Genomic DNA, 224,736 nt, shown 5'->3' with positions numbered 1-224,736 from the left:
CGTCCAGCGGTTCGATGCGTTCCCGGTAACGCGATGCCAGCCGATCCGCGAACGGAATGAGACGGCTGATCAAATCGTCGCGCAACAAGCGTCGGTGATTCACATCGGAACACACCCAAGCAGTGGCGTACTCCGACGCCGCGTCGTCCAGGTCCTCTGTCTCGGAAAAGGGTTCTTCCTGGTGTCCTCCGTGCATCCGGGACTCCTCGCTGCGCCGCCGGATGACGCGGCTATTCGTGCGTGATGCCTAGGGCCGAAGGCCTCGCGATACGGTCCGCACCGACGCGATCCGCCTTCCATCACCCCGACCTTCCGACACTAGTACGGGCCGTGAAATCAATCAACGGCGCCAATCAAACGTTCATCTTCCGTGTTCGCCCTTGATCCAGGGCTGGGGCCGCGCGGTGGTCACCATCCATTGTCCTCAATGCCGTATCGGTTCGGACGCACGTTGCCGATCGGTGACGATGAAATTCAGCATTGTTCGGAACCAGCGTGATCATGTACGCGCAGCCCAAGAACGGAATTCCTGAGATCGGTCAAGAGGACGCGTGGACCTGCTACCCGGAGCGAGACCTCCAAGATCGCGGTGCAGACCCCGGCCGGTCGGCGGCCCGCCCCGTTTCGAGTGGGACGACGGGCACCCGGGGCCCGCCCTACTGGAACGCGCCCCGTGGCTCGCGCACTTCCGACGCTGCCCACTGACCACCTGGCCTTGCGTGAACCGCAGCACTCTCTGACCTGGGCAGTTCTGCCAATCGACGACGGGGGGCGGAGGCTGCTGGGATGGGGCGAGAGGAGGGAGCAAGATGTCACGACGCGTACGGGTCCGGAATGTGCCGGGGCGCCTTACGACCGGGGTGTTCCTCGTCAACTCAGGCCTGTCCAAGCGGCACACAGACGACGACACCGCGGCCGGTCTGCACGGCATGGCGACCGCGGCCTATCCGTTCCTTCACTCAATATCACCGCAGCGATTCGTCCGCTTGGTCTGCGCCGTTGAACTGGCGCTGGGGACCGCATTGCTCGTTCCCGTAGTACCCGCCGTCGCGGCCGGCGCCGCGCTGACGGGCTTCTCAGCCGGTCTGCTCGGCCTTTACCTTCGCACCCCTGGACTGCGGGAGGAGGGCAGCATCCGCCCGACCCAGCAGGGAATGACCATCGCCAAGGACGTCTGGATGTTCGGCATCGGTCTCACCCTGCTCATCGATGGGCTCGGCGACGATGAGTGCTCACCGCACGGGCTCCGACGATGATCCCGATCAGCGCCGACCGCTGGATGCGGCAATAAGTCCGTCGAGGGTTGGGGTGCGGGCCGGACGACGGAAGGCCCAGCGCATGCGACGGTTGTCAGCCTTGGTGCACCCCTCGGGGCAGGGGCGGGATGGGGTATCCGGTTGCGCTGGGCTGACCCTGACCGGGGCAAGGCACAGTGGGCCATAGCCACGGGGTGATTGCCCTGGGCGCCGCGGAGCTCACCAACCGACGAGTGGTGCCGCCGCGGCTGCCCGGCCGGCAGGCCCGGATCGCCCCGCCCAGGTCGGCGCACCCGAGCCTCCGCCGGTGCCGGGCGCTCCGGGAGCCGCTCGGTGCGGCCGCCGTGATGGTGGTTCGGCGGGAAGAGCGGTCAGCCCCGGTCGCCGGGGCTGATGATGCCTTCCTTGATCTTGGCGATGGCGAAGCCCCAGGCATCGGCGGCCGTGGTCTTCGGCGGCAGCGAGATCTCCTCGGGATTGGTGATCACATCGACCAGGACCGGTCCCGTCGCCTCGAAGGCCTCGGCCAGAGTGCCGGGCAGCGATTCGGGATCGGTGATGCGGAAGGCGGTCAGGCCCATCGCCCGGGCCACCGCGGCGAGGTCGGGGTTGGCCAGCTCGGTGCCGAATTCGGGCAGGCCGCCCTGCTCCTGCTCAAGTTTGACCATGCCGAGGCGGCCGTTGTCGAACACGATCAGCTTGACCGGCAGCTGATGACTGACCGCGGTGAGCAGATCGCCGAGCAGCATGGTCAGGCCGCCGTCGCCGCAGAAGGCGACGACCTGCCGCCGGCGGTCGAGGGCCTGGGCGCCGAGCGCCTGCGGCATGGCGTTGGCCATCGATCCCAGGTTGTACGAGCCGAGCAGCCGCCGGGTCCCGCGCATGGTCACGAACCGTGACAGCCAGACCGTGGACATGCCGGTGTCGGTGGTGAAGACGGCGTCGTCGGCGGCCAGCGCGTCGACGGCCGCGGCGAGGGCTTCCGGCCGGATCCGGTCGTCGGTGTTGTCGAACGTCGACCGCAGCTTGCCGAGCAGGCCGTGGTCGTGATCCGGATCGACGAGACGGTTCTGCCGCTGCCGCCACGCGGTGTATGCCTCGCGTGCCTTGTCCAGGTGGGCCCGGTCGGTCTTCGCCGACACCCGGGTGAGCAGGGCGGACACCGTCGCGTGGGCGTCGCCGACCAGGCCGGCGTCGACCGGGATGCGCCGGCCGATGTGTTCGCGACGCAGGTCGATCTGGACGGTGGGCGTGCCGGCGGGCAGCCATTGCGGGTAGGGGAAGTCGGTGCCGACCATCAGCAGCAGGTCGGCGGCGTCGAATGCCTGCTTGGAGGCGGGGTTGCCGATCAGGCCGCTCTGCCCGATCTCGAACGGGTTGTCATGCTCGAGGCGTTCCTTGGCCTTCAGCGTCAGCACCATCGGGGCGCTCAGCCGCTCCGCGAGGGCGAGGACCTGCTCGCGGGCCTCCCGGGCGCCGATGCCGACGAGCATGGTGACGTTGCCGGCTTGGTCGATGAGCTTCGCCGCCCGCTCGAGGTCGGCCTCGCCGGGCGCGGTGCCCGCCGGCCGGGTGATGAACCGCGGGCGCGGGGTGTGCTTCGGCAGTTCCATCGAGCCGACGTCGCCGGGCACCGTCAGAACGGCTACCCCCGGGGTTGCGTAGGCGGTTTGCACGGCCTGTTCCAGCAGGCGCGGCATCTGCTCGGCCGAGGTGACCGTGCGGCAGAAGCCGGCGACGTCGCGGAACAGGGCGTCGTTGTCGACCTCCTGGAAGAAGTCGCTGCCGAGTTCGGGCAGCGGCACCTGCCCGCAGATGGCCAGCACCGGGGCATGCGACTTCTTCGCGTCGTAGAGGCCGTTGAGCAGGTGAATCGAGCCCGGCCCGACCGTGCCCATGCACACCCCGAGCGTGCCGGTGAGCTGAGCCTGGGCGCCGGCTGCGAACGCGGCGACTTCCTCGTGGCGTACGCCGATCCATTCGAGGCGGTCCTCGCGGCGGATCGCGTCCGTGATCGGGTTGAGGGCGTCCCCGACCACGCCCCAGACGGTCGTGACGCCCAGGTCGGCCAGGGCCGTGACGAGTTGCTCGGCGATGGTGGTCACTTCCAGGCTCCCGTTCGGTTGGGTGCGGTGGTGAAGCGGTCCGGGTCGGCGGCCGCCCAGTCGGACGCCCAGTCCTTCGGCGCCTCGGCCAGCAGTTGCCCGGGTTCGAGCCAGTCGTAGAGCTCGTCGTAGGTCTTGGTGGTGGCGTGGTCGATGCGGCGGTGCAGCATGGCCGGGGTCAGCTCGTGCGGGCCGTGCAGCCCCATCGCGGCGATCAGTTCCTGCGCCTGGGCGACCGTGGCCTGCTGAAAGCGGTGCACCCGCTCGCTCTTGTCGGCCACGTCGACCGCCCGGGCGCGGCGCGGGTCCTGGGTGGCGACGCCGACCGGGCAGCGGTTGGTGTGGCACATCTGCGCCTGGATGCAGCCCACCGCCATCATCATCGCCCGGGCGGCGTTGGTGTAGTCGGCGCCTTGCGCGATCCTCTTCACCACGTCGATGCCGGTGGTGACCTTCCCGCTGGCGCCGATCCGGATCCGGTCCCGCAGGCCGGTGCCGGTCAACGCGTTGTGCACGCCGATCAGCCCGTCGGTCAGCGGGACGCCGACGTGGTCCTCGAACTCCAGCGGCGCCGCGCCGGTTCCGCCTTCCGAACCGTCGACCACGATGAAGTCGGGCGTGATGTTCTCGGCCAGCATCGCCTTGCAGATGGCCAGCAGTTCCCGGCGTGAACCGACGCAGAGCTTGAAACCGGTCGGCTTCCCGCCTGCCAGTTCCCGCATCCGGGCGATGAACAGCACCAGCTCACGGGGCGTGTGGAAGGTGTGGTGGGCGGCCGGGCTGACGCATTTCTCGCCCTCGGGCACGCCGCGCGCCTGGGCGATCTCCTTGGTCACCTTGGCCGCCGGAAGTACTCCGCCGATACCCGGCTTGGCGCCCTGGCTCAGCTTCAGCGACACACACTTCACGTTCGGGTGGGCGGCCTTGTCACCGAACATGCCGGGGTCGAAGGTGCCGTCCTTGGTCCGGGCCCCGAAGTAGCCGCTGCCCAGCTCCCAGATCAGGTCGCCGCCGCCTTCGAGGTGGTAGTCGGTCAGGCCGCCCTCGCCGGTGTCGTGGGCGAAACCGCCGGCCGCGGCGCCCCGGTTGAGAGCGCGCAGCGCGTTGGCACTCAGCGCGCCGAAGCTCATCGCCGAGACATTCAACAACGCCATGTCGTACGGCTGGGTGCAGTCCGGGCCGCCGACCCGTACGCGCGGTTGTTCCTCGGGCGCTTCCACCGGAGCGGTCGAGTGCACGACGTATTCGTAGCCGACCGCGTTGACGTCCCGCTCGGTGCCGAATGCCTGTTCCCCGTGGATGCCCTTGGCCCGCTCGTAGACCACCGAGCGCACATCGCGGTCGAACGGCCGGCCGTCGAAGTTGCGTTCGATGAAGTACTGCTGAATCTCCGGCCGGATCTTCTCCAGCCCGAACCGGGCATAGCCCAGCAGCGGGAAGTTCCGCAGCACCGAATGCCGGCGCTGCACCAGGTCGTAGACGCTCAGCAGCAGGAGCAAGCCCAACACGACGACCGCCACCAGCCACCACGCCGACACCGCGACCATCGCCCACCCGGCCAACCCCGTCAGAATCAACAGGCCGACCGGGACCAGCAGTCCGACCATGACAACCACCGCGTCCTCGCCGCTCAACCCCCGATTTCGTACGAGGGTGTGTTCGCGACAGCAGTTGCCCGGCCAGGTGACTCGCCAACCACTTTGTCAAAACTGTCGAATCAGCGGCCCGTCATGTTGTCCGAGCCCGAACGGGATCGAGCAGCCCGAGCCCGGCGGCGTCGGCTGCACGACCTCGAGGCGTGTGTCCCTCTCAGGCCAGCACCTCTCCACCGTCCACGACCAGGGTGGTGCCGGTGGTGAAACCGCTGGTCAGCGCATATATCACGGCCCGCGCGACGTCGTCGGGCGTACCTACGCGGCGGGCCGGGCTGGTGGCCGCGCGTGCCTCGAACAGTGCCGCCTTGCGCGCATCGCCCAGCGCGTCGTAAGCGCCGCTGTCGATCGTGCCGGGCGACACCGCGTTGACCCGGATCGGCGCCAGCTCGACGGCCAGCGCCCGGGTGAGCGCGTCGACACCACCGTTGGTCGCCGAGACCGCGAGCATGCCCGGAGACGGTTTGCGGGCGGTGGCGCCGGAGAAGAGGACGAAGCTGCCGTCGGCCGGCATCCGCGGCGCGAAGTGTCTGGCAAGCAGGATCGGACCCAGCACCTTGGTCGAGAGCGACCGCAGAACGGCGGCCGGTTGCAGGTCGGCGAGCGCGCCGCGGGCCCGGGCCGAGGCGGTCGACACGACGTGGTCGACCGCGCCGAGTCGTTCGGCGAGTGCGGCCACGCTCGCCTCGTCGGTGACGTCGACGGTTTCCCGGGTCGCGGTGATGACGGTTCCACCGGCCTCACGCACCGCGGCCACCACGGCCGCGGCGATCCCACCCTCGCGGCCGACCACCAGCACCGTACGGTCTTTCAGGCTTTCCATTGCCCTGTCCTCTCATGCATTTCGTCGATGCCGAGCCCGCGGTCGAGCCCGTGCGGGGTGACGGATTGGCCGGGTTCGAGATGCAGCCGGGCGCCGTCGAGAAACACCTCGACCCGGTCGGGCTCGAAGGAGAAGTGGCCGCCGATCCGGGTGACCTCCGGCAATGCCTGCGGATAGCACCAGACCGCCGGCGCCTTTGAGCCGATGTCCCAGTAGCTCGCCAGCCCCTTGTAGGGGCAGAAGGTCGGCGTCCTCCTCGAAGAAGGCGTCCATCGCCCGCCACGCGAACGCCACCCGGTCGCGCAGGTCGCCGCCGGGATGCTCCGAGGCGGCCCGTTCGGCACGCGTGTTTCCGGCGGCGACGGTGAACCACGCGGTGGCTCCGAGGTCGCGGTGCCGGGTGGTCCGGTCGGTCGGCACGAGCGCATCCGCACGGATCGACCCGCGCGGGAAGTAAGCCACCGGGTAGCGGCCCGGCTCGTGCAGCAGCACCACGTCTTCGCTGTCCGCGATCCAGTCCCCGCCGAAACGCACCCGCATCCGGCGACGCAGCCGCTCGGCGAACGGCAGGCGTCCGGGCAACGGCTCCGCAGTGAGGAAGCGGCCGACCGGCCCCGCGGACAATGGACCCTGCTGCCAGGCGAGTCCCATCCCTCTAACCTCCTCAACGTATTATGAGGGTTAGAGGAAAGCGGGATTTGTTATAACCTGTCAAGAAGCAAATGGAGGTTAGGCAGCGAGAGGACGACGGCGACCTGCCGCTCGCGCTGCTCGACAGCGCACCGGTGGTGAACGACACACCCACCAACCGGCCCGGCGACCATCGCGCCGCGCGAGCAGGTCGCCGGCGATGCTGCACCGACACGCTGCGGGACGCCCAGGGTAAGAAGGTTGCGGTGTGGCTGCTGCGCGGTCCCGGGGCGGCTGGGGTTGGGAAGCGACCGTCTCGCCCGGCGTCGACGAGTTGGACCCTGCCGCCGGGCTGGGTCCGCCGGCCGGGCGGGGGAGGGAAACCGTCGACAGCCGGTGGACGGCGAAATCGACCTGCACCCCGGCAGGCCGTCACCTCACGGCGGACAGCATGGCCGGCGCGTCGGCGTCTAGGCGATGCCGCGCAGGACCCGCTAAATAGCTCCGCGTCTCCGTTGGTCTCGGTGCTTGATCTCGCGCCCGCCGAGACAGCGTTGGGTGAATGGGGCCTGGGTGGTTTCGTCCGTCCAGGGAGAGGATCCCTTTCACCCCTGACGGGCTGCGCTGCTTGCGGCGAGGTAGCCGAATGTCAGGCCGGCGCCGATTTGGCAGCCGGCGCCGGGGTACTCGGCGGCCATGATCGAGCTGGCGTCGTTGCCGCAGGCGTACAGGCCGGGGATGGGCCGGCCGTTGGCGTTGAGTAAGCGGGCGTCCGGGTCGATGCGCAGGCCGAGCGCAGTGGCGAGCGGCGTCGGCACCACGGCGATTGCGTAGAACGGAGCGGTCTCGATCGGGCCGAGGTTCGGGTTGGGCTGGTGCTTCGGGTCGCCGTACTGGCGGCCGTATGGGCTGATGCCCTTGCCGAACTGGTCGTCGACGCCGGTGTGGGCGGCCCGGTTGGCGGCCACCAAGGTCTGTTCGAGACCCTCCGGGTCGACGCCGATGGCGGTGGCCAGTTCCCGGACGGTGTGGCCCCGCTGGAGGTACCCGTCGCGCAGATGAGGGCCGAGCGGCGCGTGCGGGCGGACCCGACCGAGTCCGTAGCGCCGGAGAGTGCGGGCGTCGAGGACGAGCCAGGCCGGGATGGTCGGGACGGTCTCGTGGGACTGGTACATCGCGCGGGTGAAGCGGTGATAGGACACCGACTCGTCGACGAAGCGCCGGCCGGCGGCGTTGACTGCCACGATGCCGGGCTTGGCGCGGTCCCAGATGTGCGGGAAGACGGCGGTCGAGCCGTCCGGGCGGCGTCCGATCGAGCTGGGGAACCATAGGGCGTTGTCGTCACGCGGCTCGACCAGGACGCCGCCGACCGAGTGGGCCAGCGCGATGGAGTCGCCGGTGCTTCCCTCGGCGGCCCTCGTGAACTGGGGCGTCGGGCGAGGCAGGTAAGCGGCGCGCAGCTCGGGGCTCGCGGCGAATCCGCCGGCCGCGAGGACCACGCCCCGCCGCGCCCGGACCTGGACCATCCGGCCCCGGTATGACACGACGGCGCCCACCACGCGGCCGCCTTCGGCGATGAGTTCGCTGGTCGCGGCGGTGAACCAGACGTTGCCGCGCCGGTCGAGCAGCCGTTGGTAGAGGTGGGCGACCAACGCGTTGCCCATGACCAGCCGAGTGCCCCGCCGGTAACGCATTCGGTCGCAGGCCCACCGCGTGCCCAGGCGTAGCGCCACGGCCACGCCGCGCGGCGTTCCGCCGAAGACCGCCAGAAGGTCGTTCACTTCGGCCCGGCGCACCATGAGGGTGCCGTCGAACAGCGCGAATTCCGGGACCGGCGGCCGGATCCGGTGGAATCGCTCCCGGCCGAGCCGTCGGCCGTCGTACGGCTCGGGCTCCAGCGCGCGCCCCACACCAAAGCCGGGGATCTCCGGGTGGTAGTCGACAACCGTGGCGGAGTGCAGAAAACGCACGCCGATCCGGCCCAGCCGGTCCAGCATTTGCGGCCCGGCGGCCAGGTAAGCCTCGCGCAGCTCCCGGGGTGCCTTGTCACCGACCAGAGCGTCCAGGTAACGGCTCGCCGCGGCGACGTCGCCGTCCTGGTCGGCCATCATGGCGTGCCCCGGGATCCAGCACGTCCCGGCCGAGTACGCGGTGGTGCCACCCAGCCATTCGGTTTTCTCCAGCACCAGCACCGACAGTCCTTCGTCGGCCGCGACGACCGCCGCGCCCAGGCCCGCCGCGCCGCTGCCGAGCACGAGCAGGTCGACCTCGTGGTCGGGGCTCACGACCGCTGGGGGATGACGTTCTGGGTGCGCAGTGTCTCGAAGAGGTCGAGGAACGACCGGGTCGAGTCCTGGAAGTCGAGGAAGCCGAGAGCGCGGCTCTTCGACATGTCGGCGAACGCCTCGACCGGCCGGCCGAGGTCGGCGTCGGTGTGCCACCAGGAGGCGAGGTCGGTGGCCCGGTACGGCGTGAGGCTGTGCTTGTCGGTCAGCGTCGCCCAGGTCTCGTCGGCGTGGGCGAGGCGGGCGTCGAGCGGGTCGGCGTGTCCGGCATACGGCGCTGCCTCGACGCCGAGCGCCTCGGCCAGCCTCGGCCACATCTGCCGCCAGCGGAAGACGTCGCCGTTGGTGGTGTTGAACGCCTGGTTGGCCGCGGCTGGTTCGGTGGCCGACCAGACCGCGTGCCGGCCGAGCAGGCGCGCGTCGGTGATGTCGGTGACCCCGCTCCACTGCTGGGGACTGCCGGGGAACACGAACTTTTCGCCGCGGGCATGGCAGATGCTGCCGTACACCGCGAGGGTGACGCCCATGTTCATGGCGTTGCCGAGCGCGTAGCCGATCATCGTGTGCGGGCGGTGTACCGACCAGGTGAAGCCTTGCTCGGCCGCCGCCCGGAACAGGATGTCCTCCTGCTCGTAATAGAAGTTCTGGTAGGGCAGGCGGTTCTGGGTCTCGCGGAACGGTGTGTCAGCTGGTGCCTCCGCATAGGCTTCGAACGGTCCGAGGTAGTGCTTGAGCCCGGTGATGAGCACGGCGTGCCGCAGCGACGCGGTGCGCGAGAGGGCTCGCAGCGTGGTGTCCAGCATCGCGCCGTTGACCGCGCAGTTCTCGGCTTCGGTGGGCTGGCGCGACCAGGTGCTGAAGAACAGGTGGGTGATGCCGCGGCCGGCCGTTGCCGACTCCACGGCGGCCTGGTCGAGGACGTCGGCGTACACGTGCTCGACGCCCGGAATCTCGTACCGTGGCGCTCGGGACAACCCGACGACTCGCCATCCGGCGCCGGTCAGCGCTTCCGCGATGTTGTATCCGGCGATCCCGGTGACTCCCACGACCAATGCGGTGCGGTCCATGGTGCTCGATGATGACCCGACACTGGACGCGCCGTCAACTGTTGCTTTACGGTTCAGCGGGGCAGGCGTTCGCTGTAGCCGCACAACTGAGCTCCCGACGCGGAGCGCGGACGGCGTCCCATAATGAGGGGACGCAATCGAGGGGATCACGTGACCGAGCTCAGTTCGTCCGCCACCAAGCCGCTGAGCAATCTGGGTACCCGGCTGAAGCGCGTGCGGGAGCGATCGGGCCGGTCGCTCCGTGAGGTCGCCCGCGAGCTCGGCGTTTCCCCCTCGTTCCTCTCGCAGATGGAGCGGGGCAAGTCCCAGCCGTCGGTGGCCACGCTCTACTCCCTGGCACAACTGCTCAGCGTCTCGATAGACGAGCTGTTCGCCGAGGAGGATGACCACGACGCTGCGGGAGCGCCGGCCGAGCCGGCCTCGCCCAAGACCGCGGCGACCTCGCCGGTCAACCGGTCCGACCTGGGCGATCTCGCCCATGCCTGGCCGCACGACGGGCGGCTGCCGATGCTGTCGGTGACCCGGCCGGGGGAACGGCACGTCCTCGAGATGGACAGCGGTGTGATCTGGGAGCGGCTGGTCGACAACACCGGCACCGGGCTGGACTTCCTTGAGATCATCTATCCGCCGCACTCCAGTTCGACAAACGACCAGCGGATGCTGCGGCACTCCGGGTTCGAGTTCGGCTGGCTGATCGAGGGCGAGCTCGAGGTGACGGTGGGATTCGAGGTTCTCACGCTCAGGGCAGGCGAAGCGATCGGCTTCGACTCCGCGGTGCCGCATCTGCTGGCCAATCGGACCGACGCGGCCGTACGCGGCATCTGGTGCGTCCGGCACGGCTACTAAGCCTCGTTTCGACCCGATGTCCACGAAGTAACGGTTGACACGCTCTCCGCTTGGCGTTCAGTATTTGTGAACACCTGGCACCGAGCGCTGGAGCAATCCATGAAGGCTCTTCAGTTTGTCGGAGACAATCGGGCGACCATCAATGAGCTGACCATTCCGGACATCGCCGACGACGAGGTGCTGCTGGCAAGCCGGCGGGTCGGCATCTGCCACAGCGACATCGAACTTCTCGCCGGGCGCTACATCATCCCGTTCAGCTTCCCAGTCATCCCCGGCCACGAGTGGTCGGCCGAGGTTGTCCGCGCCGGCCGGGCGGTCAAAGGCCTCGGCGTGGGCGACCGCGTGGTGGGGGAGTGCGTGATCGGCGCGGACCACTTCGGCTTCAGCATCAGCGGCGCCGCCGCCGAGTTCTTCGTCGCCAAGGAGAGCTGGCTGCATCACCTGCCGGACAATCTCTCCTGGACGCAGGGCGCCCTGGTCGAACCGTTCAGCTGCGGTTACTACGCCACCTTGCGGGCCGGTGACCTCGACGCGAGCGACACCGTGCTGGTGCTCGGGGCCGGACCGATCGGCCTGGGCATCGTGGCCGCCGCGGCGGGCCAGGGCGCGCGGGTCCTGGTGGCCGAGCCCAGCCGGGCGCGGGCCGAGGTGGCACTGACGCTCGGCGCCGACGCCGCGCTGGACCCGAGCGGACCGACCTTCCTCGAGGAGCTGGCCGCGGGGACCGGCGGCGTCGGCGCGTCCGTCGTCTTCGAAGCCAGCGGTCGTCCCCAGGCCATGGCCGTCGCGTTGGAGGCGGCCGCGTTCCGCGCGCGTCTGGTGTACGTCGGTATCGACGTCGGCTCCTCGGTCCCGGCCAAGCTCGGGCTCTTCCAGTCCAAGGAGCTGCAGGCCCGCGGGATCATCGGCTCGCCGGGGGTGTGGCCGCGCACGCTACGGTTCCTGGCGCGCAGTCGCGTCGACCTGACGCCGCTGGTCACGTCGACGTACCCGCTGGCGAAGGCCGACGATGCGGTGGCCGCCGTGCTGAGCGACAAGTCTCAGATCAAGGTCCATCTGACGTCCACCGCGACGTTGTGAGGGCGGAGGTTCCCATGCGCGCCGCCGTTCTGTACGCACCGGGGGACATGCGGATCGAGGAGTACCCGGAGCCGGTCGCCGGACCGGGCACGGTGGTGCTCTCGGTCGCCTGCAACGGGTTGTGCGGCACCGACGTCACCGAGTACACCAAGGGCCCGACGATGGTGCCGCTGACCACGCGGCATCCCGGCAGCGGTCACGTCGGTCCCACCATCCTCGGCCACGAGTTCGTCGGCGACGTGGTGGATGCCGGTCCGGGCGCTGAGCAGTGGCGTGGCCGGCGGGTGGCCAGTGGCGCCGGCGTCTCCTGCGGTGCCTGCCGGCGGTGCCGGCAGGGACGAACCAATCTGTGCGAGCGCTACTACACGCTCGGGCTGAGCACGCACGGCGGGCTCGCGGAGTACGTCGCCGTGCCGGCCGCCACGCTGCGGGAGATCCCGGACGGATGCGCCGACCGGGACGCCGCGCTGGCTCAGCCGCTCGCGGTCGGACTACACGCGGTCGACCGGTCCGGTGTCCTGCCGGGCGATACCGTGCTGGTGCTCGGAGCAGGCGCGATCGGCTCTTTCATCCTGGCCGGTTTGGCCCGGCACGACGGCCGGGTGGTCGCGGTCGATGTGGATGAGGGCCGGCTGGCCGCCGCCCAGCGGCTCGGGGCGACCGAAACCTTGCTGGTCACTCCCGACGATCCAGAGGTTCCGGTTCGCGACTTGGTGCCCGCAGGTGCCGACGTGGTCATCGAGAGCTCCGGTGTGCCCGGCGCCGCCCAGCGCGCCGCTCATCTGGTCGCCACCGGCGGGACGGTTTTGCTGGTCGGCCTGGTCAAGGCGGCGCAGAGTCTGGCCCTCGCCGATCTCGTCCTGCGTGAGGTGACGGTACGCACCACGGTCGCGCATGTCTGCGACGCCGATCTGCCTCGTGCGTTGGAGCTGCTGCGCGACCGGCCGCTCGCGAACGAATTGGTCGGCCGGGTGGTGCCGCTGGACCGGGTGGTGACCGACGGGTTCGAGCAGCTGGTCGCCGGCACACTGCCGGGCAAAGTGCTTGTTGTGAAGTAAGAGAGAACGTTCGGCCGACAGGCGGGACGATCCTGCCCCGCAGAGGCCGTATAGCGGACCTGTGTTTTACGAGTGTCAACCTATTGTGAACGCCGGAACCTCTTTGTAAAGTCAGGCACAACGCGGAGTGGGATCGAGGAGATCACATGACCAGTCCTTCCGGCGCCACGGCGAACACCCGCCGCTCCGTGTCCCGCGGCCTGATCACCGTCCTCATCGCCCTGATCGCCCTGGCCGTACTGGGCTGGGCGACCGCCCGCAGCAGCATGAGTCACGGCGCCCTGCTGGGCATGCTGCCGTTCGCGTCGGTGCTGGCCATCGCCGCGCTCGGGCAGACCCTGGTCGTGATGCAGGGCGGCATCGACCTCTCGATCGCCGGCACCATCTCGCTGACGGTCGTGATCATCACGCACGAGGCGTACGGGAACGACGGCAAGGTCGTCCCGGCGGCGGCACTTGCCCTGGCCGCCGCGATCGTGGCCGGGCTCCTCAACGGACTGCTGATCGGACGCCTCGGGCTCAATGCGATCGTCGCCACGCTGGGCACCAACGCGCTGCTGTACGCGGCCGTCCTCGCGGTCTCCGGCGGCACGCCGCGGCAGACCACGAACCTCATGGCCAAGGTGGCCGGCGGGAGCGCGCTCGGCGTTCCGAACGCCGTGTATTTCGCGGTCGTGGCCACCGTGATCACCACTGTGCTGGTCAAGAAGACCGTCGCCGGGCGCCGCTTCGAGGCCGTGGGAGCCAACGCGCTCGCCGGCTGGGCGGCCGGACTGAAGGTGGACCGTTTCCGTGGCGGCGCGTACGTGGGCGCGACGGTGCTCTACTGGCTGGCCGGCTTCCTGCTGGCCGGGATCGTCAACAAGCCCACCGCCTACGAGGGCGACAGTTATGTTCTCGCCTCGGTGGCGGCGGTGGTGCTCGGCGGCACCTCACTGCTCGGCGGTCGCGGCAGCCTGGCGGCGAGTGCGCTGGCCGGGCTGTTCCTGACTCAACTGCAGCAGTACGTGTTGGCGCTCGGCGAAACCTACGCGGTGCAGACCCTCGTCCAGGCCGTGGCGCTCGCGCTCGGCGTTGCGCTCTACACAGTCAACTGGAATCGCCTGCGATCGCCGCAGCGTACCCGGGCCCTTACGGCGTCGGCCTAGGCCGCGCTCCCGCTCTGACATCTCCATGTCGCCTGCAAGGAGGACGCTTCATCATGTCCACATTCCCCTCCGGGCTCGGGCTGGCCGCCGTCGCCGGTGCGCTCGTCCTGTTGGCTTCCGGATGCAGCAACGCCAATTCCGCCAAGAACTCGGCCGACGCCGCCGGCGCCCCCGTGCCCGGGGCGCCGAGCTGGTGCGGATCGAAGAAGATCAGCCTCGGACTCACGGACGGCTTCGGCGGCAACAGCTGGCGCCTGGTCACCACCGCGTCGGCCAAAGCCGAAGTGGCCAAATGCCCCAGCGTGACCAACTTCAGCTACGCCGACGGCCAGGGCAACGTCCAGAAGGCCATCTCCGACATCCAGGGCATGGTCGCCAAGGGTGTCAACGCTCTGGTGGTCTTCCCCGACGCCGGAAACGCCGTGCTGCCCGCGCTGCGCAGCGCTTACAAGGCCAACGCGGTCACCGTCCCGTACCGGGTGGACCCGGGCGGTAAACCTGGCGTCGACTACACCACCTGGATCGGCGCCGACTTCGCCAACGATGGCAAGAACTGGGGCAACTGGATCGCCAAGAACCTGCCCAGCGGCGGCAACGTGCTCTTCCTGTCCGGGCCGGCCGGCAACAGCCAGGGTCTCACCGAACTCAAAGCCTTGCACGAGGTCCTCGACCCGAGCGGCAAGTACAAGTTCATCGGGCAGCAGCCCTTCGAGGTCACCAACTGGGACCCCTCCCTGACCCAGCAGGTCCTGTCGGCCGCCATCGCCAAGTATCCGAAGATCGACGTGATCGTCTCCGACTTCGGGCCGTCGCTGGTCGGCGCGCTGCCCGAGTTCGAGAAAAGTGGTCGATCGATCCCTGCCCTGGTCACCTCCGACGGCAACGTCCTGTCCTGCTTCTGGGCGGACCACAAGGCCAAGAACCCGGACTTCAAGCTGTTCACCGTTGCCACCGGCAACGACAACGCCCGCCTGGCCGTCGACTGGGCCGTGGCCAAGGCAACCGGCGGCACCCCGCCGGCCGGCACGCAGTTCGAGGCGCCCGCCTTCGAGGACTCGGTCAGCAGTCAGCCGAACCCGGTCAAGTGCGATCGCAGCCTGCCCGGCGACGTCTACCTCTCCGCCGAGCTGCCCGGGGCGCAGCAGGCCGCGCTGTTCAACAAGTAAGGACCGACGGTGAACGAGCAGACCACAGTGACGGTGGCGCCGGCGACGATGGCCCTCACCGGAATCAACAAGAACTACGACGGGGTGGCGGCACTGACCGGTGTCGACCTGACCGTCCGATCCGGTGAGGTGCACGCCCTGCTCGGCGAGAACGGCGCCGGGAAATCCACCCTCATGGGCGTGGCGTCCGGCGCGGTCGTGCCGGACGCCGGCTCGATCACCATCGGCGACCACACCTACGACCACCTCACCCCGGCGCAGGCCGCGGAGTTGCGGATCGCCATCGTGCACCAGCACCCGGCGCTGATGCCGGACATGACGGTGGGGGAGAACATCCGGGTCGCGGTGCCCGCCGAGGTGCTGCGCCGCGACGGCGACTCCGAGGCCGCGATGAGAGCCATGCTGGCCGATGTCGGTTGCGCCGCGCACCTCGACGACCGGGTCGAGTCGCTCGGCATAGCCCAGAAACACCTGCTGGAACTCGCCAAGGCGCTCGTCGTCGAACCTACGCTGCTGATCCTCGACGAACCGACCGCGCCGCTCGGACCCGAATCGGTCGACCTGCTCTTCGACCGGGTCCGGGCGGCCGCCGCGGGCGGCACCGCGGTCGTCTACATCACCCACCGGCTGGCCGAGGTACGCGCGCTCGCCGACCGGGTCACCGTGCTGCGCGACGGCACGGTCCGCGGCGGCGGGGAGACGGCCCGCATCTCCGACGACGAGTTGCTCGCCCTGATCGTCGGCCGCAAGCTCGAATCCACCTTCCCGGCCAAGGCCGGTGCCGACGAGGCCGAACCGGTCCTGGTCGTCGACGGCCTGTCCGGCCGCGAGTTTCACGACGTCTCGTTCACCGCCCGGCGCGGGGAGATCATCGGGATCTCCGGCATCGTCGGCAACGGCCAGAGCGCGCTGCTACGGGCGCTGGCCGGGGTGCAGTCGTTTGCCGGGACGGTCCAGATCGGCGCCTCGGCGTACGGCCCGAAGCAGCTGCGGCACCGATGCGGGTACCTACCCGCCGACCGGCACCGCGAGGGCTTGATGATGTCCCTGTCGGTACGGGAGAACGCCGCCCTGTCGGCGCTGCCGCTGTTCACCCGAGGGCCATTGCTGAACGCACGGGCCGAGGCTGACGCAGTGGCCGGCCAGCTGCGCTCGCTGGCCGTGAAGACACCCTCGCAGCAGACCATGATCTCCGCGCTTTCCGGTGGCAATCAGCAGAAAGTGGTGCTGGCCCGGGCGTTGCTGTCGGCCCCGGCGATCCTGGTGGCCGACGAACCGACCCAGGGCGTCGACGTGGGCGCCCGCTCCGAGATCTATCGTATTTTGCGCGAGATCGCCGCGGAGGGCGTGCCGGTGGTCATCGCCTCCTCCGACGCGAAGGAGCTGGAAGGGCTCTGCGACCGAGTCGTCGTGATGTCTCGCGGCGCGATGGTCCAGACGGTCGAGGGTGACGCGATCACCGAGCAGGCGCTGATCAACGCGGCCGTCCGGGCCACCGGGCATCGCCGCGAGGAGGGCACCACCCGCGGTGGCTCGACGCGGCTGCGCCGATTCCTGCTCGGCGACTACGCGCCGGTCATCATCCTGGCCCTGGTCATGCTCGGCCTCGGCGCGTACGTCTACAGCACCAACGACCGTTACCTGTCCGCCTTCAACATCACCTCGGTGATGACCTCGTGCGCCGCGCTCGGCTTCATCGCGCTCGGCCAGACCGTCGCGCTGCTGGTCGGGGGTATCGACCTGTCGGTCGGGCCGCTCGCCGGCTTCATGGTCGTGGTCGGCTCGTTCTTCCTCAACGACGGCAAATCCGGGCCCGTGATGATCCTCGGGCTCCTGCTCATGCTGCTGACCGGAGTCGGCACCGGCGCCGTGAACGGCACCCTCATCCGATACGCGCGGTTCACTCCGGTCGCGGCCACCCTGGCCACGTACATCGCTCTGCAAGGACTCAGCTTCCTGCTGCGTGACTCACCCGGCGGCAACATCGGCGCCACCGTCACCGGCGTCGTCACCGAACAGGTCGGGCCCGTCCCGCTGAGCTTCGTGATTCTGGTGGTTGCCACCATCGCCCTCGAAGGGGTGCTGCGCCGCACTCCGGCCGGTATGCGGCTGCGCGCGGTCGGTTCCAACGAGGAATCGGCGCGGCGGGTGGCGGTCAAGGTCACCGCAACGGTCATCGGCGCGTACGTCTGCTGCTCGGTCCTGGTCTTCGTCGGTGCGCTCGTGCTGCTTGCCCAGCTTGGTATCGGCGATCCGGCGCAGGGCGTCGGATACACGCTCAGCAGCATCACCGCGGTAATTCTGGGCGGCACCAGCCTGCTCGGCGGGCGCGGCACGTTCATCGGCACCCTGCTCGGCGCCGGCCTGATCGTCCAGGTGCTCAACGCCACCGTGTTCCTCGAGTTGAGCCAGACCTGGCAGTACTTCTTCCAGGGCGCGCTGATCGTGGTGGCCGCCGTCGTCTACAGCCGCGTCCGCGGCGCCGATTCCCTATCGAAAGGCTGAAGACCGTGCTGGCAGCTCGCTTCCACGACAAGGGCGACATCCGTCTGGAGAACGTCGGCGTCCCGGCGCCCAAGGCGCCCGACGAGGTGCTGGTCGAGGTCGCCTGGTGCGGCATCTGCGGCACCGACCTGCACGAATATCTGGTCGGCCCGATCGTCACCCCGGTGAGCCCGCACCCGCTCACCGGTGCCACGCTGCCGCAGACGCTCGGCCACGAGTTCTCCGCCCGGATCGTCGAGGCCGGCCCCGAGGTGACCGGCGTCGCCGTCGGCGACCGGGTCGCGGTGATGCCGGCCATCGTCTGCGGCCGATGCGCGTACTGCCGGCGGGGGCTCGGCCATCTCTGTGTACGGTTCGCCTGCACCGGCTTGAGCGCCGAGACCGGCGGGCTCGCGCAATACGCCGTGCTCAAGGACTATCAGGTCGCCAAGCTGCCCGACGAAGTCTCCGACATCGAGGGCGCCGTCGTCGAGCCGGCCAGCGTGGCCGCGTACGGCGTCGACCGCGCCGGCGTGCAGGGCGGCGACGTCGTCCTGGTCACCGGGGCCGGCCCGATCGGCGTCCTGTCCGCCCTCTACGCCAACGCCGTCGGCGCGGGCACTGTGGTCATCGCCGAGCCCAACCCCAACCGGGCGGCGCTGGCCCGCGGCCTGGACGTCGGCCCCGTGCTCGACCCGTCCGACGAGAGTTTCGCCGACACCATCGCCGACCTGACCGACGGCCTCGGCGCCGACGTCGTGGCCGAATGCTCCGGCTCGACCCCCGGCCTGGCCACCGCCCTGACCAGCGTTCGCCGGCGCGGCGCGATCGTGCAGACCGGGCTGCACACCCGGCCGGCCACGTTCGACGCGATGACGCTGTCGGCGAAGGACGTCACCCTGGTCGGCAGCTGGTGCTACCTGATCACCGACTGGCCCCGCATCATCCGCCTGATCGCCTCCGGCAAGTACCCCGTCGCCAGGGCCGTCACCGCCCGCATCCCGCTGCCGGACGTGGTCACCAAAGGTTTCGACGTCCTCGTCGACCCGCGCGGCGACCAGCTCAAGGTCCTGGCCTCGCCGACTCTGACCGCCTGAGGGGAACCCCGCGCCATGCAACTCGCCGCCATCCACCACGCCGGCCTCGTCGTCCGCGACCTGGACCGTTCGATCTACTTCTATCACGACATCCTCGGCATGCCGTTCGCCAACGAACCCACGCCCTGGTTCGAGGGCCCCGACCTGTCCCGCGGGGTCGGCGTGCCGGACGCCAAGCTGCGCCAGGTGAGCCTATGGGTTGGCGAGCATTCCACGATGGAGCTCATCGAATACGCCAACCGGCCGGTCACCAGCACCGCGCCGGCGCCCAACAATCAACTCGGCGCCGCGCACGTCTGCTTCAAGGTGCACGACATCCGGGCCGCGAAGGCCGAACTGGAGGGCAAGGGCGTGACGTTCTACTCGGACGTCAACGTGGTCGACGACGGACCGCTCGCCGGTTGGCAGTGGTGCTATTTCAGCGATCCGGACGGTCTCGCGCTGGAACTCGTCGAGGTCGCCTACTACCGGAAGCAGGAGCGCGACGCCAACGCGGCCGAGTACCTGCGCACCCGCCCCGCCCTGAGCCTGCTGACCGAGGAGTGACGACGATGGTTTCCGCGACATACGGAACGACCGGGGTGGACTGGGAGAACCGGCTCGACCTCGGCCGGCTGCGCCAGGAGCGGCTGCAGAAGCTCAAGGCCGAGCTCGACCGGTCAGAGCTGGGCGCTCTGCTCACCTTCGACTTCCACAACATCCGGTACATGACCTCGACCCACATCGGCACCTGGGCGATGGACAAACTGATCCGCTTCGCGCTGCTACCCCGTGGCGGCGACCCGGTGCTCTGGGACTTCGGCTCGGCCGCCCGTCACCACCAGCTGTACAGCCCCTGGCTGGACGAGCCGCACGCGGCGGCCGGCCGCGGCGAGCACTACGGCGCCCGGGCCGGCATCTCCACCCTGCGCGGCGCGATCCCCGGCGGGGCGGGCCGGGCCGAGGACGTGGCCGCCAAGATCGCGCAGGTGATGGCCGATTTCGGCCTGGCCGGGCAGCCGATCGGCGTCGACATGATCGAGCCGCCGGTGCTGCAAGCGTTGCAGCGCCTCGGTTTCCCGGTGGTCGACGGGCAGCAGCAGTTCCTGGAGGCCCGGCGGGTCAAGACCCGCGACGAGGTCGGCCTGCTCACCCAGGCGGTGTCCATGGTGGACGCCGCGTACGAGGATCTGTACTCCTTCCTGCGCCCCGGCGTGCGCGAGAACGAATGCGTCGGGCTGGTCAGCAAGACCCTCTTCGACCTCGGGTCGGAGCACGTCGAGGGTGTCAACGCGATCTCCGGTGAACGCTGCTCGCCGCACCCGCACATGTTCTCCGACCGCATCATCCGCCCCGGCGACCCGGCGTTCTTCGACATCCTGCACAGCTACCAGGGCTACCGGACCTGCTACTACCGGACGTTCGCCGTCGGCAGCGCCTCGCCCGGCATGCGCGGCGCTTACAAAATCTGCCGGGAACTCATCGACAATGCCATCAGTCTGGTCAAACCGGGGGCGACGACCGCCGACATCGTGCAGGTGTGGCCGGACGCGACCGACTTCGGATTCGGTGACGAGGAGGCGGCCTTCGGGCTGCAGTACGGCCACGGCGTGGGGCTGAGCATCTGGGAACGGCCGATCTTCAGCCGGCTCACCTCGATCGACAACCCGGAGACGCTCGAACCGGGTCAGGTGTTCGCGCTGGAGACCTACTGGCCGGCGGCCGACGGGTGGGGCGCGGCCCGGATCGAGGAGGAGATCCTGGTGACCGAGTCCGGGTGCGAGGTGCTCACCAAATTCCCGGCCGAGGAGCTGCTGATCGCCGGACAGCGTTACTACACGACCGGCGGGGACCTTCCGCCCGTACGGGAAAGTCAGTCGCATTTGAATTCCCGCCCGAAACCCGGGGGCGCGGCATGAGGCATCCCCTCGCCGAGCACGGCTATGGCGCCCACGAGCCAGTGCTGCCCCCCGACGACCCGACGCGCCACGACCGGGACGCCGTGCCGTTACCGGTCCGGCTCGACCTCTATCGCAAGATGCAGCAGATGCGCCTGTTCGAGAAGCGAGCGTACGACCTGTTCATGCGCCAGCTCGTGAAGGGCACGAGCCATCTGTCGCTCGGGATGGAGGCGGTCGCTGCCGGCTTCGGCGCGGCGATGCGGCCGGACGATCTCACCTTCGCCACCTATCGCGGGCACGCTCACACGCTGGCCCGGGGTGTGCCGATGACGCCGGTGCTGGCCGAGTTGCTCGGCCGCGCCAACGGCCTGATGGGCGGCAAGGGCGGATCCATGCATCTGACCAGCGTCGAACACGGCGTGCTCGGTTCGTACGCCATCATCGGCGCCCACCTCACTATCGCCAACGGCGCCGCCTGGTCCGCCCAGTACCGCGGATCGGGGCAGGTCACCGTCTGCTTCTTCGGCGACGGCACCACCAACATCGGCGCGTTCCACGAGGCGCTCAACTACGCCGCCGTGTTCCAACTGCCGATCGTCTTCGTCTGCGAGAACAACTTGTACATGGAGTACACCGCGATCGCCGACATCACCGCCGTGCAGCGCCCGGCCGCGGACCGCGCGGCGGCGTACGGCCTGGACCCGATCGCCATCGACGGAAACGACGCCGACGCGGTCTACCTGGCCGCCACCACGGCGATCCAGCGCGCCCGGGCCGGCGGCGGGCCGTCCCTGATCGAAGCCCTGACCTACCGCCACGGCGGCCACTCGCGCGCCGACCCCGGCAAATACCGGCCGGCCGGCGAGATCGAGGCCTGGCTGAAGTACGACCCGATCACCGTGTACCGCGGCCGGCTGCGACGACTCGGCGTCGACCAGGCGTCGGTGGACCAGATCGACGAGGAAGCGGCCGCCGAGGTCGAGCGGGCCACCGAGCAAGCCATCGCCGGTGACCTGCCCTCGCCGGCCGTGGCAACGACCGACCTGTGGGCGGATGGAGGATCCTCATGGCGCAACTGACCTACCGCAGCGCGGTCGCCCGCGGAATCGCCCAGGAGATGCGGCGCGACGAGCGCGTCGTGCTGATCGGCGAGGACGTCGCCGGCGCGGGCGGCGTCTTCAAGACGACCGAGGGTCTGCTCGACGAGTTCGGTCCGCGCCGGGTGATCGACACACCCATCTCCGAGCAGGCCATCATCGGCGCGGCCATGGGCGCGGCGATGACCGGACTGCGCCCGGTCGCCGAGGTCATGTTCGCCGACTTCTTCGCGGTCTGCTGGGACATCGTGGCCAACCAGATCGCCAAGACCCGCTACATGACCAACGGGCAGGTCACCGTTCCCCTGGTCATCAAGAGCGGCAACGGTGGCAGCCTGCGCTTCGGCGCCCAGCACTCCCAGTCGGTCGAGAACTGGGCGATGGCCGTGCCCGGCCTCAAAGTCGTCACCCCGGCCACGCCCCGCGACGTCGTCGGGCTGATGGCGGCCGCGGTACGCAGCGACGACCCGGTGCTGCTCTTCGAGCACAAGGGCCTGTACGCGATGAAGGGCGAGGTGCCCGACGGCGAGATCGTGGACGAGCTGGGCACGGCCGTGGTCCGCCGAGCCGGCACGGACGCCACGATCCTGGCCCTCGGGCTGACCGTCGGCCGCGCGCTCGATGCCGCCGCGCAACTCGCGGCGACCGGAATCGACGCCGAGGTGATCGACGTACGCTCCCTGGTCCCGCTGGACACCCGGACCATCCTGACGTCGCTGAACAAGACCGGCCGGCTGTTCACCGTCGAGGAGAACCCCCGGCTGCTCGGCTGGGGCGCCGAGATCGCGTCGATCGTTGCCGAAGAAGGCTTCTGGGACCTCGACGGCCCCGTCCAGCGCATCACGACACCGCACATCCCGCTGCCGGCGTCCGACTCCCTCGAGGACCTCGTCATCCCCTCCACCGACCTCGTTGCCGCAACCGTGACCAAGGCCCTGCGAGCATGAGCGTCACCGTGCCCAGGCCACGGCACACGGTGTCGCCACGCGCCCGGCGGCGCGCCGCCGAGACCGGCCCCCCACCACCACCGGCGTCGTTCGCGGTCGCCGAGACGGAGGTTGATCTCACCGGTCTGAGCGGGGACATCCTCCCGTACGTCGCCAAGGCGGCGGTGGAGGCGATGCCAGCCGGCCCCGTGCACTTGGCGGCCGGCCGGGACGCCGCGGTGATCCGCCACGCGGAGGAACTCAGCCTCAAGGGCCTGCGCCGGCGACTGAACGAGCCCCGTACCGACACGCAGGCCGGGGGCGCAAACCTCACAGTCGCCGTGTCCGGCCTGATCGCCGAGACGCTGCCGCCGGAGCCCGCCCAGGCCGGCACCCTCGTGATCGGCGCGACCGTGGAACGCCCCGCGATCGTCCGCACCGGTGACGGGAATCCGGCCATCGCCGTGCGCTCGCTCGCGCGACTGACGTTCGCCTACCACAGCGAAACGCTTGGCCGCGCAGATGCCGCACGGTTCCTGACCACCGTCAAACAACGCCTGGAGGCGCCATGGACCTCGGCCGGCTAGGCCACCTCGCCTACTCCACACTCGTCCACGCCGGCGACACCTGGGACGAGATGCGCGCCAGCCTCGAGATGTACGCCCCTAAGGTGAAGCAACGCGTGGCGCTGACCGAACCCTACGGCGTCTCGCTCAGGCTGTCCGGCGCCTCGGCCCAGACTCTCACCGCCGACCCGGCGGAACGTACCCGGTTGCGGAACTGGCTGGCCGAGCACGACATGTACGTGTTCACCGTCAATGCTTTCCCCTACGGCCCGTTCAAGGCCGGAGAGTCATGGAGCAGGTGTACGAGCCGGACTGGTCCACCGAGGAACGCCTCATCTACACGAACCAGGTCGCGGACATTCTCGCCGACATCACACCCGTCTCGGTCGCGCCGTCAATCCAGACCGCGCCCCTGGCCTTCCGCGCCAACGTGCGCTCCGCGGACGACGTCGCTCGGATCACCGGCAACCTGCTGCGCGCCGTGGCCCACCTCATCGACCTCGAACGACGCACCGGCCGGCGGGTGAAGCTGGCACTCGAACCGGAGCCGTTCTGCCTGCTGGAAACGACGGAGGAGACGCTCGACTACTTCCGCCGGCATATCTGGTCACCCGAGGGCATCCGTACGCTGTGCGCACTCACCGGCCTCCCGGCCAGCGAAACCGCCGGCCTGGTGCGCCGGCACCTTGGCGTGGTCTTCGACATCGGCCACCAATCAGTGGAGTTCGAGGACATCGCGGCGTCGCTGCGAGCACTGCGCGACGCCGGGGTGCCGATCTTCAAGCTGCAGGCCGCGGCCGCGTTACGTGTGCCCGAGGTTACCGAGGAAGCCGTCGCCGCGCTGGCCGACTTCACCGGCACGATCTACCTGAGCCAGACCACCGAGGCACGCGATGGCCGGCTCACCAAGATGCTGACGCTGAGCGACGCGATCGACGCGTGGCGCCTGGACCCGACCGGCGCGCGCGAATGGCGCACTCATTTCCACGTGCCGATCTTCGTCGACGACCTGGGCGGCTTCCATACCACCAGATCCGGAATCGAGGCGGCGCTGGCCCTGCACGCCGAGGTGCCACTCTCCGATCATCTGGAGATCGAGACCTACACCTGGGACGTCCTGCCGACCCAGCTCAAGACCGGAGACGTTGTCGACAATGTCGTCCGCGAATGGACCTGGCTACGCGAGTGCCTGGATGCCGGGGCCTGAAGGAACTGCTCCATCGGCACGTACCGCCGACCACGCCGTGACCGCCGCGCAGGGCAGCGTCGCCCTCTCCGCGAAGTCCAGGTGCTCGGGCAGGGACACCAGCCGGCCTTGAACCGCGCCACGCCGGAAGGTGGTTCGGTACATGGCCCGGGTGCTGATGCGGGACGAATCCGACCAGGGCCAGGACTACGCTAGCGCGGAGCTGCTGGCGTTGGCGGTGCGGGGGAATCAGTCCGTAACCGAAGGCTGGTCATACGCGGCGCTTGTCGCCGGGATGGCGGAAGGCGGAGGGGCTGTAGTACCTCGTGACGGCGCCGTCCTTGGCTTCCTCGCGGCTGTAGTGCGCGAGGAAGTCCCACAGCAGGGGCGGTTCCTCGGCCGTGGTGTTGTGCGAGCGGTAGACGTTCCTGGTCAGCTTGAGGATCGGGACGCGGGTGCCCTGGTCGTACCACGTCCAGGTCTGGAAACGATCGTGGAACCCGCTGCGCCGTCCCTCGACGGCGTCGACGTCGGCCAGGGTCAGGCCGTCCACGCCGAGGTGGTACTGCGCCCAGGCGTCCGTCTGGTTCCGGGTCTCGTCCCAGAGGGTGCCAACGAACCCGGCGATGTCGCCGTACCCGTAGATCAGGTAGTTGGGGATCTTCTTTCCGCTGGCCGGATAGGCCACGCCGTCGAGCGAAACGGCGCCGGCGGCGTTCGGTGCCGCCGGGAAGGACGTGGACGCGACGGCGGCGAAGTACTCGGGGAAGGCGATGGCGAGGTTCTGCGTGACCTGGCTTCCGGCGGACTGGCCGGTGGAGTAGAAACGGGTGGGGTCGACGTCGTACCGGGCGGTGATGATTTCTCGCAGTTGCCGGTAGAAGGCCAGCGAGTCGCGGTGGCTGACCACCACCGACGTACGGCTGTAGTGCTCGCAGACGAAGACGAGCAGGAACCCCTCGCGCTCGGCGACCTTCCACCACTGGGTGGCGTCGACGAAGACCTTGTCGGTCTGGCTGTCGCCCGGCCAGACGAACACGACGGGCGCTCGGCGCCGGGCGGATCGGGGCTGGTAGACGAGGTACTCCCGGATGTAGCCGGCCACCTGCATGGTGTGCACCTCGATGCCGAGGCGCTGGTAGTCGGCGCGCTCGTAGAGCTGATTGCCGTACGCGAAGGAGTTCTCGTAGCGGGTGTACGCGGTGAGGAAGTCGACGATCTGCCGGGTGGTGGCCCGATGCGGCTGGACGGCCACCTTCGAGATCGGCCCGGCGTGCGAGGTCATCCATCGCCGGGAGCCGGGGCGCTGCCGGTACACCGTGCCGAGGGCGCCGTCGTGGACACCGGAGCCCACCGTGTCGTTGGACCGTCTCCAGTACGCCAGGCTGGCTGCGGCCGCGCGCTGATCCGGATGGATGTACCAGGTCGGCAGCACCGTCTCGTCGTACCGGATGAGGCGGAACCCGGCCGGGAAGTCGACCGGCGAGTACTGCGTCGTGCCGTCGTACTCCCGGGACGCGTACGAGGCCAGGTAGGCGGCGCTCAGGCCGGCCGAGTCGACGTACGCCTGGGCGATGACCTTCAGGGGATTCGCGACCGCCCACGCCTCCAGAGCGGGCGCGCCGCCGCCGTACCCGACCAGGTAGTTCTCCCCGAAGATCGAGAAGTAGTTGTTGCTCTGGTAGAACGCCAGCGCCACCGCGACATAGCCGGCCTCGTCCTCGGCGGCGCCCCAACCGGCCGGGCCGGGCTCGAGGACGAACAAGCCCTCCGCCCGCCGGTCGGCCACCTCCCGCCAGCCCGAGGTCTGGAGGAACTCGCCGGTGTCGCCGCCGCCCGGCACGGCGATCACCGTGTAGTAGGAGCGGATGGGCGTCTCGGCCGAGATGTACACCTTGGCGGTCCGGGTCACGCCCGCGACGTCGAACGACTTGGTCCAGTACCCGGTCATCTCCCGCGGCAGCTTGTCGGCGCGACTGTAGTCATAGGCCGGGAACGGGCGGCCGTCGAGGGACTGGGCCTCGCCGAGATCGCCCGGGCGGCCCACCGCGTACGCCGGACTGCCGAAGGTCTCGGTCGTGATCGCCGCGGCCACTGCGAGGGCGGCCGTGCCCTTGAGAAGCTGACGCCGGTCGATGTGAGTCATGGCGCCACGCTATCGGCGGTCCGTTGTGCGGTCCAGGTAGACCGACAGATGGCACGTCATAGATCGAAACGGGTCCTTGTGCCTGTCGTAACCTGCTCGATACATTGACCGTGGACCTATAGATGGGCCAGTGGGTCCACCAGGCGGTCCGCTTGTAGGTCGTTGCGGCGGGGTGGGTTGGCGCCCGCCCGGGCGCACGTGATCGACGCGACCCGGATGGCCTGGTCGATGACGGCTACGAGCTTGTCGTGGCCGAGGTCCCGGATCGTCGCCGGGGTGCCGTGTCCGGTTGCCCGCAGGGCGGACAGCAATCCGGCCGTGAAGGCGTCGCCGGCGCCGACGGTGTCGACGACATCGACCGGCGGCGAGGTGCGGCGTACCTCCCGGTCGGCGCTCATGGCGAAGGCGCCGTCGCCGCCGAGGGTGATGACCACCAGACTCGGGCCGAGGGTGGCCCAGTGGCGGGCGACGGCGGTGATCGGCCGGCCGGGGTGGAGAACCTGGAGGTCTTCGCTGCTGGCCTTGACGACATGCGCGGCGCCGATCAGCTGGATGGTCCGCTGCCGTGCCACGGCGATGTCTCCGACGACGCCGGGTCGGATGTTCGGGTCGAAGCTCAGCAGGACCTCTCCTTCTCGCCGCACGCGGTTCAGGAGGTCGCTGATCTCGTCGGCGCCGGGCGGCCGGTAACAGGCCAAGGATCCGGTGTGCAGGACGGTGGTGCCGGCCGGCACGGCCAGGTAAACGTGGCCTGGGGGCAGATCATGGCTTACGCCACCATGATCACGATACCGGTTCTGGCCCTGTTCCTGGCCTTCCAGCGATCCTTCATCAACAGCATCGCCGCCACCGGCGTGAAAGGCTGATGGTCGGGCGTTCCCCGGCACGGGGCGGCCGAAAGGCGCTCAGGCGGAGAATCGGGCGGCGGGAGCGGCCTGGTCGAGGCAATGCTCCAGCCGGCGGAGGTAGTCGTCGAAGGTCTCGTCGGCACGCCAGGTCTGATAGGCGGTCGCGGTCGCCGCGAGAGCCAGGTTGAGCTGCAGCAAGGCGGTCATCTCGTCGCCGCCGCGGGTGAGGGCCCAGTCGTGCAGGTCGGTGCGGAACTGATCGCCGAAGGCCTGCGTCTGCTGCGCAAGCGCGGGTGTCTGGGTCTTGAGCCGGCGCTGCAGCGGCATCCGGTCGCGCAGGGTCTCGTTGAAGCCCAGCATGACCGCGGTCAGCGACTCCCACAGCGGTTCCCCGTCGGGCCGGCCGGCCATGAGTTCCTGCCAGCTCTCGCGCTGCTCCGGGTCCTGGTCGAAGACGACCGCTTCCTTGCTGCCGAAGTAGTTGAAGAAGGTTGCGCGGGAGACGTCCGCCGCGGCGGCGATCTGCTCGACCGTCGTGGACTCGTAGCCGCGCTCGTCGAACAGCTCGAGTGCGGCAGCCCGGATGGCCCGCCAGGCAGCCAGCTTCTTGCGCTCCCGCAGTGTCGTCACGATCACCAGCATACTTTCTGCACTAATCTAAAATTAGACTAGTCCAGGAATCTCGTCACGTCGCTTCGGAAGAGGTCTTCATGAGCAAGATCTGGTTCATCACCGGCACATCCCGCGGCTTCGGCCGCAACTTCGCCGAGTCGGCTCTCGAACGCGGAGACAAGGTTGCCGCCACCGCGCGGAACGTCTCGACGCTCGATGACCTTGTCGCCAAGTACGGCGATGCCATCCTGCCGCTGGCTCTGGACGTCACCGACAAGAGTGCCGTCACCGCCGCCGTGAAGGCCGCGCACGACAAGTTCGGGCGCCTCGACGTCGTGGTCAACAACGCGGGCTACGGCTTGTTCGGCATGGTGGAGGAGATCACCGAGAAGCAGCTGCGCGACCAGTTGGAGACCAACCTGTTCGGCACGTTCTTCGTCACCCAGGCGGTCCTGCCGATCCTGCGCGAGCAGGGCAGCGGCCACATCATCCAGATCTCCACCATCGGTGGCGTCGGCGCGTTCCCGACGCTGGGCGGCTACCACGCCTCCAAGTGGGCGCTCGAAGGCCTTACCGAGTCGCTCGCGCAGGAGGTGGCCGGCTTCGGTATCAAGGTCATTCTGGTCGAGCCGGGCGGCTTCGCCACCGACTGGGCCGGCTCGTCGGCCGTGCACGCCGCGCCGAACCCCGCCTACCAGCCCATCCGCGATGCCATGGCCGCCCGCTCCGGTGGAGCGGAGTACGGCGACCCCACGGCCGCCGGCCCGGCTCTGCTGCAGATCGTCGACGCCGAGAACCCGCCGCTGCGCGTTCTCTTCGGCTCCCAGCCGACTCAGCTCGTCAAGCACCTGTACGCCCAGCGCCTGCAGACCTGGGCCGACTGGGAGCACGTCTCCCACGCCGCCCAGGGCTGATCTGCTCGAACGGGAAGTCTGCGGGTCGGCGTCGCCGCAGCTACCATTGGCCGGCCGCGCCGCCGACCGGATTGTCGACGGCGACCGAGGGCCGGGGTGTCAGCGCCGGGCGGGGGTGGGGCCGTCGGCCGGGCGAGGGGGAGATCTGGTCGATCGCCCGGGGCGCCGTCGATGGCGTCAGCCGCGACGGCGGCGGCCGTGAGCTCGTCTGGCAGGTCGAGGCTGTCGCGCAGCATGACCGGCCGCAGCGCGACGGCGGCGATGACACCGACGACCGCGATGATCGCGGAGATCAGGAAGATGTGGCCGGTGGCGTCGCCGTAGGCGGCGCGGACGATTGCTGCACGGCGGCCGGCAGCGCGCCGATGTTGAGGCTGCCGGAGTCACCACTTCCGGTCGCGGGATAGCCGGCGGCGGTGAGGCCGGCGGTGACCTGGCCGGTGACCCGGCGGTCGAGCACGGCGCCGAGCACCGAGACGCCGATGGTGCCGCCCATGGACCGGAAGAAGGCGACGGTCGACGAGGCGGCGCCGATGTCCTTCAGGGCGACGGTGTTCTGGACGGCGAGCACCAGGTTCTGCATGGACATGCCGACGCCCGCGCCGACCAGGAACATGCCGATGCCGACGTACCAGAGCGGTGTGTCGTGGTCGATGACGCTGAGCAAGGCGAATCTGGCGGCGAGCACGGCCGTACCGGCGATGATGTAGGGCTTGATCTCGCCGGTCTGGGTGATCAGGCGCCCGCTGACGATCGAGGTGACCAGCACGCCGACCATCAGGGGGATGGTGAGCGAGCCGGCCCCGGTGGGGGAGTAGCCGCGACCGATCTGGAAGTACTGGCCGAGGAAGACGGCGCCGCCGAACACGGCCATGCCGACCGCGAGGCTGGCCAGGATCGCGAGGGCGGTGTTGCGCTCACGCAGGATCGGCTGGGGCACGGTGGGCTCGCCGTTCCAGCCGGATCCTGCATCGCATCGCCGGATCGCTCGCCGTCAAGCTGGTCCGCTGCGGCCGCTGGCCGGTCACCGTCGTGCCGTGACCGGCGGCCAGGGCAGTCCTCGGTCAGCCCGCAGCGCTGCGGCGCCGGCGTAGGCGGCTTTGCCGCCGAGCTCCGTTTCGATCCGCAGCAGCCGGTTCCATTTGGCGGTGCGTTCCGAGCGCGTGGTGGAGCCGACCTTGATCTGGCCGGTTCGCCACCCCACCGCGAGGTCAGCGAGCCAGTCGTCCTCGGTCTCACCGCTGCGAGCGGACAGCACGGTGGCGTAGCCGGCGTCCTGGGCGATGCGGACGACGCTGCGGGCGGCGTCGAGGGTGCCGATCTGATTCGGCTTGACCAGGACGGCGTTGCCCACGCCGGCATCGATGCCGCGCCGCAGCCGATCGGGGTCGGTGACGAACAGGTCGTCGCCGAGGAGTTGCCGGCCGGCGAGGCGGCGGGTAGCGGCCGGCCAGTGGGCCCAGTCGTCCTCGGCGAGGCAGTCCTCGAGCGAGACGATCGGGTAGCGCCGGCACCAGTCGGCAAGCTCGTCGATCCACTCGCCGGCGGACAGGTCCCGGTGCTCGGTAGCCAGGACGTACCGGCCGTCGGCGCGCACGAACTGGGTGGCGGCGACGTCGATGGCGATGCCGACGTCGTCGCCGGGGCGCAGTCCGGCGCGGCCGACGCCGGCCACCAGGACGTCGAGGGCGGAGCGGTTGCTGGGCAGGGCCGGTCCGAGCCCTCCTTCGTCGGCGACGAGGGCGGTCGGCAGTCCGCGGGCGCTCAGCTCCTCGGCGGCTCCGGCGCGGACCCGGGCGGCCCACTCGATCGCTTCCGCGAACGAGCCCGCGGCCAGCGGGACCGCGAGAAAATCCTGGACGTCGATCGTACGTCCGGAGTGCGCGCCGCCGGAGATGATGTTGACCATCGGCAGCGGCAGCAGAGGCGCCTCCGCGTCGTCGGCGATCGCGGCGTGCAGCGGTAAGCCGCGGGCGTGCGCGGCGGCCACGGCGGCGGCCACCGAGACGGCCAGAACGGCGTTGGCGCCGAGGCGGCCCAGATCGGGCGTGCCGTCGAGGGTTCGCAACGTCGTGTCGAGCACCGCCTGGTCGGCCGCGTCGAGGCCGCGAACCGCATCGGCGATCTCGCCGGCGACGTGTGCGACCGCGGTACGGACACCGTGGCCGCCGTAGCGGGTGCCGCCGTCGCGCAGTTCGCGGGCCTCGTGCCGCCCGGTGGAGGCCCCGGACGGCACGGTGGCGCTGCCGGTTGTCCCGCCGTTGAGGCGGACCTCGCAACCTACGGTGGGTTTGCCCCGGGAATCGAGGGCCTCCCACGCGAGCAGGCCGGTGATCGTCGTGTCGCTCATGCCAGCCACTCCCAGGCGTCGGTGACGTTGATGGGCTGCTCGGCCAGCAGCCGCCGCCCCAGCCGGCGGGCGGCGCCGCGCTCGGCCGGGGTCAGGTAGTCGGCCGGGCTCTTGCCGTCGACCCGGGCGACGACCAGGCACCCGGTCTGACGCGCGAGCTGCCGCCGATCGACCGGCACGGCGTCGTTCAAGGCATCGCCGTGAGCTTCGAGGAAGGCATGCGCGGCATTGCGACAGTCCGCGGCCGAGGCCGGCCGGTGCAGCGATTTGAGGAGGAGATGCCCGACCGTCCAGGCGGGATCGAACGTCGGGTCGCCGACGTGGGCGACTTCCCAGTCGATCACCCACGGGGCGCGATCGCCCGGCGCGACGAGGATGTTCTTGGGCGTGTAGTCGCCGTGCACCAGGCAGAGCCGCGCGGCGGCCATCGTTTCGACGGTTTCGCCGACGACTCCGGCGAGGTCCTGGTGTCGCTCGGCGATGGTGCGGTGGAAGGGATTGGTGCGGAGCTGAGTGAACGCGGTGACGTCCCGGAACGCGGCGGTGACGTCCGGGTCGCCAGCCGTCGCACGTTGCCAGCGTCCGAGGACCTCGCCGAGCCGGCGGGCGACGCCCGCGTCCACGACGCCGGCGAGCAGGTCCTGCTTCCAGGGACGCCAGGCGGCCGGGGCGCGTTCGATCACCAGGTATCCGTCGGCCACGTCGTACACCCGCGGAACGGCGTCCGGGACGAGCCGGCCGGCGAGCCGGAGCGCGCGCCCCTCGGTGTCGAGCCGCGCGGGATCGGCGAGCCACTCCTCGGCCACCCGGAGCCGGCCGAGGGCCCGCTTGACCACGGCATCGAAGCCGGGCGCCGCGACCGCGACGACGTCGTTGGAGACGCCCCCGTCCAAGGGCTGGATCGTGACGTCCCGGGCCGAGGAGACCAGGCCCCGGCGTTCGAGGTGCGTGGCGAGGTCGGGTGTCGCCGCCGTCATCGTGGTTCCAGGTGGGCCCGCAGCGCCGGGCTGGTCAGCACGTCGGGGTTGACGACGGTGGCGGGGACGCGTTCCTGCAGCACGTCGACCACGTTGACGGCCGCGCGTCGGGCCAGTTCGGCCAGCGACCCGTCGGAGGAGAACGCCGTGTGCGGGGTGAGCACGACGTCGTCGCGGACCCGCAACGGGTGGTCGGCCGGGAGCGGCTCGGGATCGGTGACGTCCAGCACGGCCCCTCCGAGCCGCCCCTCTTGGAGGGCCGCGGTCAGCGCCGGTGTGTCGACGAGGGGACCTCGTGCCGTGTTGACCAGCCAGGCGGTCGGTTTCATCGCCTTGAGCTGGTCCGCGCCGATCAGCCGGTGGGTCTCGTCGGTGAGCGGCACGTGCAGGGACACGACGTCGGCGATACCGAGCAGCTCGTCCAGGGACGACGTGAGGCGGACACCGGAGGGCGCGACGCCGGACCGGGCCAGCGCGATCACGGTCATCCCGATCGCCTGCCCACGGTCGGCCAGCGCTCGGCCGATCGCCCCCAAGCCGACCAGTCCGAGCACCTTGCCGCGCAGCCGTACGCCGAGTCCGGGAACGTCGCGGCCCCAGTTCCCGGCCGCGACGTCGCCGGTCAGCGGGAGCAGGCGGCGCGACAGGGCGAGGATGCCGAGCAGCGCGGAATCCGCGACTTCGTCGGTGCAGTAGGCCGGCACGTTGCTGACCACCATGCCCAGCCGGGTGGCGTGCTCGACGTCGATGTTGTCGACGCCGACGCCGTAGCGGGCGACGGTCCGGCAGCGCACCGCGGCGTCGAGCACGTCAGCGGTCACCGGAGCGAAACAGGTGAGGATCGCGTCCGCGTCCCGGGCCAGCTCGATCAGCGCGCCGGGCCGGTCGGGGGGTGCGAGGATCAGCTCGGCGCCGGCCGCCGCCAGCACCGCGCGCTCCACCTCGGCGTCGGGCCACGCGATGTCCGTCGCCAGTACCCGCAGGTCGGTGTCCATACTGCTGTTGTCCTCCCGGACCGGTCAGTCGACGATGAGGGCGAGCTGCTTGTTGATCTCCGCCGGATTCGTGTCGCCGACCACCTTCTGCAGGAACGGGGTGTGGTCGAAGACGAAGTCGCGGACGGGCCGCAGTAGCCGCGGGGCGTGGTGGAACATCTGCCCGTTGCGGTAGGCCATCTTGACCTGGAACGCCGTGTGCGGTTTGCGCGGTTCCTCGTAACCCCGCAGCGCGCGTTCGACGGCGGCCCGGTCGGTGAGGTCGACGCCGCGCAGCGCCCGGCCGATGAAGTACCCGTCCTCGATCGCCATGCCGGCGCCGTACGCGGCGTACGGGGAAGTGGCGTGCGCGGCGTCGCCGGCCAGGGTGATCCGGCCCTGGGACCACTGGTCGAGGTAGCCGCGGTCGCGTAGCACCCAGCGCTGTACGTGCTGCGCGTCCGTTCGGTCGATGAGCTCCGGCAAGGGGCGGGGAAAGCCCCGGCCGAGCTGCCGGGCCCGGCCGAGCAGGTCGTCGGGCGCCGGGCCGTTCGGGTCGCAGGCCTCCAGCACCCACCATTGGTAGCCGTCGCGGCCCTTGTACTTGATCGAGGTCCAGCTGCCCTGCACCGCGCGCCCGTGCCCGATGACGCAGAAGCCGGTCTCGCCGCCGATGTCCTCGGCGAACGTGTAGCCGGCGATGGCGTGCAACCGGTGTTCCCGCTTGGGAGTGTCGCCCCACAGTTCGCGCCGGACGATCGAGTCGATGCCGTCGGCGCCGATCAGGACGTCGGCCTCGTGAGTGGTGCCGTCGGCGAGGTGCAGCGTGACGGTCCGGTCGTCCTGCTCGATCCGCTGGACAGTCTGGTTCGTTCGCAGCACGCCCGGCTGCAGGGCGGCCAGCATGCGCTCGTAGAGTTCGGGCCGGAGCAGGCCGATGAAGCCGCCGCCCCGGCCGTACTGTTGCTCGATGTCCGGATCGCTCTTGACGGTGGCCCGGACCTTTCCTTTGGCGTTGCGGAACTGCGACAGGCAGGGGGCGCCGAGGTCGGTGGTGTCCACCCCGATCAGCCGGAGGGCCTTCAGCGGCGGCGGCCAGAGGTTGAGGACGTTCCCCGCCGGCCGCGCCTGCGGGTATCGCTCGAAGATGACGACGTCGTGGCCGGCCTGAGAGACCGAGAGTGCGGCCGCCATGCCGGCGGGACCGCCGCCGATCACGGCGACACGCCCCGGTGGGGGAAGTTCCATCGCGGTTCTCCTTGGGGTTCGTGTGGAAAGTCAGGCCGGCTGGCTGACCGCGGCGGCGACCTGCCGGGTGGTGCCGGCGACATCGCCCTGGACGTGGTCGAGATTCCATTGGGCCATCCGCACGGACGCGTCCACGACGGTCTGGACCCGGTGGTAACGGCGGTTCATGAAGGACTGCCACAGGGCCTCGTCGACGCGGTCGGCGGAGGTCAGCAGCTCGGCGAGAACGGCGGCATCCTCGAGGCTGATGGCCGCGCCCTGCGCGATGGTGGGCGGACAGGTATGTGCCGCATCGCCGATGAGCACGACGCGCCCGCGGTGCCACGGGCGGTCGAGCAAGTGCGTCTCGAACCACGTGTAGTTCAGCAGGGCCGGGTCGATGAACGAGTCGCGGACCTCGTCCCAGGGCCCGTGATAGCCGCGCGAGAGGTCGACGAAGTCGGCCAGCCGCTCCCGCGGGCTCTGACCGGAGCGGTCCTGCGCCTTCTCGATCAGCGACCAGTACGCGGTCGTCGCCGAGGTGGGGCAGACCAGGGCCATGTACTGCGGACCGCCGAATATCGCGTTGAACGCGGTGATGTCGGCCGGTCGAGGACCGACCATGCGCCAGGCGCCCATCCCCACCGGCTGGGGTTCCCGCTCGATGCCGAGCATCCGCCGCGTCGGCGAGCGCAGGCCGTCCGCGCCGATGACGACGTCGTAGCGGGCGGTGGAGCCGTCGGTGAAGCGCACGTCGACGCCGTCGGGGTCCTGATCCAGTGAGGCGACGGTGGTGGAGAAGCGGACCTTGGCCCCGGCCTGCTCTGTCCGGGACATCAGAATGCGCGCCAGATCAGGGCGGTACATGCCCATCGTGGCCGGCAGATCCGGGCCGCCGAACGGAAGGTCGGCGATCTCGGCCACGACCGTGGCGGAGGGGTCCGGAGCCCGGACGACGAGCTTCGAGAAGGTGTAGCCCAGGCTGAGGCATTCCGGAAGCACTCCCAGCTGGCGCAGGACGCGAAGCGCGTTGCCTTGCAGGGTGATGCCGGAGCCGAGCGAGCTTACTCCGGGCTTGATCTCGACCAGGTCGACGTCGACTCCGGCCTCGGCGAGCAGGGTCGCGGCGGCGGCACCGGCCGCGCCACCGCCGACCACCAGGACGTTGTGCACGGCGGGCATACCGGTTCCTCCGGGGTTCGGTGCGTCAGGCCTGGTACGGGTGAACGGTTTCGTTGGGCTGGAAGGTGAACTTGTGGCCCCACATGTCCGACCGCTTGCCTTTGCGAAGGTTGATGTTGTGCGGGGAGCGGCGCGACATGTCGTCGATGGGCAGGCCGTCCCAGCCGTACTCGATGAAGAAGCCACCCGCGGTGCGGATGTAGTACGAGACCGTCTGGTCGCCGATGTGCCGCCCGAGGTTCATCAGCAGATCGGGGTTCGCGTCCCCGCCGAGCACGTCGAAGTAGGAGTAGCCGACGTCGTCGAGAGACGTGGACTCCAGGTAGACGTGGTGCAGGCCGACCGAGTTCGGCACCTCGAGGAAGGCGACGCTGTGGTGACGCGGGTTCGCCCGCAGGAACCACATCTCACCGAGCGGTTCCTGCATGGTGATGATGTCGCTGGTGAGGAAACCCATGGCGTCGATGTAGAAGTCGACGGCCTTGCGGATGTCGGGAACGGCGAAGACGACATGTCCCATGCCCTGGTCGCCGCTGATGAATCCGGCATGGGGGCGCGGCGGATTCCAGTACCGGTAGTCCGACTCGAGGTAGCAGAACAACTCGAGCGGCTGACCGAACGGGTCCTCGAACTGCACCAGGTGCTTGACGCCGCGGGCGGCGGTGGTGGCCTCGTCGGCGAAACGGGGTTTGGCGCCGGCGTCCTCGAGCCGTTTGACCGCGGCGTCCAGGTCGCGGTGCGACAGGACCTCGAAGCCGGCGTAGGCCAACCGGTACTCGTCGCCCGGGTGGAAGGACAGCCGGTAGTCGGCATCGTCGGTCTTGAGGCGTACGGCGCCGTCCGCACCGTCGGGACCCAGCATGCAGCCAAGGACCTGCGGCCCCCACGTGCGGAACTCCTCGTAGCGCGGGGTGGTGACGCCGACGTATCCGAGCTTGGCGATCGGATTGCTCATTGTTACTCCCAGGTGAGGTGGGCGATACGGACGACGCTAGGGATTCGCTGTGCCGTGCGGAAATGCGTGGTTGCTATCGCTCCGATTCGTCGCGGCTATGGCCCGGGTCACATTTCGCCCGCTACCGGCCGAGTCCGCTACCGGCCGAGTCCGCTACCGGCCGAGTCCCCTACAGGTCGAGGACGAGCCGGTCGCCGGCGGCCGTCGAGACGCAGGTGACGATCAGCCGGGACGCGTCCCGCTCGGGCGCCCGGAGAATCGCATCGCGATGCCGCACCTCGCCGTCGAGGACGTTGACGACGCACGCGCCACAGATCCCCGTGCCGCAGGAGGCCGGGACGGGCACCCCCGCCTGGTGCAGGACGGTCAGCACGGCCGTGCCCGGCTCGACACGCAAGGTCTCGCCGCGCCGCGCGAGCACCAAGGCGAACGGATGCCCGACGCCGTACGCCCTCGGGGGTGCGTCGAAGCGCTGGCGATGCACCACGACTCCGGTGGGCGCGGCTTCGCCGATCGCGTCCACGAACCGGCTGCTGCCGCAGGCGTAGACGGCCGATCCGGGCCGCGCCAGCGCCAGCGCGTCCATCGCGGTCGCCCGATCGGGACTCGACCGGCAATCCGGGCCGAGTCCGCGCACCTCGGCGCCGAGAGCGGTGGAGGCGTCTCCCGGGTTGACGTGAATCATCGACCACGGATAGATGCGGGCCGCCCGGATCCGCCGCGCCATCGGAAGGAGCGGGGCGATTCCGGCGCCGGAGGCGAGGAAGAGATAACGGGGCGCCGCGTTGAGGGGGAACAGGTTGCGCGGCCCACGGACCCGTACCGCATCGCCGACGCGAAGCGCGTTGTGGATGTAGGCCGACGCTCCGTCTGCGGCGTCGCCGGAACGAGCGATCAGCAGCCGCCACGACTGGGTGTCGTCCGGGTCGCCGGCCAGCGAGAAGGGGCGGACCTTTCCGTTCGGGAGCACCAGGTCCACGTGCGCGCCGGGCGCCCAGCGAGGAAGCCCGGCGCCGGCCAGAGCCAGTTCGATGATGCGCTCGGCGACCGGCCGGAGACCCGCCACGCGCATCACCCGGTCGTGGCCGGGAGGCGGGACGGTCACCCCGGCTCGCGTACGCATCGGTTGTGCTGCGCGCCCAGCCGTCCGATGGCGGCTTCCATCACGTCGCCGGGCCGCAGCCACCGCTTCCAGTGGCCGCCGTTGCCGGCCGGGCTCCCGGTGAGGAGGAGGTCGCCGGGCAACAGCGTGACGGCGGCGGAGATCGAGGCGATCAGGCGGGGAACGTCGAAGAGCATGTTGCCGGGCACGTCGTCCTGCATGCGCTCGCCGTTGAGGTCCAGCGTGATCCGCAGCGTCCGGTGGTCGTCGATCTGGTCGGCGGGGACGAGGAACGGCCCGGTCGGGAGGAAGGTCGGCCGGTTCTTCGCCCGCAGCCAATCGCCGCCCAGCGGCCGGTGTTCGGCGGGGAACTGCAGGTCACGCGCGCTGATGTCGTTGCACACGGTGTAGCCGGCGACGTATTCCATCGCCCGGTCACGAGGCACGTGGCGGGCCGTCGCGCCGATGACCACGGCCAGCTCGGCCTCCCAGTCGACCTGGGCCGCCTCGGACGGCAGCAGAACGTCGTCGTCCGGTCCGCAGATCGCGGTCGGCAGGCCGGCGAACACGAACGGACTGCCGGTTCGCGCCTTCTCATCCATCTGCTCGTCGGCCGCCCGGCGCACCTCCTCGTCGCTGCGGGCGTCGCCGGGCGCGCGACTGGAGACGAGGATCTGCGCGACGTGGGAGCGGTAGTTGGCGCCGGCCTGGAAGATCTGCCGGGGCTCCACCGGCGCGAGCGGATGCAGATCCGGCAGGGGCAGGCCGTCCGCGGGCCCGCTCACCGCCGCCAGCTCACCCAGACGGCGGCGTACGACTGCCCATTCCCGCAGCAGGCTCAGGTAGGTGGCCGGGCCCTTGACCAGTTGGTCGTCGAGGAGGCGGACGACGCGATCGCCGACGACCAGCCCGGTGAATGCGCCGGAACCGTCGTCGAAGATGCCGAGCGCGTGTCCGTCCACGTAGCGGGCCATCAATCCTCCTCGTCGCCATCGAAACATCGTCGTAACCTGCTACTGACGCTAGGCAGTACCGGCAGCGGCCGGAAATGCAGCGCATGGCTGGCAGCTATCCACGAGCGGGATGGCGGTGCGGCTCCGGGGCGAGTGAGGAGAGCGATGAAGCTCGGCCAGGTCGACTTGAATCTGCTGGTGGTGCTGGATGCCCTGCTGCGGGAGAAGAATGTGACGCGAGCGGCGGAAAGCCTGCACATGTCGCAGCCCGCCACCAGCTCGTCGCTGGCCCGGTTGCGGCGGATCCTCGGCGATGAGCTGCTCTACAAGAACGGCCGTCACCTGGAGCTGACGCCGCGCGCCGAATCGCTCATCGAGCCGGTCCGCGGGGTGCTCGCCACGATCCAGCAGAAGATCGTTCAGTCGCCGATCTTCGACCCGGCCGTGGACACCCGCCGCTTCAGCATCATGGCCAGCGACTACGTCGGCGCGATGCTGCTGCGGCCGTTGCTCGGCCGGCTGGCCGGACTGGCGGCGGGGCTACGGCTGGATGCCGCCCCGGTCGGCTCGCGCTATCTGACCGCGCTGCAGCGGGACGAGATCGACATCGCGATCCTGCCCGACCGCCTCGTGCCCGACGACGAGTTGCCGGACTGCTCGCGGCTCCCGGTCATCCAGGATCGGTTCGTCGGCGCGGTCTGGACCGGCCATCCGACCGCCGGCGGGCGTCTGGACGCCGCGCTGCTCAGCTCCTGCCCGTACCTCATGTACAGCATCGAGGGCGGGCGCTCGATCGTCGAGGAGGAGCTGGACGAGGTGGGGTGCGCCCGGCACGTCGTCGCGACGGCCGGCGGGTTCATGACGATGCCGTTCCTGCTGGCGGGCACCGAACTCGTCGCCGTCATTCCCGAACGGCTCGCCCGCCGCGTGGCGGCCGCGGCCGACATCAAGATCCTCGAACCGGCCGTGCCACTGCCGCCGCTGCAACAGTCGGCGTTCTGGCACTCGCGGCGCGACAACGATCCCGGGCATCGCTGGCTGCGCGAGCAGATCATCGCCGTTTCGAGCCACGAGAGCCGCCCGGCCTGATGCCCGCCGGTCCACCTTGACCGCGGCCATAACTCGCGTGGATGGCAAGGCATACGTATCACGCATTTCCCCACCGCCTTGCCGGCTGCCGATACTGACGTCCCACGACGGCGCCGTTGTTCCGATCCCGGAGACCAAGACATGATCTTCAGCGTGGCGCGGATCCTCGCGTACTGCTCGACCATCGCATGAGCACCGCCAATCCGGCGATCGACGTGCACGCTCACGTCGCCGTTCCGGCCGTCGACGCCCTGATCGCCGGCGAACCCGGCCTCGCCCGCCAGCGGCAGATCGACGCCGCCACGCTGGGCCCGGCATCGCTGACGGAGAACCAGCGGCAGATCGCCGAGATCGGCCCCCGGCTGCTCGACCTCGACCTGCGCCTGGCCGCGATGGACCGGGCCCGAGTGGACGTCCAGGCCGTCACGGTCGTACCGCTCCCGCACGCCTGGGCCGCGCCCGCGCTCGCCGAGCGAATCGTCGACACCAGCAACCAGGCGGTCGCCGACTACTGCCGGCGGCGGCCGGACCGGCTGCTGCCCGTCGGCACGGTCTCGCTGCAACATCCGCACCTGGCCGTCAGGCAGCTGCGCCACGCCGTCACCCAGCTCGGCATGCGCGGTGTGCAGATCTCCACCTCGGCCGGCCCGGAGATGGAGCTCGACGACACGCGCCTGGCCGAGTTCTGGGCCACCGCCGAGGAGCTCGAGGCGGCGGTGCTTCTCCACCCGTGGGGCTGCACCCTCGGCGAACGGTTGAACGCCTACTACCTGTTCAACAGCGTCGGCAACCCCACCGAGACGGCGCTCGCGCTGTCCCGGATCCTCTTCAGCGGACTGCTCGAACGCCACCCCCGGCTCAAGATCTGGTCAGCCCACGGCGGCGGCTACCTCGCCGGCTACGTCGTGCGCGCCGACCACGCCTGGTCGGTACGCGCCGACGCGCACACCACCGAGCTGCCGCCGAGCGAACTGCTGCGCCGCACCTACGTCGACTCGCTCGTCTACACCCCGCAGCAGCTGCGCCATCTGGTCGCCGTCATGGGCCCGGGCCAGGTCACCCTGGGCAGCGACTACCCCTTCGACATGGGTGTCGACGACCCGGTCGACCGGCTGCTCGCGGCCGGTTTCGACGACGGCACCGTCACCGCCATCCGCGGCGCCAACGCCGTCCGCCTGCTGGGCGCCTTGCCCGGCCGGCCGAACCCTACTGCGGACGGCGGTCGAGAAGGTAACGGCTGACCATCGCGGCCAGCGTTCGCAGGATGTCGTCGTCGGTGTCCGGTGGGGTGGCGAAGGCCGGGCCGTTCGCGGTGCGCAGCACGAGGGTGGAGAACACGGCGTTGAAAGCGGCGCGGACGACGCCGGCCGGATCCGGTTCGCTGGCGCCGCCGCCGGCGGCGAGCAGCCGTGCGGTGAACTGATCGCCGACGGCCTGGCTGTACTGCACGCCGCGGCGGTAGACCTCGGGATGCGCTCCGGAGATCAGGACGATGGAGCGCAGCAGAGCGGCGTGCCGGGCGACGATGCCAGCCACCACGGCGATGGCGTCGTCGATCACCTGCTCAGCGGGAGCACCAGACGCGGCCGCGTGGCGGTCATCGGCGCCGGGCCGGCCGGCCCGCCCGGCCGGCAACATCCTCAACCTGTGGCCACCGCCGATCAAGGCGCTCGGCCTGCTGCGTCCCAACCTGTACCAGCGGCTGCTGGCCGCGCTGCCCGCCGGCGTTCTGCGGGTCAACCGGGCCGTGGACAGCTTCGAGCAGGATGAGTCCGGTGTGCGGCTGCACACGGCCGACGGCGAGACCGTCGAGGTCGACGTGCTGGTCGGCGCCGACGGTCACTCATCGACGCCATCGGCCACCCCTTCGGCATGGCCATTCCCCTGGGCCGCGAAATCCACGTCCCCGCCCCCGAGGTGGCCGAAGCGGCCCATCACCGACCTGTTCCTCCTGCTCACCGGACGGACCGCGCGGATCGGGCGCCTGCACGGCCGCGGGGCAGACGACCTGCGCCGGGGCCGTCGCGCGGGAAAGCACTCCCCGGTCCCGTTCTGGGTCGTCGCCCGCTACGACTGGTCCGACCCTTCCACGGTTCGCCGGACCGTGGTCGAGAGCAGCTACGGGGAGTGGCCAAGGCTTCGTTCACATCGCCGCCCGGGACGCCGGAGGCAGCCGGGTGCACGCGGGATGGGACAACACCGAGCCGCAACCCGCGTTCCTCGGCGGCCCGCAGCACGCCGAACGCGGCGATGTCGGCCCCGGCGAAGATCGCGGTCGGTGGGCGGGCCCGATCGAAGGCCTGCCGGGCCGCCTGATGGCCGCCCTCCTCCGACAGCCAGGTCTCGATGACGTCCGGTCGCAGGCCGTGGCCGCGCATCGCCTGTTCGTACCCCTGGCGCCGGGCCGTGTGCGACAGCACGAACGTGTCCTCGAACGCGGCCCGCGGCATGCTGGTGTGCGCGATCTGCCGGTGCCCGGCCGCGACGAGATGGTCGACCATCAGCTGGGCGCCCAGCCGTTCGTCGTCGACGACGGTGTCGAAGTTGCGGGGAGTGCCGTGCAGGGCGACCGCCACCACCGGGACGGCTTGTGCGATCTTTTCGATCCACGGGACCTCGATCCAGGGCGCGATCAGCACCAGCCCGTCGACATGGCGGTCGAGCAGGGCCTCGATACGGCTCTTCTGGCGCGCGGGGGTGGCGCCGGCGGTGACGAGGATGTCTTGGTACGGCGTGTCTTCGAGCGCGTCGCTGATGCCCTTGGCCACCTCGGTCTGGAACGGCGAGGTGAGCTCGACGAGGACCACGCCGACGGTGTAGGTGCGGCCGCGCATGGCCCGGGCGCCGGTGTGCGGCCGGTAGCCGAGCTGGCCGATCGCCGCGGTCACCCGCCCCCGCATCTGCGGGCTGACTCCGTACGCCCCGCGCAGCACCTTCGAGACCGCGGAGACCGAAACGCCGGCCGCCGCCGCGACGTCCTGGATGGTGGTGCGCTCGGTTCCCGCGGGGTCTGCCACGTCGCGGAGAGTACCGACAATTCGGGGCCTTGTGCAACGTTCTACGAGATCTCGCCGTGAAAGTTGGCTCGTTTCAAAATAGTTACGGCCAGGTTGCCGTGCGGCTATTGACGGGCTGTGATGCGCGTCCCTACAGTGCCGCGTAGAACGTTGCACACAATTCCTCCCGTCGAAGCCTGAGTGTCCCCCGGTCGGCGGCACCCTCGAAGGAGTTCCTCATGCGACGCAATAAGTCAGCTCTCGTCTTGGCGGTGGCGCTCGCCGTGCTGCTGGCTGGGTGCACCGGAGAGGCAGCCCCCAGCGCCGGTGCATCCGGCGGCACCACCAAGGACACCCTCACGCTGGCCATGTCGGCCGACATTCAGGGCTGGGACCCGTCGAACCAGCCGGGCTACCAGGGCTGGGGACCCGAGGCCGTCTGGGACACCGTGATCAAGTGCGACGCCTTCGGGAAGCCGGAGGCCGACATCGCCGACAAGTGGACGGTCAGCACGGACAACAAGTCGTTCACCGCGCACATCCGCGAGGGCCAGAAGTTCTCCGACGGCACGCCGGTCGACTCGGCCGCCGTCGCGGCGTCGTTCCAGTACCTCACCTCGCACGGCGGGTCCCAGGGCGACTACAAGGGCCTCAAGACCGACGCTCCGGACGCGCAGAACATCACCCTCACCTGGCCCGAGCCGCAGCCGATGATCATCCAGCGGGTCTGCAACCCGAAGGTCACGACCAAGGCGCTGCTCGACTCCGGCAAGGTCAACGACAAGCCGATCGGCTCCGGTCCGTACGTCCTGGACGAAGCCGCCACCACTCGCGGCTCGGTCTACACGTTTACCAAGAATGACAGCCACTGGAACACGGCCGCGTACCCGTACAAGAAACTGGTCTTGAAGGTCATCGAGAGTGAGACCGCGGCCGTCAGCGCCCTGAAGACCAAGCAGGTCGACGGCTCGCTCATCACGGCGGCCAGCTACAACGAGGTCAAGGCCTCCGGACTGGACGTGCTGGCGATGCAGGGCACCACGACCCGCCTGCTGCTCACCGACCACCTCGGCAAGAAGATCCCGGCCCTGGGCAACCTCAAGGTGCGCCAGGCCATCAACATGGTCTTCGATCGCGACGCCATGGTGAAGAACCTCTACCAGGGCCACGGCAAACCGTCGTACCAGATCTTCCGGCCCGGCAGCGACGCGTACATCGACGGCATGGCCGACCCGTACCCCTTCGACGTCGCGAAGGCCAAGGCCCTGATGACCGAGGCCGGCTACGCGAACGGCTTCAACCTGGAACTGCCGACCATGACCGGGCAGAACCACGAGACCCTCATGCCGTACGTGACGCAGCAGCTCGGCCTGCTCGGCATCAAGGTCAAGCAGGTGCCGCTCTCCGGTGCGAACGCGATCGGTGACCTGCTCAGCGGCACCTACCCGGTGGTCCTGTGGCAGCTCGGCAACTTCGGCCAGTCGCTGCTCGACATCGACGTCGTGGTGCGCTCGACCGGTTACTGGAACCTCGAGCACCAGCCCGACGCCACGATCGACGGCCTCTGGAAGAAGATCCTCACCGGCGACGAGGCCACCCGCAAGACGGCGCAGCAGGACATCAACAAGTACGTCGTCGAGCAGGCCTGGTTCGCGCCGATGGTCAACCCCGACGGGTTCTACGCGCACAGCCCGGACGTGAAGATCGACCACGTCTCGGACGTCGAGGCGCTCACCCCGAAGCTGCGCGACTTCAAGTAGCCGGGAGACTCGCGATGACGCTCACGCTGCTGAAGAACCTCGCGCGCTCGCTGGCCGTGCTGCTGGTGGTCACGTTCGCCACGTTCACCCTGATGTTCGGTAACGGGGAGGGCATCGCCCGGGCGGTGCTGGGCCTGAACGCCCGGCCGGAGGACGTCCAGCGTGAGGTCGTCGCCCTCGGTCTCGACCAGCCGCTGCTGGTGCAGTACTGGCACTGGCTGCGCGACGCGGTCACCGGCAACCTCGGCGAGTCGTTCTACACCGGTCAGTCGGTGACCGACGCGCTCTCGTCGAGGGTGCCGGTCACCCTCGCCATCGTGATCATCACCCTTCTCCTGACGGTCCTGCTCAGCGTCCTGCTCGGCGTCACGGCCGCCGTCAAGGGCGGCTGGGTCGACCGTCTCCTGCAGTTCCTGACCGTGCTGGGCACCGCGATCCCGTCGTTCATCGTCGCCATCGTCCTGGTCTTCACGTTCGCCATCGCCTGGCGGGTGCTGCCGGCCACCGGCTACGTCACGCCCGAGATCAGCGTCTCGGGCTGGGCGAAGTCGGTGACCCTGCCGGTGCTGGCGCTGCTGGTCGGGGCGGTGGCCAGCGCCGCCGCGCAGTTCCGCACCGCGGTACTCGACACCCTGGGCCGCGACTACATCCGGACGTTGCGGGCCCGCGGAATCGGCGAACGGCACGTGATCTTCCGCCATGTGCTGCGCAACTCGGCCGGCCCGGGACTGACGGTGCTCAGCCTGACCACGCTCGGACTGCTGGGCGGGGCGGTGTTCATCGAGCAGGTGTTCGCCCTGCCCGGCATGGGCCAGCTGGCCAACCAGTCGGCCCAGGTGAACGACGTGCCGATGGTGATGGGCACCGTGCTCGTGACGATCGTGATCGTCCTGGTCGTGAACTTCCTCGGCGATCTGGCCACCACCGTGCTGAACCCGAAGGCGAGGATCCGATGACCGTCAGCCCCGCAACCGACGTGGCCCGGCGCCGCGTGCTCCGGCAACTCCTGCGCAACCCGCAGGGCGCCGTGTGCCTGGCCTTCCTCGCCCTGGTCGTGCTGGTCGCGGTGACCAGCCCGTGGCTGGCGCCGTACTCGCCGACTGAAACCGACCTGGACGCCACCAACGCGGCACCGTTCAGCGCCGGGCATCTGCTCGGCGGGGACAGCGCCGGCCGCGACATCCTGTCCCGGCTCATGTGGGGCTCGCGGCAGACCGTGCTCGCCTGCGCCATCATCCTGGTGGTCTCGCTGGCCGTCGGTGTCACCAGCGGCCTGGTGGCCGGCTTCCACCGCGGGCGGTTCGAGGCCGCGGCCGGCTTCGTCTCCGACGTGGTCATGTCGCTGCCCGGCATCGTTCTGCTGATCGCCCTGTACGCCCTGACCGGCCCGGACATCCCGGCCGCGATGGCGGTCTTCGGCCTGCTGATCGCGCCCACCTATTACCGTCTGGTCCGCAACGTCGTGCTGGGCGTGCGCAACGAGCTCTACGTCGACGCGGCCCGCGTGGCCGGCCTGTCCGACCTGCGGATCGTCGGCCGGCACGTGCTCTGGGCGGTCCGGGCGCCGGTCATCATCCAGAGCTCGTTCGTGCTGGCCGCGGGCATCGGCATCGAGGCCGGCGTGTCCTTCCTCGGCCTCGGAGACCCGGCCGGGGCGTCGTGGGGCATCGTGCTGCAGAACTCGTTCAACGGCATCTACAACAACCGGTGGGCCGTGGTCTGGCCGGCGCTGCTGATCAGCCTCACCATCCTGGCCCTGGTGCTGCTCGGCAACGCGCTCAGCGACGTCCTGCAATCCTCGGCCCGCAGCAAGACACTCGCGCCACGGGCCCGCCGCGCTGCGGTGACGGCGGCGCGGCGGGCGGAGCCAGAGGACGATTCCATCCTGGCCGGAAGCTCGGACGATGTCGTGCTGTCGGTTCGGGGCCTGCGGGTCGCCTATCCGATGGCCGGCGGCGAGATCCGCGAGGTCGTGCACGGCGCCGACCTGGACGTGCGGCGCGGCGAGATCCACGGCCTGGTGGGGGAGTCCGGCTCGGGCAAGTCCCAGATCGCCTTCGCCACCCTGGGCATCCTTCCGCGCGAGGCACTGGTGCTCGGCGGCAGCGTCCTGCTCGACGGAGAGGACCTGCTGGCCGACGACGCAAGGATGCGGGCAGCCCGCGGCCGGCGCATCGCGTACGTCCCGCAGGAGCCCATGTCCAACCTCGACCCCTCCTTCACCATCGGAAAACAGCTGGCGTACGGGCTCCGGGCGGTGACCACTCTGGACGCGAAACAGGCCCGGAAGCGGATCACCGAGCTGTTGATCCGGGTCGGCATCACCGATCCCGAGCGGGTGATGGGCCTGTACCCGCACGAGATCTCGGGTGGCATGGCCCAGCGGGTGCTGATCTGCGGCGCGGTCGCCGCCGACCCGGACGTCATCGTGGCCGACGAGCCCACCACCGCTCTCGATGTCACCGTCCAGGCCGAGGTCCTCGAACTGCTGCGGGAACTGAGCCAGGAGCGCGGTCTGGCGATGATCCTGGTGACCCACAACCTCGGCGTCGTCGCGGATCTGTGCGACACGGTGAGCGTGATGAAGGAAGGAAACGTCGTCGAGCGCGCCGACGTCGACGCCATCTTCGAGTCCCCGCAGCAGGCGTACACCCGGGAACTGCTCTCGTCCTCACGCAGCGTCGAGCTGATGGAGATCTGACATGACCGATCAACCGCTGCTGCGCGTCCGCGACCTGGTCGTCCGCTTCGCCGGTCGCCGGCGGACCTCGACCACCGTCATCCACGGCGTCTCCTTCGACCTCGCCGCCGGCGAGACCCTGAGCCTGGTCGGCGAGTCCGGCTCGGGCAAGACCACCATCGGACGGGCCATCCTCGGCCTGGCCCCGGTCAGCGAGGGCACCGTCGAGTTCCGCGGCGAGACCATCAGCAACGTCCCGCGGGCCCGTCGCCGCGAGCTCGCCCGCGACGTGCAGGTCGTCTTCCAGGACCCGTACTCCTCGCTCAACCCGTCCATGACGGTCGGCGACATCCTCGTCGAGCCGCTGGCCACGGCCGGCGTCGAGGGCGGCCGCGCCCGCGTGAAACAGCTGCTGGACGCGGTCGGCCTGCCCGCCGACGCCGCGAACCGGTACCCGCGGGAGTTCTCCGGCGGGCAGCGCCAGCGGGTGGCGATCGCCCGCGCCCTCGCGCTGGACCCGGCGGTGATCGTCTGCGACGAGCCGACCAGCGCGCTCGACGTGACCACCCAGGCCCGCGTGCTCCGCCTGTTCCGCGACATCCAGAAGGCGACCGGGGTGGCTTACCTGTTCATCAGCCACGACCTCGGCGTCGTCAACGAGATCAGCGACCGCATCGCCGTCCTGTACCGCGGCGAGATCGTCGAGCTCGGTCCGGCGAACCAGGTCGCGACCGCCCCGCGGCACGACTACACCCGCCGGTTGCAGATGGCCGCCCCGGTCGCCGACCCGCGCAAGCAGCGCGAGCGACGCCGGCTGCGCCTGGCTCTCTGACCCTCTCCCGTCTTCAGCATCAGGAGTCACCTCATGGTTCAGCCCAGCGCACCTCGTTTCGAGCACCGCACCGAGCCCGGCCCGGTGCTCGGCATCGGCACCCCGGCCCCGCGGCTCTCCTGGACCGTGACGCACGCGGCGGAGGGCTGGCGCCAGACGGCGTACGAGGTGCAGGTCGCGGGCGAGGTCTTCACCGTACGCAGCGCCGAGCAGGTGCTGGTCCCGTGGCCGGCCCGGCCGCTGCGCTCGCGCGAACGGGCCGAGGTCAAGGTCCGGGTGGCGTACGGCGATGACTGGAGCCCGTGGAGCGAGCCGGCCACGGTCGAGGCGGCCCTGCTGGACGTGACCGACTGGACGGCACGCTTCGTCAGCCCGCTCGACCCGGGCGAACGGGCGCCCGTCGTCGTGGGCCGCGTCGAGGTGCCCGGGCCGGTCCGCAGCGCCCGGCTGTACGCGACGGCCCACGGCGTCTACGTGCCGTCGGTCAACGGCCGCCGCGTCGACGACACCGTCCTGGCGCCGGGCTGGACGTCGTACGAGCATCGGCTGCGCTACCACGTCTACGACGTCACGACCCTGATCCGGCCGGGGGAGAACGTCGTGGAGTTCGTGCTCGGCAACGGCTGGTACCGCGGACGGCTCGGCTGGACCAACCTGCGCGCGATCTACGGCGACCGGCTCGCCCTCCTCGCCCAGCTGGAGATCACCACCTTCGACGGTGCCGTCCACGTGCTGGCCACCGACGGCACCTGGCACGCCCGGCCGAGCGAGGTCCTCGCCGACGACCTGTACGACGGACAGACGGCCGACCTCCGCCCGCAGGACACGACGGCGAAAGGCGTCGAAGTCGTCGACGCCGACCTGACCCGGCTCGTCGCCCCGGACGGCCCCCCGATCCGGCCGACCGGCGTGTTGCCCGCCCGCAAGGTGTGGACCTCCCCGGCCGGCCGGACGCTCGTCGACTTCGGCCAGAACGCCGTCGGATGGGTCCGCCTGCGGGTCCGCGGCCTGCCCGCGGGCACGACGGTCGTGGTCCGCCACGCCGAGGTGCTGGAAGACAAGGAACTGGGCACCCGCCCGCTGCGGTCGGCCCGGGCCACCGACACCTGGGTGCTGGCCGGCGGTGATGAGGTGCTCGAACCCTCGCTGACCTTGCACGGCTTCCGCTACGCCGAGGTCACTGGAGTGCCGGACCTGCGCGCGGAGGACATCGAGCTGGTCATCATCGGCTCGGACCTGCGCCGCACCGGCTGGTTCGACTCCTCGCACGAACAACTCAACCAGCTGCACGAAAACGTCGTCTGGAGCACCCGCGGCAACTTCGTCGACCTGCCCACCGACTGCCCGCAGCGCGACGAGCGCCTCGGCTGGACCGGCGACATCCAGATATTCGGGCCGACCGCGACCTTCCTGTACGACACCACCGGCCTGCTCCGCTCCTGGCTGGCCGATCTGGCCACCGAGCAGCGCCCGGACGGCTCGGTGCCGCACGTCGTCCCCGAGGTCGATCGCTCCCCGGAGTTCCGCACGCCCACCGCGGCCTGGGGCGACGCCGCCACCGTCGTGCCCTGGACGATCTACCAGCGCACCGGCGACCTCCAGGTGCTCGAACGGCAACTGACGAGCATGAGCGCCTGGGTCGACAAGGTCGCCGCCCTGGCCGGCCCGGACCGGCTCTGGCGCGGCGGCTTCCAGTTCGGTGACTGGCTCGACCCGACCGCTCCGCCGGAAAACCCCGGCCAGGCCAAGGCCGACCCCGACGTGGTGGCCACCGCCCACTTCGCCCGCTCGTCGTGGATCGTGGCCGAGGCGGCCCGCCTGCTCGGCCGGGCCGCCGACGCGGAGAAATACCGCCTGCTGACCGAAGAGGTACGGGCCGCCTTCGCCGAGGCCTTCGTGACGCCGCAGGGCCGGATCCACTCCGACGCGCAGACCGTCTATGCGCTGGCTGTCGAGTGGGATCTGCTGCCGCAGGCGGAGCAGCGGGTGGCGGCCGGTCGCCGGCTGGCCGAGCTCGTGCGCGACGGCGGGTACCGGATCGCCACCGGCTTCGTCGGCACGCCGCTGGTCTGCGACGCGCTCACTAGCACGGGTCACCTCGACGTCGCGTACCGCCTGCTCCTGCAGACCGAGTGCCCGTCCTGGCTCTACCCGGTCACCATGGGCGCCACCACGGTGTGGGAGCGCTGGGACAGCATGCGCCCGGACGGCACCATCAACCCGGGGGAGATGACCTCCTTCAACCACTACGCCCTGGGCGCGGTGGCCGACTGGCTGCACCGCACGGTGGCCGGGCTCGCGCCCGCCGCGCCCGGATACCGCCGCCTGCTCGTGCACCCCCGGCCCACGCCGGAGCTCACCAGCGCGGCGGCAACTCATCTGACCCCGTACGGGAAGGCCTCGGTCTCCTGGCATCGCTCCGCCGGCCACCTGCGGCTCGACGTGCACGTGCCGGTCGGGGCGTCGGCCGAGGTCCACGTGCCGGGCGCGGATCAGGCCGTGACAGTCGGCCACGGCGACCACCGCTGGCTCGTGGCCGATGTCTGAGCCGATCATTCCGGGCTTCTACCCCGACCCGACGGTCTGCCGGGTCGGTGACGACTACTACCTGGCCCACTCCAGCTTCGAGTACTTCCCCGGCGCGCCGATCTGGCACAGCCGTGACCTGCTCCGCTGGACGCAGATCGGCCACATCCTGACCCGCCGCAGTCAGTTCGCCCGCGGGGACGGCCGCCCGTCCTCGGGGATGTACGCCGGGACGCTGCGGCATCACGACGGGCGATTTTTCTACGTCACCACGAACGTCAGCGACTACGACGGCGGCCAGCTGATCGTCACGGCCGACGACCCGGCCGGGCCGTGGAGCGAGCCGGTGCGGGTGCCCGAGGCGATCGGCATCGACCCCGACCTGGCTTGGGGCGACGACGGCACGTGCTACCTGAGCTGGAAGGCGATGAGCTTCGACGAGGGCGAGGTCGGCATCCGCCAGGCTCCGCTCGACATCTGGTCGGGCAGGTTCCTGGCCCCGGCGTACCCGATCTGGCAGGGCACTGGACTCGCCGCGGCCGAAGGACCGCATCTGTACACCATCGACGGCCTCTGGTATCTGCTGCTCGCCGAGGGCGGCACCGAACGCGGGCACGCCGTCACCGTCGCCCGCGGCCCGCACCCGTCCGGACCCTTCGAAGGGTGCCCGGACAACCCGATCCTCAGCCACCGCAGCACCGTCCACCCGGTCCAGAACACCGGCCACGCCGACCTGGTCCGCGCACCCGGCGGCGGCTGGGCCGCCGTCTATCTGGGCACCCGGCCTCGGGGCTGGACGCCGGGCTTCCACGTCCTGGGCCGAGAGACGTTCCTGGCCGGCATCGACTGGGTGGGCGGCTGGCCGGTGTTCGACGAGGACCGCTACCAGGTGCCGCCGGTCGACACCGGGTTCACGGAGGTGTTCGGCGACTGCGCGCCGCACCTGCGCTGGGTCGCCGACGGCAACGGCCTGCGGTGCACCCGGGTCCGCGATCTGCGCTGGTGCGCCGAGGCGACCCTGGACGGGCCGGGGCGCTTCGAGGTGCGCATCGACGACCGGCACGCGTACGGCCTGACCCGCCACCACGACCGAGTCGAGGCGTCGGCTCGCGTCGGCGACCTCGGCGCCGTCCTCGCCACCCTCCCCGTCGCGGACGGTCACACGGACCTGCGGATCGAGGCGGTGCCACCGCCGTCACGCGAGACCGGGCCCGACGAGATCGTCCTCTCCGCCGGCTCGCGCGAGCTCGCCCGCCTCGACGGGCGCTACCTCTCCACCGAAGTCGCGTCCGGGTTCACCGGCCGCATGCTCGCCACCGCCGGGGCGCACGTCCGGTCGGTGACCTACCGCCCCCAGGAGCAGTCATGAAAGCTGTCCTGAACTCTCTCCTTCTCGCCTCCGGCCTCATCCTCGTCCCGGCTTCCGCCGCCTCCGCCGCACCACCCGACTGCGCCCCCGCCACGCCCGGCGGGCCGGTCCAGGTCACGCCTGGCTGCGTCGACCCGCTGTACGCCCACCCCGTCATCGACAGCGCGCAGGACTTGACCACTCCGGTCACGCATCACCGGGTGTCCGGGCACTTCGACGGTACGGACGTCAAGTTCACGATCTACCTGCCGCCGGCCAGGCAATGGCAGGGCCGCTTCTTCCAGTACACGTACCCGACGTCGACCGAGAACGCCAACGACCGGGCGGTCGCCTTCGGAGCCGCCAGCGGCGCGTACACCGTCCAGACCAGCGGCACGGGCGGTTACCGCCACGACGCCGCGGCCGCGAAGTTCGCCGAGACCGTGGCGGCCGCCCACTACCGATCCGGGCACCGGCGGATCTACGGCTACCTGTACGGCCCGTCCGGCGGCTCCTTCCAGACCGTCGGCGCCATCGAGAACACCACCGGAGTGTGGGAGGGCGCCGTCCCGGTCGTGCTCGGCGTGCCCACCTCCATCCCCATCAACTTCTTCGTGCGCGCGCAGGCCCGGATGGTCCTGCGGGACGTGGCCGACCGAATCGCCGATGCCGTACGCCCCGGCGGGTCCGGTGACCCGTACGCCGGGCTCACACCGGTGCAGGCGGCGATGCTGCAGGAGGCCACGAGCCTGGGCGTTCCGCTCAAGGCGTGGGCCGACCCCGACTACGTGCTCGGCCTGTCGGCGCCGGACGGCCTGCTCGGCTTCGGCGCCGTGATTCAGCAGCTCGATCCCACGTACGCCGACGATTTCTGGTCCAAGCCCGGCTACCTCGGCACCGAGCAGTCGGCGCTCGGCGACATCGTCCGGGCCGAGCTGGCCCGGACCGGTGACCGCTGGGCCGTCGCGCTGCCCTCCTACTACCGCCACCAGATACCGCCGGCCGGCGAGGGCTACGACGTCTTCGACTCGTTGCGCGGCCGCTATCCGCAACGTCCGTTCCTGGTCGGCCCGGCGATCGCGAACAGCGTCACCGGCGGCGGCGCCTACACCGGCCGGATCAACGGCAAGGTCATCCTGGTCGACAACCTGGTCGACACCGACGCGTACCCGTGGCACGCCGACTGGTACGCCCGCCGGGTCCAGTCCCCGAGCGACTTCCGCCTGTATTACAACGACAACGCCGACCACCTTGAAGGACCGGTCACCGGGGCCAAGGCCAGCCGGATCGTCTCGTACGACCCGATCGTGGAGCAGGCGCTGCGCGACGTTGCCGACTGGGCCGAGCGCGGCGTGCGCCCACCGCAGTCGACGCGTTACACGGTCACCGACGGCCAGGTGCGCGTCCCGCCGACGGCCGCCCGGCGGCGCGGCATCCAGCCCGTCGTCGACCTCACCGTCCGCGGCCGCGACCGCGTCGACGTCAAAGCCGGCCAGATGGTCGACTTCCGGGCCCGAGTCGCGACACCGCCCGGAACCGGAAGGATCGTCTCCGCCGGCTGGGACTTCACCGGATCCGGCGCCTTCACCCCGGCCACCACGGGCTTCACCGCCAGCCACCGGTTCGCCGAACCCGGCACCTACTACGTGTCTTTCACAGTGGCCTCGTCCCGGTCCGGCCATGCGGAGTCGTTCGCCATGGTCGAGAACCTGGACCGGGTCCGCGTCGTCGTCCACCCCCGCTGAGGAGTTTCCGTGCTGAGCCATTTCATCACCGTCGGGCAGGTGCTCGACGCGCCGGGCGGACGAGCCGTACTGGAACGATTCCTGCCGCAGACCGTCGACCGCGCCGACGTCCGCGAGCTTCTCGTGCTGTTCTTCCTGCGGGTCACGCCGGGACTGCGCGACGACGAGCGGGCCCGGGCGGCGTTCTGGGCCGAGATCGACCCACTGATGTCGCCGATCATCCTCCGTGAGCACGCCGCCGCGATCACGCCGTCCCCGGTTGACGTGGATGCGACGCGCTCCTCGGCGCCCTGGTCCGTCGTGGGCTCGCCGACTCGATGGGGACTGCTGGAGATCGCCCTGCGCGGGCCGGCCGACGGTAACCCGTTCATCGACGTCGAGCTGACCGCCGAGTTCCGGTGCGGCGAGCGATCCTGGACGGTCGGCGGCTTCTACGACGGCGACGGCACGTACCGGCTGCGCGCGCTCGCGGAGGAGGAAGGAACCTGGCAGTTCGTCACCTCCGCCACGACCCCTTCGCTCGACGGGATTATCGGCGAGGTGACCGTCGGCCCGGCGGCCGACGGGGCGCATGGGCCAGTCCGGGTGGACGGGTTCCACTTCACCTACGCGGACGGAACCCGCTACCGGCCATGGGGGACCACCGCCTACGCGTGGAACTACCAGGACGACAAGACTCAGGCGCAGACGCTGGAGACGCTGGCCGCGTCGCCCTTCACCAAGCTGCGGATGTGCTTGTTCCCCAAGCATTTCGTCTTCAACAACGAGGAGCCCGCCCGGTTCCCGTTCCCCAGTTCGTCCGACCACACGCGGTTCGACACCGAGTTCTTCGCCCGTCTCGACGAGCAGGTGCGCCGTCTGGGTGAACTCGGCATCGAGGCCGACATCATCCTGTTCCATCCGTACGACAAGTGGGGTTTCTCGGATCTGGGGCCGGCCGTCGACGAGCGGGTGGTCCGCTACGTCGTACGCCGCCTGGCCGGGTATGCCAACGTCTGGTTCTCGCTGGCCAACGAGTACGACGCGATGCCCGGCAAGACGATCGCGGACTGGGACCGGATCGGTGCGACCGTCACCGCCGAGGACCCGCACGGGCACCTGGTGTCCATCCACAACTTCATCGAGCACTTCGACCACTCGCGGCCGTGGATCACCCACGCCAGCATCCAGCACGGCCGGGTCGAGGAGGTCACCGGCTGGCGCGAGCGCTGGGGCAAGCCGGTGGTCATCGACGAGGCCGGCTACGAAGGTGACATCGAGTACGACTGGGGCAACCTGACCGGCGAGGAGATGCTGCGCCGCTTCTGGGATGGGGCGGTGCGCGGCGGCTACGTCGGGCACGGCGAGACCTATTGGAACGCCGAGGAGAGGATCTGGTGGGCGAAGGGCGGTCAGCTGACCGGCATGAGCCCGCGGCGGATCGGCTTCCTGGCCGAGATCGTCGCCGCCGCACCGACCGGGATGCTCGAGCCCCTGCCGTCCGACTACGACCTGCCGTGGGCCGGCGTCCAGGACGAGTACCTCGTCACCTATTACGGCCTTGGCCGGCCGGGGGAGCGGCATATTCTGCTGCCCCCGGGCCGCTGGCACGTCGATGTTCTGGACACGTGGGAGTGCACCGCCGAACGGCGGCCCGGCACGTACGAGACCCTCGTGGTCGTGCCGCTGCCGGCCAAGCCCTATCAAGGTGTACGGCTGGTGAAGGCCTGATGCGGACGTCGTTCACGCCCGGCCAGGTCTGGCTCGACACCGACGGCAGGCGGATCCACGCCCACGGCGGTTCGCTCATCGAGGTCGACGGCACGTTCTACTGGTACGGCGAGAACAAGGAGCGCTCGACGCCGGGCAGCGGCATCTGGCACTGGGGAGTTCGCTGCTACTCGTCGACCGACCTCTACAACTGGACCGACCGCGGCCTGATCGTCCCGCCCGAGGTGGACGACCCGGCCTCACCGCTGCACCCGGCCATGTCGTTGGACCGGCCGCACATCCTCCGGCACTCCGGCTCGGGGCAGTACGTGTGCTGGATCAAGGTGATGTCCCCGGCCGGGCAACGCTCGACGGTCCTCGTGGCGGACGACATCCTGGGCCCGTACCGGATGGTCGGGAAAGATCTGAAGCCCCTGGGCATGAACGCCGGGGACTTCGACCTGGTCGTCGATCCGACCGACGGCAAGGGCTACTACTACTTCGAGCGGGTCCACAGCGAGCTGATCTGTGCCGACCTGACCGACGACCACACCGGCGTGACCGGGTATTACTCCACCCACTTCCCGCTGGTGCAACCGCCGTACGTCCGGGAAGCGCCCGCCTATTTCGCCCGGCGCGGCCGGCACTATCTCGTCACCTCGGGCACGACCGGCTACTACCCGAACCCGTCCGAGGTCGCCGTCGCCCCCAGCTATCACGGCCCGTGGACGGTCCTCAACGACCCGCATCCGGACGACCCGAGCCGCAGCTCGTACCAGTCGCAGGTCAGCTCGGTCTTCCGGCACCCGCACAAGCGAGACCTGTACATCGCGCTGGCCGACCGCTGGCTGCCGCGCTACACCGCCTCCAGCGCGGCGGCGATCGCCCTGCACGCCGAGCGGTTCGCCCCGTTCGGCGGCCATCACGACGGCCCGTGGTCCGACCTCACGGAGGTCGACACGTCGATCGCGGACTACGTCTGGCTGCCCTTCCGGTTCGACGGGGAACGCGCCCTCCTCGACTGGCACGACGAATGGCGCGTGGAGGACTACGCATGAGCCCCACCTGGCGCGACGAGCACCTGGAGGCCGGTCACCGGGCCGAGCTGCTGCTGGCCGAGATGACCACCGCCGAGAAATGTCACCAGCTCACCGCCCGGATGGCGTGGTCACTGGTGAAGGCCGACGGCACCGACGCCGACGGCGCCGAGGACGTGCTCCGCAATCCGCCGGGGCACGTGGCGCAGCTGATCCTCGCCGACCCGGCGCAGTTGGCCGCGATGGTCGGCACGATCCAGAGACAGGTGCTGTCCCGCAGCCGGCTCGCCATTCCGGTGCTCTTTCACGCCGAGGCGCTCAGCGGCTTCCTCAACGGCGGGCACATGGTGTTCCCGTCCGGCACCGGGCTCGCCGCCGGCTGGAGCCCCGACCTCGTCGAGGAGATGGCCGGCCTGATCCGGCGGCAGATGCGCCGTACCGGCCTGATGCACGCGCTGTCGCCGGTGCTCGACGTGGCCCTCGACCCGCGGTGGGGGCGCGTGCACGAGACCTTCGGCGAGGACCCGTACCTCTGTGCGGCCCTGGGGGTGGCCTACGTGCGCGGCCTGCAAGGGAATGACCTTTCGCAAGGTGTGATGGCCACCGGCAAGCACTTCCTGGGATACGCGGCGCCAGCCGGCGGCCTGAACCTGTCGGCCTTCGAGTCCGGCGCCCGGCGCACGCGTGACCTGTTCGCCTATCCGTTCGAGGCGGCGATTCGCCTGGCCGGGCTGCGGTCGGTGATGAACTCGTACGCCGACGTCGACGGTGTGCCCGCCGGTGCCTCGCCGGAGGTGCTCCAGGACCTGTTGCGCGACACGCTCGGCTTCGACGGCTTCGTCTCCTCCGACTACACCACCCTTGAGCAGCTCGTCGACCGGCAGCGGGTCGCGAAGGACGCAGCGGAGGCCGGGCGCCTGGCCATCGGGGCCGGGCTCGACGTCGAGATGCCCAATCCGTACGGCTACGGCGACGTGCTCGCCGCCGAGGTCGAGCGGGGGGCGGTCGACGTCCGGCACGTCGACGACTGCGTCCGCCGGGTGCTGAAGGCGAAGTTCGAGGTCGGGCTCTTCGAGCATCCATATCCGGTGGAGAGCATCGACGTGGCCGCCGTGGCCCGCGAGGGCGGCGACCTGTCGCTCGAGCTGGCCCGGCGCTCGGTCGTGCTCGCCCTGAACGACGGCATCCTGCCGCTGGCCACCGGCGGGCTCGACGTCGCCGTCATCGGGCCACACGCCGACGCCCCGACGTTCCAGTTCCCGACCTACACGTACGCGTCGTGGCGCGAGGCCAACGAGGCCGTGATGCGCGGCGAGCTCGGCACCATGAACGGGGCCGAGGACACCGTATCCGCCTGGTACTCGGCCCTTTTCGGCGCGTGGGACGGCGACAGCTTGACTCCCTCGCTGGCGGCCGAGATCGGCGACCGCGCCGGCACGGTCCGGGTCGAGGGCGGCTGCACCCTGACCGAGGATCTGGGCTCACTCGACGTGGCGGTCGAGGCGGCGCGGGCGGCCGACGTCGTCGTGCTGGCGCTGGGCGGGGCCAGCCTGTGGTTCACCGGTGAGCGGACCGAGGGCGAGGCCAGCGACACCGCGGACATCACCCTGCCGGCCGCGCAGGTGCGGCTGGCCGAGGCGGTGGCGGCCACCGGCACCCCGCTGGTGGTCGTGCTCGTGCAGGGCCGGGCCTACGCGCTGCCGAAGGTCATCCAGGACGCCGCGGCCATCGTCGTCGCCCCGTACGCCGGACCGTTCGGCACCCGGGCGATCGCCGACGTGCTCTTCGGCGTGGTGAACCCGTCCGGCAAGATGCCGTACAGCCTGCCCAGGCACAGCGGCCAGATCCCGGTCCACCACCACCAGAAGGCCGGCTCGGGCTACCGCAACCCCTTGCCGCCCGGCGTCTCCCGGCACTACCTCGACCTGGAGGCCACGCCGCTGTGGCCGTTCGCCCACGGGCTGAGTTACACCACGTTCGCGCTCGGCGACCTGGACTGCGGCCCCGACATCGACGCGTACGGCACGGCCCAGATCAGCGCCACCGTGGCCAACACCGGTGATCGGGCCGGGGCCACGGTGGTGCAGCTCTACCTGCGGGTCAACACTTCACCGGTCACCCGGCCCGCCCAGCAGCTCGCCGGCTTCGCCCGGGTCGAGGTGGCCGCCGGCGAGAGCTGCCGCGTCACGTTCGAGGTCGACGCCTCGCACCTGGCGTACACCAACCTGGCCCGCCAGGTGGCGGTCGAGCCGGCGCCGGTGGACGTCTTCGTCGGCCTCGACTCCGACGACCGGTCGCTGGCGGGCTCGTTCGCCGTGGCGGGGCCCGCGCGGATGGTCGAGGGCGCCGAGCGGTCGTTCCTCTCGCGAGCACGCCTGCACCCTTAGGATCGGCGGGTGGTCTCGACACCGGACAGCCAGGACGCGCGCCGCGTCACCATCCAGGACGTGGCGCGCGAGGCCGGCGTGTCGGTCTCGGCCGTCTCCAAGGTCGTCCGGGACGCGTACGGGGTCAGCGACGGTATGCGGGAGAAGGTCACCGCCGCCATCGACGCGCTCGGCTATCGCCCGCACACCGGCGCCCGGGCGATGCGCGGCCGCTCGTACACGGTCGGAGTGATGCTCATCGAGCTGTCGTCGCCGTTCCAGCCGCAGATCATCGACGGCATCACGGCCGAGCTCGAGCCCACGCCTTTCCAGGAGATTCTGATCGCCGGCGGCCCGTCGCCCGAGCGGCAGAAGCGCAGCATCGAGGCCCTGGTCGACCGGCAGGTCGACGGGCTGATCGTCATCGCGCCCTGGATGGAGCAGGCTTGGCTGGAGAAGCTGGGCGCGAGCCTGCCGACGGTCGTGCTGGCCCGGCACGGCGGCGCCGACACCTTCGACACGATCGTCGACGACGACTTCGAGGGCGCCCGCCTCATGGTCGACCACCTGGTGGCCCTCGGGCACCGGCGCATCGTGCACACCAGCCAGCCCTCAGGCGGGCTGGAACGCCCGTACGTCCTGTCGCACACGCCGCGGCTCGACGGCTACCAGGAGACGATGCGACGGCACGGGCTGGAGCCGGACGTCATCGTCACCAGCTACTCGGAAGAGGGCGGATACGAGGCCGCCCGGGAGGCGCTGGCCCGTCCGGTCCCGCCGACCGCGATCTTCGCCGGGGCCGACATCGCCGCGCTGGGCGTGCTGCGCGCGGCCGAGGAGCTCGGCCTGCGGGTTCCGGAAGACCTCAGCGTCGCCGGGTACGACAACATCTATATGTCGACGATCGGCCGCATCTCCCTGACCACGATCGATCAGTCGGCTCAGCTCACCGGTTCTCGCAGCGCCCGGTTGCTGCTGGAGCGCATCGATGGTCGTACCCGCCCGGTGCACTACCTCATCGCGCCGCGCCTGATGGCTCGCGGCACGACCGCCTGACGTCTCCTTGACTGCGGCCGGCCGTGCCGCCTACGCTATTTGTAGAACGTTGCACGGGTTGGCCGGCGACGACCCTACGGGGGCAGTGCGCAGCCGTTGAGCGGCTGCCCGATCGCAAAGGCCCCCGGTGAACTCCGCCCGCCGTACCCTGCTTGTGCTCGGCCTCCTCGTCGCGCTCGGCCCGTTCACTGTCGACCTTTACATTCCGGCGTTCCCGCTCGTCCAGGCCGACTTCGGCACGGGCGCGGCCGCCGTGCAGTTCACGTTGACGGCCACCACCATCGGCTTCGCGCTGGGCCAGCTGGCCATCGGGCCGTGGAGCGACAGCATCGGGCGTCGCCGGCCCCTGCTGGTGGCCACCGCCTTGCACGTCGCCGGCAGCCTGGGCGTCGCCGCGGCGCCCACCGTCGAAGTCATGCTCGTCTTCCGGCTGCTGCAGGGCGCCGGAGCCGCGGGCAGCGGCGTCGTGGCCCTGGCCATGGTGCGCGACCTCTTCGACGGCGCCCGGTTCGTCGGGATGGCCGCCCGGCTCGCCGTGGTGACGGGGCTCGCGCCGGTCGTCGCACCCTTCGCCGGCTCGCTGATGCTGAGTCACATGCCCTGGCGGGGTCTGTTCGTCTGCATCGCGCTCTACGGCTTGGCGGTGCTCGCCGTCGCAGCGTTCCTGATCCGGGAGACGGCCCCACCGGTGCGGCGAACGGGGGCGCCGCTCGGGCGCTACCACGTGCTGGTGACGGATCGAGGCTTCGTCGGCGCCGCCCTCGCCGGTGGTCTGCTGGTCTCCAGCGTCTTCACCTACATGACCTCGTCGTCGTTCCTCTTCCAGGAGACGTACAGCCTCTCCGCCCAGCGGTACAGCCTGGTCTTCGCGGCGAACGCGGTGGGTTTCGTGATCGGGGCGCAGACATCCGCGCGGCTGGTCGCCCGGATCGGGCCGCGGCGGCTGCTTCAATACGTGCTGCCCGCGCTCGCCGGCCTCGGCTCCACCCTCTTGTTCGTTGCCTTCGCCGGCGAGAACGTGGTGGCGGTGACTTTCGTGACGGTGCTCTACTTCCTCCTGGCGGGCTCCGTCGGGCCCTGCCTGCAGGTGATCGGCATGGCCCCGCACGGCGAGAGGGCCGGGACCGCCGCGGGGTTGATGGGTGCCGCGAACTTCGGCCTGGCCGGCGCGACCGCGCCGGTGGCCGGCCTGCTGGGCGTCGGCTCGATCGGCCCGATCGGCCTGGTCATGGGGCTGACCATGGCGGTCGCGGCGGTTGTTTTCCGGGTGTTGGTCGGCGATCGGCGCGAAGCACGGGCCGAGGCCCACGACTGATGTTGCTCTCGTGATCACTCGGCTGTCGTCAGGACGCACGCCCGGGTGGCCGACGCCTGGCGGGACTGGCAGCACAAGCTGTCCACGACGTCGATCCTCGACAACCAGGCGGTGTCGGTCGAGGACCGGTCACCACGCCGCGTGGCGACGGGACGCTGCACCCGGGGTCCGGCCAACGGCTGGTACGCGCATGCCCTGCGCAGCGGCACCGGCCGTATCCGGGCCGGCGGCCCGGCACGTGACCTGAACAACGGCGTCGGCGTCTTCCCGATCCCGCCGGAGGGGACCCGCGCCGATGGGTCACCGGGATGCGGGGGTGGTGTGACCCGCTTCGGAGTGGTTCTGGCCGCGGTCATGGATGCCGGTCGACTGGTTGGCGTGCGCAGATCGGCCAGGTGGGCCAGCCCCGCGGAGGCGTCGACCGTCCGTGGGCCTTCCTCGCGCCACGGGCGGCGATCAATCGTCGGCGCCGCCCCCGTCCGGTTCGGTGCCGGGCCGGTCATGGTGCAGTCGACCGGCGAAGTCGGCCTTCGACACCTCGACCTGCAGCTGCGCCACGTCGGCGCGAACGGCCTTCACCTCCCAGTAGAAGGCTTGTGACGGCGCGGCGCCGTCCGCCGAGCGGACGGAGAAGCCTCCGTCGCGGACGGCGGACGCCGCCAGGGCCGCGACCGGCGCCGCGGTTTCCGCCCTGGTCGATGAGGAAGGACTTCGTGGTGCCGTAGGCGCCGCCGAAGCAGAACAGGTCGGCCGCCGCCTCGCCGCCGACGTGCACCGGCTGACCGGTGCTCCAGTTGAGGAAGAGCGGATCGTCGGCGTCCTGGGCGTGGTGCTTGCCGTCGACGTGCCGGGTGGCGAGATGCCCGTGACGCCGGCGGTCACCCCGTTGGCGATTCCACCGCCGGCCACGTGCAGGGCGGCCAGCGGTTGCGCGGTGCCGACGCCGAGGTTGCCGGGGACATGGACGGCTCCGGTGGCGCCGTCGATCGCGAGGCGCAGATTCCATGCGGTGGGGGCGGCCGGCGTGGTGGTCCACACTTCCAGCCGAGGGGCCGCATCCGCATCGTCGATCTCGACGGTGACGGCGGGCCGGGCCGGGTCGGGGAACACCCAGGCGTCGTTGTGGTGCGCGTTGTACGCGAGGCTGCTCCAGCCCGGTGCTCCGCTGAGGTACAGAGCGTTCTGGAGGGTGACGCGGCCGGCGGCGATCGACAGCTCGGCGAACGTACCCGCGTCGGCGGACAGGTCGATGCCGTCGGTCGCGTCGGGGACCTGCAGCTGGAGGCCGCCGCCGGGGCGAGGACCGAGACGCCCGGCGGGTATGTCGGTGACGCTGAGCCGGCCGGAGGTGGTCTGCGACGCACCGGTTCGCAGCTCCACGGATTCCGCGGCGGGGGTGAGGCCGTGCCGCCCGGCGGGACTGAGGCCGTCGGCTACCACCGCGCCGCCGGCGTCGAGGGTGATGACGGCCTGCCCGCCCGCCGCCAGCGCGATCTGGCGGCCGCGTCTGTCCATCGCCACCCCGGGTCCCCCGGCACGTGGTATTCGGTACGGATGATTCGCTCGCTCGCCATGGTTTCCCCTCCCGGCGCCGCGACCGGGTTCAGGCTCCGGCAGTGCCGGGATCGGCCAGCACCTCTTCCAGGACCTGCATGGCGCCGCTGATGCGCAGCACGGTCTGCCGCAGCAGGGTCTGCTCCCGGTCCAGTTCACGAAGCCTGTTCTCGCCGAGCTGAAGTTCCTGGCGCAGCACCGTCAGCCGATCCTCGGTGCGTTGCCGCAACGCGGCTTCGGTGTTCTCTGCTGTGATGGTCATGCCGGATCCCCTTACCAGTTGCGGATGTCGCGGGAGTCCTCGGCGGTCAGCCCAGGAACTGGAACATGTTCTGGTCCTCGCCGCCGTCCTGGTCGGCCTGCACGATGCGCCGGGTGACGCTCCGGTGGCGTTCGACCAGATCCTGGTGGCGGGCCCAGTGGACGCTCCGGGTCAGGCCACCGCCGAACAGCCTCGGGTGCCGGTAGAGTCCCCGCTCGTCTTCGGGCTTGTCCTCTTCCACCAGAAGGGGGTGCGCCCGGGCCCACGCGTCGTCGCGGACTCCGGTCACCTGCCAGGACACCTTCGTCCCGGGGCGGCCGCCGGCGATGGTGAACTCGCCGTCCTGGAGTTCCGTCTTGACGTACACGCCGGCCTGTTCGCGGATGGCGGTGAGCTGGTAACGGAGATCGGTGTTGAGGACGTCGAACCATGCCGGCAGGCGAACGACGGCCTCCCCGGCCGCGTCCAGAGTGACGTTGCCGGTGTAGACGTTGGTCCGCTCGGAGGACTCGACGGCGGTGTGCCGCAGGTACTTGCCCTCCGGATCCAGCGGATGGTCGATGAGGAACTGCTTGTCGTTGGCGGTCAGGGTGCCGTTCACATTGACGTTGCCCAGCAGGTTCGACACCCCCAGCGCCATCAACGCGACATTGTTGCTGGCGCCCATCAGGGCGGTGCCGTCCGGCGACGAGGCGCCGAGCGCCGTTCCGCTGGTGGACTGGGCGCAGATCGCGGTGCCGAGACCGTTCGTCACGGTTAGGGCGGTCTGGTTGCGGTCGTCGTGTTGCATGCTCACGATGCCGTTGACGTCGCTTCTGCCGCCCAGCCGCAGACCGGCCGGAACGTCGACGACGCCGGTGTTGCCGTCGATGCCCAGGCGCAGGTTCCAACCGGTCGGGTTGGCGGAGGTGGTGGTCCAGACCTGGAGCCGCGGGATGTTGTTGGCGTCGTCCATCTCGACGGTGACGGCGGGCCGCGCCGGATCGGGGAAGACCCAGTCGGTGTTCGCGTCGTTGTGGTGGGCGTTGTAGGACAGGCTGCTCCAGCCGGTGGAACCGCCCAGGAACAAGGCGTTCTGGCGCAGGCCCGGGTTGGCGGTCACGTGCAGCGCGTGGCTCGGTGTGTCCGTGCCGACGCCGAGCCGCGCGGTGGTGGGGTCCAGCACGATGGGCTCGGCCCCGTCGGCGCGGCGCAGCGCGAACCGGTCGGTGGCCACCGACATCTTCGCGAAGGTGCCCCCTTCCGCGGCGAAGTCGACCAGCCCGGCCGGGTCGTCGACCTGAAGCCGGACGCCGCCACCGGGACGGGCCCCGAGATGTCCGGCCGTCAGCTCCGAGACGCTGAGTCCGTCCGCGCCGGCGGCGGCGACCGGCGTGCGCAGCCGTACCTCGGTCACCGCCGGTGCGGGACCGGTGCGACCGTCGGGAGTGAGCCCGCCGGGCCGTACCACGCCGGCGTCGTCGAGGTCGGCCGTCGCCAGCACCACGCGCTCGTCCGGCGGGGTGCCGGCCGACGTCAGCCGCAGCCAGGGGGTGTGGTTGTCCTGGAAGATCTTCTGCCCGGAGCTGGCGAACAGGTCCTGGTCGAAGGTCTCCCGCCAGGTCACGCTGACTTCGCAGCTGCCGCTGCTGCCGCCGGTGGGCAGCTCCACGCCCGTGGCGTCGACCGGAACCAGCTGGCTGGTCTGGTCCGGATCGGCGGAGATCTCCGCGAAGCCGCCGGCGGCCAGCGAAATGTGCCGGCCGGCACCGTCGAGGGCCACACCCGGGGAGATCCGGATCGTGGACCCGCCGGCGGTGGCGGTGACGGTGAGCCCTTCGACCACCCCGGAACCGTGTGCGCCGGCGTGCACCTGCTCGAGGGACCGCACATACTCCTCGAGGTCGACGCCGCTCTCGGCGTGAGTCGTGGATCCCAGCCGCGGCAGGCCGCTGCCGGGCACCCGGTATTCGGTGCGGCTGATTCTCCGGCTTGTCATGCTGTGACCTCCTCTGGCCGGCGGCCTAGCTGTGCGGGATGAGGGCGTTGAGCTCGTCGAGCCGGTCGCTGATCTGCTTGATGACTTGCGAGATCCGCGTGAATTCCTGCTCCAGCGCCTGGAAGCGGACGTTGAAGCCGTCGTCGCCGGCGGCTCGCACCAGGTCCTGACCGTCGACGTACGGCCGGAATGTCACGCTGGGGGTGTAGCTGATGGCCATCGCGTTGCCTCATCTCTCGGTTGTGGCCGCGGCGGTTGTGGCCGCCGCGACCGGAAGTCGGGGTAGGTGTATCCGGGGAAGAGATCGAGCGTGCCGGCCAGTTCCGCGACGTGGGTCCGCAGCTCGGCGGTGCCGACCTCGACGCCGACCGGGTGCAGCGCGTTGAGCACGTTCATCACCAGGTCGTAGTCGTCCTTGCGGACCCGCACCGGCGTTCCGGAGGCCTCCTTGGCCCGGACGGCCGCGGAGAACCTGAGCTGGAAGGTGCGCGGTGGGGAATGGTCCGGCCACAGGTAGGAGGCGCGCAGCACCGCGGCGCCGGCGCCGGCCGGACGCAGATCGATCTCCGCCTTGGTGGTGCCGGACAGGCTCGCCCGGACCGGCGTGCCGGACTGCAGCGACCAGGACAGCCGCTCGCCGTGGCCGGTCCCCAACGGCCACGCGGCCAGCACCCGGCCGGGTGGGTCGGCCGACAGCGTGGTCACGTCGTCCGCGCTGCGCCCGTCACCGGTGTCCTGCCGTACGACGTACGCCACCGCCGGGGTCAGCTCGACGTGGACGGGCGCGCCACTGAGCGGTACGAATCCGCCCGCGCTCGCACCGGTCGCGGCGGTCCCGTCGGCGTTGCGCAGATACAGGCCGCCGTCGGCGACGTCGGCGACGTACACGGTCTGGCCGTCGGCGGACACGGCGACGGCTCCGGGGCTGGTGCCGAGGCCGGTGACGGTGGTGATGACCGCCCGGTTCGCGACGTTGACGACGGCCAGCTTGCGGGCGACCGACATGGTCACATAGGCGCGGGTCGGCCCGACCGCCACTCTGGTCGGGGTGTCGCCCAGATTGATCGTCCCGAGCGTGGTCATGGTCGTGGTGTCCACCACGGCGATCCGGCGGCTCTGACTCAGCACCACCCAGGCCTGGCCGCCATCGCCGGTGAGCGCGACGTCGACGGGCAGCGGTCCGAGGGCCAGCGAACGGGTGACCGTGGGGGTGCCGGTGGTGTCGAGCTCGATGAGCCGGCCCAGGTCCGGGACGGCGACGTACAGGCGGGGACGGACCGGATGGTGGCGCAGGGCGTGCGGACTGCCGCCCAGCGCGACGGGGTCGCCGACCACGCCGGACGCGATGTCGACCACCGACAGGGACGCGCTGGCCGAGTCGGCGGTGTAGAGCCGGGAGCCGTCCGGGGCGACCGCCACCGCGGCCGGCGCCGCGCCGACCTTGAACGCCCGGCGTACGGTCCCGTCGGCGGTGTCGATCTCGCTGACCGTGTCGGTTCCGGTGTTGGCGACGTACAGGTGGCCGCGGGCGGGCGGCCCGGTGGCGTCCGCCGCGGCCGCCGCGCCGGCCCGGGCCCGGGGGGTGACGCTGTAGAGCACCGGCTCGTCCTCGTTGACCTCGGCCGGGCCGGTGATCTCGAGCATGTCGCCGGCGGGGTGCAGCAGACGCACGAGTCCGGCGTCGTGGTGCACGTAGCCGAACCCGACCTTGTGGGCCAGGCCGGCGAGCCGCTGCGCGTCGAGGCTGAGCCCGGCGGGGTCGAGCGTCAATGCCCGGCCCACCCCGGCCAGGCCCGGGTCGCCGGGCACCCAGGCGCTCGTCAGTCGCAGCGATCCGCTGCCTCCGCCGTCGCTGATCCGTTGCAGCAGCACGCGGAGCCGGTCGGCCATCGTGGGCTGCATGCGACGGTCGTTGACCGCGTCCGCTTCGATCGCACCGCTGGGGTCGTCGAAGGTGGTCAGGTAGGCCGGGTCGAAGAAGCCGTCGTCCGGAGTGCCGGCGACCGCCGGGTCAGGGTTGCGGCTGCCGTCGGCGGCGATGGCTTCGCCGGGGGCCAGCCGGTCGATGCCGATGCGCAGCCGGCGAGTGGCCGTGTACACCTTGGGCTCGCGCTGCACCTCGACCCGGACGAAGAGCTGGCCCGGGGCGGTGGCGCGCAACTGAACCCCGGCCGAACCCGGTTCGGTGGTCAACTCGGCATCGCCGGATCCACAGAGGATGGTGGACCACCGGTAGATGGTGCCGACGGGCAGCGGCGGATCCACCGACAGCGCCAGGGTCTGGCCGTCGAGCAGGTCGACGCCGTCCGGATCGGCCGTCCCGCCGATGATGGCGACGGTGTCGCCGGGCGCGACCGAGGCGTAGACGGACTGGGCGTCCGGGAGCAGCTGCACCCAGGAGAAGCCGGCCAGGTGGGCCAGGGCGGCGACCGCGCCGAGCGAGAGGACCGACGGTCCGGGGCGGCTGAGCAGCAGCGCGCGCCCCACGGCCCGCAGGTCGCCGGCCGCCGGGTCGTATGCGCCGTCCACGCGCAGCCGTCCGGAGTCGCCGAGTTCGCTCAACCGGTCGAGCAGCGCGTCCAGGGCCACGCGGGTGGGCAGCTGCATCAGATGGGGGTCGGGTGGCGGGCCTGGCGCGGCGTAGTCGGCGCGCGGATCGTCGGACCGGACCAGCAGGAGGGGATCGAAGCCGGCGCGGTCGGCGGCGCCGCTGCTGAGGATCTCCGGGGTCCGCCGGTTGCCGCCGGCATCCATGGATTCACCGGGCAGCAACGCGGCCGTGGAGATGGTCAGCCCGCGCACGGTGGAGACGAGCGTGGCGTCCCGCTCGTCGATGACGAACGGCTCGGCCTCGCCGGCCACGTCCGAGACAACGTCGTTGAGGGCGTCCTGCAGCACTTGCGGGGTCGGCAGCGTCCACCGCTGGAAGATGCGCAGCCGCCGGCGGTACCCCTCGTCGCTCTCCCCGAGCACGGGGTGGAATCCGGCGCGGGCCGCCCGGGAGAGGCGAACCTCGTCGACTACGCCGGTGAAAGTGTCCGCCGCGGCCGGGGCGGCGTGGCCGATCCGCAACGGCGCGGAGTTCGTCAGCGCCCCCAGGCCGGTGATCGGCGCGGTGGCGCGGGTCTCCCCGTTGATGTGCAGCCGCATCAGCGACGATCCGCGGTCGACGACGAGGGCCACGTGATGGAAGCGGCCGGCCGCCAGCGTCGTGTCGGCATGGACGACCACCTCCCGGCCGCCGTCGGACACGGTGGCGCGCACGTTGCGTACCAACCCCCGGCCGAAGTCGCCGACCGCCAGCGACCATCCGGGCAAGCCGGTGTCGCCGGGATCGCCCTTGGACAGCACCGCACCGGACCAGGCGCCCGGATCCGGCTGGAGGAAGCATTCGGCGGTCAGCCCGTCGCCGGGGCCGACCGCGAAGTCCGGGTGGTCGTCGACGAGCACCTGCGCGCCGGCGTCCCGGAACGCGAACCCGCCGCCGAAGCGTCCCACCGCGCCGGGCGCCGCCGTCACGCTGCTGCTCGGGTGCCCGGTTCCCCCGTAGACCACCTGGGCGTCGCGGGCCAGCGTGGCGCCCGCCGGCTCGTCGAGGTGGTACAGCGCCACCGTGCCATCCTCGAACGCGTACGGCAGCGGCGGGAACCGGGGTACGCCCAGATCGAAGCCCACCAGGTCGAGCGTCTGCCCGGCCGCGCGGTCCAGCCGGCGCTGGTCACGCACCTGGGCCAGCTGCCCGCGCAGGGCGTCGCGCTCCCAACCGACCACCCAGAGCAGCTTTCCGAGGTTGCCCAGCAGCGCCGTGACCTCCCATCGCTGATCCGCGGCCGGGTCGGCGTCCCCCGGCGGCGGCGCCATGGTGAGGGCCCGCAATCGCACCGCCGGACCCTCATCCGGGCCCAGCGGCACCAGCGTCGACATGCCGGACGGCGAACCGGCCGGTATCCGGCAGGTCGCGGTTCCGGTACGCACGGAGCCGTCCGGCGCCGCAACGTCATAGCCGAACGTCAGCGTCGTCTCGATGGACACGTCCTGCCGCGCGGCGACCACATACCGCGGGTCGGGCTCGGCGTCGAACCGCGCCCGGTGCTCGCGGAAGTCGTACTGCCGCACCCGGGCACCGGCCGTGGAGTCACCGGGGGCGAGCGTGAGCGCCAGCCTGGCCGCGCCCCGCGCGAACGGAGCCGTGAGGCGGCCGGTCATCCGATCCACGCCGATCATCGCGCCGTCACCTCCAGGTCGAGCAACGCGCTGTCCACCCGGAAGACCGCGATCTCGGTCGGTCCCATCACCAGGTTCTCGCCGGCGCCGGCCTCGACCACCTCGGATTGGAACCGCACCGAGCCGAACGCGATCCGTCCCAGGGCCGGCGGGCAGCGGCGCAACCGCAGGCTCTGCACGTCGACGACACCCGGCTGGTCGACGAAGGCGCGCATCACCTGGGAGTAGAGGACGTCACCGCCGAGCTTGAGGGCGCTGGTGTCGGCCAGCCGCTGGGTGATCGCGGCCCCGAGCGCCTGGGTGTCGTAGCCGGGTTGGGTGAACACCTGAGCCCGCGCTCCCACCTCGACGTGGTCGGCCTCGATCACCCGGGGGTGCACGCCCACCGGCCGGACCCGGTCCAGCGCGGCGGTGACCTGCTCGAAGACCCCGGCCACCGGGCCCGTGGTCCGCCAGGGCCGGACGAAATCATGCGCGATCACGACATCGAAGAAGTACGGGTCGCCCACCCGGCGGTCGGCGCTGAACGGCCGCCGGCCGAAGGCGAAGATGCCGAAGTAGCTCTGCGACACGTCGACGCCGCCAAGCGGATCGGACAGCTGCACGTCCAGCACGCCGGGCACGTCCAGGACCGCGGCGCGTACGCTCTCCAGCGTCCACATGCTGCGCGGCCAGCCGATCAGCCGGGCCCGGTAGGTGTCGTCCGGTTCGCGCTCGGATCCCCCGGTGAGCGGCTCCGCGTTGACCACGGCCAGCGCGGTGGGCGGCGTGATCGACAGGTACAGCTGCTGGTAGACCGGATCGACGGCGACGATCGCATTGGCCGGCACGTCGCCCTGCGGCCCGGCTTCGAACGCCGCCACCGGGACCGCGGCCACGGGCGTGGCGCCGGTGAGCGTGACGGCGACGGTGGTGCGGAAGGTGACCGGGACCGGGTCCGCGGTGATCAGCACGGTTCCGTCCGGCACCAGATAGGCACGGTCGGGCTGGGGGCTGGTCAGGGTGATCGTCACCGCGCCCTGCGCGTACCGGAACCGCCGCGGCACCGCCAGGTCCTCGCCGAGCAGATCGAGGTCGGCGCCGACCGCCGCCGAGACGAACCGCGAGTAGTACAGGTCCTCGAGGTGCCGCCAGAGTTCGGCGTCCTCGCCCGCCGTCACCTCCAGGATCTTGCGGATCGGGCTGGTCGGGGACAGATCCAGGTCCGCGCCGAAGACGTCCCGCGCCCGCTGCATGGCATCGCCGAGGATGACGTCGAATCCCTTGGGCACGAACCCGTCCGCCGTGACTCCGAAGCCGGCCATCTCAGTTCCCCAGGGCGATGGTGAGGCTGTGCTGACCGTCGTCCACGGTGACGATCGTGACGACCACCTGCCAGTTCCGGCGGCTCCGGGGGGATGGCTCGACGAAGCTGACGTCCCGGATCTCACGCACCCGCGGGTCGGTGCCGAGGGCCCGGACCAGGTTGAGCTGAACGAGGTCGCGGGCGGTGCGGACGGTGGCATCGCGGGTGAACACATCACCCGCGTCGAAGCCGTACGCGGTGTTGAACATGTCGGTGCCGAACGGCGTGAGCACCCGCAGAGTGAGCGCCTGGGCCAGGTTCGGCACGCCACTGATCTCCTCCAGGGTGCGAACCGTGCTCGCGCCGCCGTCCGTGCCGACCACCCGTCCGGCCATGACTAGATCGCCGTCGGCGAGCCTCAGGCTGCGCCCGAGGGCACTGGGACCGACCATGTCTTCACCCCGATCATCAACTCGCCATCAACGTCGTCTGGCCCGGCGACCGGACCTTCCACGGCGCCCCCGTGTCGGTCGTGCCCGTCACGGTCTCCAGCAGCACCGGCTTTCCGCCGACCCGCAACGAGGCCGCGCCTCCGCCGGTCGTCTGCTGCACGGTCTGGCAGGCGGGACCCGACGGGGGTACGCATTTCAGGATCGATTTGTGGTCGAGGTCGCCCTCGACCAGCACGGGGCTACCCGCGACGAGGAGCTTCCGCTGGCTCGCCACGATCTGCACGACGCCGCCGTGCGGACACTTCACCTCGGCCGCGGCCGTGAGCACGGCGTCGCTCATGTCACCTCCACGGTCGTTCCGTGCAGCGTGATGGTGCCGCCGCTCAAGGTGATCGACGCGTCCCCGCTCTTGAGGGTGATGTCCTTGCCCGCGGTGTCCACGGTCACCGCGCCGTCGTCGCCCACCGTGATCGCGGCGCCGCTCTCGTGCTCGATGACGAGGCGAGCGGCCAGGTCGCCGGGGACCTGCGGTCGTTCGCCGACCTCCGGCAGCGTGCCCGCACCGATGGTGATCCGCAGGCCCTTCGCCTGGATGACCCGTGACCCGGTGGCGTCGGTCAGATCGTTGACCCCTTTGCCGGTCGGCAGACCCTGGCCGTCCAGTTCGGTGGGCAGGCAGAGCCACCAGTCGCCGGCCACGTTCTTGGGCGGCTGCATCTTCGGCTGCTCGGCCCAGAGGAAGCCGGCCACCACCGCGTCGTTGACCAGCCCCCGGTTGTGGGCGAGCACCGCCCGCATGCCGGGCAGCACCGGCACGACGAGCCCGCACTTGTGGAACGCGAACGGCGCGACCAGCGGCTTGGCATGCAGCAACGGTTCCCGGTCGACGGGCACCTCGACGCTGGGCGCCACCGCGTCGGGCGGCGGTGACTGGCCGTACCGCAACGTCGCCAGGTGCCGGCCGCCACCCCCGTCGTCGTAACCGGCTATCTCACCGACATCGAACGCCGGCCGCTGGTCGTGCACGGTTTCCGCCAGATCGCGCAAACGGTCCACCACGCCGGACACCCCGGTCGGCCGCCGGGCCCGTTCGCCCGGACCGGCCGCCACCACGGTGACCTCGCACGTGTACCCCCGGCGCGTGCTGAACACGTGCCGGGCGTGCTCCACCCGCAGCGGTCCGGGCAGAGCGTCGCCCGGATCGTCGGTCTCCAGCACCGCGACGTGGCCCACCCGGACGTCGGGATCGCCGAGCGTCACCAGGTCGAGGCTGGTGCGTGCGCGTAGCGCGGGGGTGAGGCCAGGAGGACCGGCCGGCGGGGACGGCACCGCCTCGTCCGGCTCGTCCTGCCGGCGGTCGAGGCTGACGATGTTGTCGGCCGACCGGAACGCCACCGTGCCGTTCGCGCCGACGGCCTGACCGATGAATACCGTCCCGTCCCGGATGACCAGCGGGGCCTGCCCGGCCTCGGCCACGGCGCGGAGTGCCTCGAGGCCGTTGCTGTTGCGCACCGTGAAGTTGGTGACGTCGCGCAGCCGTCCGGCGATCACCTGCACGGCGGCCGCCCCGGCGATCGCGGCGACGAACTGGTCCAGCGAGCGGGTGCCGGGCTGACCGGCCGGCACCGACGTCTTGAGCAGCCGGTATCCGGCCGACTCGCAGCCGCGCAGCTCGGTGGCCAGCAGTCCGTCCGGGGTGATCGACGTTCGTACGGAGGTGATCACCCCGCGGAGCACCGGGTTGACGTGGCTGCCGGGGTCGTCGAAGTACCCCAGCGCGATCGTTGCCTCCAGCGGGGCCGTGGTGCCGGCCAGAGCCTCCCGATGCCGGTCCTTGAGCGTGTCGGCGACCTCCGCCGGCAGGTTCGCCAGCACCGCGGAGAAGGTACTCGCGGCCGCCCCGGACACCAGGTCGACGCGAATGTCGGCGTCGACTATGTAGTCACCGCTGAACACATCGTTGGAGACCCGCAGCGGCAGCAGCCCGCCCGGTCCGGCGCCGGCGACCTCGAGCTGGAACCAGATCACAAAGCCCATCGCGTCGCCACCCCCGCCGTGACTCGTGAGCCGAAGGCGCCGCCGGCATTCAGATTTCGCGGATGAACCGTGACCTCGGTGAACAGGAATGCGAGTTCCGCGGCCCCGTACTCCAGCCCGCAGGCGATCTTGCGGCGGAACACCACCTCGGGCTCGCCCGGCCGGTCGCGGGTCACCGCCATGACGAGAAACGCGCCGGGCGCCGGCAGCCGCAGCGGCTCGTCCGTCGCGAGCAGCCGCTCGTCGGTCACGTTCACCGAGAACACGACCAGGTACCCCCCATTTCCGACGGTCATGCGAAACGACTGCGGGAACCCTTCATCGGCGTTCACCGGCAGTTGCAGGTAGGCGTAGCGAAAGCTGGTCACAGCGGTAACGGAACCCTCGGTATGCGGGGGACCGAACTGAGCACCCGCGGCGCGGCCGACAGGGGGATGCCCGCCGCGAGCGCAAGGTCCGCGACCTCGCCCAGCACCGCGGTCCGGGTGGAGCGCGGCACATGCCGCAAGGTGAGACTCACCTCCACGGTCTCCCGCTTCTGTGCGCTCTGGTTGAACCGCAGGTCGGTGATCTGCATGTCGAGGCTGACGGTGAGCCCGGACACCACCGGTATGCCGGTGACGCCCAGCGCCGCGGCGGTGGCGGCCACCAGCACCCGCGACACGAGGGCCAGCGCCTCGAGCTCCTTCTTCAGCCGCAGCCGGTCCGGGCCGATCAGCATCGCGTCGATCGCGATCGTCTTAACCGTCGGCGCGAGGGCCTGGGAGAACCGGCTTCCCGCGATCCGCTCGATCTGGTAGCCCTCCGTCACGCTCAGGCTCTGCACGTACAGCAGCGGCACCGGGCCGATCAGCACCGGCTGGTTCGGCTGCCGGGCCGGTGCCAGGTCGCCGGCCACGGCTAGTCGATCCTCGGGCGAAGCGACATGCAGTTGAAGCTGGCGGTGGGCGCGCCGTCGATGACGACATTGCTCGGGTTGGCCGAGGTGATCATGCAGCGGCCGAACTTGAGCGCCTTGAACGTCCAGTCGGTGCCCTGCTTCTCCGCGACGGTGATCTCGAACTCCTTGCCCTGGATGGCGAGTTCGGTGAGGTCGGCCACCGCCGTGCCGATGGCCTGGACGGTCATCGTGAAGGTGAACGTCTGCGGCTGCCGGACGTACCCGACGTTGTCCGCCTCGATGGAGTGGATGACCGTGTGCGGGACGTTGAAGGTCGGCGTGAACTGAGAGATCGGCGCGATCACCGTCGATCCGAGGCGGATCTCCAGGCGCGTGTTCCAGTCGGGCATCGCGGCCCCCTCTACTCGAACTTCATGGTGATGGCAATGCGCTGGATGGCGCCGGCGTAGTCGATCGCGACCAGCACCTCGGCGACCCGATCGGTCTGCGCGTCCTGGATGACCTGCAGCTGCGCGGCGGTCAACGACGACGGATCGGCGTCCAGCAGGTCGAGCACGGGGATGGTCACCTCGTAGTCCTCGATGACCCCGTCGGAGACCAGCGGGTCGAGGACCGCGTCCATCTGCACGATCAGTGACCGCAGACCGGAACGGCTGATCCGCAGGTCGCCGATCGAGCGGATCAGGCGGGCCTTGAGCTTGAACGAGCAGTCGTCGATGGTCCGTTGCACGTCGATGTACTTCTTGGCCCCCGGGTTGCCGGTGTAACCCTCGCCGAGGTGGATCCCGCCGCCGGCGATGAGGGCCGGGTCCACCAGCCAGTTGATGCCGTTGCCGGCCGGGCCGCTGTCGAAGGTCTCCGAGCCGTTGATGGCGTCGATCTCCGCCGAGGTGAACGGGTCGCTGTTGATCGACACCGGTTTGAGCACCATCGAGACGTGTGGGGGATAGCCGGCCACGGTGCCGGCGACGGCCGCCCCGGCATCCTGGTCGCTCTTGTGCGCGACGTAGATCATCCGGTCGCTGACCAGTGCCGCCTTGCCCGTCACGACGGTGGCGTCGGCGACCCCGCCGGCCAGCATCGCGACGCCCATCCGCTCCTTGCCGTCGCCGCCGGCGTTGGAGACGCTGACGACGTGCGCGGCAAGCTTGCCGATGGCGCCGTCGGCAGCCCCGCTGGCGCCGTCCAGCCTCGTGTTGGCGACCACGACGAACTGCACGTCCAGGCCCTCGACCGCGGCGAGCGCCGCGGTCGGATCGGCGACCGCGCCGGTGGCCTGGCCGGCTGCCTTGACCCCCCAGACCTGGGCCGGTCCGGGGGTCTGCTCGAACAGCAGGCGCAGCGCGGCGGTCAGCGCCGAGTTCGGTTTGGTCGCTCCCGGTACGGCCGGGTCCGGCACGGTCGCCGGGCCGAACTTGTCGGCCGCATCGGACGGACTGGTGACCTGCACCGGTAGGTTGTCCACCCCCTGCGCCGCGGCGCCGATGACGGCGACGTTGCCGGTGGCTCGGATCACCGGGGAAAACAGGTCGGTGACGGGATTGACGCGTACATATCTGACGGCCACGGGGGTTCTCCTTCCTGCGTCAGTGGAACTTCTCGCGTAGCTTGCGGCGCAGCCGCTCCTGTTCGCGGTGGCTGAGCGGCGGCCGGGCCGCGCCGGCGGCCGGCTGCTCACCCGAGGCGGCTTCCGGCTGTCCGGTCTGCGCACCCGGGCCGGCGTCCTCCGCCGGTTGCTGCTCGCCGCCGGAACGCCGTGACCTTGTCGGCATCGCTGGGTCTCCTTCGCGGGTCATGGATGGTCGGGGGTCACGAACACCGCCAGGACGTCCTGGCGGGCAAAGAACGCGGCCAGGTCGTCCTCGGTGAATCCGGTGGCGGCGACCGCCTCGGCGGGCAGGATCAGCAGCGGTGCGTACGGCATGCGGACGTCCGCGTGGTCGACACTCCGCCGGTACGCGAGACCGCGCTCGGCGACCTCGCGAGCCAGCCGGGCAGCGCGCAGGCAGGCCGTGACATCGATGCCGTCACGGATCAGCACGGCCACGTTGAGCTCGAACCGGTGCTGGTGGGCCGGATCGCCGGGGTCGAAGGCGCCCGGCTCTTTCATCCGGATCCGGCTGAGCAGGTAGCGGTAGGCGCGCCGCAGCTCGTCGACGCTGGTGATGTGGTGCTCGGCCATGAAGGCGGCGAGGTCGAAGTAGCGGAACTGCGCCTCGAACTCGGCCAGGGTGGTGAAGTCGCCGATGTCGGCGACCTGAATGGATTCGATCTCCCCGGTGTCGACTTCGAGGACGACGGTCACCGCCAGCTGGGCCGCGACATCCAGCCACTCCGGCGTGGTGGGATCCGAGCTCTCGTACAGGACATCGGTGCGTACCGGGCTCGGCGTCGTCTGGGTCCAGGTGCCGGCCAGGCGGCGGGGTGGGAACAGCGGTCTCTGGAAGTCGCTGGTCACCACGTCGACCTGGGTGACCTCGTGCAGGACCGCGGACGGCAGGGCGTACACCGCGCCGAAGAGTTGCCTGATCCGCTGATGCGAGGTGTCGGTCGGCGGCGACACCAGGTCCCGCAGCCGCGCCGGATCGCTGAGGCTGAGCATCACCGTGTCGACGAACGCGCTCATGGGGGGTCCTCGCGGGGTTCACCGGAACGCGGCGAGGCCGTGGCGTTGTTCCGGATCGCGTCGAGCAGCCGCTGCGGCCACGCCGACCCGGCGTCGTCGCCGAGTCGCCGGATCTCCAGGAACCAGTCACGGCCGTCGACGTCGACGGCGATCAGCCGGAGCCAGGGGCATCGGTGCAGGATCGCCGCCGAGGTGCCCAGCGACGCGACGAGCGCGACATCGGCCGCGGGGACCTCGCCCACCAGCGTCATGTCGTCCTGCGCCTCGACGATGCGCGTGATGACATCGACCGCCAGCGCGGGAAGATCGGCGATGGCTACTTTCGTACGGCTCATGGATGCCCCCTGCGTTGCAGCATCCGGCCTGCCGGCCGCCGGCGGAATGGATCGCGCGGGGCCAGGTTCGGTTCAGGCGAGGGCTAGACGAGAGGTTCAGGCCCGGAGCGTCAACGCGGCGTCGGCGCGCCGGCGTACCCCGGCCTTGTCCAGGATGTTGTGCACGTGGTTCTTCACCGTGGCCAGCTGGATGCCCAGCCGCCGGGCGATCTCCTTGTTCGACAACCCGAGACCGATGAGCCGGACGACTTCCTGTTCACGGCCGGTCAGATGGGGCTGGTCGACCGGAGGTGCCGTCTCCCCGCCGAGCGTGCCCAACCGCCGGAGCAAGCCGCCCGCGATGTGCGGCGGGCAGGCGAACTCACCACACGCGGCGGCACACACGGTGGCGACCAGATGCGCGAGGGAGTCGTCGCGAGTGACGTATCCCGCGATGCCGGCCTCGGCGCAGGACAGGATCTGCTCCACGTCGCCGGAGAGACCGAGGACCACGACCTTCTGGCCGTCGCGATGAGCCAGCCGCCGTACGTCCGCCAAGCCTGCTCCGCCGGTCAGGTCGAACAGCGTGACGTCCGGCCGCGTCGTCACCAACTGTGCCGCCGCCTCGTCCACGTCGGAGGCGGTGCCGACCACCTCGACGGCCGGATCCGAGGTGAGGACGTGGGAGAGTCCCTCCCGGTAGATCCGCGTGGTCGAGATGATGAAGACCTGGGTCCGGGGAGCGCCGTCGCCTGTCATGCCGGTCACTCCTCTCGGGTCGCTGCTGGTCACCCCATTCTGCGGCGGGCCGGCGGCCCGGTGGTCGGCAAAGTCCCCCACCTGACATGGCCGCCTGGATCCCTCCCGGTCACCGCCGGGGCCCTCCGCATGGACCGAATCTGGATCCGCGGATCTATTCCGGCCGCGCCGGCGCCCGGCGCACACTGCGGGACACGCGACGTGAGGGGGCGGGGATGACGGACGCGTTCGACGACTTCGACCAGCCGGGCGGCGGCGACGAGACCACGGACGAGATCGGCGGCCTGGCCGTCGTGCCCGGCTTCCGGTTCGGGGGCCGGGTCGACCGCACCGGGATCGCGCTCGTCCACGAGGGCGAGCACATCGTGCCGGCCCCCGGCAGCCGGGCCGTCGTCTCCCCGTTCGCCGCGGGCGGTGCCGACCAGCCGGTCAGCTGGTCGTTCCCGGTCGAGGTGGAGATCGTCGGCGAGTTGTCCGAGGAGCACCTCCAGGCCGTCGCCAAGCACGTGTTCGACGAGCTGAACACCGCGTTGCGCGGCGCGGGCTGAGCATGGCGAGCAGGCCCGGCATCGTCCGGTGGACCGGTCCCGAGGACGCGGACCTCCGGCGGCGGGTGGAGCTCGCGGTGGAAGCCGGGGTGCGGCGGGCGCTCGCGGCGGCCGCATCGCCGCCGCCGTCACCGGCCGAGCGGGCGGGAACGGCGTTCACCGGGTGGGGATCCGACCCCCAGGGGGGCGTCTGGGTGCTGCCGAGCTTCGACGAGGGCGGTGACCCGGTCGCGGTCCCGGTCACCGCGAACATCGGCACGGAGGCGTTCACGTCGAGCGAGGAACTTCGCAACGCGATCCGGTACGCGTTTCCCGCCACCGGCGGGACTCCACGCCCCGGCATCTTCTACGGGATGTACGGGCTGTTCGCCGGCGCGAGCCGGCCGAACGTGTACTACGTCCGCAGCGACGGCGCGCGAGAGGTGTTCGACTCGATCTACCTGTACAAGTTGCCGAAGACGCTGCGCCGCGGGGTCACGGAGGACGAGCAGCGCGTGCCCCTGGGACTCGACCCGGGTTTCTACACGGTGATCTTCTCGCCGGACGGCGAAGGCGTGCTCATGCGCCACGACCGGCCCGGGCGGATCCCGCTCGCGAACCCGAGCCACCTCGACCTCACCGTCGCCTTCGCGGTGGATCCCCTGCACGTCCCCCATTCCCAGCCGGTGCCGTGGCGGTACCGGCTGCTCGCCCGGATCCACGCGGCGAACACCGCGTCGCCGCTCGCGACCGGCGCTGAGAGTGTGTACACCGCATTCACCAGCCTGTGGCAGGTCGACGAATACGGGCGGCCGCTGTCGGTGGACGATTTCGCCTCCTTCGGCATCGCGCCCTGGTTCCACTGGGAGATCAGCCGGCAGGGCAAAGGGCCACGGGCCGAGCCGGAAGTCGTGTACGAGGCCGGTGGCCAGGACCGGCGAAGCATCCGGTACACCTGGAAGCGGCCCGGAACCTATCGGGTCAGCTGCACCGTCACCGCGCCACGGGCGGACATCTCCGGCCGTCCGGGCACCGACTCCCGGCCGGAGAAAGTCTTCCAGCGCGGGCAGTTGATGTCGTTGCAGCTCGAAGCCATGGAGCGCCGGCAGAAGAAGATCGGGCCGGATCCGCAGGGCCGCCGCGACCAGGCGTGGGCGAGCTCCGGCGCCGCGCTGGTGACGCAGTTCGAGGACGAGTTGCGGGCGGAGCGGGCGAGATCGCCGAAGAACGAGGCGAAGATCAGTTACCTCGAGAAGGTGATCGAGAAGCTCCGCCGCCAGCTGTACCCGGCGGACCGGTCGCCGATCGACGCCTTCCCCATCCACGCGATCTTCATGGAGCGCCGGACGTCGCAGACCCGGCCGGTATCGCTGTTCCTCGCGTTCGAGCTGCGATCGGCGATGGTGTGGGAGCCGGTGGAGGACGGCTCGGGGATGGAGGGGGAGTGGGTCGACAAGCCCTATCACTGGTCGGTCATCGACCTCACCTACCCGGCCTCGTACCGGACGTACCGCGGTCAGGGGAGGACCCTGCTGGAGGGGCTCGAGGCGGCGTTCCACGACTCCGAGACCAGCGTCCGGCGGACCTATCCACCGGGACAGATCCTGGCCCGGGTCACCCGGGACGACCTGACCCGGCGCGGGATTCCGGTGCCGGCCAACCTGCCCGGCACGAAGGACTTCGTCATCGAGACGGACAGCTGGCAGAAGGACGCCTGGGAGTGGTTCACGCTCGGCGTCCAGGTGGTGGGCCTGCTCGCGCTGCCGGGGGCGATCGTGTTCCCCGTACTGGCTCCGGTGCTTGTCGTCGTCGGCGTGGCCGGCGCCGCCATCTCGGCGGGCAACATCGCCGATCGGGTGGCGCACAACGACTTCGAGTGGGACACCGAGACGTTCGCCGACCTCGCCGCCATCGCCGGCGCGCTCGTCCAGGTCGGCGCGCTGACCGCGGGCACCCGCACCTCGGCACTCGCGCGCGCGCTCAACTCGGCCGAGGAACTACTCCCGGAGACCGTCGCGGGGCTCGGCAAGCTGCTGCGCGTCCAACGGGCGCTGCTGATCACCCAGCTCGGCACCGACGCGGCCAACGCCCTGATCCTGGGGTACAGCACCTGGCAGGAGATGCAGACGGTCGACGCCGAGTTCGATCAGGAGTCGCTCGAGAACTATCAGCGTGTCTACGGGGCGGCGGAGGGTCACCAGCGGTGGCTGCGCGAGCGCGAGGCGAGGGTCAACGGCATCTTCGCCAAGGCCGTCTTCGGCGGGACGATGGTCGCCGTCTCGGTCGGCGGCGGCATCAAGGGGCTCGGTGAACTCGGGCGGCTGAACGAGATGCTCGGGCGGTGGGGCGAGCCGCTGGCGCGTACCGGCGACGCAAGCCCGCCGCGCTGGCGCACCCTCAAAGAACTCCAGCAGGCGGCGCGTACGGACAAAGAGGCCGCCGACGTTCTCAACGGTTACCAGAATCTGAGCGATGACCGGTTGCTCGCCTGGGAGGCCCAGGGTGACCCGGTGGCGACCGGCATGCTGAACCGGCGGTTCGGCGGCGCCCGGCGCCCGTACGCGCCCGCCCGGCCCATCGATCCGGCGATTCAGCAGCGACTCCGGACCGAACTCGCCCGCCGCCGCGACCGCGTCGAGGCGCAGCGGTCGCGGCGCCGGGCCGAGCAGGAGCGGCTCCGGGCGCAGGGGCTGCTGGAGGAACCCGATCCGCGACTCGAGCCGGCCGACCCGGCGCAACCGGAGACCGTCCGGACCCGGGCCGGGGAGTTCGTCCTCGTTCCGACGAGCAAGGAACTACGCCGTCACCCGGGCACGATCGCGGTGGCCGTCTCCGACATCCCGGCGTTCCACGGGGACGTGTTCGAAGGGGCGTCCCCGTACGCGTTCGGTACGTACGAACCCGGGCACCCGGTCCGCCCGCCGGAGTCCATCCAGATCCAGAAGGCACACGGCCATGCCGAGCAGGCGATCGGCCAGCAGATCCACGACCGGCTCGGCGCGCTGTCGCCCGAGGACCGCTCCGCGGCCAGTGGCGGAACCGTGTGGATGCACGTGGACCAGGAGGTCTGCTCGGCCTGCGCGGCCGGGCTCGGCGAAAGCGAACGCGCCGGGGTGCTGGTGCGGCTGAGCGAGCTCAACCCCGACATTCTCTTCGTGATCACCGCCGAGGACACCTCCAAGGTGATCCGGTTGCGGGCCGGTCAGGAAGTCCCGTGATCCCCGATCGCCGGCCCGACTGCGTGATCCCGATCCGGATCCGCGTGGTGGGCCGGCCGACGGACGAGGACTTGTCGCGTCTGGAGGACGCCGTCGCCCGGCGGGTCGGCGCGCAGCTCGACGCGGCGCACCGCACGCTCCACTCGGGCACCGGCGGGCCGAGCGGCGGGCCCGGCGGCGGGCCCGGCGGCGGGCCGACCGCGGTTCCCCGGTACGCCGGCGGCAATGTGACGACCCAGTCGATCAGGCCGGACTATGCGCGAAACCTCACCGACGCCGAGCTCGAGCGGGACATCACCCTCCTGGAGCTACGCCGCGCGGAACTCAAGGCCGACAGCATCGAGTACCAGGTTGCGGGCACCAACTTGCGGATGCTCGCCGCCGACGCGGATCGCCGCGGCTACCGGAGCCCGGCCCTGATCCGCAGGAGCCTCGTCGAACTGGTCAAGTCGGCCTCGTCCGAGATCAAGCACGTCGTCGATGTCCTTCCTCATCTGAAGGCCGAATTCACCAGTGTGACCTGGGTGAACCCGTGGCAACCCCAGCCGCGGGCGTGGCGGCAGGATCCGCTGAAGTTCGTCGACGACCAGTTGGCCTGGATGCTCGACGCCTTGTCCGCCGCCATGGCGATGATCCAGCTCTCGCGCGAGACGGAACACGACGTCGCGATCGAGCTGCTTCGCCAGGCGGGGGTGCGCATCTCGTCGGTGATGCTGGGGTTCTCGGCGCTGCGCCCGTTCCTGTACTTCCTGCAGACCGCGATCGGCATTCGCTACGGCGCGCCGTTGATGGATCCCGCCGTCCTGGCCCAGCCGGTGGAGAGTGCGCGGGCGAGGATCGAACCCGATCTGGCGTCGTTGGCCAAGCTCGACATCGAGTACCTCGAAGCGGTTGCGGAATCGTCGGCCGCGGCCACGCAGGCCCTGTTCGGCGACCTCCAGGCCTACATCAAGCGGTTCACCCCGACCTTCAAGATCCCGCAGCTGCCGTGGCAGCTCGAGGCCGCGCTGATCCTCCTCTCGGCGCTCCTGAGCGCTCCGGAGATGGGGCTCGCGGGGGAGCAGGCCGCCGGGTGGACACTGTCCTTCCGGGGCGGCGGCATGCTGCCGGCGTTCGTCGGCGGCGGGTCGGGGGCGGCGGCGATCACGATCAGCGCGGAGCAGATCGCCGCGCTGCGCCGGCTGGTCGCGATCGGTGCGATCAGCACCGAGACCGTGTCGGCCGCGTTCGGGACATCGCTGGCGGTCGGGGTGGATGTCCCGCAGGCGCTCACGGACCTGATCGGTGAAGGGCCGGAGGCGGGCGGCATGCATGTGACCGGCACGACCGGCGCCGGAATGGCGAATCGGCCCCGGCATCACGTGATGCCCCAGGAAGAACGCCGGTTCTTCGAGGAGCGGGGCATGCGCGGCGATCTGGATATCGACGAGTTCACCGTCGAGCTGGACGTGGGCGAGCACCAGGCGATCCACGGCGGCGGGGACTGGCGCCTCGGCCGGACCTGGACCGGGGAGTGGAACAGCATGATCATGAGAGAGTTGCGAGCCGCCGAAGCCGCCGCCGGCCGTCGCCTTCGACCCAACGAGATCCTCAACATCGTGGCGAGGCGGATGCGCGACTACCACATCTCCCCACACTTCGTTCCCTATCGCTGACGTCACGGACCCCTTGCCGGCCTGACGAATCAGCCGACCACCTCGGCATAGCCGACCGCGCTCGCGATCGGCACCCGGATGATCAGATCGTCGAACTCGGCGTAGCGGCGGCCCACTTCCTCCGCCGCGTCGTCGCCCGCGTAGCGGCGGGCCACCCGGGTGGTCCACTCCAGCAGATCATCCGGATTCGGATGCAGCGTCGCGGTGGCCCGCAGGTGAACGAACGCGAACGGCGGCCGCTCGTCGTCGACGACGATCGACACCCGCGGATCGGCGGCCAGGTGGCGAGCCTTCGCGCTGCCGCTCGCGGTGGTGATCACCAGGTCGCCCCCGTCCAGCACGAACCACACCGGCACGACATGCGGATGGCCGTCGGCCGCCACCGTGGCGATCTTCGCGGTGCGGGTCCCGGCGGTCAGAAAGGCCCGCAACTCATCGATGGACATTCGTCGCATCGCGCGATCCTAACGACCGCCGGCGCCGGACGGACACCAGAAAACCGTCCTCCGGACCGGCCAGTAGCCCGCCTTATCCGGCGGCCCGCGAGCTGCCAGCGTGAATACCATGAACACTTACCTGGTTCGGAGCACCCTCGTCCTCGCCCTCGCGGCCGCCGCCGCTGCCGCGCCGGGCGGGTCCGCCGCGTCCTCGACGACATCGGCGAGCACGTACCACGTCAGTTGGCAGCCATGCCCGGAGCGGCCCGCGGTCCAATGCGGCACCGTGCGCGTCCCGCTGGATTGGGCCCGGCCCCGGGGCGACCAGATCACCTTGGCTCTCGCCCGGCACCCGGCCACCGACCGGGCGCACCGGATCGGCGCGCTGTTCGTCAACCCCGGCGGGCCCGGCGGCGGGGGCGCCCAGATCGCGCTCGAGGCCGACCGGATCTTCTCGGCCGCGCTCGTGTCCCGCTTCGACATCGTCGGCGTGGACCCGCGCGGCGTCGCCGGCAGCACCCCGGTGTCCTGCCGGGTCCCGGCCGTCCGTCCCCCCTACACCCTGTTCCCCCGCACCGAGGGGCAGTTCGCCGAGATGGTTCGGCAGAACCGGGAGCTGGGCCGGGGTTGCCTCGCGGAGACCGGGCCGCTGCTCGGTCACGTGGACACCGTCAGCGTCGCCCGCGACCACGAGGCGGTCCGGATCGCGCTCGGCGAGCCGGCGTTCAACTGGCTGGGCCTGTCCTACGGCACCCAGATCGGGGCCAACTACGCGCAGCTCTTCCCGCACCGCGTACGGGCGATGGTGCTCGATGCCGCGCTGGACCACAGTGAGTCGAGTGTGGCGCTGCTGGCCGACGAGATCAGCACCGTCGAGGACGCGTTCAACCGGTTCGCCGAGTGGTGCCGGACGACGCCGGCCTGTCCGATGACCGGACAGGACGTGGCCGGAGCCTACGACGCGCTGGTGGCCCGCGCCGACGCCACCCCGATCCCGGTGGCCGGCGCGGATCACCCGGTCACCGGCGAGGACATCCGTCTCTCCACCCCGAGCTTCCTGGAGTTCAAGAAGCCGACCGTCTTCGACCCGGACGGCGGCTGGGTCTCGCTGGGCGCCGCGATCCGCGACGCCATCGCCGGCGACGCGTCCGCCTTCGCCGCCCCGCCACTGCAGACGCCCGGCAATCCGGCCTTCGGCGCGCTCGCAGTCGCCTGCCAGGACTACGCGGTGGAGGTGCGCACCTTCGCCGACATGCAGCGCCGCGTCGAGCTGGGCCGGCAGCTGGCGCCGCACCTGCGCGGCGGAAGCCAGAGCTGGCTGGTCAACCACTGCATCGGCTGGCCGGTGCCGCCGTCCAACCCGTCCCGCACGCTCGACGTGCAGGGTGCGCCGCCGGTGCTGATCATCAACGCCACCCACGACGCGAACACCACCTACAAGTGGGCGCACGTCCTCGCCGGTCAGATCCGCGGCAGCCGGGTGCTGACCCGGGTCGGTGACGGCCACACCTCGTACCTGGTCTCGCCCTGCAGCCGGGCGGCCGTCGACCGGTACCTGATCGACCGCGTCCTTCCCGGGCCCGAGCAGGTCTGTACCGACTGACCCACCGAGAGACCCCGGCGCGGCGGCCGAGACTGCCGCGCCGGGGTCAGGGTGCCGGGTCAGCGGTGGTCAGCCGGCGCTGCAGGAGACCGTTGGCCAGGTCCAGGTGCCGTTGGCCATGATCGTGACACCGAAGTTGTTGCCGCTGCCGTTCGGTTTGGCGACCATCACGTACTGGCTTGGCCAGTTGGCGCTGACGTTCCAGGTGGAGCTGACCGTCTCGGGGGCGGGGAGGTTCATCGTCACGGTCCAGTTGCTGGAGCCGGAGACCGCCACGTTGAGGTTGTACCGGTCGCTCCACTTCTGTCCGGCGGACAACGTCGCGGTGCAGCCGCCCGTGCCGCCACCGCCGGTGCCGCCACCGCCGGTGCCGCCACCGCCCGTGCCGCCACCTCCGGTGCCACCGCCGGAGCCCTCGCTCACGGTGATGTTGGAGCTGACGTTGCTCTGGTAGCCCTCGGTGGCGAGGATCTGATAGTTCGGGCTGCCCAGCTGCAGGCCGGCCTGCCGCCAGGCGTTGAAGTGGTTGGCCACGGTGATCGTGCCGCCGGTGCGGTGCTGCTGCCGGACGCTCCAGTACTGGTAGAACGTGGCCGTGCCCTGGATGGAGGGCTGGTTGACCCGCTGGGTGCGGTACAGGTCGTAGGTGCTGCCGTCGGAGGTCACCGAGCCCAGCCGGGTGGCGCCGGTGCTCGGGTTGTAGGAGCCGAAGTTGTCGACGATGTAGTACTCGACGAGCGGGTTGGTCATCCAGCCGTACAGGGCCAGGTAGCAGTTGCCCCCGCAGTTGAAGGACCCGGAGTAGTTCACCGTGTGGCTGGTGGAGCCCGGGTTCCAGCCCTTGCCGACGACCGAGTTGTTGATGCTGTTCATCTGGACGCTGTAGCTGCCGCCGGCGCCCAGGTTCATGGTGACGTTGCCGTTGTCTTTCCAGTACGAGTAGAAGTAGCCGTTGTGGGTGCCGGTCGAGTTCGAGGTGATCGTGCGGTCGGCCTCGGCGTGGGCGGCGCCGGCGGCGGCCACCGAGGTCACGGCCATCGCCACGGCACTGGCCATGCCGATGAACAGTCGCGTGCGGCGGCGCCGGCGACCGGCCGGTCGAGCGGACGTGTCGTTCATGCGGACTCCCTTTCGGAAGGACTGCGAGGACGGGCCGGCAGCACGACGTGACCCGCCGGGCCGCGACCTGGGTGACGGCGGGGCGCGCCGGTGTCGCACCAGGTGCGGGTTCGCCGGCCGTGTCGGTCGACGGGCCGGGGGAGCCGGATCGCGGTGGACGATCCAATCGACGGTGGTCGAACTGCCGGTGGCGACATCATGAGCTGGCGGGCACTCACGTGTCAACAATTACCGGAAGCTTGCGGAAGTTTCTACGAATGACTTCGTCCGGAAAAGACCCGTTCTGATGCTGTTTGAAGCTGCCGAAGTGGCCACTGCGCTTGTCGGCTCCGGCGCTCGCGGTCGATGCGAAGTTCTCGAGTTCCGAAACTTCCGGGCGTCGGGCGATGGCTTCGGCGTGGTCGTCGGCCGCGTCCGAAGCCCGATGTCGGCGCGGCCGGGCCTTGACCCTGACACCGTGGCAGACCCTAGACCGGCGGCATGACTGATCTGTATTTCCGGACCGCGACCGACGTCGCGGCGTTGATGCGCGCCGGCCGCTTGTCCGCGCGCGAGTTGGCGGAGATGGCGCTGGACCGTATCGAGGCGATCAATCCGGCGGTGAACGCGGTGGTGGAAACCTGCCGCGCGGCGGCGCTGGATGCGGGGGCGGCGGCCGATCGAGCCGCCGCGCGAGGAGAGCCGGCCGGCCCGCTGCACGGGGTGCCGATGACGATCAAGGAGGCTTTCCCGGTGGCCGGGATGCGGAGCACGTGGGGCAGCCCGCTCTTCGCCGGCCATGTGGCCGGCCGGGACGCCGTGGTGGTGCGGCGGCTGCGGGAGGCCGGCGCGGTGGTGCTCGGCACGACGAATGTGCCGCCGATGCTCGCCGACGTTACGCAGACCGCCAACGAGCTGTACGGCCGGACCGTGAACCCGTGGGATCCCACCCGTACACCCGGCGGCTCGACCGGCGGGGGAGCGGCGTCGGTGGCCGCGGGCCTCGCCTTTCTGGAGTACGGCTCGGACCTTGCCGGATCCATCCGCATACCGGCCGCCTTCTGCGGGGTGTACGGCCTCAAGCCCAGTGCCGGCGTCATTCCGTTGAGCGGTTTCCAGCCACCGGGCCCGCCCCTTGGCGCCTCCGGCATGGCTCACCTGTCCGCGGTGGGGCCGCTGGCCCGATCGGCCGGCGACCTGCGCACGGCGCTGCGCGCTACCGCCGGACCCGAGGAGCCGGACGCCCTGGCCTACACCTGGCGGCCGGCCCCGCCGCGACACACCCGGCTGGCCGACTTCCGCGTCGGTGTGGTGCTCGACCATGACCGTGCCGCGGTGACCGCGGACGTCGGGCGCGCCTTGTCGGACGCGGTGGACGAGCTCGCCCGGGCCGGCGTGACGATCGTTGGCGGCTGGCCGGAAGAGGTCGACCCGGTCGGTCAGGCCCAGTCGTTCGGGTTCGAGGTGGCGCAGTTCCTCGCTTTCCACGGCGGCGACGCCACCTTCGCCACCCTGCCGCAGGTGGTCGAGCAGCACGACCGCCGGATGACCGCCCGCGCCGCGTGGCAGCGCTATTTCGCGGACGTCGATGTGTTCCTGTGCCCGGCCACGTTCACCGCGGCGTTTCCGCACCCCGGGAACACGGACGGCGAGCGCCTCCACCACCAGCTGGCCTTCTGGATCGCGTACGCCTCATTGACCGGCCTGCCCGCGGTGAGCGCACCGATCGGCCGCACCCCGCGCGGGTTGCCGGTCGGCGCCCAGATCATCGGGCCCCCGCACGAGGACGACACCCCGATCACCTTCGCCGAGCTGGCCGCCGAGGTCCTTGGCGGATTCACGGCGCCGCCCGTGGCAGGATGAGTCGTGTTCGCCATCGGGGACTTCGCCCGGCTCGGCCGGGTGTCGGTGCGCATGCTGCGCCATTACGACGCGATCGGCCTGCTGCGTCCGGCACACGTCGACCCGGCGACCGGTTACCGCAGCTATCGAGCGGCGCAGCTCGCCGAGCTCAACCGCATCGTCGCGCTCAAGGACCTCGGCTTCACCCTGGAGCAGGTCCGGCCGATGCTGGGCGACCGGATCAGCCCGGAGCAGGTACGCGGCATGCTCGCGCTGCGCCGGGCCGACCAGCAGATCGCTCTCGCGGCGGGCGCCCAGCGGCTTGCTCAGATCGAGGCCAGGCTCCGCGCGATCGACCTCGACGGCCGGCTGCCCGCTCACGAGGTGGTGGTCAAGCGCCTGCCCGCAACGCGGATGGCCGAGCTTGTCGACACCGCCGGCAGTTTCCACCCCGACGACATCGGCCCGGTCGTCCACCCGCTCTGCGCCGAGCTGGGCCGCCGCCTGGCCGCGGCGCAGGTGACACCGGCGGGACGACTCACCTGCTACTACGAGACAGCTCCCGGCGGGGACGGGGCGGTCCTCGTGCACGCTGCCGTGCCGATCGCCGCCGAATACGGCGCGGACCTCAACGGCCTCTCGATAACCGATCTCCCCGCCGCCGATCACGCCACCCTGGTCCATCGCGGATCCATGGACCAGGTGCTACCCGCCTGGCAGGCCCTCGGCCGGTGGATCGACGCCAACGGCTACCGCTCGGGCAGCCGGTCCAGGGAGCTCTACCTGGAATGCCCCGCCGACCCCACGCAATGGGTCACCGAGCTTCAGGAACCCATCGCCGAAGCTTCACCGGCAGCCTCACTGACAGAAGGTGTCAGGGATGTGGTGCCACGATCGCCGGCATGAACGACTTCGACTTCCTCATCGGCTCGTGGAACGTGGTCAACCGCCGGCTCAAGGTGCTGTTCGCCGGCAGCGCCGACTGGGAGACCTTCCCCGGCACCACGATCTGCCAGCCGATCTTCGGCGGCGGCGGCAATACCGACGAGATCATCTTCCCGACGCTCGGCACCCGCGGCTTCACCCTGCGCCTGTTCGACCTCGAACACAAGGAATGGTCCCTCTACTGGGCAAGCAGCCGCACCGGCCTGCTCTATCCACCGGTCGTGGGCACCTTCACCGACGGCCGCGGCGATTTCTACGGCGACGACACGCACGACGGCCGGCCGATCAAGGCGCACTTCATCTGGAGCGACATCACATCCACCGCGGCCCGGTGGGAACAGGAATTCTCCGCCGACGGCGGACAGACCTGGGAATCCAACTGGGTCATGGAATTCACCCGGGCATGACAAGTCGGCTCGGCCCGCACGGGCCGAGCCGCACGCCTTGCCCTGTTCGGGCCGGCCGCTTCCATGGTCTCGGCGCGTCTGCTCACCCACCCGGCGTCGAGACCGCGGCCATCCATCTCTGCCTGGGCGGAATCAAGCTGGATCTCGCGAATCCAAACGTCGCCGGCTACCTGTCGGGTGACCCGGCCACCACCTGCCCGTCCGGGCATCCACTCGGCGCTGATTCCGCCGATCCATCCGCCCATCATGCCCAACAGTCGGGTAGCCGTCGTAAACCTGGCCGCGACCGCACGCGTCCGCTCTCCTGAGAAGACAGTTGTCAATTCACGGGGAGAGTGCAATGAGGACATTACTCAGGTACGTCGCCGCGACACTGCTGCTGCTGGCCGGCAGCGCCGTGGTGACGTCACCGGCGGCGGCCGCCGTCCCAGCGGTGAAGATTTTCCACGGAAGCTCCTGGGCCTGCCTCTACCAGGTGTTCAACGGCGACGCGGCGACCACCTCAGTCCGGTTCGCTGACTGGGGATACTGCGATGCGGCCGGCGCCAGCAACCAATGGCGCTTCGAATACATCGGCGGCGGCAACTACCTCGTCGTCAACAACCGGTGGGACCCCAACGGCCTCTGGTGCCTGTCCGCCCCGAACTGGGACGCCAACAGCGTGTACGCCGAACTGTGCCGGCCCGACATGCCCAAGCAGCAATGGGAACCCATCGACAACGGCAGCGGCTACAACCTCCTGAGGAACGTCTACAAAAAGGCCTGCCTGTACCGGCAGGACGTCCCGGCCTACCGCGCCTACCCGGTCGTGGTCGGCTGCTCGGCCATCGACGCAGAGTATTTCATGTGGCTCTGACCGCCCCTCCGGGACGATCGAATGCGCGTTGCGTACGGCCGCGGTGGTGGTCGGGCTGGTCAGCGCGTCCGGGAAGTCTCGTGCAACACCACTTCGAGCAGGTCGGCGATGCCGTGCTCGTCGACGACGACCGCCGAGTCCTGCTGGTACTGCCGCAGCGCCTGCCGTACCACCAGCAGCGAGGCATCTCGGTCCAGCGCCCACCGCGCGGCCTGTGCCTTCGGGCAGTGCACCTGATCCACGGCGAACCGCCAGATGCGGCAGGTGGTGAGAACCATGAAGGCGGCGTGCCGGGAGTCGTCGGTGCGTGATCGCCACGTCTTCAGCCAGTGCCGCCCGCGCTCGACGATCCAGTCGGCGGGGACGGGTGCGATCACGTCATGTGGCGCGGCGCCGACCAGGGCGCGTCCGTGCGCGCGGGCCATGGACAGCTCGGCGAGCAGGTCCGGTGCGCTCGCCACCTGCCGTTCGGCCTCGATTTCGACCGACGGCCGGTCGCGCCGGCTCAGGTGCAGCTCAAGCGAGGGCGCCCGGCTCGGCCGGTCAGCCACGTCGGCCGTCACCACATCCAGGTCGATACCGGCCGCACCCCCGATATCCGCTCGGCGGACCAGGCGCTCGACGGCTGTCGCCTGCACATCGGCCAGGCCGCCGTCCACCACGGCCAGCAGGTCGATGTCGCTTTGCCCGGGACGGAAACCACCGGCCGACAACGAGCCGTGCAGCATCACCGACCGCATCTCGGCACCGACGGCGTCGGCCATCAGGTGGGCCAGTCGCTGGGCGGCGGTCACGGCGCGCAGTTCCGCAGGGCCGGGCATCCGGCCGTTCTACCAGATCCCGGCACGACAGGGCCCTCGTCGGCTGGGACTGACCGTCCCCGGCCTCACGACGACGGTTCGGCTCGCGGGGCTCGGCCGACGGTGTCGAGGTGGCGCAGCGCCTGCGCGTACGAGGTGATGAGGCTGGTTTCCAGGTAGGTGACCTGGTGGGCGCCGCAGAAGTTCTCGACGACGCTCTTGGCATGCCGCAAGTTCGGGCGGGGCATGGACGGGAACAGGTGGTGCTCGATCTGATAGTTCAGGCCGCCCAGAGCGAAATCGGTTGCCCAATGCCCACGGACGTTGCGGGCGGTGAGGACTTGTCGTCGCAGGTAGTCGGCCGCCTCGTCGGCGCTCAGCGTGGGCATGCCCTTGTGGTTCGGGGCGAACGAACAACCCAGATAAAGGCCGAACAAGCACTGGTGTACGGCGATGAAGACGGCCGCCTTGAGTGGGGACAACACGAAGAAGACGGTGCTGATGTAGACGCCGAGGTGCGTCGCGATGAGCAGGCCCTCGGCCACACCGTGACGGCGGTCGGCGATCAGATGACGGACGCTGGACACTCGGAGATTGACCGCCTCCAGGAGCAGCAGGGGAAAGAACATCCATGCCTGATAGCGGTAGTACGCGCGGGCTGCGCGACGGCTGTGCAGCAGCTGACCGGTGGAGAACACCAGCGCGCCGGGGCCGACATCGGGGTCCCTCTCCTGGTCGTTGGGGTGGGCATGGTGGCGGCTGTGCTTGCCGACCCACCACCGGTAGCTGAACCCCACCCCGAGGCAGGCCAGCAGCGTGCCGATCAGGTCGTTGGTCCGGCCGGAGATGGCGATCTGCCGATGTCCGGCGTCGTGGCCGAAGAAGCCGAGCTGAGTCGAGAGGATCGCGAGGAAGGCCGCCACGGTGAGCTGCCACCAGGAGTCGCCGACGGTGAAGAACGCGACCGCGGCCGCCGCGCAGAAGGCGAGCAGCAGCGTGGCGTGCCAGGCGTAGAAGCCGGGTCGCCGATCCAGCAGGCCGGCCTGCTTGACCTGGCGGGAGAGCTCGGCGTAGGCACTGCCGCGCGACCCGGACGCCGTGCTCGGCGGGTCGCTGCGGGGCATTGCGGTGGACGCATCTGTGGTTGGCATGTTCGCTCCCGGTGGACCGCGACGACAATTGCTTGCCGCCGGGGTCTCGGGCGAACGTCTCGCCACCCAGGTTACCCGCTGATCGTCGTCGCGGACGCCGACGCCGGGCGTGGTCGCCATCCACGCGGGTGACACTTCTGAGGTGAGCGACCGGCCGCGGATCGGTGTAGCGTTCGCAGGACAGACGGTGTTACCTCGCCGTCCGCTGCTGCCCTAGACCCCGGTGGCTCACCACATCTGCTAGGTGCCTCTGGAGCAGCCGTGATCGCGCTACGCCACGCGTCCCACCCCTGTCGGACGTCGACGGCGCCTATCCGCGCCGGCGGTCGATCGTGACCGCGCCGTGAGCACCGGCGGCCAAGCCCGGTTGTCGCAATCCCCGTACTTGATCTCTGCCGGCACGAACGGCTTCGGGATAGCGGTGGGGATCATCTCCGATGCCAGCACGGCGGTGGTGGAGATGACGGTGCGCGGTCAGTGGTCGGACCAGCTCGGTAACCAGGTGGCCGCCGGCTTGCGGCTGTGCCGGGCCGGGCCGCCGACGGCCTTCATCATCGATCTGCACAGCATGCTCGACCCGGCCGGGCTGAGCACGCGGTTCTGGTCGGCGGCGTCGCGGGAGGCGCAACGAGGTCCGGCGCCGGTTCGGTTATCGCTGTGCCTGCCCACGGCGACGGTGCTGGACACCCGGCTACGGCAGCTGGACGAGCCGCACCTGCCGGTGTTCGCCACGCTGCCCGAGGCGCGCATGGCGAGCGCCCGGTGGTCGTCACCCGACCGCCGCCTTCAGATACGCCTCCAACCGCGGCCGGCGTCCGTGCGCGCGGCACGCGATCTCGTGGCGGAGGCATGCGACGCCTGGCGCCTGACGCAGGTGCAGGATGCCCAGCTGATCGTTTCCGAGCTGGCGGCCAACTCCGTGGAACATGCCCGCACCGACTTCGTGGTCACCGTGTCGACCGATGCGGACTGGCTGCATCTGGCGGTCCTGGACGGCGCCACCGTGTTTCCGCGCCTGAACGGTAAGCCACCGGCCGCCGGAGGGGCCTATGTCGGTGAGCGAGGCCGGGGCCTCAGGCTGGTGCACGCCGTTGCTGCCGCGTGGGGCGCCATGCCGGCGCGCGGTGGCAAGGTTGTCTGGGCGACCGTGGCCCCGATCTCGCCGGCGTAGCCACAGGTTCGGCGAGCCCCGGGCCCCGCCGGACGATCCACGCGCCCGATGGCGAACGCCGCTCTGGACTAGCGTGTGCGCCATGGCGACCACGGTATTGCGCGTCCGGCTCATCGGCGGCGACCGCATGGACCTCACCTACGACAGACCCGACATCTCCGATGAGGACGCGCTGGTGGAACATGTGACCTCCACGCTGGCACGGGACTCCGGAGTGCTGCGCACCGAACACGGTGATCGCGTGGTCGTGCTCTTCGGCCGGGGCGTCGCCGCGATCGAGATCGCACCACGCGGTGCCGTGTTGTGACCGGCGCCCGCAGCTAGGGACTCGCGGCGTCTGGTGGTTCGCATGCCGTTCGCGCGGACCGCGGGCGAGCGATCACACCGCGGCCGACGACCTGGTCAGGGCGATGCGTGGCGCTCAGCGTCGCCTTCACCCGGGTCGCGGTCCACCTGGCGGTCACCCTGCTCCAACGCTACGAAATCCTGCAGGTCGAGCCGGAGCGTGGCCAGCAACCCGCCGTGCCGCCGGGAATCGATCTCGGCGGGAAGCTGCCGGTCCACGAATTCCGCACGCCGCTCTTCTCCGCGGCGGCGAAGCTCGGCGACGATCAGATGCTTTGAAATGATCAATTTTCTCGTTGCTCGTTTCTCGATATCGAATCCCGACCACGGCGGATCGCTGAACCAGTCGATCCGCCGCGGCCGGAGCGGTAGGGAACGAAATATCGCGGCATTGTTCCCGCGAAGACGGCGCACCGAGAACCAAGCAGCGCTGAGCGGTCCACGCTGATGCGTGCGGCCTCGAAAGAGCAGAAGCTCCGTCGACCGGGCAAACTCGCCGGAAAGAGCGATCGCCGGCCGGAGTCCGCGTAAAGTGACAATTCCCTATGCGGTCGCACACTCATCAGGCAGGACTGCGTCGACGGGATTTCGAGTTCCCCCGGCGACAATAGCACGCATTCATCGATCGAAACCGCTGACTTGGTTGCCAAGGAATGCTCACTCGGCCGGGCGCGCTGATGTTCGGGTACGGTGATACCGTCAGCTCTCGCAACCAGCCCTGGTCCCCGGCGGTGCCTGATGGAGAGGTGCGGCCATGCGCGGACCGGTGTGCCCATCGCCGTTGCGTGATGCCGGAGGTCACCGAGACCGGTCGTCGTGGTGACCGGCGGCGCGGCCGACCGCGCCGTGATCAGGCGGCTCATCGCCTCGGCCCCCGGCGCCGCGGAGAACCTCGTCGACCTGTTGGGACGGGTGTGCCGGGTCGGCGCGGGCGAGCTGGTGGCCTCCGGGGTGGGCATCAGCGTGATGACCGATTCCGGGTTGCGCGGCTTTTCCGTCGCCTCGGATGCGGTCAGCGAGCGGTTCGAGGAGCTGCAGTTCACCCTCGGGGAGGGCCCGTGCATCGACGCGTTCGGGGCCCGGCGCCCGGTACTGATCGCCGACCTGTCGGATCATGCCCGGGCCCGGTGGCCGGTCTATGCGCCCGCCGTTCACGAGGATGGGATCCGGGCCGTTTTCGCCTTCCCGTTGCAGGTCGGCGCGGCCCGGCTCGGTGTCATGGACGTCTTCCGCCGACGGCCGGGCTCGCTCAGCGAGGCGGAGCTCAGGACCGCTCTTCTGTTTGCGGACGTCATCGTCGAGGTGCTGCTCGACCGGCAGGCGGACCTGAGCCGGCGGGGGGACCCGGACGGGCTTGTGCTGGACGTCGGGAACCGCGCACAGTTGTTCCAGGCGCAGGGGATGATCATGGCGCAGCTGGGGATCACACTGAGCGAGGCGATGATGCGGATGCGAGCGTACGCGTTCGCCACGAACCGGCGACTCGACGACGTCGCCCGCGACATCGTCGATCGCAGGCTCACGCTCGACCAGGACGCGACGTGATGTCGACGACCGAGAACGCCGGGAGGCAGGCATGACGACCGTTTCGGCTGAGCGGTTGGCCACGATCTTCGTGGAGGTCGCCGACACCCTCGTCGACGAGTTCGACCTGCTCGAGTTCCTGCACATGCTGACCGAGCGGGCGGCCGGTCTGGTGGGCGCCGCGGCGGTGGGCCTGATGCTGGCCGACCAGCGCGGCCGGCTGGAGTTCATGGCCGGGTCCGACGAGAACGTACGGCTGGTCGAGCTGTTCCAGCTGCAGAACCAGGAAGGCCCCTGCCTCGAGGCGTTCCGCACCGGCCAGCCGGTGATCAACGTGGATCTGGGCAAGGCCGCCGGCCGATGGCCCCTGTTCGCTCCGCGGGCCGCCGAAGCCGGGTTCCTCTCCGTGCACGCCTTCCCCTTGCGGCTGCGGGAACAGGTGATCGGCGCGTTGAACGTCTTCGGTGCGACCAGCGGTGGCAAGTTGGCCGAAGGCGAGGTGCCGGTCATCCAGGCGCTCGCGGACGTGGCCACGATCGGCCTGCTGCAGGAGCGCGCGATCCGCCGCGGCGAGGCACTCACCGAGCAGTTGCAGGGCGCCCTCAACAGCCGCATCGTGATCGAACAGGCCAAGGGCGCGATAGCTCAGGTACGAGCCGTCAGCGTCGACGAGGCGTTCACCCTCATCCGCTCGTACGCCCGCAGCCACAACCTGCGGCTGATCGACCTCGCCCAGACGATCGTCACCGACCTGACCAGCCTCCCCGAGCTTTACCGGCGCTGAGTCACCCGTACGGACGCAATTTCTTCCGCTCCGAACGTCGGGCTCTGCGTTTCTCATCGACGAATGCCGTTGGGCCCCAACAGGGCGGAAACTCAGGAGTTCCCGTACATCAACAATCGGGGAACGGTCGTCGGCTTCGCCGACACCGCTATTCCGGACGACACCGACGAAGGCTTTACCTATCACGCATTCCGCTGGCGGAAAGGCGTGCTGACCGATTTGGGCCCGCTGCCCGGCGGGCGCAACAGCATCGCCAACGTCGTCAACGATCAGGACGTCGTCGTCGGGCGTTCGGACAGCGGCGTCCGCGAGGATGTCGCCGTCCGGTGGAGCAGTACCGGCCGCATCGCGGCGCTCGGATCGCTGGGCGGAAGGTTCGGTCTGGCGACCGACATCAACGAACGCGGCCAGATCGTCGGCGTTTCGGCCAACACGACACCCGACCCGTATTCGTGGTTCGGCTGGCCGACGCAGTCGCGCCCGTCCATCTGGGAAAACGGCGTCATGCGGGACCTCGGAACCCTCGGCGGGCCCGACCTGACCCTGATGGACGGCGAAACGATCAACGATCGAGGCGAGATCGCGGGAACGGGACGACTGCCGAACGGTGACTTCCACGCCGTGGTGCTCGTCCCCTGTGACGGCAACGAGGCGGGATGCCAGGGAGCCGGCCACCCGGCACCACACCACGCGGCCTCGGCGGCGGGCAAAGGTCAGGCGATCAACGCCGGTATGAAAGGTCGGAAGTTGGGCTAACCTACCGATATCCGGCTGAACCGCACTGGCGCGGGCGCGGGAAAGGTCGCCTTGATGAAACTTCGTGATCTGGCGGCCGGCGCGCGCAAGGGGACCAGGCTCTATGTCGTTGTGTCCCTCCTCCTGGTCGCCGTCCTCGGCGCGGTATCGGCCGTCGCACCACCGCGGAAGCTCATGTTCGGCATGGTTGCGCTCGGGCCGGCGCTCGCGGCGGCCTCGGGCGATCCGCGCGGGGTGCTGGCCGTGGGGGGCTGCGCATTCGCTGCGGCATTTCTCGTCTCGTCCGCGCAGGGCCTGCTGGGAACGACGGACCAGATTCTGCGCCTGCTCGTGGTGCTCGGCGCCACGGCGATCGGCTGGGCGATCGCCCGGCATCTCGCGAGGCTGCTGACGGTGACCGCCGAGGCGGCGCGAGAACGGGAGATGCTCGCCGCGATCGTCGAGCAGTCGTCCGACGCGATCATCGCGAGCACTCTCGACGGCCGGATCACCGCCTGGAACACCGGAGCGGAGAAGATCTACGGTTATCCGGCCGATCAGATGATCGGCCGGCCGGTCAGCGGCCTTCTCGACGAGGACCGTGCCGAGGCTCTGGACCAGGCCCTGACCGAGCTGGCGGCCGGCCGGCAGATCCGCCGGGACGAGGCGCGGCGGATTCGCCGGGACGGCACGGCGGTCACCGTGTCGGTCATCGTCTCCCCGATCCGCGACGAGCGCGGCCACGTCGTGGGGGCCGCGGCCACCGAACGCGACGTCACCGACCGGAAGCGGCGCGAGGCTTTCGAGAGGGCGGCCCAAGAACGGTCGGCGCGCGCCGCGCGGCTGGAAAGCCTCGGCCAACTCGCCGGTGGCGTCGCGCACGACTTCAACAACCTGCTCGCCATCATCCTCAACTGCGCCGAACTACTCGCCGACGACACCTCCGGCGAGGCAGCCGCCGACGTCGCCCGGATTCGCTGCGCCGCCGACCGGGCCCGCTCGCTCACCGCTCAACTGCTGCTCTTTGCCAAGCGGGAGCCGACCCAGGTCGAGACGGTCGACCTCAACGACGTCGTCGTCGAAGCGGGCGAGTTGCTCGGCCGGACCATCGGCGGCGGCGTCACGCTTGACTGCCGCACGCACGGCGGCGGTGTTCCGGTCCGTGCCAACCGTGGCCGGCTCGACCAGATTCTGATGAACCTCGTCATCAACGCCCGCGACGCGATGCCGGACGGCGGGGTGGTGACGGTGCGGACCGATGTCGCCGACGTCGGCGAGGATCCATCCGTTCCGGTCCCACCGGGCCCGTACGCCCGGCTGACCGTCGGCGACACCGGTACCGGCATGACGGCCGAGGTGCGAGAGCGGCTGTTCGAACCGTTCTTCACCACGAAACCGGCCGACCACGGCACCGGGCTCGGGCTCGCCACCGTTTACGGCATCGTGAGCGACGCCGGCGGCCAGATCGATGTCCAATCGGCCGTCGGCGTCGGCACGACCTTCCGGATACTCCTGCCACTGGCGAGCCGATCGGCCGACGCCGGCACGGAAGCCCGGCTGCCCATGGCGCCCCGTGCGTCCGGTGGCTAGGAAACGGCGATCGAGACCTGACCTCCGAACGCCGGTCCATGCGCGGCGCGGCCCTTCCCCAGCGGTGCGCGCGTCAAGGCGGCGATCGTTGGTCGTTGCCGGCGGCGCCCGGCCGGCATCCGTCGTCCCGGGCGGCCGGAGCCGGCGACCGGCCGGGTGGCGGAGGGGAGGGTGCCGGCCGGGCGGCGGACGGGGCGGGTGGCGCCGGCGGCGGGGGAGGATCGTCGAAGCTGGCGCCGATGAGGGCGTCGAACTCGGCGCGAACCAGGTCGGGGTCGCCGCAGATGAGTTCGGTGAACTCTTCGTCGAACCCGCGGTCCCATTCCGGGGACAACGCGGTGCCCGCCAGTACTACGAGGTTGCTGATCATGTCGGTCACCACCCGTCACATCCGGCGAGGTCAGCCGGTGATCACCTTCTGCTCGGCGTCCTGGGATCCGGTCACGGCGATCTTGCGGGGCTTGGCCCGCTCGGCGATCGGGATCCGCAGGACCAGCACGCCGTTGTTGTACGCGGCGTCGATGCGGTCGGTGTCCAGGGCGTCGCCGAGGAACAACTGCCGGGAGAACACCCCGAGCGGGCGTTCGCTCAGCTGCACCGTCGCCTGCTCGCCCAGCTCGATGGGGCGGCGCTCGGCGCGGACGGTCAGCACGTCGCGTTCCACGTCGATGTCGATCGCGTCGGCATCGACACCGGGAAGGTCGAACGCGATGACGAACTCGTCGCCGTTGCGGATCGCGTCGGCGGGCATCGCCGTCGGGCGTGACCAGGTTCCGGTGGCCGGAACGCCGAACAGCTGCTGGGCGAGCCGGTTGACCTCGGTGAAGGGTTCGCTGCGCATCAACATGGTTCCACCTCCTGCGGTCTCGACTGGGCAGTCAATGCGCGATAAGTTGGTTCTAACATGTCGTCGGAACGATGACAAGTCCTTCGTCATCTAAAAGATGACGGGAAGCGAGGATGAGTGCCCGACTCGTCTGCCCCCGAGGAACATGATCTCGGCGTGGTCGCCGCCGCGATCGCCGCCACCGTGCACACCGTTCAGCAGCCCGACGCCGATGGGCGGCCGGTGACCGGCGCCGAACTGCTCGACACTCTGGTGCTGCTGCGTTGGGCCCAAACCGAGCTGGCCCGCCTCGAGCCGGTTCTGATCGCCGCCGCCCGCGCCGCCGGAGTCCCCTGGCAAGCGCTTGCACCCGCACTGGGGGTAGCCAGTCGCCAGGCCGCCGAGCGGCGCTACCTGCGCAGTGCCGCGGCCGCCACCGGCGAACCGGGCGGCACCCGCGACGACCGGGTCCAGGCCGAACGCGACCGCCGGGCCGGCAACCGCGCCGTCGACCGATGGGCCAACGACAACACCGCCGACCTACGCCGGCTCGCCGGCCAGATCACCGCGCTGACCGATCTCGGCGAGGCCGCCACCGGCGACCTCGCGCATCTGCTTCAAGCCCTCGGCGACGCCGACGCGACCGCCCTGCCCGAGCTCCTCGCGGCGACCCACCAACACCTGCCCGGCCATCCCGACCTGGCCGCCCAGATCGACACCATCACCACCCGCGCCGACCAGATCCGCCGGCAATCCCCGCGCCGCAGCGGGGAAACGCCCTGAGCCGCAGCGCCTCACCGTCCACATCGGAGCACGTCGCTAGCTGCTCGCCACGATCTGGTTGCGGCCGCCGCGCTTGGCGGCGTACAGGTTCTCGTCGGCGCGGGCGAGCAGGCCGGCCATGGTGTCGTCGCCGCACGGGGACGTCGCGACGCCGATGCTGGTGGTCACGGTGAGATCGCCGGTTATCGGCCCCCAGGCGTACGACTCGATGTGCCGCCGCAGGCTCTCGCAGCGCCGGTGTGCCTCGCTCGCGTCGAAGCCGGTCAGGATCAGCACGAACTCCTCACCGCCCAGGCGGACGGCCATCGACGAGTCGTCGGTCGCGGCCTCGGCGAGCAGCACGCTCACCTGCTTGAGCACGGCGTCGCCGGTGCTGTGCGAGAGGGTGTCGTTGACGCGCTTGAAGTGGTCGAGGTCGACGATCGCCAGCGACACCGGCCGCCGGTCGATGCGGGCCGCGCCGAGGATCGCCGGCAGCTTCTCGTTGAGGTACCGGCGGTTGTGGAGCCCGGTCAGCGCGTCCCGGTAGGCCATCTCGCGGAAACGGTCGTAGTCCTTGCGGGCCTCGGTCGCCTCGAACGCCGTGTGCAGCGCATGGGCGCGAGCTTCGCGCTGGGTCGAGCGCAGGGAGGCGAAGAGGGCATGGAAGGTCTGATATTCCCCGTACGCCTCTTCGAAGCGACCGGTGGCCGCGAGCAACGCCGCCTTCTCCTCGTGGGCCCGCATACGCACCGTCTCGAGCCCACGTTCCTCGCTCATCACGAAAGCCGCGTCCAGGGCGACCTGGCATGCGTCGTGACGACCTTCCCGCCGGCGCGCCTCGGCCAGGGTCAGCAGGCATTCGGCCAGCGCATCGCCCTCGTCGCCCCGGACCGCCGAATTCTCGTGCAGGATCGTGCCCAGGAGTTCCTCGACCACGGCGTAGCGGCCCGACATCATCTCGACTCGGGCCATCGTGTCCAGCTCGTTCGCGGTGAAGGAGCGGCCGCAGTGCGACAGGCTCTCCCGCATGCGACGCACCAACGCCCGGGCGCCCGGTTCGTCGTCGTTCTCGTAGGCGATGTAGGCGACATTGTTGAGGATGTAGAGCGCGAGCTCGAACTCGCCGGTCGCCGTGGCCAGGTCGAGCGCCTCGTCGAACCGGCGCTGGGCCTCACCGGCCGATCCGTTGTCGTCCAGGGCCACGGCCAAGGACATGAGGTGCCGGGCCCGGAGCGCGGGGGCGGCGTTGTCGGCGAGGTTCGCGACGCACTGCACCGCGTGCCGGAGCGCGTCCGCCAGGTCACCGATCTGGCGATGGAAGATCGCCATCTCCCGGTGGGCGCGGGCGAGGAGGTTCGGGCAGTCGTGCAGGACCGCCCAGTCGAGAACGCGGAGAGCCAGGGCGCCGCCCTCGGCGGAGCGGCCTTCGCGCAACCGGACGCCGCACTGCAGCAGCATCGCGCGGTGCGCCAGCTCGTCGTCGCCCAGCTCGACCGCCCGGAGCTCGGCGGTGACCGCCGGCTCGTGCAGGGTGCGGAACTGCGACACCGACCGGTTCTCCAGCTCCGCGATCACCTCGGCAAGCGCGGCCCGCTCCGTGAGCGCGTCGATCGTCGTCACTGCCTTGCCCCTTCCGCGCGGCGGCCGGGCACCGGTGACCCGGGCCCGGCCGCATGCCGACGTTTATACTTCCGGCGGAATCAGTTCCCGTCGGACGGATTGATCACGGTGGCGGGGGAGCCGGGGACTTTGACCACCATGATCTTCGCCGCCTGTTGCGTGGTCGAGGAGCCGTCCGGCCCGCTGCCGAGGGCCGAGCCGACGATGCCGGCCGCGCCGACGGTCAGGGCGACACCGGCCGCGACCGCGGCGACGGTCGAGAAAATTCGGGAGCGCATGCTGTTCCTCCGTAGCTCAGGTGGGGGGGACCTGAACGCAAGAATCAGCCACCCTGGTTGCGGCCCAGATGCCTTTCGGGTGCGAGCGGGTTGCTACTCCTTCCGCTCCCTTCGCCGGGTCACGGGTGGGCCGGGTGCAGCGGCTTGGTGTAGTAGACGAGCGTCCAGGACCAGCTTGGTTCGTGCCGGCGGCCGATCTCGTGGTAGCCGAGACTCTGGTAGAAGGCCATGGCCTCGGGCTGGTTCGTGGCCGTGTCCAGGAACATGTGGTGCATGCCGAGCCGCGACGCCCGCTGTTCGAGCGTGGTCATCAGGGCCTTGCCGATGCCGAGGCGGCGAGTTGCCGGGTGTACCCGGACCCGCAGGACGTGCGCGCGCCGGTGCGCGTCGGGCCGGATGCCGCCCATGCCGACCAGGTGGTCGTCGAGCTCGGCGACGAGGAAGTCGCCGCCGGCCGCGAGGAAGCTCACCGCGATGTCAGCCAGGTCGGGGAAGCCCGGCGGGGGGTGAGCTGCGGGCGGCAGCGGGAGCGGCACGGTGGTATCGGCGGTTGCCCCGATGTTGGGCAGGTCGTTGAGTGCCCACAGCGTGGGCGTGTCCTGCTCGCGGAACCTGCGGATGGTCGCCACGGGCTCAACCCTTGCTGCGCGAACTCGTGACGGCTACTCATTTTCCGTACGGCTACCCGAAATCGAAGCCCAGACCGGCGATGAACGCCGATACACCGTCACCGAATGGACCGACGTACTGATTGACCGCCGCGGCGATCGCCTCCGGGTCCGGGGTCCGCCCCGCGGCCGCGGCCCAGGCCGTGGCCAGCTCGGTCGTCCCGGCTACCGTGCCGGCGTCGTCGGACTTGAAGTCGAACGCGCGGATCGCGTCGTCCGGGTTGAGGCAGGCGCGCCAAGAGCCGCCGTCCACGGTGGCCGCCTCGACGACGCCGACCGCGCTTTCGATCACGTAGATGACCAGAGCGGGGGCGCCGGTCTCGGCGACAAGGTCGTTCGCGTCCAGTCCCCAGCCCTGGTGGATCACCGCGAGCTGCCAGTCGCCGTCACTCCAGCGGCCCTCGAGAGTGCCGGCCGCGATGCCATCCACGCCGGTGTCGAGGACCCGCCGGACCGCGGTGAGCTCATCAATCGGCCGGCCGGTCCGAGCGGCCGCATAGTACCCGAAGAACGCCATCTCAAGATCGTGCCAGACCGCTCTGCCGGACGTCCGGCTGCTCCCGTCGCGCCGGTGCTCCACCGGCCGCCAGTCGCCCGCGCGCCGGCGACGTCCGTTGCGGCGTGACTGCTCGCTTCGGCCGCGATCTCGGACGTCCGGGGGTCAATGGCTTCCTTGGTCGAAACGAGCGGTGAATCGTGCGGTGAACAGGTCGGCGCCTTTGCGTTGGTGGACTGTCTCCGCGGTTGCCGGGGCGGGGCCGTCGGCGGTGGGGAGCTGACCGACGCCCGCGTGGGTTCCGAGTGGCAGCAGAATCCGTCGGCCGGGCGCCGGTGCGTGCAGGGCTCCGGGTGTCTCGCCGGCGAGTTGCGCCTTGATGTTGGCCGCCACGATGACGGCGTGCTCCATGGCATAGGAGGCCATTTTCGGATCGGGGAGCTCGGCGACGTCACCGATGGCGTAGACGCGGTCGTAGCCTCGGACGTTCAGGTGGCCGGTCACCGGGATCGTTCCGCGGTCGGTCAGCGGGGTCAGGCGTCCGTTCGCCAGATAGCCGCTGTTGATCCGGACACCGAACGCGGGGAACCAGATGTCGGCGACGATCTCCTGGCCGTTGTCGGTGGTGACCGCGAAACGGGTATTTGTGCCGGCCGGGACCGGCGGCAGCGCGGTCAGGCTGGTGTTGAGCCGCAGATCGATGCCGCGTTCGTCGAGCTGGCGGTGCAGGCTGTTGCGCACCTCGGGCAGGAACCCGGGAAGTAGCCCGGTGGCCCGGTCGACGATGATCACGTTCTTGTCCGGCCAGACGTCTTTGATCTCGCCGGCAAGTTCCAGGCCGACCGGGCCGGCGCCGAGAATCAGCGTGCGGGCGGCGCCGGACAGCTCCTTGTGTGTCTCGCGGAGGTCGTCCAGTTGCCGGGCTATCGCGGTTGCTTCCGGCTGAGGTTTGGCCGGATACGGGTACCCGGAACCGGTGGCCAGGACCAGATAGTCGCCTCGGATCCGCTCGCCGGACGCGAGCGTCACGCCGTCGGGATCCACCGAGACTGCCCGATCGCGGATGACCAGTCCTCGGCGGAGCAGGGTGCCGTACGGGAAGAACGCGTTGGGCGCCCAGTCCGGGCGAGTCAGCGCCCGCAGCGACGCGGCGGCGTTGACGAAGCCTTCCCTCGGGTCGATGAGGATGACGTTCGCGTCGGCGTCGAGCTCCTTGGCCAGCAGAGTTCCTCCGTAGCCGCCGCCGATGATCACCACTGTTCGTTCCATGCCGCGCCTCCAAGAGTTGACGTGACAACTGTAGCTTCTAAAGTTGTCACGTCAACTCCTGGAGCCGGTACGATCTCTGAATGGCCGAACGTCACACCCTGTCGCCGGAGCAGTGGGAGCTGTGGCACACCTGGATGCAGGCACACCGCTTGCTCCAGCGTGAACTCGACCGGGACCTGCAACGCGACCACGGCATCTCCAAGGCCGAGTTCAGCGTGCTGGTGACCTTGCACGAGGCCGGCGGCGGAGAGATGCGGGTCGGCGAGCTGGCCGAGTCACTCGGCTGGGAGAAGAGCCGCGTCGCGCATCAGCTGACCCGGATGGAGAACCGCGAGCTGGTGGATCGGACCGACCGCGAGTCGAACGGCCGCCGCGCGGGCATACGCCTCACCGCCAAGGGTCGCGGCGCGGCCCAGAATGCCATCGTGGGCCACGGATCCAACATTCGCCGCAATTTCTTCGAGACCCTGAGCCCCGATCAGGCCGCGGCCATCCAGGCGTGGAGCCGCCAGACAATCGACCGCATCGAAGCCCCTACCAAAGCTGGCGAGCGGTGGACAAACACCGACGCCCGTGAGAACTGAGCCGGCAAACTACCGCCGGCAGAGCGTGTCGTCGATCAGCTTCTGCGCGCGCCGGCGCATGGACACCTCGCTCGCCCGGTCGGCGAGCTGGGACGACATCGAGAGTACGACGACGCGCTTGCCGTCCGGGCTGACGCCGTTGAGGGTGATCCAGCCGAGCTCGCCGCCGGTGTGCGCCCAGTAGCCGCCGCAGCTGTCGGGGATCGACGTGATGCCGAGGCCGTACCGTTCGCCCGGCAACACCTGCGCCGAGTCAAGCTCCGGCACCGTCCTGTGCATCTGCGCCATCTGGGCCGGGGCGAGCAACCGGCCGCCCTGGAGCGCCAGCCAGAAGCGGGCCAGGTCGGTGGGCGTGGTGACCATCGCCCCGGCGGCGTCGGCGGCGGTCGGGTTGAACTGGGTCGTGTCGACGAGCGGTCCGCCGGACGCGACCTGGGTGTAGCCGTCGGCGTGCGGGTTCCGCAGCGGCGGCTCGTCGCCCGGCACGTAGGTGTGGTTCAGGTGCAGCGGCGCGAGGATCCGGTCGTGCACTTCCTGCGCCCACGAGTGCCCCGTCACCCGGTTGATGATCATCCCGGCCAGCACGTAGTTGGTGTTGGAGTAGCTCCACGACGTGCCCGGCGCGAACAGCGGTGGCTTCGTCATCGCCAGCGCCACCAGGTCGGCGGCGTCGTGGTGGTCGAACCGGTGCGCCTGGAAGTCATCGGCGGTCGCGAGCAGGGGCAGCCCGGCGGTGTAGTTGGCGATGCCGCTGGTGTGTTGCAACAACTCCCGTACGGTGATCTTCCGCCCGTCGTTGCCGTTCTCCGCCACCACACCGGGAAGCCAGCGCTCCACCGAATCCTCGAGCGACAGCCGCCCCTCCCCGGCGAGTTGCAACAGCACCACCGACACGAACGTCTTGGTGTTGCTGCCCATCCGGAAGTACCCGTTGACCGGCACCGGCGCCCCGGTGGCGATGCTCGCGACCCCGGCTTGCGCCGTGGTCACCCGCCCGTCGACGTCGGTCAGTCCTTGCACGCCGGTGATGCCGTACCCGTGCAGATCGTCGACGGCGGCCTGCAGCTGCCCGTCGCCGCGGGCGGTGTCCGCGGCGGTCCCGCCCACCACCAGGGCGCCGGCCAGCGTCGCGGCGACGGCCACCCGTACGGATCGAGCTCCCCGCATGTCGTGTCCCCTCAAGGCATCGCCAAGGCAAGCGCCGGCCACCGGAAAGATCCAGTATCGTGGATCGACCTTCGCCACGCGTACCGGCGTGTTCAGGAGTTCGGCCACTCCCACTGCTAACTGAGAGTAAGATTCGGGCGACCCCACCACTTTTGGCATGCTCGGGGGACTGGTATGCCAGCGCTGGATCCTTCGGTCATCGGCGACCCCGCCAGGGTTGCCGCTGCGCAGTTTGCCGCGCGCGTGGTGCCGGGTCTGGCGATCCCGCTGGACGGCATCGCGTCGTTGGTGGCGCGGCTGCTGCGCGCCCCGATCGGCGCCGTGTCGGTGGTGAGCGGAGACTACGACGAGTGCGTCGGCGCGTTCGGTCTCCCGCCGTCCCTGTCACGGCACGTGCCCATGTCCCACTCGGTGTGCAAGTACGTGGTCAGCGCGGATCGTCCGCTGACGGTGCCGGACATGGGCGCGGACGCGGAACTGTCCGACCACCCGGCGCGCCGGGATTACGGGGTGGCGTCCTTCGCCGGGGTGCCGCTGCACGGCAATGACGGGCAGCCGATCGGTGCGCTGACCGTCGTCGACTATGCGCCCCGGGTGTGGACCGCGGCCGATGTGTCGATCCTCGCCGACGTGGCCGCGCTCGTCGGTTCGATCCCCGGCCCGCAGGACGTACCGGATCTCGGATTGCTTCGAAGCGATTGCCCGGGCTCGCCTCCGAGCGCCGTGGTGCAGGCCGACGTGCGGCAGGGACTCATCACCGCGTTGCTCGACAGTTTGCAGGTCGGGGTGCTGGCGGCGGACTCGATCGGCCGGCCCGTGCTGCTCAACCGTGCGCTGCGGCGCATCTTCGGGATCGGCGGCGAGGTGCCGGCGGCAGAGGCGGCCGACATCGCCCACCGCCGGTTGCGGCATCCGGACGGACGGCACGAGGCGCTCGAGGAGACGGTGGTACGGCGCGCTCTGGTCGGCGAGCACGTACGCGATGTACAGGCGATCGTGCGCGTCGCCGGGCAGCCCGAGCGGGCGCTGCTGACCAACAGCGAGCCGATCCGGGCGCCGGATGGGCGGCTGCTCGGCGCGGTCTCCACCGTCCTGGACGTCACCGACGCTCGCCGCGCCGCGCGGTTCCGAGATGCCGAGCTCGAGGTCGCCAGCATGCTGAACAAGGCGCGAACGGTGCAGGAGGTGGCACCAGGGGTCGTCCGGTTGGTCGGATCGTTGCTGCGGTCCGGGCAGGTGTGCCTGTGGCTGGTCGACGCGGAGCAGGATGTGCTGCTTCCGGTGGCCTCCTGGACGGCGCCGGGCGTGACGATGGCCGACGTGGTGCCCGAGCGCCTCAGCCGGCGGGACGGCGGGCCAGGTCGGGTCTGGGGCACCGGGGAGGCGCTGTACCTCCCGGACATGGCTCGCGCCCGGGACGGCGTCGGGCGCGCCTTCGCCGAGGCGTGCGTCGCGCGGGGCATGCGCACCCTCGTGGCGGTGCCGGTCCGCAACGGCGACGAGGTGCTGGGCGTGCTGTCCTGCCTGTCTCCCGGGGCAGCGGGCGAGGCGCCGCACATCTCGGCGCTCGTCGGCGGAATCGCCGGGCAGGTCGGCGCCTTCCTCACGCGTCGGCGTGCTGCCGACCTCACGGTTCAGCTGGACCGGGCCAAGGAGGACTTCATCGCTCTGGTCGGGCATGCGGTCCGTACGCCGTTGCAGTGCGTCACCGCGTACACCGAACTCGCGTGCGATGATCCGGACCTGGACGAGGATGTCCGCGAGATGCTGCGCGTGGTCCTGCGAAACGCCGAGGTGTTGCGTCGCATCGTTGCCGACCTGCTGGACCTCGGCGCGCTGGACATCGGTGAGGACGCGCTGGATTTCGCCGAGGTCGATCTCATCACCCTGATCGGCGAGGCGGTCGAGGCTGTCCAGCCCGTCGCCGACGCAGCGGGAACGACAGTGGCGGTTCGACTCCCTCCTCGGCTGCGCCTGCACGCCGACGCCCACCGGATACGGCAGTTGCTGGACAACCTGATCGACAACGCCATCAAGTTCAGTCCGTCCGGCCATGTCGAGATCCGCGCGCGATACGCCGGGCCGGCCGTCGAGCTGAGCGTCGCCGACAACGGCATCGGGATCCCGCCCGGGGAACGCGATCGGGCTTTCGACCGCTTCTTCCGGGCGGGCAACGTCGCGCACGGCGACACCGCCGGCACGGGCCTCGGCCTCGCCCTGGTGCGGGCCATCAGCCGGGCACACGGCGGCTGGGTCCGGATCGCCGACAACGATGGTCCCGGTACCACGCTCGTCGTGCGGCTGCCCCGCACCCATACTGCCCCTCCGGAGCCGGCGTTCTGATCGGCTCAGGCGGCCGCCGGCGAACCCAGACCGGTGGTCCGGCCGCGTCCCCGGACGTGCGCGGCGCCGCTTGCCGGCGCGGTGTCGTCCAGGTCCGCGGTGAGCAGGTCGACGACGTCGGTGACACCCGGGATCCGTGCGGCCATCGTTGCGGCAGCGATGGCGGTGGTCCGGCGGGCGACGCGGCCGGTGAGCGTGACGACGCCGTCGTCCACGGTGACCTGTACCGCGCCGGGCCGGATCCGCAGTTCGTCGCGCAGCACACGGTGGATGACGTCGTCGCGGATGACGGCGTCCAGGCGGTCATGGACCTTGAACAGGTCCGATCTGCTGACGATGCCTCGCAGCCTGTGGTCGGCGTCGACGACCAGCAGCCGGCCGACGGCATGCCGGTGCATCAGCCGGGCGGCGGCCGGAAGCGACGCGCCGGCTCCGATGGTGAGCGGCGACCCGGTCATGACGCCCGCGGCGGTGCCGTCCGGCCAGGACGGGCGCGACCGCGTACGGCGGTGCCACCAGCGTGTTGGCGGTGGATCGGCCGATTTCGCCGTCTCGATCGCCTCGTGCAGGTCGGACCACGAGACCAGGCCGGTGACCGTGCCGAATTCGTCGACGATCGGGACAGCGCTGATCCGCCGCGTGGTGAGCAGGGTGACGAGGTCCGCGACCGTCGCATCGTCGGGGGCGGTGATCACGTCGGTGGTCATCACGTCTCGTACTTGCCAGTTACGCATGTCGTTCCTCTCCTGATGCGGGCGGTTCCGCCGAGCGATCGGCGTATGTCGATTGTCGCCCGCTCGGCCTTGCCAGGTAACGGCTACGGAGACCAGACAATGGGCGTCTAGACTGCCGGTTGTCGGCAATGACCGGCGAGAACACCCGGCTCGGGAGGCATGGTGCGGTGAGCGGCGTCGGACGGCAGCGCGGCGAACGCCGGCCGGTCACCCCCGAGGCGGGCGACGCCTGGCTGGTCGGTGTTGCCGAAGGGGCCGCCCACGACGCCGGCGGGGTCCCGGTGGAGCTGCTGGGTGACTATCTGCCGCTGCTGGTCGACGCGGCGACGTACGGGCGCCGCGCCGAACGCGATGAGCTCGAGGCGGTGGGTCTGCTCGGCCGGCGCGCCGCCGAGCAGGGCATCTCCGCCGGCCGCGTGGTGCAGCTCTACCTGTCCGCGGCGCGGCGGCTGTGGAACGACCTGCCGATGGTGGTGCGGTCCCGTGACCGGGAGGCGGTGCGGGCGGCCGCGGCGGCGGTGCTCCAGGTCGTCGACGACGCGGTCGCGACGCTCGCCGAGGGGTATGCGGTCGCCCGGCGTGACCTGGTGCGCCGGGAGGAGTCACTGCGCCGGGAGCTGATCGACGACCTGCTGCGCGGCGACTCCGACCTGGGCACGCTGGTGGAGCGGGCCGAGCCGTTCGGATTGGATCTCGCCCGGGTGCATCAGGTGGTGCTGGCCGAGCCGGGCCGGCGGCTGCCGGACGCGGACGCGGCGATCAGCGCCCTCGAGGCGGTGGTGTTCGACCGGCTGGGCGACCGCGACGTGCTCGTCGCGACCAAGGACGGTCTGCTGGTCGTGCTGGCGCCGGCCGAGCCGGGCGTGGCCGGCCGGCTGTCGCCCGCTCTCGCCGCGGCCGACGAGCTCGGCCGGCTCGTGCACCAGGAGCTGAACCGGCTGTCCCGCGGGCGTCCCTGGCGGGTCGCCGTCGGCCGGCCGTACCCCGGCCTCTACGGCATCGCCCGCTCGTACGAGGAGGCCCGCGAGGCGCTCACCATGGCCGGCCGGCTGCACACCGAGGCCCCGGTCGTCAACGCGCAGGACGTGCTCATCTATCGCGTCCTGCTGCGCGACCAGCCGGCCATCGTCGACCTCGTGCAGGCCGTGCTCAGCCCGCTCGGCCGGGCGCGCGGGGGAGCCGGGCCGCTGCTCGACACCTTGCACGCCTACTTCGACACGGGCGCCGTCGCGACCGAGTCGGCGAAGCGGCTGCACGTGTCCGTGCGGACGGTCACCTATCGCCTGGACCGGGTCAAGAAGCTCACCGGCTACGACCCGGCCGACCCCACGCACCGATTCACGCTGCAGGCGGCGGTGCTCGGCGCCAAGGTCCTCAACTGGCCCCAGGAGCCGCTGCCCGATCCGGCGTGATCCGAAGCCGTCCCGTCTACGCTGAACCGTGGAGAGCGACGGCGCCGGGATCGGGAGGTCGGACGTGGACGTGCTGATGCCATCGGCGTTCATCGGGCACGGCAACCCGATGAACGCGCTGGAGGTGAATCGCTACACCACGGCGTGGCGGGTCTTCGGCGCCTCGGTGCCGCGCCCGCGGGCGATCCTGGTGATCAGCGCGCATTGGTACATCAATGCCACCGCCGTGACGGCGATGCCGAGGCCGCGGACGATCCACGACTTCTACGGGTTCGCGCGGGAGCTTTTCGAGGTGCAGTATCCGGCGCCGGGGCTGCCCGAACTGGCCGCGGAGGTCAGCGACGTCGTCCATCCGACCTGGGTCGGCGCGGACCTCGACAGCTGGGGCATCGATCACGGCACGTGGTCGGTTCTGACGCATGCCTTTCCCGACGCGTCGGTGCCGGTCGTGCAGCTGAGCATCAACGCCGACAAGCCGATGGACTATCACTTCGAGCTCGGCGCGAAGCTGGCGCCGCTGCGGCGGCGCGGCGTGCTGATCGTCGCCAGCGGCAACGTCGTGCACAACCTGGGCGGGATGGACTGGAAGCTCGCCGACGACGGTTACGACTGGGCTCAGCGCTTCGACGAGGACGCCAAGGTCCGCATGCTGACCGATCCGAACGGATTCGCGAGCCTCGACTCGCATCGGGATTACCGCCGTGCGGTGCCGACGCCCGACCATTTCATCCCCGCGCTGTATCTCGCCGGTCTGGCCGCCGCGGACGACGACGCGGACACGTCGGTGCTGGTGGACGGGTACGCGTACGGGTCGTTGTCGATGACGGCCTACACCTTGGGTCTGTCCTGCCCCGGCGCCGCGGGGCTCGGCGGCTCCTCGAGCCCGCCCGCCGGCCTGCCGCCCGACGGCTCCAACATCTGACCGGGGCGGCGGTCGTGGCCCAAGCGGACGGGGCGGCCCGTGACCGCGCTCGCGGCCAACGTCCTGCTTTGCCGGCGGCGCTCACACGGTACGCAGTGGGTTGCCTGCGGGTGGGCGCGAAGCCGGCCGGGCGGAATCGCCTTGTGGCAGTCCTCGCAAACGCCATAGGTGCCATCGGACATCCGCCTGAGCGCCTGCGCCGTCTCCGCTATCCGCCGGCGGACGGACGCCGTCCGCGCTGCCTCGGTGCGCATGTCACGGCCGAAGCGCTGTTTGAGCGCGGCGTGCACCGTCATCCGCGTGAGCCGCGCAGTATCCACCGCGAACTGCTCCTCGAGCATGCCGCGGAGCAACTTCGTCGAGTCAGGAGTAGAGACAGGCAGATCGTTGAGCGTCGTGGTCACGATGCCTCCGAAGGCGTGAGTCGCCGTCACCCGGCTACCGGCGCGGCGCCGGCGGGGTGACGCAGCAATGACATGGCCGCCCGGCCCGCTCCTTCCAGCGCGACAGTGCGCGGGGAGGAGGCCCTATGCACACGTATGTGCAGCGACCGGGACAGGACCGCGGCCAGGGTGGGGTGAGCGGCGCCGTCGCCGACCAGCAGAATGCCTCGGGCCATTGCCCGAAGCAGATCCGCCGCGTGGGGGCCCGTACGCAGCTCGTCGACCGCTCCGGCGACGTTGTCGCGGATCAGTTCCACTGGGCCGAATCGCGGGACGTCCCGGGTGCCCACCTCGGTGCGGTGGGCGGCAGTGACCTGACCGTCGACGAGTAGGGCAACTTCGGTCAGTTCAGCGCCGACGTCGACGAGCAGCAAACTCGCCGCGGCCGCGCCGCAGCCGATGGCAGCGGCGCGCACGGTATCCAGGAACAGCACTCGGGAGGGTGCGAACACCGCGTCGAGGACGTGCCGGACTGCCTCCTCGTCGGCCTCGGTGGCCAAGACCGGCCGGCAGGTCACGACCGTTCCGCCGGCCGCGACCGGTTCGAGGTGACCGCGGACCATGTCCGACAGCAAGTGGATGCAGCCCTCGACGTCGACGATGCGTCCACGCCGCACCGGCGTACCGGACAACGCTCCGCTCGGAACGGTGATCGACCCGCGGTCGGCCGTCCATAGGCGGGCAATACTGCTGCCGATATCCACCGCGACGGCCCCGGGCTTTGCCGACACGCTCACTCCTTCAACCGAGGTGCTTCTGATGGCGTTGCGCGGCGCCCCGACCCAAGCCCGGGCCGGTCGCGCTTCCGCCATCGCCGGCGCCGCCGGCCGGCCGGGAAGGGATCGGCACTGAACGGATGGGTTCGACCGGCCTTGGAGCGAACCAGGTCGGTGTCGTCGAAGTCGTGCCGGATCCGGTCGACCACCTCGGTGATCCCCGGGACGGCTGTGGTGAGCCGGACGGCGATGGCGGCGGTCGACCGCCGGCCCACCGCGCCGCTCAGCGTGGCGACGCCGTTTCGCACGCTCACCCGCACCTGCTCCGGGCGAATCCACAACCGGCGGCGCAGCACGTCCTCGACCTCTCGGCGTACCCGCGCGTCGGCGCCAACAGTGCTCCTCTCGTTCCTCATCAACTCCATGACACTGCCCTGCATGTCGACTCCCTTCCGGACCGCCGCGGCCCCGCCACGCATAGGCAGGTTGCCTGCGGCGGGCGAGGTGGCTTGAATCAAGCATCACCACCCGGTCGTCGAACGACCACGGTCAGCGACGGCGAGTAAGTGCGTGGTTGATTGCCGACCATCGGCAGATTGCGGTTGACGCGGGTGGTGCCACTCGCTCGTGCCGGACAGGTGAGCACACGTGCCCGCCGGGGGCGCTGGTGCTGGCACACCAGGGTGCCGGCGTCGCAGAAAGCTCTCGATGACGCCGTCCGGGTGCAGCAGAAGCGCAGCGCCGCCGGGCACGGAGGTCGCCCACTGTCGGCATCGTCCAAGCCCGATCAGCAACTACATGGCTTGCGGTGCGGTAGCCGACGGCCCAGCGGTCCCGAGCTAGCGACGGGTCAGCCGGCCTGCGCGTCCAGATCGCGTACGGCGAAACGAAGGTGTTCCCACTCCTCGTTGAGGATCACGTGCAGGCCGTGGAGGACGGGCTCCTGACGCTCCGGTGACCACGCGGTCGGTCGGGGCTCGGCCAGCAGTTGCGGCGTGACGGTCGCGAGGAAGTCGCGCACCATGGCCTGCCGCTCGGCCCGCACCCGGAGCACCTCCTTGAAGGTGGGCCGCTCGGTGCTGAACAGCGACATGTCGAAACCGTCGGTCTCGTACTCGGAGTGCGGCTGCCCGAGGGGGTGGAAAGGTCGCGGTCGCCGCAGGATGGCCCGGCCGAGCCAGGCGTCGGTGGCGAACGCGAGATGGCGCAGGGTCTGTGCGAACGACCACTCGCCGGCGATCGAGACGTCGACGCTGCCCTCGGGCATCGCGGCGTATGACAAGTACGCGGGGCTTCTACCGCACCACCGGGAACACGAGATGGGTGACCCGGTCGCCTTGGACGCACTGCGTCGGGTTGCCGAGCTGGACGTCCTCCGCGGACAGCTCGCCGAAGAAGGGCCGGTTTCCCGCGCCCATCACCACCGGCACCAGGTCGATGGCCACCTCGTCGAGCAGCCCCAGCTCCAGGCACTGCCGGGCGATGGTTCCGCCGGAGACGGCGACGGTCGCGTCGCCGGCGAGCTCCTGGGCGCGGGTGATCGCGGCCTCGACCCCGTCGGTCACGAACGAGAACGGCGCGTCGGGGTGGGCGTCGACCCAGTCCTGCGGGACCCGGTGCGTCACCACGACGACCGGGACGTCCAGGGTGTGCCGCCCCTGCCAGCCGTCCGCCACGTCGAACAGCGTCCGGCCGCAGACGAGCGCGCCCAGCGAGGGCACCCATCGCCGCCAGTGCTCCGCGCTCGGCGGCGAGAGGTGGACGGTGAAGTCCCCGGCCGGGGTCGGCATCGCGACCTCGCCGTTCTGCAGCCAGTCGAACAACCGGCCGATGGAGTTGTCCCGCTTGGCGACGTAGCCGTCGAGCGACATGTTCGCCTGCGCCTGCACGATGCCCATGGTGTGTCTCCTCAGGAGTTCTGGCGGCGGTAGATGTGGACGACGATGCCGCTGGGGAACGGCGTGGCTTCGACGAGCTCCAGATGCCGTGATCGCGGCAGCTGGCCGAACAGGGTCTGTCCGCGGCCCAGGGCCAGCGGCTGGACCAGGAGGCGGTACTCGTCGATCAGGTCGGCCGCGGCGAGCGCGCCGGCCAGTCCGGCGCCACCCCAGACGACCACGTCGTGGCCGGGCTCGGCCTTGATGGCGGCGATCTCGGTCGCCAGCTCGCCCCGCGCGACCCGGGTCTCCGGCCAGCCGGCCTCGGCGTCGCTGAGCGTCTTGGAGAACACGACCTTGGGGATGTCATTCATCGGCGACGCGTAGGGGCTGTCGGAGTGCGGCCAGAAGGACGACATCTCCTGGTACGTGACCCGGCCCATCAGGTGGGCACCGGCCCCGCTGATGCGGTCGAGCTTCCACTTCTTCAGCTCGTCGCCTTCGGGGATGGCGGTCCCCGGATGCTGACGGTCGCTGCCGACGAACCCGTCCAGCGACATCGACATGTACAGGATGACGTCTCGCATGATTGCCTCTCCTCGTCACAGAACTTCGGACAGCCGGTCCATCGAGTCGCGCACACCGTTCTCCATGCCGCTCGCGACCATCTCGTCGCGTTCCTCGACCGAGCCGAACACCTGGCGCATGGTCAGCCGGGTGCCGCCGCCGACGCCCTCGAATCGCATCGTCTGCAGGCTGACCTGGTCGGGCCGGCCCTCGTACTCGAAGGTCTGCACGATCAGCCGGTCCGGCACGACCGCGTGGAACACGCCGCGGAACCGGAACTCGCCGTCGGGGCCGCGGTGCACGTAGCGGTAGCCGCCGCCGGTCCGCGCGTCGAGTTCCACCACTTCCATCCGCATGCCGCGCGGGACGAGCCAGAGCGCCACCAGCTCGGCGTTGGTGTGCGCCCGGAACACCAGCTCCGGCGGGGCGTCGAACTCGCGTACGACATCGACGTAGGGAGTGCCGGGCTGGGTGGTGATCGTCGTCGGGTTCATCTCTGTTGGTCCTTCAACGTGTCGAGGACGTCGTCGAGGCGCCGGTACTGCGCCTCGACCGCCAGTCGGTGGGTGTCGATCCAGCTCGTCAGCGCCTCGAGCGCCGCCGGGTCCAGGCGGCAGGGCCGCCGCTGGCCGTCCCGGCTCCGGGTGATCAGCCCGGCCGCCTCCAGCACCTGGATGTGCCGGGACACGGCCTGTTTGGTGATCGGGAACGGCGCGGCGAGCTCGTTGACCGTCGCCTCGCCGCGCGACAGCCGCGCGATCATGGCCCGCCGCACCGGGTCGCCCAGCGCGGTGAACGCCCGGTCGAGCTGCTCGTCGTCGGCCTTGTCAATCGGCATGTTTATCAACCTAGCACTTTATCAACTATCTGGTTGACTATGCCGAGAGGAGCCGATCCTGTCAAGGGCGGCCCGAAATGGGAGAACTCGAAGAAATGCCCTCATAGCCTTCCGGGGCAATCCCGACCTTGGAAGGACCGCCATGACCTCCGTCAACGGACTGCCGGCGCACATCCTGCTCGTGCACGCGATCGTCGTGCTCCTGCCGCTGGCCGCCCTGCTGCTCGTGCTCACCGCGTTCTGGCCGGCGGCCCGGGCCCGCCTGGCCCTGCTCAACGCGATTCTGTCGGTGGTCGTCGTGATCCTCACGCCGCTCACCACGAGCGCGGGGGAGTGGCTCGAGCGCCGGGTGCCGGGGAGCGCCCTGCTGCACGAGCACACCGAGCTGGGCGACACCGCGATCTTCTACGCGATCCCGATCGCCGTGCTCGCGCTGGCGATCTGGTGGCGTGACCGCGAGGCCCGCGACACGTCCGGCCGGCGATCCTGGCTCGCCCCGCTCTCCACCGCGGTGACCGGCGTCGTCGCGGTGCTCGCCCTGGCGGTCGCCGCGGCCGGCGTCTACGGCGTCTACCGGATCGGCGACTCGGGGTCGAAGGCGGCCTGGACCGGCAACTTCAGCGCCACCACGACCGGCGGCCACGATTGACCGCGGCTCACGTCGCGGGCGGTGAGACGGGGAGCCGGATGGTGAGGACGGCGCCCCCGCCCGGGCCGTTCGCGGCCTCGATGGTGCCGCCGTGGCCGGTGATCACCTCGCGGGCGAGCGCGAGGCCGAGGCCGAAGCGGCGGTGATCGTCGTGCCCGCGGGCGAAACGGTCGAAGAGGCGGTCGGTGTCGCCCGGCACGAACCCGGTGCCGTCGTCCCGCACCACCACCTCGACCCGCGCCGGATCGCCGAGGCGGCCCAGCTCGATGCCGATGTGACCGCCGTCCGGGGTGTGGCTGAGGGCGTTGTCGACCAGCGCGGTGAGCACGCGGCGCAGGGCCGCCTCCCGCCCGTGCACGATCGAGGGCTGGTCGGGGTCGCCGCCGAGCGAAAGTTCGATGCGGCGGGCGTGGGCACGCTCCTGGAACGCGCCCACCACGCCGTCGGCGACCACGCCGAGATCGACCTCGGTGCCGGCCTCCGCGCGGTCCGCGAGGTGGGTGGAGAGCAGCAGGTCCTCGACGATCTCGCCGAGCTGGCGGGTGCCGGCCAGCAGGCGGCGGACGTCGGGCTCCAGATCCCCGGCGGCGGCGCCGGACCGCAGATCCCGGTCGAGCAGCTGGGCGCGGGTGTGCAGCTGGGCGATCGGGGTGCGCAGCTCGTGGCTGGCGTCGGCGACGAAGCGGCGCTGGCGGGCCAGGGCGTCGCCGAGCGGCGCGGTGGCCCGGCCGGCGAGCAGCCAGCCGGCGAGCGCGGCCGCGGCGAGGCCGAGCAGCTCGGCGGCGCCGAGCGCGGCGAGCAGGCGGCGGGTCTCCGCGTTCTCGGCCGCCATGCTGCCGACGACCTGCACGGTCGTCGTTCCGCGGCGGCGGGTGACGACGAGGTGGTCGCCGTGCTGGGTCTGCTCGGCCGGACCACCCGCGCGGACGCGATCGAGGGCCGCGCGGTCGGGAAAGCCGGCGGGGGCGTCGTCGGTGGCGGTGAGTCGCCCGGCGGCGTCCAGCCGGAAGATCCAGCTGCCGGCCGGCGGGTCGACGACGTCCTCCTCGGTGGCCGCGGTCTGCCGGACCGAGGCGGCCAGGGCCGAGCGCTCCTCCCGGTGCACGACGAGCAGGGCGACCGCGCCGACGAACAGCAGGATCAGGGCGATCGCCACGGTGTTGCGGATCGCCAGCGTCCGGCGGGCCCGTCGCAGCAGGTCGCGATCGGGGTCGGGCCGGCTCACAGGCGGCCGAGCCGGTAGCCGGCGCCGCGCACCGTCGCGATCACGCCCGGGCCCAGCTTGCGACGCAGGTAGTGCACGTACGTGTCGGCCAGGGTTTCGGTGGCGGACTCGGGGAAGACGGCGGCGACGATCTCGCGGCGGCTGTACACCCGGGCCGGGTTCTCGGCGAGCAGGCGCAGCAGGTCGCTCTCCCGGCCGGAGAGCGCGACGAGCATGCCGTCGTCGGTGGTGACCGTGCGCGTGATCAGGTCGAACTCCGCCTCCCCGAGGGCGACGACCTGGTCGGTGGGCGCGGCCGCGCGACGTAGCAGCACGCGTACGCGCGCAAGCAGTTCCTCCAGCTCGAACGGCTTGACCAGATAGTCCTCGGCGCCGCCGTCCAGCCCGGCGATCCGGTCGGCGACCGTGCCCAATGCGGTGAGGAACAACGCGGGCGCCGGTACGCCACTACGGCGCAGCCGGCCGAGCAGGTCGAGACCTTCGATCGCCGGCAGCCCCCGGTCGATGATCAGCGCGTCGTAATGGCGGGTCAGGGCCCGGTGCAGCCCGGCCTGGCCGTCGCGAGCGAGGTCGGCGTCGTAGCCGGCGCCGGCGAACGCGCGTACCAGCAGGTCTCCGAGCTCTCCGTCGTCCTCGACGACCAGGATGCGGGTCACCGTCCCACTCTCGCAGGCGGCGAGGCTCATGCGAAGTGCGCCGCGTCGAGCGCGGACTGGAGCGAGCGCAGGTAGCCGTCGCTGGTGTAGGTGGCGCCGCCGACCGTGTCGACGTGGGCGCTCTGCGCGGACAGCACCTCGCCGCGCAACTGGGGGAGGGCGTACCCGTTGATCTCGAGGTCGCGGTCGTTGCCGTCCGGGGACCGCAGCGCGCGTACGTCCGTGATCCGGTTGTTCTGGATCTTGACCTGAACCTGAATCGGCCCGTAGCGCGTGCGCACCACCGAGCCGGCGACGGTGAGCGACTTACCCGGCGCGCCGGAGGGCGGCGGGGCGTCATCGGTCGTGACGACCACGGGCGTGCCGGTCGCCGCGCCTCCCGCGCCCAGGCTCGTGCGGTAGCTGAACAGCAGCACGACCGCGGCGATCGTCGAAATGATCCAGAGGGTCACGCGGCGCATGCGTGCCGCCCGGTGGTCACCATGCGAACTCCTCGCTGTGAATGCGATCGGCGGACACTCCGGCCGCGCGCAGCTCGGCGCGGACGGTGGCCATCCAGGCCGGCGGACCGCAGACGTACGCCTCGCGGCCGGCCACGTCGGGCACGATCAAGCGCAACGCGCCGGGAAAGTCGTGGGCGGCCGGCAGCCACGAGCCGGCCGGGGATCGTGGGCCCTCGAGGTAGACCACCCGCACCCGGCGACGCCGCGCGAGCAAGTCGAGCTCCGCCCGGAACACGGCCTCGCCCCGGTCGCGGACCCGGTAGAGCAGGGTGGCGCCGGGCGCGCCCAGATCGTCGAGCAGCGCCCGCATCGCGGTGATGCCCACCCCGGCGGCGATCAGCAGCGGCGGCCGGCCGGTCGACCGGGCCGCGGTGAGCGCGCCGTACGGGCCCTCGATGAGCACCCGGGTGCCGGGCCGCAGCGAACGGACCCGCCGGCTGCCGTCGCCCAGGTCCTTCACCGTGATGCGCAACAGATCCGGCGACGGCCCGGCCGACAGCGTGTACGGGTGTGCCCGCGACCAGCCGGGGCCGTCGAGGAAGCGCCACAGGAAGAACTGCCCGGCCCGGACCGGGAGCCGGTCGAGGCGGCGCCCGCGCAGGTAGACCGAGACGACGCCGGGGCTCTCGACGACCACATGGTCGACGCGCGGCCGGTGGTAGGCCGAGCGCCACAGCGGCAGCGCCACCCGGAACGCGACCACGGCCAGCAGCGCGCTCGCGTACAGACTCCACCAGTAGGCGGTGGCGAACGGCGACACGGTGAAGTCGGCTCCGGTCCACAGCTGATGCGGCAACGCGAACCCGACGCCGAGATAGGCGTACAGGTGCAGCAGGTGCCAGGTCTCGTAGCGCTGCCGGCGGCGCGCCGCCCGCACGGAGAGCACGACGACGGCCGTCAGCAGCAGCGTGCCGGCCGCGGCCAGCAGCATGCCGGGATAGGTGGCGACCATGGTCCAACCGGTGCCCAGCAGGGTCGATCCGCCCGTCCGGGCGTAGCCGGCGGTGATCAGCACGACGTGGGCGACCATCAGCCAGAACGAGGTGAAGCCGACGACCCGGTGCCACCGGGCCAGCGCGTCCTGCCCGAAGCCGCGCTCCACCCACGGGATGCGGGCCATCAGGAGGACCTGGAGCAGCAGGAGATCCGAGGCCACGAGCCCGGTGACCCGGCCGAGGGCGGTCATCGGCTCGTCCCGGTAGCCGCCGCCGGTCAGCCACAGGACGACCGCGATCAGGACGCTCAGCACGGCGGCCGTCGCGGCCAGCCGGGCCGGCCAGCGGCGCGGCGGCGGAACCCGGGTGCCGCCGGAGCGGGCGAGATGAACCCGGCCGATGGCGAGCGTGCTCGATGCGTTCACCCGGGCAAGTCTGCGAGGCGAGGATGGGAGAATTCGAAGAATCGTCCGGGAGGAGCGGCGGTGCGCACACATTCCGGTGAGCCGCACGACGACAACGTGTCCGGCCGGCTGAACTGGCTGCGGGCCGGGGTGCTGGGCGCCAACGACGGCATAGTCTCGACCGCCGGCCTGGTCGTCGGCGTGGCCGGGGCGACCACGTCGGCCGGCCCGATCCTCACCGCCGGCGTGGCCGGCCTGGTCGCCGGCGCGGTGTCGATGGCGCTCGGCGAGTACGTGTCGGTCAGCAGTCAGCGCGACACCGAGCGGGCCCTGCTGGAGAAGGAGCGTGGCGAGCTCGCCGATTTCCCCGAGCAGGAGTTCGAGGAGCTCACCGCGCTGTACGAGGCGAAGGGGCTCAGCGCGGCGACCGCCCGGCAGGTGGCCCGGGAGCTGACCGACCGAGACGCCTTCGCCGCGCACGCCGATGTCGAGCTCCATCTCGACCCGGACGAGCTGACCGATCCCTGGCAGGCGGCCGGCGCCTCCGCCGTCGCGTTCACGACCGGATCGGTGCTGCCCCTGGTGGCGATCCTGCTGCCGCCACCCGCCGCCCGGGTGCCGGTCACCTTCGTCGTGGTCGTCGCCGCGCTCGCCGCCACCGGCTATCTGAGCGCCCGGCTCGGCGGCGCCCGCCCGGCACGCGCGATCCTGCGGCTGGTGCTCGGCGGCGCCATCGCCATGGTGGTCACCTACGGCATCGGCGGGCTGGTCGGCGCGGCCGTCGGCTGATCTTCGGAGAACCGGCCCGTCGGCCGTAGCGGCCGCCGGAACCACCGGGCGAGCAGGACCGCGCCGGGGACGACCGTGAGCCAGGTGAACGCGATGGCCGCGACCTCGTAGCGGTACTCCAGGTCGAGGCCGTACCGCAGGGCGAGCAGGGGCAGCGCGAGCACGGTGAGCGCGCCGCCGATCAGCAGCACCCAGCGCAGCCCACGCTCGAGACCGGAGGCCGACGGGAAGGCCCCGGCGGCCGCCACCAGGGCCAGGCCGAGCAGCAGGTAGCCGAGATCCTCCAGGGCGATGAACACGCCGTGCGGGTTGTACTGCGAGAACAGCGCCAGCCCGCCGGTCTCGCCGCGGCGCAGGCTCGGCTGCAACACGGCCAGCTGAATGACGTAGTCGGCGAGCAGCACGGTGGTGGCGGCGGCGGTCAGGATGACGGCGACGCCGCTGAACACGCGGGCGGCGGGCGCGACCTCGTGGTGGACGCACACCAGGAGCACCGCAACCAGGAGCACGAACACCGATTGCGGGTAGAGCCACCAGTAGTCGCGGGTCACGAAGGCGGCGGCATCGGTGTACGGATAGAGCAGGCACCCGCCGGCGCAGAACGGGCCCGACCGGGGCGGAGTGGTGACGGCCGTGAGGGCGGCGACCAGCCCGGCCAGTGCGGTGGCCACGGCGACCAGGGCGCCCGGCCGTGCGGTGACGGGGACAACGATCTGACGCATGGCATGCGCCTCCTTGCCTAACCGGATCCGTTCCGGCCAGACTGGCCTCCCGCGCACCGGACCAACAGGGTCGTTCGGCCCCGGCCCGCCCCCGCAGGAGTCTCAGGGACGGCTTTCCGTGAGCATCGCGCGGGCGATCGCCGCGACGCCGGCGGGTGAGTCCTCGATGATCATCTCTTGGACGGAGCCGGAGCCGCGGATGCACAACGCGGCACCGCCCGCAGCCGGGCCAAGGCGGCGGTGATGTCGGCGGTTGTCGCCACCCGCGGGTGCTGCCGCGCGACGCCGATCTCGAACGGGGTCCCGGCGGGCTGGTGGAAGGCCGCCTCGACCGTCGGCAGGCAGCGGGCCGCGTCGAAGTCGTAGTGGTGATCCGCGTCGACCGGCCCGGGCCGGCGAAGAGCCAGCCCTGGCCCCACCGGGCGCCGAGTGAGCGGGCAACCCACCAGGTCGTCTTCGGTCTCGATCCGCTCGGCGACCACGATCGCGCCCGTCCGTCGCACCTGGGCGCGCACCGCGGCGCAGACCGTCGCGGTGTTCCCGGCGGCCGGGTTCCGGATCAGGCTGAGATCAAGCTTGATCACCTCCGGGTCGAGCAACGGCAGGAACGCCAGCGACATGGGGTCGATGCCGACATCGTCGAGCGCCACGGCGTTTCCCCACTGATGGGCCTGGCCCGCAATGCGCAGCAGGCTGCCGGGTACGGTCGGCAGCGCGCGCTCGGTGAACTCCAGGACCTCGCGGAACGGCAGCCCGGCGCCCACCAGCTCGATCAGGCGGGGCGACAGCGGCTGGTTCAGGACGGCCGGCTCGACGTTGACGAACAGCAACGGCGGCGGCGTCGGCGACGCCACGGCGTACTCGAGGGCGCGTTCGGCGCACAGCAGGTCCAGCGGGCCGAGCAGGCCGGCGTCGCGAGCGGCGCCGAACAAGGCGTCCGGAAATTCCAGGCTGGTGCCGGCCGGGCCCCGAGCGAGAGCCTCCAGCCCGACGACCGCCCTGCTGGCCAGGTCCACGATCGGCTGGAATCGCGGCGTCACCAGACGGTGGGCCAGCACCGCGCCGATGGTCAGCTCGGACGCCGACGCTACGGCCGGCGAGTACGCGGTCCGCAATCCCTGATCCTCCTCGGCGTCATCGAGCTGCCCGATCCATCGGCAGCCCGGCGGCCGGCTGAAGGAGTATGCGAATCAGGGACGCAGCTATCGGGGGATTCCTGTGCGGCAGGTGAGCGGCGTAGCGTGCGGTTTCGAACGTGCGCCCGGAGGAGGCCGCCGATGCAGGCCGTGTCGATCGGCGCCGATGCCGCCGGCGGACTCGAGGTCGTGTTGCGTGGTGAGCTCGATTTCACCAACGCCGGAGAGGTCTCGGCCGTGATCCGCGAGGCGCTCACGGAACGTCACCCCCCAGGCGGTGCGTGTCGACGTGGCGGAGGTCAGCTTCCTGGATTCCTCCGGCATCGGCGTGCTGGTCAACGCCATGCAGGCAGCCGAGGACATCGCGGCGGCGTTCCGGGTCGAGAACCCCCGGTACAAGATCTTCGACCAGCTGCGCATGAGCGGACTTCTGGAGCCGTTCGGTCTGCCCGACTCGTCTTGGTGATGCGGCGGACGCGCTATGGACCCCAGTGACGGATACGTCCAACGTCTGGCCCAGCTGACCACAAGATCGAGGAAGCCCGGCTGAGTCCGGAGATGTTGTGCGAGCGCGCGGCCGGGCTGCTGGCCGGGCGGATCGGCTGCGGCATCGACGATGCTCACGCCCACCTGCGCGTGCTCGCGGCCCAGCGCGACTCCGACGTCGGCACCGTCGCCGCCGCGGTGATCGCCACGCTGGAGACCCGGAGACCGCTGCCGTCGACCGGGCTGCAGATGTTCGAGGCCGAGGCATGGCGAGGCGTGCCGCCTCCGCCGGCGGCGCGGCCGCGCGCACTGCCGACCGTGCCGGCCGGGGTAGGCGCTCCGGGCTGGGCGGCCGTCGTGCAGCAAACGCTGGACGGGCTGCCGGGGCGTCACATTCTGGTCAGCCCCGAACGTGATCGTCACGGTGACATCGTCGACTATCGGGTCGCCGCCGTCAGCCCGTCCGTGGTGGACCTCTCAGGGCGTAGCGGTGGGCAGTTGCTCGATGAACGGGTGAGCAAGGTCTACCCGGAGATCGTCGGTGGCCCGGTCTGGCGCGCGTGGTCCGACGCCCTCGGCGACGGGCAGGGCCGGACCCTCGCTCCCGTGCCCTACGTGCACCGCGACGGCGGGCACGCGACCGAGCATCTGCTCACCGTGCATGTCCAGCCGGTCGGCGAGGGCCTGCTCAACACCTGGATCCGCCAGGACGACCATACGCGTCTCGCCGAGCGGATCGCGCAGACCGAGCGTCTCGGCGTGCTGGGCTGGGGGGAATGGGATCTGGTCACCGACGCGACCGTCTGGTCCGAGGGCCTCTACCGGATCTACGAGCGTGACCCGGCCGACGGACCCCTGCCACGGGACGAGTCGGACGCCCTCGGGCTGCCCGAGGACGAGCCGCAGCGCCGGCACGCGGCCGAGGCGTTCGGGCGGGGCGAGACCGTCGACGTGACCACCCGTGCCCGCATCAACGGCAAGGTCAAATGGCTTCGTGCCGTGATCGACGCGATCCGCGACACCGACGACCGGCCGGTCAAGATCTACGGCATCATTCAGGACGTCACTGCCCGCGAGATCAGCCGGCTCGAGCTCGCCGAGGTCCAGGAGCAGCTCCGGGAGCACCAGCGCAGCCTGGCCGCCGAGCATCGCGTGGCCACCCAGCTTCAGCAGATCGTCATCCCGATCCCGGTGGCCCCGATCGAGCTGCCCGGGCTGCGCGTCGGTGTGCGGTATCTGCCGGCCGAGCGGGCCGGCCGGGTCGGCGGCGACTGGTACCACGCCGACGTCGGCGCCGACGGCACCATCATCCTGGCCGTCGGCGACGTCGCCGGGCACGGCCTGCACGCCGCCACGACCATGGCGAGGCTGCGGCACGCCTTTGCTGCCCTGGTCGTGACCACGACCTCGGAGCCGGCCATGCTGCTGGCCCACCTGAACCGCCTGCTCTGCACCACCGGTCCCCGGGCTGCCGCCCCCACGGCCACCAGCGTCGTCGTTCGCTATCAACCGGCGGACCGCACCCTGACCTGGGCGCAGGCCGGACACCCCGGCCCGCTGCTGGCCAGCCGCGGGCGCACCATCGAGTTGGACCGGCCGCCCGGGCCGCTGCTCGGCGCCGTTCGTCAAGCGTCCTACGCCACCGCCGTCCGGGTGCTGGACCCCGACGATCTGCTGGTCCTGTATACCGATGGGCTCATCGAAAATCGGTCACACACCATGCGGGAGGGCCTCAGCGGCGTGATCGAGCTGCTCGACCGGGTCAGCGCCTCCGACAGTCCGCAGCCCATGGAGGACTTCCTCAACCAGATGCGCCGGGCCAACCCCGAAGACGACACCTGCGTGCTGGTCGCCCGCCGGACCCCGCACGGGCCTACGCCATGACGGGCGGCCGTCGTGTCTGAGACCACCGGCCCGGTGAGCCTGCTGCGCCGCGAGTTCGCACTGGCGGGCCTGGTGGAACTGCGGCATCAGGTCGAACGAAGCGCGCTCCGGAACGGCGTCCGTGACATGGCGCTCCATCGATTTGTCGTTGCGGTAAACGAGATCACCACCAACGCTGTACGTCACGGCGGCGGCCGCGGCCGTCTCGAACTCTGGCGCACGGTCGGCCGCCTGCACTGCCGGATCACCGATCACGGTCCGGGCCTGCCCGCGGGCCACCGGACGGTTCGCCCCGGAACGCACACACCAGCGGCCGCGGGCTGTGGCTCGCCCAGCGGAGTTGCGACGAGCTGGTCATCGAGACGAGCGGCCACGGCACGACGGTCCTCCTCTCCGTGCCGACCGGGATCGGATAGGCGATGACGCGCGCCCGCGGCTCACGATGACCCCCTGGCCACGAGGACCGGGCATTCCGCATGGTGCAGGAGATGCAGCCCGGTCGATCCCAGCAGAGTGCCGCGGATGGCGCCTCGGCCACGGCTGCCGACGATCAGTAGCCGGGCCTCTCGCGAAGCGTCGACCAGTTCGGTGGCGGCGCCGTGGTGACCGGTCCTTGCCTCGACGGCCATGTCGGGAAACTTGCGTCGCCACGGCGTCAGCTGCTCTTCCAGGCGAACACGTCCCCCGCTTTCCTTCGGGGTGAGCCGGCGGATGACGATCAGCGGGCGGTCGTGTGCCGCCGCGGCCGAGAAAGCCGTCTCGAGCACGTGCGCGGTGGCGGGCGAGTCGTCGACGCCGGCGATGATGGGACCGTCCGGCTGCGCCCGGCCACGGACGACCGTCACCGGGCAGAAGGCGTGTGTGCCGAGCCGCTGACTGACCGAGCCGAGCCGGAGCCCGGCAAACCCGCCTCGGCCCCGGCAGCCGACCACCATGAGCTCGGCGTCGCGCGAGAGAGCGAGCAGACGGGCGGCCGGCTGACCGATGAGAACGTCGGTCCGGATGTCGAGTGCGGGCGTGACCGCGCGGGCCCGAACCGCCGCCGCGCTGACCATCGCCGAGGAGGACGACCACACGCGCTCGACGTAGGTGCTGCCGTTCGCTTCGCGAGCCGCGCCCGAGTCCCACTCGAGGACGTGCACGATGCGCAGTGGCAGCCGGCGGCGGCCGGCCTCGGCGGCCGCCCAGGCGACGGCGTCGTCGCCGGAGTCGCCGGCCGTCCCGACGACGATGGCACGAGTGCTCACAGCGGTTCTCCTTCGCGTTGGCCGACCGGGACCACGACCACCGGGCAGGGCGCATCCAGGGCCACGGTCAGGGGCACGTCGCCGGTACGGACCCGCCCGATGACGCCGCGCCGCTTGTCGCCGACCACCAGCAGACGCGCCTGGAGGCCGGCTCGGATCAGACCATCGGCGACCGATCCCGTCGTGGTGCGGTGCTCGACCGGCACCGCGGGATACTTCAGCTCCCAGGGCTGGGTCTCCCGCTCCGGCAGGCCGGTCGGCTCGGGTTCGCCTTCTTCCGCGACGTGCATGGCGACCAGCGGTAGACGATGGTGCGCGGCATACGCGAACGCGAAGGCGAGCGCCAGGTGGCCCGCGGCACTGCTGTCGACACCGACGGCTACCTGCTCGGCGGTGGCCGTGCCGGTCCGCGCCACGACGACCGGGCAATGGGCGTTGCGGAGAACGCGGCGTACGGTGCGGTCGCCATCCCCCGCGCCGATGGCCAGCAGCCGGACGCCGGTCGACGCGTTCACCATTGCGGTCGCCGGGGTTCCGCTGACGATGCGCAACGCGGCCCGCCGGGTGCCGAGCCGTGTGCGGGCCCTCGTCAGCGCTCGGGCCAGATTCGGGTCGACGAGCTCAACCTGCGCCGGATCCGGCGTTGCCGGCCCGGCGTCCAGCGCGGACCCGGGCACGCACACGTGCAGCAGCACGAGCCGGCTGCCGGTGCGCTCGGCCTCATCGATGGCCCAGGCGAGGGCCGGCCAGCTGCCCACACCTCCGATTCCCGCGGCGATCGATCGGTGCATCATCGCTCCCCTGCCCGGCGGTTTGGTTCGGCACCACCTTCCCGCGGCGACCCGACCCGGGGCAGAGCCGACCGACCCGCCCGGGACGGCAGTTCGGCACTGCCCGGGACGACCCGCCCGAGCTGTACTTGACCTGTGACCGCGGCGTGTGGACGCGGCGGCGGTCAGAACGGAGGCGCACCATGTCGGTCGTGCGGCTGGAGCATCTGACGAAGACTTTTCCCGGGGCTACGACGGCGGTCGACGACCTGAGCTTGACCATCGGTGACGGCGAGTTCCTCGTTCTTGTCGGCCCGTCCGGATGTGGCAAGTCGACGGTCCTGCGGATGATCGCCGGGCTGGAGGACGCGACCAGCGGTGACGTGTTCATCGACGACGAACGGGTGACCGACTGGGCGCCCAAGGCTCGCGACATCGCCATGGTTTTCCAGAACTATGCCCTCTATCCGCACATGACGGTGCGCCAGAACATGGGCTTCGCCCTCAAGCTGCAACACGTCGACAGCGGCGAGGCGCGGGAGAAGGTGGGCCAGACCGCGGTCCTGCTCGGCTTGTCCGCCCTCCTCGAGCGCAAGCCGGCCGCCCTGTCCGGCGGGCAGCGGCAACGCGTGGCCATGGGCCGGGCGATGGTGCGCCAGCCGCGGGTCTTCCTGCTCGACGAGCCGCTGTCGAACCTCGACGCGAAGCTGCGGGTCTCGATGCGCGCCGAGCTCGCCCGGCTGCACCAGCGGTACCGGATCACCACCGTCTACGTCACACATGACCAGGTGGAGGCGATGACGCTCGGCGATCGGATCGCGGTGATCGACAAGGGAAAGCTACAGCAGGTCGGCACGCCGGAGGAGCTTTACCGGGCGCCGGCCAACCGGTTCGTGGCCGGGTTCATGGGCTCGCCGAGCATGAACTTCGCGACCGTTCGGCTCGATGTCGCGGGTGGACGGGTGACGGTGCGGCTGGGCGGCCGGGATCTCGAAGTGCCCGACGCGCTGCTCCGTCGGCCCGGTCTGGCCGCCTACGCCGGGTCCGTGGTGGTCCTCGGCCTGCGCCCGGCCGCCTTCTCGCTGACCGCGGCGCCCGAGGAGGCCGCGATCACCGCTGTGCCGCTGGGCGTGGAATCGCTCGGGGACGAGAAGCATCTGCTGTTCACGGCCCCGCCCGGCGACGCCGATGGGGAGGGGGACCGGACCGCCGCCGGCGGCGCGGACGACATGCCCGTCACCGTGGACGAGACGGCCGGCGCCCAGTTGTGGACGGCCAAAGTCGCACAGCGCGCGGACCTGGCGATCGGGCGCCCGGTGCGGCTTGCCGTCGATCTGCGCGACGCCTATTTCTTCGATCCCGGTGACGGGGAAGCGGTCGGGAGGGCGATGCCCGCCGGTCCCGTGCCGGCCGAAATGGTCCACTGAGTGGCCGGGCCGTGTCCGGCGCCGGTCAGCCGTCGTCGTCCGCTCTGGTGGATGTTGTCCGGCTGCGCCCCTTCCGGCGACTCTGGCTGGTCTTCGGCCTCTCGTCGGTGGGCGACTGGTTGGGGCTACTGGCCACCTCGTCGTTCGCCTCGGCTCAGCTGAGCTCCTCGGCCGCTCAGGGCGCCGCGTTCGGTGGCGTGATCGCGGTGCAGTTGCTGCCATGGTTGATCCTCGGCCCGATCGCCGGCTTCGTCGCCGACCGGTTCGACCGGCGCCACACCATGGTGGCGGCCGACCTCGCACGGTTCGCATTGTTCGCATCGATCCCGCTCATCGCCGAGGTGTTGCCGGAGCGTGCGGCGGCCGTTGTCTGGGCGGCAATCGCGTCGTTTCTGGCACAGGCCGCGGCGATGATCTGGACACCGGCCAAGGAGGCCGCGGTCCCCAACCTGCTTCCGCGAGACCGGCTGGAGACCGCCAATCAGCTGACGATCACGACCACGTACGGGATCGCTCCTGTTGTGGCCGCTCTCGTGTTCGCCGCCGCCGGGCGTCTGCCGAGCGCCGGACTCGTCGACGCCCCCGCGGTGGCTCTGTACTTCGACGCCTTGACCTTCCTCGCCTCTGCCGCGGTGGTCGCTCTCGGCGTCCCGGAGATCTCCGGCCGGGGCGGCGCTCCGTCCCGGGAGTCCGCCGGCGACGCGATGCGCACCGGCTGGCGCTTCCTCGCCGGATCCCGGTTGATGCGGGGTTTGACCGTCGGACTGGTGGGCGCGTTCGCGGGCGCCGGGATCGTGGCCGGTGCGGCGAAGTTCTACGCGCGCACCCTCGGCGGCGGCGATTCGACGTTCGGACTGCTGTTCGGTGGCCTGTTCGTCGGATTCGGCCTGGGAGTCGCGGCCGCTCCGGCCCTGCTCGCCGGTCTGTCGCGGCGGCGGGCCTTCTGCCTGGCGGTGATGCTCGCCGGGCTGGCGGTCGTCGCGCTGGCAGTGATGCCGCGTCTGGGCGGCGCGCTGGCCGTCGTTCTGATCGTGGGCCTCGGCGCCGGTGCCGCCCTGCTGCACGGGGTGACGATCCTGGGTGCCGAGGTTCCCGATCAGGTACGCGGTCGCGTCGTCGCGTTCGTGCAGACGTCGGCACGCGTCGTGCTGTTGCTGTCGGTTGCGGGCGCGAGCGCGGTCGCCGGTGCGGGGCCGGGCCTGGCCGTGGCGTCCGGCCGGCTGCTTCTGATCCTGGCCGGACTCTGCGCGGCCGGGGCCGGTCTGGTCGCGCTGCGGCAGATGGACGACCGGCACGACGTGCCGCTGCTCACGGATTTGCGGACTGCGCTTTTGCGTCACCGATGACGGGCGTCGAGGACGGGCAGGAGCGCGGTCGACGATCGGCGGCGATATCTCGGACCGGCGTTGCGGTGACCGCTCAGCGCGGGGTCCAGGCCTGCACGGTCTGCAGCTGCCGGATGGTGGCGGCACAGATCCTGCAGTAGGCCGCGTACACGTCGGGCGCGGACATGTGCGGCAGGTCGTGGTCGAGCAGCGTGAGTACGTGGCTGAGGGCCTCGGCGAGGGCGCGGGTGGCCTCCTTCCGGCTGATCCGGCCGCGGGCGAGGAGCCGGTCGTAACCGGCCTGCGCCGCCCGATCCGCGAAGTGGCCCGGGGCCTCATCGGCGTCCGTGTGCGGCAAGGCGTAGCGACTCCTCAGATCGCGCAGCAGGGTCACCTCGCGCTGCTGAGCGCCGGCGAACTGGGTGGGGAAGGCGGCGTACCGTTCGCCGAACGCAAGCATCAGGTCATGCGCCACGCGAACCCGCTCGGCCAGCTCCGCCAGGTGCGCACGCTGGTCGAGATCGAGGCTGCCGGGCGGGCAGCGGAGCACGTCGGCGCCGGCGAAGCCGGACGGGTCGGTCCAGGCGGGAACGCGTACGGGCCGGTCGGTGGCAAGCATGATGGGCTCCTTTCCTGCTGCCCTCATCATGCAGACTGCCCGCTCGGCGTGTCTTGCGCCCGGGCCGAAGGGTGCTCCGCGCGCAGGACCGAAGACCCGGTCAGCCGGCGTGCACGTGCGGCCGCCGGGCGGGATCGGAGGCGTGCCGGCGGAGGATCTCACGGGTCATCGGCGCTACCTCTCCGTGCCCGAACAGGAGATATCGCAGATAGTTGGACGCCGGGTTGCCCTCGCTCCAATGGAAGTAGATGTGGGGGCGGTGGCCGGTGTGGTCACGGATCTCGAGCAGCAGGGCGGCCAGCGCGTTGGGCACCGCCGAACTCTCCAGGGCCAGGACACGGTAACGGTGGTGCCGGACGGATCCGCGTACCAGGAGGTCGGCTTCGAATTCGGACGGGTCGGAGACGGTGACCTCGATGAAGACGACATCGGCATCGGCGGGCAGGTCGTTGTCGGCGGCCGTCCGCTTCAGCGCCTCGTGGTATTCGCCTTCGGTGTGGGTGCGCGGCTCGTGGGCGATCAATCGAAGGGTACGCCGTGAGCAGTCGCGGACGAAGCGCTCGGCGACCGGGTCGAGGTCGATGCGGGTGGCGCGCAGGTCGAGCGAGCGGTGGACGCGGGACACCACCGACACGACCATGATCGCGGCGGTGAAGCATCCGGCGATCTTGACGCCGTCGGGCCGCTCGGCGACGTTGACCACGGTGGTGTACGCGAAGACCGCGGTGATCGTGGCGAACACCGCGGTCCGGGCGCGGTGGTGCCCGCGGGCCTGGGCGAGGGTGACCGCCATGGCGGCCGAGGTGATGAGGACGAGCACGCCCGTGGCGTACGCGCTGCCCTGCGAAGTGACGTCGGCCCGGAACATCCAGGTGATGAGGAAGGCGACGGCGGTCAGGGTGAGGGTCAGCGGCCGGGTCGCACGTGCCCAGCCGGGCGCCATCCCGTAGCGGGGCAGATAGCGGGGGATCAGATTGAGCAGCCCGGCGAGAGCGGAGGCCCCGGCGAACCAGAGGATCGCGATCGTGACGGCGTCGTAGACGGTGCCGAAGAGAGGACCGAGATTCTGGTGCGCCAGATAGGCCAGGGCGCGGCCGTTGGCCTGGCCGCCGGGCCGCAGCGCCGCCGGTGGAATCAACAGGGTGGTGACGAGGCTGCTGGTCAGCAGCAGCACGCTCATCGTCGCGGCGGCGGTGGTGAGCAGGCGCCGTGCGCCGCGGATCCGGCCGGCCGGATGGGACTCGGTGTCGCCGGTGCCGCCGCGTATCTGTGGCATCACGGCGACGCCGGTTTCGAACCCGGACAGTCCGAGGGCGAGCTTCGGGAAGACGACAAGCGCGACGCCGAGCATGAGCACCGGGTTGCCGTGGCGGGCGGTCAGCGCGGCGCTCCAGTCGGAGACGATGACCGGGTGGGTGGCGATGCGCCGGAGCCCGTCGGCGATCACGATCGCGTTGAGCGCCAGATAGCTGCCGACCAGGGCTACGGCGATCTCGATGGCATCGGTGAAGCCGCGCAGGAACACGGCACCCAGCAGCGCGAGGAGCAGCAGGGTGATGAGCACGGCATGACCGTGCAGCGCGGCGGGCCAGAACGGGTTCTCGTCGAGGTGCGCGGTCGCGTCGGCGGCCGACAGGGTCATGGTGATCATGAAATCGGTGGCCGCGAATCCGAGTAACATGAGCACGAACAGCTTGCCCCGCCAGTACGACAGAAGGCGGTCGAGCATGGCGATGGAACCTTCACCGTGCGGACTGGCCGCGGCGACCCGGCGGTAGACCGGCAGCGCCCCGAACAGCGTCACGGCGACCAGGACGGCGGTGGCGACGGGGGAGAGGGCGCCGGCGGCGAGGGCCGCGATCCCCGGCTGGTATCCGAGCGTCGAGAAGTAGTCGACGCCGGTCAGGCACATCACTTTCCACCACGGGTGGCCGGCGTGCGCCGCCGGGCCGGGTTCGGACATCAGCCAGCCGCGTACGGGACGGCGCCGGGTGTCCTGGATCGTCATGGCTGCCTCCGTCAACTCCTCATCGGAGCGTGAAGCAGAGACGGCCGGAGCGAACGGGCACAAGGTCCCTTCCCGGCAAGGCTATCGGCGGACGACCACGAGCGGGCATGCCGTGCGTCCGGTGAGCCGCCGGACGGTCACACCGAGCGAGCCGGCACCGGTTACCAGCAGCGCGGCGTCGCGACTGACGGCGGCGAGGGCGCGTGCCGGATCTTCGTCGTGCAGGATCTGCCGCTCGATCGCGGGCGCCTCGTCGCTTTGCAAGGCGTCGTAGACGATGTCGGCGAGGAGCCGATCGCTTTTCGCCGCCTCGTCGTGAGGCCCTGGCTCCCGCTCCGCCCAGACGTGCACGATCCGCAACGGAACACCCCGGCGGTGCGCCTCGTGGCTGGCGTAGGCGAGAACGGGCGCCCAGTTGTCGTCGTCGACCGCCGCCATGACGACGGCGCCGACGCTCGCCGGTGTCGCCGGCGCGGTCGAGTTCACGGTGCCGCCTCGAGGCGTGCCGGCGCCGGCCGGACGATCACTGTCGGGCAGCCGGCGTGACGCAGCAGATGGCGGCTGACCGAGCCGAGCAGCAGCCCGGCGATCCCGGCGTGGCCCCGATCGCCGACGACGACCAGTTGAGCGGTCAACGACCAGTCACGTAGTAGCCGGCGGGCCGTCCCCCGTCGAGCGTGACGACGAATCCGCAGGTCGGGGTGACGTTCGGCGATCCCGGCGACGGCCTCGGCGAGCACGCGGCGCTCCTGGTCCTCTCCGGACCAGAACTCGTACGTCATGGGCAGGCCGGCGTTCAGCTCGGTGCCGTCGCTCCCCGTCCAGGCGTGCAGCGCGACGAGCTCGGCCTGGCGCAGTGCGGCCTCTTCCGCCGCGAACTCCAGCGCGGCGATGGATCCGCTCGACCCGTCGACGCCGACGACGACGGGCCCGTCCGGGTGCTCCCGGCCGCGCACGACGAACACCGGGCAGCTGCTGTGGGCCGCCAGCTCATCCGCTCTCGCCTCGCCGACGACGAGGAGGGCCGCATCGCGCGCGGCCGCCAGGAGCTCGGGCCCCGTCGGCAGCACGCGGAGGCTTCGATGTCGCAAGGCGGCCTCCCGCTGGGCGGCCTCGGCGATGATCTGGCTGGCCGGCGAGTAGTCGATGCCGGCGATGACGGGCGCACCCGGGCGAGTGATCATGGCAGCCCCTTCGGTTCACGAGCCCGCCGGCGCCGCCGCGCCGACCGGTGACCGTCTTGACGACGGTGGGTCTGGCGGCTCTCCGGCCGTCCTTTGCTCCCGATCGCCGCGTACGCGACGCCGGCGGGCTCAGTTCGAGCGTTGCCCGGATTCGCGGCCGTCGTCAGGGCCATTGGTCCTCAGCTCGTGGCGCCCCGGCCCCGCGGCACCGGCTCGGCGCCGGCGGGCTCCGATGCGGGCACCGGGATCACCACGACCGGGCAGGTCGCCTTGCGGATGCATTCCTCGCTGACCGAGCCGAGGACGGTGCGCCGGACCCGGCTGTGCCCGTGGCTGCCGAGTACCAGCAGGTCGGCGGAACGCCCGGCCCGGGCCAGCGTCTCACCGGGGCTTCCCTCGATTACCTCGGCCGCCACCGGCAGATGCGAGCCGTGCCGCGCGACCAGGGCGTTGATCTCGTCGTCGAGCATGCGTGCGGCGTGTTCCTTGGCCTCACGCGGGTTGGTCGCGGTGACTGGGCCGAATTCGACACCGTCCCACGACCAGGCGGTGACGGCCTCGATCGCGCTGCCGCGCGCGTCCGCCTCACGGACCGCCCAGTCCAGCGCGCGCCGTCCACCCTCCGACCCGTCCACGCCCACGACGATCAGATGCCGGCTAGCCATGACAACTCCCTTCGACGCCGCCCGGCGTGGGGCCGGGCGTCCACCGGACTCCACGGTGCGTGCCCGGCCCGGCCTCCGGCAGGGCCGGAGGTCCCCGCCGCACGGGAAGGAAGGGTCTTCCGGCCCTGCCGTCCGGCCGCGGGCGGTCCTAGCGTCGGCGTAAAGGAGGCAACCCATGAAGAGCTGGACCGTGGACGATGTGATGACAAAGGCGGTCGTGTCCGTGGACCAAGCCGCGTCGTACCGCGCGGTCGTGGACACGCTCATCGGGCGCCGGGTGAGTGCGGTACCGGTCGTGGACGAGTTTCAGCACGTCACCGGCGTGGTGAGCGAGGCCGACCTGCTTCGAAAGATCGAGTACGCCGGTGACGACGCGCCCCGGATGTTCGAGGGCCGGCGCCGGCGCGGCGAACGCGGCAAGGCTCGGGCGCGGACAGCGGCGGAGCTGATGAGCGTCCCGGCGGTCACCGCGCTCACCGGCACCTCGGTCGCCTCGGCGGCGCGCAAGATGGACGCCGAGAACGTCAAGCGCCTGCCGGTCGTGGACGAGCTCGGCCGCCTGGTCGGCCTGGTGACGCGCGGCGACCTGCTCAAGGTGCATCTGCGCCCGGACGACGACATCCAGGCCGACATCGAGTCCGGCGTGCTGCTCGGGACGCTCAAAGGTCGCGCCGACGACGTCACGGTGACGGTCGAGGACGGCGCGGTCACGCTGGAGGGCAAGGTCGAGCGGTGGTCCATCGCCAGCGGCGCCGTCCGGATGACCCGGCAGATCCCCGGTGTGGTCGACGTGGCCGACAAGCTCAGCTACGACTACGACGATCGTGCCGGCGGTCCCGGCATCGCCTTCGGCGTCGCCTGAGGGCCGGTCACGAGTACGGCCCACGCGGGCCCAACGGCCCTGGTCGCGACACGCCGGAAAGCGGACGGTGACGAGGAGACGGTCGTGAGGAGGCTGCCATGTCCGGCCTTGAGCCATTCGACGGCACCCGTGAGACGGACATCGTCGTAGGCGTGGACGGGTCACCGCCGTCGAGGGCCGCCCTGCGCTGGGCCCTCGAGCAGGCGATGCTGACCGGTGCACGCCTGCGGGCCGTCATCGCGTGGGAGGTGCCCACGTACACCGGGTGGGGCTCCATCCGCCACGATGACCTCGGCGGCGCCGCCGGCAACCTGCTCGCCGAGGTGGTGCGCGACGCCCTCGGGTTCGACCCGCCGGACGTCGACGTGCTCGAGACCGCCCTGCCCGGACACCCGGCACAGGTGCTGATCGACGCGTCGGCCCACGCCGCCCTGCTGGTCGTCGGCTCCCGCGGGCACGGCACGTTCGCCGGGACGCTGCTCGGCTCGGTGAGTCAGTTGTGCGTCCAGCACGCGCACTGCCCGGTCGTCGTCGTCCGCGGCAAGCACTGAGCGGGCACGCCGATGGGACCTCCGGCGGGACCGGCGCACGCTGGCGACGATGGTCGTGCTGCCGATCCTGCTGTTCGTCGTCTTCGGCTACGCCGCCAGCTTCGCGGACCCCGACCCGTCGACCGGGTGAGCGACGCCGACCTGGCTTTCCTCGCGATGGACCGGGGGCCGGTTCCGGAGCAGATCGGGGTGGTGCTGGTCTTCGACAAGCCGGTCGCCGCGGACGACTGGGCCCGGCTGCTGGCCGAGCGGTCGGCACGGGTGCCGCGGCTGCGGCAGCGGCTGGTTCCGGCGCCGCTCGGCTGCGGATCGCCGATCTGGGCGGCCGACGAGGCCTTCGATCCGCGGCGTCACCTCGGCACGGTGCGGTGCCCGGCGCCCGGCGACGACCGGGCGTTGCTCGACGTGGCCCTGCGAGAAGTGCTCCGGCGCCTGCCGCGTGACCGCCCCCTGTGGCGCGCGGTAGTGATCAGCGGCCTGCCAGGCGGGCGAGCGGCGCTCGTGCTCATCGCCCACCACGTGCTCAGCGACGGCCTTGGCGGCCTCGCCGTGCTGGCCCAGCTCGTCGACGACGCCGAGCCGGCGGAATCGTCGCCGGTCGCCGGCCGCCCGGCGACGACGCTGCTCGCGGCGGATGCCTGGAAGCGCCGGGGTGCGGCGCTGAGATCGGCGCCGGACCGGTTGCGGCGGCTGGGCACGGCGATGCGGGCGGGTGGCGGCTTCCATCCCGTACGCCTGCCGCCCTGCTCGCTGCTGCGGCCCACCGGCGACCGCCGCCGGGCGGCGCTGGTACGCGTCCCTCTCGGGGCCCTGCGCGACGCCGCGCACCGCCGGGACGCCGGCGTGAACGCCGCCCTGCTGGTCGCCGTGGCCGCCGCGGTGAGCAAGCTGCTCGCGGAGCGAGGCGAGACCGTCGGATCGATCACGATGGCGGTTCCGGTGGGGACGCCGCGGACGGCGGGCGACGCGGCCGGAAACGCGGTCAGCCCGCTGGTGGTGTCGGTCCCGGCCACCGGCCCGGCCGAGCAGCGCCTCGCCCGGGTCGCGGCCGAGGTCCGCCGCCGCCGCGCCTCCGCGGCGGGCCCCGCGCCGATCACCATGCTGGGCGGCATGTTCCGGCTGCTGGCGGCGCTGGGTGGCTACCGGTGGTACATGACTCACCAGCGGCGGTTGCACACCCTTGTCAGCAACGTCCGAGGCCCGGCCGGCCCGGTACGCCTCGGCGGCGTGACGGTCACCGGCATGATCCCGATCGTGACCGGCGGCGAATCCAACATCACCGTCATGTTCCTCGCATTGTCCTATGTCGACACGCTCACCGTCACCGTGATCGCCGATCCCGGTTCCTGCCCCGATCTGGATCAGCTCGCCGGATTGCTGACCGCCGAGCTGGCCGCGATCGCCCGGGCCACCGATGACCAATGACCCTGACAAGGGGAGCACCGGCCGTGGACGGTTGGTCGTGAGGTGGTTTCCATGCGAACGCGAACACGACGAACGGTGAGTGCGCTGGCGGTTCTCGCCGTCACCGCGATGGGTCTGATGGGGGCCCGGCCGGCGGCGGCCGCCGACGCGACCCCGTACCGGGCGCAGACCTTCACCCGCGGCTACGACACCGCGAAAGTGGTGAGCCTGACCTTTGACCTGGACTGGCGGACCGGGACGGCGGCCGAGAACGCCGTCAGCAAGGCGAACCTCGAGACGGTGCTGCGGGTCTTCGCCGCCAACGGCATCACCGGCGGATTCGGCATGACCGGCCGCTTCGCCGAGCAGAACCCGGCCGAGGCCGCGAACGTCGCGGCCCAGGGCCACAAGATCTTCAACCACAGCTACAGCCACCCGGACTTCATGACGCTGACCCAGGCCCAGCGATGGTCCCAGCTCGATCGGGCGGAGACGGCGTTGCGCAACGCCGGCATCGCGTCGGCCGGCTGGTTCCGGGCGCCGTACCGCTCGGGCTATCTGGACCCTGGCCTCAACCGTGACCTGTCGCTGCGCGGCTACTACATCAACCTGGACTGGACCTTCGACACCACCGGGTATCAGGCGGCCGACTGGGCGACGGTGAGCGCCCGCATCGACCGGTACACCGTCCCCGGGGCGATCATCGTGATGCACGTGACCACGCCGTCCACCGACCCCGGCAACCTTCAGCTGATCATCAACAAGCTCAAGGGCATGGGGTACGGCTTCGTCAGCCCCTGGCAGGCCGTGACGCGCGGGCTGATCCGCGGCAAGTGGCTGGCCGCCGGCGGCCAGCGGTCACACTTCGGCGCGGCCCGGACCGCCGAACTGGACGCCACCACTGCGGACACGGCCGTGCAGTGGTTCGTGGGCGGCCGCATCTACTACGCGCCGGCCACCGGCACCCACTCGGTCTGGGGCATGATCCTTTCCAAGTACAACGCGCTGGGCACCGTCCGGTCGGTGCTGGCTTTCCCGGTCACGGACGAGACCGCGGCGGCCGGGGGCGGCCGGTACAACAACTTCCAGGGCGGCTCCATCTACTGGTCGCAGGCCACCGGGGCGCACGAGGTCCGCGGCGCCATCCGCGGCAAGTGGCTGGCGGTGAGCGGTCCGGCCGGGTTCCTCGGATACCCGATCTCCGACGAGGTGCCGCTGACCGGCGGCGCCGGCTCGCAGTTCCAGCACGGCAACGTGTACTGGGCGAAGGCGTCCGGCGCGCACGAGGTGCACGGCGCCATCCTCGGGCGCTACCTCGCGCTGGGCGGCATGAGCAGTCGCCAGGGCGCGCCGACCAGCGACGAGTACACGGTCTCGGTCGGCCGGCGCAGCAACTTCGCGCACGGCGCGATCATCTGGAACGCTGCGGCCCGCACGATCACGGTCGTCTACTCCTGACGCTCCGGGCGGCCGGTCCGGCCGCCCGGGCTCCGCCTCTGCCCAGCGTGCGGACGTATGCGGGCCAGCCCTGGGCCGTCTCCAACCAGCACAGCTCGCCGGTGGGCGGCGGCAAGGGCGGAGGGTCCCGGACGAACCGGTCCGGCCGGATCATGGCAGTGGCAGACGACCGACCAGGTATTCCTCCCACATCATCGGCGGCGGCATCCGATGAGCGGCCGCCACCTGGCGAAGGACCTACGGCCCGCCCCGATGGGACCTCGCGCCCTGCCGCCGTGGGTCGTCGCGCCGCACTCTCAAGTGAGGAGCTTGAGAGGAGCGGTCATGAGAGTCCAACCCATCATCGTCGGCGCCGACGGCACCGACTCCAGCAAGGCGGCGGTGAGGTGGGCGGCGCGCGAAGCGCAGCGCCGTGGCTTGCCGCTGCGGGTCACGCACGTCTTCGACTGGGAATGGCGCGAGGCCCGGTACGACGACAGCGGCGTCTATCTGGACGACGCGCGGAAACAGGCCGAGGGCATTACCTCCAACGCCGCCTACGAGGCGACGGTGGTGGCGCCGAAGCTGTCGATCGAGGGCGACCCGGTGATCGGGCACCCCGCCGCCCGGCTCATCGCCGAGGCCGAGCACGGGCAGCTGATGGTGCTGGGCAGCCGCGGCCGAGGCGGTTTCGGGAGCTGCTGCTGGGTTCGGTGAGCCAGCGGGTCGCCACCCATGCGCCGTGCTCGGTGGTCGTGGTCCGCGGCCGCGGCGACGTCACCGAGGGTCCGATCGTCGCCGGTGTGGACGACTCGCCGGCCGCCGACGGTGTCCTGGAGATCGCGTTCGAGACCGCCGCCCGGGACGGCGCCCCGCTCGAGATCGTGCGGTCGTTCCTGCCGGCGGTCCCCCTGTGGATGGACAAGAAGGCGGACGCCGACTCCGTGACGCCGGAGGCGGACGCGCAGGAGCGGGCCGGCCTCGAGCTTCAGCTGACCCCGTGGCGGGAGAAGTACCCGGACGTGCCGGTCGAGGTGACGGTCACGCACCGCGGTATCGCCTCGGTGCTGGTCGAGGCGTCGCACCGGGCGCGATTGATGATCGTCGGCAGCCGTGGGCACGGCGTGATCTCCGGAACTCTGCTGGGATCGGCCGGACTGCAGTTGCTGCATCATGCGGACTGCCCGGTCTACATCGTGCGGGCGACGAGCTGACGACGACGGCGACCGCCGCCCGCGAATCGCGGGCGGCGGCCTGTTTCCACCGGCTCGACGATCAGGTGAGCTCGGTCTTGGCGACCTTGCCGGAAGCGGTGAGGGGGAGCGCATCGCGGAACTCGACGAGCCGGGGGTACTTGTACGCCGCGACGCGCTCGCGGCAGTAGTCGATGATCTGAGTGGCGGTCGGGGAGTGCCCGGGCGCGGCCACGACGAAGGCCTTGACCTCCTGGCCGAGCCGCTCGTCCGGAACGCCGACCACCGCGGCCTCGGCGATGTCCGGATGCCGGTAGAGCACCTCTTCCACCTCGCGGGGGTAGACGTTGTAGCCGCCGCGGATGATCAGCTCCTTCTTGCGGTCGACGATGAACAGGAAGCCGTCGGTGTCGGCGTAACCCAGATCGCCGGTGTGGAACCAGCCACCGCAGAACGCGTCCGCGGTGGCGACCGGGCGCCCGCGATACCCGCGCATCGTGTGGTAGCCGCGGGTGACCAGTTCCCCGATGTGGCCGCGGCCGGGCGGCAGACGGCGCCCGTTCTCGTCCCACACCTCGACCTCGACACCCCATACCGGCTTGCCCACGCTGTACGCCCGGCGATCCTCCGGGCTCAGGTTGAACGTGATGGTGGAGGCCGTCTCGGTCATCCCGTAGCCCTCCAGGATCGGCACCTTGAAGCGCTCCTCGAACGCGTCCATCACGTGCGCCGGGATGGCGTCGCCCCCGGAGACGCAGACGCGCAGCGACGAGGTGTCATAGCGAGCCGGCCCGTCGTACGCCAGCAGGGCGCCGAACATGGTGGGCACGCCGTCGAAGATGGTGGCCCGATCGCGTTCGATCGCGGCCAGCACCTTCTCCGCGGTGAAGCGGGGCACCAGCGACAACGCCGCGCCGAACCGGATGGCCAGATTCATGATGCTGGACATGCCGAAGACGTGGAAGAAGGGCAGGGCCGCGACCGCCACGTCGTCGGGACGGATATCGAACAGCCGGCCGGGCACGTCCGCGTTCATGTAGAGCTGGAAGTGGGTGAGCTCGGCTCCCTTCGGCACGCCGGTCGTGCCGGAGGTGTAGACGATGGCGGCGGTGTCGCCGGGCGAACGGTCGCAGAGCGGCAGGGGTTCGGCGACGGGGGCGAGCATCTCGTCGAAGCTGCCGGCTCCCACGACGTACAGGTCGGCGACGCCCGCTTCCGCGGCGCCCTTGCCCGCCTCGGCGGCGGCGCCGGCGAAGGTGATCAGCGCCCGGGCTCCGGAGTCGGCGAGCTGGTACGCCACCTCGGTGGCGCGCAGCATCACGTTGAGCGGCACGACCGTTGCGCCGGCCTTGAGGATCCCGTAGAAGGCGACCGGGAACTCCGGAATATTGGGTAACTGCAGGCCGATCGCGGTGCCCGGGCGGACGCCGCGGGCGATCAGGCCCGCCGCGACGGCGTCGGAGCGGGCGTCCAGCTCGGCGTAGGTGACGATGCCGCCGTCGTGCATCAGCGCCGGCGCGTCGGGGCGGGCAGCGGCCGACTCACGCAAAATTACGGCCAGATTCAACATGTCGGTTTCCTTCCGAACGGGTACGGGCTCGGGCGCGTGGCCGCCGGGGCACGGCGTGCCGCGTCGGCGGCCGCATCAGGCCCACCTCGTCGACCACGGCGGCGGCGAAGGCGGCGGCTTCCGGCACGGCCGAGAAATCGGTGGTGACGCCGAACGCGGCCTGTCCGCCGTACGTCATCACCGCGATGCCGACCCGCATACGCTCACCGATGGGCACGTAGGGCAGGATCTCGCGGACCGGCCGGCCCAGGATGAACAGCGGCACCGGCGGTCCGGGCACGTTCGTGGTGACCGTGGCGAGGCCCCGCTGAGGCAGGCTCAGCGCGGTGCGGATGACGAACGAGACGACGCCGTACGGCTCCTGGTCGGCCAGAGCCACCAGGGCGACGCCCGCCTCGACCTCGCGCCGCTCCCGCAGCTCGGCGATGCGCTCGTGCACGGCCCGCAGCCGATCCATCGGATCGTCGAGCTCCACCGGCAGGTCGAGCAGCAGCGAAGCGATGCGGTTGTCGAAGACGTGCCGCGCCTCCTCCTGCCGCACGTTGACCGGCACCAGGGTGCGGATCGCGCCGGCCTCGGGGTTTTCGCCGCGAGCCAGCAGGGTTCGCCGGAACGCGCCGGCGACGGCGGCGAGGTAGACGTCGTTGACGGTGACCTTGTGGTGCTGGGCGACAGCCTTGATGTCGGCCAGCGGCATCCGGGCCACGGCGTAGCGGCGGGCCCGGCCCAGCGTGCCGGCGAGCGAGGTGGGCGGGGCGGGCAGGAACGCCTCGGCCAGCGCGGTGGCGCCGCGGGCGATCTCGGCGAGCCGCTCGGCGGCGCGGCCCGGGTCGTTCATCGCCCCGGCGATGCGGCGGGCCTGCTCGAACGGGATGCGGGCGAGCCGGCCGAGTGCGTCGAGCGTGAGGTCGAGGTCACCGGAGACCGGCTCGGGTCGCCACTCGTCGGGGACGGGCGGGCGGGACTCCGGATCGGTGTCGCAGATCAACCGGTACAACTCGTTGCCAGTGACCCCGTCGAGCATGCAGTGGTGCACCTTGGACAGCAGCGCCCACCGGCCGTCCTCGAGTCCCTCGATCAGCCAGTCCTCCCACAACGGCCGCTCGCGATCCAGGCGCTGGGACATCACGCGGCCGATCAGTCGTTCGAGAGCGGCGTCGTCACCGGGCGCGGCGAGCGCCGTGCGCCGCAGGTGGAAATCGAGGTCGAAAGCGGGATCGTCGGCCCACAACGGCCGGCCGAGATTGAACGGCACCCGGCGCACCTTCTGCCGATAGCGGGGAACGAGCGCGAGCCGCCCCCGGATCGCCTCGGCGAACTCCGCCTGGTCCGGTGCCGGGCCGTCGAGCACGGCGACCGACGCGATCGCGAGCGAGGCGTGCGGATCCTCATCCTCGACGTCCAGGAAGGAAGCGTCCAGCGGGCTCAGATAATCCACGATGCCCTCCCGAGGTCTGTGGTCACCTCCTGTCACCGTCGCTCGGCGAAGGTCCGCTCACCAGGGTCCTCCGGCCCGTTCCGGCGTGACCCGGACGGGGTCAGGCTGGAAACATGACCACGAGCATGGCGGGACACGGCAAGCTGGAGATCGCGTACGAGGTGGCGGGTCCGCCGGAGGGTGAGCCGCTTCTGCTGATCATGGGTCTCGGGTTGACGATGGACTTCTGGCCCGAGTCGTTCCGTCGTCTGCTGACCGAGCGCGGCTTCCGGGTCGCCCGCTTCGACAATCGGGACGCCGGCCGCTCCACCCACCTGACCGGCTTGGGTACCCCGTCCATTCCCGCGATGTTCGCCCGGCGCTGGGACGGATACGGCCTGGCCGATATGGCGGCCGACGCCATGGCGGTCCTCGATGCGCTGGACTGGGGGAGTGCGCACGTGATCGGGGTGTCGCTCGGCGGCATGATCGCGCAGACGCTCGCGGGCCGGCATCCCGAGCGGGTGCGCAGCCTGACCTCGATCTCCTCGACCCCCTCGCCACGGATCGGCCGGCCGGGCCCGCACGTACTGCCGGTGCTGCTGGGCGGTCCGGTGCGGGATCGCGAAGCGGCGGCCGAGCGGATGGTCCGCGTCTTCCGCATCATCGGCTCACCGGCCTACCCGCACGACGAGGCCGCCATCCGCGCGGCCGCGGCCCGCTCCTTCGACCTGGCGCACGACCCGGGCGGCATCCGCCGGCAGCTGGCGGCGATCATGTCCGCGATGGACCGCCGGCCGATGCTGCGCCGGTTGCACGTTCCCGCCCTGGTCGTGCACGGCGACGCCGATCCGCTGGTGCGACCGTCCGGCGGCCGTGCCACGGCCCGCGTGCTCGCCGGCTCGAAGCTGGTGACCTACCCCGGCATGGGCCATGATCTGCCCGCTGAGCTGCAACCGGACATCGTCGGTGAGGTCGCCGCGGTGGCCGGGCGGTGGTCGCCGGCGCGCTGAGCGTGGCACCATGTGCCTCAGGTCACAGGGGTCTGCGGGGGTGGTGCGACATGGCGAACGGCAAACGGGTGGGACTGGTGCTGGGCGCGGGCGGAACGCTCGGCGCGGCGTGGACGATCGGCGGCCTTTCCGCCGTCGAGGAGCGCATCGGCCGTCCGCTGAACGAGGTCGATGTCATCATCGGCACCAGCGCGGGCAGCATCGTGGCGGCGGCGCTGCGGCACGGTTTCACGCCGGCCGAGCTCGTCGCGCATCAGCTCGGCGAGGGTAGCGAGCATCTGCCGGGCGCCCACGAGTTCGAGCACGACTCCGGTCGTTTTCCGCCGCCACCGCGGCTGCGGCTCGGGTCGGCGCGTCTGCTGGCGACGGCGGCGCTGGCGCCGCACAGCGTTCATCCGACCGTCCTGGCCAGCGCCCTGGTCCCGCAGGGACGCTCCGAGCACCGCACGCTCCGGCGGTACGTGCAGGCGCTGGTGGCGGACGACCCCGATCGGTGGCCCGAGCGCCGCACGTGGATCGTCGGCGTCGACTACGAGTGTGGCCGGCGGGTCGTCTTCGGCCGCCCCGGCGAGCCCGCGGCGTCTCTGCCGGACGCGGTGGTCGCGTCCTGTTCGATCCCTGGCTGGCATCAACCCACCAGGATCGGCGATCGTCGCTACGTCGACGGCGGCGTCCGGTCGGCGGCCTCACTCGACCTGCTGCATGACGAGCGGCTCGACGAGGTTTTCGTGCTGGCGCCGATGGCGAGCCGGGAGACCGACTGTGCGCTGCGGCCCTCCGTGCGGGCCGAGCGCGCCGTGCGACAGGTTTTCACCGCCCAGCTCGACCGTGAGCGGCGCAAGGTGGAGCGGGGTGGCGCCCGGGTCACCGTTCTGACGCCCGGCCCCGCCGACCTGGCGGCGATGGGCATCAACCTGATGGACGGCCGGCGTCGCCACGAAGTGGTGCACACCGCGCAGGCCACGATTGCCGCGGCGTTACGACGCGAGTCGGTGGTGTGCCGCATGCCGGGCGGCCCGTCGAGGAGGTGGTCCATGGCGGCCGCGACTCGCAGGCCGCTCTCGCGGGTGATGTGCCCGAGCGACGCGCCGGTGCCGGTCGCGTGATGCTCCTCGGCCCGCAATGGGGCCCGCAGCACCGCCGACACCCGCGGATCCCGCAGCGGCCCGGGCAACGGCTCGTTCGCCACCAGGTCGGACTGCACGATCACCCGTACCGCGGCGTCGACCGGTTCGACCATGTATTCGATGGCGGCGATCGATCGCTGGGTGAAGGACACCAGGCGGGTGGAGTGGACGCGGATCGCACGTCCGGCGGCGGATTCCCATTCGACCTCGCGGCGCAGGACGCCGTCGCGCAGATCGAGGACCCGTTCGTGCCGGCGGAGCCGGCCGTCCCGGACGTCGAAGGGCTCGTCGTCGACCATGAGCCGGATCAGTTTGCCGTTGGTGATGTTGACGATGGTCTGACCCGACTCCGGGTAGCCGTAACCGCCCTCGGCGTACGGCAGGGGGCGCAGTTCGTAGAACGAGTTGAGATAGGTGCCCGGCAGAGCGTGCGGGTCGCCCTCGTCCAGGTTGCCGCGCAGCCCGATGTGGCCGTTCGAGAGCGCGAAGACCGATTCGGACCGGGCGAGCACCTGGGTGTCGAGGTGCGTCTCGCGCACCTGCCACGGTTCGACGGGGTAGGCCGGATGTCGGATCACGGGGCGCCTCCGCTTGCCCGGACAACGATGTCGACCACCATCCTCCGCTGCGTCCGGCCACGCGCCATCGTCCGCGTCGCCGATCTCGCGGCGGCCGCGGACCGAGGCGTCCGCGCCAGTGTCAGACGGCGCGGGCGGGCGTTGCGCGCGGTCAGGGCCGCTGTCGCCGCCGGGCAGGTGGCCCCGGCCAGCTCGGCCACCCGTTCGGCCGGCGAGCTGGCTCGACGCCACGCGCTGCGCTGGCGGTCGGTGCCGGTACCGCGGGCCGCGATCGTCAACAGTCCCGGCCGTACGGGCTGATCGTCGCCGAGCCGGGCGAGTACCGGTCCGATCCGATCCATCAGCCGGTCAACCAGGTTTCCAGGCCCTGGTGGCCCGGCCGGTCCACGGGTCGATCGCCGGACCGCCGAGGCCGGGCGCAGCCGGCACGGGCTGTCCTCCGGCCGGGTCGAGGAGGAGAAACTCCTCCTCGACCCCGACCGTCGGCAGGCGGCGGCCCGGCACGGTGATCGTCCGATCAGCTGGCCGCGTTGATCGGACGTACGGTCGCGGCCGGCTCGACGCGGCGCTGGGCGGCCGCCGACTCCTGGTCCAGGAACCGGCCGAGCTCGCCGATCGTGCTCATCAGCGGAGCCGGGAAGACGACCGTCGAGTTCTTGTCGACCGCGATCTCGACCAGCGACTGCAGGTTGCGCAGTTGCAGGGCGAGCGGGTGGGCCATCATCGTGTCGGACGCGTCGCCCAGCGCCGAGGCGGCGAGCGACTCTCCCTCGGCGTTGATGATCTTCGCTCGCTTCTCCCGCTCGGCCTCTGCCTGGCGGGCCATCGCGCGCTTCATGGCGTCGGGCAGCTGGATGTCCTTGAGCTCGACCAGGGTGACCTCGACGCCCCAGTCGACGGTGCTGGTGTCGAGGATCTGCCGGATGTCGATGTTGATCCGGTCGGTCTCGGACAGCGTCTCGTCCAGGCTGTGCTGGCCCACGACCTTGCGCAAAGTCGTCTGGGCGATCTGGTTGATGGCGGCGTTGACGTTCTCGATCGCGATGACGGATTTGACCGCGTCGATGACGCGGAAGTACGCGACCGCGGAGACATCGACGCTGACGTTGTCGCGGGTGATGATGCCCTGCGACTGGATCGGCATGGTGACGATGCGCAGCGACACCCGGTGCATGACGTCCGCGATCGGGATGAGGAAGCGCAGGCCGGGATCCCGCGCGCCGACGATGCGCCCGAGACGGAACACGACGCCGCGCTCGTACTGCTTCACCACGCGGACCGAGAGAATCAGCACGACCGCGACGACGGCCGCGACGATCAGGGTGATGACCCAGGCATTCATGGGGGACTCCTTCGACGCGATGCCCGCCGGGCTGGTTGCCCGGTTTGGCGGCGCGTGACAAGTCCACGTTCGGCCCGTCGTCGCCGCCGAACCAGGGCCGATGGTCCTGGCTGGCATGCCGCCGGTGTGCCGACGCCGTTCGCCGCACGCCCTGCTGCATGCCGAGGACCCGGCTGCCGCACTGGCGATGCTCAGCTCATGCGTATCGGAACGCGGTGCCCCGATGATCGTTCTGCGACAGGAGACTTCCGGTCCTGACGGTGCATGGTTCGCCGGGCAGAGTCGAGAGGGAAGCCACCCGTCGTCGGGTTCAAGGAGCCCACCGTGACACTCGCTGTCGCCGGCCTGAAAGCCATCGAAGTGCTCGATTCCCGTGGTCGCCCGACCCTGACCGTGAGGCTGCCCGACGGCCGCACCGTACGCGCCGGGGTGCCGTCCGGCGCCTCCACCGGAAGCCGCATTTCAACGTCATCAACGGCAGCGTTCACGCGCCGAATCGTCTGGACTTCCAGGAATTCATGATCGCGCCACTCGGGGCGCCGAGCCTCGCGGCGGCGGTCCGCGCGGGAGCGGAGGTCTACGCCTCCCTGCGTCGCCGCCTTGCCGACAAGGGCTTCGCCACGGGCCTGGGCGACGTGGGCGGCTTCGCGCCCGAGATCGACGCTCCCGAGGACGTGCTCGGCATGCTGGTCGATGCGATCACCGACGCCGGCTACACGCCAGGTCGTGATGGTGTCGCGATCGCACTGGGACGGCTGGATCCGGCTCACCGAGCGCCTCGGTCACCGATTGCAGCTGGTCGGTGATGACCTCCTGGTCACGAACCCGGTCATCGTCGCGGAGGCGATCACCCGGCGGGCGGCCAACGCGGCGCTGATCAAGGTCAACCAGATCGGCACCGTGACACAGACACTGGAAACCATGCGCCGGTGCCGGGACGCCGGCTGGGCGCAGATGGTCTCGCACCGCTCCGGGGAGAGCGAGGACACCTTCATCGCCGATCTCGCTGGCGCGACCGGCTGCGGTCAGCTCAAGACCGGGGCGCCGGCGAGGGGCGAGCGGGTTGCCAAGTACAACCGGTTGATCGAGATCGAAGGAGACGCCACCCTGTCGTACGGGTTGAGCTGACGACCGGTCATCGGCCCGGTTCCGGCGGTCCCACCCGGACCCGTTCGCGGGCGCCGATCGGATCGAGGTAGCGGCCGCCCGGCTCGGGAGCCGGATCACCCCGGTCGCCGAGCCGATAGCGCATCGGTACAGCGGTCGGGATGTCCAGCCGTTCGACCTCGGCCGCCCCCATCCCCTCCAGGAACATCACGAAGGCACGCAAGCTGTTGCCGTGGCCCACGACCAGCGGCGTCCTTCCGGTGCGCACCAGCGGAAACAGGACATCCATCCAGTACGGCCGCATCCGCGCCCAGACGTCGGCGAGGCTCTCGGTGCGCGGCCGCGCACCGCCGGGCAGGTCACGATATCGATCGTCGGCGTACATAACCGCGGCCGTGCTGTCGTTCATCGGCGGCGGCGCCACCGCGAACGACCGCCGCCAGGCCCGGAACAGGGGAGCGCCGACCTCGGCGGCGACTTCGCGTTTGTCCCGTCCGGTGAGAGCGCCGTAGTGGCGTTCGTTGAGCCGCCAGGAGCGGTGCACCGGCGCCCATCCGCGGCCGAGCGCATCCATCACGATCTCCGCGGTGACGATCGAGCGGCTCAGCAGGGAGGTGTGCACGCTCGTCGGCGACACGCCGAGGTCCCGCAGGGCCGCCGCGGCGCCGCGGGCCTGCGCCACGCCGAGCTCGCTCAAGGGCGGGTCCGACCATCCGGTGAAGATGTCGGCCGCATTGCTGACGCTCTGCCCGTGCCGCAGCAGGAGCAGGGCTCCTTCGCCACCCGTACGCGACATGCGCTGTGCACCTCCGGGGAACGGGGGACCAACGGCCCTGTGCGGCCGCGGACGGTCGGGACACGATAACTGCATCAGCCGTGGCTCGCCGCGGAGGTTGTGATGACCACCGGCATCGACAGCAAGAAGCCCGTCTCCCGGCGCACCGGATATGCGATCGCCGTAGTCGTGAACGCCGTGCTCCTCTATCTGATCAACGGACGGCCCGGCTGGGACGCCGTGCCGTTCCTCACCGCCGACCTGACCAGGGCCCTGCCACTGATCAATCTTTCGCTCGTGGCGGGCGTGGCGGCCAATCTGATCTACCTCGCGTACGACGCCCGGTGGCTGGTGGCCGTGGGCGGGCTGGTCTCCACCGCGATCGGCCTGGCCGCGATGGCCCGGTTGTGGCAGGTGTTCCCGTTCGACCTGGCCGGCAGCGCGGGCTGGACGACGACCGTCCGTGTGCTGCTGCTGCTCGGCATGGCGGGAAGCGTGATCGGCCTCATCGTGCAGCTCGTCTCGCTGGTGCGCGCGCCGGCCGGCCGGAGGGCCGTCGCGGTCACGCGTTCAGGCTGCCGACCCCCTTCGCGATCACGACCACGGAGATGACCAGGGCGGACGTCGACTCGATGCCCATCAGGATCTTGGCGCGGGTGGACAGCGGCATGGTGTCGGTGGGGCTGAACGCCGACGAGTTGCTCAACGACACGTAGAGGTAGTCGACGATGGCCGGAACCCAGTCGCTGACCTTGCTCGAACCCGCCCGTACCTCGTCGATGGTGTCGTGGTCCTCGTCCTGCGGGAACCGGAAGTCGGCCGCCGGCAGCCGATTGCGGGCCTGGTGGGTGCGGGCGACCGGGCCGCCACGGTCGAGCTCCCAGAACGCCAGGCCGTAGACGATCACATTGGTCAGCCACACCTGACCGGCCGCGATGAGCAGCTCGACGGCCCGGGACTCGCCGGTGGTGATCAGCTGCCGCAGCAGCAGCACCAGCGCGACCGCGTTCGCCGTCGCGATCAGCCCGACCAGGGCCAGCGCCGCGAGCCGCTCCCACCGGTTGTCCCGCGTCATCCGGCGCGGGTTCACCACGATCAGCGCGGCCAGCAGCACCGTCTCCAGCGCCGGAATGACCAGGCGGGGACCGAGGATCAGCTGCTCGGGCAGCAGCGCGTAGAGCGCGATCGCCGCGACGACCACGAGCGCGGACGGCAGCCGCGCTTCACCACGCCGGGCCTGACCTTGCGATGCCACCCGGTCAGCATGCCGCCACCCCGAGCCACGATCAACTTGGCGGCTCGCGACACGCTGGATCGCGAACGTGCCCGGGACCCCCACCCTCGTTCCGGGACCATCGGCCCTACGGGCGGACGCCGTCGATGGGGTGTGGTGGACGTGGTGCTACCAGCCGGCTGATCGGAGGCGACCATGAGCGGGACGGCCTCTTCTCGATTGCGTGGCGTGTTGACGGACTGCGTGCGCGCGGCCACCGCCGCCCCGTCGTTGCACAACAGCCAGCCCTGGATTTTCCGGTTGCAGGGCCGCACGGTTCAGCTGTATGCGGACCGTGGCCGGCGACTGGACGTGCTCGACCCGCACGGCCGGGAGCTGTTCATCAGTGTCGGCGCGGCGCTGTTCACGCTGCGGCTTGCGCTGGACGGCGCCGGTTACGTCCCGCGCACGGAAATCCTTCCCGATCCGGCCCGGCCCGACCTCGTGGCGACGGTGACGGCCGGAGGGCGGACTGCCCCGACGCCGGCGGCCGAGGCGCTCGTGGCCGCGATTCCGTGCCGGCACACCAACCGCTGGCCGTTCGCGCGGTCGGTCGTGCCCGCCGACGACGTGGAGAAGCTGGTCGGGGCCGCGCGGCGGGAACGGGCCGTGCTCAGTGTGGCCGGGCCGGTGGCTCGTAACGCGATCATCAACCTCTCGCAGTCGGCGGACCGGAGGCTGCGAGCCAAGGGCGGGTACCGGGCCGAGCTCACCCGGTGGACGGCGCCGGTGACCGGCCGCCGCGACGGCATCCCGCCATCGGCCATCGGCCCCTGGGACGCTCTGGAATCCCTGCCGCTGCGCGACTTCGGGCTGTTGCAGCCCCGGCTCAGCCGGCCTTCCGAGGCCTTCGAGCCGTATCCGACCATCATGGTGCTGGCCACCCGGGGGGACACGCCACACGACTGGGTACGGGCCGGTCAGGCGCTTCAACGCGCCCTGCTCACCGCGACCTCGCTCGGCCTGGCCACCACCCCGATCAGCCAACCCGTCGAGGTGCCCGCCATCCGCGAGTTGCTGACCGACACCGGCCACGGGGTCTGGGCGCAGGTGATCCTGCGGGTGGGCTACGGGCGGCCGGCCTCGGCCACGCCGCGGCGTCCGCTCGACGAGGTCCTGCTCACCGGCCGGTCCTCGGGCCCCGCCGGCGGACCGGCCAGGTAACGACCCACCCGCTCGACCTTGTTGCGGGAGCCGAAGACCAGTGGTGTCCGTTGGTGCAGCGCGGCCGGGACCAGGTCGAGGATCGGCGTGCGCCCGTCGGTGGCGGCGCCGGCGGCCTGCTCGCACAGCAGGGCCACCGGGTTCGCCTCGTAGACCAGGCGCATCCGGCCCCGCCCGTGCCGCGGCTGGTTCTCGGCCGGGTAGAGGTAGATGCCCCCGCGGGAGAGGATGCCGTACGCCTCGGCGGCCAGCGATCCGAGCCAGTGCATGCTGAAGTCCCGCTGCCGGGGTCCGCTGCCGCCGCTGACCAGGTCGGCCACGTAGGACCGGATGCCGCGGTGCCAGTGCCGGGCGTTGGAGGCGTTCACCGCGTACTCGCTCGACTCGACCGGCAGCTCGAGCCCGCGTCGTACCGCGGCGAAGCCGTCCGGGCCGAGCACGTAGACGTCGGTGCCGTGCCCGAGGGTGAGCACCAGCACGGTGGCCGGGCCGAACAGGATGATTCCGGCCGCCAGCTGCCGGCGGCCCGGCTGGAGCAGGCCGCCGCCGATCGGGTCGGTGACCGGCAGCACCGAGAAGATGGTGCCGACCGGCGCGCAGACCCGGAGGTTGGCCGGCTCGTCCATCGCCACCAGCGTCACCACGACGCTGCCGTCGCGGGTCACCGGCACCGGCGCGGCCTCGCCGGCCATGCCCACGGCGGTGACGTCGGCGCCGGCCAGCGCCGCCACGTAGCGGGCCCGGGCCATCGACTCGGCCACGGCGGGGTTCGCGATCATGGTGGTCATCGTGCGCGCCAGCGTGGCGCCGGCCGCGGCGATCCGGGCGACGACGTCGGTCACCGCCAGGGCGGGCCGGCTGAATCCGCCGTACGCGTGAAGATCTTCGGTCAGCGACGGCGCGAGAGGTACCCGGTCGATGGCCATTACCGAGTGTGTGACCAGCGCCTACGCAAAGCCAAGGCATCATTTTCTGTCATCGACCAAAGTGAAACTATGCTTCGGGCATGAAGGACGTGACCCTTCGTCAGCTGGAGTTCCTCACGGAGACCATCCGCGCCGGCTCGCTGGCCGGAGCGGCCGCCCGGCTGCACCTGACCGGTCCGGCCGTCGCCCAGCAACTGCGCCGGCTCGAACGGGCGGCTGGGCTCCCCTTGCTGGAACGAGGCCCCGACGGGCAGCACCCGACCGACGCCGGGAGACTGCTGGCCGAGAGCCACGCCCGGATCCGCGCCGAGCTGGCGGCCTGCGAGGACGGCCTGCGGTCGCTGCGCTCGGCCGAGGCCGGCCGGGTCAGCGTCGGTGCGGTCAGCACCGCCAAGTACTTCGCCCTGCACCTGATCGCCGCGTTCCGCCTGGCGTACCCGAAGGTCTTCATCGACCTTGCCTTCGGCAACCGCGAGGAGATCGTCGCCCGCCTCGAGGACTACGCGGTCGACCTCGCCATCATGGGCCGGCCACCGCAGGGACTCGCCGTCGAGCAGCAGGTCTTCGGCGACCACCCGTACGTCGTGATCGCCCCGCCGCGGCATCCGCTGGCCGGCGCCCGGCGCATCCCGTTCGCGCGAATCGCCGAGGAGACGGTGCTGGTCCGCGAGCACGGCTCGGGCACCCGGCTGCATCTCGACGCCATGTTCGCCGGGGCCGGCCACGACCCCCGGATCGGCATGGAACTGGCCTCCAACGAGACCATCAAGCAGGCCGTGATGGCCGGCCTCGGCGTCGCCCTGATCTCGGCACACACCATCGCCGCCGAGGTCCACGACGGCCGACTCACCGTCCTCGACCTCGAGGGTCTGCCCATTCGCCGGCACTGGCTGCTGGTCCGCACGGGCCATCGGCCGCCCGGCCCGGCCGCGCGTGCGTTGTGGGAGTTCATCTCGCTGACCGGCGCCGAGTACCTGCCGTCGCTGGGTGACCGCGGCGCTTCCTGACCGGACCGGCCCGCCCTCTCCCGCACCGGCCGGGTCAGGACAAGACGTCGGCCACGTCGCGTCTCGGGGTGGGGTGCCCTGGGGTGCCGTAGCCGAACCGGATGACGATCTGCGGGAAGCCGGCACGGCCCAGCGACCGGCGCAGCTGGTCGCGGGCCGCCGGAACCTCGATCGGCTGGCTGATCATGGAGGTGTCCAGGCCCGCCGCGGTCGCGGTGAGCAGCACCTTCTGCATGGCCTGACCGGCGGCGATCTGATCGACGGCCCGATCGCCGGCCACGCCGACCACGCCGACGAGCGGCTCCGGCTCGTAGTCGCGTCCGAACACCCGGTGCCGGTCGGCGAACAACCGCTGCGGCAGCAGGTCCTGCGGCTCGGCGTGCGGCGCGCCCGCCTGCACCGGCACCCCGTCGGGCGCCTCGTCGGCGTGCGTCCACCCGGCCAGCTCGGCCTGGTAGCGGAAGTCCCGCCGCAGAACACGATCGGCGCTGTAGGCGATCTCGCTGAACGCGGTGAGCGCGGTCGTGCCGACCAGCAGCTCCAGCCAGGCGGATTCGCTGCGGGCGGCCTCGAGCAGAGCGACACGCACCTCGGCCGGCACCGGATCGGGCCAGAACGGTCCCCGGTTGCTGTACCGGCGGGGAACGGCCCCGTGCAGGTCCACCTCGGCGTACGTGGCCGGTCGTGGCCGGCCGGGGGTGAGCCTGGCCACGAGGGCCCCGTCGGCCGGATCCGGATGCAGCTCCACGACCGGGGGCAGACCCGCGGCCGCGAGCGCCAGCCGGGCGTTGAAGGTCGCGGCGCCACCGGCCAGCCGGGCCGCCCAGCCGGTGCGGTCGGCCGCGAGCTGCCGCTCCGGATCGAGGCGGATCTCGACCGCGCCGTCTCGCAGCCGGAACCGCCAGGGCTGGCTGTTGTGCAATGACGGCGCTCGGACACCCGCCTCGGCGGCGTGCCTCAAATGCGACTGGTCATAGGCCGATGAGAGGTCACCGGTCGACCTTGCGATCTGGCGTTGCATGGTCGTACCTCTGAATTCGGAAGTTCGGTGTGATGGGTACCTGGTGTCGTCACCCTGCCCGTCACCCGGGTTGCCCGGTCAGAGGCATAGGTCCCGGATCCCCTGTCGAGTGGGACGAACGGCGGGACGAACGGCCCTGCCCCCGGCCCCGGGCCCGGGAGACGCTGAAATGCGACTCGCATCCATCACGCACCCCGGCGAGGCGGCCATGACCGAGAGCGTCAGTCATCATCCTTCGATCCGGAGCGCGCTCGACCGCGCCGGAGCCGGCCGGGCCTTGCGCTGGGCCGGTCTCGCCGACCAGCCGCCGACCGCTCTGCCGACCGACACCCCGGAGGTGGCGGCGCTGCTGGCCGCCGACCAGTTCGCGGCGCACCTCGCCGAACTGGCCGGGTCGCTGCACCGCGACGTGCCGGAAGTGCGCGCCGAGACCGCCGGCTACTTACGCGAGATGGGCGCCGTGCACACGAAGCGCGCGACGAGCGACTGGGCCCGGTTCAGCCAGTGGCTGACCCGCGCCCACGAGCTGATCATCGACCCCGAGCAGGTGCGCCGGCTGCAGGCGCTGGACCGCCGGCAGTCGCTGCTGTTCCCGTTCTCGCACCGCTCGTACCTCGACGGCGTGGCGGTGCCCGCCGCCATCGGCCGCAACGGTCTCACGCCGCCGTTCGTGCTGGCCGGGGCCAACCTCGACAAGTTCCCGTTCAACCACCTGCTGCGCCGGTCCGGATTCGTCTACGTCCGGCGCTCCACCACCGACAACCCCGTGTACCGGTTCGCGCTGCGCTGGTACGTCGCCCAGATGATCAAGAACCGGCGCAATCTGTGCTGGTCGATCGAGGGTGGCCGGACCCGCACTGGCAAGCTTCGCCGGCCCGCCCACGGCCTGCTGCGCTACATGATCGACGCGCTCGACACGGCGGGCACCCAGGCGCTGATCGTCCCCGTCTCGATCGTCTACGAGCAGTTGCACGAGGTGCCGCTGGTCACCACCGAGGCGCGTGGCATGGGCAAACGCCCGGAGAACCTGCACTGGCTGTGGACGTTCGGCCGCTCGCAGCACGAGCGTTACGGGCGGGCGTACGTGGAGTTCGGCGATCCCCTGCCCCTGCGTGAACGGCTCGCCGAACTGAGGGCCGACGATCGGGCCGGGCGGCGCGCGGTGGAGCGGATCGCGGTCGAGACGTGCCATGGCATCAACCGGGCGACCCCCGTGACCACCACCGCGGTCGTCTGCCTGGCCCTGCTCGCGGCCGATCGGGCGCTGACCCTGGACGAGGTTCTGGCCACCGTGGGCCCGCTGGCCCGCTACCTCGCGCAGCGTCACCTGCCGGTGGCGGGCGCGGCCGATCTCACCGACCGGGCCACCATTCATCGCACGCTCGACGACCTGGTGCGGTCGGGTGTTCTCGGCAGCTACGACGGTTGCACGGAGCGGATCTGGACGATCGCGCCCGGGCAGCATCTGGTGGCCGCGTTCTATCGCAACACCGCCGTGCACATGCTGGTCGACCGCGCGATCGGCGAGCTGGGCCTGGTCGCCGCGATGGAGGGCGGCGAGGACGGGCTGGCCACGGCGAACCGGGAGACGCTGGCGCTGCGGGACCTGCTCAAGTTCGACTTCTTCTTCCCATCCCGTACGGAGTTCGCCCGCGAAATGGCCGCCGAGCTGGCGATCGCCGATCCCCGCCAGGCCGAGGGGCTGCACGAGTTCGGGCCGGCCGACGCCCGGCGGTGGCTCGGCGAGAGCCGGCTACTGGTGGCGCACCTGGTGCTGAGGCCGTTCCTCGACGCGTACCACATCGTGGCCGAACGGCTGGCCGAGTGGGAGGACGACGAGCCGTTCGACGAGACGCGCTTCCTCGACGAATGCCTACGGCTCGGCCGGCAATGGGCCCTGCAGAAGCTCATGGCCAGCGAGGAGTCGGTGTCGCTGGAGCTGTTCCGGCCGGCACTGCGGCTGGCCGAGCACCGCGGCCTGCTCGCCGCCGGCCCGGAGGCGGCCAAGCGCCGCCTCGATTTCCGCGACGAGCTGCGGGTGACCGTACGCCGGGTGGACGTGATCGCCCGGCTGGACCGGCGGGCCTAGTCATGACCGTCACGGTGGACGACGTGATCGGCTCGGTCCGGAGGGGACCCGGCGGGCCGCGAGTCGGCGCGTTCTTCGACTTCGACGGCACGCTTGTGCAGGGCTACACCGCCGGCAGCATCTATCGCGACCGGATCCGCCACGGCGACGTCGGTCCGCTGGAGCTGACGCGCATCATCGCCGCGGCCGTGGACGGCACGCTGCTGGGCGGCGATCCGCAGGCCGTCGGCCAGATCGGCTTCGCCGCTCTGCGCGGCCGCACCGTCGACGCCGTGTCCGAGGCCGGCGAGCGGCTGTTCGCGCAGAGGATCGCGGGCACCATGCGGCCCGAGGCACGGGAGCTGGTCCGGGCGCACCTGCGGAGGGGCCACACGGTCGTCATCGCCTCCTCGGCCACCCGCATGCAGATCGCGCCGGTGGCCCGCGACCTGGGCATCCCGCACATCGTCTGCACCGAGCTCGAGGAGGTGGGCGGCGTCCTCACCGGTCGCAGCACCACCGGCATGCTCTGGGGCGAACCGAAGGCCAAGGCCGTGCGGGCCTTCGCCCGCGCCAACGACGTGGACCTGCGGCAGAGCTACGGGTACGCCAACGGGCCGGAGGACGTCGCCTTCCTCGGTTCGACCGGCCGGCCGTACGTGTTGAACCCGCACCCCACCCTGCGCCGGGCCGCCGAGGAGTTCGGCTGGCCGGTGCTCACTCTGCGAGAGCCCCGCTCGCCCGGGCTGCGCGCCTACCTGGGCACGCTCGGCGGGCTGGTCGGGGTCAATCTGGGACTGGCCACGGGCGTCGGCTTCGGATGGCTCACCGGCGACCACCGGCTCGGGGTCAATACGGGCATCAGCCTGTCGACCGACCTGGCGCTGGCCCTGACCGGGGTCAAGGTCGACGTCCTCGGCGCGGAGAACCTGGAGAAGGCGCGCCCGGCCGTCTTCATCGCCAACCATCAGAGCACCCTCGACGTGCTCGTGCTCGGCGCGTTGCTGCGCCGTGACTTCACCGCGGTGGCCAAGAAGGAGGCCCGCCACGACCCGCGGATGGCGGTGATCGGCGCGGTGCTCGACCCGGTGTGGATCGACCGGTCCGACCTGACGAAGGCGAAGGAGAGCCTGGACGGCGTCGTCGAGCGGCTGCGCGACGGCGTCTCGATCCTCATCCTGCCCGAGGGCACGCGCATGCCGACGCCCACTCTGGGCCGGTTCAAGAAGGGCGCCTTCCACATCGCCCGGCAGGCCGGGGTGCCGATCGTGCCGATCGTGCTGCGCAACACCGGCGAGCTGGCCTGGCGTCGCTCGCTGTTCGTGAACCCCGGCACGGTCGAGGTCGCCGTCCTCGAGCCGATCCCGACCGACCGATGGACCGTCGACGATCTGGACGAACGCATCGCCGAGGTGCGGGCAATGTTCGCGGACAAGCTCGCGAACTGGCCCGATCGTGCGGGTGCGCGATGACGCCGCGAACGCCCGCGGTGGCCGTCCTCGGCGGTGGAAGCTGGGGCACGACCGTGGCGTCGATCGCGGCCCGCACAACCCGGGCCGTGCTGTGGGCCCGCGACCCGGACATCGCCAAGGCGATCAACGTGACCCACCAGAACCCCCGTTATCTCGCCGGTTTCGACCTGGCGCCGGCCCTGCGGGCGACCGACGACCTGGCCGAGGCGGTCGCGGACGCCGATGTCCTGGTCGCCGCGACGCCGGCGCAGCATCTGCGCGGTGTGCTGTCGGTGGCCGCCGACCACGCCCGGCCGCTGGTCCCGGTGATCAGCGTCGCGAAGGGACTCGAGCAGGGTTCCGCCAAGCGAATGACCGAGGTGATCGGCGAGGTGCTGCCGGGCCACCCGGCCGGCGTGCTGTCCGGTCCCAACATCGCCCGCGAGGTCGTGCAGGGCTATGCCGCGGCGGCGACATTGGCGATGCCCGACCACCGCGCCGCGCAGACCCTCCAGAAGATCTTCCATTCCTCCCGCTACCGCGTCTACACCAGCGAGGACGTGGTCGGCGTCGAGATCGCCGGTGCGCTGAAGAACGTGTTCGCGATCGCGGTCGGGTTCGGTGACGGACTGGGCGCCGGCGACAACACCCGGGCAATGGTGATGACCCGGTCGCTGCACGAGATGACGCGGCTCGGGGTCGCGATGGGTGGGCACGCCGAGACCCTGGCCGGCCTGGCCGGCATGGGCGACCTGATCGTGACCTGTACCAGCTCGCACAGCCGCAATCGGCATGTCGGCGTCGAGCTCGGCCGCGGCCGGCCGCTCGAGGAGATCCTGGCCGCGATGAGCCAGGTGGCCGAGGGAGTCGAAACGACGGTCTCGGTCATGAAATTGGCGGCCGGGTGCGGCATCGCGATACCGATCGCCCGCGAGGTCGATGCGGTGCTCAACCACGAACAGCCGGTCGAGCAGACCTACCGCGGTCTGCTGCGCGTCACGGCCGGCCACGAGGTGCACGGGGAGGCATGGTGACCGCGATCCCGGCGCACGCCACCGACGAGCAGGCGTGGGCGCTTGCCGCCGAGTGGGGCGCCGACCACCGTATGACCGAGCTCGAGACCCTGATGTGGCGCAGCGAGCGGCACCCCCGGCAGTCGTCGAGCATCGCGCTGCTCCTGCTGCTCGACACCGCGCCCGACTGGGACCGGTTGCGCGCCGCGCACGAATGGGCGACGAGACTGATGCCGCGGTTGCGGCATCGCGTGCTGGATCCGGCCGCCGCGGTCGGACCGGCCGCGTGGGTGCCCGACGCCGGCTTCGACGTCGACCACCACCTGCGCCGGGCGCGTTTGCCGGAGCCGGGAAGCCAGGCGCAGCTCCTGGCGTTCGCCGAGGCGGCCGCAATGACGCCGTTCGACCGTACCCGCCCGCTGTGGCAGGGCACCCTGGTCGAGGGATTGCCGAACGGCACCGCCGCCTACCTGCTGAAGGTGCATCACTCGGTGATCGACGGACTGGGCGGACTGCCGCTGGTGTCGCTGATGCAGAGCCGGCATCGGGAGCACATCCCGGGCAAGCCGGTAGCGCCGGACCGGCCCGGGAATGACCCACCGGACGCGTGGTGGCTCGCCGCCGAGGACCTGACCCGGTCGGCGCTGACACTGCCGTTGACGGCCGGCAAGGTGGCGGCGGCCGGAGTCCGGGCGCTGCGGCATCCCCGGTCGACCGCGGCCGGCGCGATGAGACTGGCGGTGTCGCTGCGGCACGCCGTGCTGCCCCGGCTGGTGGCCGGATCGCCGCTGTTCCGCGGTCGCACCGGCATGTCCTGGCGGTTCGGTCTGCTGGAATGCCCGCTGGCCGATTTGCAGGCGGCGGCGCGCGCGTCCGGCGGCTCGATCAATGACGCCTACCTCGCCGCGCTGCTCGGCGGGGTGCGGCGCTACCACGAGCGGCACGGTGCCGAACTGGGCGAGATTCCGGTGGCGATGCCGGCCACCCTGCGCCGGTCGGACGAGGTGATGGGCGGCAGCAGGTGGGCCGGCGCGACTTTCGGCGCACCTGCTGACATCGACGACCCCGCCGAGTTGATCGCCACCCTGCGCGGGGTCTCCATGACGTTGCGAGTGGAGCCGCCACTGGACGCGTTTGCGGCGCTGGTGCCGCTGCTGAATCGGCTTCCCTCCGCGGTCGGTGCGGCGGCCGGGCGGATCACCGCAGCCGACCTTGCGGTGTCCTGCCTGCCGGGCGCGCCCGACGAGACCTATCTGGCCGGCGCGAAGGTCGAGCGCGCGTATCCGCTCGGGCCGCTGCCCGGGACCGCGGTCATGGCCGCGATGCTGTCGCAGGCCGGCACGTGTTGTCTCGGGCTCACCATGGACGGCACGGTCGTGCCTGATCCGGATGTGCTGGTGGAATGTGTGGGGGCGGCCCTCGACGAGGTGTTGTCACTAGGAAGGGCGCCCAGAAGTAGGCCCTTCGGCCCTGTGGCGGATGGCGATCGGCAGGTAGGAAGAAAGAATGATCCGGGTATTTCTCCTTGACGACCACGAGGTGGTTCGGCGCGGCCTCGTGGAACTGCTGCAGGCCGACGGCGATATCGAGGTTGTCGGCGAGTCCGGTTCCGCCCAGGAGGCGGCTCGCCGGATCCCGGCGTTCCGGCCGGACGTGATGATCCTGGATGCTCGCCTTCCCGACGGCAACGGCATCGATGTGTGCCGCGACGTGCGGGCCATCGACTCGACCATCAAAGGGCTGATCCTGACCTCGTACGAGGACGACGAGGCCCTGTTCGCGGCGATCATGGCCGGAGCCTCCGGGTACGTGCTCAAGCAGATCCGCGGGACGGACCTGGTGGATGCCGTGCACCGGGTCGCCGACGGCCAGTCGCTGCTCGACCCGGCGGTCACCCAGCGGGTGCTCGAGCGGATCCGCAACGGCGTCGAGCAGCCGCGGGAGCTGGCCGGGTTGACCGATCAGGAGCGCCGCATCCTCGAGTTCATCGCGGAGGGGCTGACCAACCGGGAGATCGCGGGGCGGATGTTCCTGGCCGAGAAGACGGTGAAGAACTACGTGTCGAGCCTGCTGGCCAAGCTCGGTCTCGAGCGCCGCACCCAGGCCGCGGTCCTGGCCACCCGCCTGCTCGCCGAGCATCCGCACAGCTGATCAGTTCTCGGCTGGCCGGCCCGGCAACTGAAACACAACCGGCAGCGACATCGCGTCGTCGCCGGGCAGCATGACGAGAATCAGCCGACCGCCCGGACGCAGCGATGCCCACCCCTGCCCGAGGACGTCCGGATCGCAGGTCAGCACCACGGCGACATCCGCACCGCCGAGGGACCTGATCGCGGCAACCGGGTCGCTGGTGGTCGCGTCGACCACGATGGTCTCGCCGGCGAAGATCCGGGCGCATTGGTGGGCGATGTGGCCGAGCCGGCCGTGCCCGAAGATCGCCACCCGATCGCCGGGGCACACCCCGCCGGCCTTGACGATCCGGTAGGTCGTGACATCGGCGCGGGTCAGTGACCACGCCTCCCACGCATCGCGGGCGACGGGCCCCGCCCGCGGTTCTTCGGCGGTTGCCATGATGTGTCTCCGCTGCCCTCGACGACCAGCCGGTGCGCCCCGATCAGCCGGGCCCACCACGGCCGCGGGGACGCCGGCCGCAGCGGCGGGCATCCGGCTCGCTTGATGCTCACCCACCCGCCGGGCCCCATCGTGATCCGGCCGATCGGCGGTTGCCGCCGGACGATCGCGACGACGGCTGCCGTCGCGATCGCCACCGTCCCGGCGGCCAGTGCGACACCGGCCAACCGGGTGACATCAACGACCGGGCGGTAGGTCACCGTGCCCGGGCCGACGATCCAGGCGCCGATCGGGCGGTCGCCGTCCATGACCGGGTCGACGCGGATGTCCGCGGTCATCTCGAATTCCCCTATCGGGTGTCGGAAGCGGTGGCGCCGGCCACCGCGGCACGGCCGGCTTCCAGCCGGGCGATCGGCACGCGGAACGGCGAGCAGGACACGTAGTCCAGGCCGGCGCCGTGGAAGAAGCGCACCGAGGCCGGGTCGCCACCGTGCTCACCGCAGACCCCGACGGTCAGCTCGGGCCGGGCCGCGCGGCCGCGTTCGACGGCGATCCGCACGAGCTCGCCGACCCCGCTCGGGTCGATGGTCTCGAACGGGGAGGCGGCAAAGATGCCCAGCTCCAGGTAGCGGCCGAAGAACGCGCCCTCGACGTCGTCGCGGGAGAAACCCCACGTCATCTGGGTCAGGTCGTTGGTGCCGAACGAGAAGAACTCGGCGGCCCCGGCGATCTGGCCGGCCGTGAGCGCGGCGCGCGGAACCTCGATCATGGTGCCGATCCGGATCGGCGGTGCTCCGGGCACCGATGCGAGGACGGCTTCGGCTTCCGCCCGTACCGTCTCCAGCTCCTGAACCGCACCGACCAGCGGAACCATGATCTCCGGCCGTGGATCGCCGCCCGCGGCCACCCGCGCGGCCGCGGCCTCGGCGATCGCCCGGACCTGCATCGTGAACAGGCCGGGGATTACCAGGCCGAGACGTACGCCGCGCAGGCCGAGCATCGGGTTCTGCTCGTGCATGCGCCGCACCGCCGTCAGCAGCACCCCGTCGTGGCCGGGGTCCTCGCCGCGCGCCGTGGCGGCCGCCACCCGGGCGGTCAGCTCCTCCAGCGGCGGCAGGAACTCGTGCAGTGGCGGGTCGATCAGCCGGACCGTGACGGGCAGGCCGTCCATCGCCGCGAACAGCTGCTCGAAGTCGGCGCGCTGCAGCGGAAGCAGGCTCGCCAGCGCATCGTCCCGTTCGCCGGGAGTCGCGGCCAGGATGAGCCGTTCCACCAGCACCCGCCGCTCGCCGAGGAACATGTGCTCAGTGCGGCACAGCCCGATGCCGCCGGCGCCGAAGCGACGGGCCCGGGCGGCGTCGGCCGCGGTGTCGGCGTTGGCGTGGACCTCGAGCCGGGCCCGGTGGTCCGCGTGGATCATCAGGCGTTCGACGGCGGCCAGAAGTGGGTCGCCGTGCGCGGTGATCTCGCCCTCGAAGTAGCGGACCACCTTCGACGGCCGTACCGGCACCACCCCGGCGTAGACGCGGCCGTTGGTGCCGTCGATCGAGATGACGTCGCCGCTGTGCAGCACCCGGCCGCCGATCGTCACCGTGTCACCGCTGATCTGTAGTTCGTCGGCACCGCAGACGCAGGTCTTGCCCATACCGCGGGCCACGACGGCGGCGTGCGAGGTCTTGCCGCCGCGTGAGGTGAGGATGCCCTGGGCCGCGATCATGCCGGGCAGGTCGTCCGGGTTGGTCTCGCGGCGTACCAGGATGACCGGGCCGTTCGCGGCGGCGGCCGCGGCCGAGTCGAAGACGATCGCGCCGACCGCGGCGCCGGGCGAGGCGGGCACCCCGACGGTCAACGGTGGGGGAGCGTTCGTGTCGTCGAATCCGGGGAACATCAGTTGCGCGAGCTGTTCGCCGGTCACCCGCTGCAATGCCTCGTCGAGGGTGATGGTGCCCTCGTCGACCAGTTGGGCGGCGATGACGAACGCGGCGGCCGGGGTGCGCTTGCCGACCCGGGTCTGCAGCATCCACAACTTGCCGTCCTCGACGGTGAACTCGATGTCGCACAGGTCGCGGTAGCGCTGTTCCAGACGCTCCATGATGGCCAAGAGCTGCGTGTAGGCGGCGGGGTCGATGGTGGCGAGCTCGGCCAGGCCGACGGTGTTGCGGATGCCGGCCACGACGTCCTCGCCCTGCGCGTTGCGCAGGTAGTCGCCGTAGCTGCCGCGCCGGCCGGTCGCCGGGTCGCGGGTGAACGCCACGCCGGTACCGGAGCTCTCCCCGCGGTTGCCGAAGACCATGGCCATCACGTTGACGGCGGTGCCCAGGTCCTGCGGGATGCGCTCCTGGCGGCGGTAGAGCACGGCGCGCTCGGCGTTCCAGGACCGGAAGACCGCGCCGATCGCGAGGAACAGCTGCTCGTGCACGGCTTGCGGGAACTCCCGCCCGGTGTGCGCCTGGAACACCTTCTTGTACGCCTCGACCAGTGCCGGACCGGCCGGCGCCAGGGCCGGATCGAAGTCCCCGCCCGGCACGTCGAACACGGTCTTGCCGAACATCTCGATCAGCCGCCGGTACGAGTCCCAGGCGAACCGTTCGCCACCGCCACGCTCGGCGAGACCGGCGACGGTGGTGTCGTTGAGCCCGATGTCGAGAATGGTCTCCATCATCCCGGGCATCGAGAACTTCGCCCCGGAACGGACGGACAGAAGCAGCGGGTCACTCGGGTCGCCGAACGTCTTGCCCGTCCGGTTCTGCATCAGCCGCAGGTGGTGTTCGACCTCGCCGAGCAGCCCCGTGGGCATCGATCCGGTCCGCAGATACTCCTGGCACGCATCGGTCGTGATCGTGAAGCCGGGCGGGACGGGCAGGCCCATCCGGGTCATCTCGGCGAGATTGGCACCCTTGCCGCCGAGCAGGTCCTTGAGGTCTTTGTTGCCTTCGACGAAGTCGTACACGTATCTGGACATCCTTGCCTCCCTTACTCGTTGTTAAGCCCGCACCGGTCCCACCGAGTAGGGCCGTACGTCCCTACTGGGTCGGGCGGCGTCCGGCGAGCGTGGGAGGCGAGTCGTCAACCGGAAGTGAGGCCACGATGAAGGCACTTGTCTACGGCGGGCCGGGGCAGCGGTCCTGGACCGAGATTCCCGACCCGGTCATCCGGGATCCGCGGGACGCGATCATCAAGGTCGACGCCGTCACCATCTGCGGGACCGACCTGCACATCCTCGGCGGCGATGTTCCCGAGGTGGAGGCCGGCCGGGTGCTGGGTCACGAGGCGGTCGGCACCGTCGTCGAGGTCGGCAGCGGCGTCGGCGGACTCGCGCCGGGCGATCGGGTGCTCGCCTCCTGCATCTCGGCGTGCGGCATCTGCCGCTTCTGCCGGCAGGGCGCGTACGGGCAGTGCCTCGGCGGCGGGGGCTGGATCCTCGGGCATCTGGTCGACGGGGTGCAGTCCGAGCTCGCCCGGATCCCGTTCGCCGATCTGTCCACCTACAAGCTGCCCGAGCGGGTGAGCGACGAGTCGGCGGTGCTGCTGGCCGACATCCTGCCCACCTCGTACGAGGTCGGCGTGCTCAACGGCAAGGTGCGGCCCGGCGACACGGTCGCGATCGTGGGCGCCGGACCGATCGGACTGGCCGCGATCGTCACCGCCCGGCTGTACTCGCCGGCCCACATCGTCGTCATCGACAAGGCCGAGAGCCGGTTGCAGGCGGCGAAGCTGTTCGGCGCGGACGTCACCGTCCAGGCCGGCACCGACGACCCGCTCGGTGTGGTGCGTGGGCTGACCGGAGGCCTGGGCGCGGACGTCGTGATCGAGGCGGTCGGCACGCCGCAGACGTTCGAGCTGTGCGCCACGCTCGTGCGGGCCGGCGGTCACGTCGCCAACGTGGGCGTGCACGGCAAGCCCGCCACGCTGCACCTGGAAGACCTGTGGATCCGCAACGTCACGATCACCACCGGGCTGGTCGACACGTACTCGACGCCGAAGTTGCTCGACATGCTGGTCGCCGGCCAGCTCGACCTCGGCCACATGGTCACCCACCGGTTCGGACTCGGCGACTTCATGCAGGCGTACGACGTCTTCGCCGATCCCTCCCGCACCGGCGCCCTGAAGGTGGTGCTGTCGCGCTGAACGACCTGTCCGGCAGGGTCCCCGGACCCTGCCGGCGCCATCCGTGCCGTCATACCGTTCGGCCGGAAGCGCCCCGAGGAGGCCGACGATGAGGACCTGGACCGTCAACGATGTGATGACCCGGACCGTGATGTCCGTCGATCGAACCGCGTCGTACCGGAATATGGTGGATCTGCTGACCGAGAATCGGATCAGCGCGCTCCCGGTGATCGACGACGCCCGGCGCGTGATCGGCGTCGTCTCCGAGATCGACCTCCTGCGCAAGATCGAGTTCGCCGGCGACGGAGAGCCGCGGATCTTCGACGGCCCGGCCCGCCGCGCCGACCGCCGCAAGTCGGCCGGCCTCGCCGCCGTCGACCTGATGAGCACGCCACCCGTGGTCGTCAGCAGCGAGACGTCGATCACCGTCGCCGCCCGCACGATGGATCGCGAGCAGGTCAAGCGGCTTCCGGTCGTCGACGATCGCGGCCGGCTGACCGGGATCGTCACCCGCGGCGATCTGCTGCGCACGCACCTGCGCACCGACAAGGCGATTCTCGCTGACATCGAGGGCGACGTCCTCGACACCTTCCTGGCCGAAGAAGCCGCGACCGTGACCGTGGCGGTCGTGAACGGCTCGGTCACGCTTTCCGGCCGAGTCGATCGCTGGTCCTCCGCGCAGCTCGCGGAACGGCTGACCCGTCAGGTCGCCGGTGTCGTCGACGTGGTCTCCGCGCTGGACTTCGGCTTCGACGACCGCCATGTCCACGGGGCTCGCCTGGGGTTCGGAACGCTGTGAGGTGAGCGCGATGCGCGATCTGGTCGTTCTGGGCGCCGGCACGGCCGGCACCCTGGTCGTCAACAAGCTGCGACGCCGGTTGCCCCGCGCGGACTGGCGTATCACCGTGGTCGATGCCGGCGACCGGCACTTCTACCAGCCGGGCTTCCTCTTCCTGCCGTTCCGCAGGTACGAGCCGCGGCAGGTGTCCAAGCCCATCCGCAAACTCCTGCCCCGCGGTGTGGAACTGATCCACGGTGATGTCGATCGCGTCGACCCCGCCGCGAAGCGGGTGCTGCTGTCCGGCGGCCGCGTCCTGCCCTACGACTACCTGGTCATCGCCACCGGCGTCACGCCTCGTCCGGATCAGACGCCGGGCATGCTCGACGGCGGCTGGTGGCATAGGAAGATCTTTGACTTCTACACGTACGGCGGAGCCGTCGCCCTCGCCCGGGCGCTGGATCAGTTCGACCACGGCCGCCTGGTCGTGCACGTCACCGACATGCCGATCAAGTGCCCGGTCGCGCCGCTCGAGTTCGCGTTCCTGGCCGACGACCACTTCCGGCGCCGCGGGCGGCGCGACCGGATCGAGATCGTCTACGCGACCCCGTTGCCCGGCGCGTTCACCAAGCCGATCGCCGCCGCCCGGCTCGGCTCGCTGCTCGCCGACAAGAAGATCACGGTCGAGCCCGACTTCCTGGTCGAGCGAGTCGACGGCACGAGACTCGTCTCCTACGACGACCGGGAGATCCCGTTCGACCTGCTGGTGACGGTGCCGCTGAACATGGGCGCCGACTATGTCGCCCGATCGGGGCTCGGCGACGAGCTCAACCTCGTACCGGTGGACCGGCAGACCCTGCAGGCAAAGGGAAACCCGGACATCTTCGCCGTCGGCGACGCCAACGACCTGCCCACCTCCAAGGCCGGCTCGGTCGCGCACTTCTCCGGTGAGCTGTTCGCCGAGAACTTCGTGGCGCACGTCGCCGGCCGGCCGATGACCGAGCTGTTCGACGGCCACGCCAACTGCTTCGTCGAGACGGGGGGAGGCCAGGCGCTGCTGCTGGACTTCAACTACGACACCGAGCCGCTGCCGGGCAGTTACCCACTCCCGGTCGCCGGCCCGTTCCCGTTGCTGCGCCCGTCGATCGTCAACCACTGGGGCAAGCTCGCCTTTCGCCGGCTCTACTGGCACGTTCTGCTGCCCGGCCGGCCCCTCCCTCTGCCGGCGCGGATGAGCATGGCCGGCAAGCACATCCCGGACCGTGAGGAGTGAGACGGAAATGCCCGTGACAACCATCGCCGGACGCGACATCCACGTCGACGACGAAGGCTTCCTGACCCGCTACGACGAGTGGGATCCGGCGCTCGGCGAGGAGCTGGCGGCTGCGATCGGCATCCGCCTGACCGACCGGCACCGCCAGGCGATCGACTTCCTGCGCGCCGACTTCGCCGCCCAGGGCGAGACGGCGACGCTGCGGCGGGTGTCGGCTCTCGGCGGCGTCCCGACCAAGGAGCTGTTCGCGCTGTTCCCGGTCAAGCCGGCCAAGAAGCTGGCCTACATCGCCGGCTTGCCCAAGCCGCACGGATGCGTATGAGAGGAAGGGCAGGGCCATGAGTGCCGAAGTCAAACCGGCGATCGTGCCGATGTTCGACGACGAGCGGGCCACCACCCGCAAGCTCGCCATCATCTGTTCCAAGGGCAACCTCGACATGGCGTACCCCGGGCTCGTGCTCGCCAACGCAGCGCTCGGCGAGGGCGTCGAAACGCACCTGTTCTTCACCTTCTGGGGCTTCGAAATGATCACGAAGTCGCGGATGGGCGATCTGAAGTTCACCCCGCTGGGCAACACCGCCACGCACCTACCCCAGGGGCTCGGCGGTCTGCCGGGGATGACGGCGATGGCCACGCACCAGATGCGCAAGCAGATCGCCGAGGTCGGCGTGCCCGGCGTCCCGGATTTCCTCGAGCTGATCGTCGCCTCCGGCGGTCACCTGTGGGCCTGCCGGATGTCCGCCGACATGATGCACCTGGCCGAGGACGACCTGTACGACGGCGTCGAGGCCATCATCAGCGCCGCCGACTTCATCGAGAAGACCGAGGGCGCGCAGCTGTTGTTCATATAGGACCTTCGGCCCGGGAACGTCGGGCACACAGGCCCGGGTGCGCGTCCCGGCCGAGGAGCAGAGTCAGGGGTAGAGAGAGATCGAACGAGGAGGAACAATGACCGTCACCGGCCGGAGCACCGCGGCCCACCTCGAGCAGGTCGAGGCGCCCGGCTCCATGCTCACCCACTCCGCCGCCCGCGCCCTCGCGGTGCTGCGCATCTCCACCGGATTCGTCTTCCTGTGGGCATTCCTCGACAAGACCTTCGGCTTCGGCTACGCCACCCCGTCGGCCAAAGCCTGGATCCACGGCGGATCACCCACCAAAGGCTTCCTCGCCAGCGTCGACATCGGACCCACCGGCCTGCAAACCTTCTTCCACAACATCGCCGGCGACACCTGGACCAACTGGGCCTTCATGCTCGGCCTGCTCGGCATCGGCATCGCCCTCATCCTCGGCATCGGCCTACGCATCGCCGCCGGCGCCACCATCGCCATGATGACCCTCATGTGGCTCGCCGAATGGCCGCTCAGCAAGGGCTCCTCCAACCCCATCACCGACTACCACTTCATCTACGCCGTCACCGCCGTCGTCCTGGCCCTCACCTACGCCGGACACACCTGGGGACTCGGCAAATGGTGGGCCGGGCTGCCCTTCGTCCAGAAGAACCGCTGGCTCATCTGACCGCACCCCAGCACACCCGCCCGGGCCGAACCTTCGGCCCGGGCTTTCGCTCGGGCCGAAAGGCCCTACTGGCCGGCGTCCCCATGCTTGATCATTTGAGGGTGGCCGGGCGAGTGGCCCGGGCCTGATCAGGGGAGGCGCCATGACCCGCATTGATCAAGTCACCAGACCTCAGGTGCACACGCACGGCGAGGTCGGCCGGGAGGCAACGGCGTACGCCGTCGGCAAGCTGGAGGCGGCGCTGCATCACGCGCCCGGTCCCGTCCTTCGGTCGTCGCTCTCGCTCGACTCCGCGGCGCCGGGCGACCGGGTCGACGCCCACGTCGACATCAACGGCGTCGGCGTGCACGTCCACGCCATGGGCGAGACGCTGCAGGAGGCGACCGACCTGATGCAGGAGCGTCTGCGGTCGCGGTTGCGCCGCATCCGCCGCCGGCCACAGCAGGGCCCGCGCGTCTCGTCACCGGAGTCGGGCACCTCGCCGTCCGGGCCGGAGGCGTAGCCGCCGCAGATCACCAAATGCGAGGCCCGGCCGGATGTCCGGCCGGGCCTCCGCGTCGCAGGGACTGAGGTCGGGAGCTCTGCTCACCTATACGCGCGGGTGGGCGATGGTCGCGTCGCTCGGGCGTCAGAACACCGCGAGTCCGTGGTCCCGGAACTGCTGGTGCACCCGCTCCAGCAGGGCCGGGCCCGGCGCGGGAGTGCGGGCGAGCGGGAAGGGCAGGCCGAGCGCCGCGTACTTCGGGGCGCCCAGGCGGTGGAACGGCAGCACCTCGACGCGCTCGACGGTGGGCACGCCGGCCGCGATGGCGGCGACCGCGTCCACATTGGCCGGGTCGTCGGTGAGGCCGGGGACGAGCACGAAGCGGACCCAGATGGGAATGCCGCGGTCGGCGAGGCGATGCGCGAAACGCACGGTCGGCTCGAGCCGGCCGGTGCGGGTGACTTTCTCGTACGTACGGGGATCGCCGGATTTGATGTCGAGCAGCACCAGGTCCGTTGCCGCCAGCAGTTCGTCGTCGGCCCGATCGCCGAGGAGGCCACTGGTGTCGAGCGCCGTGTGCAACCGCATGTCCTTGCAGCCGCGCAACACCTGACGGGTGAAGTCGGGCTGTTGCAGCGGCTCGCCGCCGGTGATGGTGACCCCGCCGTGGGCGACCTTGAGGAAGCGCTCGTAGCGGCGGATCTCGGTGAGCAGGCTGTCGGCCGTGGCCGGTTGCCCGCTGCGGCGATACCACGTGTCGGGGCTGTGGCAGTACTGGCACCGCAACGGGCAGCCGGCGAGGAACGCCACGAACCGGGTGCCCGGCCCGTCCACTCCCGTCGAGAGGTCGAAGGAGTGGAGGGAGCCGGTCACCGTGGTCATCACAGCGATCCGTGGAAGGTGCGCGAGATGACGTCGCGCTGCTGTTCGACCGTCAGCCGGACGAAGTTGACCGCATAGCCGGAGACCCGGATGGTCAGCTGCGGGTACTTGTCCGGGTGGGCCATCGCGTCCTCGAGGGTCTCCCGGGTGAGCACGTTGACGTTCATGTGGAAGCCGCCGGCGTCGGTGTACCCGTCGAGGATGCCGGCCAGGTTCGCGATGCGCTCGTCGCGGGCGTGGCCGAGGCCTTCCGGCGTGACCGTGATGGTCAGGGACACGCCGTCGCGGGCGGAGCGGTAGGGCAGCTTGGCGACCGAGAGCGCGGCGGCGACCATGCCGTGACGGTCCCGGCCGTTCATCGGGTTGGCGCCCGGCGCGAACGGCTCTCCGGCCCGCCGCCCGTCGGGGGTGCTGCCGGTGTGTTTGCCGTAGACGACGTTCGACGTGATGGTCAGCACCGACAGGCTGGGCTCCGCGTCGCGGTAGGCGCGCTGCCGCCGGATCTTGGCCATGAACCGGTCGACCAGGTCGGCGGCGATCGCGTCGACACGGTCGTCGTTGTTGCCGAACGCCGGGAACTCCCCGTCCACGACGTAGTCGACGGCCAGGCCGGTGGCGTCCCGGAGGACCTTCACCTGGGCGTGCCGGATGGCGCTGAGGCTGTCGGCCGCGATCGAGAGACCGGCGATGCCGGTGGCCATGAAGCGGTGCACCGGGTAGTCGTGCAGGGCCATCTCGAGGCGTTCGTACGCGTACTTGTCGTGCATGTAGTGAATGCAGTTCAGCGCGTCCACGTACGTCTCGGCAAGCCAGTCGAGGGTGTGGTCGAAGGCCGCCATCACCTCGTCGTAGTCGAGGACGTCGGCCTCGATGGGCGGGCTCGGCGGGGCGACCTGCTCGCCGGTCATCTCGTCGCGGCCGCCGTTGATCGCGTAGAGCAGGGCCTTCGCGAGGTTGGCGCGGGCGCCGAAGAACTGCATGTCCTTGCCGACGCGCATCGCCGACACGCAGCAGGCGATCGCGGTGTCGTCGCTGTAGGCGGGCCGGATGAGGTCGTCGTTCTCGTACTGGATGGCGCTGGTGTCCAGCGAGACCTGGGCGCAGAACCGCTTGAACCCCTCGGGCAGCGCCGGCGACCACAGGACGGTCAGGTTCGGCTCGGGCGCCGGGCCGAGGTTGTAGAGGGTCTGCAGGTAGCGGAAGCTGGTGCGGGTGACCAGCGGCCGCCCGTCGCAGCCGAGGCCGCCGAGCGACTCGGTGACCCAGGTCGGGTCCCCGGAGAACAGCTGGTCGTAGTCGGGCGTCCGCAGGAACCGGATGATCCGCAGCTTGATGACGAAGTCGTCGACGAGCTCCTGCGCCCGCTGCTCCGTGAGCCGCCCCTCGGCGAGGTCACGCTGCAGATAGACGTCGATGAAGGACGAGGTCCGTCCGAGCGACATCGCGGCGCCGTTCTGCTCCTTGGCCGCGGCCAGATACGCGAAGTACAGCCACTGGATAGCCTCCCGGCCGGTCGATGCCGGCCCGGAGATGTCGTAGCCGTAGCGGTCGGCCATGAACCGCAGTTCCTCGAGCGCGCGGATGTGCTCGGCCAGCTCCTCCCGGTCGCGGATGACGTCCTCGGCCGACGGCTTCTCGTCGAGCGCGGCCTTGCGCGCCTGCCGCTCGGCGATGAGCCGGTCCACGCCGTAGAGGGCGACCCGCCGGTAGTCACCGATGATCCGTCCGCGGCCGTAGGCGTCCGGCAGCCCGGTGACGATGTGCGAGCGCCGCGCGGCCCGGACGCCGGCGGGGTAGACGTCGAAGACGCCGTCGTTGTGCGTCTTGCGGTACTGAGAGAAGATCGTCCGCACGGTCGAGTCGAGGCTGTAGCCGTACGCGGCGAGACCCGCCTGCACCATGCGCAGGCCGCCGTTCGGCATGATCGCCCGCCGCAGCGGCGCGCTGGTCTGCAGGCCCACGATCAGCTCATGGTCGCGGTCGATGTAGCCAGGGGCGTGCGAGGTGATCGTGGACGGGGTGTGCGCGTCCACGTCGTAGATCCCCCGGCGGCGCTCCTCGACGAACATGCGCTGGAGCCCGCGCCAGATCCGCTCGGTGCGGTCCGTCGGGCCGGTCAGGAAGTCGGCCCCGCCGGTGTACGGCTCGAGGTTGTCGTGGATGAACCCGGCGACGTCGATCGTCTCGCGCCATCCGGTGCCGTGAAACCGGCGCCATGCTTCGTGGGCTGTGCTGGCCATGGGCCCTCCTTCATCTCCTTCGAGCCTGCCGGTGACCGGCCCGCAAGGTCAGGGCCGGAGGTCCCGGAACGGCCGGGCCGTCCGGGACCTCGCCGGTGCGGTCAGGGGATCAGGACGAGCCGGGCCGGCACGCGACTGGCCAGGACGTCGTCGATCGCGTCGTTGATCTGCTCCAGCGGGCGGGTCTCGTACAGCACCCGGGTGCGGCCGGCGGCGTGCAGGCGGAAGACCTCCGCGAGATCGGCGCGGGTGCCGACGATCGAGCCGATGACCTTGATGCCCTTGAGGACCGTCTGGAAGATCGGCAGCGACATGGTGTTGTCCTTGGGCATCGAGACCAGCACCAGCCGGCCGCCGGGGCGCAGGCAGGCGTGCGCCTGTTCGAGGACGCGCCGATCGGCGGCGAGAACGATCGCGACGTCGACACCCCCGACCTGATCGGTCAGGGCGACGGCGTCGACCGCCGTGGCGTCGACCACCCGGGCCGCGCCCAGCTCCTTGGCCAGGGCGAGCTTCTCCTCGGTCACGTCGATCGCCACCGTCTCGCCGCCGAAGATCTGCGCGTACTGCTGGGCGAGGTGGCCGAGCCCGCCGATGCCGAAGATCGCGACCCGGTCGCCCGGCGTGACGCCGGCGACCTTGACCGCCTTGTACGTGGTGACGCCGGCGCAGGTCAGCGGCGCCGCCTCGGCCGGGTCGATACCTTCCGGCACGCGGACCGCGTAGCGGGCCTCGGCGACGAGATACTCGGCGTGTCCGCCGTCGATGCCGTAGCCGGTGTTGAGTTGCGACTCGCACAGCGTCTCCCAGCCGGTGACGCAGTAGTCGCAGGTGCCGCAGGCGTGCCCGAGCCAGGGGACGGCGACCCGGTCGCCGACCCGGTGCTCGGTGACTCCCGCGCCGACCTTCTCGACGATGCCGACGCCCTCGTGGCCGGGGACGAGCGGCAGGGCCGGCTTGACCGGCCAGTCGCCGCGGGCGGCGTGGATGTCGGTGTGGCACAGGCCGCTGGCCTCGATGCGTACGCGGATCTGTCCGTCGCCCGGCTCGGGCATCGGCATTTGCCTGACCACGAGGGGCTCGGTGAAACTGGTGACCACGGCGGCGCGCATGACGTGCTCTCCTCACTGTCCGATTGCTGGTTTCAGCGTCGAACACGGTCAGCGAGATGATCAGGGCCGATGGTCCCGCCCGGCGGGGGCGTTTCGGCACGACTCCTATGCGGGGAGCGGCACGGACCAGGTCAGCACCGTGCCGGCGGTCCGGCCCGGTTCGACGGTCAGCGTTCCGCGATGATGGTCGGCGCGCTGCCGGAGGTTGCCCAGGCCGCTGCGGCGCCCGCCGTCGGTGAAGCCGATGCCGTCGTCGCGGACCTCCAGGGTCAACCGGCCGTCCGCGACCGTGATGGCGACCTCGGTCGAGCGGGCCTGGGCGTGCCGGGCGACATTGCTGAGCGCCTCCCGCAGCACCGCCTCCAGATCGTCCACGACCTCGCCGCGTACGGTGTCGAGCAGCCCCGAGAACCGCAGCGCGGGCTCGAAGCCGAGCGTGTTCCGCGCGTCGGCGACCACGTCGAGCAACCGGGCCCGGGTGCTGCTGGTGGGATGCCGGGTCTGCTGCAACGCGAAGATGGTGGTCCGGATCTGGCCGATCGTGTCGTCCAGGTCGTCGATGACGGTGGTGATACGGTCCTGGGCCGTGCCCGGTCCGATCCGGGCCGCCACCGTCTGCAGGGAGAGGCCGGCGGCGAACAGTTTCTGGATGACGTGGTCGTGCAGGTCGGCGGCGATCCGCTCGCGGTCGTCGACCATCGCGACGCGTTGCTGCTCGGCGCGGGCCTGGGCCAGTTCGATGGCGACCGCGGCCTGGGCGGCGAAACCGCTGGCCATCTCGAGCTCTTCGGCGGCGAAACCGGCGGCGCCCCGGCGCCGGAACGCGCCGAGGACGCCGCGGATGCGAGTGGACCCTTTCAGCGGAAGGATCATGCTCGGGCCCGCGTCGAACCCGCCGGTCACGGCCGGCTCGATGCCGGCCTCCTGCGGTTCGTTGAGCCGGAGCGGTTTGCCCTCGCGGTAGACCCTTCCGCTCAGCGAGCCGTCCAGAGGCAGTACCTGACCGGTGAGGCCGTCCGCGCCGTCGCCGACGGCGACCTCGATGCCCAGCACATCGTCGTCGGGCTGGGGGAGGACGACGATGACCAGGTCGGCCCCGGCCAGCTCGCGGCTGCGGGTGGCGATCAGCTGCAGGGAGGTGCCCTCGTGGTCGTCATCGGCGGCGACCAGTTGCGCGGTGATCGCCGCCGACGCCTGCAGCCATTCGCCCCGGCCCCGGGCGAACTGGTACAGCTGGGCGTTGTCGATCGCGACCGCCGCCGTGGCGGCCAGCGCCCGGGTGAGCTCCTCGTCCTCCTGGCTGAACTCTCCCTTGTCACTCTCGGCCATATAGAGGTTTCCGAAGACGGCGCCCCGGATCTCGATCGGCACGCCCAGGAAGCTGTTCATCGGCGGGTGTTCGGGCGGGAAGCCGGAGGAGCGGGTGTCGTCGGCGATGCGGCGCAGCCGGATCGGTCGCGGGTCGTCGATGAGGGCGCCGAGCAGGCCCTTGCCCTGCGGGAGGTGGCCGATGCGCTGCACCGCGTCGGCCGGCATGCCGACGTGCACGAACTCGCTGAGGCCGCCGCCGGGCGCGATCACGCCGAGCGCGGCGTAGCGGGCGCCGACCAGTTCGCGGGCCGCCTCGACCACGTGCTGCAGGACCGAGGGCAGGTCGAGCTCGCCGACGATCAGCCGGTTGGCCCGCAGCAGGCCGCGCAGCCGGCCCTGGGTGGCCATCACCTCCTGAGCGCGGCTGACCAGTTGACCGAGCAGCTGGTCGAGCTCCAGCCGTGGCTGATCCGGGAAGGTGAGCGGAGTCGCCGCGCCGGACGGCCGATCTTGCGGGTTTGGTGCATTCGCCGGCATGTCGCCCCCCGCCAAACGGTACTGCTCTGGTCGTGCCCAGCTTATGCCCCGTCAGCGGCGACAGGTATACGCACGGCGGTGAAACCGGCGGTCCTCTGATTATGGTCCTTGGGCCCTTCGCGGGCCGGGCCCGGCGGGTCACGATGGCGCGGGGTGATTGTCATGCCGAACGTGAACTCCGACGCGCCCGCCGGTGGCACCGCCGACCACATTCCCCGCGACCGGGAAGACGACTACACCGCGGTCATGGCCCAGCGGCGACGCGCCATGCTGACCCGGCGGTCGGGCAGCGACCTGTCCAGTGTCGCCGGCGCGCCGTTCGACCCGGCCGTGGCCCGTGGCAACGTCGAGAACTTCATCGGCGTCGCCCAGGTTCCGATCGGCGTCGCCGGTCCGCTGCGCATCCGAGGGGAGCATGCCCGCGGTGACTTCATCGTGCCGCTGGCGACCACCGAGGGGGCCCTGGTGGCGAGCTACAGCCGCGGGATGCGTCTGCTGAGCGCCTGTGGCGGTGTCACCACGACCGTGGTCGAGGAGTCGATGCAGCGCGGGCCGGTCTTCTCGTTCGCCACCGCCGCGCAGGCCCGTGATTTCGGCGTCTGGGTCACCGAGCGGTTCTCCGAGATCAAGCGGGTGGCCGACGCCACGACGCGGCACGGAAGGCTGCGCGACATCGGCCAGTTCCAGGTCGGGCCGCTGCGTTACCTGCGTCTGGACTTCACCACCGGCGACGCGGCCGGGCAGAACATGACGAGCCGGGCGAGCGCCGCCGTCTGCGAGTGGATCGCCGCCCACCATCCGGCGCGTCCGGCGTACCTGCTGTCGGGCAACATCGACACGGACAAGAAGCACTCGCACATCAACACGCTGCTCACACGTGGTCGCCGCGTGGTCGCCGAAGCGGTCCTCGAGCGTTCTGCCTTACGGTCGGCGATGGGCGTCGACACCGCCGAGCTCTTCCGCTGGCGGCAGGCGAGCGCGACCGGCACGTTGCTGGCCGGCGCCGCGAGCAACGGGGCGCACGCCGCCAACGGCCTGGCCGCGCTGTTCATCGCGACCGGGCAGGACGCGGCGAACGTGGCCGAGTCGCATGCCTCCCTCACCTACACACAGCTGCTGGACTCGGGCGACTACTACTGGTCGGTTACGCTCCCCGCGCTGATCGTGGCCAGCTGCGGCGGCGGCACCGGCCTGCCCACGCAGCGCGAATGTCTGGAACTGCTCGGCTGCTACGGCCCGGGCCAGGCCCGCAAGCTGGCCGAGATCTGCGCCGCGACGGTGCTCGCCGGCGAGGTGTCGCTAGCCGCGGCAGTCATCCACGGGGATTGGGTTCCGGCCCACGAGCGCCTGGGCCGCAACCGCCCCGCCCCGGCGCACGGCGGTGGGGACGCCCCCGGCGGGGTCATCGGAGGAGGCGGCCCTGAGGAGCACGGTCGACGCCTCCCTTCCGGCCGGCGGTAACCGCACGCCGTGGCCGCGGTCGCCTCGGCCCGCGGAGCCGCCGGCGCCGGCGTCCGTCACCTCGTCCGGACCAGGTGACGTGGCCTCCCGTCACGGCCGGGTCGAACACGTGGCTTCCCGGCCCGGGTGGAGCGTGGCCCTTCCGGAGGTGACACCCCGGAGTACCGTCGCAGGTAGGTGTGCCGGGAAGTCTGGTCGGCGGTGAAGAACCGTGCCGATCGAGAGGATTTCCCGTGGCTGATCTCGCGCTGCGCACCGTCGGCCTGACGAAGCGCTATGGCCGTCTCACCGCCGTGGACGGCCTGGACCTGGCGGTGCCGACCGGCGAGGTGTTCGGGTTCCTGGGCCCGAACGGCGCCGGCAAGTCCACGACCATTCGCCTGCTGCTGGGCCACGCGCGTCCCACGGCGGGTCGCGCCGAGGTGTTCGGCATACCGTGCCGCCAGGTGGTCCGGACACATGCGGTCATGGCGTACGTTCCGGCCGACGTCGCGCTGTGGCCGCGGCTGACCGGCGCCGAGATCCTTCACCTGCAGGCGGCAACCGGTCCGGGCACGGATCTCGGCTATCGCGACGAGCTCGTCGAGCGGTTCGAGCTCGATCTCGCCCGACCGGCCCGGATGTATTCGACCGGCAACCGGCAGAAGGTGGCGCTGGTCGCCGCGTTCGCCACCCGGGCCCCGCTGCTGGTCCTGGACGAGCCGACCAGCGGCCTCGACCCGCTGATGGAGCGCGAGTTCCGGATCGCCGTCGGTGCGGCCCGGGACCGAGGGCAGGCGGTGTTCCTCAGCTCGCACCAGCTCGCCGAGGTGGAGGCCGTCTGCGACCGGGTCGGCATCCTGCGGGCCGGCCGGCTCGTCGAGGTCGCCGCCATCGCGGATCTGCGCAGGCTGCGCCGGTCCGAGGTGACCGTCTCCTACCGGGCCACCGCACCCGAGCTCTCGGCGGTCGCCGGGATCGGTTCGGTGGCGCCGGACGGCCCTGGGCGCCTGCGGTTCACCCTGACCGGGCCGCCCGGCGCGGCATTGCGGGCGCTCGCCTCCGCCGACATCACCGCGTTGTCGATCCGGGAGCCCAGCCTCGAGGAGATGTTCCTGGACTACTACGGGACGGAAACGGGCCGGTGAGCACCCGGGCCCGGGGGCAAGCCGGGCGAGCGGTGACCCGGCTGGCGGTCCGCCACGTCCGCCGCGGCGGGCTCGTCGTCGTGGCCCTGGGCGCCGGCATGACGGGGGTGGTCGTCGCGACCTACGGCCAGGTGATGGCCGATCCCGCCGCCGTCACCGGGATGCGGGCGCTGGCCGGCAACCCCGCCATCCGTACGCTGTTCGGCGCGCCGGTCGGCCTGGACACCGCGGGCGGGTTCACCGTGTGGCGGCTCGGCACCGTCTATCCGGTCCTGCTGAGCGTCTGGGCGATTCTGGCGTCCACCCGCATCACCCGCGGCGAAGAGGACGCCGGACGGTGGGATCTGCTGCTCGCCGGCCGGGTGACGATGCGCTCGGCCGTGGCGCGGCACATGGCCCCGGTGCTGGCCGTCGCCGTCCTCGCCGGATTCTCGATCGCCGCCGTGCTCCTGGTCGCGGGAACGGCTCCCATGGGCGCGTCACTGTACGGCGCGGGAGTCGCGGCGGTGGGGCTGTTCTTCGCCGCGGTCGCCGCGCTCGCCGCGCAGATCTTCTCCGCCCGGGCGGCGGCGACGGGCGCCGCTGTGGGACTGCTCGGCGTCTCTCTGCTGGGCCGCATGATCGGTGACGGCCTGTCGTCGCTGGGCGGGCTGCGGTGGGCGTCGCCGTTCGGTCTGCTGGCGCTCAGTGGCCCGTACGTGCGGGATCGGTTCCTTCCGCTCGTGGTCCTCCTGGCCGGCTTCGCGGTGGTCGCCGTCGTCGCATCGGCGGCCGCGGATCGGCGCGAGATCCGCACCGGGCTGCTCGCCGCGCGGGCTCGGCGCCGTCCCCGGCCGGCGCTGCTCGGCTCAGTGGAGGCTTTCGCCCTCCGTCGTTCGGTGCGTCCGCTGACCGGCTGGGCGGCGGGGATCGGCGCGTACTTTCTGGTGGTCGGCCTGACCGGGGTGTCGCTGACCGAGTTCCTCGGCGACAACCGGGCCTTCGCGGAGAAGGCCGCCGAGGCCGGGTTCGCGGGGCTGGACAGCATCGCCGGATTCGCCGCGACCTTGTTCGCGATCCTCACTCTTCCCGTGGGCGCCTTCACCGCCGTACGGATGAGCGCCTTCGTGTCGGCCGAGATCGACGGGCGGCTCGTGCCGCTGGCCGCGCAACCGGTCAGCCGGACCCGGCTGCTCGGCGCCGAGATCGCGGTCACCGCCGCCGGCGCCACGCTGCTGACCGCCGGGGCGGGGCTCACCTGCTGGGCCGGCGTCGCGGCGACCGGCGGTGACTTCTCCTTGGCCGCGGCGATGCGCGGTGCGGGCAACGTGCTGCCGGTCGTACTGCTCGGCCTCGGCGCCGCCGTGTTCGCCGCCGGATGGTGGCCGAGCGGGACCGGGTGGCTGGGTGCGGCGCCGGCCACCGGCGGCTTCCTGCTGCTCGTGATCGCCGACAGCGTCCGCGCACCCGGCTGGGTCATGAGTGTGTCGCCGTTCGCGCATCTGAGTCCGGTCCCGCTCACGGGGGTGGACTGGGCCGCATCGACCGTGATGGTGGGTGTCGCCGGCTCGCTGATCGCGATCGGCCTGATCGGATATCGATGGCGGGACTGGGCCGTCTGACGGCCGTATCGTGTGAATCGCATTCCGGATCGGGAGGGGCGATGGCTCGGAGCGGGTGGCGAGCGGCGGGGGCACTGGTCGCCCTGGCGGCGGTGACGATGACGCTCGCCTGTGGTCCAGCGCGCGATCGCCGTCCGTCGTCCGGCGCCTCACCGGCCATGCCGGCGACCGGCACCGGCACGGTGGAGATCGGTGGCCGCGAGGTCACCGTACACGTACCGGGCTCCTACCGTCCGGACCGGGACGCGCCGCTGGTCGTCGCCCTGCACGGCTACACGTCCGACGCGAAGGAACTGGAGTCGTACCTGCGGCTGACTCCCGAATCGGAGCGGCGGGGCTTCGTCTATGCGTACGCGGATGGCACGACCGACGATCGGGGCGACCGTTTCTGGAACGCCACCGACGCGTGTTGCGCCTTCTCGTCGCCGAAGCCCGACGACTCGGGTTACCTCAGCGGGCTCATCGCGAAGATCCAGCGCTCGTACCGGATCGACCGCGCCCGGGTCTACCTGATCGGCCACTCGAACGGCGGGTTCATGGCCTTCCGGATGGCCTGCGATCACGCCGATCAGATCACCGCGATCGTCTCGCTCAACGGCGCGACCTGGAACGACGCCGCACGGTGCCGGCCGTCCGAGCCGGTGAGCGTGCTCGCCGTCCACAGCAGCTCCGACGAGACCGTCGCGTTCGGCGGCGGCACCATCGACGGCGCCCCCTATCCGTCGGCCGCCACCACGGTCGCCCAATGGCTCAAGTACGACCATTGCGCCGGCGCCGGCCGCGATGCTCCGAACCTGGACCTGGTCGACAACCTGGCGGCGGCGGAGACGTCGGTGCGCACGTATGCGCAGGGATGCGCGGATCGGTCCACGGTTCAGGAATGGACGATCAACGGTGGCACCCACGTGCCGTCGCTGGGTCCGGCCTTCGCCCCGGCCGTGACGGACTTCTTGCTGTCCCGGGCCAAAACGCGATAGCCGCCGTAACTCAGGTGACCAACCCATCCGGCTCAGCCGCTCGTCGACCTTGATCGGGAAGTGTCGGCCGAACCCGCGTTGCGCCGGAACTGGAGAAATGCCAGGTAAGTGTCGGCCTGCCGTTCGTTCTTCTCTTCCGACCGGCGCAGGGTTTGGGCCTCGCCGGTCAGCCTCCACCGCCACAGAGCGGTCCGCTTCAGATCACGGTCCGACATCTTGCGGTAACGCGGATCCTTGCCGGCGGCCAATGCTCGTACCCGGTCTGTCTCCCGAGCCAGCCCGGCCTGCCAACGATCTCGCGCGCGCTCCGCATGGTGCAACCCGGACTGTGCCCGCTCGTTCCAGATCACGTCGCAGTGACGGTAGCCCACGGGAATCGGCACCGGCCAATACTCGGGATCTGCCCCGACCGGCGCGATCAAGAATCCGGCGCACGGCACGACGCCGTCGAATCCGGCTCGTGGGCAGACTCCTGACGAGGACGGACCGCGGCAAGTATCCACGCATTCGCCGTCGATCGGATTCAAGATCTGAATACTGCGGGTGGTCATGGCACACCCTCCTTCGATCAGACGCGTCTCCCTCAACGTAACGACCTGTTGTGGCCGGACCGTCAGGCGCAGTAGACCCCCATCCGGGGGCCTTGCGGCCCGCTCAGACGGCGATGTCGCGACGGTTGTATCGCCAGGTGCCGGCGGCGACGAACAGGACGGCGAACCCCAGCAACAGCCCGGCGTGGCCCCATTGCACGCCGTGCTTCAGCGGTTCGCCGCCGAGGTACCAGTCGAAGGGCGAGAGCTTCTCGGTCCATTTCAGGCTGTCGATCTGGGTGAAGAACGTATCGGCGAGATAGCCCAGCACCGCGACGGCGGCGCCCACCGCGATGGCGTGGATCCGCCGGCCGGTCCACGCCCCGGCGCCGTAGGCGAGCGCGGCGAACAGGAGCCCGAACAGCGCCAGTTGCAGGCAGATCGCGAACAACCGGCCGGGCGACAGCGCCGTGAACTGCCCGGGACCACGCAAGGCGATGACGACGAGGCACATGACCGCCGCGATCGCGATCAGAGCGACGACGATGGCCAGAAATCGTTGCAGCCCGAGCGACACACGGCCGACCGGTTGGGTCTGCACCAGATCCAGCGTCCCCGCCTCCTCGTCCCCGGCGATCGACTTGACGCCGGCCGAGATGGCGAAGACCGCGACCAGGATGGGCACCAGCAGGCCGAACACGCTGACCGCGAAGTAGTTCTCGGGTTTGGTGTAGTCCTGCATGTGCAGCGCGTCCTTGACCGACTGCGGGAACGAGTTCAACGCGTCGGCCATCGCCGGATTGTTGATGCTGGGGTACAGCGACGCGTACATGGCCGCGATCGCGGACAACGCCAGGGTCCAGCCGATCCAGCCGCGCCGGTTGTCGCGCACCGCCTTCCCGAAGACGCGCATCATGCCTCCTGACGCTGGTAATAGGCGAAGAAGAGCTCCTCGAGCTCGGGCTCCTCGCTGATCAGATCCACCACGTGGTGCTGAGCCAGCGCCTTCACCAGCGCGTCGGCGTCACCGCTGAGCTTGCAGCGCAACACCTTTCCGTCAACCGACACGTCCGAGACACCGGCCACCGCAAGGGCGGGGGCGTCGGACGCGAAATGCACCTCGATCGTGCGGAGCGCCCGCTTGCGCAACTCGTCGATGTGCTCGACGGCGACCAGGGAGCCGGAGCGGATGATGCCGACCCGGTCGCAGGTCTGCTGCACCTCGCTCATCACGTGCGAGGACATGAAGACCGTCTGACCGTTGGCGGCGGCCTCCTGCACGAGCGCGACGAACTGCTGCTGCAGCAACGGGTCCAAGCCGCTGGTCGGCTCGTCGAGGATGAGCAGGGACGGCCGGTGCATGAACGCCTGGATCACGCCGAGCTTCTGCCGGTTTCCCTTGGAGAGACTGCCGATCCGCTTGCTCAGATCGAGGTCCCAGGCGGCGGCGAGCTGGTTGATGCGCTCGGCCGGCACGCCGCCGCGCAAGTGACCGAGATAGGTGAGCAACTCGCGGCCCGTCTGCCGGCGGGCGGCGACGAAATCGCCGGCCAGGTAACCGATGTGGGCGCGCAGGCCGGGAGCGGAGCGCGGGTCGGCGCCGAGCACGCGGACGCTCCCGGCGGTGGGCCGGATCAGATCCAGCAGAATCCGGATGGTGGTGCTCTTGCCCGCCCCGTTCGGGCCGAGGAACCCGAATACCTCCCCCCGGGCGACCGTCAGGTCGAGGCCCTTCAATGCCGTGGTGCCTCCGCGGCCGTAGCGCTTGACCAGCGCCTCGGTCCGGATGGCCGGATCGTCCGCCATCACACGTCCTTTCGCGGGGACAGCCCTTCCTGGTCGACGAACTCCTCGATCAATCGCGGGATCCGCTCGGCCACGAAGGCGTAGAAGTCGCGGGAGCTGCGCAGCCGCTGAGCACGCGGCAGGTTCTCGTCACCGAGCACGTCGATGCCCTTCTGCATCACATCGCGAATGGTGAGGTAGAGACGGCGCGCATCGACCGTCCGTACCAGAGCGTCGGGCAACATCTCGTACGCGTGACCGCGTCCCGGCGTGGGCACCCGCCGGACCATGCCAACCTGTTCCAGCGCGCGCATGCCCGTGCTCACCGAGCCCTTCGACAGCCCGAGCGCCTGAGCCAGCTGGGCGCTGGTCTGCTGCGGCGGATCGCAGATGAGCAGCCAGCCCATCAGCTTGCCGAAGGCCGCCGGCATACCCATGCCGGCCAGCACCGTGCCCACTTCCTCGGCGAACAGGCGTTCCTGCGTCACTGATGTTCCGATCGTTCAGAATGTTCTGAACAGTACTACGTGGACGGACCGGCGCAACTCCGGGATCGCCGGGTGTCTCCACGGTGGCAGGCCGTGGCGGTTCCCGATCAGGGCCGAAGGACCCGGAACGGAGGGTTCTTCCGGTACTGCCGGCCGCCCGCCCGGAAGCGGTGTGCTGAGGACGGCGGGAGGGCGGAGAGATGACAACGCGTCAGGTCAGCAGTCCCGGACTGCCCGAGCCGCGGCTGCGTGGCCGTGCGCTGTTCCGGCGCTGGCTCGTGGTCGTGACGGCGGGGGAGTTCCTCGGCTTCTCGGTTCCCGCCATCGTCGGCTCGCTCACCACCGGGATGCCGGCCGCCGCCGGACTGGTCGCGATCCTGGCCGCCGGCGCCGTCGAGGGAACATTGCTCGGCCTGGCCCAGGCCGTCGTGCTCCGGCAGGCGCTGCCTCGACTGGTGGTGCGTCGCTGGGTGGCGGCGACCGCGGCGGGGGCCGTCCTGGCGTACGCGATCGGCATGACCCCGTCCGCGGCGGCCGAGCGATGGACCGGTCTGCCGGTCGCCGTGCTGATCGCGGCCGGACTGGTGCTCGGGACGGCATTGCTGACCTCCATCGGGACGGCTCAGTGGCTGGTCCTGCGCACGCTGCGACCGCGGTCGGCGAGCTGGATCGCGACCACGGCCCTGGCCTGGATCGCCGGTCTCGCCGTGTTCCTCGGCTTCGCCATGCCGCTGTGGCAGCCGGGCCAGCCGGTGGTGCTCGTCGCGGCGATCGGCGCCGCCGGCGGTCTGCTGATGGCCGGCGTGACGTCGGCGATCACCGGCGTGGCCGCGCGGCGTCTGCTGCCGGCGCTCGGCCCGGAGCGGTCGTAGGACGTGACCGCATTGTCGAAACAACCGTCGAGGAAGGTAGCCATGCCCTTTCCGCGAGCACTGAGTCGAGGCCTGCGCGGTCCGCTGAATCGGACGATGTTGCATCTCGCCGGTCACGCCGCCTTCGCCGACCTGGAGCATGCCGGGCGGCGCTCCGGACGGATCTACCACACGCCCGTGCGCGCCTTCCGGGTCGGGAACACGGTGGTCATCGGCCTCAACTTCGGGCGTCGGTCGGACTGGCTCAAGAACGTGACGAAGGCCGGGGGTTGCCGGATCCGGCTCGGTCGGGAGCAAGTCCAGCTCGGCGCGCCGAGTGTCGTGCCCGCGGAGGTCGGAGCGGCGGGCGTGCCGCGGCTGTTTCGCTACGCGCTGCGCTACCTGGCCCGCACCGACGACTGCGTCGTGATGCCCGTACTGGAAAGCCGGCGCCACCGCTCCCCGGTGTAGCAGCGGCGGACGTCGCGATTGGTCCCGACTGCGGGCCGGTCGGCCCTGTCCGCGCCGGTGCGTCGGGGGCAGGGTGGCAGTGTGTCCGACGCGGTGCTGGTCGTCGAGGACGATCGTGAGTTGCGGGAGCTGGTCCGGCGCTATCTGCAGCGGGCCGGTCACCCAGTGCGCAGCACTGGTTCCGGGGCCGAGGCGATCGAGATGGTGACCCGCGGCGGGATCGGCCTGGTGGTCCTCGACCTCGGGTTGCCCGACGTCGACGGGCGAGAGGTGCTGGCGGTCGCGCGCGAACGCGGCCGGGAAGTGCCGGTGGTGGTGCTGACCGCACGCACCAGCGTCGACGACCGGATCGAGGGGCTACGGGGCGGCGCGGATGATTACGTGACCAAGCCGTTTTCCCCGACCGAGTTGGTGTTGCGGGTCGAGGCGGTCCTGCACCGTAGTCGTGCCGGGAGCGGCGACGGCACCGCCGCGGTCACGTTCGGCGGCGGGCGGCTCCACCTTGACGAGGCCCGCCACGAGGCGCACCTCGACGGTGTCCGGCTCGAGCTCACGCCGACCGAGTGGGGCCTGCTGATCGCGCTTGCCGCCACGCCCGGGCGGGTCTACTCACGCTACGAGCTGATCAACCAGGTGCGGGGGTACGAGTTCCCCGGCTACGAGCGCACGGTCGACTCGCACGTGAAGAACCTGCGCCGCAAGCTCGGCCCCGATGCCGCGTACATCGTCGGGACCGTGCTCGGCGTCGGTTATCGGCTGGGGTGGTCCCGTGACCGGTGACCGTTCGGCGCTGACCGGTCCGCTGGGCCGTCGCCTGCTGGCCGCGTTCGTGCTGGTGGCGTTGTCCTCGGTAGCGGTGCTGACGGTCGCCGCGCTGATCGCCACCGACCGGGGGCTCGCCATCGCCGCCGAGCAGGACCGGCAGCGGGTCGCGGCCCGGGTGGCGACCGCTGCCGCCGGCGCCTACACGCGGTCGGGCGGCTGGAGCGGCGCGGATCTGGCGGCGTCGTCGGCGCTGGCCGCCGCGGCCGACGCCCGGCTGGTGGTGCTGGACACGAGCGGCGGCCTGGTGTGGCCGGGACGCGGCATGGGCGCGGCCATGGGCGGCATGCGCGGCGCGGGCGGGTCCGGGCCGGTCGTGGAGCAGCCCGTCGACGCCGGCGGGCAGCGGGTCGGCAGTGTCCGGCTGGTCTTTCCCGCCGGAGCGCCGACCGGCCGTACGGTCGCCTGGTCGTGGGTGGCGGGGGCGGCGGGCGCCGCCTTGCTGTCGGCGCTGCTGGTGAGCGCGTTCGTCGCACGCCGGCTGGCGTGGCCGCTGGTGGCGACGGCGGCCGCGGCGCGCCGGTTCGCCGCCGGCGACCGCACGGCCCGCGCCGGCCTGCGGGCGCCGGGCGAGCTGGGTGAGGTCGCGCACGCTTTCGACACCATGGCCGACGAGGTTCTTCGGGCCGACACCGTACGGCGGCGGCTGGCTGCCGACATCGCGCACGAACTGCGGACGCCGCTGGCCGGGCTGCAGGCCGGGCTGGAGGAACTGCGCGACGGTCTGCAGCCGGCCGACGCGCCGCGGCTGGCGGCCCTGCACGACCAGTCCCTGCGGCTGGGCCGGATCGTGCAGGATCTCGCCGATCTGTCGGCGGCCGAGTCCGCCGCGCTGTCGTTGCGTCTCGTCGAAACCGATCTGGCGGAGATCACGGCCGCCGCCCTGGCCGCCCAGCGCCCGCGGCTCGAGGCGGCCGGGCTGATTCTGAGCGCCGACCTCGGCCGGAGCGTGCCGGTGCGGGCCGACCCGGACCGGTTGCATCAGGCGGTGGGCAACCTGCTCGCCAACGCCGCCCGCTACTGCCGGCCCGGCGACCGGCTGCACGTCGCGGCACACGCCGAGGACGGCAACGCCGTGGTCCGCCTCGCGGACACCGGGCCGGGCATGGCGCCGGACGAGCTTCCGCACGCCTTCGACCGCCTGTGGCGTGGCCGCGACACGGCCGGCACCACCGGCTCGGGAATCGGGCTGGCCGTCGTCCGGGAACTGGTCACCGCGCACGGCGGCACGGTCGCCCTGGACTCGCCCGACGAAGGAGGCATGACCGTCACCGTCCGGCTGCCCCGGTCGGCGGCAGTCAGCGAGCGGACCAGTGGGTGAACGCGGTCAGGTGCCGCTGGGACGCGGCCAGCAGACTCGTGTAGGCCTGCTCGGCGTCCGGCGCGGTCAGCCCCCGCAGAGCGGCCCGGAGCGCGGCGATGTCGTCGCGTTCCACCTGCTGCCCGACGGCGAGGGCGGCTTTCACGTCCGCGCTGCCCCTGGCCAGAAGTCTGTCGTATGTGGCTCGCACGGCCGGATCGGCGAAGGCGCCGGCCGGCTGGTTCGCGGTCGGGTCGGTGACGCCGTAGCGCTGCAGCAGCGTGCGTACGGCGGTCAGGTGCTGGGTCTCCGCGATGGCGACATGGTCGAAGACGGTCGCACCGTAGCGTGCGGCGAAGGCGGCGTACAGGTCGTGGGCGAGCTTCTCCTCCTGCGCCATCGATGCCAGCGTGGCCTTCTGCGCGGCGGTGAGCGTGCCCTGCGGGGCGGTGACGCCCAGCCTTGCCCCCATGCAGGCGCCGCCGTACCCGGTGCCCATGCCGTAGCCGGACGAATTCGCCATGGCCGTGCTCGACGGGCCGGGACCGAACGGGCCCGCGCCGGCCGGCGCCGGAGCCGCGACCGCCAGGCCGCCGAGGCCGAGCGCGCCGGCCGCCACGAGGGTGGCCGTGCGGCGGGTGATGGTCTTCATGACTTCTCCCCTTCATCTGCTGCCTTCACGGTGGCTCGCCGGGATGGTGGCGGCGTGGAACCGGTGTGCAGAACGTATGGAGAAAAGGCCGGCCGTCGACAACGTCACAGCCTCGCTCCGACAAGGCCGAGAAGGCTCAGTTGTCGGCGATGGCGTCCGAGGTGAACGGCTTGATCACATACTCGTGAGCACCGGCAGCGAGCGCCCGGACGATGCGTGCGCGTTCTCCCTCCGAACTGACCATGATCATGCTGATGTCGTGCCAGTCCGGACGAGAGCGCACTGCGGACACGAACTCGAGACCATCGACTTCCGGCATGTTCCAATCAACGAGGACGACATCGGGCAGCACTGCCATCTCACGCAAGACCTCGAGCCCCGTGCGGCCGTTGTCGGCCTCCACGGTCTCGACGCCGAGCGAGGCGAGAATACGGCTGAGGATCATTCTCATGGCACGAGAATCGTCGAGGACGAGAGCCAGCATCAGAGCCTCCATCTGCACGGGAACATGCCCCCACCCTTCGGAAGCGCGGCGGGTCACCGTAGCGTTCGGCCCGCGGACAGGACCAAAGTCCCGAGTTGAGCCGTTGATTGTTCTCTCGAGGTCGCCATCGCTGTTCTCGGGAAACCGTCATGATCCTCACTCGAGGAGATTTCTCGCATCCACGGCGCCGATCAGCCAGGCGGTGCGCGGGCATGGGTTGATGACGTGGCATTCAAAACCACAGACAATTGCCCGTGCACGCATGGAGAGAAGGGCGCGCACGCCCGCCACGTCGCAAAAATCAATGTCCGAAAGGTCGATCAGGATCCGCGCCGCCGACGCCGTCTCGACCGCATCAACGAACCATTGCGTCAAGACCTCGACGTTTCCGACGTCGATGTCACCGCTGATGTAGACCGTGAGGAACCGATCGTCGAAACCCTGTTTCGTTCGACCCTTGAGCACCGGCCCCAGGAGGAACCACTCGCCACGAGCGTGCGGATCCATCACGATCGTGGGTTCTTCGCGTGACCGCCCGCACCGAACGACGGACAATCAGATCCGATCATTACGCAATGAGTGGCGACCGACGAAATCAGCGCTCCCTCGGCACGGCCTTCGATGTGAGCTGCATTCTGCAGGAAAACCCCTACCCGCAACATTGTTAACTCCTCAAAATATTGCCACCTGTAATGTGTTTCTGACGCTTGGGTCAGATGTGGCAAGAGTTAATCCGCGGGGCAGGTTCGAGGCCGGACACAGGGTGCGGGTGCCGGAAAATGATGCCCGACAATTGTGTCGGGCGCCGCCCGTGCTCAACGCTCAGATGTTTCCCAAGATGTCGTCGACGAGGGCGGACAAGCGCACGTTGAGAGCGTCGTCCGTCACCATGAACTGCAGGCCGATCTCGCTCTCTTCGCCCTGTGTGGCGGCGACCGTGTTGGCGACGACCGCGTGAACGGTCAGCTGGTTGTCGTCGTGGTTCAGCTCGACCGAAACCGTGTCGCCTTCGGTCAGACCCAGCTCGGCCGGCGCCTGGCAGCGCAACCCGCCGGGGCTGATGTTGATGGTGGTGACCGGGACGGCCGGCCCCCCTCGGATCGACAACCGCGCTTGACCGGCGGCCGCGATCCGGTCGTGCTGACGCCGTTCGAGCTGGGCGGCCAGGTTGGACATCTGCTCGACCCGGTTGAGCGTGGCCTGCATCTGCCCGGACAGCTCGCCGACCAGCGTGTCCTGGTCCGTCGCGACGGCACGTAACGAATCGGCGGCCTGGCCGACGCTGCCGATTCCCTCGATCATCGTGGTGATCGTTCGGGCCATCTCGGCGGTATCGCGTTCCAGGTCGGTGATCGTGGCGGTGATCTGTTCCGTCGAACGCGCGGTGGTGTTCGCCAGTTCCTTGACCTCGTCGGCGACCACCGTGAAGCCCTGGCCCAGGTCTCCGGCCCGGGCCGCCTCGATGGTGGCGTTCAGCGCCAGCAACCGGGTCTGCCCGGCGATTCCGGTGACCAGTTCGGCGGTCGACGCGACCCGGCGCAGACTCTGCTCCAATGAGTTGATCACCTGTTCGGCCTGGCGAGCTTGCTTGATCACGGCGGCGGTCGCCTCGTCGCTGATCGTGATGCTGGCGTCGATGACTCCGGCGGCGTCGCGAACGTGGCTGACGTGATCGGTGACGCCCCGCAACTCGTCCGCGATCACTGCGGTCGACTCGTCGATCACGGTCTGCGTGCGTTTACGGAACTGCACCTCGACCTGTCGTTGATGCAGGAAGCTCGCACGCACCTGCTGGTCGCGCGCGGCCTGGGCGGCGCGGAGCTCGTCATCCTGTTGCTTGAGGCGGTCCCGGGCGACCACGAGGGCGCGACCGATGTCTCCCAGTTCGTCGCGTCCGCCCGGCAGCGGCAGAACTCCCAGGTCTCCTTCGGCGATCGCGGTGACCGCGGTGACCGTGCGCCGCACGTCCTGGGTGGTGCCGCGAACGGCGGCGATGGCGAACCAACCCGCGAGCGCGAACCCCCCGACCGCCGCGCCCAGCACCAGGTCGCGTTCCCGGGTGAACGTGCGGATCCGGGAGTCGAGCAGGTCGACGAGCGCTTGGGACAGCGGCGCGACCGCGGCACGGGCCGCCGTGCCGAGTGCCGCCGGATCGGCGTTGCCGGACGAGGAGAGGGTGGCGGTGATCGTCTTGGCCAGCGAAGCCGCATCGGCCTGGAGGTCCCCCACCGGGGCGAGGCGGACCTTCAGGTGGGCCAGTTCGGTGCTGCCGGTGGCGGTCTCGACATCGCTCCCCATGGCGTCGGCGGCGGACGCGAGGTTCCCCGCTGTCACGGCCCGCGCGGCCAGGCGGGCCTGCGCACTGTCGCCGGGAGCAGGGTTCGCTGCGCTCATGGCCGCGACCAGAGCCCTCGGCAACTGGACGACCTGTGCGTCCATGACGTAGAACGAGTCCAGGTCTGGATCAAGGATCAGGTTCGACGTGTTGCCGGCCTTGGTGATCATCGCGGCCAGGGCCCCGGCAAGGGCAAGTCGCCTCGCGGGGCTGCCGTCGCCGAGTTCCGGCAGAGCCGACGCCGGCGTTCCCAAGCCGAGATCCTGGTAGTCCGCGGCGACCCGGCGGACGGCGGCCAGGTCCGGCGAACCGCCGGCGACCGTGTCGGCGAGCGCCAGCAGCAGTGGCCGGGCCGCGTCCGCGCCGTCCCGCTCGGCCACGCTGAAGCTGATCTGGTCGCTGCGCACCACCGAATACATCGCGGTGGCCAGCGCTCCCGGGATCACCAGAACCACGACCAGAACAAGAAGGCGCATGCTCGTCCGCAGCCGATCGCAAACCGCCGACATCGGCTTCAGTAGCAGCGGGCGACCATCGGTGCGGACCATCGACACTCCCCATCGACGCGGAAGACCCTTGAGTCAGTCTTCACCGCACTTGCACGCTTTGATTGGATAAGTAATGAAATTCCGGGGTGTGGTCAGCCGGCCGCGGCCCTCGAGCTATTTGTCCAGCGGTCCAGTGCGGCCCGCAGTGCCTCGGGGTCGATCGGCTTGGCCAGGTAGTCGTCCATCCCCGCGGCCATGCAGTGTTCCCGGTCCTCGGCGAGCGCGCCCGCGGTCATCGCGATGACGGGCACGTGTTCGCCGGCGCCTTCCCGCTCACGCAGCTTCGCGGTAGCGGTGTAGCCGTCCATCTTCGGCATCTGGCAGTCCATCAGGATGGCCCGGTAGCGGCCTTCGGCGGCCAGCCCGAGCGCCTCGATCCCGTTCTGCGCGAGGTCGCAGTCGAATCCGAGGAGATCCAGGAGGTCTTGAGCCACCATCTGATTGATCTGGTTGTCCTCGGCGAGCAGCACCCGTATGCGGTCGCCGCCGGCTGTGCCGGCAGCTCGGTCGTCGGCCGGCGCGCCGGCCGATTCGGCCGGGGCGTCCGACAGCCGGCACAGGCAGTCGTGAAGCGGGCCGATTCCCACTGGCTTGCACAGCAGCTGGGTGGCGCGGGCTGAGATGACCGGGGCTTCCCCGTGGTGGGTGGAGGGCACGAGCGCCGCGACGCGACAGCCGTTCTCGCCGAGGGCGTCGACCAGTGCGGTACTCGCGGCCAGCACCTGGTTGTCGAACAGGGCGAGATCGAATGCGGATCCACCGAGAACCGCGAGCGCTTGCTCGGCCCCGGCGACCTCGGTGACGGCCAGTCCCCAGGCCCGGCAATGCCCGGCGACGAAAGCGCGCCGGACGGGCTGCGCGTCGGCGACCAGCAAGCGACGCCCGGCCAGCCGCCGGCTCGCGTGGGTGCCGGGTTGATCGGGCTGCAACGGTAGCGGCAGGGTGAAGGCGAAGGTGCTGCCCTCGCCGAGATTGCTCTGCACGGTGAGCTCGCCACCCATCAAGTCGACGAATTGCCGGCTGATGGTGAGACCGAGCCCGGTGCCGCCGAATTCACGGCTGCTCGCGGCGTCGATCTGGATGAACGGTTCGAACAGGCGAGGGAGATCGGCCGCGGCGATGCCGACGCCGGTGTCGGAGACGGAGAAGGCGATCCGAGGCGTGCCATCGGCCGCCGGCGGCGCCGGATCGGCGCGCAGAATTACCTGACCGTGCTCGGTGAACTTCACCGCGTTGCCCATCAGGTTCAGCAGCGTCTGCCGGAGTCGGCCGGCGTCGCCGCGCAGCGCGACCGAAAGGTTGGGCGGGTAGTAGCAGACGACCTCGATGTCCTTGCCGTGCCCCGCCTCCGCCGCCACCTCGGTGACGGCGTCCAGCAGCTCGGGGAGCGCGAAGTCGCCGACCACAATGTTGATCTTTCCAGCCTCGATCTTGGAGAAGTCGAGGATGTCGTTGATGATCGTGAGCAGGGACCGTCCGGAGGTGCGGATGGCCTCGGCGTATCGGCGCTGGTCCGGGTCGAGCGCGGTGCCCAGCAACAGTCCGGTCAGCCCGATCACGCCGTTCATCGGCGTCCGGATCTCGTGACTGACCATCGCGACGAACTGCGACTTGAGCTTGGATGCCGCGAGCGCGGCATCGCGGGCGTCGGCCAGGGTTTGTTCGACCTCCCGGCGCTGGCTGATGTCCCGGATCGCTCCGGAGATCATGATGCCCTCGTCGGTCGTCAGCGGGGCCAGGCTGATCTCGATCGGGAACGTCGTGCCGTCACGCCGCAGCCCGGACAACTCCATGCCCGAGCCCATGAGGAGGTTGTGCGGCGCGGAGATGTACGACTCTCGGTGGTGCATGTGCCGCTCCCGCGCATCGGGGGGCACCAGCCGCTCGACGGAGATGCCGATCAACTCGTCGCACGGATAGCCGAACAGCCTTCCGGTCTGCTCGTTCGCCAGGGTGATCGTGCCTCGGTCGTCGACGATGATCATTGCATCCGGAGCGGTCTGGACGAGGCGCCGGAACCGCTGCTCCGCGGCGACCTGGGCGGTGACGTCGCGGGCGATGGACGCGGCTCCCATGATCGAACCATCGCGTCCGTAGATCGGGGAGATGGTGAGGCCCGCGTGTACCCGGGATCCGTCGGCACGGAGCCGGACGCTGTCGTGCAATGCCACCGACTGCCCCCTGCTGATGGACTGGAGCATGGCGTCGACGGTGCCGCTCTGGTCGGCCGGCAGCAGCATGCGGATGTGCCGGCCGACCGCTTCCTCGGCGCTGTATCCGTACATGCGCTCGGCCGCATGGTTCCAGGTCACGATGGTCCCGTCGAGGTTCTTGCCGATGACCGCGTCGCTGGTGCCTTTCACGATGGCGGCGAGGAACGCCTCGTTTCGTTCGGCTTCGCGCTGCGCGGTCATGTCGCGCCCTACGCCGTAGACGAGGGTGTCGTCCTCGGTGACGGTCGCGCTCCAGGACAGCAAGCGATATGAGCCGTCCTTGCAGCGGTAGCGGTTCTCGAAGGTCATCACCTTGCTCCACGATGGTGTCATCGAAGCGGTGTCCGCACGCACCAGGGCGGCGTCGTCAGGATGCAGGAAGTCCAGACATGGACGGCTCATCAGCTCGTCCGCCCGATAACCGAGCGTCTCCTCCCAGGCGCGGTTGAGGCGTTTGAAGTAGCCATCGCGGCCGATGATGCACAACAGGTCGCCGGACATCTCGAAGAAGCGGTCGACCTGATCCGCGATGCGCTGCCGCTCGGCATCCGCTGCCTTGCGTTCCGTGAGGTCGCGGTAGGTCACGACAATCCTGACGCCGTGTGGGCTTCTGATCGTGTTGGTGGTCAGCAGAACATCAACGGTCGTCCCGTCGGCTCGGACGATCTCGGCGTCGAGCTCACCCGGTTCCGGACCGGCCAGATGTTGCCTCATGACGGCCGTCCGTGCGGCGGCCGCGCCGGCCGGCCACCACGGATACGGAGGCCGCAGGCCGATCACGTCGATCTCCGCGTAGCCGGTGATCTCTGACCAGCGCGGCGTCACCTGGAGGACCTCTCCGTCCGCCGCTACGGTGATCACTCCCTCCCGCAGCGAGTGGAGGACGGCCCGCACATAGTCCCGCTCCTCCCGAAGCTTCCGGGCGGCAGTGTCCATCGCCGCTCCGGCCCGGACGAAAAGCAGGTAGAGCGAGACGACCACCATGACCGTCGCGGCGGTTACGGCGACGCCCCCGTCGATGGGAAGGCGGGTCCGTCCGGTGGCCGTGAGCAGGACCGCAGCCACCAGGATCGCGGTGACCTGCGGCGCCAGCTGGCGCATGGCCCGTCCACCCGGACCACGGCCGGCGAAGACGTGCCCCGGTGGCCGCTCCGGCCGGCACAGTACGACACCGACGCAGAGCGCACCGAAGGCGAGTGCGGCCACCGGCGAAGTGCCGGGAAAGCGGGCGGTTCCCACGCGTATATAGCTTGCTCCGTAGAGGTTTCCGAAGATGGCCAGGGCCCCGGCCAAAGCTGCCGCCGTCACGAGCCACCGTTCGATGACGGCGGGCCGGCCCGCACGCGAATCGCGCAGGGCGACGGAAAGGCCGACCAGAAGCAGGCCGATCGCCATGTGCAGCGATGGCCGGCCGGGAACGGTCTGACGCGCCCAGTCCCGGGTCGGGCCGGAGAAGATCAAGAAGTCGATGATGATGTGTCCCGTGGCGTACTCCAGCACGACGGTCGACGCGAGGGCGGCAACGAACGCGCCCACCGATCTGCCGGTGCGGTGGAGGTACCTGGCCCCGGGCGGCACCAGCATCAGGAGCGAGGCCGCGCTCAGCACCAGGAGGAGGGCTGTCAGCGCCGGTACGGGAGCCCAGCCGAGAACCTGACCGCTGAGTGCGGGGGCGTGAACGGCATATCCGGCCAGCACGGTCAGGCCGAGAACAGCGCCCAGACCAGCCGCGCCGGATGCAACGCGCCGGGGCAAATAAGCAGATGATTTTACCGCAATGCCTGGCATATCCTAACTATCTCGCTTTTCCGGTCGTCCGCAGGTTTAACATGAAAAAGACGCATTCGGACAAAATACGCCGCAAAAAGGAGCAGCCGTGGTCTGGTCTCCGGTGGCCGCCGTGGGGCACGCCATGCCGCCCCACGACCCGTGGCTCAGCTGTCCGATTGCCGGCCATGCGATTCTGACCGTCGACATCACCGGCGTCGTCACCACGTACAACGAGGGCGCACGCCTGCTCTTCTCGCTCGCCGCCGACGCCTCGCCGATCCGCGCCGGCGACATCTTCGGTGCACCGCTGGGTAGCACCGACGGCATCCGTGATGTGCTCGCCGGCCTGGCAGCCGTGCCCGGAGGCCCCGCCGCCTGGACCGGACTTCTCCCATGCGTCCGCGGCCGCCGGCCGCCTTTCGTGGTCACGGCCTCGGCCGTGCCGGAGCGCGCCGACGACGGGCTGCCGGCGGCGCTGACCGTGATATGCGGGCCTCCCTCGCCGATCACGGCCGCGGCCCCGACGGCGGCTTGGTTCCCGCCCGACCATTGCGGACGAGTGGGCCACGAGCTGCGGGGTGCTCTGGCCGGAATAGCCGGCTTGGCGGGGATCGTGTCGCGGCGCCTCGGCCACACCGGCTCCGCCGACGAGATCCTCCGGCTGAAGATGATCGCGGAGGGGGCGCGGGCCTGCACCGCGACCGTCGATCAAGTCGTCGAGCTGTCCCGCATCGAGTCCGGCCGAACGCGATGCAGCAAGGTCGTCGTCGACGCAGCCCACATTCTCCACCAGGCCGTTCCGGCGTATGCGACGGCGGCGGGCGGGGAACAGCAGGTGACTGTCGAACCCGGCGCCGAGAGGATCGTCCTTCGCACCGACCCCGGCCTGCTGATTTCGATCGTTGCCGAGCTGGTCGGGAACGCATTGACTGCCGGAGCCGCCGACGAGGTCCACATCGCCGCCCGATCGGAGGAGGGCGGGGCCGCGGTCGTGGTGACCGACAACGGCAACGGCATCCTCGCCGAGGAGCTGGACCTCATCTTCGATCCGTTCGCGCGCGGGGAATCGGCGGGCGATGGTGCGGGCCTCGGCTTGTACCTGGCTCGCCGGCGCGCGCAACTCATCGGCGCGGCGATCACCGTCCGGAGCAGGCCCGGCATCGGCAGCACGTTCACCGTCTCGCTACCGGCGGATCCGGACCGGGGCGGCCCGGCCGCGCCTGCCCTTCACCCCATCGAGGTTCCTTGATGACCACCGTGCTGGTCGTGGACGATCGAGCCACCAATCGCGAGGTCGCCCGCGAGGTTCTGCACGAGGGCGGTTACGAGGTTCTGGAGGCATCCGGAGGCCGAGAGGCCCTGCGGTTAGCGAGGTCACGACACCCGGACGTCGTCTTGAGCGACATGCTCATGCCGGGCCTGGACGGATATCAATTCGCCCAGGAACTTCGCCGCAATCCGGAGACGGCCGACATACCGCTGCTCTTCTACACCGCGAATTATCGCCAGGAGGAGGTACGGCCCCTCGCCGCCTCGATCGGCGTCAGCCGCATCGTCGAGAAGTCCTCCACCCCGAGCGAACTGCTTGGCGCGATTGCCGAGGCACTGCGCGACGTTCCCCTGCTGGCGCATCCCTCTCAGCCGGCCGAGACCTCCTGTCACGTGGGCATCCTCAATGCCAAGCTCCTCGAGCGGACCGGTGCGCTCGACGAGAGCGAGGCAAGGTTCGCGGCGATGGCTGAAGCGTCGCCTGTGGGAATCATCATCGTCGACCGAGAAGGGCTGGCCACGTACGTCAACCCCGGAGCGACCCAGATCACCGGCCGCGCGCGCCAGGATCTGTGCGGCGACGGGTGGCTGACCTGCTTGGGAATCGAGCTGCACGACCTGATGCCGGCACCTGGCCGGCATCCGGCCACCGGAGACGTCCGCCACGGCGTCCGCCTCCCGCACGCGGACGGCCGGCTGCGCCACCTCACCCTCCTCGCCCGGGCGATCGTCGACGGTGACGGCGCCGCGACCGGCTCGGTGATCACGATCGACGACATCACCGCCATGGTCGAGGCCGCAGAACGCCGCAGGCTCGACGATCTCGACCGTGCGAGCGAGGCGCGGCGGCAGGCGACCGCACGCTTCGACAGTCTGGCGCGGCTCGCCGGCGGCGTCGCCCACGACTTCAACAACCTGCTGAACATCATCCTGTCGTTCGGCGACTTCCTCGACGACGCGGTCGACGAAACCGTCGGGAGCCTGCTCACCATCGATCGGGCGGCCGAACTGCACCGGGACGTCGACCGTATCCGGGAGGCGGGCCGGCGCGCGGCCGGGCTCACCCACCAACTGCTCACGTTCGGCGGCAAGGAAGTGGTCAAGCCGTCGGTCGTCGACCTCAACGCGCTGGTCGTCCGGGCCGTCGGCTCGGCGGTGATCCCCGAGGGCGTGGCCATCGCGGTCGGCACCGACCTGAGTACCGACCTGCACCCGGTGAAGGGCGACGCCGAGCAGCTCGGTCAGGTGCTGGCCGACCTCATCACCAACGCCGTCGAGGCGATGCCCGGCGGTGGCCGGATCGACATCCGCACCGAGAACGTCGACGCGTTCGACGGTGCGGAGAAGCTGGCACACATCCGGATAACCGACAACGGCATCGGGATGGCCCCGGCGGTTCTCGAACAGTCCATGGAACCGTTCTTCACCACCAAGAATCGGGGCGCCGGGCCGGGGCTCGGGCTGGCCACCTCCTACGGCATCGTGCGGCAGACCGGAGGCCGGCTCACCATCGAATCCGAGCTGGGCCGCGGGACCAGCGTCCACATCCACCTCCCCGCGGCCCGCGTGTCGTCGGTATTGCCACCCGCGCCACCGACGTCCGCCCCGGGCGGAAAGACCATCCTGCTGGCCGAGGACGAACCCGGATTGCGGGAGGTCATCGTCCGGATGCTGACGCGTGCAGGTTTCGAGGTGCTCGAGGCGGCCGACGGACACGCCGCCGCGCTCCTCGCGGAGCGACACCAGGGTGCTATCCACGCCGCGCTGACCGACGTCGTGATGCCGGTGATGAACGGACGCGAACTGGCCGCCTCGCTGGCCGTCAGCCGACCGGAGACGCCGGTCCTGTTCATGTCGGGATATGCCGAGCCACTCATGAACGAACAGGGCCTGATCGACAGCGATGTCACGATCATCAGCAAGCCCTTCACCCGCGATCAGCTGCTGAGCGCGATCCGCACGACGCTGGCGCTCCACCACTGACGAAGGGCACGGAGCTCCGAGCCGGACAGCGCCTGGACAGCGGCCCTCGGCATGCTCGCGGCATGACTGAGGTGACCCTCGCGGTGCCCGGTGGCATGTGCCGCCGGTGCGTGCGCCGGCTGAGCCGGCACGTCAGCGACATTCCCGGTGTCGTGTCCGTACGGGTGGAGCCCGGCCGGCTGGTCGTGACCGGCGACGTGGAGCCCGCATCGGTCCGGGCCGCCCGCGACCGGGCCGGGCTCAGCTGGTGATCGCGTCCCGGGCCCGTTCCGCCTCGTCGAGGCGGCCCGCGGCCCGGGCCGCTTCGGCGTAGGTCGCCCACAGCCGAGCCCGCGCCCAGGGGAACTCGCGGTCCGCGAGCAGCTCCGTGGCACGGCGACAGTCGTCGGCCGCCGCCGCGGCATCGCCGGCGGCCAGTGCCAGCCGGGCCCGGCCCCAGGCCGCCCACGCCGGGTTGCGGGGGTTGCGCATCCGGCGGGCCACCTCGTCGGCCTCGGCCAGTTCGGCCGGCACCCGGTCGGGGCGGCCCGCGTCGAGCCGGGTGTGGGCGAGCTGGACCAGCGCGAAGGCGAGACCGTGCAGTGAAGCGGTGCGGCGGCACTGGTCGACGGCCCGCTCCAGCACGGCGACCGCCTCGTCGAGCCGGCCGCTCTCCCGCAGCGCGATGCCGAGGTGCGCCTCGATCGCGCTGCTCATCAGCCGGTCCTCGGCGGCCCGGAACACCTCGAGGCTGTGCCGGAAGTGCCGGGCCGAGGCCTCGAAGTCGCTGGTGCGCAGCTCGATCAGGGCCTCGACGTGGTACGTCATCGCCCGCCACCAACCGCGATCCACGTCGGCCAGCACGTCCCGGGCGCGGTGCACCAGGGCGAGACTCGTCGGCGCGTCTCCGCCGTACTGTCCCTCGAACGCGATCATCAGGCGGGAGATGGCCGCGTTGTGCTCGTCGCCGAGGGTCTCGAACCGGGCCAGGCTCTCCCGGGACGCGGCGCGGGACTCGGCGGTCGGGTAGTAGACGTGCAGGAAGCCGTGCGCCTGAAGGAGCCGCGCCCGGGAATCGTCGGTCAGGCCGCCGCCGGCCAGCAGGGCGTCGATCGCGCGGACGCCCTCGAAGCGCCGTCCGAAGTTCCAGAACATGACCATCGCCAGGGTCAGGCGCAGGCCGTCGGGGGAGCGCAGGCCGAACTCCAGGGCGGCCCGCATGTTGTCCTGCTCCTCGGCGATGCGGTCCCAGGCGGGGCCGGTGAAGCGGGCCGGCGGGCCGTGCCGCTCGGCCAGGCCGGCGTAGTGGGCGAGATGCCGCCGGGCGACCTCGCTCTCCTCGCCCGCGTCGCGCAACTTGCCCGACGCGTACTCGCGGATGGTCACCAGCAGGCGGAACCGTCCGGTGGCCGGGTCGGCGATGACCAGCGACCGGTCGACGAGCCGGAACAACAGGTCGGGGATGTCGGCGGACGCGGCGCCGGCGAAGCCGCAGACCTCCTCGGCGGCCTCCAGCGTCCAGCCGCCGTGGAAGACGGCCAGCCGCCGCAGGAGCCGCCGCTCGTCCGCGGCCAGCAGGTCGTGGCTCCAGTCGATGGTGGCGCGCAGCGTGCGATGCCGCGCCTCGCTGCCGCGCGGGCCGGCGGTGAGCAGCCCGAACCGGTCGCGCAGCCGGTCGGCGATCTCGGCCGGAGGCAGCGCCTTGGCCCGGGCCGCGGCCAGCTCGATGGCCAGCGGCATGCCGTCGAGCCGGCGGCAGATCTCGGCGACCGCCCGGCACGCGTCGTCGTCGAGCCGCAGGCCCGGACGCACGCTGCGGGCACGATCCAGGAACAGGCGTACGGCGGGCGCGGCGACGATCGCGTCGGTGGCCGCGGTTTCGGCGGGCAGGTCGAGCGGGCCCACGGCGATCTGAGTCTCGCCGGCGACCGCGAGCGCCTCGCGGCTGGTGGCCAGGACCCGGACGCCGGTGGTGCCGTGCACGATCCGGTCGACCACGGTGGCCGCGGAGTCGACGACGTGCTCGCAGTTGTCCACGACGAGCAGGACCGGCCGGTGCCGCAGGTGCTCGACGACCGCCTCGACGGCCTGCTCGCCGACGGCCGGGGTGTGCAACCCGAGCTGAGTGGCGACGGCCGCGGCCACGTCGGAGTGAGGCGCCAGCCCGGCGAGCCGGACGATGTGGACCGCCTCGGCGTGCCGGGCCGTCTCCAGCGCGAGCGTGGTCTTGCCGACGCCGCCGGGTCCGGTGAGCGTGACGACGCGCGCCGTCCGCAGCTGGTCGAGCGTGGTGCGCACATCGGCGTCCCGGCCCACGAACGAGGTCAGCCGGGGCGGCACCGGCGATTCGGTTGCTGCGGGGACGGGGGCGGCGGCCGGAACCTGCTGACGCAGGATGGCCTCGGTCAGCGCCCGCACGTCGGGGGACGGGTCGATGCCGAGCTCGTCGGCGAGCCGCTCGCGCAGCCGCTGCTGCACGGCGAGCGCGTCGGCCTGCCGGCCCGCGCGGTAGAGCGCGAGCATGAGCAGCCGGTACGGGCGCTCCCGCAGCGGCTGCTCGGCGATCAGCCCCTCGAGCCCGGTCACCGCCTCGGCGTGGCCGCCGCTCCCGACCAGCCGCTCGAGCCGGTCCTCCGCCGCGGCCAGCCGCTTCTCCTCGAGGCGGCCGCGCTCGCCGCGGGCCCACTCGGAGTCGCCGGCGTCGGCGAGCGCCGGGCCGCGCCACAGGTCGAGGGCCTCGTCGTGCTCGCCCGCGGCGACCAACCGGTCGAACCGGTACACGTCGACCGTGTCGGCCGGGACGGCGAGCAGGTAGCCGGGGGCGCGGGTGACCAGCGTGCCGGCGTCGAGCCCGGCGCGGGCCAGGACCCGTCGCAGCTTCGACACCCGGATCTGCAGGGCGTTGGCCGCGTCGGCCGGCAAGTCCTCGCCCCACAGCGCGTCGATCAGCGCGTCCGCGGACACCACCCGGCCGGGCGTCGTCGCCAGCCGGGCGAGCAGCGCGCGCACGGCCGGGGCGGGGGAGACCGCGGGGTGTCCGGGCGACTGGATCTCGACCGGCCCGAGCACCCGGATCAGCACCTGGGACATGACCCGCCATCGTAGTTGGTCAGGCCGGCACGGCGGCCGTACGCCCGCGCGCGGCCGCGAGGATCGGCCCGGTGAGAGCCGCGGCGTCGTGGCCCACCCAGCCGAGCACCGCGGAGCCGCGGGTGCGCTGCCACGGCAGTCCGAGGAAGTACAGCCCGGGATGGGTGGTCACGCCGCCGCGGTGGACCGGCGCCCCGCCCGGGTCGAACACCGGCAGGTGCAACCAGGGATAGCCGGGCCGGAACCCGGTCGCCCACACGATCGCGCGGGCCGGCCGCAGCCCGTCCGGGCCGGTGAGCCGTCCGGTGCGGCGCACCGAGCGCAGCAGCCGGCGCACGTCGGTGCCGATGATCGGGTTCTGCGCGCGGATCCGGGCGCCGAGCCGGCTGTCGCCGGAAAGGCCCATCGTGCCCAGGCGGGAGAACCACCAGAAGATGTCCCGGCCGAGCAGCCGCTGCGGGAGCGCCGGGCCGAGCTCGTCGTAGGCGAGGGTCACCCGGCGCCCGGCCGCGGCGAGCTCACCGGCGATCTGCACGCCGGTGTTGCCGGCGCCGGCCACCACGACCTCCCCGTCGGGCACCTGGGCCGGGTTCCGGTACTCGCTGCTGTGCACCTGCGTCACCGCGGGGTCGATGCTCGCGGCGAACGACGGGACGAACGGAGTGTGGAAGGCGCCGGAGGCCACGACGACCTGTTCGGCCCGCCAGTCGCCGGCGACGAACCCGCCGCCCGGACCGGCTTGCAGCGCCGTCACCGGGCTGCCGGTGTGCACCGGCAGCGCGAAATGCGTGGCGTACTCGGCGAGGTAATCGGCGACCTCGTCCTTGCCGGGGTGGCCGTCCGGGTCGCCGGGCATCGAGCGGCCGGGCAGCCCGTAGCGGCGCGGGGTGAACAGCGTGAGCGAGTCCCACCGGCGCCGCCACGCGTCACCGACCCGGGAATGGGCGTCCAGGATGGCGAAGTCGACGCCGGCCCGGCGCAGGTGGTATCCCATCGCGAGGCCGGCCTGCCCACCGCCGATGATCAAGACCTGGGTGTCCACGACGGCCCCTCAGGCGATCTCGTAGCCGGCGTCGGCGATGGCCGCCCGGACGGCCGTGTCGTCACCGTCGCCGCCGATCCGCACGGTCTTGCCGGCGATGTCGACGTCGACGAAGCGGACGCCGTCGACCGCGCCGACGGCCTCCCGGATGGCGGAGGCGCAGTGGCCGCAGGTGATGCCGGGGACGGAGAACAGCTGCTCGTTCATGATGCTCCTCGCAAGTCGTCGGTGCGGAACCGGCCTCACCGTGCGCGGCCGCGCTGTCCGCCCGCTGTCGGCCGCGGACAGCCGGTGGACAGCGCGCCGGGACAACCTCGTCGGCAACGGCCCGCCACCCGGTGCGGGCCCGATGAGGGAGCCCGACATGACGACACCGACGGCCGTCTCCGGCCGGCTCGACATCGGCGGCATGACCTGCGCCTCCTGTGTGGGGCGGGTGGAGAAGGCGCTGATCCGCCTCGACGGCGTCGAGGCGGCCGCGGTCAACCTGGCCACCGAGGTGGCCACCGTCACCTACGACCCGGCCCGGGTCGGCCCGGACACGATGGCCTCGGCCGTACAGGCCGCCGGTTACGCCGCGAAGGCCCCGGCGCCGGTCAAGCCGGTCGCGCCGGCCGAGCCCGGGGACGAGCCGGAGCAACCGGAGCAGGCGCCCGAGCTGGTCGCGCTGCGCCGCCGCTGGCAGATCACCCTGCCGGTCGGCCTGGCCATGATGGTGCTGATGTACCTGCCGTTGCCCATCGACACGATGGACTGGCTGATGCCGCTGCTGCTGGTCGTCGCCACGATGGTGCAGTTCTGGGCCGGCGCGCCGCTCTACGCCGCCGCCTGGGCCGCCGCCCGGCACCGCGCGGTCACCATGAACACCCTCGTCGCGCTCGGCACCACGGTGGCGTACGCCTACAGCGCCTTCGTGACGCTATGGCCGGCCGCCGCCGAGAAGGCCGGCCTGCCCCTGCACGTCTACTTCGAGATCTCCGTCGTGGTCATCGCGCTGGTGCTGATGGGCCGATGGATGGAGGCGCGCGCCATGCGCCGCGCCGGCGCCGCGATCCGGGCGTTGATGGACCTGCAACCGCCGACCGCCCGGGTGGTCCGCGGCGACACCGAGGTGACCGTGCCGATCGCCGAGGTCGCGGTCGGCGACCTGGTGCGCGTGCGGCCGGGGGAGAAGGTGCCGGTCGACGGTGTCGTCACCGACGGCGCCTCGGCGGTGGACGAGAGCGTGGTGACCGGCGAGAGCCTGCCGGTCGAGAAGGGGCCCGGCGACCATCTGATCGGCTCCGCGCTGAACGGCACCGGCTCGCTGCTGATGCGGGCCACGGCGGTCGGCGCCGACACCGCGCTGGCCCAGATCGTGCGGCTGGTCGAGCAGGCCCAGGGCGCGAAGGCGCCGATGCAGCGGCTGGTCGACCGGGTCTCGGCCTGGTTCGTCCCCGCGGTGATCGCCACCGCGATCCTCACCTTCGCCGGCTGGGCCCTGTTCGGCCCGGACGGCAAGGGCCTCACCCTCGGCCTCGGCACCGCGATCGCGGTCCTCATCGTCGCCTGCCCGTGCGCGCTCGGCCTGGCCACCCCGACCGCTGTCATGGTGGGCACCGGCAAGGCCGCGGAGCTCGGCATCCTGCTTTCCGGCGGCGAGGCCCTCGAGCAGGCGCGCCGGCTCACCACGGTCGTGCTGGACAAGACCGGCACGATCACCCGGGGGCGGCCGGCGGTCACCCGGGTCCGGCCGGTCGGCGGCCTGACCGAGGACGACCTGCTCGAGCTGGCGGCCGCCGCCGAGGTCGGTTCCGAGCACCCGCTGGGTGCGGCCATCGTCGCGTACGCCCAGGATCGTCGCCTTTCTGTCCGCCCGGCCCGGTCGTTCCGCGCGTTGCCCGGCCACGGCATCGAGGCGACCGTCGGCGACCGGACCGTCCTGATCGGCAATGCCGCGCTGATGACCGGCCGCGGCGTCGACACCGCCGCCCGCACAGACGAGGCCGACCGGATGGCGACCGACGGCGCCACCCCGATGTATGTTGCGGTCGACGGCACCCTGGCCGGCCTGATCGCCGTCGCCGACACCGTGAAGCCCGAGTCCCGCGAGGCGATCGCCCAGCTGCGCGCGCTCGGTCTCGAGGTGTGGATGCTCACCGGCGACAACCGGCTCACCGCCGAGGCGGTCGCCCGCGAGGTCGGCATCGACCACGTCATCGCCGACGTCCGGCCGCAGGACAAGGCCGCGCACATCATCGCCCTGCAACGCGAGGGCGCGGTGGTGGCGATGGCCGGCGACGGCATCAACGACGCCCCGGCGCTCGCCCAGGCCGACCTCGGCGTCGCGATCGGCACCGGCACCGACGTGGCCATCGCCGCCAGCGACATCACCCTGGTCGGCGGCGACCTGCGCGGCATCGTCTCGGCGATCGCCCTGTCCCGCCGCACGGTGATCACCATCAAGCAGGGCCTGGCCTGGGCGTTCGGCTACAACGTGCTGCTCGTGCCGATCGCGGCCGGCCTGCTCTGGCCGTTCACCGGGACGTTGCTCGACCCGTCGCTGGCCGCCGCCGCGATGGCGATGAGCTCGGTCAGCGTCATCACCAACGCGGCCCGGCTGCGCCGCTTCGACGGCACCGCCCGGGTCCGGCCGGCCGACTACGCGTACCTCGCCGGGGTCGCCGTCCTCGCCCTTGCGGTCGGCGCCGGGCTGACCGCGCTGAGCCGCACCGACACGGCCCGCCAGGGCATGAACGGCGTGCTCGCCTGGACGCAGGACACCGGCATGCCGATGCGGCCGGCGATGAGCGTGATGATGACGACCGAGTCCGAGCCGCGGGATGTCGCCGACGCCGGCATCCGGGTGGCCGTCGACGTCCCGGCCGGCGCGATGCCGGGCCTTCCCACGACCGCCCAGATCCGGGTCACCGACGCCGCCACCGGCCGGCCGATCGAGAACGTCGGGCGCAGCCACGAGGCGTGGATGCACTTCATCGTGGTACGCGACGACCTCGGCACGTTCCTGCACCTGCACCCGGAGCCGACCGGCACGCCCGGCGTCTTCCGCGTCGGGCTGACCTTCCCGACCTCCGGCCGGTACCTGATCCACGCCGAGTTCCGGCGCCGCGGGCAGATGAGCGACCTGCTCGCCGGCAGCGAGGTCGTGGTCGACGGGCGCACCCCGCGGTCCGGCCCGGAACCGGCGCCGTCGCCGCGCTCGCAGATCGTCGGCGACATGCGGGTGACCCTGGACGGCGACGTCAAGCTGGGCGCCAACACCTTCACCTACCGGTTCGCCGGGGCGAGCACCGGAGAACCGGTCACCGGTCTGCGGCCGTACCTCGCGGCGGCCGGGCACATCGTGGTGATGCCGCTCGACGGCTCGGGCTTCGCGCACGAGCACGCCGAGGCCGAGGACGACCGCGGCCGGCCGGTGTTCGCGCTGCCCACCGCACGGTTCGGCCCGGAGCTGACGGTCCACGCCGACCTGCCCCGGCCCGGCCTCTACCGCCTGTGGGGGCAGTTCCGCGACGCCGGCGGCGTGCTGCGTACGACCGTCTTCACGGTCGACGTCCCCGAGGCCGGCTGAGGCCGGCTGCCGCACGGTCGATGTCGTTCCACTCCGCCGGTGTCGGCGGCGACTGGCCTGCTCGGCGCCGCTCCCCGGCGGCGCCGAGCAGGCCCGCGGCGCGGACGGCGTCCCCCCGGGCGGCCGCCACGCAGGCCAGCCCCTCCATCGCCGTGGCCACGGCCCGCGGCACGCCGGCCTCATCGGCCAGGTGTTGTGCCCGCCGATGCCACGCCTCGGCGGCGTCGAGGTCGCCGTCGTGCTCGGCGACGAAGCCGAGGCCCGACCAGGCCGCGGCGGTCCAGTCGGGCTGGGCGCCGGCCAGGCGTTGCGCGGTCTCGTAGTGGCGGCGAGCGGCGTCGTATTCGCCGCGTTGCCGGGCGAGCAACCCCTCGCCCAGCGCCGCGACCGGGTTGCCGTCCGCCCCCAGCCGCACGGCCGCCACGTGCGCCTCCGCGAAGTGCCGTTCGGCTCCCTCCACATCGCCGAGGGCCAGCTCGACGTGGCCGAGGTTCGCCAGCGCGTACTGCACGGTGTTGGCCGGGCCGGCGCGGCGCCCCTCCGCGAGCGCTCCGAGATAGACGGTCCGGGCCTGCGGCCAGTCGCCCATGCGGTGCAGCGCCAGCCCGAGGTGATACTGGATCGCCGAGATGCCCCAGTGGTCGTCGAGGGCGCGGAACAGGCTCAGCGCCCGCTCGGCGCAGCCGGTCGCCTCGGTCCCGGAGCCGGCGGCGAAGTGCAGCTCCATCCGGACGAACAGCGCCAGCGCCTGGCCCCACCGGTCGCCGTCGGTCGCGAAGCGGGCGTACGCCTCGTCGAGCAGCGCCAGCGCGCCGGTCACGTCCGAGCCGGCGACGCTCTCGACCGCCAGCAGGGTCTGCGCGTACGCGGCCCGAGGGGCGTCGTCCAGCTGCCGGAACAACACCATGCCGGCGTGCGCCGCCTCGGCGCCGTCCGGGTACGGGTGCACGATGCACGACCCCGGCCGCCCGGCCACGGACTGGGCCAGCAGCGCCCGGGCGCGGGGGCCGTCCGAGCCGCCGGCCGCCGCCCGCACCATCGCGGCGATGCGCGGTCCGCCGTCCGGCCGGCTGGCGAAGTACCAGAACCAGCCGAGGGCGGCGACCAGCCGCAGCGCGAGATCGGGATCGCCGGCCGCGTGCTCGCCGCACCACGCCGTCGCGGCGTCGACGTTGTCGCGTTCCGAGCCCAGCCACCGGAGCCGGCGGCCCTGCTCGGGCCCCCGCAGCGCCGGCTCGGCCCGTTCCAGCGCGTCCGCGTAGTGCCGGGCATGGGCGACCCGCATGGCCACCGCTTCGCCCGCCTCGTCGAGCCTCTCCGCCGCGTACTGGCGCAGGGTCTCGAGCATGTGGAAGCGGGAGTCCTGGTCGTGATCGGCGACCACGAGCGAGCGGTCGGCGAGCCGGGCCATGATCCCGTAGATCTCGGTGCGCGCGATGCCGCCGCCGGCGCACACGTCCTCGGCGGCGGTCAGCGTCCAGCCGCCCCGGAACACCGCGAGGCGGCGGAACAGCACCCTCTCCGGCCCGCTGAGCAGCTGGTGGCTCCAGTCGACGGTGGCCCGCAGCGTCTGCTGCCGGCGGTCGGCCGTACGCGGACCGGCCGTCAGCACGCCGAAGCGGTCCTCCAGACGCTCCGCCAGCTCGGCGACCGGCAGCGTCTTGATCCGCGCGGCGGCCAGCTCGACGGCGAGCGGGATGCCGTCGACCTGGCGGCAGATGCGCAGCACGTGCGGGGCGGTGTCGCGGTCGACCCGGAAGGACCGCCGGGCGGCGGCAGCCCGGTCCGCGAACAGGCGGACCGCGTCGTAATCGGTCAGCCGCGCCGGGTCGGTGTGGCCGGGCGGGAGGCCGAGCGGCGCGACGGCGTACTGGACCTCGCCCGGAATGGCGAGCGGCTCGCGGCTGGTCGCCAGCAGCCGCAACCGATCGCATTCCTCGAGCAGCCGCTGGGCGAGCGTGGCGCAGGCGTCGATCAGATGCTCGCAGTTGTCCAGGACGATCAGCGCCGATCGGTGGCGCAGGTGCGCGACGAGTTGGTCGGCCGGTGCGGGTCCCGGGCCGACCCGTAGGCCCATGGCCTCCGCCACGACCGCGGCTACCCGTGACTCGTCGGCGACGCCCGCGAGGCGCACGAGCCCGACGTCGTCCGTGGCCCGGGCCGCCTCGACGGCCAGGCTCGTCTTGCCGACACCGCCGGGGCCGGTGAGCGTGACCAGGCGGTGCTCGCCCATCAGCTCGCGCAGGTGACCCAGCTCGGCGGTGCGGCCGACGAACGAGCTGAGCCGCGCCGGCAGCGCCGTGCCGCCGCCGGTGGGCGCCGGCCGTGCGGGGGCGGCCAGACCCGGGTCGTGCCGCAGGATCGCCCCTTCCAGTTCGCGCAGCTCCGGCGAGGGCTCCACGCCGAGCTCGTCGTCGAGGACCTGCCGCGCCCGCCGGTACGCGGCCAGGGCATCCCCCTGGCGGCCGGAGCGGTAGAGCGCCCGGACCAGCTGGCCGTGCCGGCGTTCCCGCAGCGGCTGCGCGGCGACCAGCGCCTCCAGGTCGCTGATCAGTTCCGCGTGGCCCCCGGCGGCGAGGATGGCGTCCACGCGTTCCTCGACGGCTGCCATCCGAAGCTCGGTCAGCCGGGTCACCTCGGGCGCGGCCCAGGCCTCGGCGGCGAACTCGGGCAGCGCCGGTCCCCGCCACAACGCGAGCGCCCGGTCGTAGAGGGCGCGCGCGGCGGGCGCGTCGTGACCGGCCGCGCGACGAGCGTCGGCGACGAGCCGGACGAAGCGATGCGCGTCGACCTGGTCCAGATCCACCTCGGCCACGTATCCCGGCCGCCGCGTCACGACCACGGCATCGGGCGCACCGGCCGCCTGCAACGCCCGCCGCAACTTCGACACGCGCAACTGCAGGGCGTTGGCCGGGTTGGCGGGCAGCCGGTCACCCCACAAGGTGTCGATCAGGGCATCGGCCGGCACGACCCGCCCGGCGTTGAGGATGAGCACGGCCAGCACGGTCAGATCCCCGCCGGCCGGAGGCGTCCGGGTCGCGCCGTCATGAACCAGCTCGAAGGCGCCGAGGAGCCGGAACTCCACGCCACACCTCCTCGCCTCGGAGGCCCCGGTGGCCTCGCTCCCTGATTCTGGCCAGCGCGGAGGTGAGCCGCAACGGACGCGGAAAGCCCGCACGACAGCGCGCGGACAGCGGTGCGACAGCGCCGAAAGCCAACCTCAGGGTCACATTCGCCGACTCATGCGGAGGTAGTCATCATGCGACGTGCCACTCAGACCACTGATCAGGCACCCCCCGCGGGACGCGGGCACATCGGCGGGATCGTGACCGGCTCGATCGCCACCGGATTGATCGTTGCTCTCCTGCTGGTCGCCGCGCCGATCATCCCGGCGCAGGAGAGCCGGCTCCTCGGCGCGGTCCTGTGCGGGTTCGCGGCGGGCTGGTCGATGCTGGCCGTGCTGTCGGTGCGGTTCACCGACCGGCCCCAGCGGTGGGCGGCGGCGCCGGCGCTGCTCATGGGGCTGGGCGGCCTTCTCCTGGTGGCCTTCGGCCCCTCGGCGCAGGCGGTGCTCGACTGGGTGTGGCCGCCGGTGATGCTGGCGGCGGCCTTCTGGACGGCCGTACGGATCCATCGGCAGTTGCCCGCCCGCGGCGCACGATGGCTGCTCTACCCGGTGATCGCGGTGCTGGCGCTCGCGTCCCTCGGCGGCGGCTACGAGGCGGTGCGGGAGCCGGCCGACTCCCGGGCCCACCCGGCGCCCGGCCGGTTGATCGACGTCGGGGGACACGACCTGCATCTGAGCTGCACCGGCTCCGGCAGCCCCACGGTGGTGCTGGAACCGGGCGCCGGCGGGATGTCGTCGAATCTCGGCCTGATCACTCCGGCGGTCGCCCGAGAGACGCGGGTCTGCGTCTACGACCGGGCCGGGCGCGGCTGGAGCGAGCCGGCCGACGGAACTCAGGACGCTCTGCGGATCGCGACCGACCTGCACACGCTGCTGCGTCGGGGCGGGGTTCCCGGACCGTACGTGCTGGCCGGCCATTCCTTCGGCGGGCTGTACGTGCTCACGTTCGCGGCCCGCTATCCCGGCGAGGTCGCCGGCCTGGCGCTGATCGACTCCACCGCGCCGGCGACGGGAACGGCGTCGTCCGGGGACCGGGCGCCGGGTCGCTTCTCGGCGCTGGCGTCGAGCACGGCCCGGGTGGGCCTGGGCCGGGTGTTCGCCATGCTGGCAGCCGGCGGGCTGCCGCCGCGCTCGCACGACGAGGTGATCGCCAAGATGGCGACCGCGGACAGCATCAGGAGCACGATCGACGAGTACGCGGCGGGAGCGGCATCGGCGCGGGAGGCGGCCGCCCTGACCGACCTCGCCGGCAAGCCGCTGGTCGTGCTGACGGCCGGCCGCGGACATGACGATGCCTGGCGGGCCGCGCAGGACCGTCTGGCCACTTTGTCGGCCACCAGCGTGCACCGCGTCGTCGCCGGCGCCACCCACGCGGATCTGGTCGGCGAGCAACGAGGCGCGGCGGCCACCACCCGGGCGGTCCTGGACGTCGTCTCCTCGGTTCGCGGCGCTCGGCAGCACGGGCCGAACGGATGATGCCGGGCTCCTTCTCTATCTATATAGATTTACCGCGTGGTTCGAGCGAGGCGCCCGTCGGCGCAGACCCTCCTGGTTGTCAACGCGCTGGCCGATGAGCCGGGCGCCTGGCGGTACGGCTATGAGCTCGGGCGGCAGGTCGGCCTGAAAGCCGGCTCGCTGTATCCGATCCTGATTCGGCTGCGCGATCGCGGCCTGCTCGAGGCGAGCTGGGAGGACGACCCGTCGCCGGGGCGGCCGCCCCGGCACCTGTACCGGTTGACCGAGCCGGGCGTGCGGTGGGCCGCGGAGGTGGCGGCCGAGCCGTCGCCGGGCCGCGCGACCGTCCGCCCGCGGCTGCGGGAGGCGTGATGACCACCGTCGATCAGGATCGGCCCGCCCGGTTGCTGGGCGCCGTCGTGCGCGTCATGCCCGCGCGGCGCCGGGACTGGGGCCGGGCGATGCAGGCGGAGCTGGCGGCGATCGAGGACCGGGCCGACCGGCGCAGCTTCGCCTGGAGTTGCCTGCGTGCCGCCACCGCCCAGTTCCACCTGCTGCGGGGCGCGATTCATGTGTTCGCGGTGCTGGGCGTCGTGGGGACGTTGTTCGCGTGGGCCGCGACGGTCGGCGACCCGCCGCTGGCGTGGCTTCTCTACCTGGTCCTGTCGGTGCTCGCCGTGGTGTGCTGGGCGGCGCGGAAGGCCGGCATGCTCGGCCCCACCGACGACAGCGTCGCCGCCTGGCTGCTGCGGAGCTTCGGCTACCTGGTCGCGGTCGCGATCGCGGCGGTCGCGATGGCCCACACCCACCCGGCGACCCTGGAGGCGGCCGATGCGGGCTCCGCGATCCTGGGGCTGTCCACGATCGGCGCCGGCTTCCTCGTCGGGCTGGCCTCGGTGGCCGCGAGGCGGTCGGCGGCGACGGCCCGGGTGCTGATCACCGGCGTCGGCAGCGCGCTGGCCGCGACCGCGGGCTGGCTGGTCGTGGTGCTGGTGGCCCCGCCGATCCCGGCCACGGTCGGCTGGGCGCTGGCCGGGACCGCGGTGGCCACGGTGATCGCCGTGCTGGCCAACTCCGGCGAATCCAGCACCACGCAGCAGTGCCTGCTGGCCGGGCTCATCGCCCCGGCGGCCACGATGGCGTTGATCTTCGGCAGCGTCGTGCTGCTCGCGCACTGGGGTCCGGACAGCCTCATCCCGGACATCACGCCGGCCGCCCTGCCCGGCCAGCACATCAGCGAGAGCCGGACCGAGATCGTCGACCCGTACGTGCTGATTCTCTTCCTGGCCGGGGTGGCGGCGACCGTGCTGGGCCTGGCCGCCGTGGCCACCCGCCGGCCCGTCACCGGCAGCGCGCCCGCCGCCGAACGGTGGCAATGAGCCAAGCGCGGCGGGTGCGGGTCAGACCTCGGCGACGGCCGTCGCCGGGGCCGGAACCGGGGCGCGGCGCCAGCGGGTCGCGGGGGCGGGGGCCTTCTTGACCACGGGGACGCGCTCGGCGGCCGCGCCGCGGTTGGGCAGCGACAGGCGGAAGACCTTGAACCAGGCGGACGCCACCTGCTTGGGCAGCGGGCCACTGGTGTAGCTCAGGCCGTACCGCCGGAACAGGTCCTGGATCTTGGGGGCGATCTGCTTGTAGCGGTTGCTCGGCATGTCCGGGAACAGGTGGTGCTCGATCTGGTGGGACAGGTTGCCGGTCATCAGGTGCATGGCCTTGCTGCCGCTGATGTTGGCCGAGCCGAGCATCTGGCGCAGGTACCACTCGCCGCGGGTCTCGCCCTCGATGGACGTCTTCTCGAAGGTCTCGACGCCGTTCGGGAAGTGGCCGCACATGATGACCGAGTGGCTCCACAGGTTGCGGATCACGTTGGCGGTGGCGTTGGCCGCGACGGTGTGCAGGAACGACGGGCCGGACAGCGCCGGGTGCACGACGTAGTCCTTGAGCATCTGCTTGCCGATCTTGCGGCGGACCTGCTTGAGCGCGGCGCGGAACTTCGGGTCGCGGCGGCTCTCCTTGGTCGCGAGGTTCGCGCCCAGCTCCAGGTCGTACGCGGCGATCCCGTACTCGAAGAAGCAGGCGTTGATGAAGTTCCACAGCGGCTGGCCCAGGTGCATGGGATGCCAGCGCTGCTCCTCGTCGACGCGCATGATGCCGTAGCCGAGGTCGTTGTCGCGGCCGAGCACGTTCGTGTACGTGTGGTGCAGCTCGTTGTGCGAGTGCTTCCACTGCTCGGCCGGGGTCGCGTGGTCCCACTCCCACTTCGTCGAGTGGATCTTCGGGTCGCGCATCCAGTCCCATTGGCCGTGCAGGATGTTGTGGCCGATCTCCATGTTCTCGAGGATCTTGGCGATCGACAGGCCCGCGGTGCCGACCAGCCACGCCGGCGGGAACAGCGAGAACAGCAGCACCCCGCGGCTGCTCAGCTCGAGCCCGCGCTGCCAGGCGATCACCCGGCGGATGTAGGCGGCGTCCTTCTCGCCCCGGCTCGCCATCACCTCGTCGCGGATGGCGTCGAGCTCGATGCCGATCTGCTCGATGTCCTCGGGCGTGAGGTGGGCGATGGGGTTGGACTTCTTGCGCTGGATCGTCGTCACGGCGGGGTCCTTCTCAGATCTCGAGGGTGCACGGGCCGGCGGCGGCCGAGATGCAGGTCTGTACGGGGATGCTGTCGCCCGGCTCGGCGACGGTGAGCCGGCCGTCGCGCAGGTCGCGGACGGCGCCCTCGCGCAGCGGCAGGACGCAGCTGAAGCAGATGCCCATCCGGCAGCCGGACGGCATCAGCACGCCGGCCGCCTCGCCGGAGTCGAGCAGCGGCTCCGAGCCGTCGGTCTCGACCACGGTGCCGGAGCGGGCGAAGGTCACCGCGCCGCCCCCGTCCCCGCTGATCAGCGTCGGGCGGAAGCGCTCGGTGCGCAGCAGGTGGGCGGCCTCGGCGTCGGCCCAGTGCGTCTCCAGGTCGTCGAGCATCTCGTTCGGCCCGCACGCCCAGGTCCGGCGCTCGAACAAGTCGGGCACCAGGTCGGTCAGGTCGGCGGGCTTGAGCCGCCCGTCGGCCCGGGTGTGCCGCTCGATCAGGCGGATCCGGCCCTCGGCGGCCAGGGCGCGCAGCTCGGCGCCGAAGACCACGGCCTCGCGGGTGCCCGCCGAGTGCACGACGACGACGTCGGACAGCTCGTGCAGCGCGCTGCGCAGCATGCCCATGACCGGGGTGATGCCGCTGCCGGCGGTGACGAACAGCGCCTTCGCCGGCCGGGGCGCGTCGAGCAGGAACTCCCCGGTGGGCGGGTCGAGATGCACGATCATGCCGCGGCGGGCCTTTTCGACCAGGTGAGTGCTGACCACGCCGCCCGGGACGGCGTTGACCGTGACGGTGATCCGGCCGTCGCGCCGGGCGGGCGGGCTGGTGATCGAGTAGGAGCGCCACAGGCGCACGCCCTCGACGTCCACGCCCAAGCGCACGTACTGCCCGGGCTCGTGCCGCACCCAGCCGCGCCCCGGCCGCAGCACCAGGGTGACGCTGTTCGCCGTCTCCGGGCGTACCGCGTCAATCTTGGCGCGCAGCACCCGCGCGTTGCGCAGGGGCGCGATCACGTCGAGGTAGTCGGCGGGCACCACGGGCGTGGTAATCAGCTCGACCACCCGCCAGGCACCGGTCCGCACGGAGCGTATAACAGCCACAAGACAAGCTTGCTGCGTCTCCGGGATATAATCCTTGTCTACCGAAGTGAATCAAACCGCGTCCTTTGTTCGTAGGGAACAGGGCGCGCCGTCTAAACCGCGAGCGATCGTAATGACCGAGCCTCTTCATGACATCCGGAGCTTCCGGCTCCCGCCGCAGGTCGTCGCGCCGCTGCAGGAGCGGCTCCCGCACGTCGCGACGCAGACCATCAATGCGATCACGACCGAGGTGCCGGGGTACGCCGAGGCGTTCGCCGGCGACCTGGGTGCCAAGATCGAGCGGGCCGTACGGGCGGCGCTCGGCACGTTCCTCGGGCTGGTGTCCCGGGCCGAGGGGCCCGAGCTGCAGTCCCCGCTCGCGCCGGCGCTCGAGGCGGCGTACGCGCTGGGCCGCGGCGAGGCGCGCAGCGGCCGCACCCTCGACGCGCTGCTCGGGGCGTACCGGGTGGGCGCCCGCGTCTCCTGGCACGAGCTGGCCGCGACCAGCGTCGCCGCCGGGCAGCCGGCCGCGACCATCGCGCACTTCGCCGAGCTGGTCTTCGCCTACATCGACGAGCTGTCGGCGGCCAGCGTCACCGGGCACGCCGACGAGCTCGCCTCCACCGGCCGGGCCCGCCTGCGCCACCTGGAACAGCTCGCGCAGGCCCTGCTCGCGGGCGAGGCCGAGCACACGGTCGTCGCCGCCGCCGGCCGCGCCGACTGGTCGCCGCCGCGGACGCTGACCGCCGTCCTGCTGCCCGAGCACGCCGCTCGCACGGTGATCGACCTGCTCGACCCCCGCACGCTGCGGCTGAGCGAGGCCGGCCCGGCGCTGCCCGACCTCGCCGTGCTGCTGATCCCGGACGCCGACGGCGGCTCGCGGGCCGCCCTGCTCGGCCTGCTGCGCGGCCAGCGCGCGGTGGTCGGCCCGGCGCGGCCGTGGTTGCGGGTCGAGGCGTCCTTCGACCGGGCCGTGCGCACCGTGCAGATGCCGGGGACGGCGTCGGCCCGCGACGTCGTCGACACCGAGGACCACCTGGCCGCGCTGGTGCTGACCGCCGACCCGCAGGCGCTCGCCGACCTGCGGGCCAAGGTGCTGGAGCCGTTGTCGGCGGCGCGCGACCTGGCGGCGGCCAAGCTGGTCGAGACGCTGCGCAGCTGGCTGCGGCACCAGGGCCGGCGCGAGGAGGTGGCGGCGGAGCTGTTCATCCATCCGCAGACCGTGCGCTACCGGATGACCCGGCTGCGGGAGCTGTACGGCGACCGGCTGCGCGACCCGGAGTGGATCTCGTCGCTGGTCATCGCGCTGGCGGTGCCCGAGTTGCCTACGGATGATTAGATCGGTCGATGGATTCGTGGGAAGCCGTTCTTCTCGTCATCGCCACGATCGGGTCGGTCGCGGCCGCGGCCGGCGCCTGGTTCCAGGAGCGGCGTAACTCGGCGGTCCAGCTGGCGGCCGTGCAGCGCAAGCTCGACCTGGTGATGGACCACCTCGGCATCGCCGCGCCGGAAGAGGCGGAGGTGCGCCGGCACGTGGCTAACGGGCGGACGGTCGAGGCCGTCCGCGCCTACCGCAAGCAGACCGGGGCGACGCTGCTCGAGGCCAAGCAGGCGGTCGACCGGATCGCCGCCGAGGGCGGCCTCACCGAGCGGTGAGGCCGCCGGGCGACGACCCGGTCGTGGCTCGCAGGATCGCGGCCACCGTCCGGTCGACATCGTCGGCGTCGGTCGACCAGTTCGACACCGAGATGCGTACGGCGGCCCTCCCGTTCCAGGTGGTGCCGCTCATCCAGGACGTGCCGTCGCTCTGCAGCCGGTGCAGCACCCGCTGCGTGTGCGCGTCGTGGTCCGCGCCGCCGCCGGGCTCGCGGAAGCGCACGAGCACCTGGTTGAGCACGACCTCGTTGAGAACCTCGGCCCCGGGCACCGCGGACAGCCGGTCGGCGAAGCGGCGCGCCAGCGCGCACGAGCCCTCCACCAGCTCGGCGATGCCGGTGCGGCCCAGGGCCCGGATCGCCGCGTACACGGCGAAGCCGCGCGCCCGGCGGGAGTGTTCCGGGTTGTAGTCCAGGGCGTCGCGCTCGTCGCCGGTGGCGTGGACGAGGTAGCTGGCCCGCGCGCCCATCGCGGCCCGGTGCGCCGCCGGATGCGCGCAGAACACGAGCCCGGAGTCGTACGGCACGTTGAGCCACTTGTGCGCGTCCATCGCCCACGAGTCGGCCCGCTCGACCCCGGCCAGCAACGGCCGCAGGCGCGGGGCGGCCGCCGCCCACAGCCCGAACGCGCCGTCGACGTGAACCCAGGCGCCGGCTCGATGCGCGACGTCGCAGATCTCCCCGATCGGGTCGATGGCGCCGCTGTTGACGTTTCCGGCCTGGACGCAGACGATCGTCGGCCCGTCTCCCTCGGCCAGCGCCGGCACGGTCATCCGGCCCTGGTCGTCGGCCGGGACGGTGACGATCGACCCGGTGCCCATGCCGAGGAAGCGCAGGGCCCGGTCGATGGTGCCGTGCCGTCCTTCGCCGGCGATCACCCGTACGCGTGGCGCGCCCCAGAGCCCCGCGGCGTCGACATCCCATCCCGTACGGCGCAGCACCTCCCGGACCCCGATGGCGAGCCCGGTGAAGTTCGCCATCTGGCCGCCCGTCACGAACCCGGCGGAGGTGCCCGCCGGCAGGCCGAGCAGCTCCACCAGCCAGGCCGCGGCGGTCTCCTCGACCACGGCGGCGGCCGGGCCGAGAACGTACAGGCCGGCGTTCTGGTCCCAGACCGAGGTGAGCCAGTCCGCGGCGAGCGCGGCCGGCGTGCCGCCGCCGACGACGAAGCCGAAGTAGCGCCCGCCGGACGAGGCGATCACCCCGGGCTCGGCCGCCGCGGCGAGCTCGGCCACCACCCGGTCCGCGGCCAGCGGGCCGGCCGGCACCGGCCCACCCAGCGTGGCCCGCAGCTCCGCCAGCGAGGCGCGGGGCGGCACCGGCCGCTCGGGCAGGCCCTGCAGGTAGGCCAGGGCGTGCTCGAAGGCGGCGCCGAGCGGCCCCTTCCAGTCCGGCTGTTCCATCACGTGCCCCCTTTCCGTCAGCGTAGGTCCGCGCCCGGCCCGGTCGGGCCGTCCAGTCCGGTGTGCGACCGCCGCGACGAAAGTGCTCAGGCGGCCGCGCCCGCTGCCGATGGCTACCGGTATGCGCCGCGCCATGCCCGACCCCGTCCTGGCGTGCCTGCTGGCGGCCACCGTGGTGGTGCTGGGCTGGCTCGCGCTCGGCGCCGGAACGCCGCGGATCGCCGTGGTGGTCTGCTGGGCCGTCCTGCCGATGGCCGACGTGGCGCTGGTCGTGCTGGCGCGCCGGGTCGTCCGGATGCCGGTCACGCCGCCCGCGCCGCGACGATTCTGGCGGGCCGCCGCGCTCGCCGGCCTGATCTTCGCGGCCGGCGACGGATACCAGCTGCTGCTGACGCTGCGAGATCCCGGCGTCGAGGCCGTGACCCCCGGGACCGTGCAGACCGTCTCCGCCATCGGCGGCGCGGCGATCGTGGTCTGCGTGACGCTGGCCTATCCCAGCGGCATCGGCACCGGGCGGGCCCGGGTGCGCTTCCTCCTCGACGCCGCGACCATCATGACCGCCGCCGGGGTGGTCGCGTGGTGCCTGGTCACCCGCCCCTCGATGGCCGGCGCCGGGCCGGACGCCTTCTTCACCGCGGTCGTCGGTTCCGGCGTGCTGCTGGTCGGCGTGTTCACCGCGGTCAAGCTGGGACTGGGCGGCAGCAGCCCGATGGTCGCCCGGGCCGCGCTGCCGATGACCGTCGCCGCGGGCGTCCAGGGCGTCGCCAACATCGTCATTCCCACCGACGGCGCGACCGCCCGGCTGCCGCTGCACCTGGTGCTGTCGCTGGCGCCGGCCCTGCTGTTCACCCTCGGGCCGCGCCTGCAGGAACTGCACTATCGCCGCCACGTCACCGGCCGGCCGCGGGCCGGCCGCCGCCGCTTCAGCACCCTGCCGTACGCGGCGACCGTGGTCACCTTCGGCGTCTTCATCGGCGTCCTGCACGGCGGCCTCAACACGACCTCGTGGGGGGCGCTGGCCGGCCTGCTGGTCAGCGTGGGGCTCGTCATCGTGCGCCAGGTGCTCGCCCTGCGCGAGAACGGGGACCTGCTCGATCGGCTGGACGACAGCCTGTCGGAGATCACCCGGCGGGAGCGGCGGCTCGAGTCGCTGCTGCGCCACTCCTCCGACGTGACCTCGGTCATCGGCCGGGACGGCTGTTTCACGTACGTCAGCCCCGCCCTTCATCCGATCCTCGGCCTCGAGCCGGCCGCCGTGCTCGCCCGCCCGGCGGCCGGTTTCCTGCATCTCGACGATCGGGACGCGGTGCGCCCGCACCTGCGGCGGCTGCTGGCCGAGCCGGGCACGGTGGTCACCTACGAGGCCCGGTACCGCCACGCCGACGGCGCGTGGCGCTGGCTCGAGGTCACCGCCACCAACCTCATCGACGACAGCGACTTCAACGGCATCGTCGCCAACGCCCGGGACATCACCGAGGCCCGCGAACTGCACCACCGGCTGCGTCACCAGGCGACCCACGACGCGCTCACCGGTCTGGCCAACCGCCGGCTCTTCGGCGAGCGCCTGCGCCGGGTGGGTACGGACTTCGCCGCGGTTCTGCTGGTCGATCTGGACGGTTTCAAGGGCATCAATGACACGTACGGCCACAGCGCCGGCGACCAGGTCCTGGTTCACGTGGCCGCGTGCCTGCGGGCGGCGGCCGGGCCGGAGGACCTGGTGGCCCGGTTCGGCGGCGACGAGTTCGCCGTCCTCGTGGCGGACGGCAGCGAGCCGGCGGCGCAGACGGTGGCGGACCGCTTCCTGGCCCGGCTGGAGGCGCCGGCCGACATCGCCGGCCGGACGCTGCGGATCCGGGGGAGCGTCGGCGTGGTCGCCGGTGATCCCGCCGACCCCGAGGCGCTGATGCACGCCGCCGACATGCGGATGTACGAGCAGAAGCGGGACGCGCCGCTGCGCGCAACCGCCTGATCGCCGTTCAACGTTTCCTCAACGGGCGTGCAACGCCGCCCGCGGAGTCTGAGGGTCATCGATTCCGATCAGGAGGAAACCGAAGTGTCGACCATCAAGCTCAACTCCATGCACTGCGAGAAACTGCAGGACTCCATCTCCGAGGACGAGATCGAGGTACGCATCAACGGCCTCAAGGTCGCCGGCCCGTTCGGCGTGCACAAGGACGAGACCGTGAACCTCGGCGGGATCACCCGCACCTTCACCGGCACCGTCAACGTCCAGCTCGTCGAGAAGGACGCGAACAGCGCCGACGACAACCTCGGCACCCGGGTCGTCAACTCCCATCCGGTCACCGGCAACACGCTGGTGTTCGACGCCCTCAAGCACGCCTACTACACGGTGAACTACACCGTCAGCTGACCGCACCCCGGCGTCAGGCCGCTATCGGGCGAGGCTGCCCTTCCCCGCGCAGCCTCGCCCGGACCTGGCCGGCGCGGGGATGCTCCAGCTCCTGGAAGATCGTCAGCGCGGCCTGCCAGGCCCGGCGGGCGGCGCCGCTGTCGCCGGCCGCGTGGCAGGTGTCGCCGAGCCCGGCGTACGCGGCGCCCTGGCGGTATCGGTCACCGAGATCGGCGAACATCTCGGCCGCCCGCCGGTAGAAACCGCGCGCCTCGGCGTGCCGACCGATCCGGTGATGGGCGTACCCGAGGCTGTCCCAGGCGTTCGCCATGCCGTGCCGGTTTCCGAGCTCCTGGTGCAGCGCGAGCGACCGGCCGCAGTACCCCACGGCCTGGTGCGGGTCGCCGAGATGGGCGTGGTGCCAGCCGATCGCGTTGAGGGCGATGGCCTGGCCCGGCCGATGCCCGGCGGCCTCGTACAGGGCGAGGGCGTCGCGGTCGTGGGGGAGCGCCTCGCGGTACCGGCCCTGCTGGGCGTGGACCCGCGCGAGGCCTCGCTGCGTGTCCGCCTGCCCGCGCACGCATCCGAGCGCGTTGAACAATTCCAGCGCGCGCTGGAGATGGGTGCGGGCCTCGTCGGACCGGCCCAGCCAGACATGACAAAGGGCCATCTCGCGGTGGGCGTGTCCCTGGGCCCACGTGTCGGCCAGCCGCCGAGCCGCATCGAGGGCGATGGCGTGTACGGCCAGCCGGTCCTGCCAGTGCCCCGACCGGTCGAGGAAGGTGGTCAGTCCCCACGCCAGGTGGCCGGCCCGGGCGTCGAGACCGGCGTCGGCGGCGCAGCGCAGCGCGGCCCCCAGCCCGGCATGCTCGGCGGCGAACCACGACAGCGCCGCGCCGTGATCGGAGAACTGTTCCGGGACGACGCCCGGGCCCGGTGCGCCGAGCGCGATCTGGTCACGGTCGGGGGCGAGCAGCCGGTCGGCGCCCACGGCGGTGTGCACGTAGTGGTCGATGATCCGGCCGATCGCCGCCACCCGCTCGCCGCCGACCTGCTCGGCGGCGAACAGCCGGACCAGGTCGTGCATCCGGTGGCGGCCCGGGGCCGGCGTCTGCACCAGGTGGCCGGTGACCAGCTCCCGCAGGAGGGCGCCGGCCCGGCTCGCGGGCAGGGCGGCCAGGCTCGCCGCCGCGGGCAGGGTGAGATCGGGCCCCGGGCACAGGCCCATCAGGCCGAAGAGCCGGGCGGCGTCCGGAGTCAAGGCCCGGCAGGACGCCGAGAGGACGGCCCGGACGTTGACTGCCAGCTCGCCACCGTCCAGCGCGTCCAGCCGGGTGGCCGCCTCGTCCAGCTCGCCGGCCAGGACGGCCAGCGGCAGCTCGTGATGCGAAGCGGCCCGCGCGGCCACGATGCTCAACGCCAGGGGCAGGCCGCCGCACCAGCGCAGGAGGGCGGCAGCCGCGGCCGGCTCGGCGGCCACCCGCTCGGCGCCGACCCGGTCGGCCAGCAGCCGCCGGGCTTCCCGCCCGGTCAGGACGTCCACCGTCAACGGCCGGGCGCCGTACGCGCTGACCAGGCTGAGCAGGCGGCACCGGCTGGTGACCAGGACGGCGCAGGGCGCGGCGCCGGGCAGCAGCGGAACGACCTGGCCGGCCTCCCGGGCGTTGTCGATGACGATCAGCATGCGCTTGTCCGCGATCAGGCTCCGATACAGCCCGACCCGGCCGTCGAGATCGGCCGGCATGGCCGCCGCCTCCACGCCGAGGGCTTCCAGGAACCGGCCCACCGCGGCGGCGGGGGACACCGGCTCGTCCGCGGGATCGAAACCGCGGAGGTTGACGTACAGCTGCCCGTCGGGGAACCGGGAAGCGTTGTCGTGCGCCCAGCGCAGCGCCAGCCAGGTCTTGCCGACACCGCCGGCGCCACCGATCACCGCCGTGGCGGGCGGGGCGTCCAGGGCCGAGCCGAGCTCGGTCAGGTCGGCGCGCCGGCCGGTGAACCGCGCGGGCGCCGCCGGCAGCTGGCGTGGCCGGGGCCGGCCCGCGGAGCCCCGGGTCGTGACCTCCAGGCCGGGGTCGGCGGTCAGCACCCGCCGGTGGACGCGTTGCAGCGCCGGGCCCGGGTCGGCGCCGAGGGTGTCGGTCAGCGTCCGGCGCATGCCTTGATAGGTGGCGAGCGCGTCGGCCTGGCGGCCGCACCGGTACTGAGCGAGCATCAGCTGGGCGGCGATCCGCTCGTCGAGCGGGTGGGCGCCGGCCAGGGCCAGCAGATCCGGCAGCAGCCGGCCGTGCTGCCCGGCCCGCAGCGCCGCGTCGTGCCGGTCGAGGATCGCGGCCTGCCGCTGGGCCGCCATCCCGCCGCGGACGCCGTTCAGCCAGGGCGTGTCCACCACGCCGAAGGGCTCGCCGCGCCACAGGGCGAGCGCCTGGTCGAACAGCTCCACCGCCCGGTTGTCGTCCTCGGTGGCGCGTGCCCGATCGAGCAGCGAGCCGAAGCGGTGCACGTCGACGGCGTCCGGGTCGACGGTCAGGACGTAGCCGTCCGGCCGGCGCGCGATCGCGACCTCGGGCGCCGCGGCCCGCAGAACCCGACGCAACCGCGACACGTACGTACGCACCACGCCGCGGGCGCACTCCGGCGGGTCCTCGCCCCACACCCGGTCGAGGATCCGGTCGGCCGGCACCGGGCGATTGGCGTCGACCAGCAGCACCGCCAGCACACATCGCTGCCGGATGTGGCCCAGGTCGACCCGGCCGCCGTCGGCGACCGCCTCCACCTCGCCCAGCAAGCGGAACTCCACCGCCATCCGGCCTCCACTCGGCACCGCCGGCGATCGGCCGGCTGGTAACGAGTGTGGGCGGCGCGGTCGCCGGGCCGGGTCGCCGGCCGGTCATCGGCGTAGTCGGTTCACGGACACCGAGGACTCTCAGGCAATAGACGTCGGTTCATATGCCCCTTCGCACCTTCTTCATTGACAGTTAACAAAGCCGTCATAAGAATCCGCCTGAGAGCGCTCTCTCCGTTTGGCCGTGCAGGTACAAGAAAGTAGGGAAGCGCGTGAATGCTGTCCCCCCAAGGCGCCGCGGGTTGATCGCGGCGCTGGTGCTCGCCGTGGTCGCCGCCCTCGGCGTCTTCGGCACCACTCAGCTCGCCTCGGCCGCCATCGTCGGTAACACCATCGCCGGTCCGGCCGGCAAATGCGTCGACGTCAGCGGCGACGACACCGGCGTCAACGGCACCCCCATCCTGCTCTGGGACTGCCAGACGAACAGCGCGGACCAGCACTGGAGCTGGAGCGGCACCGCCCTGACCACCATCGGCCGCTGCCTGGACGTGACGAGCGGGGGCACCGCCAACGGCAGCCCGCTGCAGCTCTGGGAGTGCAACGGCACCGGCGCGCAGGCGTGGGTTCAGCAGACCAACGGCACCCTCAAGAACCCGCAGTCCGGTCGCTGCATGGACGCGCCGGGCGGCGCCACCGCCAACGGCACGCGCCTGCAGATCTGGGACTGCAACGGCACCGGCGCCCAGACCTTCACGGTCACGACGGGGACGACGAACCCGGGAACCTGCCCGACGTACTCCGACACCCCGGACTTCGGCCCGAACGTGCACATCTACGACCACTCGATGTCGGACGCCGCCATCCAGTCCTCGCTGGACAGCGTCTTCAACGCGCAGAAGGACACGAACTCGGCGCAGTTCGGCACCCGCCGCGACGCGCTGGTGTTCAAGCCGAGCACCACCCCCTACGCCGTCGGCGCGAACATCGGCTTCAACACCTCGATCCTCGGCGTCGGCCAGAATCCCGATGACGTGCGCATCAACGGCGCGGTCACCGTCGACGCGTTCAACGCCAGCGACGCCGGCAACGCGACGCAGAACTTCTGGCGCTCGGCCGAGAACATGTCGGTCAACACGCTCGGCGGGAGCAATCGCTGGGCCGTCGCGCAGGCCGCGCCGTACCGTCGCATGCATGTGATCGGTGGTTTGAACCTCTTCCCGGCCAGCTACGGCTGGGCCAGTGGCGGTTACATCGCCGACTCGAAGGTGGACGGGAACGTCGAGTCCGCCTCGCAGCAGCAGTGGTACACCCGGGACAGCACGCTCGGCAGCTGGAGCGGCTCGAACTGGAACATGGTGTTCTCCGGCACCAACGGGGCGCCCGCGACCAACTTCAACACCAACCCGGCGGCCGGCCCGCGCTACACGACCCTGGCGACCACGCCGGTGTCGCGGGACGTGCCCTACCTCTACCTCGACTCGGCCGGCAAGTACCGGGTGTTCCTGCCCTCGCTGCGCACCAACGCCTCCGGGCCGAGCTGGGCCGGCGGCAGCACCCCCGGATCGTCGCTGCCGATGATCAACTTCTACGTCGTGAAGCAGGGTGACTCGGCGGCGAACATCAACACGGCGCTGGCCAACGGGTGCAACCTGTTCTTCACGCCCGGCATCTACCACGTCAACCAGACCCTGCACGTCACCAAGGCCAACACGGTCGTGCTCGGCATCGGCTACCCGACCATCATCCCGGACAACGGCATCAACGCGATGGACGTGGCGGACGTCGACGGCGTACGGCTGAAGGGTCTGCTCTTCGACGCCGGCACCACCAACAGCGACACACTGCTGAAGGTGGGCCTGGCCAAGTCCGGCGTGGCGCACGCGGCCAACCCGACCACGGTGCAGGACGTGTTCTTCCGGATCGGCGGCATGGTGGCGGGCAAGGCCACCAACAGCCTGGTCGTCAACGCCAACAACACGATCATCGACCACACCTGGGCCTGGCGCGCCGACCACGGCGCCGGGATCGGCTGGACGGTGAACACCGCGGACAACGGCCTCACCGTCAACGGCGACAACGTGCTCGCGACGGGCCTGTTCGTCGAGCACTACCAGAAGAACGAGGTCGTCTGGAACGGCGCCAACGGCAAGATCGTGTTCTTCCAGAACGAGATGCCGTACGACCCGCCGAACCAGGCCGCCTGGATGAACGGCTCGCAGAACGGCTACCCGGCGATCAAGGTGGCGTCCGGGGTCACCACGTTCGAGGCCTGGGGTCTCGGCAGCTACTGCTTCTTCAACGTCAACCCGGCGGTCAGCTCGCTCCGCGCGTTCGAGGTGCCCGCCGTCTCCGGAGTGAAGTTCCACGACATGGCGGTCGTCTCCCTGGGCGGGGTCGGCACCATCTCGCACATCATCAACAACACCGGCGGCCCGGCGAACTCGACCACCAACAACGTCTACCTGGTCGCGTTCCCGTAAGCCGGCCGGCGCGGGGGGGGGGGGGGGGGGGGGGGGGGGGGGGAAGCGAAGCGGGTGGTGGTTTTGTTCTGCCCTTGTTCCTGTGGGGTTGGGGTG

Annotated in this window: 205 protein-coding genes and 4 pseudogenes (1 of these 209 running past the window's edge); 103 read left to right on the top strand and 106 right to left on the bottom strand. The window is 71.2% G+C overall.

The window, feature by feature from the left end:
* Positions 1 to 196, bottom strand: the 5' end (the start) of a protein-coding gene (locus ACZ6TB_RS01175; RefSeq protein WP_465549229.1) for a sigma-70 family RNA polymerase sigma factor. The gene continues 941 nt to the left of window position 1, outside the view; the window shows 196 of its 1,137 coding nt (coding positions 1-196); the start codon lies at positions 194 to 196; its stop codon lies off the left edge, out of view.
* A 664-nt stretch (positions 197 to 860) separates the two neighbouring features.
* Here ACZ6TB_RS01175 and ACZ6TB_RS01170 point away from each other — a divergent pair.
* Positions 861 to 1,256, top strand: coding sequence for a hypothetical protein (locus tag ACZ6TB_RS01170; protein ID WP_465549227.1), 396 nt, complete (start codon positions 861 to 863; stop codon positions 1,254 to 1,256).
* Positions 1,257 to 1,627: 371 nt separating this feature from the next.
* Here ACZ6TB_RS01170 and ACZ6TB_RS01165 read toward each other — a convergent pair whose 3' ends face one another.
* The 7 genes and pseudogenes from ACZ6TB_RS01165 to ACZ6TB_RS01135 all read right to left on the bottom strand — a co-directional run bounded on the left by ACZ6TB_RS01165 (position 1,628) and on the right by ACZ6TB_RS01135 (position 9,818).
* Positions 1,628 to 3,361: a thiamine pyrophosphate-dependent enzyme gene (locus ACZ6TB_RS01165; RefSeq protein ID WP_465549225.1), complete on the bottom strand. Its 1,734-nt coding sequence runs from the start codon at positions 3,359 to 3,361 to the stop codon at positions 1,628 to 1,630.
* Positions 3,358 to 4,968, bottom strand: a complete 1,611-nt coding sequence (locus ACZ6TB_RS01160) for an FMN-binding glutamate synthase family protein (RefSeq protein ID WP_465549223.1) — start codon at positions 4,966 to 4,968, stop codon at positions 3,358 to 3,360. The genes ACZ6TB_RS01165 and ACZ6TB_RS01160 overlap by 4 nt, the downstream gene beginning before the upstream one ends.
* A gap of 202 nt (positions 4,969 to 5,170) precedes the next feature.
* Positions 5,171 to 5,836 (bottom strand): SDR family oxidoreductase, encoded by a 666-nt coding sequence (locus ACZ6TB_RS01155; RefSeq protein ID WP_465549221.1) that lies wholly within the window; start codon positions 5,834 to 5,836, stop codon positions 5,171 to 5,173.
* On the bottom strand, positions 5,824 to 6,264 hold the full coding sequence (locus ACZ6TB_RS01150; protein ID WP_465550272.1) for a DUF427 domain-containing protein: 441 nt from the start codon (positions 6,262 to 6,264) through the stop codon (positions 5,824 to 5,826). The genes ACZ6TB_RS01155 and ACZ6TB_RS01150 overlap by 13 nt, the downstream gene beginning before the upstream one ends.
* Positions 6,260 to 6,376: pseudogene (locus tag ACZ6TB_RS01145) on the bottom strand (DUF427 domain-containing protein); the annotation flags it as partial. The gene ACZ6TB_RS01150 and the pseudogene ACZ6TB_RS01145, both read right to left, overlap by 5 nt.
* A 695-nt stretch (positions 6,377 to 7,071) precedes the next feature.
* Positions 7,072 to 8,751 (bottom strand): FAD-binding protein, encoded by a 1,680-nt coding sequence (locus ACZ6TB_RS01140; RefSeq protein WP_465549219.1) that lies wholly within the window; start codon positions 8,749 to 8,751, stop codon positions 7,072 to 7,074.
* The gene (locus tag ACZ6TB_RS01135; protein WP_465549217.1) at positions 8,748 to 9,818 is read right to left on the bottom strand and encodes an SDR family oxidoreductase; all 1,071 of its coding nucleotides are present in this window, start codon (positions 9,816 to 9,818) and stop codon (positions 8,748 to 8,750) included. The genes ACZ6TB_RS01140 and ACZ6TB_RS01135 overlap by 4 nt, the downstream gene beginning before the upstream one ends.
* A 150-nt stretch (positions 9,819 to 9,968) precedes the next feature.
* On the opposite strand from ACZ6TB_RS01135, the gene ACZ6TB_RS01130 reads away from it, so the two are divergent.
* The 13 genes from ACZ6TB_RS01130 to eboE all read left to right on the top strand — a co-directional run bounded on the left by ACZ6TB_RS01130 (position 9,969) and on the right by eboE (position 24,373).
* Positions 9,969 to 10,664 carry a helix-turn-helix domain-containing protein gene (locus ACZ6TB_RS01130; protein WP_465549216.1) on the top strand — a complete coding sequence of 232 codons (696 nt, stop codon included), beginning with the start codon at positions 9,969 to 9,971 and terminating at the stop codon, positions 10,662 to 10,664.
* A gap of 99 nt (positions 10,665 to 10,763) precedes the next feature.
* Positions 10,764 to 11,744: a zinc-dependent alcohol dehydrogenase gene (locus ACZ6TB_RS01125; RefSeq protein ID WP_465549214.1), complete on the top strand. Its 981-nt coding sequence runs from the start codon at positions 10,764 to 10,766 to the stop codon at positions 11,742 to 11,744.
* A gap of 14 nt (positions 11,745 to 11,758) precedes the next feature.
* Positions 11,759 to 12,802: a zinc-dependent alcohol dehydrogenase gene (locus tag ACZ6TB_RS01120; protein WP_465549212.1), complete on the top strand. Its 1,044-nt coding sequence runs from the start codon at positions 11,759 to 11,761 to the stop codon at positions 12,800 to 12,802.
* A 146-nt stretch (positions 12,803 to 12,948) separates the two neighbouring features.
* Positions 12,949 to 13,950 (top strand): ABC transporter permease, encoded by a 1,002-nt coding sequence (locus ACZ6TB_RS01115; RefSeq protein ID WP_465549210.1) that lies wholly within the window; start codon positions 12,949 to 12,951, stop codon positions 13,948 to 13,950.
* Between the two features lie 53 nt (positions 13,951 to 14,003).
* The gene (locus ACZ6TB_RS01110) at positions 14,004 to 15,116 is read left to right on the top strand and encodes a substrate-binding domain-containing protein (RefSeq protein ID WP_465549208.1); all 1,113 of its coding nucleotides are present in this window, start codon (positions 14,004 to 14,006) and stop codon (positions 15,114 to 15,116) included.
* 9 nt (positions 15,117 to 15,125) lie between these two features.
* Entirely contained in the window at positions 15,126 to 17,621 is a 2,496-nt protein-coding gene (locus ACZ6TB_RS01105) for an ATP-binding cassette domain-containing protein (protein WP_465549206.1), read from the top strand.
* Between the two features lie 5 nt (positions 17,622 to 17,626).
* Positions 17,627 to 18,697: a 2,3-butanediol dehydrogenase gene (locus ACZ6TB_RS01100; RefSeq protein WP_465549204.1), complete on the top strand. Its 1,071-nt coding sequence runs from the start codon at positions 17,627 to 17,629 to the stop codon at positions 18,695 to 18,697.
* Positions 18,698 to 18,712: 15 nt separating this feature from the next.
* Entirely contained in the window at positions 18,713 to 19,243 is a 531-nt protein-coding gene (locus tag ACZ6TB_RS01095; protein ID WP_465549202.1) for a VOC family protein, read from the top strand.
* A 5-nt stretch (positions 19,244 to 19,248) separates the two neighbouring features.
* Positions 19,249 to 20,595 (top strand): M24 family metallopeptidase, encoded by a 1,347-nt coding sequence (locus ACZ6TB_RS01090; RefSeq protein WP_465549200.1) that lies wholly within the window; start codon positions 19,249 to 19,251, stop codon positions 20,593 to 20,595.
* Positions 20,592 to 21,656 carry a thiamine pyrophosphate-dependent dehydrogenase E1 component subunit alpha gene (locus tag ACZ6TB_RS01085; RefSeq protein ID WP_465549198.1) on the top strand — a complete coding sequence of 355 codons (1,065 nt, stop codon included), beginning with the start codon at positions 20,592 to 20,594 and terminating at the stop codon, positions 21,654 to 21,656. The genes ACZ6TB_RS01090 and ACZ6TB_RS01085 overlap by 4 nt, the downstream gene beginning before the upstream one ends.
* Positions 21,644 to 22,621, top strand: a complete 978-nt coding sequence (locus ACZ6TB_RS01080) for an alpha-ketoacid dehydrogenase subunit beta (RefSeq protein ID WP_465549196.1) — start codon at positions 21,644 to 21,646, stop codon at positions 22,619 to 22,621. Before ACZ6TB_RS01085 ends, ACZ6TB_RS01080 begins: the two co-directional genes overlap by 13 nt.
* Complete coding sequence (locus tag ACZ6TB_RS01075; RefSeq protein ID WP_465549195.1) at positions 22,618 to 23,187, top strand: hypothetical protein; 570 nt, start codon at positions 22,618 to 22,620, stop codon at positions 23,185 to 23,187. The genes ACZ6TB_RS01080 and ACZ6TB_RS01075 overlap by 4 nt, the downstream gene beginning before the upstream one ends.
* A gap of 268 nt (positions 23,188 to 23,455) precedes the next feature.
* On the top strand, positions 23,456 to 24,373 hold the full coding sequence (gene eboE, locus ACZ6TB_RS01070; RefSeq protein WP_465549193.1) for a metabolite traffic protein EboE: 918 nt from the start codon (positions 23,456 to 23,458) through the stop codon (positions 24,371 to 24,373).
* Positions 24,374 to 24,623: 250 nt separating this feature from the next.
* On the opposite strand, the gene ACZ6TB_RS01065 is transcribed toward eboE, so the two are convergent.
* Complete coding sequence (locus ACZ6TB_RS01065) at positions 24,624 to 26,498, bottom strand: twin-arginine translocation signal domain-containing protein (RefSeq protein ID WP_465549191.1); 1,875 nt, start codon at positions 26,496 to 26,498, stop codon at positions 24,624 to 24,626.
* A 116-nt stretch (positions 26,499 to 26,614) separates the two neighbouring features.
* Positions 26,615 to 27,196 (bottom strand): PfkB family carbohydrate kinase, encoded by a 582-nt coding sequence (locus ACZ6TB_RS01060; RefSeq protein WP_465549189.1) that lies wholly within the window; start codon positions 27,194 to 27,196, stop codon positions 26,615 to 26,617.
* 9 nt (positions 27,197 to 27,205) lie between these two features.
* Here ACZ6TB_RS01060 and ACZ6TB_RS01055 point away from each other — a divergent pair, with 9 nt between their 5' ends.
* Complete coding sequence (locus tag ACZ6TB_RS01055; protein WP_465549187.1) at positions 27,206 to 27,364, top strand: hypothetical protein; 159 nt, start codon at positions 27,206 to 27,208, stop codon at positions 27,362 to 27,364.
* Between the two features lie 39 nt (positions 27,365 to 27,403).
* On the opposite strand, the gene ACZ6TB_RS01050 is transcribed toward ACZ6TB_RS01055, so the two are convergent.
* Positions 27,404 to 27,976, bottom strand: a complete 573-nt coding sequence (locus tag ACZ6TB_RS01050) for a TetR/AcrR family transcriptional regulator (protein ID WP_465549186.1) — start codon at positions 27,974 to 27,976, stop codon at positions 27,404 to 27,406.
* Positions 27,977 to 28,056: 80 nt separating this feature from the next.
* Between ACZ6TB_RS01050 and ACZ6TB_RS01045 the strand changes: the two genes are divergently transcribed.
* A complete protein-coding gene (locus ACZ6TB_RS01045) occupies positions 28,057 to 28,872 on the top strand; it encodes an SDR family oxidoreductase (RefSeq protein ID WP_465549184.1) in 816 nt (271 codons plus the stop codon).
* A gap of 112 nt (positions 28,873 to 28,984) precedes the next feature.
* Here the strand turns inward: ACZ6TB_RS01045 and ACZ6TB_RS01040 are convergent.
* From ACZ6TB_RS01040 to ACZ6TB_RS01000, 9 genes and pseudogenes are all read right to left on the bottom strand, one after another.
* A pseudogene (locus ACZ6TB_RS01040) lies at positions 28,985 to 29,821 on the bottom strand (MFS transporter); the annotation flags it as partial.
* Positions 29,822 to 29,896: 75 nt separating this feature from the next.
* Entirely contained in the window at positions 29,897 to 31,222 is a 1,326-nt protein-coding gene (eno, locus tag ACZ6TB_RS01035; RefSeq protein WP_465549183.1) for a phosphopyruvate hydratase, read from the bottom strand.
* Positions 31,219 to 32,199: a phosphotransferase family protein gene (locus ACZ6TB_RS01030; protein ID WP_465549181.1), complete on the bottom strand. Its 981-nt coding sequence runs from the start codon at positions 32,197 to 32,199 to the stop codon at positions 31,219 to 31,221. The genes eno and ACZ6TB_RS01030 overlap by 4 nt, the downstream gene beginning before the upstream one ends.
* Positions 32,196 to 33,194 carry a C-terminal binding protein gene (locus tag ACZ6TB_RS01025; RefSeq protein WP_465549179.1) on the bottom strand — a complete coding sequence of 333 codons (999 nt, stop codon included), beginning with the start codon at positions 33,192 to 33,194 and terminating at the stop codon, positions 32,196 to 32,198. Before ACZ6TB_RS01025 ends, ACZ6TB_RS01030 begins: the two co-directional genes overlap by 4 nt.
* Before the next feature lie 24 nt (positions 33,195 to 33,218).
* Complete coding sequence (locus tag ACZ6TB_RS01020; protein ID WP_465549178.1) at positions 33,219 to 34,421, bottom strand: FAD-dependent oxidoreductase; 1,203 nt, start codon at positions 34,419 to 34,421, stop codon at positions 33,219 to 33,221.
* Between the two features lie 30 nt (positions 34,422 to 34,451).
* Positions 34,452 to 35,582, bottom strand: a complete 1,131-nt coding sequence (locus ACZ6TB_RS01015; RefSeq protein WP_465549176.1) for an FAD-dependent monooxygenase — start codon at positions 35,580 to 35,582, stop codon at positions 34,452 to 34,454.
* A 25-nt stretch (positions 35,583 to 35,607) separates the two neighbouring features.
* Positions 35,608 to 36,537, bottom strand: coding sequence for a VOC family protein (locus ACZ6TB_RS01010; RefSeq protein WP_465549174.1), 930 nt, complete (start codon positions 36,535 to 36,537; stop codon positions 35,608 to 35,610).
* Positions 36,538 to 36,706: 169 nt separating this feature from the next.
* Positions 36,707 to 37,660, bottom strand: coding sequence for a PDR/VanB family oxidoreductase (locus ACZ6TB_RS01005; protein WP_465549172.1), 954 nt, complete (start codon positions 37,658 to 37,660; stop codon positions 36,707 to 36,709).
* Positions 37,639 to 38,613 (bottom strand): fumarylacetoacetate hydrolase family protein, encoded by a 975-nt coding sequence (locus ACZ6TB_RS01000; RefSeq protein ID WP_465549170.1) that lies wholly within the window; start codon positions 38,611 to 38,613, stop codon positions 37,639 to 37,641. Before ACZ6TB_RS01000 ends, ACZ6TB_RS01005 begins: the two co-directional genes overlap by 22 nt.
* 144 nt (positions 38,614 to 38,757) lie before the next feature.
* Between ACZ6TB_RS01000 and ACZ6TB_RS00995 the strand changes: the two genes are divergently transcribed.
* Positions 38,758 to 39,681, top strand: a complete 924-nt coding sequence (locus tag ACZ6TB_RS00995) for a LysR family transcriptional regulator (protein ID WP_465549168.1) — start codon at positions 38,758 to 38,760, stop codon at positions 39,679 to 39,681.
* 188 nt (positions 39,682 to 39,869) lie between these two features.
* Positions 39,870 to 40,922 (top strand): amidohydrolase family protein, encoded by a 1,053-nt coding sequence (locus tag ACZ6TB_RS00990; RefSeq protein ID WP_465549167.1) that lies wholly within the window; start codon positions 39,870 to 39,872, stop codon positions 40,920 to 40,922.
* Here the strand turns inward: ACZ6TB_RS00990 and ACZ6TB_RS00985 are convergent.
* The 3 genes from ACZ6TB_RS00985 to ACZ6TB_RS00975 form a co-directional block, all read right to left on the bottom strand.
* On the bottom strand, positions 40,888 to 41,241 hold the full coding sequence (locus tag ACZ6TB_RS00985) for a hypothetical protein (protein WP_465549165.1): 354 nt from the start codon (positions 41,239 to 41,241) through the stop codon (positions 40,888 to 40,890). The two genes, ACZ6TB_RS00990 and ACZ6TB_RS00985, sit on opposite strands and share 35 nt — an antisense overlap.
* 37 nt (positions 41,242 to 41,278) lie before the next feature.
* Positions 41,279 to 41,524 (bottom strand): hypothetical protein, encoded by a 246-nt coding sequence (locus tag ACZ6TB_RS00980; RefSeq protein ID WP_465549163.1) that lies wholly within the window; start codon positions 41,522 to 41,524, stop codon positions 41,279 to 41,281.
* Between the two features lie 112 nt (positions 41,525 to 41,636).
* On the bottom strand, positions 41,637 to 42,698 hold the full coding sequence (locus ACZ6TB_RS00975) for a LacI family DNA-binding transcriptional regulator (protein WP_465549161.1): 1,062 nt from the start codon (positions 42,696 to 42,698) through the stop codon (positions 41,637 to 41,639).
* Between the two features lie 218 nt (positions 42,699 to 42,916).
* Here ACZ6TB_RS00975 and ACZ6TB_RS00970 point away from each other — a divergent pair, with 218 nt between their 5' ends.
* From ACZ6TB_RS00970 to ACZ6TB_RS00915, 12 genes are all read left to right on the top strand, one after another.
* Complete coding sequence (locus ACZ6TB_RS00970) at positions 42,917 to 44,437, top strand: ABC transporter substrate-binding protein (protein ID WP_465549159.1); 1,521 nt, start codon at positions 42,917 to 42,919, stop codon at positions 44,435 to 44,437.
* A 14-nt stretch (positions 44,438 to 44,451) separates the two neighbouring features.
* Positions 44,452 to 45,393 carry an ABC transporter permease gene (locus ACZ6TB_RS00965; RefSeq protein ID WP_465549157.1) on the top strand — a complete coding sequence of 314 codons (942 nt, stop codon included), beginning with the start codon at positions 44,452 to 44,454 and terminating at the stop codon, positions 45,391 to 45,393.
* Positions 45,390 to 47,138: a dipeptide/oligopeptide/nickel ABC transporter permease/ATP-binding protein gene (locus ACZ6TB_RS00960; RefSeq protein WP_465549155.1), complete on the top strand. Its 1,749-nt coding sequence runs from the start codon at positions 45,390 to 45,392 to the stop codon at positions 47,136 to 47,138. Before ACZ6TB_RS00965 ends, ACZ6TB_RS00960 begins: the two co-directional genes overlap by 4 nt.
* Position 47,139: 1 nt before the next feature.
* Entirely contained in the window at positions 47,140 to 47,949 is an 810-nt protein-coding gene (locus ACZ6TB_RS00955; protein WP_465549154.1) for an ABC transporter ATP-binding protein, read from the top strand.
* 33 nt (positions 47,950 to 47,982) lie between these two features.
* Complete coding sequence (locus ACZ6TB_RS00950; protein ID WP_465549152.1) at positions 47,983 to 50,496, top strand: family 78 glycoside hydrolase catalytic domain; 2,514 nt, start codon at positions 47,983 to 47,985, stop codon at positions 50,494 to 50,496.
* Positions 50,489 to 51,844 carry a glycoside hydrolase family 43 protein gene (locus ACZ6TB_RS00945; RefSeq protein ID WP_465549150.1) on the top strand — a complete coding sequence of 452 codons (1,356 nt, stop codon included), beginning with the start codon at positions 50,489 to 50,491 and terminating at the stop codon, positions 51,842 to 51,844. The genes ACZ6TB_RS00950 and ACZ6TB_RS00945 overlap by 8 nt, the downstream gene beginning before the upstream one ends.
* Positions 51,841 to 53,568, top strand: coding sequence for a PKD domain-containing protein (locus ACZ6TB_RS00940; protein WP_465549148.1), 1,728 nt, complete (start codon positions 51,841 to 51,843; stop codon positions 53,566 to 53,568). Before ACZ6TB_RS00945 ends, ACZ6TB_RS00940 begins: the two co-directional genes overlap by 4 nt.
* A 9-nt stretch (positions 53,569 to 53,577) precedes the next feature.
* The gene (locus ACZ6TB_RS00935; RefSeq protein WP_465549146.1) at positions 53,578 to 55,278 is read left to right on the top strand and encodes a DUF5605 domain-containing protein; all 1,701 of its coding nucleotides are present in this window, start codon (positions 53,578 to 53,580) and stop codon (positions 55,276 to 55,278) included.
* Positions 55,278 to 56,315 (top strand): family 43 glycosylhydrolase, encoded by a 1,038-nt coding sequence (locus ACZ6TB_RS00930; protein ID WP_465549144.1) that lies wholly within the window; start codon positions 55,278 to 55,280, stop codon positions 56,313 to 56,315. Before ACZ6TB_RS00935 ends, ACZ6TB_RS00930 begins: the two co-directional genes overlap by 1 nt.
* Entirely contained in the window at positions 56,312 to 58,681 is a 2,370-nt protein-coding gene (locus ACZ6TB_RS00925) for a glycoside hydrolase family 3 N-terminal domain-containing protein (RefSeq protein ID WP_465549142.1), read from the top strand. The genes ACZ6TB_RS00930 and ACZ6TB_RS00925 overlap by 4 nt, the downstream gene beginning before the upstream one ends.
* A gap of 9 nt (positions 58,682 to 58,690) precedes the next feature.
* Positions 58,691 to 59,716 carry a LacI family DNA-binding transcriptional regulator gene (locus ACZ6TB_RS00920; RefSeq protein WP_465549140.1) on the top strand — a complete coding sequence of 342 codons (1,026 nt, stop codon included), beginning with the start codon at positions 58,691 to 58,693 and terminating at the stop codon, positions 59,714 to 59,716.
* A 127-nt stretch (positions 59,717 to 59,843) separates the two neighbouring features.
* The gene (locus ACZ6TB_RS00915) at positions 59,844 to 61,031 is read left to right on the top strand and encodes a multidrug effflux MFS transporter (protein ID WP_465549138.1); all 1,188 of its coding nucleotides are present in this window, start codon (positions 59,844 to 59,846) and stop codon (positions 61,029 to 61,031) included.
* 456 nt (positions 61,032 to 61,487) lie between these two features.
* On the opposite strand, the gene ACZ6TB_RS00910 is transcribed toward ACZ6TB_RS00915, so the two are convergent.
* The 17 genes from ACZ6TB_RS00910 to ACZ6TB_RS00830 all read right to left on the bottom strand — a co-directional run bounded on the left by ACZ6TB_RS00910 (position 61,488) and on the right by ACZ6TB_RS00830 (position 77,423).
* Complete coding sequence (locus tag ACZ6TB_RS00910) at positions 61,488 to 62,552, bottom strand: hypothetical protein (protein WP_465549136.1); 1,065 nt, start codon at positions 62,550 to 62,552, stop codon at positions 61,488 to 61,490.
* Between the two features lie 82 nt (positions 62,553 to 62,634).
* A complete protein-coding gene (locus ACZ6TB_RS00905; RefSeq protein WP_465549135.1) occupies positions 62,635 to 62,847 on the bottom strand; it encodes a hypothetical protein in 213 nt (70 codons plus the stop codon).
* 46 nt (positions 62,848 to 62,893) lie between these two features.
* The gene (locus tag ACZ6TB_RS00900; protein WP_465549133.1) at positions 62,894 to 64,825 is read right to left on the bottom strand and encodes a hypothetical protein; all 1,932 of its coding nucleotides are present in this window, start codon (positions 64,823 to 64,825) and stop codon (positions 62,894 to 62,896) included.
* A gap of 25 nt (positions 64,826 to 64,850) precedes the next feature.
* Entirely contained in the window at positions 64,851 to 65,021 is a 171-nt protein-coding gene (locus ACZ6TB_RS00895; RefSeq protein ID WP_465549132.1) for a hypothetical protein, read from the bottom strand.
* Positions 65,018 to 69,049 (bottom strand): LamG-like jellyroll fold domain-containing protein, encoded by a 4,032-nt coding sequence (locus ACZ6TB_RS00890; protein ID WP_465549130.1) that lies wholly within the window; start codon positions 69,047 to 69,049, stop codon positions 65,018 to 65,020. The genes ACZ6TB_RS00895 and ACZ6TB_RS00890 overlap by 4 nt, the downstream gene beginning before the upstream one ends.
* Positions 69,046 to 70,353 (bottom strand): baseplate J/gp47 family protein, encoded by a 1,308-nt coding sequence (locus tag ACZ6TB_RS00885; protein ID WP_465549128.1) that lies wholly within the window; start codon positions 70,351 to 70,353, stop codon positions 69,046 to 69,048. Before ACZ6TB_RS00885 ends, ACZ6TB_RS00890 begins: the two co-directional genes overlap by 4 nt.
* Position 70,354: 1 nt before the next feature.
* Positions 70,355 to 70,786: a hypothetical protein gene (locus tag ACZ6TB_RS00880; protein WP_465549126.1), complete on the bottom strand. Its 432-nt coding sequence runs from the start codon at positions 70,784 to 70,786 to the stop codon at positions 70,355 to 70,357.
* 16 nt (positions 70,787 to 70,802) lie between these two features.
* Positions 70,803 to 71,126, bottom strand: a complete 324-nt coding sequence (locus tag ACZ6TB_RS00875; RefSeq protein WP_465549124.1) for a hypothetical protein — start codon at positions 71,124 to 71,126, stop codon at positions 70,803 to 70,805.
* The gene (locus ACZ6TB_RS00870; RefSeq protein ID WP_465549122.1) at positions 71,123 to 72,823 is read right to left on the bottom strand and encodes a hypothetical protein; all 1,701 of its coding nucleotides are present in this window, start codon (positions 72,821 to 72,823) and stop codon (positions 71,123 to 71,125) included. The genes ACZ6TB_RS00875 and ACZ6TB_RS00870 overlap by 4 nt, the downstream gene beginning before the upstream one ends.
* Entirely contained in the window at positions 72,811 to 73,191 is a 381-nt protein-coding gene (locus ACZ6TB_RS00865; RefSeq protein WP_465549120.1) for a hypothetical protein, read from the bottom strand. Before ACZ6TB_RS00865 ends, ACZ6TB_RS00870 begins: the two co-directional genes overlap by 13 nt.
* Positions 73,188 to 73,721, bottom strand: coding sequence for a hypothetical protein (locus ACZ6TB_RS00860; RefSeq protein WP_465549118.1), 534 nt, complete (start codon positions 73,719 to 73,721; stop codon positions 73,188 to 73,190). Before ACZ6TB_RS00860 ends, ACZ6TB_RS00865 begins: the two co-directional genes overlap by 4 nt.
* Before the next feature lie 2 nt (positions 73,722 to 73,723).
* Positions 73,724 to 74,113 carry a hypothetical protein gene (locus ACZ6TB_RS00855; protein WP_465549116.1) on the bottom strand — a complete coding sequence of 130 codons (390 nt, stop codon included), beginning with the start codon at positions 74,111 to 74,113 and terminating at the stop codon, positions 73,724 to 73,726.
* 11 nt (positions 74,114 to 74,124) lie between these two features.
* Positions 74,125 to 75,291 (bottom strand): hypothetical protein, encoded by a 1,167-nt coding sequence (locus ACZ6TB_RS00850; protein ID WP_465549114.1) that lies wholly within the window; start codon positions 75,289 to 75,291, stop codon positions 74,125 to 74,127.
* Between the two features lie 19 nt (positions 75,292 to 75,310).
* Complete coding sequence (locus tag ACZ6TB_RS00845; protein ID WP_465549112.1) at positions 75,311 to 75,496, bottom strand: hypothetical protein; 186 nt, start codon at positions 75,494 to 75,496, stop codon at positions 75,311 to 75,313.
* 20 nt (positions 75,497 to 75,516) lie between these two features.
* Positions 75,517 to 76,350 (bottom strand): hypothetical protein, encoded by an 834-nt coding sequence (locus tag ACZ6TB_RS00840; RefSeq protein WP_465549110.1) that lies wholly within the window; start codon positions 76,348 to 76,350, stop codon positions 75,517 to 75,519.
* Complete coding sequence (locus ACZ6TB_RS00835) at positions 76,347 to 76,685, bottom strand: hypothetical protein (protein ID WP_465549109.1); 339 nt, start codon at positions 76,683 to 76,685, stop codon at positions 76,347 to 76,349. The genes ACZ6TB_RS00840 and ACZ6TB_RS00835 overlap by 4 nt, the downstream gene beginning before the upstream one ends.
* 96 nt (positions 76,686 to 76,781) lie before the next feature.
* Positions 76,782 to 77,423, bottom strand: a complete 642-nt coding sequence (locus ACZ6TB_RS00830) for a LuxR C-terminal-related transcriptional regulator (protein WP_465549107.1) — start codon at positions 77,421 to 77,423, stop codon at positions 76,782 to 76,784.
* Positions 77,424 to 77,638: 215 nt separating this feature from the next.
* Between ACZ6TB_RS00830 and ACZ6TB_RS00825 the strand changes: the two genes are divergently transcribed.
* From ACZ6TB_RS00825 to ACZ6TB_RS00815, 3 genes are read left to right on the top strand one after another with little or no spacing between them, the layout of a single operon-like run.
* Complete coding sequence (locus ACZ6TB_RS00825; protein WP_465549105.1) at positions 77,639 to 77,971, top strand: hypothetical protein; 333 nt, start codon at positions 77,639 to 77,641, stop codon at positions 77,969 to 77,971.
* Between the two features lie 2 nt (positions 77,972 to 77,973).
* Entirely contained in the window at positions 77,974 to 81,168 is a 3,195-nt protein-coding gene (locus ACZ6TB_RS00820; RefSeq protein WP_465549103.1) for a hypothetical protein, read from the top strand.
* A gap of 23 nt (positions 81,169 to 81,191) precedes the next feature.
* Positions 81,192 to 82,823, top strand: a complete 1,632-nt coding sequence (locus ACZ6TB_RS00815; protein WP_465549102.1) for a DUF2380 domain-containing protein — start codon at positions 81,192 to 81,194, stop codon at positions 82,821 to 82,823.
* 29 nt (positions 82,824 to 82,852) lie between these two features.
* Here the strand turns inward: ACZ6TB_RS00815 and ACZ6TB_RS00810 are convergent, their stop codons facing one another.
* A complete protein-coding gene (locus ACZ6TB_RS00810; RefSeq protein ID WP_465549100.1) occupies positions 82,853 to 83,278 on the bottom strand; it encodes a PPOX class F420-dependent oxidoreductase in 426 nt (141 codons plus the stop codon).
* 109 nt (positions 83,279 to 83,387) lie between these two features.
* On the opposite strand from ACZ6TB_RS00810, the gene ACZ6TB_RS00805 reads away from it, so the two are divergent.
* Positions 83,388 to 84,863, top strand: a complete 1,476-nt coding sequence (locus tag ACZ6TB_RS00805; RefSeq protein ID WP_465549098.1) for an alpha/beta hydrolase — start codon at positions 83,388 to 83,390, stop codon at positions 84,861 to 84,863.
* A 69-nt stretch (positions 84,864 to 84,932) separates the two neighbouring features.
* Here ACZ6TB_RS00805 and ACZ6TB_RS00800 read toward each other — a convergent pair whose 3' ends face one another.
* Entirely contained in the window at positions 84,933 to 85,982 is a 1,050-nt protein-coding gene (locus tag ACZ6TB_RS00800) for a glycoside hydrolase family 11 protein (protein ID WP_465549096.1), read from the bottom strand.
* 480 nt (positions 85,983 to 86,462) lie between these two features.
* On the opposite strand from ACZ6TB_RS00800, the gene ACZ6TB_RS00795 reads away from it, so the two are divergent.
* The 4 genes from ACZ6TB_RS00795 to ACZ6TB_RS00780 all read left to right on the top strand — a co-directional run bounded on the left by ACZ6TB_RS00795 (position 86,463) and on the right by ACZ6TB_RS00780 (position 90,011).
* Positions 86,463 to 87,824, top strand: coding sequence for an amidase family protein (locus tag ACZ6TB_RS00795; protein WP_465549094.1), 1,362 nt, complete (start codon positions 86,463 to 86,465; stop codon positions 87,822 to 87,824).
* Between the two features lie 3 nt (positions 87,825 to 87,827).
* Positions 87,828 to 88,709, top strand: a complete 882-nt coding sequence (locus ACZ6TB_RS00790; RefSeq protein ID WP_465549092.1) for a MerR family transcriptional regulator — start codon at positions 87,828 to 87,830, stop codon at positions 88,707 to 88,709.
* Entirely contained in the window at positions 88,706 to 89,155 is a 450-nt protein-coding gene (locus tag ACZ6TB_RS00785; RefSeq protein ID WP_465549090.1) for a hypothetical protein, read from the top strand. Before ACZ6TB_RS00790 ends, ACZ6TB_RS00785 begins: the two co-directional genes overlap by 4 nt.
* A gap of 340 nt (positions 89,156 to 89,495) precedes the next feature.
* The gene (locus ACZ6TB_RS00780; protein ID WP_465549089.1) at positions 89,496 to 90,011 is read left to right on the top strand and encodes a hypothetical protein; all 516 of its coding nucleotides are present in this window, start codon (positions 89,496 to 89,498) and stop codon (positions 90,009 to 90,011) included.
* A 59-nt stretch (positions 90,012 to 90,070) separates the two neighbouring features.
* Here the strand turns inward: ACZ6TB_RS00780 and ACZ6TB_RS00775 are convergent, their stop codons facing one another.
* Together ACZ6TB_RS00775 and ACZ6TB_RS00770 are read right to left on the bottom strand one after the other, a co-directional pair.
* Entirely contained in the window at positions 90,071 to 90,832 is a 762-nt protein-coding gene (locus ACZ6TB_RS00775; protein ID WP_465549087.1) for an aminoglycoside adenylyltransferase domain-containing protein, read from the bottom strand.
* Between the two features lie 65 nt (positions 90,833 to 90,897).
* Positions 90,898 to 91,962, bottom strand: a complete 1,065-nt coding sequence (locus ACZ6TB_RS00770; protein ID WP_465549085.1) for a fatty acid desaturase family protein — start codon at positions 91,960 to 91,962, stop codon at positions 90,898 to 90,900.
* Between the two features lie 343 nt (positions 91,963 to 92,305).
* Here ACZ6TB_RS00770 and ACZ6TB_RS00765 point away from each other — a divergent pair, with 343 nt between their 5' ends.
* The 7 genes from ACZ6TB_RS00765 (at position 92,306) to ACZ6TB_RS00735 (ending at position 98,111) form a co-directional block, all read left to right on the top strand.
* A complete protein-coding gene (locus ACZ6TB_RS00765) occupies positions 92,306 to 93,133 on the top strand; it encodes an ATP-binding protein (RefSeq protein ID WP_465549083.1) in 828 nt (275 codons plus the stop codon).
* 82 nt (positions 93,134 to 93,215) lie between these two features.
* The gene (locus tag ACZ6TB_RS00760) at positions 93,216 to 93,440 is read left to right on the top strand and encodes a hypothetical protein (RefSeq protein WP_465549081.1); all 225 of its coding nucleotides are present in this window, start codon (positions 93,216 to 93,218) and stop codon (positions 93,438 to 93,440) included.
* 107 nt (positions 93,441 to 93,547) lie between these two features.
* The gene (locus tag ACZ6TB_RS00755) at positions 93,548 to 93,757 is read left to right on the top strand and encodes a hypothetical protein (RefSeq protein ID WP_465549079.1); all 210 of its coding nucleotides are present in this window, start codon (positions 93,548 to 93,550) and stop codon (positions 93,755 to 93,757) included.
* Positions 93,758 to 94,297: 540 nt separating this feature from the next.
* Positions 94,298 to 95,023: a GAF domain-containing protein gene (locus ACZ6TB_RS00750; RefSeq protein WP_465549077.1), complete on the top strand. Its 726-nt coding sequence runs from the start codon at positions 94,298 to 94,300 to the stop codon at positions 95,021 to 95,023.
* A 31-nt stretch (positions 95,024 to 95,054) separates the two neighbouring features.
* Positions 95,055 to 95,786 (top strand): ANTAR domain-containing protein, encoded by a 732-nt coding sequence (locus ACZ6TB_RS00745; RefSeq protein ID WP_465549075.1) that lies wholly within the window; start codon positions 95,055 to 95,057, stop codon positions 95,784 to 95,786.
* A 63-nt stretch (positions 95,787 to 95,849) separates the two neighbouring features.
* Positions 95,850 to 96,542: a hypothetical protein gene (locus ACZ6TB_RS00740; RefSeq protein WP_465549073.1), complete on the top strand. Its 693-nt coding sequence runs from the start codon at positions 95,850 to 95,852 to the stop codon at positions 96,540 to 96,542.
* 54 nt (positions 96,543 to 96,596) lie between these two features.
* Positions 96,597 to 98,111, top strand: coding sequence for a two-component system sensor histidine kinase NtrB (locus ACZ6TB_RS00735; RefSeq protein ID WP_465549071.1), 1,515 nt, complete (start codon positions 96,597 to 96,599; stop codon positions 98,109 to 98,111).
* A 73-nt stretch (positions 98,112 to 98,184) separates the two neighbouring features.
* On the opposite strand, the gene ACZ6TB_RS00730 is transcribed toward ACZ6TB_RS00735, so the two are convergent.
* Together ACZ6TB_RS00730 and ACZ6TB_RS00725 are read right to left on the bottom strand one after the other, a co-directional pair.
* Complete coding sequence (locus ACZ6TB_RS00730) at positions 98,185 to 98,481, bottom strand: hypothetical protein (protein ID WP_465549069.1); 297 nt, start codon at positions 98,479 to 98,481, stop codon at positions 98,185 to 98,187.
* A 30-nt stretch (positions 98,482 to 98,511) separates the two neighbouring features.
* Complete coding sequence (locus tag ACZ6TB_RS00725) at positions 98,512 to 98,958, bottom strand: Hsp20/alpha crystallin family protein (protein ID WP_465549067.1); 447 nt, start codon at positions 98,956 to 98,958, stop codon at positions 98,512 to 98,514.
* A gap of 117 nt (positions 98,959 to 99,075) precedes the next feature.
* On the opposite strand from ACZ6TB_RS00725, the gene ACZ6TB_RS00720 reads away from it, so the two are divergent.
* Positions 99,076 to 99,720, top strand: coding sequence for a hypothetical protein (locus ACZ6TB_RS00720; RefSeq protein WP_465549065.1), 645 nt, complete (start codon positions 99,076 to 99,078; stop codon positions 99,718 to 99,720).
* 36 nt (positions 99,721 to 99,756) lie between these two features.
* Here the strand turns inward: ACZ6TB_RS00720 and ACZ6TB_RS00715 are convergent, their stop codons facing one another.
* From ACZ6TB_RS00715 to ACZ6TB_RS00695, 5 genes are all read right to left on the bottom strand, one after another.
* On the bottom strand, positions 99,757 to 101,322 hold the full coding sequence (locus ACZ6TB_RS00715) for a GGDEF domain-containing protein (RefSeq protein ID WP_465549063.1): 1,566 nt from the start codon (positions 101,320 to 101,322) through the stop codon (positions 99,757 to 99,759).
* Positions 101,323 to 101,402: 80 nt separating this feature from the next.
* Entirely contained in the window at positions 101,403 to 101,600 is a 198-nt protein-coding gene (locus tag ACZ6TB_RS00710; protein ID WP_465549061.1) for a hypothetical protein, read from the bottom strand.
* A gap of 119 nt (positions 101,601 to 101,719) precedes the next feature.
* Positions 101,720 to 102,229: a GNAT family N-acetyltransferase gene (locus ACZ6TB_RS00705; protein ID WP_465549059.1), complete on the bottom strand. Its 510-nt coding sequence runs from the start codon at positions 102,227 to 102,229 to the stop codon at positions 101,720 to 101,722.
* Positions 102,230 to 102,281: 52 nt separating this feature from the next.
* Entirely contained in the window at positions 102,282 to 102,785 is a 504-nt protein-coding gene (locus tag ACZ6TB_RS00700; protein WP_465549057.1) for a hypothetical protein, read from the bottom strand.
* 144 nt (positions 102,786 to 102,929) lie between these two features.
* Positions 102,930 to 104,033 (bottom strand): NAD(P)/FAD-dependent oxidoreductase, encoded by a 1,104-nt coding sequence (locus ACZ6TB_RS00695; protein WP_465549055.1) that lies wholly within the window; start codon positions 104,031 to 104,033, stop codon positions 102,930 to 102,932.
* An 80-nt stretch (positions 104,034 to 104,113) separates the two neighbouring features.
* On the opposite strand from ACZ6TB_RS00695, the gene ACZ6TB_RS00690 reads away from it, so the two are divergent.
* Complete coding sequence (locus tag ACZ6TB_RS00690) at positions 104,114 to 104,617, top strand: MarR family winged helix-turn-helix transcriptional regulator (protein WP_465549053.1); 504 nt, start codon at positions 104,114 to 104,116, stop codon at positions 104,615 to 104,617.
* A 9-nt stretch (positions 104,618 to 104,626) separates the two neighbouring features.
* Here the strand turns inward: ACZ6TB_RS00690 and ACZ6TB_RS00685 are convergent, their stop codons facing one another.
* Positions 104,627 to 105,784 carry a serine hydrolase domain-containing protein gene (locus tag ACZ6TB_RS00685; RefSeq protein WP_465549051.1) on the bottom strand — a complete coding sequence of 386 codons (1,158 nt, stop codon included), beginning with the start codon at positions 105,782 to 105,784 and terminating at the stop codon, positions 104,627 to 104,629.
* A 243-nt stretch (positions 105,785 to 106,027) separates the two neighbouring features.
* Between ACZ6TB_RS00685 and ACZ6TB_RS00680 the strand changes: the two genes are divergently transcribed.
* The gene (locus ACZ6TB_RS00680) at positions 106,028 to 108,127 is read left to right on the top strand and encodes a sensor histidine kinase (protein WP_465549049.1); all 2,100 of its coding nucleotides are present in this window, start codon (positions 106,028 to 106,030) and stop codon (positions 108,125 to 108,127) included.
* Positions 108,128 to 108,132: 5 nt separating this feature from the next.
* On the opposite strand, the gene ACZ6TB_RS00675 is transcribed toward ACZ6TB_RS00680, so the two are convergent.
* Positions 108,133 to 108,834 carry a CBS domain-containing protein gene (locus ACZ6TB_RS00675; RefSeq protein ID WP_465549047.1) on the bottom strand — a complete coding sequence of 234 codons (702 nt, stop codon included), beginning with the start codon at positions 108,832 to 108,834 and terminating at the stop codon, positions 108,133 to 108,135.
* Positions 108,835 to 109,028: 194 nt separating this feature from the next.
* On the opposite strand from ACZ6TB_RS00675, the gene ACZ6TB_RS00670 reads away from it, so the two are divergent.
* Together ACZ6TB_RS00670 and ygiD are read left to right on the top strand one after the other, a co-directional pair.
* Complete coding sequence (locus ACZ6TB_RS00670) at positions 109,029 to 110,273, top strand: PucR family transcriptional regulator (protein ID WP_465549045.1); 1,245 nt, start codon at positions 109,029 to 109,031, stop codon at positions 110,271 to 110,273.
* Positions 110,274 to 110,301: 28 nt separating this feature from the next.
* A complete protein-coding gene (gene ygiD / locus ACZ6TB_RS00665) occupies positions 110,302 to 111,195 on the top strand; it encodes a 4,5-DOPA-extradiol-dioxygenase (protein ID WP_465549043.1) in 894 nt (297 codons plus the stop codon).
* On the opposite strand, the gene ACZ6TB_RS00660 is transcribed toward ygiD, so the two are convergent.
* The 8 genes from ACZ6TB_RS00660 to ACZ6TB_RS00625 form a co-directional block, all read right to left on the bottom strand.
* Positions 111,102 to 111,377, bottom strand: a complete 276-nt coding sequence (locus tag ACZ6TB_RS00660; protein WP_465550270.1) for a TraR/DksA family transcriptional regulator — start codon at positions 111,375 to 111,377, stop codon at positions 111,102 to 111,104. The two genes, ygiD and ACZ6TB_RS00660, sit on opposite strands and share 94 nt — an antisense overlap.
* 248 nt (positions 111,378 to 111,625) lie before the next feature.
* Positions 111,626 to 112,369 carry a rod shape-determining protein gene (locus ACZ6TB_RS00655; RefSeq protein WP_465549041.1) on the bottom strand — a complete coding sequence of 248 codons (744 nt, stop codon included), beginning with the start codon at positions 112,367 to 112,369 and terminating at the stop codon, positions 111,626 to 111,628.
* Positions 112,370 to 112,371: 2 nt separating this feature from the next.
* Positions 112,372 to 112,770 (bottom strand): BON domain-containing protein, encoded by a 399-nt coding sequence (locus ACZ6TB_RS00650; protein ID WP_465549039.1) that lies wholly within the window; start codon positions 112,768 to 112,770, stop codon positions 112,372 to 112,374.
* Positions 112,771 to 113,204: 434 nt separating this feature from the next.
* Positions 113,205 to 113,621 (bottom strand): DinB family protein, encoded by a 417-nt coding sequence (locus tag ACZ6TB_RS00645; protein ID WP_465549038.1) that lies wholly within the window; start codon positions 113,619 to 113,621, stop codon positions 113,205 to 113,207.
* Positions 113,622 to 113,649: 28 nt separating this feature from the next.
* On the bottom strand, positions 113,650 to 114,252 hold the full coding sequence (locus ACZ6TB_RS00640; protein WP_465549036.1) for a dihydrofolate reductase family protein: 603 nt from the start codon (positions 114,250 to 114,252) through the stop codon (positions 113,650 to 113,652).
* 11 nt (positions 114,253 to 114,263) lie between these two features.
* Entirely contained in the window at positions 114,264 to 114,818 is a 555-nt protein-coding gene (locus ACZ6TB_RS00635) for a dihydrofolate reductase family protein (RefSeq protein ID WP_465549034.1), read from the bottom strand.
* A 15-nt stretch (positions 114,819 to 114,833) separates the two neighbouring features.
* Entirely contained in the window at positions 114,834 to 115,292 is a 459-nt protein-coding gene (locus tag ACZ6TB_RS00630) for an SRPBCC family protein (protein ID WP_465549032.1), read from the bottom strand.
* Positions 115,289 to 115,636, bottom strand: a complete 348-nt coding sequence (locus ACZ6TB_RS00625) for an ArsR/SmtB family transcription factor (RefSeq protein ID WP_465549030.1) — start codon at positions 115,634 to 115,636, stop codon at positions 115,289 to 115,291. Before ACZ6TB_RS00625 ends, ACZ6TB_RS00630 begins: the two co-directional genes overlap by 4 nt.
* Before the next feature lie 142 nt (positions 115,637 to 115,778).
* Here ACZ6TB_RS00625 and ACZ6TB_RS00620 point away from each other — a divergent pair, with 142 nt between their 5' ends.
* Positions 115,779 to 116,285: a DUF2231 domain-containing protein gene (locus ACZ6TB_RS00620; protein WP_465549028.1), complete on the top strand. Its 507-nt coding sequence runs from the start codon at positions 115,779 to 115,781 to the stop codon at positions 116,283 to 116,285.
* Positions 116,286 to 116,292: 7 nt separating this feature from the next.
* Here ACZ6TB_RS00620 and ACZ6TB_RS00615 read toward each other — a convergent pair whose 3' ends face one another.
* Genes ACZ6TB_RS00615 through ACZ6TB_RS00600 form a run of 4 tightly spaced genes read right to left on the bottom strand, consistent with a single transcriptional unit; the run spans position 116,293 to position 120,029 of the window.
* Positions 116,293 to 117,510, bottom strand: a complete 1,218-nt coding sequence (locus ACZ6TB_RS00615) for a sensor histidine kinase (RefSeq protein ID WP_465549026.1) — start codon at positions 117,508 to 117,510, stop codon at positions 116,293 to 116,295.
* On the bottom strand, positions 117,507 to 118,166 hold the full coding sequence (locus ACZ6TB_RS00610; RefSeq protein ID WP_465549024.1) for a response regulator transcription factor: 660 nt from the start codon (positions 118,164 to 118,166) through the stop codon (positions 117,507 to 117,509). Before ACZ6TB_RS00610 ends, ACZ6TB_RS00615 begins: the two co-directional genes overlap by 4 nt.
* Before the next feature lie 26 nt (positions 118,167 to 118,192).
* A complete protein-coding gene (locus ACZ6TB_RS00605; RefSeq protein ID WP_465549022.1) occupies positions 118,193 to 118,627 on the bottom strand; it encodes an FMN-binding protein in 435 nt (144 codons plus the stop codon).
* Between the two features lie 16 nt (positions 118,628 to 118,643).
* Positions 118,644 to 120,029: a ferredoxin reductase family protein gene (locus ACZ6TB_RS00600; protein WP_465549020.1), complete on the bottom strand. Its 1,386-nt coding sequence runs from the start codon at positions 120,027 to 120,029 to the stop codon at positions 118,644 to 118,646.
* A gap of 60 nt (positions 120,030 to 120,089) precedes the next feature.
* Between ACZ6TB_RS00600 and ACZ6TB_RS00595 the strand changes: the two genes are divergently transcribed.
* Entirely contained in the window at positions 120,090 to 120,797 is a 708-nt protein-coding gene (locus tag ACZ6TB_RS00595; protein ID WP_465549018.1) for a VIT1/CCC1 transporter family protein, read from the top strand.
* On the opposite strand, the gene ACZ6TB_RS00590 is transcribed toward ACZ6TB_RS00595, so the two are convergent.
* Together ACZ6TB_RS00590 and ACZ6TB_RS00585 are read right to left on the bottom strand one after the other, a co-directional pair.
* Positions 120,758 to 121,519, bottom strand: coding sequence for a hypothetical protein (locus tag ACZ6TB_RS00590; protein WP_465549016.1), 762 nt, complete (start codon positions 121,517 to 121,519; stop codon positions 120,758 to 120,760). The genes ACZ6TB_RS00595 and ACZ6TB_RS00590 overlap by 40 nt on opposite strands.
* A gap of 170 nt (positions 121,520 to 121,689) precedes the next feature.
* Positions 121,690 to 122,634 (bottom strand): EAL domain-containing protein, encoded by a 945-nt coding sequence (locus tag ACZ6TB_RS00585; RefSeq protein ID WP_465549014.1) that lies wholly within the window; start codon positions 122,632 to 122,634, stop codon positions 121,690 to 121,692.
* A gap of 298 nt (positions 122,635 to 122,932) precedes the next feature.
* Between ACZ6TB_RS00585 and ACZ6TB_RS00580 the strand changes: the two genes are divergently transcribed.
* From ACZ6TB_RS00580 to ACZ6TB_RS00570, 3 genes are all read left to right on the top strand, one after another.
* Positions 122,933 to 123,121 carry an STAS domain-containing protein gene (locus ACZ6TB_RS00580; protein WP_465549012.1) on the top strand — a complete coding sequence of 63 codons (189 nt, stop codon included), beginning with the start codon at positions 122,933 to 122,935 and terminating at the stop codon, positions 123,119 to 123,121.
* 92 nt (positions 123,122 to 123,213) lie between these two features.
* A complete protein-coding gene (locus ACZ6TB_RS00575) occupies positions 123,214 to 125,025 on the top strand; it encodes a PP2C family protein-serine/threonine phosphatase (protein ID WP_465549010.1) in 1,812 nt (603 codons plus the stop codon).
* A 12-nt stretch (positions 125,026 to 125,037) separates the two neighbouring features.
* Complete coding sequence (locus ACZ6TB_RS00570; protein ID WP_465549008.1) at positions 125,038 to 125,448, top strand: ATP-binding protein; 411 nt, start codon at positions 125,038 to 125,040, stop codon at positions 125,446 to 125,448.
* Positions 125,449 to 125,462: 14 nt separating this feature from the next.
* Here the strand turns inward: ACZ6TB_RS00570 and ACZ6TB_RS00565 are convergent, their stop codons facing one another.
* Together ACZ6TB_RS00565 and ACZ6TB_RS00560 are read right to left on the bottom strand one after the other, a co-directional pair.
* Positions 125,463 to 126,272 carry a universal stress protein gene (locus ACZ6TB_RS00565; protein ID WP_465549006.1) on the bottom strand — a complete coding sequence of 270 codons (810 nt, stop codon included), beginning with the start codon at positions 126,270 to 126,272 and terminating at the stop codon, positions 125,463 to 125,465.
* Positions 126,269 to 127,063: a universal stress protein gene (locus ACZ6TB_RS00560; protein ID WP_465549004.1), complete on the bottom strand. Its 795-nt coding sequence runs from the start codon at positions 127,061 to 127,063 to the stop codon at positions 126,269 to 126,271. The genes ACZ6TB_RS00565 and ACZ6TB_RS00560 overlap by 4 nt, the downstream gene beginning before the upstream one ends.
* A gap of 182 nt (positions 127,064 to 127,245) precedes the next feature.
* Here ACZ6TB_RS00560 and ACZ6TB_RS00555 point away from each other — a divergent pair, with 182 nt between their 5' ends.
* Both ACZ6TB_RS00555 and ACZ6TB_RS00550 read left to right on the top strand, forming a co-directional pair.
* Positions 127,246 to 128,469, top strand: a complete 1,224-nt coding sequence (locus tag ACZ6TB_RS00555; protein WP_465549002.1) for an ABC transporter ATP-binding protein — start codon at positions 127,246 to 127,248, stop codon at positions 128,467 to 128,469.
* An 11-nt stretch (positions 128,470 to 128,480) separates the two neighbouring features.
* Positions 128,481 to 129,815, top strand: coding sequence for an MFS transporter (locus ACZ6TB_RS00550; RefSeq protein WP_465549000.1), 1,335 nt, complete (start codon positions 128,481 to 128,483; stop codon positions 129,813 to 129,815).
* Between the two features lie 73 nt (positions 129,816 to 129,888).
* On the opposite strand, the gene ACZ6TB_RS00545 is transcribed toward ACZ6TB_RS00550, so the two are convergent.
* The 5 genes from ACZ6TB_RS00545 to ACZ6TB_RS00525 form a co-directional block, all read right to left on the bottom strand.
* Complete coding sequence (locus ACZ6TB_RS00545; RefSeq protein WP_465548998.1) at positions 129,889 to 130,413, bottom strand: DUF2202 domain-containing protein; 525 nt, start codon at positions 130,411 to 130,413, stop codon at positions 129,889 to 129,891.
* Between the two features lie 100 nt (positions 130,414 to 130,513).
* Positions 130,514 to 132,421: an APC family permease gene (locus tag ACZ6TB_RS00540; protein WP_465548996.1), complete on the bottom strand. Its 1,908-nt coding sequence runs from the start codon at positions 132,419 to 132,421 to the stop codon at positions 130,514 to 130,516.
* An 81-nt stretch (positions 132,422 to 132,502) separates the two neighbouring features.
* Positions 132,503 to 132,907 (bottom strand): universal stress protein, encoded by a 405-nt coding sequence (locus tag ACZ6TB_RS00535; protein WP_465548994.1) that lies wholly within the window; start codon positions 132,905 to 132,907, stop codon positions 132,503 to 132,505.
* Entirely contained in the window at positions 132,904 to 133,605 is a 702-nt protein-coding gene (locus ACZ6TB_RS00530) for a universal stress protein (RefSeq protein WP_465548992.1), read from the bottom strand. The genes ACZ6TB_RS00535 and ACZ6TB_RS00530 overlap by 4 nt, the downstream gene beginning before the upstream one ends.
* Before the next feature lie 179 nt (positions 133,606 to 133,784).
* Entirely contained in the window at positions 133,785 to 134,270 is a 486-nt protein-coding gene (locus tag ACZ6TB_RS00525; protein ID WP_465548990.1) for a universal stress protein, read from the bottom strand.
* A gap of 175 nt (positions 134,271 to 134,445) precedes the next feature.
* On the opposite strand from ACZ6TB_RS00525, the gene ACZ6TB_RS00520 reads away from it, so the two are divergent.
* The 6 genes and pseudogenes from ACZ6TB_RS00520 (at position 134,446) to ACZ6TB_RS00495 (ending at position 139,738) form a co-directional block, all read left to right on the top strand.
* The gene (locus tag ACZ6TB_RS00520; RefSeq protein WP_465548988.1) at positions 134,446 to 135,132 is read left to right on the top strand and encodes a CBS domain-containing protein; all 687 of its coding nucleotides are present in this window, start codon (positions 134,446 to 134,448) and stop codon (positions 135,130 to 135,132) included.
* Between the two features lie 98 nt (positions 135,133 to 135,230).
* On the top strand, positions 135,231 to 135,683 hold the full coding sequence (locus tag ACZ6TB_RS00515) for a universal stress protein (protein WP_465548986.1): 453 nt from the start codon (positions 135,231 to 135,233) through the stop codon (positions 135,681 to 135,683).
* Positions 135,684 to 135,809: 126 nt separating this feature from the next.
* On the top strand, positions 135,810 to 137,108 hold the full coding sequence (locus ACZ6TB_RS00510; protein ID WP_465548984.1) for a wax ester/triacylglycerol synthase domain-containing protein: 1,299 nt from the start codon (positions 135,810 to 135,812) through the stop codon (positions 137,106 to 137,108).
* A 51-nt stretch (positions 137,109 to 137,159) separates the two neighbouring features.
* Positions 137,160 to 138,545 carry a polysaccharide deacetylase family protein gene (locus ACZ6TB_RS00505; RefSeq protein ID WP_465548982.1) on the top strand — a complete coding sequence of 462 codons (1,386 nt, stop codon included), beginning with the start codon at positions 137,160 to 137,162 and terminating at the stop codon, positions 138,543 to 138,545.
* Positions 138,546 to 138,602: 57 nt separating this feature from the next.
* A pseudogene (locus tag ACZ6TB_RS00500) lies at positions 138,603 to 139,228 on the top strand (universal stress protein); the annotation flags it as partial.
* Positions 139,229 to 139,237: 9 nt separating this feature from the next.
* Positions 139,238 to 139,738 carry a universal stress protein gene (locus tag ACZ6TB_RS00495; RefSeq protein ID WP_465550268.1) on the top strand — a complete coding sequence of 167 codons (501 nt, stop codon included), beginning with the start codon at positions 139,238 to 139,240 and terminating at the stop codon, positions 139,736 to 139,738.
* Between the two features lie 61 nt (positions 139,739 to 139,799).
* On the opposite strand, the gene ACZ6TB_RS00490 is transcribed toward ACZ6TB_RS00495, so the two are convergent.
* The gene (locus tag ACZ6TB_RS00490; RefSeq protein ID WP_465548980.1) at positions 139,800 to 141,287 is read right to left on the bottom strand and encodes a long-chain-fatty-acid--CoA ligase; all 1,488 of its coding nucleotides are present in this window, start codon (positions 141,285 to 141,287) and stop codon (positions 139,800 to 139,802) included.
* Entirely contained in the window at positions 141,259 to 142,725 is a 1,467-nt protein-coding gene (locus tag ACZ6TB_RS00485; protein ID WP_465548978.1) for a WS/DGAT/MGAT family O-acyltransferase, read from the bottom strand. Before ACZ6TB_RS00485 ends, ACZ6TB_RS00490 begins: the two co-directional genes overlap by 29 nt.
* 113 nt (positions 142,726 to 142,838) lie before the next feature.
* On the opposite strand from ACZ6TB_RS00485, the gene ACZ6TB_RS00480 reads away from it, so the two are divergent.
* Both ACZ6TB_RS00480 and ACZ6TB_RS00475 read left to right on the top strand, forming a co-directional pair.
* A complete protein-coding gene (locus ACZ6TB_RS00480; protein WP_465548977.1) occupies positions 142,839 to 143,717 on the top strand; it encodes an alpha/beta fold hydrolase in 879 nt (292 codons plus the stop codon).
* Positions 143,718 to 143,767: 50 nt separating this feature from the next.
* On the top strand, positions 143,768 to 144,823 hold the full coding sequence (locus tag ACZ6TB_RS00475) for a patatin-like phospholipase family protein (RefSeq protein ID WP_465548975.1): 1,056 nt from the start codon (positions 143,768 to 143,770) through the stop codon (positions 144,821 to 144,823).
* Here the strand turns inward: ACZ6TB_RS00475 and ACZ6TB_RS00470 are convergent.
* Positions 144,745 to 145,422: pseudogene (locus tag ACZ6TB_RS00470) on the bottom strand (family 65 glycosyl hydrolase); the annotation flags it as partial. The gene ACZ6TB_RS00475 and the pseudogene ACZ6TB_RS00470 overlap by 79 nt on opposite strands.
* A gap of 517 nt (positions 145,423 to 145,939) precedes the next feature.
* Positions 145,940 to 146,764 carry a slipin family protein gene (locus ACZ6TB_RS00465; protein ID WP_465548973.1) on the bottom strand — a complete coding sequence of 275 codons (825 nt, stop codon included), beginning with the start codon at positions 146,762 to 146,764 and terminating at the stop codon, positions 145,940 to 145,942.
* Between the two features lie 324 nt (positions 146,765 to 147,088).
* Between ACZ6TB_RS00465 and ACZ6TB_RS00460 the strand changes: the two genes are divergently transcribed.
* The 3 genes from ACZ6TB_RS00460 to ACZ6TB_RS00450 are packed head-to-tail and all read left to right on the top strand — an operon-like array spanning position 147,089 to position 147,892.
* A complete protein-coding gene (locus tag ACZ6TB_RS00460) occupies positions 147,089 to 147,286 on the top strand; it encodes a hypothetical protein (protein ID WP_465548971.1) in 198 nt (65 codons plus the stop codon).
* Positions 147,235 to 147,570, top strand: coding sequence for a hypothetical protein (locus ACZ6TB_RS00455; protein ID WP_465550266.1), 336 nt, complete (start codon positions 147,235 to 147,237; stop codon positions 147,568 to 147,570). The genes ACZ6TB_RS00460 and ACZ6TB_RS00455 overlap by 52 nt, the downstream gene beginning before the upstream one ends.
* Complete coding sequence (locus tag ACZ6TB_RS00450; RefSeq protein ID WP_465550264.1) at positions 147,494 to 147,892, top strand: hypothetical protein; 399 nt, start codon at positions 147,494 to 147,496, stop codon at positions 147,890 to 147,892. The genes ACZ6TB_RS00455 and ACZ6TB_RS00450 overlap by 77 nt, the downstream gene beginning before the upstream one ends.
* Before the next feature lie 7 nt (positions 147,893 to 147,899).
* On the opposite strand, the gene ACZ6TB_RS00445 is transcribed toward ACZ6TB_RS00450, so the two are convergent.
* Entirely contained in the window at positions 147,900 to 148,667 is a 768-nt protein-coding gene (locus ACZ6TB_RS00445) for a 2,3-bisphosphoglycerate-dependent phosphoglycerate mutase (protein ID WP_465548969.1), read from the bottom strand.
* A gap of 102 nt (positions 148,668 to 148,769) precedes the next feature.
* Between ACZ6TB_RS00445 and ACZ6TB_RS00440 the strand changes: the two genes are divergently transcribed.
* Entirely contained in the window at positions 148,770 to 149,258 is a 489-nt protein-coding gene (locus ACZ6TB_RS00440) for a hypothetical protein (protein WP_465548967.1), read from the top strand.
* On the opposite strand, the gene ACZ6TB_RS00435 is transcribed toward ACZ6TB_RS00440, so the two are convergent.
* A complete protein-coding gene (locus ACZ6TB_RS00435) occupies positions 149,209 to 149,901 on the bottom strand; it encodes a hypothetical protein (RefSeq protein WP_465548965.1) in 693 nt (230 codons plus the stop codon). The two genes, ACZ6TB_RS00440 and ACZ6TB_RS00435, sit on opposite strands and share 50 nt — an antisense overlap.
* Before the next feature lie 207 nt (positions 149,902 to 150,108).
* Here ACZ6TB_RS00435 and ACZ6TB_RS00430 point away from each other — a divergent pair, with 207 nt between their 5' ends.
* Positions 150,109 to 151,083 (top strand): Acg family FMN-binding oxidoreductase, encoded by a 975-nt coding sequence (locus tag ACZ6TB_RS00430; RefSeq protein ID WP_465548963.1) that lies wholly within the window; start codon positions 150,109 to 150,111, stop codon positions 151,081 to 151,083.
* Here ACZ6TB_RS00430 and ACZ6TB_RS00425 read toward each other — a convergent pair.
* On the bottom strand, positions 150,987 to 152,009 hold the full coding sequence (locus ACZ6TB_RS00425; protein WP_465548961.1) for a hypothetical protein: 1,023 nt from the start codon (positions 152,007 to 152,009) through the stop codon (positions 150,987 to 150,989). The genes ACZ6TB_RS00430 and ACZ6TB_RS00425 overlap by 97 nt on opposite strands.
* An 80-nt stretch (positions 152,010 to 152,089) precedes the next feature.
* On the opposite strand from ACZ6TB_RS00425, the gene ACZ6TB_RS00420 reads away from it, so the two are divergent.
* A complete protein-coding gene (locus ACZ6TB_RS00420; protein WP_465548959.1) occupies positions 152,090 to 153,016 on the top strand; it encodes a LysR family transcriptional regulator in 927 nt (308 codons plus the stop codon).
* Between the two features lie 34 nt (positions 153,017 to 153,050).
* Here ACZ6TB_RS00420 and ACZ6TB_RS00415 read toward each other — a convergent pair whose 3' ends face one another.
* Positions 153,051 to 154,037 (bottom strand): Acg family FMN-binding oxidoreductase, encoded by a 987-nt coding sequence (locus ACZ6TB_RS00415; RefSeq protein ID WP_465548957.1) that lies wholly within the window; start codon positions 154,035 to 154,037, stop codon positions 153,051 to 153,053.
* 169 nt (positions 154,038 to 154,206) lie between these two features.
* Here ACZ6TB_RS00415 and ACZ6TB_RS00410 point away from each other — a divergent pair, with 169 nt between their 5' ends.
* The 5 genes from ACZ6TB_RS00410 to ACZ6TB_RS00390 are packed head-to-tail and all read left to right on the top strand — an operon-like array spanning position 154,207 to position 160,720.
* Positions 154,207 to 156,126, top strand: coding sequence for a lysophospholipid acyltransferase (locus ACZ6TB_RS00410; protein ID WP_465548955.1), 1,920 nt, complete (start codon positions 154,207 to 154,209; stop codon positions 156,124 to 156,126).
* Positions 156,127 to 156,128: 2 nt separating this feature from the next.
* Positions 156,129 to 157,577 carry an HAD-IB family hydrolase gene (locus tag ACZ6TB_RS00405; protein WP_465548953.1) on the top strand — a complete coding sequence of 483 codons (1,449 nt, stop codon included), beginning with the start codon at positions 156,129 to 156,131 and terminating at the stop codon, positions 157,575 to 157,577.
* Positions 157,574 to 158,590 (top strand): NAD(P)H-dependent glycerol-3-phosphate dehydrogenase, encoded by a 1,017-nt coding sequence (locus ACZ6TB_RS00400; protein WP_465548951.1) that lies wholly within the window; start codon positions 157,574 to 157,576, stop codon positions 158,588 to 158,590. The genes ACZ6TB_RS00405 and ACZ6TB_RS00400 overlap by 4 nt, the downstream gene beginning before the upstream one ends.
* Entirely contained in the window at positions 158,584 to 160,098 is a 1,515-nt protein-coding gene (locus ACZ6TB_RS00395) for a wax ester/triacylglycerol synthase domain-containing protein (protein WP_465548949.1), read from the top strand. The genes ACZ6TB_RS00400 and ACZ6TB_RS00395 overlap by 7 nt, the downstream gene beginning before the upstream one ends.
* Positions 160,076 to 160,720: a response regulator gene (locus ACZ6TB_RS00390; RefSeq protein WP_465548947.1), complete on the top strand. Its 645-nt coding sequence runs from the start codon at positions 160,076 to 160,078 to the stop codon at positions 160,718 to 160,720. Before ACZ6TB_RS00395 ends, ACZ6TB_RS00390 begins: the two co-directional genes overlap by 23 nt.
* On the opposite strand, the gene ACZ6TB_RS00385 is transcribed toward ACZ6TB_RS00390, so the two are convergent.
* The 3 genes from ACZ6TB_RS00385 to ppdK are packed head-to-tail and all read right to left on the bottom strand — an operon-like array spanning position 160,721 to position 164,102.
* Positions 160,721 to 161,140: a hypothetical protein gene (locus tag ACZ6TB_RS00385; RefSeq protein ID WP_465548946.1), complete on the bottom strand. Its 420-nt coding sequence runs from the start codon at positions 161,138 to 161,140 to the stop codon at positions 160,721 to 160,723.
* Positions 161,074 to 161,478: a hypothetical protein gene (locus ACZ6TB_RS00380; protein ID WP_465548944.1), complete on the bottom strand. Its 405-nt coding sequence runs from the start codon at positions 161,476 to 161,478 to the stop codon at positions 161,074 to 161,076. Before ACZ6TB_RS00380 ends, ACZ6TB_RS00385 begins: the two co-directional genes overlap by 67 nt.
* A gap of 11 nt (positions 161,479 to 161,489) precedes the next feature.
* A complete protein-coding gene (gene ppdK / locus ACZ6TB_RS00375) occupies positions 161,490 to 164,102 on the bottom strand; it encodes a pyruvate, phosphate dikinase (RefSeq protein WP_465548942.1) in 2,613 nt (870 codons plus the stop codon).
* 125 nt (positions 164,103 to 164,227) lie between these two features.
* Here ppdK and ACZ6TB_RS00370 point away from each other — a divergent pair, with 125 nt between their 5' ends.
* From ACZ6TB_RS00370 to ACZ6TB_RS00340, 7 genes are all read left to right on the top strand, one after another.
* Positions 164,228 to 165,268 carry an alcohol dehydrogenase catalytic domain-containing protein gene (locus tag ACZ6TB_RS00370; RefSeq protein WP_465548941.1) on the top strand — a complete coding sequence of 347 codons (1,041 nt, stop codon included), beginning with the start codon at positions 164,228 to 164,230 and terminating at the stop codon, positions 165,266 to 165,268.
* Between the two features lie 88 nt (positions 165,269 to 165,356).
* Entirely contained in the window at positions 165,357 to 166,046 is a 690-nt protein-coding gene (locus ACZ6TB_RS00365; protein WP_465548939.1) for a CBS domain-containing protein, read from the top strand.
* 10 nt (positions 166,047 to 166,056) lie between these two features.
* Complete coding sequence (sqr, locus tag ACZ6TB_RS00360; RefSeq protein ID WP_465548937.1) at positions 166,057 to 167,298, top strand: type III sulfide quinone reductase, selenoprotein subtype; 1,242 nt, start codon at positions 166,057 to 166,059, stop codon at positions 167,296 to 167,298.
* A gap of 7 nt (positions 167,299 to 167,305) precedes the next feature.
* Positions 167,306 to 167,620 (top strand): TusE/DsrC/DsvC family sulfur relay protein, encoded by a 315-nt coding sequence (locus ACZ6TB_RS00355; RefSeq protein ID WP_465548935.1) that lies wholly within the window; start codon positions 167,306 to 167,308, stop codon positions 167,618 to 167,620.
* 16 nt (positions 167,621 to 167,636) lie between these two features.
* Positions 167,637 to 168,149, top strand: a complete 513-nt coding sequence (locus tag ACZ6TB_RS00350; RefSeq protein ID WP_465548933.1) for a DsrE/DsrF/DrsH-like family protein — start codon at positions 167,637 to 167,639, stop codon at positions 168,147 to 168,149.
* Positions 168,150 to 168,246: 97 nt separating this feature from the next.
* Positions 168,247 to 168,813 (top strand): hypothetical protein, encoded by a 567-nt coding sequence (locus tag ACZ6TB_RS00345; protein WP_465548931.1) that lies wholly within the window; start codon positions 168,247 to 168,249, stop codon positions 168,811 to 168,813.
* Between the two features lie 142 nt (positions 168,814 to 168,955).
* Positions 168,956 to 169,315 (top strand): hypothetical protein, encoded by a 360-nt coding sequence (locus tag ACZ6TB_RS00340; RefSeq protein ID WP_465548929.1) that lies wholly within the window; start codon positions 168,956 to 168,958, stop codon positions 169,313 to 169,315.
* A gap of 126 nt (positions 169,316 to 169,441) precedes the next feature.
* Here the strand turns inward: ACZ6TB_RS00340 and pflA are convergent, their stop codons facing one another.
* The 4 genes from pflA to ACZ6TB_RS00320 form a co-directional block, all read right to left on the bottom strand.
* A complete protein-coding gene (pflA, locus tag ACZ6TB_RS00335) occupies positions 169,442 to 170,179 on the bottom strand; it encodes a pyruvate formate-lyase-activating protein (protein ID WP_465548927.1) in 738 nt (245 codons plus the stop codon).
* Positions 170,179 to 172,419, bottom strand: coding sequence for a formate C-acetyltransferase (gene pflB, locus ACZ6TB_RS00330; RefSeq protein ID WP_465548925.1), 2,241 nt, complete (start codon positions 172,417 to 172,419; stop codon positions 170,179 to 170,181). The genes pflA and pflB overlap by 1 nt, the downstream gene beginning before the upstream one ends.
* Before the next feature lie 101 nt (positions 172,420 to 172,520).
* Positions 172,521 to 173,531 carry an alcohol dehydrogenase AdhP gene (gene adhP, locus ACZ6TB_RS00325; RefSeq protein WP_465548923.1) on the bottom strand — a complete coding sequence of 337 codons (1,011 nt, stop codon included), beginning with the start codon at positions 173,529 to 173,531 and terminating at the stop codon, positions 172,521 to 172,523.
* Between the two features lie 105 nt (positions 173,532 to 173,636).
* Positions 173,637 to 175,379, bottom strand: coding sequence for a sensor histidine kinase (locus ACZ6TB_RS00320; protein WP_465548921.1), 1,743 nt, complete (start codon positions 175,377 to 175,379; stop codon positions 173,637 to 173,639).
* 162 nt (positions 175,380 to 175,541) lie between these two features.
* Here ACZ6TB_RS00320 and ACZ6TB_RS00315 point away from each other — a divergent pair, with 162 nt between their 5' ends.
* From ACZ6TB_RS00315 to ACZ6TB_RS00300, 4 genes are all read left to right on the top strand, one after another.
* Positions 175,542 to 176,840 (top strand): hydroxymethylglutaryl-CoA reductase, encoded by a 1,299-nt coding sequence (locus ACZ6TB_RS00315; RefSeq protein ID WP_465548919.1) that lies wholly within the window; start codon positions 175,542 to 175,544, stop codon positions 176,838 to 176,840.
* Between the two features lie 233 nt (positions 176,841 to 177,073).
* Complete coding sequence (locus ACZ6TB_RS00310) at positions 177,074 to 177,967, top strand: ABC transporter ATP-binding protein (protein ID WP_465548917.1); 894 nt, start codon at positions 177,074 to 177,076, stop codon at positions 177,965 to 177,967.
* Entirely contained in the window at positions 177,964 to 179,568 is a 1,605-nt protein-coding gene (locus tag ACZ6TB_RS00305; protein ID WP_465548915.1) for a hypothetical protein, read from the top strand. The genes ACZ6TB_RS00310 and ACZ6TB_RS00305 overlap by 4 nt, the downstream gene beginning before the upstream one ends.
* A gap of 41 nt (positions 179,569 to 179,609) precedes the next feature.
* On the top strand, positions 179,610 to 180,545 hold the full coding sequence (locus ACZ6TB_RS00300; protein WP_465548913.1) for a CE1 family esterase: 936 nt from the start codon (positions 179,610 to 179,612) through the stop codon (positions 180,543 to 180,545).
* A 32-nt stretch (positions 180,546 to 180,577) separates the two neighbouring features.
* Here ACZ6TB_RS00300 and ACZ6TB_RS00295 read toward each other — a convergent pair whose 3' ends face one another.
* The 4 genes from ACZ6TB_RS00295 to ACZ6TB_RS00280 form a co-directional block, all read right to left on the bottom strand.
* The gene (locus tag ACZ6TB_RS00295; protein WP_465548911.1) at positions 180,578 to 181,096 is read right to left on the bottom strand and encodes a hypothetical protein; all 519 of its coding nucleotides are present in this window, start codon (positions 181,094 to 181,096) and stop codon (positions 180,578 to 180,580) included.
* A gap of 103 nt (positions 181,097 to 181,199) precedes the next feature.
* Positions 181,200 to 181,991 (bottom strand): ABC transporter permease subunit, encoded by a 792-nt coding sequence (locus ACZ6TB_RS00290; protein WP_465548910.1) that lies wholly within the window; start codon positions 181,989 to 181,991, stop codon positions 181,200 to 181,202.
* Positions 181,988 to 182,881, bottom strand: coding sequence for an ABC transporter ATP-binding protein (locus ACZ6TB_RS00285; protein WP_465548908.1), 894 nt, complete (start codon positions 182,879 to 182,881; stop codon positions 181,988 to 181,990). The genes ACZ6TB_RS00290 and ACZ6TB_RS00285 overlap by 4 nt, the downstream gene beginning before the upstream one ends.
* Positions 182,881 to 183,297: a GbsR/MarR family transcriptional regulator gene (locus ACZ6TB_RS00280; protein WP_465550262.1), complete on the bottom strand. Its 417-nt coding sequence runs from the start codon at positions 183,295 to 183,297 to the stop codon at positions 182,881 to 182,883. Before ACZ6TB_RS00280 ends, ACZ6TB_RS00285 begins: the two co-directional genes overlap by 1 nt.
* 251 nt (positions 183,298 to 183,548) lie before the next feature.
* Between ACZ6TB_RS00280 and ACZ6TB_RS00275 the strand changes: the two genes are divergently transcribed.
* The 4 genes from ACZ6TB_RS00275 (at position 183,549) to ACZ6TB_RS00260 (ending at position 186,813) form a co-directional block, all read left to right on the top strand.
* Positions 183,549 to 184,220: a hypothetical protein gene (locus ACZ6TB_RS00275; protein ID WP_465548906.1), complete on the top strand. Its 672-nt coding sequence runs from the start codon at positions 183,549 to 183,551 to the stop codon at positions 184,218 to 184,220.
* A gap of 96 nt (positions 184,221 to 184,316) precedes the next feature.
* Positions 184,317 to 184,670 (top strand): nitroreductase family deazaflavin-dependent oxidoreductase, encoded by a 354-nt coding sequence (locus tag ACZ6TB_RS00270; RefSeq protein ID WP_465548904.1) that lies wholly within the window; start codon positions 184,317 to 184,319, stop codon positions 184,668 to 184,670.
* An 81-nt stretch (positions 184,671 to 184,751) separates the two neighbouring features.
* A complete protein-coding gene (locus ACZ6TB_RS00265) occupies positions 184,752 to 185,450 on the top strand; it encodes a response regulator transcription factor (RefSeq protein ID WP_465548901.1) in 699 nt (232 codons plus the stop codon).
* Positions 185,440 to 186,813, top strand: coding sequence for a sensor histidine kinase (locus ACZ6TB_RS00260; RefSeq protein ID WP_465548899.1), 1,374 nt, complete (start codon positions 185,440 to 185,442; stop codon positions 186,811 to 186,813). The genes ACZ6TB_RS00265 and ACZ6TB_RS00260 overlap by 11 nt, the downstream gene beginning before the upstream one ends.
* Here ACZ6TB_RS00260 and ACZ6TB_RS00255 read toward each other — a convergent pair.
* The 5 genes from ACZ6TB_RS00255 to ACZ6TB_RS00235 all read right to left on the bottom strand — a co-directional run bounded on the left by ACZ6TB_RS00255 (position 186,791) and on the right by ACZ6TB_RS00235 (position 194,419).
* Positions 186,791 to 187,444: a DUF2202 domain-containing protein gene (locus ACZ6TB_RS00255; RefSeq protein WP_465548897.1), complete on the bottom strand. Its 654-nt coding sequence runs from the start codon at positions 187,442 to 187,444 to the stop codon at positions 186,791 to 186,793. The genes ACZ6TB_RS00260 and ACZ6TB_RS00255 overlap by 23 nt on opposite strands.
* Positions 187,445 to 187,580: 136 nt before the next feature.
* Positions 187,581 to 187,928, bottom strand: coding sequence for a response regulator (locus ACZ6TB_RS00250; protein ID WP_465548896.1), 348 nt, complete (start codon positions 187,926 to 187,928; stop codon positions 187,581 to 187,583).
* Positions 187,929 to 188,084: 156 nt separating this feature from the next.
* Complete coding sequence (locus ACZ6TB_RS00245; protein WP_465550261.1) at positions 188,085 to 188,435, bottom strand: STAS domain-containing protein; 351 nt, start codon at positions 188,433 to 188,435, stop codon at positions 188,085 to 188,087.
* 315 nt (positions 188,436 to 188,750) lie between these two features.
* Entirely contained in the window at positions 188,751 to 190,739 is a 1,989-nt protein-coding gene (locus ACZ6TB_RS00240) for a methyl-accepting chemotaxis protein (protein WP_465548894.1), read from the bottom strand.
* 164 nt (positions 190,740 to 190,903) lie between these two features.
* Positions 190,904 to 194,419, bottom strand: a complete 3,516-nt coding sequence (locus ACZ6TB_RS00235; RefSeq protein WP_465548892.1) for a PAS domain-containing hybrid sensor histidine kinase/response regulator — start codon at positions 194,417 to 194,419, stop codon at positions 190,904 to 190,906.
* 517 nt (positions 194,420 to 194,936) lie between these two features.
* Here ACZ6TB_RS00235 and ACZ6TB_RS00230 point away from each other — a divergent pair.
* The 3 genes from ACZ6TB_RS00230 (at position 194,937) to ACZ6TB_RS00220 (ending at position 198,297) form a co-directional block, all read left to right on the top strand.
* Positions 194,937 to 196,043, top strand: coding sequence for a sensor histidine kinase (locus tag ACZ6TB_RS00230; RefSeq protein ID WP_465548890.1), 1,107 nt, complete (start codon positions 194,937 to 194,939; stop codon positions 196,041 to 196,043).
* Positions 196,043 to 198,046, top strand: coding sequence for a hybrid sensor histidine kinase/response regulator (locus ACZ6TB_RS00225; protein ID WP_465548889.1), 2,004 nt, complete (start codon positions 196,043 to 196,045; stop codon positions 198,044 to 198,046). The genes ACZ6TB_RS00230 and ACZ6TB_RS00225 overlap by 1 nt, the downstream gene beginning before the upstream one ends.
* Positions 198,047 to 198,108: 62 nt before the next feature.
* Complete coding sequence (locus ACZ6TB_RS00220; protein ID WP_465548888.1) at positions 198,109 to 198,297, top strand: heavy-metal-associated domain-containing protein; 189 nt, start codon at positions 198,109 to 198,111, stop codon at positions 198,295 to 198,297.
* Here the strand turns inward: ACZ6TB_RS00220 and ACZ6TB_RS00215 are convergent.
* From ACZ6TB_RS00215 to ACZ6TB_RS00205, 3 genes are read right to left on the bottom strand one after another with little or no spacing between them, the layout of a single operon-like run.
* On the bottom strand, positions 198,287 to 201,115 hold the full coding sequence (locus ACZ6TB_RS00215; RefSeq protein ID WP_465548886.1) for an AfsR/SARP family transcriptional regulator: 2,829 nt from the start codon (positions 201,113 to 201,115) through the stop codon (positions 198,287 to 198,289). The two genes, ACZ6TB_RS00220 and ACZ6TB_RS00215, sit on opposite strands and share 11 nt — an antisense overlap.
* 19 nt (positions 201,116 to 201,134) lie before the next feature.
* Positions 201,135 to 202,157 (bottom strand): flavin-containing monooxygenase, encoded by a 1,023-nt coding sequence (locus ACZ6TB_RS00210; RefSeq protein WP_465548885.1) that lies wholly within the window; start codon positions 202,155 to 202,157, stop codon positions 201,135 to 201,137.
* 9 nt (positions 202,158 to 202,166) lie between these two features.
* Entirely contained in the window at positions 202,167 to 202,364 is a 198-nt protein-coding gene (locus tag ACZ6TB_RS00205; protein ID WP_465548884.1) for a heavy-metal-associated domain-containing protein, read from the bottom strand.
* A 157-nt stretch (positions 202,365 to 202,521) separates the two neighbouring features.
* On the opposite strand from ACZ6TB_RS00205, the gene ACZ6TB_RS00200 reads away from it, so the two are divergent.
* Positions 202,522 to 205,728, top strand: a complete 3,207-nt coding sequence (locus ACZ6TB_RS00200; RefSeq protein ID WP_465548883.1) for a heavy metal translocating P-type ATPase — start codon at positions 202,522 to 202,524, stop codon at positions 205,726 to 205,728.
* On the opposite strand, the gene ACZ6TB_RS00195 is transcribed toward ACZ6TB_RS00200, so the two are convergent.
* Positions 205,700 to 208,813, bottom strand: a complete 3,114-nt coding sequence (locus tag ACZ6TB_RS00195) for an AfsR/SARP family transcriptional regulator (protein WP_465548882.1) — start codon at positions 208,811 to 208,813, stop codon at positions 205,700 to 205,702. The genes ACZ6TB_RS00200 and ACZ6TB_RS00195 overlap by 29 nt on opposite strands.
* A gap of 174 nt (positions 208,814 to 208,987) precedes the next feature.
* Between ACZ6TB_RS00195 and ACZ6TB_RS00190 the strand changes: the two genes are divergently transcribed.
* The 3 genes from ACZ6TB_RS00190 to ACZ6TB_RS00180 are packed head-to-tail and all read left to right on the top strand — an operon-like array spanning position 208,988 to position 211,689.
* On the top strand, positions 208,988 to 210,331 hold the full coding sequence (locus tag ACZ6TB_RS00190) for an alpha/beta hydrolase (protein ID WP_465548880.1): 1,344 nt from the start codon (positions 208,988 to 208,990) through the stop codon (positions 210,329 to 210,331).
* 36 nt (positions 210,332 to 210,367) lie between these two features.
* A complete protein-coding gene (locus ACZ6TB_RS00185; protein ID WP_465548878.1) occupies positions 210,368 to 210,682 on the top strand; it encodes a PadR family transcriptional regulator in 315 nt (104 codons plus the stop codon).
* The gene (locus ACZ6TB_RS00180; RefSeq protein ID WP_465548877.1) at positions 210,682 to 211,689 is read left to right on the top strand and encodes a hypothetical protein; all 1,008 of its coding nucleotides are present in this window, start codon (positions 210,682 to 210,684) and stop codon (positions 211,687 to 211,689) included. The genes ACZ6TB_RS00185 and ACZ6TB_RS00180 overlap by 1 nt, the downstream gene beginning before the upstream one ends.
* Before the next feature lie 21 nt (positions 211,690 to 211,710).
* On the opposite strand, the gene ACZ6TB_RS00175 is transcribed toward ACZ6TB_RS00180, so the two are convergent.
* Positions 211,711 to 212,904 (bottom strand): fatty acid desaturase family protein, encoded by a 1,194-nt coding sequence (locus tag ACZ6TB_RS00175; RefSeq protein ID WP_465548876.1) that lies wholly within the window; start codon positions 212,902 to 212,904, stop codon positions 211,711 to 211,713.
* A 13-nt stretch (positions 212,905 to 212,917) separates the two neighbouring features.
* A complete protein-coding gene (locus ACZ6TB_RS00170) occupies positions 212,918 to 213,979 on the bottom strand; it encodes a ferredoxin reductase (protein ID WP_465550259.1) in 1,062 nt (353 codons plus the stop codon).
* Positions 213,980 to 214,100: 121 nt separating this feature from the next.
* On the opposite strand from ACZ6TB_RS00170, the gene ACZ6TB_RS00165 reads away from it, so the two are divergent.
* Positions 214,101 to 215,306 (top strand): PucR family transcriptional regulator, encoded by a 1,206-nt coding sequence (locus ACZ6TB_RS00165; protein ID WP_465548874.1) that lies wholly within the window; start codon positions 214,101 to 214,103, stop codon positions 215,304 to 215,306.
* Positions 215,307 to 215,314: 8 nt separating this feature from the next.
* Positions 215,315 to 215,623, top strand: coding sequence for a hypothetical protein (locus tag ACZ6TB_RS00160; RefSeq protein ID WP_465548873.1), 309 nt, complete (start codon positions 215,315 to 215,317; stop codon positions 215,621 to 215,623).
* Here the strand turns inward: ACZ6TB_RS00160 and ACZ6TB_RS00155 are convergent.
* The gene (locus tag ACZ6TB_RS00155; RefSeq protein ID WP_465548871.1) at positions 215,610 to 217,025 is read right to left on the bottom strand and encodes a pyridoxal phosphate-dependent decarboxylase family protein; all 1,416 of its coding nucleotides are present in this window, start codon (positions 217,023 to 217,025) and stop codon (positions 215,610 to 215,612) included. The two genes, ACZ6TB_RS00160 and ACZ6TB_RS00155, sit on opposite strands and share 14 nt — an antisense overlap.
* Positions 217,026 to 217,158: 133 nt before the next feature.
* On the opposite strand from ACZ6TB_RS00155, the gene ACZ6TB_RS00150 reads away from it, so the two are divergent.
* Together ACZ6TB_RS00150 and ACZ6TB_RS00145 are read left to right on the top strand one after the other, a co-directional pair.
* On the top strand, positions 217,159 to 218,994 hold the full coding sequence (locus tag ACZ6TB_RS00150; RefSeq protein ID WP_465548869.1) for a diguanylate cyclase domain-containing protein: 1,836 nt from the start codon (positions 217,159 to 217,161) through the stop codon (positions 218,992 to 218,994).
* Positions 218,995 to 219,078: 84 nt separating this feature from the next.
* Complete coding sequence (locus tag ACZ6TB_RS00145; protein ID WP_465548868.1) at positions 219,079 to 219,396, top strand: hypothetical protein; 318 nt, start codon at positions 219,079 to 219,081, stop codon at positions 219,394 to 219,396.
* A 13-nt stretch (positions 219,397 to 219,409) separates the two neighbouring features.
* On the opposite strand, the gene ACZ6TB_RS00140 is transcribed toward ACZ6TB_RS00145, so the two are convergent.
* Positions 219,410 to 222,181, bottom strand: coding sequence for an AfsR/SARP family transcriptional regulator (locus ACZ6TB_RS00140; RefSeq protein ID WP_465548866.1), 2,772 nt, complete (start codon positions 222,179 to 222,181; stop codon positions 219,410 to 219,412).
* Between the two features lie 281 nt (positions 222,182 to 222,462).
* Between ACZ6TB_RS00140 and ACZ6TB_RS00135 the strand changes: the two genes are divergently transcribed.
* Entirely contained in the window at positions 222,463 to 224,640 is a 2,178-nt protein-coding gene (locus ACZ6TB_RS00135; protein ID WP_465548864.1) for a ricin-type beta-trefoil lectin domain protein, read from the top strand.
* The last annotated feature ends 96 nt before the right edge of the window (positions 224,641 to 224,736 follow it).

The organism is Actinoplanes sp. NPDC051537 (assembly GCF_055586105.1).
This window is presented reverse-complemented; position numbering and strand designations above follow the sequence as displayed.

What these genes read in the sequence shown, in the direction of transcription:
- ACZ6TB_RS01160 (WP_465549223.1), bottom strand. Translation starts at nt 4,968, where the DNA reads ATGGTCGGACTGCTGGTCCCGGTCGGCCTGTTGATTCTGACGGGGTTG.
- ACZ6TB_RS01155 (WP_465549221.1), bottom strand. Translation starts at nt 5,836, where the DNA reads ATGGAAAGCCTGAAAGACCGTACGGTGCTGGTGGTCGGCCGCGAGGGT.
- ACZ6TB_RS01150 (WP_465550272.1), bottom strand. Translation starts at nt 6,264, where the DNA reads ATGCGCTCGTGCCGACCGACCGGACCACCCGGCACCGCGACCTCGGAG.
- ACZ6TB_RS01135 (WP_465549217.1), bottom strand. Translation starts at nt 9,818, where the DNA reads ATGGACCGCACCGCATTGGTCGTGGGAGTCACCGGGATCGCCGGATAC.
- ACZ6TB_RS01125 (WP_465549214.1), top strand. Translation starts at nt 10,764, where the DNA reads ATGAAGGCTCTTCAGTTTGTCGGAGACAATCGGGCGACCATCAATGAG.
- ACZ6TB_RS01120 (WP_465549212.1), top strand. Translation starts at nt 11,759, where the DNA reads ATGCGCGCCGCCGTTCTGTACGCACCGGGGGACATGCGGATCGAGGAG.
- ACZ6TB_RS01115 (WP_465549210.1), top strand. Translation starts at nt 12,949, where the DNA reads ATGACCAGTCCTTCCGGCGCCACGGCGAACACCCGCCGCTCCGTGTCC.
- ACZ6TB_RS01110 (WP_465549208.1), top strand. Translation starts at nt 14,004, where the DNA reads ATGTCCACATTCCCCTCCGGGCTCGGGCTGGCCGCCGTCGCCGGTGCG.
- ACZ6TB_RS01095 (WP_465549202.1), top strand. Translation starts at nt 18,713, where the DNA reads ATGCAACTCGCCGCCATCCACCACGCCGGCCTCGTCGTCCGCGACCTG.
- ACZ6TB_RS01090 (WP_465549200.1), top strand. Translation starts at nt 19,249, where the DNA reads ATGGTTTCCGCGACATACGGAACGACCGGGGTGGACTGGGAGAACCGG.
- ACZ6TB_RS01085 (WP_465549198.1), top strand. Translation starts at nt 20,592, where the DNA reads ATGAGGCATCCCCTCGCCGAGCACGGCTATGGCGCCCACGAGCCAGTG.
- ACZ6TB_RS01080 (WP_465549196.1), top strand. Translation starts at nt 21,644, where the DNA reads ATGGCGCAACTGACCTACCGCAGCGCGGTCGCCCGCGGAATCGCCCAG.
- ACZ6TB_RS01075 (WP_465549195.1), top strand. Translation starts at nt 22,618, where the DNA reads ATGAGCGTCACCGTGCCCAGGCCACGGCACACGGTGTCGCCACGCGCC.
- eboE (WP_465549193.1), top strand. Translation starts at nt 23,456, where the DNA reads ATGGAGCAGGTGTACGAGCCGGACTGGTCCACCGAGGAACGCCTCATC.
- ACZ6TB_RS01065 (WP_465549191.1), bottom strand. Translation starts at nt 26,498, where the DNA reads ATGACTCACATCGACCGGCGTCAGCTTCTCAAGGGCACGGCCGCCCTC.
- ACZ6TB_RS01045 (WP_465549184.1), top strand. Translation starts at nt 28,057, where the DNA reads ATGAGCAAGATCTGGTTCATCACCGGCACATCCCGCGGCTTCGGCCGC.
- eno (WP_465549183.1), bottom strand. Translation starts at nt 31,222, where the DNA reads ATGAGCGACACGACGATCACCGGCCTGCTCGCGTGGGAGGCCCTCGAT.
- ACZ6TB_RS01030 (WP_465549181.1), bottom strand. Translation starts at nt 32,199, where the DNA reads ATGACGGCGGCGACACCCGACCTCGCCACGCACCTCGAACGCCGGGGC.
- ACZ6TB_RS01025 (WP_465549179.1), bottom strand. Translation starts at nt 33,194, where the DNA reads ATGGACACCGACCTGCGGGTACTGGCGACGGACATCGCGTGGCCCGAC.
- ACZ6TB_RS01020 (WP_465549178.1), bottom strand. Translation starts at nt 34,421, where the DNA reads ATGGAACTTCCCCCACCGGGGCGTGTCGCCGTGATCGGCGGCGGTCCC.
- ACZ6TB_RS01015 (WP_465549176.1), bottom strand. Translation starts at nt 35,582, where the DNA reads ATGCCCGCCGTGCACAACGTCCTGGTGGTCGGCGGTGGCGCGGCCGGT.
- ACZ6TB_RS01010 (WP_465549174.1), bottom strand. Translation starts at nt 36,537, where the DNA reads ATGAGCAATCCGATCGCCAAGCTCGGATACGTCGGCGTCACCACCCCG.
- ACZ6TB_RS01005 (WP_465549172.1), bottom strand. Translation starts at nt 37,660, where the DNA reads ATGCGTACGCGAGCCGGGGTGACCGTCCCGCCTCCCGGCCACGACCGG.
- ACZ6TB_RS01000 (WP_465549170.1), bottom strand. Translation starts at nt 38,613, where the DNA reads ATGGCCCGCTACGTGGACGGACACGCGCTCGGCATCTTCGACGACGGT.
- ACZ6TB_RS00995 (WP_465549168.1), top strand. Translation starts at nt 38,758, where the DNA reads ATGAAGCTCGGCCAGGTCGACTTGAATCTGCTGGTGGTGCTGGATGCC.
- ACZ6TB_RS00990 (WP_465549167.1), top strand. Translation starts at nt 39,870, where the DNA reads ATGAGCACCGCCAATCCGGCGATCGACGTGCACGCTCACGTCGCCGTT.
- ACZ6TB_RS00970 (WP_465549159.1), top strand. Translation starts at nt 42,917, where the DNA reads ATGCGACGCAATAAGTCAGCTCTCGTCTTGGCGGTGGCGCTCGCCGTG.
- ACZ6TB_RS00965 (WP_465549157.1), top strand. Translation starts at nt 44,452, where the DNA reads ATGACGCTCACGCTGCTGAAGAACCTCGCGCGCTCGCTGGCCGTGCTG.
- ACZ6TB_RS00960 (WP_465549155.1), top strand. Translation starts at nt 45,390, where the DNA reads ATGACCGTCAGCCCCGCAACCGACGTGGCCCGGCGCCGCGTGCTCCGG.
- ACZ6TB_RS00955 (WP_465549154.1), top strand. Translation starts at nt 47,140, where the DNA reads ATGACCGATCAACCGCTGCTGCGCGTCCGCGACCTGGTCGTCCGCTTC.
- ACZ6TB_RS00950 (WP_465549152.1), top strand. Translation starts at nt 47,983, where the DNA reads ATGGTTCAGCCCAGCGCACCTCGTTTCGAGCACCGCACCGAGCCCGGC.
- ACZ6TB_RS00945 (WP_465549150.1), top strand. Translation starts at nt 50,489, where the DNA reads ATGTCTGAGCCGATCATTCCGGGCTTCTACCCCGACCCGACGGTCTGC.
- ACZ6TB_RS00940 (WP_465549148.1), top strand. Translation starts at nt 51,841, where the DNA reads ATGAAAGCTGTCCTGAACTCTCTCCTTCTCGCCTCCGGCCTCATCCTC.
- ACZ6TB_RS00930 (WP_465549144.1), top strand. Translation starts at nt 55,278, where the DNA reads ATGCGGACGTCGTTCACGCCCGGCCAGGTCTGGCTCGACACCGACGGC.
- ACZ6TB_RS00925 (WP_465549142.1), top strand. Translation starts at nt 56,312, where the DNA reads ATGAGCCCCACCTGGCGCGACGAGCACCTGGAGGCCGGTCACCGGGCC.
- ACZ6TB_RS00905 (WP_465549135.1), bottom strand. Translation starts at nt 62,847, where the DNA reads ATGACCATCACAGCAGAGAACACCGAAGCCGCGTTGCGGCAACGCACC.
- ACZ6TB_RS00900 (WP_465549133.1), bottom strand. Translation starts at nt 64,825, where the DNA reads ATGACAAGCCGGAGAATCAGCCGCACCGAATACCGGGTGCCCGGCAGC.
- ACZ6TB_RS00890 (WP_465549130.1), bottom strand. Translation starts at nt 69,049, where the DNA reads ATGATCGGCGTGGATCGGATGACCGGCCGCCTCACGGCTCCGTTCGCG.
- ACZ6TB_RS00885 (WP_465549128.1), bottom strand. Translation starts at nt 70,353, where the DNA reads ATGGCCGGCTTCGGAGTCACGGCGGACGGGTTCGTGCCCAAGGGATTC.
- ACZ6TB_RS00880 (WP_465549126.1), bottom strand. Translation starts at nt 70,786, where the DNA reads ATGGTCGGTCCCAGTGCCCTCGGGCGCAGCCTGAGGCTCGCCGACGGC.
- ACZ6TB_RS00875 (WP_465549124.1), bottom strand. Translation starts at nt 71,126, where the DNA reads ATGAGCGACGCCGTGCTCACGGCCGCGGCCGAGGTGAAGTGTCCGCAC.
- ACZ6TB_RS00870 (WP_465549122.1), bottom strand. Translation starts at nt 72,823, where the DNA reads ATGGGCTTTGTGATCTGGTTCCAGCTCGAGGTCGCCGGCGCCGGACCG.
- ACZ6TB_RS00855 (WP_465549116.1), bottom strand. Translation starts at nt 74,113, where the DNA reads ATGCCCGACTGGAACACGCGCCTGGAGATCCGCCTCGGATCGACGGTG.
- ACZ6TB_RS00845 (WP_465549112.1), bottom strand. Translation starts at nt 75,496, where the DNA reads ATGCCGACAAGGTCACGGCGTTCCGGCGGCGAGCAGCAACCGGCGGAG.
- ACZ6TB_RS00840 (WP_465549110.1), bottom strand. Translation starts at nt 76,350, where the DNA reads ATGAGCGCGTTCGTCGACACGGTGATGCTCAGCCTCAGCGATCCGGCG.
- ACZ6TB_RS00835 (WP_465549109.1), bottom strand. Translation starts at nt 76,685, where the DNA reads ATGAGCCGTACGAAAGTAGCCATCGCCGATCTTCCCGCGCTGGCGGTC.
- ACZ6TB_RS00830 (WP_465549107.1), bottom strand. Translation starts at nt 77,423, where the DNA reads ATGACAGGCGACGGCGCTCCCCGGACCCAGGTCTTCATCATCTCGACC.
- ACZ6TB_RS00825 (WP_465549105.1), top strand. Translation starts at nt 77,639, where the DNA reads ATGACGGACGCGTTCGACGACTTCGACCAGCCGGGCGGCGGCGACGAG.
- ACZ6TB_RS00820 (WP_465549103.1), top strand. Translation starts at nt 77,974, where the DNA reads ATGGCGAGCAGGCCCGGCATCGTCCGGTGGACCGGTCCCGAGGACGCG.
- ACZ6TB_RS00810 (WP_465549100.1), bottom strand. Translation starts at nt 83,278, where the DNA reads ATGCGACGAATGTCCATCGATGAGTTGCGGGCCTTTCTGACCGCCGGG.
- ACZ6TB_RS00805 (WP_465549098.1), top strand. Translation starts at nt 83,388, where the DNA reads ATGAACACTTACCTGGTTCGGAGCACCCTCGTCCTCGCCCTCGCGGCC.
- ACZ6TB_RS00800 (WP_465549096.1), bottom strand. Translation starts at nt 85,982, where the DNA reads ATGAACGACACGTCCGCTCGACCGGCCGGTCGCCGGCGCCGCCGCACG.
- ACZ6TB_RS00795 (WP_465549094.1), top strand. Translation starts at nt 86,463, where the DNA reads ATGACTGATCTGTATTTCCGGACCGCGACCGACGTCGCGGCGTTGATG.
- ACZ6TB_RS00785 (WP_465549090.1), top strand. Translation starts at nt 88,706, where the DNA reads ATGAACGACTTCGACTTCCTCATCGGCTCGTGGAACGTGGTCAACCGC.
- ACZ6TB_RS00780 (WP_465549089.1), top strand. Translation starts at nt 89,496, where the DNA reads ATGAGGACATTACTCAGGTACGTCGCCGCGACACTGCTGCTGCTGGCC.
- ACZ6TB_RS00775 (WP_465549087.1), bottom strand. Translation starts at nt 90,832, where the DNA reads ATGCCCGGCCCTGCGGAACTGCGCGCCGTGACCGCCGCCCAGCGACTG.
- ACZ6TB_RS00770 (WP_465549085.1), bottom strand. Translation starts at nt 91,962, where the DNA reads ATGCCAACCACAGATGCGTCCACCGCAATGCCCCGCAGCGACCCGCCG.
- ACZ6TB_RS00760 (WP_465549081.1), top strand. Translation starts at nt 93,216, where the DNA reads ATGGCGACCACGGTATTGCGCGTCCGGCTCATCGGCGGCGACCGCATG.
- ACZ6TB_RS00745 (WP_465549075.1), top strand. Translation starts at nt 95,055, where the DNA reads ATGACGACCGTTTCGGCTGAGCGGTTGGCCACGATCTTCGTGGAGGTC.
- ACZ6TB_RS00740 (WP_465549073.1), top strand. Translation starts at nt 95,850, where the DNA reads ATGCCGTTGGGCCCCAACAGGGCGGAAACTCAGGAGTTCCCGTACATC.
- ACZ6TB_RS00735 (WP_465549071.1), top strand. Translation starts at nt 96,597, where the DNA reads ATGAAACTTCGTGATCTGGCGGCCGGCGCGCGCAAGGGGACCAGGCTC.
- ACZ6TB_RS00730 (WP_465549069.1), bottom strand. Translation starts at nt 98,481, where the DNA reads ATGATCAGCAACCTCGTAGTACTGGCGGGCACCGCGTTGTCCCCGGAA.
- ACZ6TB_RS00725 (WP_465549067.1), bottom strand. Translation starts at nt 98,958, where the DNA reads ATGTTGATGCGCAGCGAACCCTTCACCGAGGTCAACCGGCTCGCCCAG.
- ACZ6TB_RS00710 (WP_465549061.1), bottom strand. Translation starts at nt 101,600, where the DNA reads ATGCGCTCCCGAATTTTCTCGACCGTCGCCGCGGTCGCGGCCGGTGTC.
- ACZ6TB_RS00700 (WP_465549057.1), bottom strand. Translation starts at nt 102,785, where the DNA reads ATGGCGTTCTTCGGGTACTATGCGGCCGCTCGGACCGGCCGGCCGATT.
- ACZ6TB_RS00695 (WP_465549055.1), bottom strand. Translation starts at nt 104,033, where the DNA reads ATGGAACGAACAGTGGTGATCATCGGCGGCGGCTACGGAGGAACTCTG.
- ACZ6TB_RS00690 (WP_465549053.1), top strand. Translation starts at nt 104,114, where the DNA reads ATGGCCGAACGTCACACCCTGTCGCCGGAGCAGTGGGAGCTGTGGCAC.
- ACZ6TB_RS00685 (WP_465549051.1), bottom strand. Translation starts at nt 105,784, where the DNA reads ATGCGGGGAGCTCGATCCGTACGGGTGGCCGTCGCCGCGACGCTGGCC.
- ACZ6TB_RS00675 (WP_465549047.1), bottom strand. Translation starts at nt 108,834, where the DNA reads ATGACCACCGACGTGATCACCGCCCCCGACGATGCGACGGTCGCGGAC.
- ACZ6TB_RS00660 (WP_465550270.1), bottom strand. Translation starts at nt 111,377, where the DNA reads ATGTCCGATGGCACCTATGGCGTTTGCGAGGACTGCCACAAGGCGATT.
- ACZ6TB_RS00650 (WP_465549039.1), bottom strand. Translation starts at nt 112,770, where the DNA reads ATGAGGAACGAGAGGAGCACTGTTGGCGCCGACGCGCGGGTACGCCGA.
- ACZ6TB_RS00645 (WP_465549038.1), bottom strand. Translation starts at nt 113,621, where the DNA reads ATGCCCGAGGGCAGCGTCGACGTCTCGATCGCCGGCGAGTGGTCGTTC.
- ACZ6TB_RS00640 (WP_465549036.1), bottom strand. Translation starts at nt 114,252, where the DNA reads ATGGGCATCGTGCAGGCGCAGGCGAACATGTCGCTCGACGGCTACGTC.
- ACZ6TB_RS00635 (WP_465549034.1), bottom strand. Translation starts at nt 114,818, where the DNA reads ATGCGAGACGTCATCCTGTACATGTCGATGTCGCTGGACGGGTTCGTC.
- ACZ6TB_RS00630 (WP_465549032.1), bottom strand. Translation starts at nt 115,292, where the DNA reads ATGAACCCGACGACGATCACCACCCAGCCCGGCACTCCCTACGTCGAT.
- ACZ6TB_RS00625 (WP_465549030.1), bottom strand. Translation starts at nt 115,636, where the DNA reads ATGCCGATTGACAAGGCCGACGACGAGCAGCTCGACCGGGCGTTCACC.
- ACZ6TB_RS00620 (WP_465549028.1), top strand. Translation starts at nt 115,779, where the DNA reads ATGACCTCCGTCAACGGACTGCCGGCGCACATCCTGCTCGTGCACGCG.
- ACZ6TB_RS00605 (WP_465549022.1), bottom strand. Translation starts at nt 118,627, where the DNA reads ATGCGCCGCGTGACCCTCTGGATCATTTCGACGATCGCCGCGGTCGTG.
- ACZ6TB_RS00590 (WP_465549016.1), bottom strand. Translation starts at nt 121,519, where the DNA reads ATGCGTCAGATCGTTGTCCCCGTCACCGCACGGCCGGGCGCCCTGGTC.
- ACZ6TB_RS00575 (WP_465549010.1), top strand. Translation starts at nt 123,214, where the DNA reads ATGTTGTGCGAGCGCGCGGCCGGGCTGCTGGCCGGGCGGATCGGCTGC.
- ACZ6TB_RS00560 (WP_465549004.1), bottom strand. Translation starts at nt 127,063, where the DNA reads ATGCACCGATCGATCGCCGCGGGAATCGGAGGTGTGGGCAGCTGGCCG.
- ACZ6TB_RS00555 (WP_465549002.1), top strand. Translation starts at nt 127,246, where the DNA reads ATGTCGGTCGTGCGGCTGGAGCATCTGACGAAGACTTTTCCCGGGGCT.
- ACZ6TB_RS00545 (WP_465548998.1), bottom strand. Translation starts at nt 130,413, where the DNA reads ATGCTTGCCACCGACCGGCCCGTACGCGTTCCCGCCTGGACCGACCCG.
- ACZ6TB_RS00540 (WP_465548996.1), bottom strand. Translation starts at nt 132,421, where the DNA reads ATGACGATCCAGGACACCCGGCGCCGTCCCGTACGCGGCTGGCTGATG.
- ACZ6TB_RS00530 (WP_465548992.1), bottom strand. Translation starts at nt 133,605, where the DNA reads ATGATCACTCGCCCGGGTGCGCCCGTCATCGCCGGCATCGACTACTCG.
- ACZ6TB_RS00525 (WP_465548990.1), bottom strand. Translation starts at nt 134,270, where the DNA reads ATGGCTAGCCGGCATCTGATCGTCGTGGGCGTGGACGGGTCGGAGGGT.
- ACZ6TB_RS00520 (WP_465548988.1), top strand. Translation starts at nt 134,446, where the DNA reads ATGAAGAGCTGGACCGTGGACGATGTGATGACAAAGGCGGTCGTGTCC.
- ACZ6TB_RS00515 (WP_465548986.1), top strand. Translation starts at nt 135,231, where the DNA reads ATGTCCGGCCTTGAGCCATTCGACGGCACCCGTGAGACGGACATCGTC.
- ACZ6TB_RS00505 (WP_465548982.1), top strand. Translation starts at nt 137,160, where the DNA reads ATGCGAACGCGAACACGACGAACGGTGAGTGCGCTGGCGGTTCTCGCC.
- ACZ6TB_RS00490 (WP_465548980.1), bottom strand. Translation starts at nt 141,287, where the DNA reads ATGTTGAATCTGGCCGTAATTTTGCGTGAGTCGGCCGCTGCCCGCCCC.
- ACZ6TB_RS00480 (WP_465548977.1), top strand. Translation starts at nt 142,839, where the DNA reads ATGACCACGAGCATGGCGGGACACGGCAAGCTGGAGATCGCGTACGAG.
- ACZ6TB_RS00475 (WP_465548975.1), top strand. Translation starts at nt 143,768, where the DNA reads ATGGCGAACGGCAAACGGGTGGGACTGGTGCTGGGCGCGGGCGGAACG.
- ACZ6TB_RS00465 (WP_465548973.1), bottom strand. Translation starts at nt 146,764, where the DNA reads ATGAATGCCTGGGTCATCACCCTGATCGTCGCGGCCGTCGTCGCGGTC.
- ACZ6TB_RS00450 (WP_465550264.1), top strand. Translation starts at nt 147,494, where the DNA reads ATGGTGTCGCGATCGCACTGGGACGGCTGGATCCGGCTCACCGAGCGC.
- ACZ6TB_RS00445 (WP_465548969.1), bottom strand. Translation starts at nt 148,667, where the DNA reads ATGTCGCGTACGGGTGGCGAAGGAGCCCTGCTCCTGCTGCGGCACGGG.
- ACZ6TB_RS00440 (WP_465548967.1), top strand. Translation starts at nt 148,770, where the DNA reads ATGACCACCGGCATCGACAGCAAGAAGCCCGTCTCCCGGCGCACCGGA.
- ACZ6TB_RS00425 (WP_465548961.1), bottom strand. Translation starts at nt 152,009, where the DNA reads ATGGCCATCGACCGGGTACCTCTCGCGCCGTCGCTGACCGAAGATCTT.
- ACZ6TB_RS00420 (WP_465548959.1), top strand. Translation starts at nt 152,090, where the DNA reads ATGAAGGACGTGACCCTTCGTCAGCTGGAGTTCCTCACGGAGACCATC.
- ACZ6TB_RS00415 (WP_465548957.1), bottom strand. Translation starts at nt 154,037, where the DNA reads ATGCAACGCCAGATCGCAAGGTCGACCGGTGACCTCTCATCGGCCTAT.
- ACZ6TB_RS00410 (WP_465548955.1), top strand. Translation starts at nt 154,207, where the DNA reads ATGCGACTCGCATCCATCACGCACCCCGGCGAGGCGGCCATGACCGAG.
- ACZ6TB_RS00405 (WP_465548953.1), top strand. Translation starts at nt 156,129, where the DNA reads ATGACCGTCACGGTGGACGACGTGATCGGCTCGGTCCGGAGGGGACCC.
- ACZ6TB_RS00400 (WP_465548951.1), top strand. Translation starts at nt 157,574, where the DNA reads ATGACGCCGCGAACGCCCGCGGTGGCCGTCCTCGGCGGTGGAAGCTGG.
- ACZ6TB_RS00395 (WP_465548949.1), top strand. Translation starts at nt 158,584, where the DNA reads ATGGTGACCGCGATCCCGGCGCACGCCACCGACGAGCAGGCGTGGGCG.
- ACZ6TB_RS00390 (WP_465548947.1), top strand. Translation starts at nt 160,076, where the DNA reads ATGATCCGGGTATTTCTCCTTGACGACCACGAGGTGGTTCGGCGCGGC.
- ACZ6TB_RS00385 (WP_465548946.1), bottom strand. Translation starts at nt 161,140, where the DNA reads ATGGCAACCGCCGAAGAACCGCGGGCGGGGCCCGTCGCCCGCGATGCG.
- ACZ6TB_RS00380 (WP_465548944.1), bottom strand. Translation starts at nt 161,478, where the DNA reads ATGACCGCGGACATCCGCGTCGACCCGGTCATGGACGGCGACCGCCCG.
- ppdK (WP_465548942.1), bottom strand. Translation starts at nt 164,102, where the DNA reads ATGTCCAGATACGTGTACGACTTCGTCGAAGGCAACAAAGACCTCAAG.
- ACZ6TB_RS00370 (WP_465548941.1), top strand. Translation starts at nt 164,228, where the DNA reads ATGAAGGCACTTGTCTACGGCGGGCCGGGGCAGCGGTCCTGGACCGAG.
- ACZ6TB_RS00365 (WP_465548939.1), top strand. Translation starts at nt 165,357, where the DNA reads ATGAGGACCTGGACCGTCAACGATGTGATGACCCGGACCGTGATGTCC.
- sqr (WP_465548937.1), top strand. Translation starts at nt 166,057, where the DNA reads ATGCGCGATCTGGTCGTTCTGGGCGCCGGCACGGCCGGCACCCTGGTC.
- ACZ6TB_RS00355 (WP_465548935.1), top strand. Translation starts at nt 167,306, where the DNA reads ATGCCCGTGACAACCATCGCCGGACGCGACATCCACGTCGACGACGAA.
- ACZ6TB_RS00350 (WP_465548933.1), top strand. Translation starts at nt 167,637, where the DNA reads ATGAGTGCCGAAGTCAAACCGGCGATCGTGCCGATGTTCGACGACGAG.
- ACZ6TB_RS00345 (WP_465548931.1), top strand. Translation starts at nt 168,247, where the DNA reads ATGACCGTCACCGGCCGGAGCACCGCGGCCCACCTCGAGCAGGTCGAG.
- ACZ6TB_RS00340 (WP_465548929.1), top strand. Translation starts at nt 168,956, where the DNA reads ATGACCCGCATTGATCAAGTCACCAGACCTCAGGTGCACACGCACGGC.
- pflA (WP_465548927.1), bottom strand. Translation starts at nt 170,179, where the DNA reads ATGACCACGGTGACCGGCTCCCTCCACTCCTTCGACCTCTCGACGGGA.
- pflB (WP_465548925.1), bottom strand. Translation starts at nt 172,419, where the DNA reads ATGGCCAGCACAGCCCACGAAGCATGGCGCCGGTTTCACGGCACCGGA.
- adhP (WP_465548923.1), bottom strand. Translation starts at nt 173,531, where the DNA reads ATGCGCGCCGCCGTGGTCACCAGTTTCACCGAGCCCCTCGTGGTCAGG.
- ACZ6TB_RS00320 (WP_465548921.1), bottom strand. Translation starts at nt 175,379, where the DNA reads ATGCCGGCGAATGCACCAAACCCGCAAGATCGGCCGTCCGGCGCGGCG.
- ACZ6TB_RS00315 (WP_465548919.1), top strand. Translation starts at nt 175,542, where the DNA reads ATGCCGAACGTGAACTCCGACGCGCCCGCCGGTGGCACCGCCGACCAC.
- ACZ6TB_RS00300 (WP_465548913.1), top strand. Translation starts at nt 179,610, where the DNA reads ATGGCTCGGAGCGGGTGGCGAGCGGCGGGGGCACTGGTCGCCCTGGCG.
- ACZ6TB_RS00295 (WP_465548911.1), bottom strand. Translation starts at nt 181,096, where the DNA reads ATGACCACCCGCAGTATTCAGATCTTGAATCCGATCGACGGCGAATGC.
- ACZ6TB_RS00290 (WP_465548910.1), bottom strand. Translation starts at nt 181,991, where the DNA reads ATGATGCGCGTCTTCGGGAAGGCGGTGCGCGACAACCGGCGCGGCTGG.
- ACZ6TB_RS00285 (WP_465548908.1), bottom strand. Translation starts at nt 182,881, where the DNA reads ATGGCGGACGATCCGGCCATCCGGACCGAGGCGCTGGTCAAGCGCTAC.
- ACZ6TB_RS00280 (WP_465550262.1), bottom strand. Translation starts at nt 183,297, where the DNA reads ATGGGTATGCCGGCGGCCTTCGGCAAGCTGATGGGCTGGCTGCTCATC.
- ACZ6TB_RS00275 (WP_465548906.1), top strand. Translation starts at nt 183,549, where the DNA reads ATGACAACGCGTCAGGTCAGCAGTCCCGGACTGCCCGAGCCGCGGCTG.
- ACZ6TB_RS00270 (WP_465548904.1), top strand. Translation starts at nt 184,317, where the DNA reads ATGTTGCATCTCGCCGGTCACGCCGCCTTCGCCGACCTGGAGCATGCC.
- ACZ6TB_RS00255 (WP_465548897.1), bottom strand. Translation starts at nt 187,444, where the DNA reads ATGAAGACCATCACCCGCCGCACGGCCACCCTCGTGGCGGCCGGCGCG.
- ACZ6TB_RS00250 (WP_465548896.1), bottom strand. Translation starts at nt 187,928, where the DNA reads ATGCTGGCTCTCGTCCTCGACGATTCTCGTGCCATGAGAATGATCCTC.
- ACZ6TB_RS00245 (WP_465550261.1), bottom strand. Translation starts at nt 188,435, where the DNA reads ATGGATCCGCACGCTCGTGGCGAGTGGTTCCTCCTGGGGCCGGTGCTC.
- ACZ6TB_RS00240 (WP_465548894.1), bottom strand. Translation starts at nt 190,739, where the DNA reads ATGCGCCTTCTTGTTCTGGTCGTGGTTCTGGTGATCCCGGGAGCGCTG.
- ACZ6TB_RS00235 (WP_465548892.1), bottom strand. Translation starts at nt 194,419, where the DNA reads ATGGCGATCGGCCTGCTTCTGGTCGGCCTTTCCGTCGCCCTGCGCGAT.
- ACZ6TB_RS00230 (WP_465548890.1), top strand. Translation starts at nt 194,937, where the DNA reads ATGCCGCCCCACGACCCGTGGCTCAGCTGTCCGATTGCCGGCCATGCG.
- ACZ6TB_RS00225 (WP_465548889.1), top strand. Translation starts at nt 196,043, where the DNA reads ATGACCACCGTGCTGGTCGTGGACGATCGAGCCACCAATCGCGAGGTC.
- ACZ6TB_RS00220 (WP_465548888.1), top strand. Translation starts at nt 198,109, where the DNA reads ATGACTGAGGTGACCCTCGCGGTGCCCGGTGGCATGTGCCGCCGGTGC.
- ACZ6TB_RS00215 (WP_465548886.1), bottom strand. Translation starts at nt 201,115, where the DNA reads ATGTCCCAGGTGCTGATCCGGGTGCTCGGGCCGGTCGAGATCCAGTCG.
- ACZ6TB_RS00205 (WP_465548884.1), bottom strand. Translation starts at nt 202,364, where the DNA reads ATGAACGAGCAGCTGTTCTCCGTCCCCGGCATCACCTGCGGCCACTGC.
- ACZ6TB_RS00200 (WP_465548883.1), top strand. Translation starts at nt 202,522, where the DNA reads ATGACGACACCGACGGCCGTCTCCGGCCGGCTCGACATCGGCGGCATG.
- ACZ6TB_RS00190 (WP_465548880.1), top strand. Translation starts at nt 208,988, where the DNA reads ATGCGACGTGCCACTCAGACCACTGATCAGGCACCCCCCGCGGGACGC.
- ACZ6TB_RS00180 (WP_465548877.1), top strand. Translation starts at nt 210,682, where the DNA reads ATGACCACCGTCGATCAGGATCGGCCCGCCCGGTTGCTGGGCGCCGTC.
- ACZ6TB_RS00165 (WP_465548874.1), top strand. Translation starts at nt 214,101, where the DNA reads ATGACCGAGCCTCTTCATGACATCCGGAGCTTCCGGCTCCCGCCGCAG.
- ACZ6TB_RS00160 (WP_465548873.1), top strand. Translation starts at nt 215,315, where the DNA reads ATGGATTCGTGGGAAGCCGTTCTTCTCGTCATCGCCACGATCGGGTCG.
- ACZ6TB_RS00155 (WP_465548871.1), bottom strand. Translation starts at nt 217,025, where the DNA reads ATGGAACAGCCGGACTGGAAGGGGCCGCTCGGCGCCGCCTTCGAGCAC.
- ACZ6TB_RS00150 (WP_465548869.1), top strand. Translation starts at nt 217,159, where the DNA reads ATGCCCGACCCCGTCCTGGCGTGCCTGCTGGCGGCCACCGTGGTGGTG.
- ACZ6TB_RS00140 (WP_465548866.1), bottom strand. Translation starts at nt 222,181, where the DNA reads ATGGCGGTGGAGTTCCGCTTGCTGGGCGAGGTGGAGGCGGTCGCCGAC.